Annotated in this window: 210 protein-coding genes, 2 tRNA genes and 2 pseudogenes (2 of these 214 running past the window's edge); 76 read left to right on the forward strand and 138 right to left on the reverse strand. The window is 54.8% G+C overall.

Features of this window, described 5'->3' with window-relative positions; translation table 11 throughout:
* The 4 genes in view from flgE to flgB are tightly spaced (at most 44 nt apart) and all read right to left on the reverse strand, a layout consistent with a single transcriptional unit that may run on beyond the window.
* Positions 1-300, reverse strand: the 5' portion of a protein-coding gene (flgE, locus tag ABLU78_RS21180; protein ID WP_048228621.1) for a flagellar hook protein FlgE. 915 nt of this gene lie to the left of the window's left edge; 300 of the gene's 1,215 nt are visible here — the first part of the coding sequence; its start codon is at positions 298-300; its stop codon lies off the left edge, out of view.
* Between the two features lie 44 nt (positions 301-344).
* Positions 345-1,022, reverse strand: a complete 678-nt coding sequence (gene flgD / locus ABLU78_RS21185; protein ID WP_015367328.1) for a flagellar hook assembly protein FlgD — start codon at positions 1,020-1,022, stop codon at positions 345-347.
* Positions 1,023-1,034: 12 nt separating this feature from the next.
* Positions 1,035-1,439 (reverse strand): flagellar basal body rod protein FlgC, encoded by a 405-nt coding sequence (flgC, locus tag ABLU78_RS21190; RefSeq protein WP_015367329.1) that lies wholly within the window; start codon positions 1,437-1,439, stop codon positions 1,035-1,037.
* A 5-nt stretch (positions 1,440-1,444) separates the two neighbouring features.
* Positions 1,445-1,858: a flagellar basal body rod protein FlgB gene (gene flgB / locus ABLU78_RS21195; RefSeq protein WP_015367330.1), complete on the reverse strand. Its 414-nt coding sequence runs from the start codon at positions 1,856-1,858 to the stop codon at positions 1,445-1,447.
* 159 nt (positions 1,859-2,017) lie between these two features.
* On the opposite strand from flgB, the gene flgA reads away from it, so the two are divergent.
* The 3 genes from flgA (at position 2,018) to flgN (ending at position 3,492) form a co-directional block, all read left to right on the forward strand.
* A complete protein-coding gene (flgA, locus tag ABLU78_RS21200) occupies positions 2,018-2,668 on the forward strand; it encodes a flagellar basal body P-ring formation chaperone FlgA (RefSeq protein ID WP_048228620.1) in 651 nt (216 codons plus the stop codon).
* 63 nt (positions 2,669-2,731) lie between these two features.
* The gene (gene flgM / locus ABLU78_RS21205; protein WP_015704933.1) at positions 2,732-3,055 is read left to right on the forward strand and encodes a flagellar biosynthesis anti-sigma factor FlgM; all 324 of its coding nucleotides are present in this window, start codon (positions 2,732-2,734) and stop codon (positions 3,053-3,055) included.
* Positions 3,056-3,057: 2 nt separating this feature from the next.
* A complete protein-coding gene (gene flgN / locus ABLU78_RS21210; protein ID WP_048228619.1) occupies positions 3,058-3,492 on the forward strand; it encodes a flagellar export chaperone FlgN in 435 nt (144 codons plus the stop codon).
* 223 nt (positions 3,493-3,715) lie between these two features.
* On the opposite strand, the gene ABLU78_RS21215 is transcribed toward flgN, so the two are convergent.
* From ABLU78_RS21215 to flhD, 15 genes are all read right to left on the reverse strand, one after another.
* Positions 3,716-4,120 carry a flagellar protein FlhE gene (locus tag ABLU78_RS21215; protein ID WP_032707703.1) on the reverse strand — a complete coding sequence of 135 codons (405 nt, stop codon included), beginning with the start codon at positions 4,118-4,120 and terminating at the stop codon, positions 3,716-3,718.
* Positions 4,120-6,198, reverse strand: coding sequence for a flagellar biosynthesis protein FlhA (flhA, locus tag ABLU78_RS21220; RefSeq protein WP_042892844.1), 2,079 nt, complete (start codon positions 6,196-6,198; stop codon positions 4,120-4,122). Before flhA ends, ABLU78_RS21215 begins: the two co-directional genes overlap by 1 nt.
* A complete protein-coding gene (flhB, locus tag ABLU78_RS21225) occupies positions 6,191-7,342 on the reverse strand; it encodes a flagellar biosynthesis protein FlhB (protein WP_015367336.1) in 1,152 nt (383 codons plus the stop codon). Before flhB ends, flhA begins: the two co-directional genes overlap by 8 nt.
* Positions 7,343-7,492: 150 nt before the next feature.
* On the reverse strand, positions 7,493-8,137 hold the full coding sequence (cheZ, locus tag ABLU78_RS21230; RefSeq protein WP_015367337.1) for a protein phosphatase CheZ: 645 nt from the start codon (positions 8,135-8,137) through the stop codon (positions 7,493-7,495).
* A gap of 10 nt (positions 8,138-8,147) precedes the next feature.
* On the reverse strand, positions 8,148-8,537 hold the full coding sequence (cheY, locus tag ABLU78_RS21235; RefSeq protein WP_015367338.1) for a chemotaxis response regulator CheY: 390 nt from the start codon (positions 8,535-8,537) through the stop codon (positions 8,148-8,150).
* Positions 8,538-8,608: 71 nt separating this feature from the next.
* Positions 8,609-9,658, reverse strand: a complete 1,050-nt coding sequence (locus ABLU78_RS21240; protein WP_015367339.1) for a chemotaxis response regulator protein-glutamate methylesterase — start codon at positions 9,656-9,658, stop codon at positions 8,609-8,611.
* Positions 9,658-10,530: a protein-glutamate O-methyltransferase CheR gene (cheR, locus tag ABLU78_RS21245; protein WP_015367340.1), complete on the reverse strand. Its 873-nt coding sequence runs from the start codon at positions 10,528-10,530 to the stop codon at positions 9,658-9,660. Before cheR ends, ABLU78_RS21240 begins: the two co-directional genes overlap by 1 nt.
* A gap of 28 nt (positions 10,531-10,558) precedes the next feature.
* The gene (locus ABLU78_RS21250; RefSeq protein ID WP_047054248.1) at positions 10,559-12,169 is read right to left on the reverse strand and encodes a methyl-accepting chemotaxis protein; all 1,611 of its coding nucleotides are present in this window, start codon (positions 12,167-12,169) and stop codon (positions 10,559-10,561) included.
* A gap of 83 nt (positions 12,170-12,252) precedes the next feature.
* Positions 12,253-13,923: a methyl-accepting chemotaxis protein gene (locus ABLU78_RS21255; RefSeq protein ID WP_015367342.1), complete on the reverse strand. Its 1,671-nt coding sequence runs from the start codon at positions 13,921-13,923 to the stop codon at positions 12,253-12,255.
* Between the two features lie 132 nt (positions 13,924-14,055).
* Entirely contained in the window at positions 14,056-14,556 is a 501-nt protein-coding gene (cheW, locus tag ABLU78_RS21260; RefSeq protein ID WP_015367343.1) for a chemotaxis protein CheW, read from the reverse strand.
* A 33-nt stretch (positions 14,557-14,589) separates the two neighbouring features.
* Positions 14,590-16,548: a chemotaxis protein CheA gene (cheA, locus tag ABLU78_RS21265; RefSeq protein WP_032714188.1), complete on the reverse strand. Its 1,959-nt coding sequence runs from the start codon at positions 16,546-16,548 to the stop codon at positions 14,590-14,592.
* Positions 16,545-17,468, reverse strand: a complete 924-nt coding sequence (gene motB / locus ABLU78_RS21270) for a flagellar motor protein MotB (protein WP_045360155.1) — start codon at positions 17,466-17,468, stop codon at positions 16,545-16,547. Before motB ends, cheA begins: the two co-directional genes overlap by 4 nt.
* The gene (gene motA, locus ABLU78_RS21275) at positions 17,465-18,355 is read right to left on the reverse strand and encodes a flagellar motor stator protein MotA (protein WP_015704927.1); all 891 of its coding nucleotides are present in this window, start codon (positions 18,353-18,355) and stop codon (positions 17,465-17,467) included. The genes motB and motA overlap by 4 nt, the downstream gene beginning before the upstream one ends.
* A gap of 141 nt (positions 18,356-18,496) precedes the next feature.
* The gene (gene flhC, locus ABLU78_RS21280; protein WP_048228618.1) at positions 18,497-19,078 is read right to left on the reverse strand and encodes a flagellar transcriptional regulator FlhC; all 582 of its coding nucleotides are present in this window, start codon (positions 19,076-19,078) and stop codon (positions 18,497-18,499) included.
* A 2-nt stretch (positions 19,079-19,080) separates the two neighbouring features.
* Entirely contained in the window at positions 19,081-19,431 is a 351-nt protein-coding gene (flhD, locus tag ABLU78_RS21285) for a flagellar transcriptional regulator FlhD (protein ID WP_015367348.1), read from the reverse strand.
* A gap of 1,251 nt (positions 19,432-20,682) precedes the next feature.
* Here flhD and ABLU78_RS21290 point away from each other — a divergent pair.
* From ABLU78_RS21290 to ABLU78_RS21305, 4 genes are all read left to right on the forward strand, one after another.
* A complete protein-coding gene (locus tag ABLU78_RS21290; protein WP_032711320.1) occupies positions 20,683-21,606 on the forward strand; it encodes an aminoimidazole riboside kinase in 924 nt (307 codons plus the stop codon).
* Positions 21,607-21,720: 114 nt separating this feature from the next.
* Positions 21,721-23,091, forward strand: a complete 1,371-nt coding sequence (locus ABLU78_RS21295; RefSeq protein ID WP_047041734.1) for a sucrose-specific PTS transporter subunit IIBC — start codon at positions 21,721-21,723, stop codon at positions 23,089-23,091.
* Positions 23,091-24,491 carry a sucrose-6-phosphate hydrolase gene (locus ABLU78_RS21300; RefSeq protein ID WP_047041733.1) on the forward strand — a complete coding sequence of 467 codons (1,401 nt, stop codon included), beginning with the start codon at positions 23,091-23,093 and terminating at the stop codon, positions 24,489-24,491. The genes ABLU78_RS21295 and ABLU78_RS21300 overlap by 1 nt, the downstream gene beginning before the upstream one ends.
* 29 nt (positions 24,492-24,520) lie before the next feature.
* Complete coding sequence (locus ABLU78_RS21305; RefSeq protein ID WP_015367353.1) at positions 24,521-25,534, forward strand: LacI family DNA-binding transcriptional regulator; 1,014 nt, start codon at positions 24,521-24,523, stop codon at positions 25,532-25,534.
* 51 nt (positions 25,535-25,585) lie between these two features.
* Here ABLU78_RS21305 and cynS read toward each other — a convergent pair whose 3' ends face one another.
* Entirely contained in the window at positions 25,586-26,056 is a 471-nt protein-coding gene (cynS, locus tag ABLU78_RS21310) for a cyanase (RefSeq protein WP_015367354.1), read from the reverse strand.
* A 33-nt stretch (positions 26,057-26,089) separates the two neighbouring features.
* On the reverse strand, positions 26,090-26,740 hold the full coding sequence (locus ABLU78_RS21315) for a carbonic anhydrase (protein ID WP_015704921.1): 651 nt from the start codon (positions 26,738-26,740) through the stop codon (positions 26,090-26,092).
* A gap of 109 nt (positions 26,741-26,849) precedes the next feature.
* Here ABLU78_RS21315 and cynR point away from each other — a divergent pair, with 109 nt between their 5' ends.
* The 4 genes from cynR to ABLU78_RS21335 all read left to right on the forward strand — a co-directional run bounded on the left by cynR (position 26,850) and on the right by ABLU78_RS21335 (position 30,819).
* A complete protein-coding gene (gene cynR, locus ABLU78_RS21320) occupies positions 26,850-27,737 on the forward strand; it encodes a transcriptional regulator CynR (RefSeq protein ID WP_020079229.1) in 888 nt (295 codons plus the stop codon).
* Between the two features lie 220 nt (positions 27,738-27,957).
* Entirely contained in the window at positions 27,958-28,395 is a 438-nt protein-coding gene (locus ABLU78_RS21325) for a DUF2231 domain-containing protein (protein WP_048228617.1), read from the forward strand.
* Positions 28,388-29,692 (forward strand): sorbosone dehydrogenase family protein, encoded by a 1,305-nt coding sequence (locus tag ABLU78_RS21330; RefSeq protein WP_045365482.1) that lies wholly within the window; start codon positions 28,388-28,390, stop codon positions 29,690-29,692. The genes ABLU78_RS21325 and ABLU78_RS21330 overlap by 8 nt, the downstream gene beginning before the upstream one ends.
* Before the next feature lie 194 nt (positions 29,693-29,886).
* On the forward strand, positions 29,887-30,819 hold the full coding sequence (locus ABLU78_RS21335; RefSeq protein ID WP_046884160.1) for a LysR family transcriptional regulator: 933 nt from the start codon (positions 29,887-29,889) through the stop codon (positions 30,817-30,819).
* 82 nt (positions 30,820-30,901) lie between these two features.
* On the opposite strand, the gene ABLU78_RS21340 is transcribed toward ABLU78_RS21335, so the two are convergent.
* Positions 30,902-31,056: transfer RNA gene (locus ABLU78_RS21340), tRNA-Ser, on the reverse strand.
* A gap of 434 nt (positions 31,057-31,490) precedes the next feature.
* On the opposite strand from ABLU78_RS21340, the gene ABLU78_RS21345 reads away from it, so the two are divergent.
* Positions 31,491-33,467 carry an alkyl sulfatase dimerization domain-containing protein gene (locus tag ABLU78_RS21345; protein ID WP_157194952.1) on the forward strand — a complete coding sequence of 659 codons (1,977 nt, stop codon included), beginning with the start codon at positions 31,491-31,493 and terminating at the stop codon, positions 33,465-33,467.
* Positions 33,468-33,797: 330 nt separating this feature from the next.
* On the opposite strand, the gene ABLU78_RS21350 is transcribed toward ABLU78_RS21345, so the two are convergent.
* The 43 genes from ABLU78_RS21350 to ABLU78_RS21560 all read right to left on the reverse strand — a co-directional run bounded on the left by ABLU78_RS21350 (position 33,798) and on the right by ABLU78_RS21560 (position 74,359).
* Positions 33,798-34,934, reverse strand: a complete 1,137-nt coding sequence (locus tag ABLU78_RS21350; RefSeq protein ID WP_157194953.1) for a tail fiber domain-containing protein — start codon at positions 34,932-34,934, stop codon at positions 33,798-33,800.
* Between the two features lie 30 nt (positions 34,935-34,964).
* Positions 34,965-44,318, reverse strand: coding sequence for a carbohydrate binding domain-containing protein (locus tag ABLU78_RS21355; protein ID WP_348820660.1), 9,354 nt, complete (start codon positions 44,316-44,318; stop codon positions 34,965-34,967).
* A 61-nt stretch (positions 44,319-44,379) separates the two neighbouring features.
* Positions 44,380-44,985: a tail assembly protein gene (locus ABLU78_RS21360; protein WP_047043725.1), complete on the reverse strand. Its 606-nt coding sequence runs from the start codon at positions 44,983-44,985 to the stop codon at positions 44,380-44,382.
* A 56-nt stretch (positions 44,986-45,041) separates the two neighbouring features.
* Entirely contained in the window at positions 45,042-45,440 is a 399-nt protein-coding gene (locus tag ABLU78_RS21365) for a hypothetical protein (protein ID WP_072269120.1), read from the reverse strand.
* Between the two features lie 33 nt (positions 45,441-45,473).
* Positions 45,474-46,184 carry a C40 family peptidase gene (locus ABLU78_RS21370; RefSeq protein ID WP_047043727.1) on the reverse strand — a complete coding sequence of 237 codons (711 nt, stop codon included), beginning with the start codon at positions 46,182-46,184 and terminating at the stop codon, positions 45,474-45,476.
* Position 46,185: 1 nt separating this feature from the next.
* Positions 46,186-46,938 (reverse strand): phage minor tail protein L, encoded by a 753-nt coding sequence (locus ABLU78_RS21375; protein ID WP_047043729.1) that lies wholly within the window; start codon positions 46,936-46,938, stop codon positions 46,186-46,188.
* Entirely contained in the window at positions 46,935-47,282 is a 348-nt protein-coding gene (locus ABLU78_RS21380) for a phage tail protein (RefSeq protein WP_131066628.1), read from the reverse strand. Before ABLU78_RS21380 ends, ABLU78_RS21375 begins: the two co-directional genes overlap by 4 nt.
* A 3-nt stretch (positions 47,283-47,285) precedes the next feature.
* Entirely contained in the window at positions 47,286-50,438 is a 3,153-nt protein-coding gene (locus ABLU78_RS21385) for a phage tail tape measure protein (protein WP_348820661.1), read from the reverse strand.
* Positions 50,422-50,694: a phage tail assembly protein T gene (locus tag ABLU78_RS21390; RefSeq protein WP_015367370.1), complete on the reverse strand. Its 273-nt coding sequence runs from the start codon at positions 50,692-50,694 to the stop codon at positions 50,422-50,424. The genes ABLU78_RS21385 and ABLU78_RS21390 overlap by 17 nt, the downstream gene beginning before the upstream one ends.
* A gap of 62 nt (positions 50,695-50,756) precedes the next feature.
* Positions 50,757-51,185, reverse strand: coding sequence for a phage minor tail protein G (locus ABLU78_RS21395; protein WP_080959414.1), 429 nt, complete (start codon positions 51,183-51,185; stop codon positions 50,757-50,759).
* 10 nt (positions 51,186-51,195) lie between these two features.
* Positions 51,196-51,939, reverse strand: coding sequence for a phage tail protein (locus ABLU78_RS21400; RefSeq protein WP_059304629.1), 744 nt, complete (start codon positions 51,937-51,939; stop codon positions 51,196-51,198).
* 6 nt (positions 51,940-51,945) lie between these two features.
* On the reverse strand, positions 51,946-52,344 hold the full coding sequence (locus tag ABLU78_RS21405) for a phage minor tail U family protein (RefSeq protein ID WP_157194955.1): 399 nt from the start codon (positions 52,342-52,344) through the stop codon (positions 51,946-51,948).
* The gene (locus ABLU78_RS21410) at positions 52,341-52,925 is read right to left on the reverse strand and encodes a phage tail protein (RefSeq protein ID WP_157194956.1); all 585 of its coding nucleotides are present in this window, start codon (positions 52,923-52,925) and stop codon (positions 52,341-52,343) included. The genes ABLU78_RS21405 and ABLU78_RS21410 overlap by 4 nt, the downstream gene beginning before the upstream one ends.
* An 8-nt stretch (positions 52,926-52,933) precedes the next feature.
* Complete coding sequence (locus ABLU78_RS21415; RefSeq protein WP_047052032.1) at positions 52,934-53,287, reverse strand: head-tail joining protein; 354 nt, start codon at positions 53,285-53,287, stop codon at positions 52,934-52,936.
* A 10-nt stretch (positions 53,288-53,297) separates the two neighbouring features.
* Entirely contained in the window at positions 53,298-53,705 is a 408-nt protein-coding gene (gene gpFI, locus ABLU78_RS21420; RefSeq protein WP_157194957.1) for a DNA-packaging protein FI, read from the reverse strand.
* 51 nt (positions 53,706-53,756) lie between these two features.
* Positions 53,757-54,782: a major capsid protein gene (locus tag ABLU78_RS21425; protein ID WP_348820662.1), complete on the reverse strand. Its 1,026-nt coding sequence runs from the start codon at positions 54,780-54,782 to the stop codon at positions 53,757-53,759.
* A gap of 67 nt (positions 54,783-54,849) precedes the next feature.
* Positions 54,850-55,182: a head decoration protein gene (locus ABLU78_RS21430; RefSeq protein ID WP_157194959.1), complete on the reverse strand. Its 333-nt coding sequence runs from the start codon at positions 55,180-55,182 to the stop codon at positions 54,850-54,852.
* Between the two features lie 9 nt (positions 55,183-55,191).
* Entirely contained in the window at positions 55,192-56,523 is a 1,332-nt protein-coding gene (locus ABLU78_RS21435) for a S49 family peptidase (RefSeq protein ID WP_047052037.1), read from the reverse strand.
* Entirely contained in the window at positions 56,504-58,096 is a 1,593-nt protein-coding gene (locus ABLU78_RS21440) for a phage portal protein (RefSeq protein WP_047052039.1), read from the reverse strand. The genes ABLU78_RS21435 and ABLU78_RS21440 overlap by 20 nt, the downstream gene beginning before the upstream one ends.
* The gene (locus ABLU78_RS21445) at positions 58,093-58,299 is read right to left on the reverse strand and encodes a gpW family protein (protein WP_015367380.1); all 207 of its coding nucleotides are present in this window, start codon (positions 58,297-58,299) and stop codon (positions 58,093-58,095) included. The genes ABLU78_RS21440 and ABLU78_RS21445 overlap by 4 nt, the downstream gene beginning before the upstream one ends.
* Positions 58,299-60,221 (reverse strand): phage terminase large subunit family protein, encoded by a 1,923-nt coding sequence (locus ABLU78_RS21450; protein WP_157194960.1) that lies wholly within the window; start codon positions 60,219-60,221, stop codon positions 58,299-58,301. Before ABLU78_RS21450 ends, ABLU78_RS21445 begins: the two co-directional genes overlap by 1 nt.
* Complete coding sequence (locus tag ABLU78_RS21455) at positions 60,196-60,741, reverse strand: terminase small subunit (RefSeq protein WP_015367382.1); 546 nt, start codon at positions 60,739-60,741, stop codon at positions 60,196-60,198. The genes ABLU78_RS21450 and ABLU78_RS21455 overlap by 26 nt, the downstream gene beginning before the upstream one ends.
* Positions 60,742-61,034: 293 nt before the next feature.
* On the reverse strand, positions 61,035-61,454 hold the full coding sequence (locus ABLU78_RS21460; protein WP_049056843.1) for a hypothetical protein: 420 nt from the start codon (positions 61,452-61,454) through the stop codon (positions 61,035-61,037).
* The gene (locus tag ABLU78_RS21465; RefSeq protein ID WP_225627668.1) at positions 61,454-61,789 is read right to left on the reverse strand and encodes a hypothetical protein; all 336 of its coding nucleotides are present in this window, start codon (positions 61,787-61,789) and stop codon (positions 61,454-61,456) included. The genes ABLU78_RS21460 and ABLU78_RS21465 overlap by 1 nt, the downstream gene beginning before the upstream one ends.
* Positions 61,790-62,458: 669 nt before the next feature.
* Entirely contained in the window at positions 62,459-62,971 is a 513-nt protein-coding gene (locus ABLU78_RS21470; RefSeq protein ID WP_157194961.1) for a DUF2514 domain-containing protein, read from the reverse strand.
* Positions 62,968-63,501, reverse strand: coding sequence for a lysozyme (locus ABLU78_RS21475; RefSeq protein WP_015367388.1), 534 nt, complete (start codon positions 63,499-63,501; stop codon positions 62,968-62,970). Before ABLU78_RS21475 ends, ABLU78_RS21470 begins: the two co-directional genes overlap by 4 nt.
* A gap of 1 nt (position 63,502) precedes the next feature.
* Positions 63,503-63,751, reverse strand: coding sequence for a phage holin (locus tag ABLU78_RS21480; RefSeq protein WP_047056234.1), 249 nt, complete (start codon positions 63,749-63,751; stop codon positions 63,503-63,505).
* 783 nt (positions 63,752-64,534) lie between these two features.
* Positions 64,535-65,137 carry a hypothetical protein gene (locus ABLU78_RS21485; protein ID WP_157195369.1) on the reverse strand — a complete coding sequence of 201 codons (603 nt, stop codon included), beginning with the start codon at positions 65,135-65,137 and terminating at the stop codon, positions 64,535-64,537.
* A 13-nt stretch (positions 65,138-65,150) separates the two neighbouring features.
* Entirely contained in the window at positions 65,151-66,182 is a 1,032-nt protein-coding gene (locus tag ABLU78_RS21490) for a DUF968 domain-containing protein (RefSeq protein ID WP_348820663.1), read from the reverse strand.
* Entirely contained in the window at positions 66,182-66,385 is a 204-nt protein-coding gene (locus ABLU78_RS21495; RefSeq protein ID WP_157194963.1) for a hypothetical protein, read from the reverse strand. The genes ABLU78_RS21490 and ABLU78_RS21495 overlap by 1 nt, the downstream gene beginning before the upstream one ends.
* Positions 66,382-66,774 carry a DNA-binding protein gene (locus ABLU78_RS21500; RefSeq protein ID WP_042897121.1) on the reverse strand — a complete coding sequence of 131 codons (393 nt, stop codon included), beginning with the start codon at positions 66,772-66,774 and terminating at the stop codon, positions 66,382-66,384. The genes ABLU78_RS21495 and ABLU78_RS21500 overlap by 4 nt, the downstream gene beginning before the upstream one ends.
* 40 nt (positions 66,775-66,814) lie before the next feature.
* Positions 66,815-67,105 (reverse strand): hypothetical protein, encoded by a 291-nt coding sequence (locus ABLU78_RS21505; RefSeq protein ID WP_080957847.1) that lies wholly within the window; start codon positions 67,103-67,105, stop codon positions 66,815-66,817.
* Positions 67,106-67,116: 11 nt separating this feature from the next.
* Positions 67,117-67,350 carry a DinI family protein gene (locus ABLU78_RS21510; RefSeq protein ID WP_015367395.1) on the reverse strand — a complete coding sequence of 78 codons (234 nt, stop codon included), beginning with the start codon at positions 67,348-67,350 and terminating at the stop codon, positions 67,117-67,119.
* Positions 67,351-67,502: 152 nt separating this feature from the next.
* Complete coding sequence (locus ABLU78_RS21515) at positions 67,503-67,832, reverse strand: hypothetical protein (protein WP_157194964.1); 330 nt, start codon at positions 67,830-67,832, stop codon at positions 67,503-67,505.
* Between the two features lie 1,058 nt (positions 67,833-68,890).
* On the reverse strand, positions 68,891-70,936 hold the full coding sequence (locus ABLU78_RS21520; RefSeq protein WP_348820664.1) for a DNA cytosine methyltransferase: 2,046 nt from the start codon (positions 70,934-70,936) through the stop codon (positions 68,891-68,893).
* Positions 70,933-71,190 (reverse strand): hypothetical protein, encoded by a 258-nt coding sequence (locus ABLU78_RS21525; RefSeq protein WP_157194966.1) that lies wholly within the window; start codon positions 71,188-71,190, stop codon positions 70,933-70,935. Before ABLU78_RS21525 ends, ABLU78_RS21520 begins: the two co-directional genes overlap by 4 nt.
* 2 nt (positions 71,191-71,192) lie before the next feature.
* Complete coding sequence (locus tag ABLU78_RS21530; RefSeq protein WP_157194967.1) at positions 71,193-71,462, reverse strand: hypothetical protein; 270 nt, start codon at positions 71,460-71,462, stop codon at positions 71,193-71,195.
* Positions 71,462-71,779: a hypothetical protein gene (locus ABLU78_RS21535; RefSeq protein WP_157194968.1), complete on the reverse strand. Its 318-nt coding sequence runs from the start codon at positions 71,777-71,779 to the stop codon at positions 71,462-71,464. Before ABLU78_RS21535 ends, ABLU78_RS21530 begins: the two co-directional genes overlap by 1 nt.
* Entirely contained in the window at positions 71,776-72,075 is a 300-nt protein-coding gene (locus ABLU78_RS21540) for a helix-turn-helix domain-containing protein (RefSeq protein ID WP_049052243.1), read from the reverse strand. The genes ABLU78_RS21535 and ABLU78_RS21540 overlap by 4 nt, the downstream gene beginning before the upstream one ends.
* Positions 72,076-72,088: 13 nt before the next feature.
* Entirely contained in the window at positions 72,089-72,634 is a 546-nt protein-coding gene (locus ABLU78_RS21545) for a replication protein P (RefSeq protein ID WP_224108060.1), read from the reverse strand.
* On the reverse strand, positions 72,546-73,529 hold the full coding sequence (locus tag ABLU78_RS21550) for a DnaT-like ssDNA-binding domain-containing protein (protein WP_157194970.1): 984 nt from the start codon (positions 73,527-73,529) through the stop codon (positions 72,546-72,548). Before ABLU78_RS21550 ends, ABLU78_RS21545 begins: the two co-directional genes overlap by 89 nt.
* A 51-nt stretch (positions 73,530-73,580) precedes the next feature.
* Positions 73,581-74,135: a toxin YdaT family protein gene (locus ABLU78_RS21555; protein WP_157194971.1), complete on the reverse strand. Its 555-nt coding sequence runs from the start codon at positions 74,133-74,135 to the stop codon at positions 73,581-73,583.
* Between the two features lie 2 nt (positions 74,136-74,137).
* A complete protein-coding gene (locus ABLU78_RS21560) occupies positions 74,138-74,359 on the reverse strand; it encodes a YdaS family helix-turn-helix protein (RefSeq protein WP_042897101.1) in 222 nt (73 codons plus the stop codon).
* 131 nt (positions 74,360-74,490) lie between these two features.
* Here ABLU78_RS21560 and ABLU78_RS21565 point away from each other — a divergent pair, with 131 nt between their 5' ends.
* The 6 genes from ABLU78_RS21565 to ABLU78_RS21590 all read left to right on the forward strand — a co-directional run bounded on the left by ABLU78_RS21565 (position 74,491) and on the right by ABLU78_RS21590 (position 79,735).
* A complete protein-coding gene (locus ABLU78_RS21565; RefSeq protein WP_157194972.1) occupies positions 74,491-74,901 on the forward strand; it encodes a helix-turn-helix domain-containing protein in 411 nt (136 codons plus the stop codon).
* A 251-nt stretch (positions 74,902-75,152) separates the two neighbouring features.
* Positions 75,153-75,275 carry a hypothetical protein gene (locus tag ABLU78_RS21570; protein ID WP_348820665.1) on the forward strand — a complete coding sequence of 41 codons (123 nt, stop codon included), beginning with the start codon at positions 75,153-75,155 and terminating at the stop codon, positions 75,273-75,275.
* A 308-nt stretch (positions 75,276-75,583) separates the two neighbouring features.
* Positions 75,584-75,778 (forward strand): DUF1482 family protein, encoded by a 195-nt coding sequence (locus ABLU78_RS21575; RefSeq protein WP_032705620.1) that lies wholly within the window; start codon positions 75,584-75,586, stop codon positions 75,776-75,778.
* A 194-nt stretch (positions 75,779-75,972) separates the two neighbouring features.
* Positions 75,973-78,420: a 3'-5' exoribonuclease gene (locus tag ABLU78_RS21580; protein ID WP_348820666.1), complete on the forward strand. Its 2,448-nt coding sequence runs from the start codon at positions 75,973-75,975 to the stop codon at positions 78,418-78,420.
* 69 nt (positions 78,421-78,489) lie between these two features.
* Complete coding sequence (locus ABLU78_RS21585) at positions 78,490-78,723, forward strand: DUF4224 domain-containing protein (RefSeq protein WP_071609812.1); 234 nt, start codon at positions 78,490-78,492, stop codon at positions 78,721-78,723.
* On the forward strand, positions 78,707-79,735 hold the full coding sequence (locus ABLU78_RS21590) for a tyrosine-type recombinase/integrase (protein WP_047043804.1): 1,029 nt from the start codon (positions 78,707-78,709) through the stop codon (positions 79,733-79,735). The genes ABLU78_RS21585 and ABLU78_RS21590 overlap by 17 nt, the downstream gene beginning before the upstream one ends.
* A 102-nt stretch (positions 79,736-79,837) precedes the next feature.
* Here ABLU78_RS21590 and ABLU78_RS21595 read toward each other — a convergent pair.
* Together ABLU78_RS21595 and ABLU78_RS21600 are read right to left on the reverse strand one after the other, a co-directional pair.
* Positions 79,838-79,925: transfer RNA gene (locus ABLU78_RS21595), tRNA-Ser, on the reverse strand.
* 143 nt (positions 79,926-80,068) lie between these two features.
* Positions 80,069-81,697, reverse strand: a complete 1,629-nt coding sequence (locus tag ABLU78_RS21600) for an ABC transporter substrate-binding protein (protein WP_046884159.1) — start codon at positions 81,695-81,697, stop codon at positions 80,069-80,071.
* A gap of 265 nt (positions 81,698-81,962) precedes the next feature.
* Here ABLU78_RS21600 and yccA point away from each other — a divergent pair, with 265 nt between their 5' ends.
* Positions 81,963-82,622, forward strand: a complete 660-nt coding sequence (gene yccA, locus ABLU78_RS21605; RefSeq protein ID WP_015704916.1) for an FtsH protease modulator YccA — start codon at positions 81,963-81,965, stop codon at positions 82,620-82,622.
* Between the two features lie 87 nt (positions 82,623-82,709).
* Positions 82,710-83,039: a sulfurtransferase TusE gene (gene tusE, locus ABLU78_RS21610; protein ID WP_015367412.1), complete on the forward strand. Its 330-nt coding sequence runs from the start codon at positions 82,710-82,712 to the stop codon at positions 83,037-83,039.
* On the opposite strand, the gene yccX is transcribed toward tusE, so the two are convergent.
* The gene (gene yccX, locus ABLU78_RS21615) at positions 83,036-83,317 is read right to left on the reverse strand and encodes an acylphosphatase (RefSeq protein WP_015704915.1); all 282 of its coding nucleotides are present in this window, start codon (positions 83,315-83,317) and stop codon (positions 83,036-83,038) included. The two genes, tusE and yccX, sit on opposite strands and share 4 nt — an antisense overlap.
* Positions 83,318-83,499: 182 nt before the next feature.
* Here yccX and rlmI point away from each other — a divergent pair, with 182 nt between their 5' ends.
* Both rlmI and hspQ read left to right on the forward strand, forming a co-directional pair.
* Positions 83,500-84,702, forward strand: a complete 1,203-nt coding sequence (gene rlmI / locus ABLU78_RS21620) for a 23S rRNA (cytosine(1962)-C(5))-methyltransferase RlmI (RefSeq protein WP_015367414.1) — start codon at positions 83,500-83,502, stop codon at positions 84,700-84,702.
* Between the two features lie 98 nt (positions 84,703-84,800).
* Positions 84,801-85,118, forward strand: a complete 318-nt coding sequence (gene hspQ / locus ABLU78_RS21625; protein WP_015367415.1) for a heat shock protein HspQ — start codon at positions 84,801-84,803, stop codon at positions 85,116-85,118.
* 54 nt (positions 85,119-85,172) lie between these two features.
* On the opposite strand, the gene ABLU78_RS21630 is transcribed toward hspQ, so the two are convergent.
* Positions 85,173-85,586: a CoA-binding protein gene (locus ABLU78_RS21630; protein WP_015704912.1), complete on the reverse strand. Its 414-nt coding sequence runs from the start codon at positions 85,584-85,586 to the stop codon at positions 85,173-85,175.
* 157 nt (positions 85,587-85,743) lie between these two features.
* Here ABLU78_RS21630 and mgsA point away from each other — a divergent pair, with 157 nt between their 5' ends.
* Positions 85,744-86,202 (forward strand): methylglyoxal synthase, encoded by a 459-nt coding sequence (gene mgsA, locus ABLU78_RS21635; protein WP_015367424.1) that lies wholly within the window; start codon positions 85,744-85,746, stop codon positions 86,200-86,202.
* A gap of 30 nt (positions 86,203-86,232) precedes the next feature.
* Here mgsA and helD read toward each other — a convergent pair whose 3' ends face one another.
* Positions 86,233-88,287: a DNA helicase IV gene (gene helD, locus ABLU78_RS21640; RefSeq protein ID WP_048228616.1), complete on the reverse strand. Its 2,055-nt coding sequence runs from the start codon at positions 88,285-88,287 to the stop codon at positions 86,233-86,235.
* A gap of 123 nt (positions 88,288-88,410) precedes the next feature.
* Here helD and ABLU78_RS21645 point away from each other — a divergent pair, with 123 nt between their 5' ends.
* Both ABLU78_RS21645 and yccS read left to right on the forward strand, forming a co-directional pair.
* Positions 88,411-88,857, forward strand: coding sequence for a YccF domain-containing protein (locus tag ABLU78_RS21645; RefSeq protein WP_047056215.1), 447 nt, complete (start codon positions 88,411-88,413; stop codon positions 88,855-88,857).
* A 17-nt stretch (positions 88,858-88,874) separates the two neighbouring features.
* Entirely contained in the window at positions 88,875-91,010 is a 2,136-nt protein-coding gene (gene yccS / locus ABLU78_RS21650) for a YccS family putative transporter (protein WP_015367427.1), read from the forward strand.
* Here yccS and ABLU78_RS21655 read toward each other — a convergent pair.
* Positions 90,998-91,621, reverse strand: a complete 624-nt coding sequence (locus tag ABLU78_RS21655) for a TfoX/Sxy family DNA transformation protein (RefSeq protein WP_026612357.1) — start codon at positions 91,619-91,621, stop codon at positions 90,998-91,000. The two genes, yccS and ABLU78_RS21655, sit on opposite strands and share 13 nt — an antisense overlap.
* Before the next feature lie 449 nt (positions 91,622-92,070).
* Between ABLU78_RS21655 and sulA the strand changes: the two genes are divergently transcribed.
* The gene (sulA, locus tag ABLU78_RS21660; protein ID WP_048228615.1) at positions 92,071-92,580 is read left to right on the forward strand and encodes an SOS-induced cell division inhibitor SulA; all 510 of its coding nucleotides are present in this window, start codon (positions 92,071-92,073) and stop codon (positions 92,578-92,580) included.
* A gap of 352 nt (positions 92,581-92,932) precedes the next feature.
* Positions 92,933-93,985, forward strand: a complete 1,053-nt coding sequence (ompA, locus tag ABLU78_RS21665) for a porin OmpA (protein ID WP_015704908.1) — start codon at positions 92,933-92,935, stop codon at positions 93,983-93,985.
* A 91-nt stretch (positions 93,986-94,076) separates the two neighbouring features.
* Here ompA and matP read toward each other — a convergent pair whose 3' ends face one another.
* Complete coding sequence (gene matP, locus ABLU78_RS21670; RefSeq protein WP_015367432.1) at positions 94,077-94,529, reverse strand: macrodomain Ter protein MatP; 453 nt, start codon at positions 94,527-94,529, stop codon at positions 94,077-94,079.
* 185 nt (positions 94,530-94,714) lie between these two features.
* On the opposite strand from matP, the gene ABLU78_RS21675 reads away from it, so the two are divergent.
* The gene (locus ABLU78_RS21675) at positions 94,715-96,472 is read left to right on the forward strand and encodes a Lon protease family protein (RefSeq protein WP_048228614.1); all 1,758 of its coding nucleotides are present in this window, start codon (positions 94,715-94,717) and stop codon (positions 96,470-96,472) included.
* A 69-nt stretch (positions 96,473-96,541) separates the two neighbouring features.
* Positions 96,542-97,060: a bifunctional 3-hydroxydecanoyl-ACP dehydratase/trans-2-decenoyl-ACP isomerase gene (gene fabA, locus ABLU78_RS21680; protein ID WP_015704907.1), complete on the forward strand. Its 519-nt coding sequence runs from the start codon at positions 96,542-96,544 to the stop codon at positions 97,058-97,060.
* A gap of 76 nt (positions 97,061-97,136) precedes the next feature.
* Here the strand turns inward: fabA and rmf are convergent, their stop codons facing one another.
* The 6 genes from rmf to rlmKL all read right to left on the reverse strand — a co-directional run bounded on the left by rmf (position 97,137) and on the right by rlmKL (position 105,057).
* Entirely contained in the window at positions 97,137-97,304 is a 168-nt protein-coding gene (gene rmf / locus ABLU78_RS21685; RefSeq protein ID WP_015704906.1) for a ribosome modulation factor, read from the reverse strand.
* Positions 97,305-97,558: 254 nt separating this feature from the next.
* A complete protein-coding gene (gene pqiC / locus ABLU78_RS21690) occupies positions 97,559-98,122 on the reverse strand; it encodes a membrane integrity-associated transporter subunit PqiC (RefSeq protein WP_048228613.1) in 564 nt (187 codons plus the stop codon).
* A complete protein-coding gene (pqiB, locus tag ABLU78_RS21695; RefSeq protein ID WP_015704905.1) occupies positions 98,122-99,759 on the reverse strand; it encodes an intermembrane transport protein PqiB in 1,638 nt (545 codons plus the stop codon). Before pqiB ends, pqiC begins: the two co-directional genes overlap by 1 nt.
* Positions 99,749-101,017 (reverse strand): membrane integrity-associated transporter subunit PqiA, encoded by a 1,269-nt coding sequence (gene pqiA, locus ABLU78_RS21700; protein ID WP_015367438.1) that lies wholly within the window; start codon positions 101,015-101,017, stop codon positions 99,749-99,751. The genes pqiB and pqiA overlap by 11 nt, the downstream gene beginning before the upstream one ends.
* Positions 101,018-101,031: 14 nt before the next feature.
* Complete coding sequence (locus ABLU78_RS21705; RefSeq protein WP_015367439.1) at positions 101,032-102,939, reverse strand: ABC transporter ATP-binding protein; 1,908 nt, start codon at positions 102,937-102,939, stop codon at positions 101,032-101,034.
* A 12-nt stretch (positions 102,940-102,951) separates the two neighbouring features.
* Positions 102,952-105,057 carry a bifunctional 23S rRNA (guanine(2069)-N(7))-methyltransferase RlmK/23S rRNA (guanine(2445)-N(2))-methyltransferase RlmL gene (gene rlmKL, locus ABLU78_RS21710; protein ID WP_020079245.1) on the reverse strand — a complete coding sequence of 702 codons (2,106 nt, stop codon included), beginning with the start codon at positions 105,055-105,057 and terminating at the stop codon, positions 102,952-102,954.
* A 98-nt stretch (positions 105,058-105,155) separates the two neighbouring features.
* Between rlmKL and ABLU78_RS21715 the strand changes: the two genes are divergently transcribed.
* The gene (locus ABLU78_RS21715) at positions 105,156-106,265 is read left to right on the forward strand and encodes a YcbX family protein (protein WP_032711299.1); all 1,110 of its coding nucleotides are present in this window, start codon (positions 105,156-105,158) and stop codon (positions 106,263-106,265) included.
* Here the strand turns inward: ABLU78_RS21715 and zapC are convergent.
* The gene (gene zapC, locus ABLU78_RS21720) at positions 106,262-106,804 is read right to left on the reverse strand and encodes a cell division protein ZapC (RefSeq protein WP_015367442.1); all 543 of its coding nucleotides are present in this window, start codon (positions 106,802-106,804) and stop codon (positions 106,262-106,264) included. The genes ABLU78_RS21715 and zapC overlap by 4 nt on opposite strands.
* Before the next feature lie 169 nt (positions 106,805-106,973).
* Complete coding sequence (pyrD, locus tag ABLU78_RS21725) at positions 106,974-107,984, reverse strand: quinone-dependent dihydroorotate dehydrogenase (protein ID WP_042892893.1); 1,011 nt, start codon at positions 107,982-107,984, stop codon at positions 106,974-106,976.
* Between the two features lie 248 nt (positions 107,985-108,232).
* Between pyrD and ssuE the strand changes: the two genes are divergently transcribed.
* The 5 genes and pseudogenes from ssuE to ssuB all read left to right on the forward strand — a co-directional run bounded on the left by ssuE (position 108,233) and on the right by ssuB (position 112,477).
* A complete protein-coding gene (ssuE, locus tag ABLU78_RS21730; RefSeq protein WP_015704899.1) occupies positions 108,233-108,808 on the forward strand; it encodes an NADPH-dependent FMN reductase in 576 nt (191 codons plus the stop codon).
* Positions 108,801-109,800: pseudogene (locus tag ABLU78_RS21735) on the forward strand (sulfonate ABC transporter substrate-binding protein). The gene ssuE and the pseudogene ABLU78_RS21735 overlap by 8 nt, the downstream one beginning before the upstream one ends.
* On the forward strand, positions 109,760-110,905 hold the full coding sequence (gene ssuD, locus ABLU78_RS21740) for an FMNH2-dependent alkanesulfonate monooxygenase (RefSeq protein WP_015367446.1): 1,146 nt from the start codon (positions 109,760-109,762) through the stop codon (positions 110,903-110,905). Before ABLU78_RS21735 ends, ssuD begins: the two are co-directional and overlap by 41 nt.
* Positions 110,906-110,915: 10 nt before the next feature.
* Positions 110,916-111,707, forward strand: a complete 792-nt coding sequence (ssuC, locus tag ABLU78_RS21745) for an aliphatic sulfonate ABC transporter permease SsuC (protein ID WP_015367447.1) — start codon at positions 110,916-110,918, stop codon at positions 111,705-111,707.
* Positions 111,704-112,477, forward strand: a complete 774-nt coding sequence (gene ssuB, locus ABLU78_RS21750; protein WP_048228612.1) for an aliphatic sulfonates ABC transporter ATP-binding protein — start codon at positions 111,704-111,706, stop codon at positions 112,475-112,477. The genes ssuC and ssuB overlap by 4 nt, the downstream gene beginning before the upstream one ends.
* A 97-nt stretch (positions 112,478-112,574) precedes the next feature.
* Here ssuB and pepN read toward each other — a convergent pair whose 3' ends face one another.
* Positions 112,575-115,190: an aminopeptidase N gene (gene pepN / locus ABLU78_RS21755; protein WP_048228611.1), complete on the reverse strand. Its 2,616-nt coding sequence runs from the start codon at positions 115,188-115,190 to the stop codon at positions 112,575-112,577.
* A 328-nt stretch (positions 115,191-115,518) separates the two neighbouring features.
* On the opposite strand from pepN, the gene pncB reads away from it, so the two are divergent.
* The 4 genes from pncB to ABLU78_RS21775 all read left to right on the forward strand — a co-directional run bounded on the left by pncB (position 115,519) and on the right by ABLU78_RS21775 (position 121,335).
* On the forward strand, positions 115,519-116,721 hold the full coding sequence (pncB, locus tag ABLU78_RS21760) for a nicotinate phosphoribosyltransferase (RefSeq protein WP_015704895.1): 1,203 nt from the start codon (positions 115,519-115,521) through the stop codon (positions 116,719-116,721).
* A gap of 164 nt (positions 116,722-116,885) precedes the next feature.
* The gene (gene asnS, locus ABLU78_RS21765; RefSeq protein WP_048228610.1) at positions 116,886-118,286 is read left to right on the forward strand and encodes an asparagine--tRNA ligase; all 1,401 of its coding nucleotides are present in this window, start codon (positions 116,886-116,888) and stop codon (positions 118,284-118,286) included.
* A 592-nt stretch (positions 118,287-118,878) separates the two neighbouring features.
* Complete coding sequence (gene ompK35, locus ABLU78_RS21770) at positions 118,879-119,958, forward strand: porin OmpK35 (protein WP_015367453.1); 1,080 nt, start codon at positions 118,879-118,881, stop codon at positions 119,956-119,958.
* A gap of 186 nt (positions 119,959-120,144) precedes the next feature.
* Positions 120,145-121,335 (forward strand): amino acid aminotransferase, encoded by a 1,191-nt coding sequence (locus ABLU78_RS21775; RefSeq protein ID WP_015367454.1) that lies wholly within the window; start codon positions 120,145-120,147, stop codon positions 121,333-121,335.
* 67 nt (positions 121,336-121,402) lie between these two features.
* On the opposite strand, the gene ABLU78_RS21780 is transcribed toward ABLU78_RS21775, so the two are convergent.
* From ABLU78_RS21780 to cmoM, 7 genes and pseudogenes are all read right to left on the reverse strand, one after another.
* The gene (locus tag ABLU78_RS21780; RefSeq protein WP_015367455.1) at positions 121,403-122,050 is read right to left on the reverse strand and encodes an MBL fold metallo-hydrolase; all 648 of its coding nucleotides are present in this window, start codon (positions 122,048-122,050) and stop codon (positions 121,403-121,405) included.
* A gap of 13 nt (positions 122,051-122,063) precedes the next feature.
* Positions 122,064-122,615: a YcbK family protein gene (locus ABLU78_RS21785; RefSeq protein ID WP_015367456.1), complete on the reverse strand. Its 552-nt coding sequence runs from the start codon at positions 122,613-122,615 to the stop codon at positions 122,064-122,066.
* A gap of 252 nt (positions 122,616-122,867) precedes the next feature.
* Positions 122,868-124,664, reverse strand: coding sequence for a L,D-transpeptidase (ldtD, locus tag ABLU78_RS21790; RefSeq protein ID WP_048228609.1), 1,797 nt, complete (start codon positions 124,662-124,664; stop codon positions 122,868-122,870).
* A gap of 184 nt (positions 124,665-124,848) precedes the next feature.
* A complete protein-coding gene (gene mukB, locus ABLU78_RS21795; protein WP_032711296.1) occupies positions 124,849-129,297 on the reverse strand; it encodes a chromosome partition protein MukB in 4,449 nt (1,482 codons plus the stop codon).
* Entirely contained in the window at positions 129,297-130,001 is a 705-nt protein-coding gene (gene mukE, locus ABLU78_RS21800; RefSeq protein ID WP_015367459.1) for a chromosome partition protein MukE, read from the reverse strand. Before mukE ends, mukB begins: the two co-directional genes overlap by 1 nt.
* On the reverse strand, positions 129,982-131,304 hold the full coding sequence (gene mukF / locus ABLU78_RS21805) for a chromosome partition protein MukF (RefSeq protein ID WP_015367460.1): 1,323 nt from the start codon (positions 131,302-131,304) through the stop codon (positions 129,982-129,984). Before mukF ends, mukE begins: the two co-directional genes overlap by 20 nt.
* A pseudogene (gene cmoM, locus ABLU78_RS21810) lies at positions 131,301-132,105 on the reverse strand (tRNA uridine 5-oxyacetic acid(34) methyltransferase CmoM). Before cmoM ends, mukF begins: the two are co-directional and overlap by 4 nt.
* A 121-nt stretch (positions 132,106-132,226) precedes the next feature.
* Here cmoM and elyC point away from each other — a divergent pair.
* Positions 132,227-133,006, forward strand: a complete 780-nt coding sequence (elyC, locus tag ABLU78_RS21815) for an envelope biogenesis factor ElyC (RefSeq protein WP_015704890.1) — start codon at positions 132,227-132,229, stop codon at positions 133,004-133,006.
* Here the strand turns inward: elyC and ABLU78_RS21820 are convergent.
* From ABLU78_RS21820 to serC, 12 genes are all read right to left on the reverse strand, one after another.
* Positions 132,983-133,876 carry a YcbJ family phosphotransferase gene (locus ABLU78_RS21820; protein ID WP_032706173.1) on the reverse strand — a complete coding sequence of 298 codons (894 nt, stop codon included), beginning with the start codon at positions 133,874-133,876 and terminating at the stop codon, positions 132,983-132,985. The genes elyC and ABLU78_RS21820 overlap by 24 nt on opposite strands.
* Positions 133,877-134,006: 130 nt before the next feature.
* The gene (gene kdsB, locus ABLU78_RS21825) at positions 134,007-134,753 is read right to left on the reverse strand and encodes a 3-deoxy-manno-octulosonate cytidylyltransferase (protein ID WP_015367464.1); all 747 of its coding nucleotides are present in this window, start codon (positions 134,751-134,753) and stop codon (positions 134,007-134,009) included.
* Complete coding sequence (gene ycaR, locus ABLU78_RS21830; protein WP_015367465.1) at positions 134,750-134,932, reverse strand: protein YcaR; 183 nt, start codon at positions 134,930-134,932, stop codon at positions 134,750-134,752. Before ycaR ends, kdsB begins: the two co-directional genes overlap by 4 nt.
* A 62-nt stretch (positions 134,933-134,994) precedes the next feature.
* On the reverse strand, positions 134,995-136,224 hold the full coding sequence (locus tag ABLU78_RS21835) for a winged helix-turn-helix domain-containing protein (RefSeq protein ID WP_323806247.1): 1,230 nt from the start codon (positions 136,222-136,224) through the stop codon (positions 134,995-134,997).
* A 54-nt stretch (positions 136,225-136,278) separates the two neighbouring features.
* Complete coding sequence (gene lpxK, locus ABLU78_RS21840) at positions 136,279-137,259, reverse strand: tetraacyldisaccharide 4'-kinase (RefSeq protein ID WP_048228607.1); 981 nt, start codon at positions 137,257-137,259, stop codon at positions 136,279-136,281.
* Positions 137,256-139,004, reverse strand: coding sequence for a lipid A ABC transporter ATP-binding protein/permease MsbA (gene msbA / locus ABLU78_RS21845; protein WP_015704886.1), 1,749 nt, complete (start codon positions 139,002-139,004; stop codon positions 137,256-137,258). Before msbA ends, lpxK begins: the two co-directional genes overlap by 4 nt.
* 45 nt (positions 139,005-139,049) lie before the next feature.
* Positions 139,050-141,305, reverse strand: a complete 2,256-nt coding sequence (locus ABLU78_RS21850) for a ComEC family protein (RefSeq protein WP_048228606.1) — start codon at positions 141,303-141,305, stop codon at positions 139,050-139,052.
* Positions 141,306-141,510: 205 nt separating this feature from the next.
* Positions 141,511-141,798 carry an integration host factor subunit beta gene (ihfB, locus tag ABLU78_RS21855; protein WP_004100704.1) on the reverse strand — a complete coding sequence of 96 codons (288 nt, stop codon included), beginning with the start codon at positions 141,796-141,798 and terminating at the stop codon, positions 141,511-141,513.
* Between the two features lie 150 nt (positions 141,799-141,948).
* Positions 141,949-143,622, reverse strand: a complete 1,674-nt coding sequence (gene rpsA, locus ABLU78_RS21860; RefSeq protein ID WP_015367470.1) for a 30S ribosomal protein S1 — start codon at positions 143,620-143,622, stop codon at positions 141,949-141,951.
* Between the two features lie 137 nt (positions 143,623-143,759).
* Positions 143,760-144,443: a (d)CMP kinase gene (gene cmk / locus ABLU78_RS21865; protein ID WP_015367471.1), complete on the reverse strand. Its 684-nt coding sequence runs from the start codon at positions 144,441-144,443 to the stop codon at positions 143,760-143,762.
* A 193-nt stretch (positions 144,444-144,636) separates the two neighbouring features.
* Entirely contained in the window at positions 144,637-145,920 is a 1,284-nt protein-coding gene (gene aroA, locus ABLU78_RS21870; protein ID WP_020079258.1) for a 3-phosphoshikimate 1-carboxyvinyltransferase, read from the reverse strand.
* 74 nt (positions 145,921-145,994) lie between these two features.
* Positions 145,995-147,083, reverse strand: coding sequence for a 3-phosphoserine/phosphohydroxythreonine transaminase (gene serC, locus ABLU78_RS21875; RefSeq protein ID WP_020079259.1), 1,089 nt, complete (start codon positions 147,081-147,083; stop codon positions 145,995-145,997).
* Between the two features lie 445 nt (positions 147,084-147,528).
* On the opposite strand from serC, the gene ABLU78_RS21880 reads away from it, so the two are divergent.
* From ABLU78_RS21880 to pflA, 5 genes are all read left to right on the forward strand, one after another.
* Entirely contained in the window at positions 147,529-147,756 is a 228-nt protein-coding gene (locus ABLU78_RS21880) for a hypothetical protein (protein WP_045375643.1), read from the forward strand.
* A gap of 137 nt (positions 147,757-147,893) precedes the next feature.
* Complete coding sequence (ycaO, locus tag ABLU78_RS21885) at positions 147,894-149,654, forward strand: 30S ribosomal protein S12 methylthiotransferase accessory factor YcaO (RefSeq protein ID WP_015367476.1); 1,761 nt, start codon at positions 147,894-147,896, stop codon at positions 149,652-149,654.
* Between the two features lie 380 nt (positions 149,655-150,034).
* Positions 150,035-150,892, forward strand: a complete 858-nt coding sequence (focA, locus tag ABLU78_RS21890; protein WP_015367477.1) for a formate transporter FocA — start codon at positions 150,035-150,037, stop codon at positions 150,890-150,892.
* A gap of 51 nt (positions 150,893-150,943) precedes the next feature.
* The gene (gene pflB / locus ABLU78_RS21895) at positions 150,944-153,226 is read left to right on the forward strand and encodes a formate C-acetyltransferase (RefSeq protein WP_015367478.1); all 2,283 of its coding nucleotides are present in this window, start codon (positions 150,944-150,946) and stop codon (positions 153,224-153,226) included.
* 191 nt (positions 153,227-153,417) lie between these two features.
* Positions 153,418-154,158, forward strand: coding sequence for a pyruvate formate lyase 1-activating protein (gene pflA, locus ABLU78_RS21900; protein ID WP_048228605.1), 741 nt, complete (start codon positions 153,418-153,420; stop codon positions 154,156-154,158).
* 157 nt (positions 154,159-154,315) lie between these two features.
* Here the strand turns inward: pflA and ABLU78_RS21905 are convergent, their stop codons facing one another.
* The 9 genes from ABLU78_RS21905 to lrp form a co-directional block, all read right to left on the reverse strand.
* Positions 154,316-155,464, reverse strand: coding sequence for an MFS transporter (locus ABLU78_RS21905; protein ID WP_015367480.1), 1,149 nt, complete (start codon positions 155,462-155,464; stop codon positions 154,316-154,318).
* A gap of 273 nt (positions 155,465-155,737) precedes the next feature.
* Complete coding sequence (locus ABLU78_RS21910) at positions 155,738-156,601, reverse strand: dimethyl sulfoxide reductase anchor subunit family protein (protein WP_047041710.1); 864 nt, start codon at positions 156,599-156,601, stop codon at positions 155,738-155,740.
* A 1-nt stretch (position 156,602) separates the two neighbouring features.
* Positions 156,603-157,220: a DMSO/selenate family reductase complex B subunit gene (locus tag ABLU78_RS21915; RefSeq protein ID WP_015367482.1), complete on the reverse strand. Its 618-nt coding sequence runs from the start codon at positions 157,218-157,220 to the stop codon at positions 156,603-156,605.
* Positions 157,221-157,230: 10 nt separating this feature from the next.
* Entirely contained in the window at positions 157,231-159,669 is a 2,439-nt protein-coding gene (gene dmsA / locus ABLU78_RS21920; RefSeq protein ID WP_015367483.1) for a dimethylsulfoxide reductase subunit A, read from the reverse strand.
* Positions 159,670-159,863: 194 nt separating this feature from the next.
* The gene (gene serS, locus ABLU78_RS21925) at positions 159,864-161,156 is read right to left on the reverse strand and encodes a serine--tRNA ligase (RefSeq protein WP_015704878.1); all 1,293 of its coding nucleotides are present in this window, start codon (positions 161,154-161,156) and stop codon (positions 159,864-159,866) included.
* Between the two features lie 92 nt (positions 161,157-161,248).
* Positions 161,249-162,592, reverse strand: a complete 1,344-nt coding sequence (gene rarA, locus ABLU78_RS21930; protein WP_048228603.1) for a replication-associated recombination protein RarA — start codon at positions 162,590-162,592, stop codon at positions 161,249-161,251.
* A gap of 8 nt (positions 162,593-162,600) precedes the next feature.
* Entirely contained in the window at positions 162,601-163,212 is a 612-nt protein-coding gene (lolA, locus tag ABLU78_RS21935) for an outer membrane lipoprotein chaperone LolA (RefSeq protein WP_015367486.1), read from the reverse strand.
* A gap of 122 nt (positions 163,213-163,334) precedes the next feature.
* Positions 163,335-167,402 carry a DNA translocase FtsK gene (gene ftsK, locus ABLU78_RS21940; RefSeq protein WP_048228602.1) on the reverse strand — a complete coding sequence of 1,356 codons (4,068 nt, stop codon included), beginning with the start codon at positions 167,400-167,402 and terminating at the stop codon, positions 163,335-163,337.
* A 135-nt stretch (positions 167,403-167,537) separates the two neighbouring features.
* Positions 167,538-168,032: a leucine-responsive transcriptional regulator Lrp gene (gene lrp / locus ABLU78_RS21945; protein ID WP_000228469.1), complete on the reverse strand. Its 495-nt coding sequence runs from the start codon at positions 168,030-168,032 to the stop codon at positions 167,538-167,540.
* 532 nt (positions 168,033-168,564) lie between these two features.
* Here lrp and trxB point away from each other — a divergent pair.
* The 5 genes from trxB to infA all read left to right on the forward strand — a co-directional run bounded on the left by trxB (position 168,565) and on the right by infA (position 174,461).
* Positions 168,565-169,533, forward strand: a complete 969-nt coding sequence (gene trxB, locus ABLU78_RS21950) for a thioredoxin-disulfide reductase (protein ID WP_015367489.1) — start codon at positions 168,565-168,567, stop codon at positions 169,531-169,533.
* A 114-nt stretch (positions 169,534-169,647) separates the two neighbouring features.
* Positions 169,648-171,414, forward strand: coding sequence for a cysteine/glutathione ABC transporter permease/ATP-binding protein CydD (gene cydD / locus ABLU78_RS21955; RefSeq protein ID WP_046883511.1), 1,767 nt, complete (start codon positions 169,648-169,650; stop codon positions 171,412-171,414).
* Positions 171,415-173,136, forward strand: coding sequence for a cysteine/glutathione ABC transporter ATP-binding protein/permease CydC (cydC, locus tag ABLU78_RS21960; RefSeq protein ID WP_032707682.1), 1,722 nt, complete (start codon positions 171,415-171,417; stop codon positions 173,134-173,136).
* 42 nt (positions 173,137-173,178) lie between these two features.
* Positions 173,179-173,883 (forward strand): leucyl/phenylalanyl-tRNA--protein transferase, encoded by a 705-nt coding sequence (gene aat, locus ABLU78_RS21965; protein ID WP_015704873.1) that lies wholly within the window; start codon positions 173,179-173,181, stop codon positions 173,881-173,883.
* A gap of 359 nt (positions 173,884-174,242) precedes the next feature.
* Positions 174,243-174,461 carry a translation initiation factor IF-1 gene (infA, locus tag ABLU78_RS21970; protein ID WP_001040187.1) on the forward strand — a complete coding sequence of 73 codons (219 nt, stop codon included), beginning with the start codon at positions 174,243-174,245 and terminating at the stop codon, positions 174,459-174,461.
* 251 nt (positions 174,462-174,712) lie between these two features.
* Here infA and clpA read toward each other — a convergent pair whose 3' ends face one another.
* Both clpA and clpS read right to left on the reverse strand, forming a co-directional pair.
* A complete protein-coding gene (gene clpA / locus ABLU78_RS21975; RefSeq protein ID WP_015367493.1) occupies positions 174,713-176,992 on the reverse strand; it encodes an ATP-dependent Clp protease ATP-binding subunit ClpA in 2,280 nt (759 codons plus the stop codon).
* 30 nt (positions 176,993-177,022) lie between these two features.
* Complete coding sequence (gene clpS, locus ABLU78_RS21980; protein WP_015367494.1) at positions 177,023-177,340, reverse strand: ATP-dependent Clp protease adapter ClpS; 318 nt, start codon at positions 177,338-177,340, stop codon at positions 177,023-177,025.
* Between the two features lie 324 nt (positions 177,341-177,664).
* Here clpS and cspD point away from each other — a divergent pair, with 324 nt between their 5' ends.
* Positions 177,665-177,886 (forward strand): cold shock-like protein CspD, encoded by a 222-nt coding sequence (cspD, locus tag ABLU78_RS21985; protein WP_015367495.1) that lies wholly within the window; start codon positions 177,665-177,667, stop codon positions 177,884-177,886.
* Positions 177,887-177,954: 68 nt separating this feature from the next.
* Here cspD and macB read toward each other — a convergent pair whose 3' ends face one another.
* The 3 genes from macB to ABLU78_RS22000 form a co-directional block, all read right to left on the reverse strand.
* Entirely contained in the window at positions 177,955-179,901 is a 1,947-nt protein-coding gene (gene macB, locus ABLU78_RS21990; RefSeq protein WP_047064288.1) for a macrolide ABC transporter ATP-binding protein/permease MacB, read from the reverse strand.
* The gene (gene macA / locus ABLU78_RS21995; protein ID WP_048228599.1) at positions 179,898-181,013 is read right to left on the reverse strand and encodes a macrolide transporter subunit MacA; all 1,116 of its coding nucleotides are present in this window, start codon (positions 181,011-181,013) and stop codon (positions 179,898-179,900) included. Before macA ends, macB begins: the two co-directional genes overlap by 4 nt.
* 151 nt (positions 181,014-181,164) lie before the next feature.
* On the reverse strand, positions 181,165-182,823 hold the full coding sequence (locus ABLU78_RS22000; RefSeq protein WP_045386697.1) for an ATP-dependent endonuclease: 1,659 nt from the start codon (positions 182,821-182,823) through the stop codon (positions 181,165-181,167).
* A gap of 396 nt (positions 182,824-183,219) precedes the next feature.
* On the opposite strand from ABLU78_RS22000, the gene aqpZ reads away from it, so the two are divergent.
* The 4 genes from aqpZ to hcr all read left to right on the forward strand — a co-directional run bounded on the left by aqpZ (position 183,220) and on the right by hcr (position 187,708).
* Positions 183,220-183,915, forward strand: a complete 696-nt coding sequence (gene aqpZ / locus ABLU78_RS22005) for an aquaporin Z (RefSeq protein ID WP_015704870.1) — start codon at positions 183,220-183,222, stop codon at positions 183,913-183,915.
* A 117-nt stretch (positions 183,916-184,032) separates the two neighbouring features.
* The gene (locus tag ABLU78_RS22010) at positions 184,033-184,932 is read left to right on the forward strand and encodes a lysine exporter LysO family protein (protein ID WP_015367501.1); all 900 of its coding nucleotides are present in this window, start codon (positions 184,033-184,035) and stop codon (positions 184,930-184,932) included.
* Positions 184,933-185,075: 143 nt separating this feature from the next.
* Positions 185,076-186,728: a hydroxylamine reductase gene (hcp, locus tag ABLU78_RS22015; protein WP_015704869.1), complete on the forward strand. Its 1,653-nt coding sequence runs from the start codon at positions 185,076-185,078 to the stop codon at positions 186,726-186,728.
* An 11-nt stretch (positions 186,729-186,739) separates the two neighbouring features.
* Positions 186,740-187,708, forward strand: coding sequence for an NADH oxidoreductase (gene hcr, locus ABLU78_RS22020; protein ID WP_015704868.1), 969 nt, complete (start codon positions 186,740-186,742; stop codon positions 187,706-187,708).
* Between the two features lie 643 nt (positions 187,709-188,351).
* On the opposite strand, the gene ABLU78_RS22025 is transcribed toward hcr, so the two are convergent.
* Positions 188,352-188,786, reverse strand: coding sequence for a DoxX family protein (locus ABLU78_RS22025; protein ID WP_015704866.1), 435 nt, complete (start codon positions 188,784-188,786; stop codon positions 188,352-188,354).
* 152 nt (positions 188,787-188,938) lie between these two features.
* Here ABLU78_RS22025 and poxB point away from each other — a divergent pair, with 152 nt between their 5' ends.
* The 4 genes from poxB (at position 188,939) to ABLU78_RS22045 (ending at position 194,251) form a co-directional block, all read left to right on the forward strand.
* Complete coding sequence (gene poxB, locus ABLU78_RS22030) at positions 188,939-190,657, forward strand: ubiquinone-dependent pyruvate dehydrogenase (RefSeq protein ID WP_015704865.1); 1,719 nt, start codon at positions 188,939-188,941, stop codon at positions 190,655-190,657.
* Positions 190,658-190,695: 38 nt separating this feature from the next.
* Positions 190,696-191,697 carry a low-specificity L-threonine aldolase gene (ltaE, locus tag ABLU78_RS22035; RefSeq protein ID WP_015704864.1) on the forward strand — a complete coding sequence of 334 codons (1,002 nt, stop codon included), beginning with the start codon at positions 190,696-190,698 and terminating at the stop codon, positions 191,695-191,697.
* 10 nt (positions 191,698-191,707) lie between these two features.
* On the forward strand, positions 191,708-193,150 hold the full coding sequence (locus tag ABLU78_RS22040) for an SDR family oxidoreductase (protein WP_015704863.1): 1,443 nt from the start codon (positions 191,708-191,710) through the stop codon (positions 193,148-193,150).
* 87 nt (positions 193,151-193,237) lie between these two features.
* Positions 193,238-194,251: an NAD(P)-dependent oxidoreductase gene (locus tag ABLU78_RS22045; RefSeq protein ID WP_015367508.1), complete on the forward strand. Its 1,014-nt coding sequence runs from the start codon at positions 193,238-193,240 to the stop codon at positions 194,249-194,251.
* Between the two features lie 45 nt (positions 194,252-194,296).
* On the opposite strand, the gene ABLU78_RS22050 is transcribed toward ABLU78_RS22045, so the two are convergent.
* Both ABLU78_RS22050 and ABLU78_RS22055 read right to left on the reverse strand, forming a co-directional pair.
* Positions 194,297-195,139, reverse strand: a complete 843-nt coding sequence (locus tag ABLU78_RS22050) for an N-acetylmuramoyl-L-alanine amidase (protein ID WP_032714154.1) — start codon at positions 195,137-195,139, stop codon at positions 194,297-194,299.
* Positions 195,127-196,266: a GGDEF domain-containing protein gene (locus ABLU78_RS22055; RefSeq protein WP_048228589.1), complete on the reverse strand. Its 1,140-nt coding sequence runs from the start codon at positions 196,264-196,266 to the stop codon at positions 195,127-195,129. The genes ABLU78_RS22050 and ABLU78_RS22055 overlap by 13 nt, the downstream gene beginning before the upstream one ends.
* 365 nt (positions 196,267-196,631) lie before the next feature.
* Here ABLU78_RS22055 and yahO point away from each other — a divergent pair, with 365 nt between their 5' ends.
* From yahO to artJ, 8 genes are all read left to right on the forward strand, one after another.
* On the forward strand, positions 196,632-196,904 hold the full coding sequence (gene yahO, locus ABLU78_RS22060; protein ID WP_020079275.1) for a DUF1471 family periplasmic protein YahO: 273 nt from the start codon (positions 196,632-196,634) through the stop codon (positions 196,902-196,904).
* Between the two features lie 299 nt (positions 196,905-197,203).
* Entirely contained in the window at positions 197,204-198,391 is a 1,188-nt protein-coding gene (locus ABLU78_RS22065; protein ID WP_171824291.1) for an outer membrane protein transport protein, read from the forward strand.
* Positions 198,392-198,537: 146 nt separating this feature from the next.
* Complete coding sequence (locus ABLU78_RS22070; protein WP_015367514.1) at positions 198,538-199,053, forward strand: lipoprotein; 516 nt, start codon at positions 198,538-198,540, stop codon at positions 199,051-199,053.
* Between the two features lie 226 nt (positions 199,054-199,279).
* Positions 199,280-200,008 carry an arginine ABC transporter ATP-binding protein ArtP gene (gene artP, locus ABLU78_RS22075; protein ID WP_015367515.1) on the forward strand — a complete coding sequence of 243 codons (729 nt, stop codon included), beginning with the start codon at positions 199,280-199,282 and terminating at the stop codon, positions 200,006-200,008.
* Between the two features lie 19 nt (positions 200,009-200,027).
* Positions 200,028-200,759, forward strand: a complete 732-nt coding sequence (gene artI, locus ABLU78_RS22080) for an arginine ABC transporter substrate-binding protein ArtI (RefSeq protein WP_015367516.1) — start codon at positions 200,028-200,030, stop codon at positions 200,757-200,759.
* Between the two features lie 6 nt (positions 200,760-200,765).
* Positions 200,766-201,482 carry an arginine ABC transporter permease ArtQ gene (artQ, locus tag ABLU78_RS22085; protein WP_015367517.1) on the forward strand — a complete coding sequence of 239 codons (717 nt, stop codon included), beginning with the start codon at positions 200,766-200,768 and terminating at the stop codon, positions 201,480-201,482.
* Positions 201,482-202,150, forward strand: coding sequence for an arginine ABC transporter permease ArtM (artM, locus tag ABLU78_RS22090; RefSeq protein WP_015704859.1), 669 nt, complete (start codon positions 201,482-201,484; stop codon positions 202,148-202,150). Before artQ ends, artM begins: the two co-directional genes overlap by 1 nt.
* Before the next feature lie 179 nt (positions 202,151-202,329).
* Positions 202,330-203,061 (forward strand): arginine ABC transporter substrate-binding protein ArtJ, encoded by a 732-nt coding sequence (artJ, locus tag ABLU78_RS22095; protein ID WP_015367519.1) that lies wholly within the window; start codon positions 202,330-202,332, stop codon positions 203,059-203,061.
* Between the two features lie 62 nt (positions 203,062-203,123).
* Here the strand turns inward: artJ and ABLU78_RS22100 are convergent, their stop codons facing one another.
* From ABLU78_RS22100 to ABLU78_RS22155, 12 genes are all read right to left on the reverse strand, one after another.
* Positions 203,124-204,596: a sensor histidine kinase gene (locus tag ABLU78_RS22100; RefSeq protein WP_045359969.1), complete on the reverse strand. Its 1,473-nt coding sequence runs from the start codon at positions 204,594-204,596 to the stop codon at positions 203,124-203,126.
* Entirely contained in the window at positions 204,593-205,309 is a 717-nt protein-coding gene (locus ABLU78_RS22105) for a response regulator transcription factor (protein WP_045359971.1), read from the reverse strand. The genes ABLU78_RS22100 and ABLU78_RS22105 overlap by 4 nt, the downstream gene beginning before the upstream one ends.
* Before the next feature lie 77 nt (positions 205,310-205,386).
* A complete protein-coding gene (rlmC, locus tag ABLU78_RS22110) occupies positions 205,387-206,514 on the reverse strand; it encodes a 23S rRNA (uracil(747)-C(5))-methyltransferase RlmC (protein WP_015704856.1) in 1,128 nt (375 codons plus the stop codon).
* A 42-nt stretch (positions 206,515-206,556) separates the two neighbouring features.
* A complete protein-coding gene (locus ABLU78_RS22115; RefSeq protein ID WP_015704855.1) occupies positions 206,557-207,045 on the reverse strand; it encodes a YbjO family protein in 489 nt (162 codons plus the stop codon).
* A 182-nt stretch (positions 207,046-207,227) separates the two neighbouring features.
* Positions 207,228-208,073 carry a putrescine ABC transporter permease PotI gene (gene potI / locus ABLU78_RS22120; protein WP_015367524.1) on the reverse strand — a complete coding sequence of 282 codons (846 nt, stop codon included), beginning with the start codon at positions 208,071-208,073 and terminating at the stop codon, positions 207,228-207,230.
* Positions 208,070-209,023 carry a putrescine ABC transporter permease PotH gene (gene potH / locus ABLU78_RS22125; protein WP_015367525.1) on the reverse strand — a complete coding sequence of 318 codons (954 nt, stop codon included), beginning with the start codon at positions 209,021-209,023 and terminating at the stop codon, positions 208,070-208,072. Before potH ends, potI begins: the two co-directional genes overlap by 4 nt.
* A gap of 10 nt (positions 209,024-209,033) precedes the next feature.
* On the reverse strand, positions 209,034-210,167 hold the full coding sequence (gene potG / locus ABLU78_RS22130) for a putrescine ABC transporter ATP-binding subunit PotG (protein ID WP_015367526.1): 1,134 nt from the start codon (positions 210,165-210,167) through the stop codon (positions 209,034-209,036).
* A 123-nt stretch (positions 210,168-210,290) separates the two neighbouring features.
* Positions 210,291-211,403, reverse strand: coding sequence for a spermidine/putrescine ABC transporter substrate-binding protein PotF (potF, locus tag ABLU78_RS22135; protein ID WP_015367527.1), 1,113 nt, complete (start codon positions 211,401-211,403; stop codon positions 210,291-210,293).
* Positions 211,404-211,733: 330 nt separating this feature from the next.
* Positions 211,734-212,219, reverse strand: a complete 486-nt coding sequence (locus ABLU78_RS22140) for a YbjN domain-containing protein (RefSeq protein ID WP_015367528.1) — start codon at positions 212,217-212,219, stop codon at positions 211,734-211,736.
* Positions 212,220-212,307: 88 nt separating this feature from the next.
* The gene (gene rimK / locus ABLU78_RS22145) at positions 212,308-213,210 is read right to left on the reverse strand and encodes a 30S ribosomal protein S6--L-glutamate ligase (protein WP_045374099.1); all 903 of its coding nucleotides are present in this window, start codon (positions 213,208-213,210) and stop codon (positions 212,308-212,310) included.
* A gap of 66 nt (positions 213,211-213,276) precedes the next feature.
* Positions 213,277-213,999 (reverse strand): nitroreductase NfsA, encoded by a 723-nt coding sequence (gene nfsA, locus ABLU78_RS22150; RefSeq protein ID WP_015704853.1) that lies wholly within the window; start codon positions 213,997-213,999, stop codon positions 213,277-213,279.
* Entirely contained in the window at positions 213,983-214,273 is a 291-nt protein-coding gene (locus ABLU78_RS22155) for a YbjC family protein (protein ID WP_015367531.1), read from the reverse strand. Before ABLU78_RS22155 ends, nfsA begins: the two co-directional genes overlap by 17 nt.
* Positions 214,274-214,464: 191 nt before the next feature.
* Between ABLU78_RS22155 and ABLU78_RS22160 the strand changes: the two genes are divergently transcribed.
* The gene (locus tag ABLU78_RS22160; protein WP_015367533.1) at positions 214,465-214,728 is read left to right on the forward strand and encodes a GrxA family glutaredoxin; all 264 of its coding nucleotides are present in this window, start codon (positions 214,465-214,467) and stop codon (positions 214,726-214,728) included.
* Positions 214,729-214,734: 6 nt separating this feature from the next.
* Here the strand turns inward: ABLU78_RS22160 and ABLU78_RS22165 are convergent, their stop codons facing one another.
* Complete coding sequence (locus tag ABLU78_RS22165; RefSeq protein WP_015367534.1) at positions 214,735-215,118, reverse strand: inner membrane protein YbjM; 384 nt, start codon at positions 215,116-215,118, stop codon at positions 214,735-214,737.
* Positions 215,119-215,384: 266 nt separating this feature from the next.
* Here ABLU78_RS22165 and ABLU78_RS22170 point away from each other — a divergent pair, with 266 nt between their 5' ends.
* On the forward strand, positions 215,385-217,070 hold the full coding sequence (locus ABLU78_RS22170; RefSeq protein WP_015704851.1) for an aspartate:alanine antiporter: 1,686 nt from the start codon (positions 215,385-215,387) through the stop codon (positions 217,068-217,070).
* A gap of 243 nt (positions 217,071-217,313) precedes the next feature.
* Here the strand turns inward: ABLU78_RS22170 and ABLU78_RS22175 are convergent, their stop codons facing one another.
* A complete protein-coding gene (locus ABLU78_RS22175) occupies positions 217,314-217,538 on the reverse strand; it encodes a hypothetical protein (protein WP_162866927.1) in 225 nt (74 codons plus the stop codon).
* Entirely contained in the window at positions 217,501-218,145 is a 645-nt protein-coding gene (locus ABLU78_RS22180) for a hypothetical protein (RefSeq protein WP_162866926.1), read from the reverse strand. The genes ABLU78_RS22175 and ABLU78_RS22180 overlap by 38 nt, the downstream gene beginning before the upstream one ends.
* Positions 218,146-218,381: 236 nt before the next feature.
* Between ABLU78_RS22180 and ABLU78_RS22185 the strand changes: the two genes are divergently transcribed.
* Entirely contained in the window at positions 218,382-219,179 is a 798-nt protein-coding gene (locus tag ABLU78_RS22185) for an SDR family oxidoreductase (protein ID WP_048228579.1), read from the forward strand.
* On the opposite strand, the gene ABLU78_RS22190 is transcribed toward ABLU78_RS22185, so the two are convergent.
* Complete coding sequence (locus ABLU78_RS22190) at positions 219,172-219,726, reverse strand: TetR family transcriptional regulator (protein ID WP_048228577.1); 555 nt, start codon at positions 219,724-219,726, stop codon at positions 219,172-219,174. The genes ABLU78_RS22185 and ABLU78_RS22190 overlap by 8 nt on opposite strands.
* 113 nt (positions 219,727-219,839) lie before the next feature.
* On the opposite strand from ABLU78_RS22190, the gene ABLU78_RS22195 reads away from it, so the two are divergent.
* Both ABLU78_RS22195 and ABLU78_RS22200 read left to right on the forward strand, forming a co-directional pair.
* A complete protein-coding gene (locus ABLU78_RS22195) occupies positions 219,840-221,042 on the forward strand; it encodes an MFS transporter (RefSeq protein ID WP_015704846.1) in 1,203 nt (400 codons plus the stop codon).
* Positions 221,042-221,854 carry a Cof-type HAD-IIB family hydrolase gene (locus tag ABLU78_RS22200; protein WP_015367542.1) on the forward strand — a complete coding sequence of 271 codons (813 nt, stop codon included), beginning with the start codon at positions 221,042-221,044 and terminating at the stop codon, positions 221,852-221,854. The genes ABLU78_RS22195 and ABLU78_RS22200 overlap by 1 nt, the downstream gene beginning before the upstream one ends.
* Before the next feature lie 41 nt (positions 221,855-221,895).
* Here the strand turns inward: ABLU78_RS22200 and kdeA are convergent, their stop codons facing one another.
* Positions 221,896-223,128, reverse strand: coding sequence for a multidrug efflux MFS transporter KdeA (gene kdeA, locus ABLU78_RS22205; RefSeq protein ID WP_015367543.1), 1,233 nt, complete (start codon positions 223,126-223,128; stop codon positions 221,896-221,898).
* A gap of 303 nt (positions 223,129-223,431) precedes the next feature.
* Between kdeA and ybjG the strand changes: the two genes are divergently transcribed.
* Positions 223,432-224,025, forward strand: a complete 594-nt coding sequence (gene ybjG / locus ABLU78_RS22210; protein ID WP_015704843.1) for an undecaprenyl-diphosphate phosphatase — start codon at positions 223,432-223,434, stop codon at positions 224,023-224,025.
* Positions 224,026-224,111: 86 nt separating this feature from the next.
* Positions 224,112-224,870, forward strand: coding sequence for a DNA-binding transcriptional repressor DeoR (gene deoR, locus ABLU78_RS22215; protein ID WP_015367546.1), 759 nt, complete (start codon positions 224,112-224,114; stop codon positions 224,868-224,870).
* 28 nt (positions 224,871-224,898) lie between these two features.
* Here the strand turns inward: deoR and dacC are convergent, their stop codons facing one another.
* Complete coding sequence (gene dacC / locus ABLU78_RS22220; RefSeq protein ID WP_032705602.1) at positions 224,899-226,101, reverse strand: serine-type D-Ala-D-Ala carboxypeptidase; 1,203 nt, start codon at positions 226,099-226,101, stop codon at positions 224,899-224,901.
* Between the two features lie 256 nt (positions 226,102-226,357).
* On the opposite strand from dacC, the gene ABLU78_RS22225 reads away from it, so the two are divergent.
* Entirely contained in the window at positions 226,358-226,984 is a 627-nt protein-coding gene (locus ABLU78_RS22225) for a glutathione S-transferase family protein (protein WP_048228575.1), read from the forward strand.
* A 5-nt stretch (positions 226,985-226,989) separates the two neighbouring features.
* Here the strand turns inward: ABLU78_RS22225 and ABLU78_RS22230 are convergent, their stop codons facing one another.
* Together ABLU78_RS22230 and bssR are read right to left on the reverse strand one after the other, a co-directional pair.
* Complete coding sequence (locus ABLU78_RS22230) at positions 226,990-228,093, reverse strand: PQQ-dependent sugar dehydrogenase (protein ID WP_047045233.1); 1,104 nt, start codon at positions 228,091-228,093, stop codon at positions 226,990-226,992.
* Positions 228,094-228,197: 104 nt separating this feature from the next.
* On the reverse strand, positions 228,198-228,581 hold the full coding sequence (gene bssR / locus ABLU78_RS22235) for a biofilm formation regulator BssR (protein WP_015367550.1): 384 nt from the start codon (positions 228,579-228,581) through the stop codon (positions 228,198-228,200).
* 257 nt (positions 228,582-228,838) lie between these two features.
* On the opposite strand from bssR, the gene rimO reads away from it, so the two are divergent.
* A complete protein-coding gene (rimO, locus tag ABLU78_RS22240; protein ID WP_015704839.1) occupies positions 228,839-230,164 on the forward strand; it encodes a 30S ribosomal protein S12 methylthiotransferase RimO in 1,326 nt (441 codons plus the stop codon).
* Positions 230,165-230,589: 425 nt separating this feature from the next.
* Here rimO and gsiD read toward each other — a convergent pair whose 3' ends face one another.
* Positions 230,590-230,686, reverse strand: partial view of a glutathione ABC transporter permease GsiD gene (gene gsiD, locus ABLU78_RS22245; protein WP_047041807.1) — the end only. Its footprint extends 815 nt past the window's final position; the window shows 97 of its 912 coding nt (coding positions 816-912); its start codon lies beyond the right edge, outside the window — the gene reads right to left on this strand; the stop codon is at positions 230,590-230,592.

Raw genomic sequence — 230,686 nt, forward strand, 5'->3', positions numbered from 1 at the left:
AAACTGGCCGTTGCGGGTATAGAAAATACCGCCGTCTTTATCCTGCATGCGGAAGAAGCCGTTGCCGTTAATCGCCACATCCAGCGCGCGGCTGGTGCCGGTAGTGGTGCCGCCTTTAAAGTTCTGGGTGATCCCGGAGACTTTAACCCCCAGTCCGACCTGCGAACCGGCGAACATATCGGCGAACGACACGCTGCCGGATTTGAAACCCGCAGTCGCGGAGTTAGCGATATTGTTGCCAATCACGTCGAGATTGGTGGCCGCCGCATTTAAGCCGCTGACTGCCTGAGAAAAGGCCATGTTACTCTCCAAATATTGAGGATATCGATAAAATCAGGTGCGAATTACAGGATCTGCCGCACTTCTTCGAGACTGGCGTTACCGGCCAGGCCGAGATCCAGCTTCGCGCCGTTGCTGTCGTTAATCACACCGTTAACCATGCCGAAGTGCAGGCTACGCGCCACCAGCTGCTCGCCGTTGCCCTTGGCGTTAATCGCCACTTTATAGGCACCGTCCGGCGCGGCGGTACCATCATCCAGCGAGCCGTCCCAGGTGAAGGCGTGCACCCCGGCGGTGAGGCCGCCAATCTCAATGGTCCGCACCACCTGGCCGTTGGCGTTGGTGATGGTTGCCGTCACCTGGTCGGCGGCGCGCTCCAGTTCGACGCCAAACGGCGTGGTGCTGACCTGGCCTTCTTTGCTGCCGACCAGAATGTTATTACCCGGTACCATCACGCCGTGGCCGATCAGCGCGCTGGCCTGCAGCGACTGGTTGCTGTTGATCTGCCCGGAGATCGCGCCAAGGGTGGTGTTGAGTTTTTCGATGCCTTGTACGGTATTAATCTGCGCCAGCTGCGAGGTAAGCTCGTTGTTCTGCATCGGGTTGGTCGGGTCCTGATTTTTCAACTGCGCCACCAGCAATGTCAGGAAGCTGTTATGCAGATCCTGGCTGGTGCTGCTTTTGCTGGCGGAATCAAGAACCGCGTTGTTGGTCGATTCATTGGTGGTTGCGGCAATAGCCATCGGGAGCTCCGGTTACTGACCCAACGTCAGGGTTTTCATCATCATCGACTTAGTGGTGTTGAGCACTTCGACGTTGGCCTGATAGCTGCGGGAGGCGGAGATGGTGTTAACCATTTCGCTTACCACATCGACGTTCGGCATCCGTACATAACCCTTAGCATCGGCCAGCGGATTACCCGGTTGATAAACCATCCGCGCGGGCGCCGGGTCATCGACCACCTGCGAGACGCGCACGCCGCCTGTCTGCTGCCCTGGTGCCGCGGCCACTTCGAACACCACCTGCTTCGCGCGATAGGGTTCGCCATCCGGGCCGGTGACGCTATCGGCGTTGGCCATATTGCTGGCGCTGACATTCATCCGCTGTGACTGGGCCGAGAGCGCCGAGCCGGAGATATCAAAAATATTGAGTAAAGACATTGGCCTTATCCTTGTTGCAGCACCGACATCATTCCCTTGATCTGACCGTTGAGCAGCGTCAGGTCGGTCTGATATTTCAGGCTGTTGTCAGCGAAGTTGGTGCGTTCGCGATCCATGTCCACCGTGTTGCCGTCCATCGACGGCTGGTCCGGCACCCGGAACAGCAGATCCAGCTCCGGCGGCTGCATGGTCTGCGCCGGAATATGACGCGCCGCCGTCAGGTTCAGCGCCATGCCGTTGCCGTTTACCCGCCCCTGTTGCAGGACTTTATTCAGTTGGCTGGCGAAATCGATATCCCGCGCCTGATAGCCCGGCGTGTCTGCGTTGGCGATATTGGCGGCCAGTATTTCCTGGCGCTGGGCGCGCAGGTTCAGCGCCTCCTGGCCAAAACGCAGAGCAGCGTCCAGTTTGTCGAGCATGCTCCCTCCGCAAGGTTAGAATTTGGAGCCGACAGCATAAACGCCCCCTGCGCCAACCTATCGCGGGAATAGGGGCAAAATGGGCCGCTATTTATCTGTTTAGTCCCTCGGGGCAGCCGTTACACTTAACCCCTTTCCGGGTGGCGTGAGGGGAACGCGATGAAAAGTAAAATCCTGCTGGTCGGCCTGCTGTGCAGCCTGAGCGCCCGCGCCGACACGCTGGCGACACAAATCGAAAGCTTCATTAAAAGTAAATTCAACGATAATGCCGTGCAGGTGAAAGTGCTGGTGCGCACGCCGCCCGCCCAGTGGCCGCCGTGTGAATTACCGCAGCTGTCGCTGGCGCCCAATGCGCGAATCGGCGGCAATATCAGCGTCTCCGCCCGCTGCGGGCAGGAGCGGCGGTTTATTCAGACCCAGGTGCAGGTATTTGGCCGTTATCTGACGGCGGCGCACGGTATTAGCGGCGGAACGCCGCTGACCCCGGCGGATGTGGTGCTAAAATCAGGCAGGCTCGATACCCTGCCGCCGCGTACGCTGACCGACAGCAAAAAAGCGCTGGGCGCGGTGACGCTGCGGAATATCAGCCCAGGCCAACCGCTGACGCTCTCTATGTTGCGTCGCGCGTGGGTGATCAAAGCCGGTCAGCCAGTGCAGGTCATGGCCGAGGGGGACGGCTTTAGCATCAGCGGTGCCGGTAAGGCGATGAATAACGCGGCAGCCGAAGATAGCGTGCGCGTGCGCATGGTTTCCGGCAAAATCGTCAGCGGTATCGCCGGGGAGGATGGATCCATCCGTATTACGTTATAAAAAAGTAAAGGTTTGCCAGCCCCTGCCGATAACCCCATTAGAAACCCATTTTGGAGATGGACCATGAGTATCGATCGCACCCAGCGGTTACAGCCGGTTTCCACGGTGCAGCCGCGTGAAACCCCGGCCGACAACCCGCTTCAGCCGCGCAAGGCCACCGCGGCGGAAACCGCCGTTAGCGCCACCAAAGTGAAACTGAGCGATGCGCAGGCGCGGCTGATGCAGCCGGGCACCCAGGATATTGATATGAACCGGGTCGAGGCTATCAAACAGGCGATTCGTAGCGGCGAACTGAAAATGGACGCGGGCAAAATCGCCGACGCCCTGCTGCAGGATGCGCACAACGATATCCAGCGCCTTGCCGGTAGCAAAACAGATAAGGCCTGATGATGGACAGATTACGCACTCTGCTGGATAAACTGGCGGAAACCCTGCGGGCGCTGGATGACGTGCTGGCGCAAGAGCAACAATTGCTGTGTGCGGATGAACTGCCCGGCGTGGCGCTGCAGCGCGTCACCGATAGCAAGAGTCAACTGCTGGCGACGGTGACCTGGCTTGAACAACAGCGCCCGGCGCTGGAAGCCAACCTTGCGCTACGCGCGCCTTACCCGGGCCATGAAAGCTTCGGCGAACGCTGGCGGCAGATCCAGCAGTTAAGCCAGAACCTGCGTGAAAAGAATCAGCATAACGGCCTGTTGCTCAATCAACAGATCGCCCATAACCAGCAGGCGCTGGCAATTCTTAGCAAGAATAATAAATCGCTGTACGGGCCGGACGGTCAGTCGCGCGCCGCCAGTCTGCTGGGCCGTAAAATCGGCGTCTGACACCCTTTCTCTGTATTTCCCCCATGGCGACGGTTATCCGTAGCGCCGTTTTTTGTCAGGTGGCGCTACGCTTACCTGACCTACGCCGGCATGTGATCTGTAGGCCCGCGCAAGCGCAGCGCCGCCGGGCAATAACCGCGGGTAACGAGCCATTTTCGCGCCGGATGGCGGCTGCGCCTTATCCGGCCTACGGTCTGTATTAATACAAAACTTTCCCCTGCGACTACTGATAATTAACGATAACCTGATTGGCAATCGCCCGCAGCGGCGGGTTTAACGGCCCGCGGGTCTGTACGGAATAGACAAAACGCAGCGGCCCATCTGCCGCCTCGCCTGCCAACGCGTGGCTGGTGCCGCTGGCGCTGGTCAGCGGAATACAGCGATTCAGGCTACATAAATGCACCTGCAGCCCCGCCGGCTCCGCTGACAGCAGACGATAGCGCCAGCTAACGGTCTCGATGCGCGCATTGCCGCCAGGCAGCGTATTGGGCGGCAGCAGCGCGGCGGAAGAATCACTCATCCCGCCCTGTTCAAGGGTGACGCCGGGCCCTTCGGCAATCCATGAGCCCGATGCCGCGCCGGCGGTAACCGGCAATAAAAGGCAAAATAAAGGAAGATAGCGCGTCATCAGGCCGCTCCAATGGTTGAGGTCATACGAATCTGGCGATCGTCGTTGATCTCCAGGTTGGAAAGCACCGCCATCTGCGGCAGGCTACGGCGCAGGAAGCGCGCCAGCAGCGGGCGCAGCGCGTGGTTAACCAACAGCACCGGCGGCGCGCTGAGCATCTCCTGGCGCTGCAGCGCCTGCCGCGCCTGCTCCAGCAGGCGGTCGGCAAGCCCCGGTTCGAGACCGCCGCCGCCCTGCAGCGCCTGCAGCAGCAGTCGTTCCAGTTGGGTATCCAGGCCGATAACCTGAATTTCGCCATTGCCAGGGAACCACTGCTGGGCAATCGCCCGCCCCAGCGCCACACGCACGACGGTGGTCAGCTCGTAAGGATCGCTTTGCGTCGGCGCATGTTCCGCCAGCGTCTCGATAATGGTACGCATATCGCGGATCGACACTCGCTCGGCCAGCAGATTCTGCAACACCTTATGCAGCGTGGTCAGCGATACCACGCCCGGTACGAAATCTTCGGTCAGCTTCGGCATCTCCTGCGACACACGGTCGAGTAGCTGCTGCGTCTCCTGGCGGCCAAACAGTTCGCTGGCGAACTGGCCGATGAGGTGGTTGAGATGGGTCGCCACCACCGTACTGGCCTCCACCACCGTATAGCCCTGTATTTGCGCCTGCTCGCGCAACGCGCTATCAATCCACACCGCCTCCAGACCGAAGGCCGGATCGATAGTTTTATCCCCCGCCAGCTCGCCAATAGCGTTGCCGGGGTTAATCGCCAGCCAGCGCCCAGGCTGCGCTTCGCCGCTGCCAATTTCCACGCCTTTCATCAGAATGCGGTAGCGGGCGGGCGCCAGTTCGAGGTTATCGCGGATATGCACCACCGGCGGCAGATAGCCCATCTCCTGGGCGAATTTTTTGCGGATACCGCGGATACGCCCCAACAGCTCGCCATTTTGCTGAAAATCGACCATCGGGATCAGCCGGTAACCCACTTCCATGCCCAGCGGATCTTCCAACTGAACGTCCGCCCAACTGGCTTCCGCGGCCTGAGTATTCTCCTGCACGATGGGTTCGTCGGCGGCTTTCGGCGCCTGTTTGTCGCGCCCGCGCAGCCACCAGGCCAGCCCGAGCAACGCGGCGGTAAACAGCAGGAAAACCAGGTTCGGCATCCCCGGCACCAGCCCCAGCAGCCCAAGTACCGCGGCACACAGCAGCATGACCTTCGGGTTATTGAATAGCTGGCCGACCATCTGTTCGCCGACATCCTGATCGGTCGCCACCCGGGTAACGATGACCCCGGCGGCGGTAGAGATCACCAGCGCCGGGATTTGCGCCACCAGCCCGTCGCCGATGGTCAGCAAGGTGTAGCTTTCCGCCGCCGCCCCCAGCTCCATACCGTGCTGCACCACGCCGACCAGCAGTCCGCCGACCACGTTAATCACCATAATCATTAGCCCGGCGATGGCATCGCCGCGAACAAACTTGCTGGCGCCGTCCATCGAGCCGTAGAAATCGGCTTCCTGCGTGACTTCCGCGCGGCGTTTTTTCGCCTCTTCTTCACCGATAAGCCCGGCGTTCATGTCGGCATCGATCGCCATTTGCTTACCCGGCATGCCGTCGAGTACGAAACGCGCCCCCACTTCGGCGATACGCCCGGCGCCTTTGGTGATAACCATGAAGTTGATCAGCACGAGGATGATAAACACCACGATACCAATGGCGAAATTACCGCCGACCAGGAAGTGACCAAAGGCCTCCACGACCCGCCCCGCGGCGGCGGCCCCGGTGTGCCCTTCCATCAAAATGATGCGCGTCGAGGCGACGTTGAGCGACAGGCGCAGCAGCGTCGAGAACAGCAGAATGGTCGGAAACGCGGCGAAGTCCAGCGTGCGCTGGGTAAACATCGCCACCAGCAGCACCATGATCGACAACGCGATATTGAAAGTAAAAAGCAGGTCGAGGATAAACGCCGGCAGCGGCAGCACCATCATCGACAAAATCAGCAGGATCAGGATCGGGCCGGCCAGAACCTGCCATTGCGTATCTTTAACATTCCCCGGCAAACGCAGCAGGGAGGCCAAATTAGCCATCAGAGTCACTCTCTTTTGCAAAATCCAGTGCTTCCGGCACCGGTAAACGTTGAGGTTTTTTCGGGATCAGGCCGCCCTCGCGCCGCCAGCGGCGCAGCTGATAAACCCAGGCCAGCACTTCGGCGACCGCGGCATAGAGGGTGGCGGGAATATGCTGGCCAATCTCGCTATGGCGATAGAGCGCGCGGGCCAGCGGCGGCGCTTCAAGCATCGGAATACGGTGTTGCGCTCCCAGTTCGCGAATGCGCAGCGCAATCTCCCCCGCCCCTTTAGCCAACACCTTCGGCGCGCTCATTTTTTTATCGTTGTACTGCAACGCCACGGCATAGTGGGTCGGGTTAGTGACTATCACGTCCGCTTTCGGCACATCGGCCATCATCCGCCGCTGGGCAATCGCCCGCTGCTGTTGACGGATCCGCCCTTTAACATGCGGGTCGCCTTCCTGATCTTTGAATTCGTCGCGGATATCCTGTTTGGTCATCTTCAGCTTTTTGAAGTGGCTCCACAGCTGATAAAAAACGTCAAACGCCACCATCGGCGTCAATCCGAGCACCACCAGAAATCCGCAATAGAGGATCATCTGCAGCGCATTGGCCAACGCGTCGAGCGGCTGTTGGGTCATCAGATGCAGCATCGCCGCCCAGTTGTGCCATAGGTACAGCCCGGTTACCCAACCGACCAGCGTGGCTTTGAGGATCCCTTTTAACAGCTCCGCCAGCACCTGGGTGGAGAACATGCGTTTCAGACCGGAAAGCGGATTCAGCCGTTTAAGATCGAATTTGAGCGACTTGGTGCTGAATAAAATGCCGCCAAGCAGCATCGGCGCGGCCAGCGCCACCAGCACCAGCCCGGCCATTACCGGCAGCAATGCCAGCACCGCCTGACGCAGCAGCATTCCCAGCTGGCGCAGCATTTGTTTGTCATTGCTGACCATCCCGTGGTCAAAGTGCAGGCCCTGCGTCAGCATCTCCGCCAGTTGGCGAGTGATATTGCTGCCGGACATCAGGATAATGGCGAGCCCGGCCACCAGCATGAGTACCGAGGTCAGCTCGCGCGAGCGCGGGATCTGGCCCTCTTCACGCGCCTTCTCCAACCGGTGGGCGGTGGGGGCCTCGCTTTTTTCCAGATCGCTGTCTTCCGCCAAGCCTGCAGTTCCTGTGTCGGGAGGGTAAAGAATGGCGGTCAGCATGCCAAAAAAATGGCGAAGTCATTGGCGGAACAACGGCGAAAAAGAGGGGTTATTTCACGGATGAGGGAAAGGCGGCAGGGGCGCAGCGTTCTGCGCCCCGCCTGGTCAGAAACCGAGACTATCGAGCAGATCGTCAACCTGCGCCTGGTTGGCGATGACGCCGACGCCGTTCTGGTCAAGCTGCGGGCCGTTGAGCAGGCTATCGTTGGCCCGTTTCTCTTTCACCGGCGGTTCCGGCATGTTTTCCATCAGCACCATCAGCAGCTGCTTTTCAATTTCCTGCACCACGTCCATCATGCGCTTGATAACCTGACCGGTCAGGTCCTGGAAATCCTGCGCCATCATGATTTCCATCAGTTGGGCGTTGGTAAAGGAGGTATGGCCCGGCACCTGATCCAGATACTCACGGGTGTCGGTCACCAGCGCGCGCGCGTCGTCCAGTTCGATCGGATTAGCGAACCACTCATCCCAGCGCGATTTTAGCGCGCTGGCGCCGGACTCCAGTTCGGCCTGGCGCGGCTGCGCCGCCTCCACGCAGCTCAACGCCCGTTCCGCCGCCTGCGCCGTCATGGTGACAACGTAATCAAGACGGTCGCGGGCATCCGGGATCGCCTCGGCCGCCTGGGCAATCGCCTGATCGAGCCCCAGCTCGCGCATGCTGTCGCGCAGCATACGGGTGAGCTGGCCGATACGGGAGATTATCTCTCCCGCGGTCGCTGCATCGCTGGCAGGCATTGGAATCTCTCTCATCGCCCTCTCCTTACATGCCCAATTTTTCAAAAATCTTGTTGAGCTTTTCTTCCAGCGTCGCCGCCGTAAAAGGTTTCACCACATAACCGCTGGCGCCTGCCTGCGCGGCGGCAATAATATTTTCTTTTTTCGCTTCCGCCGTCACCATCAATACCGGCATCGCCGCCAGCGCGGCATCGGCACGAATGGTCTGCAGCAGCTCCAGGCCGTCAACGTTAGGCATGTTCCAGTCGGAGACCACGAAATCAAAGCTGCTGGCCCGCAGCTTATTTAGCGCGTCCGCGCCATCTTCCGCCTCTTCGACGTTGTTGAAGCCGAGCTCTTTAAGCAAATTTCTGATGATACGACGCATGGTGGAAAAGTCGTCGACGACCAGAAAACGGAGATTCTTATCTGCCATTACTACCCCTGAACAGTGTCATTTTTAACTCACTTCACACCACGCCGCCGGGACTTCCTGGCGGCGTGAATTTAAATTCGCAGCGCCTGGCCGCCGGCGATCTGCGCCAGCATGCGTTGGCTCATGCGCTCCAGTTCAACCACTTCGTTGACCCCACCGCTGGCGATGGCCTCGCGCGGCATGCCGAACACCACGCAGCTCGCCTCACTCTGCGCCAGGGTATAGGCCCCGGCGCGATGCATCTCCAGCATCCCCTGCGCGCCGTCGTTGCCCATGCCGGTGAGGATCACCCCCACCGCATTGCGCCCGGCGTGGCGGGCCACCGAGCGAAACAGCACATCCACCGAGGGACGATGGCGATTTACCGCCGGGCCATCGTGCAACTTGACCTGATAGTTAGCGCCGCTACGCGCCAGTTCCAGATGGCGATCCCCAGGCGCAATATAGGCATGTCCCGGGAGCACGCGTTCGCCCTCTTCCGCCTCTTTCACCGTGATCTGGCACAGCTTATTCAACCGTTCGGCAAACGAGCGGGTAAATCCCGGCGGCATATGCTGGGTGATCAGCAGCGCCGGACTGGTGGCCGGCAACGGTTGTAGCACCTGACGAATCGCTTCGGTGCCGCCGGTGGAAGCACCAATGGCGATCAGCTTCTCGCTGCTCAGCAGCGGTCCGTGGCTTAAAATGGCCGGCGGCTGGTCATTGGCCCGCTGCGGCAGCCGCGCCCGTGCGGCGGTGCGGATCTTTTCGCCTATCAGTTCGCTGTAGGCCAGCATGCCTTCGCGGATCCCGAGCTGCGGTTTGGTGACGAAATCCACCGCCCCCAGCTCCAGCGCGCGCAGGGTAATTTCCGAACCTTTACCGGTCAGCGATGAAACCATCACCACCGGCATCGGCCGCAGGCGCATCAGCTTTTCGAGGAAATCGAGGCCGTCCATGCGCGGCATTTCGACGTCCAGCGTCAGCACCTGTGGGTTAAATTTTTTGATCAGATCCCGTGCGACCAGCGGGTCCGGGGCCACCGCCACCATCTCCATATCGGCGTGGCCATTGACGATCTCGGTCATCAACTGGCGCATCAGGGCCGAATCATCAACACATAACACTCTGATTTTACTCATCACTTCTCCTTGGTCAGCCCATATACGGTCTGTCCACGCAGGTAGAAATCCCGGCTGATCTGGCTGAAATTCTCGGAGTGACCGGCAAACAGCAGCCCCCCCGGTTTAAGCAAGGGGACAAAGCGGCGCAGGATGCGCTCCTGCGTCGGTTTATCGAAATAGATCATCACGTTGCGGCAAAAAATCGCGTCGAACGGCCCCGGCAGCGCCCACTCCGCCGCCAGCAGATTCAGCGGCTGGAAGTTGACCCGCGCCGCCAGCTCCTGACGCACGCGCACCAGCCCCTGATGCGGCCCGGTGCCGCGCAGAAAATAACGCTGCATCTGGATTGGCGTCAGAGTGCGCAGATCTTCATGGCGATAAATCCCCGCTTCCGCTTTCTCCAGCACCTGGGTGTCAATATCGCTGGCCCATACCTGGCAACTGCCCGCACGTTCCCCGAGCGCATCACCGAGCGTAATGGCGATGGAGTAAGGTTCTTCGCCGGTCGAGGCGGCGGTGCTCCACACGCTATAGTTCCCGGGACGCGAGCGCGCATGCTCCGCCAGAATCGGAAAGTGGTGCGCCTCGCGAAAAAAGGCGGTCAGGTTGGTGGTCAGCGCATTGATAAACGCCTGCCACTCGGCGCTGTGCGGGTCGCTTTCCAGCAGCGCCAGGTAGTCGCCGAAATCATGAATGCCCAGCAGACGCAAACGGCGCACCAGCCGGTTGTACACCATCTCGCGCTTATGCGCCGCCAGCACGATCCCGGCACGCTGATAGATAAGCTGGCTGATGCGGCGAAAATGTGCGTCGGAGAGCGGCAGACGCTGAGCCATCTGCGCCAGCGCCGATCCGCTTTCACGCGCCGCGGTTGATGTCGTCTGCTTCATGCCGACTCACCGGCAAAATACGAGCGGTTTATGCGGTTTGACAATCCAGGGTCTCCTTTACCGTGGATGAGGTTTCCGGCGCGACGAAGTTGTCGTCCGCCAGACGGAATACCGCCACTGCATCGGCGAGAGTAATCGCCTGCTCTTCCAGCGCAGCGGCGGCGGAAGCCGATTCCACCACCAGGGCGGCGTTCTGTTGCGTGACCTGATCCATCTGGGTAACCGCCTGCGTCACCTGCTCAATGCCGCGGCTCTGCTCATCGGAGGCGGAGGCGATTTCGCCCATGATGTCGGTCACCCGGGTGACCGAGCGCACGATGTCCTGCATGGTGGCGCCGGAATTTTCCACCAGCACCGAGCCGTGTTTGACGCGGCTGACGGATTCATCGATCAGTAGCTTAATTTCTTTTGCCGCCTGGGCGCTGCGGCTGGCCAGGTTGCGCACTTCACCGGCAACCACCGCAAAGCCGCGCCCCTGCTCACCGGCGCGCGCCGCCTCCACCGCCGCGTTAAGCGCCAGAATATTGGTCTGGAAGGCGATGCCGTCGATGACGCTGGTAATGGCGCCGATTTTTTGCGAACTGTTGGCGATGTCGTGCATCGTGGTAACCACGTCATCCGCCAGCTCGCCGCCTTTGGCGGCGGTGGAGGAGGCATCACGCGCCAGCTGCGATGCCTGGCGGGCGTTATCGGCATTCTGTTTTACCGTCGCCGTTAGCTGTTCCATACTGGCGGCGGTCTCTTCCAGCGAAGCCGCCTGTTGTTCGGTGCGCGAGGAGAGATCGTTGTTGCCTTCTGAAATCTCCTGCAGGCCGATAAGAATCGACTCCGCGCCGTCGCGCACCGCGCCGACGGTACCAATCAGCGACTGTTGCATGCGCTGCAGGCTGGCAAATAGCTGGCTGATTTCGTTACGCCCATAGACCTCAATCGGCGCCGAAAGATCGCCGCTGGCGATACGTTCGAAATGGCCGCGAATAGTATTCAGCGGCTGCACCAGCATGGTTCGCAGCCACCACATCGCGCTGAGGGTGACTACCAAGAGCATCAGCACCGCCCCGGCAACCAACCAGATTGACCAGCCGTAGGCCTGCTGGCTGGAGGCGCTGGCTTCATCGGTCGTCGCCTTCGCCAGCTGCAGATATTGCACAAAGTCGGCCTCGAAGCGGTCCTGTATTTTCTGCGTCGGCTGGTCCATAAAGGCCTGCAGGTTGCGATTTTCGAGGAACACGATCAGTTCGCGCAGCGCGCCGCGTAGCTTCTCGTAGCTATCGCGCGTGGCATCGGCCAACTGCTGTTCCTGCTCATCCGCGCGAGGCGTGTCGAGGAACTGGTTAAAATAGAGATCGGCTTTTTGCAGCGAGCTGCGGGCGCCGCCCATCAGCGCATCCACCTGCTCCTGCGGCACCTTCAGCGCCGCACGGGTACCGGCGCGGTTAAGGGTATTTCGCGCCTGTAGCAGCGATACCCAGCTCAGGCTAAGCGCATCGCGCTGCTGGCTACTGACGGTAATACGTTCAAGATTGTGGTTGTCGGCGCGTAGCGCGACGTAAGAGAGCCCGGTGCTGATCAGTTGCATGATGCAAAAGGAGATCAGCAGCAGGAAAAGACTGGTAGAGATACGGATTCGGTTAAACATAGCAATCTCCTTGGTAGCCGGTCTTGGCCGGCTTACAACGCAAGAGAGGCCGCCGCGTGTAGGGATGCGGCGGCCGGTACCCGTTAGAACGTCTCCCAGTTATCCTGGTAGTCGCTGGCGCTGGTTTTTTTATGCGTAGCGATGGCGGCAGGCGCGGTTTTATTGCTGACCGGCGCTTTATACTCCTCCTGCCCTTCCGACTTCAGACGGAAGACGGCAACCGACTGCGTCAGCAGGCTGGCCTGCTCTTCCAGCGCGGCGGCGGCCGAGGCCGACTCCTCCACCAGCGAGGCGTTCTGCTGGGTGACGCGATCCATTTCCGCTACCGCCTGGCCGACCTGGTCGATACCGCGGCTCTGTTCATCGGAAGCAGAGGCGATTTCGCCCATGATGTCGGTCACGCGGGTGACCGCATTGACGATATCGCCCATGGTGTCGCCGGCGCTTTCCACCAGTACCGAGCCCATATCCACACGGTTGACCGAGTCTTCGATCAGCGCTTTGATCTCTTTGGCCGCCTGGGCGCTGCGCTGCGCCAGGTTGCGGACTTCGCCCGCCACGACCGCGAAGCCGCGACCTTGTTCACCCGCACGCGCCGCTTCTACCGCGGCGTTAAGCGCCAGGATGTTGGTCTGGAAGGCGATACCGTCGATAACGCCGGTGATATCGGCAATTTTCTGCGAGCTGCTGGCGATGTCGTGCATGGTTTCCACCACGTTAGCCACCACTTTGCCACCCTTCTGCGCAGTTTCGGAGGCGCTCAGCGCCAGCTGGCTGGCCTGACGCGCGTTTTCGGCGTTCTGTTTCACCGTCGCTGTCAGCTGTTCCATACTGGCGGCGGTCTCTTCCAGCGATGCCGCCTGCTGTTCGGTGCGCGATGAGAGATCGTTATTCCCGGCGGCGATTTCCGACGCGCCGCTATAGATAGCATCCGCCCCCTGACGCACGCCGCTCACCGTTTCGATAAGCTCGTTCTGCATGTGCTTGAGGCTGGCGGCCAGCACGCCGATTTCATTACGGCTGGTCACCGGGATAGGCTGGGTCAGGTCGCCGGACGCGATCCGTTTGATGTGTTCAATCATGCGGTTCAGCGGGCGCACCAGGATATGGTGGATACCCATCCACACGCCGACGATCGCCGCCAGCACCACGATGATGACCACAATTAAGGTCCAGATCGCCGAGCTATACGAGCTGTTGCTAGCGTCAACGGCGATTTGATACAGCTTGCCGTTTTGCTGCAGATAGGCGTTATAGGTCTGCTCGAAATCGTCCTGGTATTTTTGCGTCGGCTGGTCGAAGAAGGCGTTGATTTTACCCTCGCCCAGCAGCTGGATCAGCTCCGACAGCGCGCCGTACAGGATGCCATACTGCTGTTTAAGCTTTTCCGTCGCCTGAGGATCCTGACGCGGGTCCTGCGGGATTTTTTCATAGGCGGTGTAGTTGCGTTCGGCGCGCGCCAGCTCTTCTTTCGCTTTCGCCAGCAGCTCGTCGATAGTCGCGCCGCTGCCGATTTTGTTGGTATCCATCATGTAGCGGATCCCTGCGCGGTTCAGGGAGTTACGCGCCTGCAGCAGATCGACCCGACTTTCACTCAGCAGCAACTGCTGCTGACGGATGGTTTGCAGGACGGTAAAGTTCTCTTTATCGCTTTTCAGCGACGAAAAAAACAGACCGCCTGAAATCAGCTGCAATGCGCCAAATAGCACCAGCACTAATAAGAGACTGGTGACGACCTTAATACGATTAAACATGTTTCCCCTTCCTGGAAGCCTGAACGGCCAGGCTTTACGTATGTGACTGAAAGGGTTATCGGCGTACGAGAGGGGAACTTTATGCCAGGCGGGGACTATTTTTACCGGGCGCGACCGGGCGCGCCCCTTTGCTTAGTGGCTTTTGGCGACGTTATCGACCAGCGCCATCTCTTCGCTGCTGAGCAGCTTTTCGATATCGACGAGAATCAACATACGCTCGCCGAGCGCGCCAAGACCGGTGAGATACTCGGTCGCCAGCGTTACCGCGAATTCCGGCGCCGGGCGGATCTGTTCGGCGGTGAGAGACAACACGTCAGAGACGCCGTCGACCACAATCCCCACCACCCGCTGGCCGAAGTTAAGCACGATAACCACCGTGTTTTCATCATAAGAGACGCCCTGCTGGGCGAATTTTACCCGCAGGTCGATAATCGGCACGATCACCCCGCGCAGATTGGTGACGCCTTTGATGAAATCCGGGGTGTTGGCGATACGCGTCACCTGGTCATAGCCGCGGATCTCCTGCACTTTCAGAATATCGATGCCGTATTCTTCATTGCCGAGGGTAAAGATTAAAAACTCCTGACCTACCGTTTCGCCAGCCAATTTGCTGACGGTTGCTAATCCTGCCATGGTCTGCACCTGTTAATTTGATGAGATGAGTCGTTATGCGGCCGCTGCGCTCAGCAGCTTTTCCCGATTGAGCATTTGCAGCGCCGACACGTCGACGATCAGCGCCACGCTGCCGTCACCGAGGATCGTCGCCGCGGAAATTCCCGGCACTTTGCGGTAATTGCTTTCCAGATTTTTTACCACTACCTGATGCTGGCCGATCAGCTGATCCACCAGCAGCGCATAGCGGCGGCCGGCGCTTTGCAGAATCACCACGATGCCCTGAGTGGCCTCGGTTTTCGCCCCGGCGACGTCAAACACCCGGTAAAGCTCCACCAGCGGCAGATACTCGCCGCGGACCTGCAGCATCCGTTCGCCGCCGGCCATCGGATGCAGGTCTTCGGCCTGCGGCTGCAGCGATTCCATCACCGCGTTGAGCGGCAGAATAAAGACCTCTTCATTGACCTTGACCGACATGCCGTCGAGGATGGCGAGCGTCAGAGGCAGCAAAATACGAATCGAGGTCCCTTTGCCCGCCCGGGAATGGATTTCAACGTGACCGCCCATCTCCTGGATGTTCCGTTTCACGACGTCCATGCCGACGCCGCGGCCAGAGACGTCGGTCACCTGTTCCGCGGTCGAAAAGCCCGGCGCGAAAATGAGCATTCCGACCTCTTCATCACTCATGCTGTCGCTGACCGCCAGCCCCTGCGCCGCCGCTTTGGCGAGAATTTTTTCGCGATTGAGCCCGGCGCCGTCATCGATCACTTCGATGCAGATATTGCCGCCCTGATGTTCAGCGGACAGAATGAGATTGCCCACCTCAGACTTACCTGCCGCCAGACGGGTTTGCGGATCTTCAATACCGTGGTCGAGGCTATTACGCACCAGGTGGGTTAACGGGTCGATAATGCGCTCGATCAGGCTCTTATCAAGTTCGGTGGAACTGCCCTGTAGCGTCAGTTCCACCTGCTTATTGAGCTTGCCGGCCAGGTCGCGCACCAGCCGCGGGTAGCGGCTGAATACATATTCCATCGGCATCATGCGAATCGACATCACCGATTCCTGCAGGTCGCGAGCGTTACGTTCCAGCTGGCTCATGCTGTTGAGCAGATCGCCATGCGTCACCGGATCCAGGTTACCTGAGCGCTGCGCCAGCATGGACTGGGTGATCACCAGTTCGCCGACGAGGTTAATCAACTGGTCAACTTTCTCTACCGCCACGCGAATACTGGTCGATTCGCTGGCCTTCGCTCTCGGCGCTTTGGGCGGCTCGACGACAGCAGGCTGCGGTTGGGCGACCGGCGGCGGCACAACTTCGGCCGATGGCAATGGTTTAGCGGCAGTCGTTGGCGGCGTGGTAAAGCTGATCTGTTCCGGCTCAAGAACGAAACAGAGCACCGCGCAAATATCTTCTTCGCTGGCGGTGGTCAGCAGGGTCACCTCAAGGCTATTGTCAGTTTGCTGCGGATCCTGAACCTCGCCGAGGTTGCCAAGCTCTTCCAGCATCAGCGGAATTTCATTGGCTTTAAGCCCGGTTAAGCTCACGCGCATACCGCCGGCGATGGCCGTCGGCGCAGGCTGGGCCACGACGGGCGCAGCGGCAGGCGCGTCCTGCTGCTGCGCTTCCAGCGCCAGCTGCCGCAGCGCCTGGCAGATATAGTCAAAGCTCTCAGCGTCAGGCTGCTGCGAGGTTTTATAGGCGTCCAGTTGCTCCTGCATAATATCTTTGGTTTCCAGAAACAGATTGATAATTTCGGTGCTCAAGCGCATCTCCTCGCGCCGGGCGCCGTCGAGCAGGTTCTCCAGCAGATGGGTGGTTTCCTGCAATACGGAAAAGCCAAACGTCGCCGCACCGCCTTTGATCGAGTGCGCCGCGCGAAAAATCGCGTTTAGCGGTTCGATATCGGGGGCCTGCGGATCCAGCTCCAGCAGGTGTTGCTCCATGTCTGCCAGCAGCTCATCTGCTTCATCAAAAAAAGTCTGATAAAAAGCGCTAATATCCATGCTCATGGGGTCACCTCTGGGTGTGAATCGCGGTTAACCGACGCGGGCGCGACCAGCTTTGGCAGCGCATCCGGCTGGCTAATCTCCAGCGCATTGCTTTCGCCATTTTCATGCTCAATGCTCTGCTGGGTCTCTTTGTTAAGCACCAGTACGGTAATGCGGCGGTTGATGGCATCATCAGCGCCGTGCTGTTTCAGGCTCATGGTCGCCGCCATACCAACCACCCGCAGCACCTTCCCTTCCGCCAGGCCGCCGGCGATCAGCTCACGGCGCGAGGCGTTGGCGCGATCCGCCGACAGTTCCCAGTTGCTGTAACCACGTTCGCCGGTGGCGTAGGGGATGTCATCGGTATGCCCGGCGAGGCTGATCTTGTTCGGCAAATCATTGAGGATTGGCGCAATCGCTCGCAGGATATCGCGCATATAGCTTTCAACCTGAGCGCTACCGGTTTTAAACATCGGCCGATTCTGGCTATCGATAATCTGAATGCGCAGTCCTTCGTCCATCATGTTGATCAGCAGATGCGGGCGTAGCGCCTTCAGGCGCGGGTCTGACTCAATCAACTGATCGAGCTTGTCACGCAGTTTGTTAAGCCGTAGCTCTTCGGCACGTTTATCCGCGGTATTGATCTGCTTGCTGACTAACCCGACTTCACGGGTCGGGTCTTCGCCGCCGCCGGGGATCGGGCTGCTTTCCGAGCTGCTTTTATCGCCGCTGGTGAGGGCGACTTTCAGCGGCGTACGGAAATATTCGGCTATTTGCGTCAGCTCCTGCGGGCTGGCGATCGCCAGCAGCCACATCACAAGGAAGAAGGCCATCATCGCCGTCATAAAATCGGCATAGGCAATCTTCCACGAACCGCCGTGATGGGCGGGCTGGTGCGATTTGCGCTTTCTGACCAGAACCACCGGGTGATTATGCTTCATGCTTCTTCACTTTCCGTCGCCTGCGCGGCAGGCGCTTTCACCTGGCGTACGTGTTCTTCAAGCTCGACAAACGACGGGCGCTCGGTGGTGTATAACGTTTTGCGGCCAAATTCGACGGCGATTTGCGGTGCGTAGCCGTTGAGGCTGGAGAGCAGCGTCACCTTGATGCACTGCATCATCTTGACGGTCTCAGCGCTTTTTTGCCGCAGCAGCGTGGATAGTGGCGAGATAAATCCATAGGCCAGCAGAATGCCGAGGAAAGTCCCCACCATCGCGTTGGCGATGAGCGCCCCGAGTTCCGCCGCCGGGCGGTCCGCCGAGGCCAGCGCGTGCACCACGCCCATTACCGCCGCGACAATACCAAATGCCGGCAGAGAGTCGCCGACCATCGCCAGGCTGCCGGCGGGCACTTCGCTCTCCTGTTCGAAGGTTTCGATCTCTTCGTCCATCAGCGCTTCAATTTCAAAAGCATTCATGTTGCCGCTCACCATCAGGCGTAAATAATCGGTTATAAACTCCACCAGATGGTTATCGGCAAGGATGCGCGGATAATTAGCGAAAATTTCACTTTCCTGAGGATTGTCGATATCGAACTCAAGCGACAGCATCCCCTGTTGACGGGATTTTGCGAGCAGCAGGAACAGCAACGCCATCAGATCCATATACAGCGCCTTGCTGTATTTGGAGCGACGTACCATTTTGGGCAAGGCCCGCAGCGTGGATTTGATGGCCTTTCCGTTGTTGCCGACGATAAACGCGCCGATGCCGGCGCCGCCGATAATCAGGAATTCCGCCGGCTGGTACAGCGCGCCAAGGTGGCCGCCCACCAGTAAATAGCCGCCAAATACCGCTCCCAGGACCACGAGATAACCCAATATCACTAGCACACGCATACCTCAAATTAACAATGTGGATGGCGGGCGAGGCAAACGCGCCCTGGCGTAAACCAGGCGGGGAATGGGGGGCGGCATACCGCCCCTGCGTATTACACGTCGAAATGGATTGCCGTAAGTCGTCGGAACGGCGACTTACATGACGCGTTTAGCCTGCTCGTCCAGCAGTTGAGAGGTTATATCGGCCAGTTGCGGAGAAAGTTTACGTCTTTTTACGGCGCGTGAAGGCGGTTGGCATAACGTGCAGACGAAATCGTGCTGCGGATGGTGCGCGTGGGTGATAAATGAGCCGCCGCAGTTGTTGCAGGCAGAGAGCTGCAGCATACCGCTATCAACAAAGCGCACCAGCGTCCAGGCTCGGGTCAACGCCAGTAGCGGCGCTTCGCCCGCTTCTTGCGGACACTGTTCGAGGTACAGGCGATAGGCTTTGATCACCGCTTCTACTCCATTGCATTTGCCGCTCTTCAGCAGGAACAAATAGGCGTTGTAGAACATCGACGAATGAATATTCTGCTCCCAGGTCATAAACCAATCGGTCGAGAACGGCAGCATCCCTTTCGGCGGCGGGCTGCCGCGCAGCTCTTTGTAAAGTTTAATTAAGCGCCCGCGGCTGAGCTGAGTTTCACTCTCCAGCATCTGCAGACGCGCGCCGAGGGAAATCAGCTCCATGGCGAGCTGAATATCCTTCGCTTCCTGAACAATACTTTTCTCAGCCATTATCAAACACTTTTCTTCGCTGCAGCGCCTTCTTTGGCGCGGAGCTCTTGCAGCAGGTGACTGGAAAGCAGGATACCGGTATGGATCTGCTGGAGGTCATCAACGCGCGACTCTTTGGTCAATTGCTCGATAGTCTGATGGTCGCTGAAGCGCAGATTGCACACCAGCTGATTAGTTTCAGCCAGTTTCACCATCTGCGGTAACGTCAGTTGCGCCAGGGTATCAACCATGGTTTCGTCAATTCCCAGACGAAACATTGCGGATACTTTTTCATCGTTGATCAGCCGCTGTGCTAAAAATAAATACGACAGGTTGAAGTCATAAATATGCTTAAGTAATTCGGAGGTACCCATAATCCCTATCCCGATAAGCCATGTTAGAAAACATACACGGGGCGTGATACTTAATCGCCCGTGACCTCAGTTATTTCCCCAAGACGGCAATTAAAACGCTCACTCGCGATAGCTAAAAATTCAGCTAATCGTCAAACTCACCCCACTGTTAATAGTTTGTTACAGGTGCAAACTGGAGTGGAGGATGTAAAGAATTTGCTTCGAGAGAGTTGAATTGCCATGAAACTATTTTTAGAAATTCTATAAGAATATTCTTAAGGCGGCGCAACTCTACTCCCGAATCATTAGCACACACAATTAAGTATGGGGAAATTTTGAATATAATGAGACATTGATCACAAAAACAAAAAATAATACCGGTAACAACACCTCATTTCGATCACTTTATAACCAACATTCGATCATTTAACGATCACAAGTAAATGAATTACCTTAAAAAAAGTGTTATCAACCATTGCAATTAGTTTTATTTGGCACATTTAGAACAAAAAAATAACATTATAAAAATTGAAGAATAAAAATCTGAACGAGCGTTAAATTCAACGTAAATCATTAGTTTTTACGATAAAAAATAACCATGGTGTAATACAAGGATATTAGATCTAATACCCTGATAGCACCTACGTAAAACGTATAAAAATCGAACAGCAACAGTCTGAGGCTGCCTGTTTTTTCAGCTCAACCAATTGTACAAGATGCGCGCAACGTACCCCCAGTTGTGACGCCTGGCGCTATTTTCCCGCACCTGTTTGTGGCTGAACTTCACCAGATACGGATAAATTTTTTATAACATTTACGGACTGGTGCATTACCCAAAAGGGGTATTTTTTCCCGCGTTGATTTTCTAACATTCCTTTAACGAAACGAGCTTATTACCACGTTAAAATAATAAAAAACGAGAAGTCATTAATGGTCTCACCCTCTCCCGTAAAACCATCATGAATATATTTTTAAACCACCCAACAACGGCGAATGAATATTAACGAATAGGCATATGAGGATTTTTTCTTCGACAATAAGCCCCTATCGTCCTGGCCCCCCCCCCTTATTATTGGTAGGGAAAAATGACACGTTCATTTGCAAAGCTGTAGTAAAGAAAAAATAGCTAGCGCGAAAGGTGCAATATCTCGACTGGATCACATTTTATCGTTGCCGTTCGCATTTTCATCACTTCCTCGTTCCGTTGGATTTTCGGTTATGTTTAAATTAGCTAAACCGGTTTAACAAAGTTTAGCTAAAAGGAATATCAGTATGACCAGTAAAGTATGGGTACTCGGCGATGCGGTCGTCGATCTGCTGCCTGAGGGGGATGGCCGTTTATTACAGTGCCCGGGCGGCGCACCGGCTAACGTCGCGGTCGGCGTCGCGCGGCTTGGCGGCAATAGTGGGTTTATTGGTCGGGTCGGCGACGACCCTTTTGGCCATTTTATGCGCCAGACGCTGTGCCAGGAGAACGTGGATATCAGCCATCTTTCTTTAGATCCCGCACAACGTACCTCAACCGTCGTGGTAGCGCTGGATGAACACGGCGAACGCACCTTTACCTTTATGGTCCGTCCAAGCGCCGATCTTTTTTTACAACCAGACGATCTCCCGCCATTTGAGGCCGGCCAGTGGTTGCACGTCTGCTCTATCGCTCTCAGCGCCGAGCCCAGCCGGAGCAGCGCTTTCGCGGCGATGGAAAAGATTAAACATACCGGCGGCAGCGTCAGCTTCGACCCAAATATCCGCAGCGATCTGTGGCAGGATCCCCAGTTGTTACGGCGTTGTCTCGACCGGGCGCTGGCATTGGCTGACGTGGTGAAACTGTCGGAAGAGGAGTTGGCCTTTATCAGCGGTAGCGACGATATTGCCCTCGGTATTGCGCGGTTCCGCGAGCGCTTTCAGCCAAAACTGCTGTTAATCACGCAAGGAAAAGCCGGGGTGCAGGCGCTGTTCCAGCAACAGCATATTCACTTCCCGGCCCGTCCGGTGGTCAGCGTTGATACCACCGGAGCCGGCGATGCCTTTGTTGCCGGGCTACTCGCCAGTCTCGCCGCTCACGGCTTCCCTGAAGATGTCGCCGCGCTGGAGCCGATCGTCGCGCTGGCGCAAACCTGCGGCGCGCTGGCGACCACCGCCAAAGGCGCGATGACCGCCTTACCGTACCAGGCCGATGTGAACCGCCAGTATTAACGATGAAAGCAGGCAAAATAATTAAAACGTTTTAGCAAAATTAGCAAAGCGGCCATTAGGGGCATTCCAGGCCCCCAATAGCCCATGATGATGACAGACTTTGTAGAGGGTACTATGGATTTTCAACAGATTTCTCACGCTCTGCTGCCGCTGCTCGGCGGCAAAGAAAATATCGCCAGCGCCGCGCACTGCGCCACCCGCTTGCGTCTGGTACTGGTCGATGACGCGCTCGCCGACCAGCAGGCCATCGGTAAAGTTGAGGGGGTAAAAGGCTGCTTTCGCAACGCCGGCCAGATGCAAATCATCTTCGGTACCGGCGTGGTCAATAAAGTGTATGCCGCTTTTATTCAGGCGGCCGGTATTAGCGAGTCGAGCAAATCCGAAGCCGCAGACCTGGCGGCGAAAAAACTGAATCCGTTCCAGCGGATCGCCCGCCTGCTGTCGAACATCTTTGTGCCCATTATTCCGGCGATCGTCGCCTCCGGCCTGCTGATGGGACTGCTGGGGATGGTGAAAACCTACGGCTGGGTCGATCCGGGCAACGCCATCTACCTGATCCTCGATATGTGTAGTTCGGCCGCTTTTATTATCCTGCCAATCCTGATCGGGTTTACCGCCGCGCGTGAATTCGGCGGTAACCCTTATCTTGGCGCAACCCTCGGCGGTATTCTTACCCACCCGGCGCTGACCAACGCCTGGGGAGTGGCTTCGGGATTCCATACCATGAATTTCTTCGGCCTCGAGGTGGCGATGATCGGTTATCAGGGGACGGTGTTCCCGGTGCTGCTGGCGGTGTGGTTTATGAGCCTGCTTGAGAAGCAACTGCGACGCCTGATTCCCGACGCGCTGGATCTGATCCTCACGCCGTTCCTGACGGTTATTATCTCCGGATTTATCGCCCTGCTGATAATCGGCCCGGCCGGTCGTGCCCTCGGCGACGGCATCTCATTTATTCTCAGCACGCTTATTGCTCATGCTGGTTGGCTGGCAGGGCTGCTATTCGGTGGACTGTATTCGGTGATCGTCATCACCGGTATCCACCACAGCTTCCATGCCATCGAAGCCGGGCTGCTCGGTAACCCGTCGATCGGCGTCAATTTCCTGCTGCCTATCTGGGCGATGGCTAATATTGCCCAGGGCGGCGCCTGTCTGGCGGTGTGGTTTAAAACCAAAGATGCGAAAGTGAAAGCCATTGCCCTCCCGTCCGCCTTTTCGGCGATGCTGGGCATCACCGAAGCGGCGATATTCGGCATCAACCTGCGCTACGTTAAGCCCTTTATCGCCGCGTTGATTGGCGGCGCGGCGGGCGGCGCCTGGGTCGTCTCCATGCACGTCTATATGACCGCCGTCGGCCTGACCGCCATCCCCGGAATGGCTATCGTGCAGGCCAGCTCCCTGCTTAACTACCTCATCGGGCTGGCTATCGCGTTTATGGTCGCCTTTATCGTTTCGCTGACACTCAAATACAAAACGGATGCAGAATAATGTCGCAGCCTTTTTTGTTACCGTTGGTCCTGCAGGCCGTCATGAACCACCAGCCGCGCGCGCTGCGGGATAAGCACTATCCGCAGTGGCATCTGGCGCCGGTATGCGGGCTACTGAACGATCCGAACGGTTTTATCCACTTCAATGGTCGTTATCATCTGTTTTATCAGTGGAATCCCCTCGCCTGCGATCACCGCTATAAGGGCTGGGGACACTGGAGTTCGCCGGATCTGCTGCACTGGCGGCACGAACCGATTGCTCTGCTGCCAGAGGAGGAGTACGACCGTAACGGTTGTTACTCCGGCAGCGCGGTAGATAACAACGGCATCCTGACGCTGTGCTACACCGGTAATGTGAAATTTAACGATGGCAGCCGTACCGCCTGGCAGTGTCTGGCGACGCAAAATCCCGACGGCACTTTTCGCAAACAGGGCCCGGTGCTGGCGCTGCCAGCAGGCTATAGCGGCCACGTGCGCGATCCCAAAGTCTGGCGCGATGGCGATCGCTGGTTGATGGTGCTGGGCGCGCGCGATCTGGCCGACCTCGGCAAGGTACTGCTATTCAGCTCTACTGATTTGATGCAGTGGAGCAGTCATGGCGAAATTGCCGGTAGCGGACTTAACGGCCTGAAAGACGCCGGCTATATGTGGGAATGCCCGGATCTGTTCCCGCTCGGCGATCGGTATATTTTACTGAGCTGCCCGCAGGGATTGCCGCGTGAGGCACAGCGCTTCCTGAACACCTATCCGGCAGTCTGGATGCAGGGCCATTTCGATCAAACCGCCGCCACCTGGCGCCATGGCGCGGTCGAAGAGCTGGATAGCGGCTTCGAATTCTATGCGCCGCAAACCACCCTGGCGGAGGATGGTCGCCGTCTGCTGGTTGGCTGGATGGGGGTTCCCGACGGAGAAGAGATGCAGCAACCTACGCGGGCCCACGGCTGGATCCATCAGATGACCTGCCTGCGGGAACTCAGCTGGCGCCACGGCACGCTGTATCAAAATCCCGTGCGCGAACTGGCGGCGCTGCGCGGCGAGGCGCAAGGCTGGCAGACCGAACCGCTGGCGCTGCAGCCGATGGAACTCGCCTTCGAGGTTGCGCCAGACGATGCGCTGACGCTGGATTTCGCGGGCGTGCTGCAGCTTTCGCTGGACAGGCACGGCGTACGCCTGGCCCGTCGAAGCCTGGTGGCCGATACAGTCGATTACCGTTACTGGCGCGGCACGGCGCATAAACTGCAGATCCTCATCGACCGTTCCAGCGTCGAAATCTTTATTAACGATGGCGTAGGGGTGATGAGCAGCCGCTTCTTTGCGGATTATCCTGGAAAACTGGTATTCAGCGGTGCGACGCCGAGGGCATTCTGCTGCTGGCCGCTGCGGCCATGCATGGTAGAATAAGCGTTTTGCTTTCAGGCTCCTGGCTCGTGATGAAACCCAAACGCATTACCATAAAAGATATCGCCGAACTGGCTGGCGTCTCTAAAGCCACCGCCAGCCTGGTCTTGAACGGTCGCGGTAAAGAGCTGCGCGTGGCGCAGGAGACGCGCGAACGGGTGCTGGCTATCGCCCGCGAGCAGCACTACCAGCCGAGTATTCACGCCCGTTCACTGCGCGATAGCCGCAGCCATACCATTGGTCTGGTTGTGCCAGAGATCACCAACTATGGTTTTGCCGTGTTTTCTCACGAGCTGGAAACCCTGTGCCGCGAAGCCGGCGTACAGCTGCTTATCTCTTGCACCGATGAGAATCCCGGTCAGGAGAGCATGGTGGTCAATAATATGATTGCCCGTCAGGTCGATGGTTTAATTGTCGCCTCTTGCATGCATAGCGACGCCGACTATCTGAAGCTCAGCGAGCAGCTGCCGGTGGTGCTGTTCGACCGTAATCCAAACGACAGCGCGCTGCCGCTGGTGATGACCGATTCACTGGCGCCGACGGCGGAACTTATCGCCCGTATCGCCGGGCAACACGCGGATGAGTTCTGGTTTCTCGGCGGGCAGCCGCGGCTCTCGCCCTCGCGCGATCGGCTGGCCGGATTTAGTCAGGGATTAGCCCAGGCAGGGGTTGAGTTACGCCCGGAATGGATCATCAACGGCAACTATCACCCAAGCTCAGGCTATGAGATGTTTGCCGCGCTGTGCGCCCGTCTCGGGCGGCCGCCGAAGGCGCTGTTTACTGCCGCCTGCGGCTTGCTGGAAGGGGTACTACGTTATATGAGCCAGCATAACCTGCTGGATTCCGGGATCCATTTAGCCAGCTTCGATGACCACTATCTGTATGATTCGCTATCGCTGCGCATCGACACCATCCAGCAGGATAACCGCCAGTTGGCCTGGCACTGCTACGATCTCATCAGTCAGCTGATCGACGGTAAAATGCCACAGCCGCTACAGCGCTATCTGCCCGCCACGCTGCAAATGCGTTATCAGCCAGCCAGATAATAACGGGCCTGGATCGTGGTTCAGGCCCGTACTGTTAACGGTTAATTGTCATCAGAAAGGTTTCGTTGGCAGATACTTTCCATCGAAAGTAATCACTGCACGATGTCCGCCTTCCGGATCGCTGACTTTTTTCACATCCAGCTTAAAATTAATCGCGCTGATGATCCCGTCGCCGAATTTTTCATGAATGAGCGCTTTCAGCGTAGTGTCGTAGACCTGCAGCATTTCATAGAAGCGATACATGGTCGGGTCCGTTGGTACGCGGTCTTCAATAGAACCTCTGACCGGGATGGTCTGCAGCAGCAAAACATCATCGTCGCTGAGCTCCAGTTTTGCGCCTACCATTTTCGCGACTTCGACAGGCAGCGGATGCTGGCCCAATAGCGCGGCCGTCACGAAGGCTTCGGATAAACCGGTGCCTTCAACCAGTTGTGCAAAGGAGAGATCCTTTTTGGCTTTAATCAGCAAAATTTTATTCGCTAACTCCAGACGAACTTCGCGGCTAACTTGTGACTGAATCATGGTGTGACCTCGTTATATCGTAGTGAAATGAAATTACTGACCGTAAACCGGCACCGCTCGGGTATCCGGATGACCGGCCAGCGAAATAAAAGCTCTGGCATTGCCGTCATAGGCGGCAATATCCCCTGTTTCAATGTCATATACCCAGCCATGTAGCGACAGACGTCCTTCATCAAGCGCCAGTCGTACCGCAGGATGGGTTTGAATATTCGCCAGTTGGGCAATGACATTTTCATGCACCATCGCCGCGGTTTTGGCCTGCGGATCGCGATGCTCGCGGGCATCGTTCACCACTTTTGCCGAATCCGCATATTGCAACCAGTGCTTGACGGCGGGGACATGATCCAGACAGCTACACTGCGCAATCGCCGTCATCGCCCCGCAATCGGAGTGACCGCAAATCACAATATCCGTGACCTTCAGAACGGCAACGGCATATTCCACCGATGCCGATACGCCACCGGGCTCCGGGCCGTAAGAAGGGACAATATTGCCGGCATTACGGATGACAAATAGATCGCCGGGTTCTCGCTGGGTGACCAACTCCGGAACCATCCGGCTATCGGAACAGGAAATAAACAGCGTACTGGGGCTCTGCCGGGAGGCTAAACTTTTAAACAGTTCAGCGCGCTCAGGAAATGCATCACGTTGAAATTTAAGAAAACCGTCAATGATTTCTTTCATGATAATGTCTACCTCGCTGTGGAATGTCAGGGAGGTTACGCGCCGCGTGGCATAAAATAAAAGTCTTGTTTATAATCAAACTCATCCAAAAAACTTATGGATTGTAAGTGTGAATATTCGCTACGTTAGATATTTCCTCGCCGTCGCCGAACATCAGGGTTTTACCCGTGCGGCGGAAGCCCTGCATATTTCACAACCGGCGCTCTCACAGCAAATCAGGATGTTAGAAGAGAGCCTGGATGCGCAGCTTTTTGACCGTAGCGGCCGGCATATTCATCTAACGGACGCGGGAGAAGTGTTTTTGCAGTATGCCCGTCAGGCATTTCAACTGCTGGATGAGGGTCAACGCGCCATTCATGATGTCGCAGACCTCAGCCGCGGTTCTCTACGTATTGCCGTGACACCCACTTTTACTTCCTATTTCGTCGTCCCATTAGTGGCGGAATTTCATGCGCGTTATCCGCATATCACGCTGGATATTCAGGAGATGCCGCAGGAGAAGATGGAGGGCCTGCTGCTGGAAAATGAGCTGGATATTGGTATTGCCTTTGCCGGGGGGACCGCGCCAGACATTGTTTCCACCCCGCTGTTACAGGAAGTGCTGGCGTTGGTTGTCGCGGACCATCACCCGTTGGCCCGCGAAGAGTCCCTTTCTTTGAGCCAGCTCGCCGCGGAGGAGTTTATTCTGCTCAATCATCATTTCGCCACCCGGTTGCAAATTGACCACTGCTTACAGCAAGCCGGTTTTCACCCGCAGGTGACCATTGAAATGCACTCGATCAATGCCATCCTCGATATCATCCAGCGAACCCAATTAGTGACCATTCTGCCGCTAAATGTCGCCGCCCAGCGCACTGGCCTGGTGACCCGATTGCTTAAAGAAGCCGCGCTTGAGAGAACCGCGGTGTTAATGCAGCGCAAAGGCGCCCGACCAAAAGCTGCGGCGCGAATTTTCGCCGAAATAGCCCGGGAGCTGGCAGCCCAAATAGAAAGTTAAGCGTACGATGGCGCGGCCAGCATCTGGCCCGCCGCCTTCCTTCTGCAACAATCTTACCGTAGCCAGTATGACCATTTGCGCAAAACAGATTTCCCGCGATTGGCATACTGAAATTGTTAACAATATGTATAATTTTATCTGCTAAGCGGTATTCATTATTCCGGCTTGAACGTCAGCATTATTTTCATCCTACCTTATTCCCCCTGACAAGGAATTGACAATGAGTGAACGCTCTCATGACCGAGGTAATAGCCTTGCGATGGTCATATATAATCTACTCAACCCGGTGCCTTACGGCTTTTTTATCGCCGGTCTCATCTTCGATATTATTTATCTCTACAGCACTAACGTGATGTGGGGAAAATGCGCCAGTTGGCTTATTGCCCTTGGCCTTATTTTTGCCATCATTCCGCGGTTGATTAATCTGGCGCAGGTCTGGTTTTTTGCTCCTCGACGCCCGGCGGCAAAAATTGATTTCTGGCTAAACCTTATCGCTATTATTGCCGCGTTGGTAAACTGTTTTGTTCATAGCCGCGACGCCTGGGCGATTGCGCCGCAGAACGTAATCTATTCATCGATTACCGTTATCTGTCTGCTTGTCGCCAATATTATCAGCTCCACTTGCCTGGCTAATAATAAGGGGATTCGCCATGAATAAAGTATTACTGCCCCTGCCCGTTATGCTCGCCACCGCGCTTGCCCTGTCCGGATGCGATGAGAAAGCGAAACTCAGCCCGGATCAGCAGGTAGGGCCCGATCCCGTAATGCCGAAGGCCCAGGATTTCCTGATGCCGCCGATGCAGGTTCCCCGCGGCGTGGGCTGGAAAAGAGATGGACAACCGGCGGTTGCCCAGGGGCTGAAAATAGAAAAAATAGCCGATGGATTCCTGCATCCCAGAATGGTCTATGTCCTGCCAAACGACGATATTCTGGTCGTTGAAAGCAACGGTCCTGGCGAGGAACCGCTGACTACGCCGAAACAGCTGATTGCCGGGATAGTGAAAAATCAGTCAGGCAAAGGTGGAAAAGGCGGGAATCGCATTACGCTATTGCGTAAAAACGCCAGCGGCTGGGAGAAACATATTTTCCTTGAACACCTGCACTCGCCTTTCGGCGTACAACTGATTGGCGATGATCTTTACGTCGCCAATACCGGCAACATCATGCGTTATCACTACCAGCCGGGGGCGACACATATCAGCGATGCGGGGAGCGAACTGGCTGACCTGCCCAGCACCGTCAATCACCACTGGACCAAAGCGTTACTGGCAAGCCCGGATGGTAAGAAGCTGTATGTGGGCGTCGGCTCGAACAGTAATATTACTGAGAATGGACTGGATATTGAATATCGTCGCGCCACCGTTCTGGAGGTTGATACGGCAACCGGCGCAAGCCGTATCTTCGCCAGCGGTATCAGGAATCCTACCGGACTCGGTTGGGAACCACAGACGGGCAAGCTTTGGGCCATTGCCAATGAGCGCGATGAGATCGGCGCCGACCTGGTGCCCGATTATTTAACTTCGGTGCAGGATGGCGGGTTTTATGGCTGGCCGTGGAGCTATTTCGGACAGCACGTTGACCGCCGCGTACAGCCGCCGCGCCCGGACATGGTCGCCAAAGCGATCAAACCGGATTATGCCCTGAGCTCCCACGTCGCGCCGCTGGGAATGCTGTTTTATACCGGAAACATGTTGCCGCAAACCTATCAGGGCGGCGTGTTTATCAGCGAGCATGGCAGTTGGGACCGTTCGCCGCTGAATGGTTATAAAGTCAGCTTCGTCGCTTTTAAAGACGGCAAACCGGTTGGTAAACCACAGAGCGTGATCACCGGCTTTGTCTCTCGCGATGAGAAAGAGCTGTACGGCGCGCCGGTCGGACTCGCGCAGGATAATGAAGGGGCGTTAATCATTGCCGACGATGTCGGTAATACCGTCTGGCGCGTCAGCGCAAAATAAAATATCACTATCAATTTTCCGGCTTCCCGCGGTCAGGGGAGCCTTTTTTATGCCCTGAAATTATTATCCATAGATATTGCCGGGAATAATGGAGAAAACAAAGTGATAAGCTGAGTTATCAGGACCGCTATCGTAGTTGACTACACAAGAACAGGTTGCTGAGAAACATTCATCATCAAAGAGACGTAGAGCAGATGAACCATTTATCCGCAATCAGAACATTCGTTAGCGCCGCTGACTATAAAAGTTTCAGCGCCGCCGCCAAAGCCTTAAATATTGAAGTATCCACCGTCTCTCGCCATATTTCCGAGCTGGAAGAGTATTTACAGGTGACGTTGTTTAACCGCTCAACCCGTGGATTAGCATTAACCGAAACCGGGGCATTTTTTTACTCGCACGCCCAACAACTGTTATTACAATGGGAGGAAACCCGTCAGTTAACTTCCGCACTGGATAAACAACCTTCCGGCCTGCTGCGGTTAAGCGTACCCAGTACCTTCGGCCGTCTGCACGTGATGCCTTTTGTTGATGAATTTCTTCGCCTGCACCCCAACATTTCGCTGGATATTAGTTTTAACGATGAAGTGCAGGATCTGATTGAAGCGCGCATCGACCTGAGTATTCGCATCGGCATTTTGCCTGACTCCTCGATTCATGCCCGTAAACTGGCTTCGCAGACGCGTTCAGCCTGGGCCAGCCCGCAGTGGATTGCGGAAAACCGCCCTTCTGCCACGCCGGGCGCCGACCAGCAGCAGATCAATATCGTGATGTTTTCTCGTCTGCATGGCGCCGGTTGGTATACCCGTAAGATGGGTTCAGAAGATGAATGGCAGCGCATCCCGATTAACTACCGACTGAGCGTTAGCGATAGCGCCGCCATGCTTTATGCCTGCGTCAATCACACCGGGATTGCGATTTTACCGAACTGGCTATCGCAGCAGGCAGAAGAACAAGGGCTCATTCAACGGGTATTCCCGGAGTGGGAATTTAGTATGTTCCCTAGCGAAACCGCCATCTGGATGCTGTACCCGCAAAACAGGAGAGTGCCGCATAAAGTCCGAGCCTTTATCGACTTTATGGTTGAAAAGATTGGGATGCCGCCCTACTGGGAGGAGGAGACTCATTAATGACGAGAGAAGTTGAAGCAGGGATGTGCCGGAGGAGCCCAAAGCAAAAAGGGGTTACCTTTCGGTAACCCCTTTTCATATTTGGCGGAAGCGTAGAGATTCGAACTCTAGAACCCTTTCGGGTCGCCGGTTTTCAAGACCGGTAAAATATCATTTAAAATCAATGAAATAATGCAAACTACTGGTATAGTGAGACATTATCACGCCCATATTTATCAGTAAGTTATCCACTTCTCCGCAGATAGTATACCAACACTTTTTGTTTACCATCTGAATCGATTGACGTCTAAGGTTGTCAGGGCTGCAACAGCACCCATGGGCTAAAACCGAACCTTGTCGGACTCAAATCCGCATCCTTATTTTTGGAATAGCATTATTTGTTCATCTAAAAATGCAACTGTTCAATTTTCACCCAACCTCGAATTAAACGAGTTTATGACTACATTTAATCAGTGAAATGTTGTGTCTTACTGCCTCAAGCACTCTGAAATGGAATTAAATCAGTATTCACATAACTAACAAATGTATATCTGTATTTTCCTAAAAGTGATAATTATCAAGAAGTTCAAGTCTTTTTCTTGCTGGATGTAAATTTTTTGTTATATTCATTTGTAGATGTAAATGCACTTAACCCATCACATGATTTTGATATCGCAACCGATGAGGAAGTTATGAAACTTACCCCCGTAATGAAAGGTTTAGCCATAGCCGGCTTGCTGTCATCGATCAGCCTGTCAGCATGGGCGGAAGTCGCGGCAAAAGAAGCGACCGCCGCCACCAAACAAGCCAACGACGCCCTCTACAACCAACTCCCCTTCTCCGACAACACCGATTTTACCAATGCTCATAAAGGTTTTATTGCCGCACTACCGGCCGAAGTGATTAAAGGCGAACAGGGTAATGTCGTGTGGGACCCGCAGCAGTACTCTTTCATTAAAGAAGGTGAAAAAGCCCCGGATACCGTCAACCCGAGCCTGTGGCGCCAGTCGCAGCTGATTAACATCAGCGGTCTGTTTGAGGTGACCGACGGCGTCTACCAGATCCGCAATCTGGACCTTTCCAACATGACCATCATCGAAGGTAAAGAAGGCATTACCGTCGTTGACCCGCTGGTATCAGCGGAAACCGCAAAAGTGGGCATGGATCTGTATTACAAAAACCGCGGTAAGAAACCCGTTGTCGCCGTTATCTACACCCACAGCCACGTTGACCACTACGGCGGCGTGCGCGGCGTGGTTGATGAAGCGGATGTGAAATCCGGCAAAGTAAAAATTTACGCGCCGGCTGGCTTTATGGAAGCGGCCGTGGCAGAAAACATCATGGCCGGTAACGTCATGAGCCGCCGCGCCAGCTATATGTACGGCAACCTGCTGAAACCGTCGGCGACCGGACAGGTCGGCGCCGGCCTGGGCACCACCACTTCTGCGGGTACCGTTACCCTGATTGCCCCAACTAATATCATTGAAAAAGACGGTCAGAAAGAAGTTATTGACGGTCTGACCTATGACTTTATGCTGGCGCCGGGTTCAGAAGCGCCATCGGAAATGCTGTGGTTCATCGAAGAGAAAAAACTGATTGAATCTGCAGAAGACGTGACGCATACCCTGCACAATACCTATTCGCTGCGCGGCGCGAAAATCCGCGAACCGCTGCCGTGGTCCAAATACATCAACGAAGCGATCGTTCGCTGGGGCGACAAAGCTGAGATTATTATGGCTCAGCACCACTGGCCGACCTGGGGCAACGAAAACGTGGTCAACCTGCTGAAAAGCCAGCGTGACCTGTATCGTTATATTAACGACCAGACCCTGCGCATGGCCAACGAAGGCCTGACCCGTGACGAAATCGCCGCCAAATTCAAACTGCCGGATAGCCTTGCCAATACCTGGGCCAACCGCGGTTACTACGGTTCCGTTAGCCACGACGTAAAAGCCACCTACGTGCTGTATCTCGGCTGGTTCGACGGCAACCCGGCCACCCTCGACGAACTGCCGCCGGAAGAAGCGGCGAAGAAATTCGTTGATTACATGGGTGGCGCGGATGCCATCATGAAGAAAGCGAAAGAGGATTACGATCAGGGTAACTACCGTTGGGTTGCGCAGGTGGTCAGCAAAATCGTCTTTGCCGATCCGAAAAACCAGGATGCGCGTAATCTGGAAGCCGATGCTCTCGAGCAGTTGGGCTATCAGGCTGAATCCGGCCCGTGGCGTAACTTTTATCTGACCGGCGCGCAGGAACTACGTAACGGCGTGGTGAAAGGCCCGACCCCGAACACCGCCAGCCCGGATACCGTGCGCGCGATGACCCCGGAAATGTTCTTCGACTATCTGGCGGTCCACATCAACGGCGAAAAAGCGGGTAAAGCAAAATCGGTATTCAATATCGATCTCGGCAACGACGGCGGTAAGTATAAGCTGGAGCTGGAAAACGGCGTGCTGAACCATACCGCTAACGCGGAAGCGAAAGATGCCGATACCACTATCGCCCTCAACCGCGCCACCCTGAATAAGATCATCCTCAAAGAGGAGACTCTCAAGCAGGCGGTGGATAAAGGTGATGCGAAAATCACCGGTAACGCCGATAAGCTCAATGAAATGCTGGGCTATATGGATAAGTTTGATTTCTGGTTTAACATCGTTACGCCATAACTGATTTGACGCCTAAATTGATATCTAAGTCCAGATATAAAGTCTGGACTTTTTTTGCCCTAAGATTTGCATACGCCATTATTTTTCCATCCCTTCATGTTTAAATTTGAGCGTAATCTGAACAAATTTACCCTGAGGAAATGTTCGCAACACGGTCATTCTCACAGTGTATTGATTTAAATGGTGAACCTGGTATGCGGTGACTGTTGGATTGTGTTTTGCTTCCTTTGCATGACGTTAATTTCCGCTTATCGCTCAATGCGGACTGTCAGATTTGATTGCATTCTGCATACACAAATTGTCAGTTGGTGTCTGAACAAGTAAACATGATTACTGGATTGCTAATGCAGATAATTGCTCCTCCAGTTCGTCTACTCGCTTAATCAATACTTGTACCGCAGCCAGTGTGTCCATCATTATCACGTTATTATCTAACTGAAGGCGGTCGTCATCCACCCGTTCACCGTTGCGCATATATGCCGTGTTAGTCTGCTTCACATACTGCGGATCAACGTCCCGCGCCTGCTGCGCGATAATTCCCCGGCGCGTCCTTCCCTGCTCGTCGTCGTTATAGACGAACGTCACCAGCTCAAGCGCCCGGATACGGTCGACAGATAGCTGTCCGTCCGTCGGTTTAATGTCATGCTTCATGCGCGCGTCGGACGTTCCCTGGAACTGGACGTTACCGTTCTGGCTGCTGTAGATCCTGCCGTCGCTCAGGAACTGCCACCACTGCTGGTTAGCGTTGAACCCCTGAACGGTGATCGCTAATCGGTGGTTTGTTCCCACCTGTTCCTCAAAATACGCCGCCGCCATTCCGGCCTCTGCGCCTTTACTGTCTGCGCCTCGCTGTTTGAACCTCCATGTCATGTTAGGGGAGTTAATAAGAGTGCCGTTAGCCGGCGCGCCAGGTTCGTCAAATCGCGTAGCTACGAACCCCCACCAAATATTGCCCTCGACAGTGTTAGCCCCAAACGTCCGCTGATTACCGTATACACGCCAGCCAGGTGACACGGCAAGCGCGCCGTCTTCGGCGATGATGCGATGCGTGTAGTCAGCCGTACTATTGCCATAGTGAAAATCAATGTAAGGCGTTGGTGCGGTTAGCTCGATATGAGACCCGGCAATCTGTACGCCGTTTAAATTTCCGTTAACCGTTAGGTTCTTGTCGACCGTCAGGTTGTTTTTAAAGGTGCTGCTTACATTCCACGTCTGCGCCTGCGTCCACGTGTTGGTCGCCGTCGTCTTCGCTACGTCCTTCAGCGCTGTGTCGATGTTCTGCTGTCGCGTGGCGTATTCGCTCAGGAACTGCGCCCACGATTTTACCGTCCCCGTTGTACCGTCCGGCTTCGTGACCGTCACGTTCCCGGCTCCAAATAAAAACTGCTGTTGATTTGCTAAATCCACATAAGTGCGGTCGAAACATTTCTGGATGCTGGCCGCTAATTCGTCACTAATTATCGCCATATTGTTAAGGGTCCCGAAGGACCCCTCCTGTTAAAGTAGGCTTATCGCGTTACTGTTGCGCGCGACAAAAGCGTCGAAGCGCATCAAAGTACGAAGTTCCATTGAACCGTTACGGTCGAGATAACATCCGAAGCGGACAATCGCATCACCAGTTCCAGCCGGTACAATAAAGCGGAGACTTTCTATCGTCGCGTACCCTTCCTTTGACGACCAAAATATTTGTCCGTCAATAGATATCGCCGTTGTCATCGGCCCACCGCCGGAAGTATCGCCACCTGGGCGCATAAGTATTGCGTACCCTACGTAGCCCGGATTGAGTCCGCCATCCGCGCCGGACTGATAAGACATACCAGCACGAAGGTCGCCGTACTTATCCGCCTGACGTAATGCGCCTTTGATATCGACTACTTGATCAAATCCCTGCTTACGAATACGCAGAAGATCCCACCACTGCCATGTTGCTTTTGGCACACGGTTGTACGTGGCCTTGTAACAGTTGATTGCGAACGAGCCAACGTCACCCTCAATCCGCGACGCGTACACGGTGCCGTTAAAGTAACCATCATTGGCACGTACGGTGCCGGTAAATACGCCGTCCGTCGCGAATACCCTACCGCGGACCGTTACGTCGTTGAACTCTGCGCCGCCGCCTTTCGAGATGCTCCACCCTTTACCCGCCTGGCCTGGCTGGTAGTTCGTCGAGCGGATGTTGTCGGAGATTTGCGCGAAATCGATAACCAGGTTACGAGCCATCGCCTGCTGAAAATAAGCGCCGTTCCCGTCGATACCGAAGACCATATTTTTTTGATCGCCGTTAGGCACATAAACGCCAAACGTATCAGCCTGGACTAGGAACTGTGACTGGCCGCTGCCATTAATCCCCAGCTGAAGACCAGCCACGTAGTTATTACCACCTGAAGACGTGCTGACCTTCACGCCCCACTGCGCTCCCAACTGGCCGTTTAAATCCGCCACGGTGGATGCCGTCTGCTGAACGGTTGCAGACATATCCCCGACCTGCGAGGTCAGCGTGGTGATTTGCTCCGTGGTTGATTTTTCCAGGTCGGCAACGGTTTTGTTCGTCGTGGTGATTGCCGCGCTGTTGTCGCCAATCATGCTGCGCATCTGGTTAAAGCCGTTCGCCATCGCCAGGCCGTTAGATGCAATGGTTTCGTCCTGCTTCGTGATACGCGACTCTGCATCACCCACACGCGAGCCGAGGCTGGTGATTTTCCCTGCCTGCGCGGTGATATCCTTCCCTTGCTGGGTCACGGTCGCTGTCAGCTGGGTAACGGCGTTCGCGGCGCCGGTGGCAGTATCCTGCGCCTCCTGTGCGTCGGTCACATCGACAATGCTGATATCGTCCAGATACAGCGAATAACCGGCTCCACCATTCGGCCCCCTGGTGGAGATCCACATCTGCGCAATGCTCCGGTCGGCACCGACGGTCGCTACTCCCGTCAGGAGAACCCATTTGCCGCGCGAGATGTTTGTCTCGGAGATACGGACGGCTTCCGGCCACTGGTTTGCGCCGCCATTCTCTCCGCGAGCAAAGAGGCCGACAGACACGTTCCAGCCGTTCGGTGTCGACATATCGCTGGCCATGTAAGCCCAGAGAGAAAACCGATACTTACCGCCACCGCGAACAGCAAGCCAGTTCCCGATCATCTTGTCGCTGTTGCCGTTCTCGCCGTTGTTACGCGTGATTTTGAGCGACTTCTGGCCATTGCGGTAAACATCGGTCGAGACGCGCGCCAGCGAGCTGCTGCCCAGCTGCTGGTTTGCGGTGTATGACTCAAAGGAACCATCACACCAGGGGTTTAATCCCTGGCTCTGCAGCGCACCGATTGAAGCGTTGACCGACGTGATCGCGCTGGCATTAGAGGCTATATCTTTTCCCTGCTGTGTCACGGTCGACAGCAGGTTAGATACAGCGCCAGCCGTGGCATCGAGATCGACCCGGTCAGTAATATCGATAACGTACACATCGTCGATATAAATTTCGCCTGCATTCAAAAACGCGTTGATGCTGACCGACATGGTGCCGTCTTTAGTGGCGGTGTACGTGTTGCTGTACTCCTGCCATACGCTGCCAGTAGGCATTGTGGCCGGGTCGAAGCGCGCCTCAGCGATTACAGAGCTATCGAGGTAAGCAAATCGAACCTTGTTATTCGGCTGCGTATTCGGTTGCATAGTCGACCCGGCCTTAGCCCGCAACCACGCACCAAACTTGTACGTCCTGCCCTTAACGGCAGTAATAACAGTGTCGCTCGACAAAAGAGTCGCGTTGGTAGCAGCGACATATTTCACGATTTTTTTGCCGCTGTGTGGATTCTGCGCCGACATCACTGTCGCCTGTGCTGGCGCGGTCCAGTTGGTGAAGTCACGCTCAAATCCCCCGTTTAAAATCAGGTTGCCCGTGATTTTGTTATCCACGTCAGCCATCGCTGCATTCAGGCTTGCAGAAACGGCGGTCGTGGCGCTGGCATTCGCAGCAATATCCTTGCCCTGCTGCGTGACCGTCTGCTGCAGCTGCGTGACCGCAGACGTATTCGCATCGATGGCCACCGCATCGGTGATGTCATAGATGGCGATATAGTCAATCTGAATGACCGACGCGTTCGGGTAGCAGTAGAGCGCAAAAACAGAACCATCCACTGTCGCCGACGATGGCGCGCTAAACTCAGCGGTGTACGTCGCCCAGGTATCCGTGGCGGAGAACTGGCGGTTTTCATAAGTCCCGGCCACATTCCCCAGGTAGTTAAACCGGCGAACCATGAAATTCATCGCGCCGGATACGCCCTTCGCCTTAACGATGACCTGGTAGCGGCGTGGGGTATTGTGTGGCAGCGGCGCTTTCTGGTTAGCAAAGAGGCCGGTATACAACGTGCTGTCGAGCTGCGTCATCTGGACGCCGGGTTTACCGTCGCCAAAGTCGCCAAACTCCACCTTGTTACGCGTATTCCCCTGGACACCCCACAGCGCCGATCCGCTCATAAAATTAAAATCGTTTGCCAGGTTCTCGCCGCGATTGAGCATCGCATTCACCGCGCCGGTGACGGAGGTGATCGCCTGGCTGTTCGTTTCAATTTTCCCTTCCGCTGCCGTGGTTCGTTGCGTCAGGGACTGAATTGCGCTGCTGTTCGCGCTCTGCCCGGATTCAAGGTTCGACACTCGACCTGTAATGGCTGTAATAGCCTGGCCCTGGCTGGTGATAGTGTTGCCCTGCTGCGTCACTTGCGCATCCAGTTGGGTGACGGCACCGGCGGCAGCGTCGGCAGCAGTCTGCGCACCCTGCGCGGCGGTGATCTCCCGGCAGTGGAAATCAGTTGCATACCATACGGAGCCATACGGCGCGTTCTGGTTCACCTGCAGGAACGGGCGCATATATCCGCGCGGGAAGTTAGCCGGGACCGTCCAGCGGTATTTTTTCTCCGTCCAGGTCTGAGTGGGCGCAACGCTACCCGGTAACGCAGCGTACGCAACGGCACCCGTATTCGGTCCCGTAGCCGAGCCGATGTACATGTTAAATGCGGCGTTGGAACCTGCCTTTGCCGCTACCCAGACCGAAATCTCGAATACCTGTCCCGCTTTTACCGGCCACGGTGGCGTATTGAGCTGGTGATCGCGCGAGGCCAGTCGTGCTACATAGCGACGCGGAGCGCCTGCCGGGATGTCAGCATCATACGGGATTCCATCATCGTCGTTGCTGTCTACCGTATCCCGGCGGGTAAAGCCCATCGATGGATATGCGGGGTCAAATGTCGGGTTCAGGATGTAGTCGCCACCCGCTGCCGTCTGCGAATTCAGAGCAACATTAATCCCGGTGATCGCCGTTCCCTGCGATTCAATTTTCCCCTCAGCACTGGTGACGCGCGTATCAAGCTTGCTCACGGCATCGGCGGTGGCCGCTTTGGCCAGCCCTTCCTCAACCGTCGCTACGCGTCCTTTCAGGCTGGTTATGGCCTGGTTCGCCGCCGTAATATCCTTGCCCTGTTGGGTCACGGTGGCGCTGAGGTCCTGTACTGTCTTGTTATCCGCCTTCTGATCAATCCGCTTGCCGAGGTCAGTATTCACCGTATCGACTTTATTGCTGACCTGCGTAATCTGCTGGCCCTGGCTGGTGATGCGGTCGCCCTGCTGTGAAACAGTTTGCGATAAACCAGAGATCGCCTGGCCGTTCGCGGCAATCGCAGAATCAGCATTCTGCTTATTCTGGTTAACGGTATTGGTTAACGCCGTCGTCCGCTCCGCCTGCGCGGTAATATCCTTACCCTGCTGCGTGACGGTGGCCTTCAGGCTATCCAGCGCGGCGGTGGTGGCTTTCTTTGCCACCTCGGCATTAGTGGCATCAATACGCCCACCCAGGCTGGTGATCGCGCTGGCGTTGGTGGCGATGTCGTCACCGTTCTTCGTGACCTGCGACTGCAGGTCCTGCACTGCTGATGCATCGGCTTTACCAGCGATACCGTTTGAGGCGGTCAGCATGAAGCCCTGCAGGTAAACGCGAGCGGTCGACGGCGTCCATCCTCCGCAGGCCATGCGCAGGTAACACCACCTCCCTTTGAAGTCATTCGGGATCGTGAACGTCAGCGTGCGGGTCTGGTAGCCGGTGGTGATACCCGCAAACCAGTTATTGTCCTGGACAAGCCAGTTAGTCGGATTCCCCCAATTCTCAATCAGGCCCATCGTAAAATTCTGGGTCCCGATACTGATCGTCGCGTCGTCCGTCTTGAATCCGAAGGTGAGCGTCAGTACCTGACCGGCTTCGACCGGGATTTTTGTTCCGTTGGCGATCCGCATCGCCGGCTCGGTCGTGGTGAGACCTTTCATCACCGCGTCATAGACCGGAGCACCCGCGCCGGTGCCGGACAGCTGCCAGTTATCCGCTTTATTAATCAGGTCGCCATTCAGCAGGAGGTTGCCGGTCGTAATCTGTGACTTGAGCGCCGTCGTCTGCTGCGCCGTGGTGGCCAGCGTATTCTCGGCAGTCGTGACGCGGGTCGTCAGTTGCTGGACGGCATCCGAGCTGGCGCTGTCTGCCGGAGCCTGGCTCCAGTCGCTCACAATATTGCCGGATTCAAACATCGGAGAGCTGATCCACGCTTCGCGCGCTGCAGCTGCGCCGTCGAGTCTGGCCACAACGAGATACGCCGTCCCGGACAAGCCAGGTTTGCGTTTGTATTTAACCCAATAGCGGCTCCAGGACGTGGAGAGCGTCACGGTCACATCGCCGTTATACCCGGCTGGACGCTCCACAATAACGCCCTGGCTGGTTTCAGCGCGGATAGTGGCATCCGGCGTATTCAGGAAACAACGAACCGACGTCTTGTCCGTCTTCGCTTTCGCATAGAACGACAGAACATACTCGGTACCGTCAACCGGCGCGGCCAGCGTGTAGTCGAGGACGGCGAAATCAGTCGCTCCGGCGGCACGCGTCAGGATGCGAACCGCGTTACCCCGGTAACGTTCGGTTGCAGATGGCGATTTGCCGGTCAGTTCCCCGGAGTTGGGTATCAGGTTTACGCCACCGATTCGGATGTTATCAACCTTCGATTCCACCCCGGCAATCTGGCTGGCGTTGGCCTGAACTTTGCCGTCGATAGTCTGGACGTCACCCTCGATTTTCTGGATGACCAGCGTATGGCCAGCAATGACGCCGTTCGCTGAAACAAGGTCCGCTGCAACCTGATCCGTTTTCGAGGCAGTCGACTGCAGGTCGCTCGCTAGCGTATCCATACGCTGGGTCGCCGCTGCAGTGGATTTATCATAATCGACGCGCAACGTATCCACGCGGGAGCCGATGGCCTTCTCCGCCGTCACGCGGATTTTCCGCTCTTCGAAAAGCAGGCCAGAAACCAGTTTATTCGGGTCTGTCCCTTCCTCGTTGCCGCGCAGCTGCACCGCCAGCTGGTTACGCTCCATCGCCTCAGCTGAGTCGGCAGCAGTCATCGCCGTTTTCAGGCCCTGAATCTGCGCCTGCGATGCACCAGGGGTCGGACGCCCAACGGCCAGCCAGTTAACGGCATAGTAGTTATCTGCGTCAGCCGCTCCCCCCTGTGAGAAGTCGAGACGCAGGCGACGGATGCTGCCGGAGGCCTGCCACGGGATATCCGGGATCGCGATAATGCTGATGCCGGTGGACGGGTCAAAATCCGGTGCTGGTAGCACCAGGCGGCGTCCCTCGGTCCAGCCGGTTTCATCAGCACCAATCCAGTACAGCCGACCGCCCCAGGCCGGGTTGCCGACTTTCTTGATGCGCAGGCGAAGGTACTTATAGGCGCTGCCGTCAATCAGCGTGCCAGCGCCGGATGGGCTGCGCATGGTCGAAATGGAATCGGCAGGAAGGAGCCACCCGTCATCAGTTACCGGTAGCGGTTTCGTGCCGCCGTCGTCAGAGCTCCACCCCTCGTTGTCCTTGTCGAAATACCAGATTTTGAGACTGTCGAACTGCTCGCCGGTACCGGCTGAAATCGACGCCATCTGCTGCGCCAGGCTGTCAAAGCCGTCCTGCATGGTGACGTTCGTCGTCTCAATCGCCGCTTCAACTTCGCGTTTGGCACTCAGCAGGTTATCGGCAGCCTGCTTCGCCACGGCGGCATCGTCCGTTTCAGCTTTCGCCACCGCTGCAGCAGTGTCGCTGGCTGCTTTCTGCGCATTGGCGGCGTCGGCAGCAGCGCGGTCTTTCACTTCCTGCGCCAGCTTGTTGGTCGTGTCGTTAGTTTTGGCGATGTTGGCAGCCAGGTCCTTGCCCTGCTGCGTGACGATGGCCCCCTGCGCGGCGACATCCTTCGCCGCCTGGTCAGCGGTTCCCTGGGCGGCGTCTGCAGCCTGTTGCGCGGCGTCGGCGGCAGCACTGTTGTCCTGGATACCTTTGTTCAGTTCCTCGTATGTATCCGAGCCTTTAAGCGCGTCGTCGAGCTGCTGGTAATAATCAGAAACGTTATCGCTGGACATACCATGCACCCAGTCAGTCCACGGCGAGGCATTGCCCAGGCGGTCAACCAGGCGTGCGCGGTACCAGAACTGCGTGGCAATCTGCAGGCCCATCTGCTGATACTGTTTGCCCGGATACGCTAAATCGGTCAATGGCATCGCGCCGTTCCCGCTCTGGTCCGGGCTGTACTGCAGTTCGGTTCGCTGGCTATCCTCTGCGCCTGCAGGGAATTCCCAGCGAATTTCGATACCTGCGGTCAGTGAAACGGTCGTCAGCGCCAGCGGCGGCAGCGGCTCGCCGACTTTCCCGGTCAGGGTCTTCTCTTCCGAGTACGCCCAGCCACTGGAAATTTCCGCCGCGTTGATCGCACGGACTCGCACCAGATAGCGACCGGCATAAATGCCGCTGACCTCAAATGACGTGGTCGAGCTGCGCGGCACATTAATCCAGTTGCCGTCATTGCGGCGCCACTGCGCCTCATAGGCGATAGCGTTTTGTACCGAGTCCCAATTGGCCTGCAGGGTTTCGACGCTGATCCCCTGATTCACCACAGAGAAGGACGTCAGGAGGATGCCATCAGGCGGCGCCTGGTTACCAGGGGGAACAACACTGACCGGACGCTGATCAATTATGGCGCCCGTATCGATGCGCGCGTATTTGTCCGGATCATGCGACGTACCTGTAATCGTGTAAGTCCCGTTGTTGTTATCCTTAACGCCAACTACACGATACTGCTGCAGGAAAAGATCATCAGACTCAATAGCCCATACTGATTCGGCCTCGGGAGTCTCGCTGAATGCCGTGGTAACAGTCACCTGCCGGCGGCCATTTATTGACTGAATAGTCCGGCTCTGGGAAGTACCGGAAGGCAGGTTAACCTGCAGGCGATCTCCGGCATTAGCATCAATATCCCTGTCCAGGATGATAACCCGCCCGTCTACTTTACTGATGCGGCCGCCGTTGACTTTCCCGGCCAGCATTTCATCGGCTACGCCGATAACGTAACCAGGCTGAGGAATTTTACCATCCAGGCCGACATCAAACGTCACCATGCGATCTTTGTTATTGGTTAGGATCCCCCACAACCCTTTCCTGTGAGCCTCTGATTGTCGAGTGCAACCGATCGCCGTTAGCTCGAGCTGATTAAATCCGTAGCGCGCGACAAGCTCTTTTACAAATGACGGCTCCATTGCATCAGAAAAGGCGTTGGCCGGATCTGACCACGATACAAGAGCATTGGTATAGCGGGTTTTACTGGTACTGCTGGAATAACGGAATTTGCCATCAATGACGTTGGCGCGGGTATAGGTGAAATCGATATCGCGCGGCATATCCGCCAGCGCGATAATCTGTTGACCGTTCCAGCATGTCATTCCACGGAATATGGCGGCAAAGTCGCGCAGCACCGTATAGGCTGCATTGCGATCCTGAATGTATACGTTACAGATATAACGCGGCTCCAGGCCATCACCGCCCTTACCATCAGGAACAAGCTGGTCGCAGTATTGCGCAACCTGGTACAGCATCCATTTATCGATATTGGCAGCAGTCAGCCGATTGCCAAGACCGAAGCGGTCGCTAACCACCAGATCGTAAAAAATCCATGCGGGGTTGTCAGTCCATGCCCATTTAAACGAGCCCGTCCAGGTTCCGGTATAAGAGCGGGTTTCAGGATCATAGGTATCAGGGACACGAATAACCCGACCGCGGGGCTCACATGAAATCTGTGGAATGGAGCCGTTAAACTGACTCGAATCAAACTCGATATATAGCAAAGCCGTGTTTGGATAACGCAGCTTCGCGTCGATAACTTCCGTATAACTCAGCAGCGCCATATTGTCGCCAATCTTTGCGCTGTTAGCATCAGGAGTTAATTTGCGCAGACGAACGGTCCATGTTGCGCCGGCCCGCGGCAAATCGATACGGTGGCTTCGCTCATACCCTGAAGTGGTTTTCCCGGTCACCGCCGTATCAACCACTGTCTGCCAGCTACCGCCATCGGTCTGTAAATCGATGGCGTATTTCACGGTGTTGCCGACGAGATCGCCATCATCTTCCTGAGTAAAAAGAGCCGACCATTTCAAACGCAGCCGGATAGCGGACAGCTGGGTATTCGTAAACGTGTGGGTCCAGGCCGTCTGGCTTGAAATGTCCGTGCCCACGCTAATTTCATTCTCGGTACCTGGAATACCCTGAATATAGTTTTGCGCCTGAGTGCCCGGACGAAACTCCCAGGCCACGCCGCTAAAGTTTTGTGAGCCGTCGGCATTCTCGATCGGGGTACCATCGAGATAAATATCTTTACCCGTCAGGCTACCAGCAAACTCTCCCTCACCTAAAGCAACAAGAATTTTCGCTTTCGCAATGGACTGTAAATCATCCGGCTGTTCTGTGGGTGTGCGCTGTTTAGAGCTGCCGCCTTTGCGCCCTTTAATGATGTTCGCCATATTTTACCCATAAAAAAAGCCGCCTGTTGGCAGCCTGAAAGGTTAACTACAATGCGTTGAATTACTGCTGATCTTCCACGTAGATCCCAGCAGAGATAATGGCTCCGCCAATTCGTCGTTTTCCGTAGAGAAGGGGAACTGGATAACCCTGTGAGGCTGTATTGGTCACGCTGCCGAATGCGTAAGAGGCTTTGTTATCGTCGGATTGTTTACTGGCTAATCCTGCAGGTTGTGGAGAAAGCATCTGAATAACACCACCAGCCATCATTCCCACACCCGCGCTTACCATAGCAGTACCTATTGCCCCGCCCACACCTGTCCAGGAAGTCATCACCCCTACTACAACCCCAACAGCAGCTAACACAGCTCCAAATATTGTTTGAAGCATTCCTGCTTTTTTACTACCGATTAATACAGGGATAATACGAATTTCTTCTCCGGATATTGGAAATGCTAAATCATCCTCTCCGATATTTTTATCATTTTTAAATACAGCATATGTGAGACCTTTTTGCTCACTTTCATTTAAATATCTTTCGAAACCATCTATTGTACAGCAAAGTGCTCTAATGGCCTCTTTTGTATTTCTTACAAGTCGATAGTGGACTTTCCCAAAGTGCTTCCCCAGCACTCCACTAATCACAATTTTTGTCATTACTTCTGGCATAAAAAACCCCAACAAAAAGGCCGAGCTAACGGCCTTATAGGTTAAATATCAGGATATTATTTAACTCGCCACATTCGATATTGACCGACTGCTCCAATTTCAGTTTTATACTCCTGATAGTCACCAACTGCATTAAGCTCTAAAGATTTTCTCCATGAAGTCAATGCACATTTAAATTTAACAGATAAGTTATGATGACCATTAGGAACGTATAAATCAACATATTGATTTTTTTGTAATCCTGCAATCTCTTTATCATCGACCTTAAGCACTAAGGGGCAATCTTCACCTAATGCGGCACCGGATAGCTGAGAAACACGATGAACACGAATTTGCGTAGAGTTTGAGGAAGGTTTTTTATATTCAGTAGAATATAGTGTTTTCGTCTCCTCAAAAGGATTACTTGAACAGGCAAATAAACTAGTTACGCATAATAATAAAATTATCTTTTTCAATTTAGTACCACTCCCTTTGATTTTGGAGAAAGGTTAGCACAATGAATGATAACGCAGAACCTTCATAGTCCTCTCTAACCAGTAACCGCCATATGGCACCCGTTTACTGAGGTGACCATAAAGATGGTGCAGCAGCATATTCCCCTCCAGCAGGATCCCGGCATGATTCCACTTATCCGACTGAACCTGCATGATGACCATATCCCCGGATTGTGGGGGCCCATCAAATTCACGGAACCCACATTCATACCAACAATCGTGGTAAAAATTATCGGGATACTGTTTTTCCCACCAGGGATAATCGACGCGGTAGTCATGCAATTCTATACCATGAGTCTGCCGGAAGTAGCTCATTACCAACCCCCAGCAATCATAATGGCCAAGCACAAACGGTCGCTCAAGTAACGGTAGTTCCCCTCGAGGATGGATAGTACGAAAATCCCCTTCCGGCCAACTGATGATATGCCAGGGCATCAGGGTCGCATCACATTGTGCCTTGTCCAGTTCGCTCGGCTGGGTCGTGGCGTCCGGGTGACTGTGTACGATCCCAGTCACTACCCCCCAGTCCTCAGCGGCAGCATAATCCTCAGGCGCCAGAATAAAATGCTCAGTTGGTTCACCGGCAATGTTACGGCACGGGAAATAGCGCACTACCCGGCCTTTCTGGGCGACTAGCCCACAGGCCTCTCTCGGGTATTCCGCCGCCGCATGTGCCTGTATCGCCTGAATGACTTTTTGACGCATATCAGCTCCTGATTAATGAAGTCCCCGGGAACCCACCGAACGGCAATTCACTGGTGTCACCGTGCCTCAACTTACATGCTGTGAGGGTACCGTTGCAGACGTCCTTCGAGGGGTCATCGACCGGCTTATTGTTTTGGTCAAAATACCGCGAGCCTGCGTAATCACAGCCATCACCAGAACGATACTTATTCCGTATGCACCAGGTACACAACGAATGCAACTGGCGGGTGGGGATCATCATGCCCTGTAGGTCCATCGGGCTGGCAAGGGTGAACTCCACCACCTCATCCGTTTCATCGGTTTTCGCATCGATATACCAGGTTTGCAATTTTTCCTGAGTGGGATCGGCGGTAGCATTGCCGGAGGGAAAATTACGGGGATCGAGGTACTTTGCCAGCGTATCGTGGATAGTGACTTTTGCCTGCATCAGATCATCATAATGCAGGCACAAAGCAGTTACAGACGCATCAAGGTTAGCAACCCGTAACGTAGGCTGGGCATCCGTCCCACTAGTGGAAGCCTCAATCCCCTCTATCTCACACGGCCAGGCTTTATATTCAGTACCCTGCCACCAGATACTTTTTGCAGGTAACTTATCCTCATCCCCTCCTGCAGCAATTATTTCATCTTCTGTATGGGCAATATTATGCGAGTGGAAATACAGAACATTATCTAGTCCAAAACTACTGCCATCAATTTCAAATAGCCTGATTTCATTACCAGGCTCCAGCTTTTGATAATCAGAATTTATCATGGTGCAAATGCCTGCTCAAATGTTGCGGTGATGGTGATGATTTTCTTTCCCTGAATAACTTTTTGCAGACTGTCCGCTTCAACCCGCCAAAGTGCTAATTCACCTGATGGTGGTTTAAAGGAAAACGATTTAGTTTTATGGCGACGCAAAAATTTATAAATATCCAGCGCAGTATCAGGGTCGCCGGAAAATGAAAATTCATAACTTAATGCTTCATCATTTATGCCATTCCCGGATACCTGGGCATAACCGTCACCAAACTGAACCTTACGAATATTATCTTTGCTTTTTAGCGTCGGTTGGCTGGCAGCCTGAATGCGCCATGAGAATGTTTCAATTGCCATAAATTACCTGCGGTTATTAGCGTTCCAGATAAGCCCACCGGGACGCAGCGCTTTGGCAATCCCATCCTGCACGGAGCGGTTAACAACCTGCTGATAGGCCTTTCCAACAGCATCAGTATTACCCTGCCGCTGATCATTACCTGTCTGCTGAGTTGTCACACTGACTGGTGCATAGACATTCACGCCACCAGCGAATGCGCCTGCAGGCGCACCACCAGCGCCGACATATCCGCCGGAAGCATAGCCTTTCATCATCCGATAAAGGTTACTCACGCCGATGCGGCTGGTTGCCTCTTTGGTGAAAACGAACTCGCCGCGGTGGACAACCCCGGCGGGCTCGTATTTCCCCCCATGCCCGGTAAAACCGCCCCCATCAAAACCGGAAGGACGATAGGAAGGAACGGCATACGACGGCCCTGACTTCGGGGAACTGGAGCCGCCGCTGATCCACCCCATAGCCGCCTGAATGGTATAGGCCACGATCAGCTGATTGATGACCTGAACAATCATCTTCAGAATGGATGTGGTGAATTCTTTAAAACTCGCCTTTCCGGTTGTGGTCAGCGCTGTCAGCTGGTTGGCAAGACCACTGAATGTGGCCTGAGAAATATCTTTCACAGATGAGAAAACATCTGTGGCCGAATCCTGATACTCCGCCCAGCCCTGCTTCGCACCGGCGAGCCAGTTACCGCGCAGTGCATCCTCGGCTTCATAGGTGGCTTGCTGTTCCGCCAGCACCTTCCGCTGCGCATCAGGGTTGAAGGCATACGTTTCACTCAGTTTTTCAAGCGTGGTCCTTCTGTTCGACTCCCTACCAGAAAGCCCGTCGGCCTGAGCATTGATCCCCGCCCTCAGCGCGCTTTGCTGTTGGGCGAATTTAGTAGCCTGATCCGCCAGATTATTCAGCTTTTGCTGCCGGGCGACCTTATCACCGAGATCGGCCAGCTGGCGTTTGTATTCCAGCGTTTCGTTTTTGTGGGCGAGCAGGGATTTTTCCTGCGTGGATAACTGGCGGCGGCCGGCGGCCTCCTGTAAAACGGCATACTGGTTTTCCGTCTGCCAGAGGTCACGGCGCTGCTTACTGATCACATCGTTAACGTCAGTATGCTGCTGCAGGGTTTTAAGCTGCGCCTGCAACGTCAGCAGCTCCGCCTGCGCCCCTTCCTCAGCCTTGTTGCCAGCGGGTGTGGTGTACTGCCTGCCTTTCGGCGTTTTCGGCGTTTTACGATCTTTGTATTTCTCATCGATACCCGCCCGGATTTTTGCGATATCGCTATCCGTCCAGCGGGTGGCGATCCCATCGGTGGCATCCTGTTTGTTTTTCGCAACCAGCTTATTAAATTCTTCCTGAGCACGGGCTCGCTTCTCGGCAGGCTTAAGACCGGCATCCAGAAGCTGATTAAACTGCTGCTGGTTCCTTATTGCCTGTTGCTGCTGGTCGTTGCGTAGCTTCTCGCGGGCGGCGGCTAAACCTTCCTGCGCGTATGCTTTATCGGCCTCATCATAAGCCTGTTTTTTGAGAGACAGCTGCTCGCGCGCATTCCGCAGACGCTCTGCATCCGCTTTCACCAGCGGATTGTTTCCCGCATAGTCAGGATCGACTTTCAGGTTGGACGACAGCGCGCGGTATTCCTTTTCGGCTGACTGCCAGTCCGCAAAAGCCCCCTGCCGCTTCATAGCCGTATCAGGATTGCGACCAATACCCATCATGGCATCCCAGGCGCCGCTGGCGGCATTTTTCACCCAGTTCCACGCGGTTTCAAGTGTCCCCAGATTTTCCTTCACCGCATTCGCACGCTGGATAACGCTGTCGGAATAGGCCCGCATTGCGAGCTCTGCAGCACGCTGTGAATCCCCCATCGCCTGAGCAGCTGAAATCTGTTCAAACTGGCTTGCGGTCAGAAAATGCAGCGACTCATTCAGCGTTGCAACCGCATTAACCGGATCATCTTTCAGCCGTTTGAACTGGTTAATAGTTTCATCCACCGCCTGGCCGGTCGCCTGCTGAAGCCTTGCAGCCACGTTGGCAACGCGCTCGACGTCGGCGCCACCGAATGCCCCACTTCCGACAACCTGCGCTAATACGGCTGCCGCGGCGTGCTGAGTGACTCCATTTCCTGAGATGTTCCGCGCCAGCGCCTGCAGTTGTCCCGAGGTTTTCCCGGCATAATTCCCGGTGAGAATGAGCTGTTTGTTAAACTCCTCTGCTTCCTTCCCGCCCTCGTACCACGCCTTCCCCAACAGAACGACGGATGCCGCTATACCACCGACCACGCCGGCGATCCCCAGTCCGCGTAGCGTCATCATTTTTTCGAGCCACCCGGCCTGGTTCGCCAGGGTTATCCCGGAGCCACGCAGCGCGCCGAAGTTACCACGTAATAATTCCCCCGCCAGCACGCCAAGTTCCCGACGTGCGCCAGCGCTCTCGAGACCAAGGCTGTGCGTGGCGACCTTTGCCGCTTCCAGTTTGCGGATATAAACTTCAGCGGCATCGCCGGCGCCCACCTGCGCCGCTTTCATTCTCAGGAGCTCTGTACCAGACAGTTTTTGCTCGACAACCTGCGCCTTCAGCTGGCGAAGAAATTTCTCGCGCGCCTGGTTCGCTTTTTCCTCAACCTGCTGTAGTTCTTTCTGCCGCGCCGTGGTGCGGGAAATCAGGGAGAGATAATCGCCCTGAGTGATGTTCCCCTGCGCGCGGGCCTTACGAAATTGTTCCTGGACACTGGCCAGCGACCGCGTTTCACCACTGAGGGATCGAACACCATCTATTTGCCGAAAGAACGACTCCGCCAGCGCATCCTGCCGACGCGCCAGCGCCTCAGCCTGCGCATCGTTCTCCCGATAGCGCTGGTTTAACCCTGTAACGCGCTGGTAAGTCTCATCGACCGATTTGGAGACCCGCTGCAGTTCGCTCTGAAGCCCGGCGGCGGCATCCGCCTGCCGCTTCTGCATATCAGACACAGCCCCTGCGCTGGCGGCGCTGGTGGTTTTCAGCGCGCTGATTTGCGCCTCTGCCGCACTACGCATGCGCGTTTGAACTTTGTCCGATTCATCCGCCATACCGGACAGTTGCCCCTTAATCCTGGCGATCTGTTCGGTAAATGTGGCGCTGTCGACATCCAGGTTAATGACAAGGTCGCTAATCTGCTGGGCCATATCTGGTGCCTCCTGTTATTCCCTCTGCGGCCAGCATCATGGCGTCATCGTCCTGCACATTATCCGCTGCTACCTCAGCAGAAGGGGACAGCAAGCTGAAGTGTGCAGGGGTGAGATCCGGATCCCGGTATAAGAAGGTTGAAATGGTGTATAGCAGCCCGGAGAAATGGGCATCGAGTTGCGCGTCCTGGAAATAACGCTCCCGGTAAAAGTGATGCCAGTCGCCCAGCTCGGAGGACGTCATGCCAGCAAGCATGGCGCGCCAGTCGGGCCGCCCGAACTCACGCGCCAGTTTCAGGACAAAATCAAGCTCGCTGGCTAGGGCTTTTCCGCAGTAACAGGTTCATCACCCAGCGCGGTGGCATCAATATCTTCATCCGTGGATTGCTCTTCTTCGGCAACAGGCGCCAGCATGCCGGAGAGCAGCTTGATCTGCATTTCCGCTTTGCCAATCGCTTCCGCCGGCCAGGTACTCATCACCTGCTGGTGGAGTTCCTCTTCAGATGGCCCCTTCGGATCGTTATGCCAGAGCGAGAGCGCAATCAGGCGCGCGCCTGCGCGAATACTCATGCTGACCAGCCCGGCGGACATTGTCTGGTCATCCACGTCATCAGAAATTGCGGATAAGGCTTTTTCTTCTGCGGCCAGATATTCGAGATAAGTAATGCGCTGCAATGCCGACAATTCGGTGATTGGCACCGAAGCGCCGTTATGGGTAAATTCGTCTTTCTTCAAAAACATGCTCATGCCTTTATCCTCAGGACGCAGTCACGGTGGTCTTGCAGGTCGCCACAAAATTACCGTCATTGCTCATGACAATAATGTCTGCCGCGCCAGCCGCCACGCCGGTGACAATCAGAGATTTACCACTCACTGCCACAGTCGCCTTCGCGCTATCAGAGGTCGCCGCACGGAAAGACTGTTCCGATGCACTGGCAGGCAGGAAGGTGACGTTTAGCGTTGTGGTAGCGCCGACGGCTACGCTGGCCGTTGCCTTGTCGAGTTTGATGCCGGTCACTGCGATCGGCGGGTTGCCGCTTTCTTCAGCCAGTTCCGGTTTCCCGGTATTGGTGATTTTTGCGGTACGCGTGATCACTTCCTTCGCGGGGATGGCTTTACCCAGGCTACTGCACCAACCTTTGAACACATCCACGGTGCCATTCGGATACTTAATTTTGTACGCCCGTACAGAGCCATCGACAAACCAGGCCACCAGCGATTTTTGACCCTCCTCTCCCGGTTTCCAGGCCAGCGTTAATGATGTATCACCTGCCGATTTTGCCCCCTGGGCGGTAGCGGTCCAGTCCGCATCTTCATCATCAAGATAGGTATCATCGTAGGACTCAGCCGTCATCTCACCCGGCGTCAGCTCCTTAATTTTTGCCAGGCGTTGCCAGTCAGCATCGGACAAAGGGTTTGCATAAGCGTCCCCGGTCCCCGTGTACAACCAGAGTGTAGTTCCCGCCCCTTTTACCGGAGCAAGTGGATTAGGTGTTGGCATAAATCCTCACATGTCATAAGTAATTGAATATTTCATATCTGCGGAACTCCAGAGCCCGAGGCTGTCATCCCTCTGATACTCATAGCCCTGTTGCACCATCACGGTAATCAGTCCATTCAGCGTGGGGATACCTGATATTGCCGGGTAAACCCGAGTTTCCATCCATTCATCAAGTTCGGAATCAGGCACCTGGGCAGGAAGGAAAACTTCAATATGTAAAGTGGCCTGCCAGGTATCAGCATCCAGCTCCTCCCCGGTGTATTCGGCATCAGTCAGATAAACCGCCACAGCAGGAAAATCTTCTTCCTCAATGACAGCCGGACGACCATCAAAAAAAATGGCGCTATTCCCTATCATGCTTTCCAGGCCATCGATCACGGCCTGGCGTATTTCGGTATGTTTCATCGTTTAAGGTGTAACCTCAGTTGTTGCTTGAGCGCAGCGGCCAGTTGCTTTGGCATCTCGACATCAAGCATGCGTTTCTTTTCCGCTTCGAAAGCAGTTGTAAGCGGCGCAGCCAGTGGGATTTTCACAACATCGATGGGGTAGCGATTTTTACCTTCAATACGCTTCATGACATGCCAGCGACCGTTGGCTAATTGCTGAATGAAAGAGTCCCTGAAAAGATATTTCCCGATTTTCAGGACACTCCCTCTCCGTAGAAGCGCCCCTTTCTTTCTTGTTAAGCGGACTTGCGCGGCACCAAGCTTGATTGCCGGTAAGTTTCCCCGGTTGACCTTTATCCTGGCGTTCATCCGGCCATTAGAGGATGCTTTACTGACTCTGACCCGCTGTTTAACCAGCTTGACCGGGATACCTTTCACGCGGTTATCGCCCGCTATCGTTTCGTTAGCCACTTTTCGGGTCGCTGCGGTAACGGCAGTTCTGGCGACGCGGTTGATTGCCCAGGCGCTGGCCTTAGGCACCATATTGCGATCAAGGCTGTTCAGGTTCGCAATGACTTGCTCCAGCCCCTTAATACCCATAAAACCTCCTATCGGCGGCGGTTTCCAACGGGGGGATGTCCGGTGCCTAGCCAGAGATGGCAGGATCCACAATCGTCCGGGCCAATACGGTCAATCCAGTAGGAGATGCCGTTAATGGTGAGGGTATCCAGCCGCTGTAACGCGCTGGCATACACTGACTTAATGAAAAATGAAGGGCTTGTGCCCTCCACCCTCACGCCGGGAGCCGCATAGCCAATATTTTCAGGATCATCAAATACCCCGGAGATACTCCGCCCGGTAAGCTCGCCCGAAGAGATAAGCGCCACCGTGCCCATGGTCGAGCGTATCGTTTCATCCGCCCGCGATATTGCAGCATCGAAAATATTATCGAAATCGGTCATACCCGCCCCGCTATGATTCGACAGCCAGCCCCCGTGCAATCAACTCTTCCGCATCCCCAGCGCTGACACGAACGGTAGTACCCGGCAAAACAAGGCTCACTTGTTCATTCTTTACAGCGTGCAGTGCTTCGAGGTGTAACGTCGCACGAGTTTTCACTGCTACCAGGTCCCCAGATCCGGATTTTTTTTCCTGGGGCGACGGAGTTAATACGTTATTCTGTGCTTTGCTATCGTTGCCCTCCCCGCCGGGGGCCGAATTCTCAGTGCCTGGTTCATTGCTGTCTCCGCCATCGTCAAGCTCCTCTTCCAGCTCAGCAATACGCAGCGCCAGCTCTTCTTTTGATCCGGTCAGGCTGACCTCACGGTTCAGCATGATGCCCAGCTCTTTCAGGCGGGCAATCAACTCTTCTTTGGTCATCACTCTTTCCTCTTTAATAAGAAAGGCCCCGAAGGGCCGTGGTCCCACTTGTTAGGCCAGTTTTACGGAGACGAACTCATCCGGATCTGCCAGTAGCATCAGCGGTGCTGACTGAATCATGGTGAATTCGCGTGCAGGGTCTCCCAACTGAACCCAGTTTTTTGGGTAGCGAGTTGAAGCGTTAATACCTTCGCGCTGGGCGTCTGCATCAAGGATGCAACCATAGGTGCGCAGACCGCGGGCCTGGGTGTTACCCAGTACCATAGACAGGTCCGGCAGAGCATTTTTTTTGACGTCATTTTCAACGAGCTGACCGGCATAAACCACAATAGCGACATCGCCGTACATGCCCTTATAAGAAACGGCTTTACCCAGGTCTTTCAGGGCCGTTTCCAGTTCCGAGTTCGAGCCACGGCGAGTATCCAGCTTCTCCTTAACGGCATCGAAAGAGCGGAACAGTGCCCAGCCCTTCGGATCGAATACGATAATGTTGATCGTACCGCTGGCGTTGAGAGCATAGGCTTCAATGTCATCGGTCGGATCATAGGTTTTTTTATCGCGGCCAGACCATGCTGCCGCCCCTGCCTGAATGATGTTATTGCCAGCACTGCGCCCCATATCCACTTCAACTGGCTCAAATGCTTCCCCGCTCATGGTGTATTTCCCATAGAGCACAGCTTCGATTGCTTGCTTCTCTTCAACCTGTGCAATCGCCAGTTCCTCATCTTTCATATTCTGAAGAATGATGCGGCGACGGCGATAAGCAGGATCTGCCAGTTTCTGTGGATCTTCATCAGGCAGGCGGCGGAGAGTCATTTGTGGGTTAACTTCGTGTTTAGGCTTCACATAGCCCGGGGTAAATTCTGACGTGCTGCCGCCACGAGAGCGAATCACTTTCCCGGAGACAATCGGCGACACATACAGCGCCATGTTGACCAGGCCTGGAATTTGCGACAGGTAGACCTTCTCAGTCGTGAAGGGATAACTTTCACGGAAGAAGATGCGCAGGAAAAGCGGATCGAATTTGAATTTCTTCTCATTGACCGCCAGCAGTTGGGCTGTTGTATAAACTGACATAGATTTTTCCCGTAAAAAAAGCCGCAAAGGCGGCTTTTATGAATGATGAAATTGGTAAAGGAGTCGGTTAAACGATGCTGATAGCAGTGCCAGCAAAGGCATTACGTTTAATGCTGTCGTCGGTGACTGCATCCGGCCAGTGAATATCTTCAACACGGAAAGAGCCGGATTTATAAAAGGTAAGTTCTGTGCTGTTCTGGTCGGCGGCTACCGCCAGGATGCCGCATGCCGCGCCAGCATGCTCGCCGTCCCAGGCAACGAGTTTTCCCGCCGTCGCCTCCAGCATTAACGGAGTCATAACGGGCGTTGCCGCTGCCAGTGCGCCAACTCCATAAGCGGTGTGGGCTGGATCGCTATTACCCAGCGGCTGGTAGTGTGTAAATTCTTCAGTGTTAGCCATGTGAGCCTCTTAAACAGGGGTATTCATCAAATCATCGGTTTCACTGGCAGCCGGTGCTCCGGACGCCAGCGTTTCTGGTGCGGTTTCCATCAGGCGATCCAACGCTGTTTCGCTTCGGGCCTGTGAACTTTGCGGCGCCGCCGCCAGAATGCGTTGTGCATGCTCAACCGTCATTCCCGGCGTTTCTGCCAGCGCACGGGCCTGTTCCTCCCGACCGCTTGCGGCCTCACAGTTCAGGATCCCCATAATTCGGGCATTCTCAGCAGAGACCGCCGCGGCAACCTGAGCATTTACATCCGGTGTGGGTGCAGCAGCCGCTGGCACTGCCGGAGCAGTTACAATTGCTCCATTGGCTTCCGCTGCGGCATTGGCGTCTGGTTGGGTTGCAGCTGCATTCGTCGTCGTTGTCTTCATCGTTCCTCCGATATGGATGGTCTTTTTGGTATCCAGCGCGCTGCGCATTACGCCGATCGCATCTGTACTGTTAACAAGTTCGTCCGCCAGCCCATGATCAATGGACTCCTGCCCGGAGAAGACCGCAGCCTCAGTATCGAGAACCGCCCTCACCGACATTCCCGTATAACCTGCCACTTTTTCAGCAAACATCTGCCGGGTGGCATCGATACGGGACTGAAAAGCTTCACGAACATCTTTCGGCAATTTTTCGTAAGGGTTGCCATCAACCTTGTGGTCGCCGCTGTAAATCAACGTGACCTCGACCCCCTGCGATTTCAGCACCTGACCATAATTGCTGTGGGCCATCATCACACCGATGGACCCTGTCCTTGCTGTCTGTGTCACAAGCCGACGTGATGCCGCACTGGCGATAAGCTGTCCGGCGCTGCAGTTCATATCGTTCGCCAGCGCCCAAACGGGTTTAATATCGCGGGCCCGGGCAATAATGTCGGCGCAGTCAAAAGCTCCGGCGACCATCCCGCCCGGCGTATCCATATCCAGCAAAACTCCGTCAACATCAGGATCGCTGATAGCCTGCTGCAGGCGGGCAATAACACCGTTGTACCCGGTCATGCCGGAATACGGCTGGAGTGAACGGGTTTTATTGACCAGGGTCCCGGCAACCGGTAATACCGCGATGCCATTCATTACCTGATAGCTACGAGCCGGACGCGGCCCGGCCTCCTCGTTACCGAATAGCATCAGTGGTTCCGCCATTTGCTCGGTGCCCAGGGTTGTCCCCGATACGGTATCAGTCAGGCGGGTAATGCCCAGTTGGCCTGCCAGCGCGCAAAAGAAAACCCGCGCATAGGCGGGTTCAAGGAGCAGCGGTTCGTTAAATGCCAGGCTGGCAATATGTGGAAGGTTACGCAGCTCGGGCGTCATCTTGTTCCTCCTTACCGGAATTCTCCAGACCAGACTGGAACGCCGCAGCTGCCCACGAAGGCGGTCTTAACCCTGCCTGTCGCCGTTCCATCGTTTCACGCACCTGCTGGGCAAAGATTTCCTGATAATCATCGCCGCGCTTCGCGCATTCTTTTTCATAGGTACTGAGGCCTGCTTCAATCAGCATAACCGCCTCCTGCACCTCCTTAAGGCCGTCAATCGCCATCCTGCCGGAGCCGATCCAGTCGCAGTTCGCCCAGCTTGTCCTGGCCTCCTGGAAACTGTAACGGGCGCGGGATGGCAGGCTGACGACACGACGGACGATCGCCTCTTCCAGCCAGCACAAAAACATCATGCTCGCCTGCCGGGCAGCGATAAATTTGCGCCGGCCCATGAAATAGGCCCAGGACTCATTGGCGCTCGCGCGTGCGGTGGAATAACTCATTTGTGAGTAGTTACGGGATAACTGCTCGTAAGAAACGCCAAGCCCTGCGGCGATGTAACGTAAGAGCGATTGCTCGAATACGGAATACCCATTATCGGTATTCTGAGCAGATTGCAGATTCAGTGAATCCCCGGGCATCAGGTGTGGCACCTTCGCCCCTCCAAGTCTGACCGGGGCGGCCGCATAATACGTTGCGATTTCCCCAAGCCATCCGGTCAGCTTTTTCGTCTGCTCCGGATTGTCCGCACCGAGGATAAAATCCATTGCTGTCTGGGTATCCATCTCACTTTCAATCGTGGCGGCATACATCGCCTTGACGATGGCGCTTTGCAGTTGGGTGTTTTGCAGCGTATCGAGCATTTTCATCTGCTCCATAACGCTATAAAACTGATTCGCTCCCCTTGTCTGTCCATCTTCCATTGGCTCAAACACATGGATAAAGGCCGTTCGCCCGCCAGGTAGCTCACGCGGAATATAATTCCACTTCTGAGCCATCCACCCGGGATAGTTATCCTCGCTGACGTAGTAACCCTGGGCGGCACCAGCATCATTAATTCTTACCCCTGCCCGGCAATTTCGGGTATCGCCCTGATTGCCTGGATTACCGATCCGCTTAGGACTGACCATCTTAAACTGTGTTCTAAATAGCCTGTTCGCGCTGGTATCCCAGGTCGCCTGAGTAAATAACTCTCCGTTAAAAGTGTGCATGGCCACCCCTTCACGGATCATCATGGTGAACGTGCGTTTACGTTCGGCATCAATAAAACAGTGGTCGTCCTCCGCGTATTCTTTCCAGGCATCCTCGCACTCACGGGCAAACGCACGCGCATCCTCTTCGCTGATCCCAAGATAGCGCCAGGCAGGCCGGTGGCTAAGACGGAAAAATGAACCAACGATATGATCCTGGTGAAGCTGTACCGCATTCGCCGCGAGGCCGTTATTACGAACAAGATCGTCGGCGCGGGCGTTTCCACGCTGGAAGTTCGGCAGTAGTGCGGCATCACCACTTTCACTGGGTGGATTCCACGCGCGAAGCTGGCCACCAAAGCCACCAGCCCCACCATGGTATCCGGCATATTCCCGGAGCGACGTTTTACCGTCGGGTCCAACAAGTGCTGGTAATTTCATGCGTAAAATCCTGCTGGCCCGCGCCGGCGACTGGTGATGCCAATCTGAACTTCAAGTTCGGCAATATATTTTTTCAAATCAGCAACTGACGTGGCAGTAAACTCAACGCGGCGGCCATCTTTCTGTACCGTCGCAACGCGTTTCCCTGTCATCAGGTCATGAAGTGCGGCGCGGGCACTGTCCAGTTCAGACTGTGTTGCCATTATTCATCTCCGGCTAATGCCCGGGCATAATCCGCCAGGGTCTTTTTCGGTTTAGAGGTAAGTTCGTCCTCCTGCATGCTGATCAGAAGAGACTCAAGATTCAGCTGCCAGCGGGAAACACTTATCCGCAGAGCTGCCAGCGCGTAGACAAAACAGTCCAGCGCCTCATTACGACGTTTTTTACTGTCCCAGAGTATTTTCCGCTCGCCGTTTACCCATTTTTCAACCTGCTCCTCTGCTGTCAGCTGCTGAGCCTCGGTCAGGTCGAAGATTTCCGGGTTGTTAGGAAAATGAACGGCGCCGGCCGTTGGCTCATCACCAACCGGAATAAGCGTTAATCGGTTATAAATCTGCTCCTTCGCCGTATCGGTACCAACCTCCGTCAGATACACCCCGTTTTTATTTCGTTTACGGGGCATATTCGCTACAGGTTTACCGTATACAGAAGCACCTTTGATGGGAATTACGCGAAAAAGACCATGCTTTTTCGAACGGCTATAAACGATTGTTGGGTCAATCCCCCCGATATCCCAGCAGATGCGGGAAATACTCATCTCCGCGCCATTTCGGCGTTTATAGGTCTTGTTGATCGCCTCATCTACGCGTTGAAGGGTCTGCTCGTCATCATGACGCCCCATGATTATCTGTCGGTCCACCAGCCAGCTTTCTTCACCAGGTCCCCAACCCCAGACTCGCATTTCATAACGATCAAGCTGTGAATCAATTCCGGCAGTAAGGTAGACAACGCGATCCGGCACTGCGGCAGCAAAGAGTTCCTTTCGCTCTGCGATAAGATCGGCATCAGGCCGTTCACCAATTTTCGCCTCCCAGGTTTCCCCGAGAGTGGTATTGGTGAAAGTTTTGCGTTTGCCTGTATCACCCTTGGTTTTAATCCACTCTTTAACAATCTGCACCCATGTGGTGAACGGGCTGTAAGCCGTCCAGATATGGAAGGTCACACTGTCAGGCGGGTCTATTTCTCCACCCGAGGAAGAGAACCAGTTAAGACCGTCCCCCGTCCAGATACCGGTTCGCTCGCAGATATAGCGTGCATGAGTGAAATCCAGCTCCTGTTGCTTAATGACGCACCCGTTATGCTCGCACAGGTAAAAAACGCTGGCAGGCTCACCGGGAGACCATTTAAAACCAAAAGGCGTTTCCTTATCGCCGAACTTGAGGTATTGCTCTTCCCCGCAATGCGGGCACGCAACATGGAAACGCATAAAATGCTGCGATTCGCTGGCGGCTCGCTCAATCTGGCAGGTACCGCGAATTTTTGGGGTAGAGCCGCGGATCGATTTGGGCCAGACAGAGCCCTCAATTCGCTTATCACCCAGAAACGTTGGCGAACCTTCTTTCTCGATGTCCTCATCGAATGCCGCCAGCTCATCATAACCGGCAACATCGACCGATTTCTCACGGTAGTTCTTGGCAGCCTTACCGCCGAGACACCAGAAGCCGCGGCCGTTAGAGAATCGTTTCATGCTGAGCGTGTTATTGCGGTGTTTTTTCCCATACCACGGCGCCAGCGCCAGCAATGCTGGAATATCACGGATCGTCGGCTCAACGTGCGACTTCATAAAGTTTTCGGCATCGCCGTCGGTCGGCAGCCAGATGAGGGAATTTCGCTGCTTATGCTCAATAAAATAGGAATAGACGCCCAGCAGCATCTTTGAGTAACCGACACGGGCAGACTTAACAACGTTCACTTCCCGTATGTAGTCATTTCCCATCGCATTCATTATCGCGCGCTGAAAAGGCAGCGTGACCCAGCGCCCTTCCTGGTATGCCGACTCTTTCGGCAGGTAATAATTTTTGTCTGCCCATTCCACTGCCGTTTGCGGCTCCGGGCGATAGAGTGAGCGCAGCCCGGCGCGTGCGGATGACTGCAGCCCCTTAATCTGACTGTTCGATATATTCACTCAGCAACCCCGGTATAATTTCATCCAGCGCAGCTGCCTTGTTCATGGCTTTGATTACGTCCTTTTTAAGGAAATCAATGTGTCGATTCTCCAGCTCAGGAAACCGCCGCTGCACCGACAGGGGGATCCCGTCCAGGATACTGGCTATTTCGCCGGCCACGCGTGAAAGCACGAACGTGCAGAATGCGGTCTCCACCACCTCAGCAGAACTTTTGGCGTTTTTTAGCTCCTGGGCATCAGCCTGCGACCGGGTCAGACGGTAGCGCTCATAATCAATCGTTCCAGGCTGTAGCTCTGATTCACCAGCCTTACGGAGCTCTTCTACTTCCTTTCTCAACTTTTCGTTTTCGATATCAGCATCGCGCTCGGCAAACCACTTAATCGCAGCGGCGGAATCGTAAAGCACCTCATTACCTTTGCCGCCGCCGCGTACAACCGGCATACCCTGATCCTGCCAGTTCTGGATCGTACGAACGCTGACACCAAAAATATCGGAGAGCTGTTTTTTGTTCACCTCCATACGCACTCCTTGAGTGAAAACGGGGTACGGAAACGATCTTGAGTGATCCGGGCAGGAAACTAACTCCTGGCTTCCTTTCTTCTCATGTAACAACCTATTAATAAACAATGAGTTACACAGAAGAAGAACGGAAACGCCTTAAACTCAGAAATTTTCATATGTAGCGAGAATCCGCGAGGTCGCCGCCCCGTAACTGCTCGAACTCCCGGAAAGGACCCGCAACGATAACGGTTATCATTACCGTTTGAATGGTTATTCATCGAGGCCACTCACAGAATGACCTCTGTGAATGCTCAGCCTGCGGATGCGCCGCCGTCGGCCTGCAGCACATCCTCGGGGATGCGTGCCGGCAGGGGTTCATTCTCGAAGACCTTCAACCCATTGAAGCCGAGGAACGTTGAGGACTGGCTGATGTGGCCTGCAATGAAGTCACCAACATCGACCAGTAACCCGGTTACGACCGCCTCAGTGTTCTGGCGCCAGTAGCTCTCCAGAGCAACCAGCAACGGATCAGAGCCATTGGAGACCATCTGCTCGCCGATGGAATAAGCCTTCTTACCAGCCTTATCAGTGATGCACTGCAGCTTGTTGCTCTGCATGGCCACCATGTCGGAATTGTTCACCTGAACGGTCAATGTCGCGACTTTTTCGCCTTCTACATTCGTGCTGGAAGCATAGAAAAGCGAAAGGGTCAGATCATTACGATTAAGCATTACTGGCTCCGGTTGCGGTTACGGTTGCGATGACGGGGACGACGCGCCGGTCGTGGCGCAGTATCCCCCGGCAGCAAGAGTTCACCTTCTTTTGCTGGCTGCACTTCTTCTACAGCAGCTGGTGGCTGTTCTGGCTCTGCCGGTTGTGGTTGCGCTGGTACTGCCGGTACGAATGGTGCACCACCAGCTTCAATCTCAATCTTGAGGTGAGGGAAAATCTTAGCGGTATGGTCAAAATGGATAGCTGAGACAGGCAGATGCGCGTAAGACACACCGTCACGCTCCAGCGCCACCAGCGCGCCATTAATGTATTCAATCTTGATATTTTGCATCATGTACCTTTATGAATAAAAAAGCCCCGCACAGGCGAGGCTACTGGTTAAACATCATGGCGTTACTGGGCGGCATTAAGAAAACTCTATTCAAAGGCTATTTGGCAAAAGAAACATCCGGATTTAAAACTTGATGTATCCAGTGCATTGAAATGTCCGAAAAATGTGATAACGTCAGTTCTGACCTAAATGATAACTGCTTTATTCATATTACATCTCGCCCTGCTCCCCCATAAAGCAGGGCTATTTTTTTATTTACTCCCTACAAAACCAACATAAATCATGCGGACTTGATGCATCAATGCCCATAAAAAAGGTCGCATCAGCGACCGTAATAGATAAGGAAAAATATATTTCCACATTCAGGCATACATCCAACCTAACACACTAATTATTATTGCTAGTACGATTAAAATTATGGCCGTCTTGCGCATGAATACGCCATAAAACGCCAATGCCATCCCAATACAAACGACTATCAATACAGGCCACATGTTAAGTAATAATAATAAGTAAGCTTCCAAATCGCTGTGAATCGTCACAATTACTCCGAATTCATTAATTCAGCCATTCCATAGTTTATAACTTCGTCACACGATATCATGTGATTGCCCCTTATAAAGCCTGACCTTATCACATGTTTTTAACAAATGTATGTAGTAATGGGAAGATCTACTCTTTCGCTGGGATAGAAGTCCTCACCGATTCGTAAATCCGCTCGCAGGTCATCCCTGCTGTGTAGCGTTCGTCAGCGATTGCAGCATATCGTCGAGCCTCTTCTGCAAGGTCTCCAAGCATGTCGGCGAGCATTCCGGCGGTGGCGCCGGTTGTTTTGCTTCTGACGGTAGCGGCGAGACTCGCGGTGTGCTTTGCGGCGTCCAGGCGGGTGGCAAGGTGTTTTGCCTGCTGGCGCAGCTGGTTAACAGTGCCAGAGAGATTAGCGGCAGCAGCGCGCGCTGCAGCGGTTTGGGCTTGAGCATCTTGTACGGCCTCATCGCGGGCGATCAAGCGCCCCTGTTCAATCATCCGGGCGGCGGTTTGCGCGTTAACTTCCTGAGCCGATTCGGCGCTATCACGTTCAGCCCACCGCTTTTCCCATGCCCGATCGCTCCAGGCTAAACCAGCAACAAAGGCACCAGTAATAATCACCGCGGCGATAGCTGGCTTTAAGTAAGTTGCATTCACTGGTCAATCCCCCAGCACGTCAGCGCACTTTCCTGATCCCGGCGCGTTACCTGCCCGTAGCAGTTATTAGAGCGTATGCGGCAATCCTTCCCACCGTCCTTAATCCACCAGCGAATCGCTTCACATGCGCCTTTACGGTCGCCGGCGTTGATGCGCTGGTAGAACGTAGACGGGAAGCATTTACCGGGGCCGATGTTGTACGGACAGAATGAAGCAATGCCGACTTTCTGCGGAGGCGTCAACGGTACGCGGATATTACGATCAACCCACGCCAGCGCCTTATCACGTTCGATAGCATTCACCTCGTCGCATTTTGCCTGGGTTAACTTCATTCCCTGCGTGACGGGTTTACCATCAATTCGCGTGGCGCCTCGGCAAATAGTCCAGATCCCCTGGCTACCATCGCGATAAGCGGTAAGGCTGTTACCTTCTTTCTCATCAAGGAACTGATCCATCAGAGTTGGCGCAGATGCACCAGCAGCTATTAATCCCAGCATGGCTGCGCTGAGTTTCGTTTTCAGGTTAGCCATTTCAATGATCCTGTGGTGGCGGGCCACCGTAGCCTCGGTCAAGTGACTGCTGATACATCTTCGTCCAGCGGCGTTTGAAATAGAGGTTGGTTAGATATGTAGCCACACCGATTATCACGCCACTTGCCAGGGCAATGAAATTCCAGTCAAGCCCATGAAACCAGTCATACGCTCTTGCCAGCCCAGTACAAATTAAGCCACCCGACGTGCAGTACGAGGCCGCCGAAAAGATTTTGTCAGGCATTTTCATAGTCTCCACCTCGCATAGTTAGCGGGTGCTGTGCATTTAAAATGGTCAGGCTCATCGGGCTGATTTATCAACAAAGCGTATCGATGATGATTCCCGTGAGCCTGAAATAGAAAAGCCCACGCGTTAACGTGGGCTAAAATGAGGGGATTGTGGTGCCGGGTGCCTCCCGGAGAGCTCGCCCCAGCCGGCATAGCTCGCGCTGCATTTACAGGATTTCTGTAATTGACTGGTCGCCCCTCCGCATAGGGGGATTCACCACACCGATAAATTAACCAGAAACTATTTTTCAGGTCAATATTTTGCAATATCAAAGCGTTGCACTTATGAACAAAACGCTGTGCGCTATTGCACTTTGCAAATTAAAAATTCCAAGCGTTAACGTAGGCTAAGGTAAGGGGGTGTGGTGCCGGGTGCTTCCCGGAGAATCGGCCAGCGAACCGATCCGTGTGCTTACGATAAAAGATAGGAACCGCTGTACACTCCACCGCGTTGGGGATTCACCACGCAGGAAAAGTAACAAAAATCTTCACCCACCACACTCAAGATTTTGTCTAAATCTGGAAAATACAACTCGACGATATGACAGGGGTACTGATGCTCAGCATCTCGCGAATACCCCTGTCGTATCGCCGGAAAGCAAAAACCCCGCACTGGCGGGGCTCTCGTTATAATCAAATTGTCGCTTTTTGTCGCTGCCGAGTGGCGCAGCTCTGCCAAGCATGAATGGATTATCTGATTTTTTGGCCCATTTTCAACATCAAAAGGGATTTATAGCACTTTTTGTTAATCATCCTGAATTCCCTTTCGTACCGACAGAAATGTTTTTGCTCTGAATATTTCCAGGCACCATCGCACGCGCTTGCGGGCTTCACCATCTGTTAGCCACGGGGCCACCAGCTGTAATTCCCGGGTTATGTCAGAAATTTTTTTGCGTGTGGTGTAATAACTAACTCCTACCAGATAAACCGGATCCGCAGCTTCAAATGCTCCGAGAACACAGCGCTCTACAAATTCGGCATCATCATCATGAATAGCGGAATCTATCAGGCTGATGACTGGCTGAGGCCATAAAATCGCATGTGCTCGGTTTAAGGCTTGCTGGCCTCGATATCCCTCCTCCCTCGCCTGTTCTATCGCTGCAGTAAATCGTTCCAGCGCTTTATCTGACCAGCGGTCTCCTTTCAAACCTCGCCAGCAGGAGTGGCCTGTGGGCTTTCGGGGAGCTGTTCCCCCACGCATGCTCTCTCCCCATATTGTTAGCAGTGATTTAATCCAGGCAGACTGAATGCCATTCAGGGTCGTAAACCGGCCTAACCAGCTTTTGCGAGGCGCGGCGGCCACTGTTTCTAATCCTGCGCGCTGCAGCCGGCGTTGACGTGGTGTCATCATGCTCTTCTCCTTACGCCAGAACGCCGAGCGCATAGGCCCGGTCCAGCAATTTAATAATTAATTCCGGCTGACTGCCGTACTCACGCTCGAAAGCAACTGGATCGTGATGAAGCGTCCGGTGATGCTTACGGCAAAGCGGGATAGTAAAAATATCGTGTGCTTTGGTACCGACGCCGCCCTGCCCCCATCCGATAAGGTGATGCGCATCGTCGGCAGACTGACCACAGCACATACATGGCTGAGTCTTTACCCAGGAAATAAAACCATCTGACACCCAGCGGATCCGCTTAGGTCTGGTGAATAAAGTGGCTGGTGCCACGGGATCAACTACCACTGGCACCTCTGGTTTTACAGGGGCTGGTGGTTCAGGATGCCTGGCAACCTTAGCAACAAGCGGGGAAAGAATGCTGGTGGCAGGCACCGATGGGACGATTTCGCTTTCTTTGTAGACTGACTGGAAAACCTCTTCTTTAAGCCGGAGGGAACGGCGCGCCATCTCTTCTGTGATTTCTTCCCCTATCCCAACGCTGACAGCCCACCAGCACAATTCAGCAAGTGACAGGGAGCGTTCAGGGTCAAATCCCAGTGCGAGACGGGCAGCATCGATTATCAGATCTGCGTTATTGATACCTACCAGCCTATCAAGGGTTTGATCGGTCTGGTACTTCAGCTCGTTATCACAATGCCAGCATGCGACGATTGCCCCGGTTGAATGCCGGAACGTTACCAGCTCTGAATGGTGATAATCAGAATGTGGCCACTGGCAATGCTTAACCCTCTTAAGCAACCAGGATTCGAGACTATTCACACCACCAGCAGCCCTCACTACCCGCTCTTTCATAAAGAATGGGCGAATATCGGGATCATCTCGTAAAGGTTGCCCGGCGTCAGGAATTCGCCCGCTTGGTAGAGTCTTCATTTTTTCTGGCAGAGTCTCCACCAGCACGCGCCCACCGCTGAATAAAGACATCAACTCTTTACCGGGTTTAAGCAACACAATTCCCAGGTGCCGGGCAACATCAACATTTAGTAAGGCGCGCATCACTCCCTCCACATTTTTTGTGTGTAGGTTCTGTTAACGCGCGGTGGCTTGCTGGATTCCTGCAACAGCACACGGACTTCCCATGAGATAAAGTCGCTCGACAGACTTTTCTCAACCGGACAATTCTTTTTCCGGTAGCGTTCCGCCAGTTCCAGAGCCTGAGACTCTGAAAGTTGTTCATGGAGAAACCAGCTTTTCTTCATGGCCGGGCCTCGTACACTCGGAGGAACTCCAGCGCCCGATCACGCGCTCCCGGTTCGTCAGCGATCATTTCCTGCAGCAGCTGCACGGCAAGTACCGGTTCCTTTCTTCCGACGACAGAAATTCCACGGGAAACACCGCGAGATAATTTTATGAAGTTCTTTTTTTGTAACGCACGAAGGTGCAATGCAACAGCGTTTGGTGAGCTAACGCCGATTAGCCCTGCCAGTTCCTGAAAGGTCGGCGGGTAGCCATGCTGATTGATAAACGCCACCAGCAGATCAAAAACTTCCTGCTGTCGTGGTGTCAAGTTGTGGAATGAAGAAAGACCAGCGCCATCAACATGATCGCCAGCCTGTTCCGCATCAGATATTAATTTTGTTTGCGCCATGGTTTCTCTCCGTGACGCAGCAGGCATAGGTTGTTCAGGCCTATGAAGGGAGTGTAACAGAGCCCGGAGGAATCTGGTAACCCCCTCCGGTTTTTGCTCTTTCAATCATCTGCGAAAACAGCGAGAGAGTCCCCACGATCTCATCGGGCTGCAGAGGCATAAACGAAACAGTATCACCGCGACGGTACATTAAAGCGCGCTCACATACGGGAAAAGAGGTGAGACGGGCAACAATTACCCCGTCATCGCATCTGATTACTACATAGCCGGTGTTCGGCATTTGTTGTTTTTTAGCCACAGCAAAATCCTCAAAATAAACCAGGTCAGCCACTGGACCTCTACTCAATAGAACCAGTCGTCAGCACTTTCCCAAGTATCCTGAAGGATTTGCTCCACCCGCTTTTTGTCCCCATCCATCCCACCAAACACACTCAGACCATCAGTACCGGTTCGGCGAATGATCAAACTGCAGTTGTTAAAGTTTTGGTCAAGCCTCCGCAGCAGCTCTTTCTCTAATGCCGGGACAGCGCCCTCTGGTAGCTTTTTGCGACGATCAATTGTGATTTCCACTTTCATAATTAGCTCCTCACGCAAACACTGTATAAATAAACAGTATACTTGTTAGATGAAATGTTCAAGCCCTTGATGTCACTTTTTGCTAATCACATGCTCATGTTTAACTTGAAGTTTTCCCCAAAAAAAACAAAACCCGCCGTAGCGGGTCGGGGTTAAATCGCAGGGTTCGGGTCTTCCTCGACGTAATTTGCCCGGTTGATCAAGAACGTTAAAACGCCCTTCACGTCCACATCGTCCAGGGCATCGCCTTCTATCGCTTCACCATCTGAAGTAATGAGTGCGCGACCGCGAACAATGCCAAACTGAATTATCCCGCAGAATGAAATCAGTACGTGATCTCCCTGCTTAGGACGGCGGGAAACATCCACAACGGCGAAACCCGCGCTCGTCTCTAACACCCGGCAATTAGCGTCAATCTGGCACAGCCTGTTTATAGTAAGTGTTTGTTCTGCATAGTCTTTAGCTGGTGATGGGAAGCCCATAAAAGTACCTCACACAATATTACTGTATATATATACAGTAATACTATTAAAGAAAATTCTCAAGCAACCAGTAGCCTTTGGCAATCATACATCTATGTTTTCAATAGATTTTTTTATAAAAAGGAACATGAACTTAGATTTTATTGAGAAAGAGTCTTGATGTGCTACCCCACCCATATCAAAGAATTTATCGGGCTGGGGTAATTTCATGGGCGTTTTTAAAAATTATCTTCAATCATTTTTGGCGAAACACAAGATATAGGGTTTATTCCATTGAATTGTGATTGAGGAGGGAGGGAAAGAAGTCACTTTACAGGACCGAACCAAGGTGGCTAAGCTTTTTTGTTCTATAAATGAAGCACTCGATCAAATTTTCATTTTTTTTCTGTTTTATTGACTTCTTCTCCAGGCCTTATACGGCGTGCACTTAGCGATTATTACGCCTGCGAAACCTCAAATTAACGTCAAAATCAACCCTTGTACTCAAAAGTTCCCATTACTAAAATACTCACCATATAGAGCACCTTATCGTAATGAATCACTATATATAGTGTTTATAGATAAGCTGACTTATAGATTCGTTGTAAAAATGAAAAAGCCCGGCTGATTAGACCGGGCTTTTCAAGCGGAAGAAGAGTTTGCGGCTCTTTTTCCGTGCCAAATGTATCTGGCGACTGGACTTAGCTTAAACAATTGGACGGTATTCATCAAGCTGCTAAAGACCCGCCCGTGTGCGCTAAGTATGTTAAGTACTGATTTTTAATATGATATTTAGCCTGGGTTTTTGGTGATTCGAAGACCCCACCCAAACCAATAACGTGCTGAATGTATCTGGCGACTACTGATACTGAAACTGCAAAGGCGAGCCCAAGGGTGTTTGCAGCTAGGCACGAAAAAATAAGTGAAACCACCATGGTCAACTTAATTTTTAAAATCGTACCGCCGCTGGTCGTGATAGTTCAAGCGATCGTCGAGTACGTAAATCAGCGCCCATAAGCATGATTTTAATCAAAGGCCCGACATCGCGGGCCTTTTTCCCATATTTCCTGTATCAAATCTTACGCAGCAACTTTTCTCGAGCACATTTCAGGTAAGTTTGCCCTCACCAGAGCCTCTGCGAACGGAGGCGGCACAGCGTTGCCGCAGCGCGCAACTTGTTTATCCTTCGCATACTTAACGCCGCGGTAATCCTGGTCGATGATGTACCAGTCCGGGAAGCCCTGCGCGCGGTACAGTTCATGTGGCTGAAGCATACGCATGCCGATATCAACGATGCGGTAAGTTACCCCGGCGATTTCCACCAGCCCGGTGCTATCGGCTCCACAATACTCTTTCAGAAACGCTAGCACCTGTTGCGCGCGCTGCTCGTCGTAATGCTCAAAAGCGAGAGTGGTCTCAACTTCCCCGACATGCTGGCCGCCGGCGGTAAGGGTCGGCATCGGTGCATCAGTCCGCTGTCCATCACGGCAGGTACCGCGCAACTTGACCAAGTGAGAGGCAACAACGGCATGGTGATCGACAGTCGTCACGGAATGGGCAGGTTCGTCAAGGCTGACGCCGGCGCCGGTATAGTTCCCGCCGTAGTGCTTCGCCAGGAATGCGCTCACCGTTGCGAATTTATTGCCGCCGGCGGTAACAGTGCCCAGCGGGTTGCCTAGTTGCAGCACGCGCGGCTCCTGCCCGGGGCGTTCGCCATATCCCATCTGAATCAGCGTCGGCGTCACCAACTGCGATTTGCCTCCACCGCCCGCCGTGATAGTCGCGTTCGGCACATCCGCCCGGTGGCCGATGCTGGCACCAAACTGCCGGGCAATAACCGGAGCGACGACGCAGGCACGGGACTCTTTCAGGATGGTGTGAGCGGGTTTATCGAGCGGACGTGGTTTGGCCTGGTACTCGCTTCCACCGCTTCCAGCCATGAACGGCGTGATCGCAGCTTCGACTATCCCTAACGTATGACCATTCCCGCCCGGGCGCCTGGACGTGCCAGCCGTCACCGTTGGTACCGGTTCGGTGACTGGTCGCCCGGTTGCGCCGGAGCGGAACTTCGTCAGATGAGGTACCGCGATTGCGTAACCGTGGGTTTTCGTAATCGTCTGCAGCGGTTCAGAGAGTGCCTGTCCCCGGAAGCAATCATATTTGCCTTTAGTGGTAGTGTGATTGCACTTCACGATAAACGGCGACGCGCTCTCGATAACAAAGCGTTGGATGCCGCGCGCGATCCGCTTCAGCGTATTCTCTGCCAGAGACTTTTTGCGGTCGAAAATGCTTGGCGCTGGAATTGACCAGTCGATGCATTCTGCAGCTGTGCGCCATGGTGCCAGTTTGCCAGAAATCACCGCCGGCGATTTCGGATCCCCGTGAGTAGCTGCCGGCCAGACTATCGGCTGCCCGTCCCGGCGCATAACCATGAAGAAACGTTTTCGGATAGTTGGCGCTCCGTAGTCGCAGGCGCGCAGTTCGCGATAATCGACGTCATAGCCCAACCCGGCAATCAAACGCTTTGCCTGTTCGCTATCCGGCGATAACTCCAGAAACTCGCAGCATTCTGCCAGCGCCGGATGGTTCACCGGGATACCATTTGTCAGCATGCCGACAAATGCCCGGAATGTTTCGCCAACGCGCGCCGGATCTGGACGGCTGTGGCCTGGGTAAACAGGACCGATAAAACTACCAATCATTTCATGAGGTAAATTTGGCTTCGGAGGGATTTCAATAAGTGGCCCCCAAGTTTTAAACTCTTCCACGTTTTCCAGCATCATTACCCGCGGGCCAACATCCAGCGCCCAGCGGATAACGATCCACGCCAGCCCACGAATTGCTTTTTCAACTGGTTTAGCCCCTTTCGCTTTGGAAAAGTGGCGGCAGTCCGGCGAGAACCAGGCCAAACCAACGCGGCGGCCGGCAGTCGCAACTTTCGGGCGAACTGAATAAACAGACTCGCAATAGTGCAGCGTGTCCGGGTGATTGGTGGTATGCATCGCTACCGCGTTCGGGTCGTGGTTTATCGCGATGTCCACACTACGCCCAATCGCTAGCTCGATGCCCGTCGATGCGCCGCCGCCACCAGCAAAGTTATCAACAATGATTTCTCTATTAATCACGCGTATTTCTCCATAGCGCTGGCCAGCGAACCTGCCGCGGCGATAATTGATGGTACCGGCATTTTTTCCAGCCACATGCGGTTGATATGGTGCTGCAGTCGGCGCTGGTGGTGTGCCGGGAGTGTCCCGGCGTTTTCAATCTGAGCGAAGACCATGCCGACTTCCGCTGGCCATACTGTTTCCGGTATATCCACCAGCAGCAGGCTTTCCAGTTCCTGCACTCGCTTGCAGGCGTATTCCAGTGAAGGGTCCATTACTACACCTCTTTTTTGCGGTTAGAGCGGCACACCAGCGCCCAAAAATTCATATCGCAAATCAGCGCTACGCGCATTTCCGCAGTAAAGCGACAGCCAAGCTTATTTGACTTGCCGACCGACCGCCGACGCTTACGCATTAGCTTGCGAGTGTGAGCAGCCTGTACCTCAATCTGGCGCTGTCTTGAGGAATAAACACCCTTTGCAGGAATTTTCCGCGCCTGTTTCTGGTAAGCGGTTAATAGGTCATGTACGTCTGTTGATTTAGCCATTACTCAGCCTCCCGCTTATGGCAGTAGTGCCACCCCTCAGGATGGGTTGTTGTCCTTCCGCATCGCGGGCAAGTGAACGGCTCGGCAGCAACGGGGCGGGACTCCAGTTCGGCGACGTGCCTTTCCGTAACATCCAATTCATCCCCCAGTTTCTGAGCCATCTGGAACCAGTTTGCGCGTTGCTCTTCTTTTGTCTCTAACGCTTCTACCAGCGCATCAATATCTTTTAACTTTACGAACAGGACGTCATGGCCGAACTCTTTTGCATGGGCTGAGCGGCGCTTGAGGCTGGCTAACAACCGGGTAATATCAGTCATGCTGCGAACTCCCTACCTTTCGAACGTTGTGCCTGCAGCAGTTGTTCGAACCTCATTCTGATCGGGTTACCGCAACCAAACGGCATATCGTTTACTCTCCACATTGGAGAACCGTTTTTAGTGCCCGTCTGGACAATCCGTCCGGTACCCGCCAGTTGTCTAACCTGCCCACTGACAGAGCTGCCACTACGCCCCATTGCTCTAGCTATTTCACCGGACGTCATATCCGGATTAGCCCTGAGGAATTCAAAGGCGGTTATTTCATTGCGATATTTGGATTTGATTTTTTTGGTCATGGTCAAAACTCGTTTACCTGGTTAAACCTGCCGCTTTGCGGCGTTTGTACTCTTCCATCAGAAGCTGTGCTGGTGTCGGCCCTGCCGGATGTCGCGGCGCTTCAAGCTGTCGGCGAATCGGCGGGATCGAGAATCCATTAGCCAGATGCTTCGTCCACTTCGTGAGTAATTTTTCTGCCAGTTTTTTTAGTTCCCCCTCTGTGAGGTTTCGCTCAACTCCAGTTCTGCGCATCTCAACGCAGATGTGATACAGCACGTCCTGTTTCCAGGGGTATCTGTCGCTACCCGAATAGCGATAAGACTCATTGCGCCAGCGCTTGTATTCAGCTATCACAGCTTCGGATGTCAGGTTGAATGGGTTGGCTCCACTCGCCGAAACCAGCGCTACGAATTCAGCCAGATCCGGTGGCCATGTGTTACCCGCGGCGCAGCGCTCCATGCACTGACGGCAGACCAGGGTAATCTGGGCATCACTCATCGATCCAATCTGGGCAATCCACATATCCGATGGCGCCGCCCCGTTCTTCTGGGTCCACCGGTTCGAGAATATTTCTCCCATGACCGTCCATAGCCGCCATGCCGTATCCGCCGCCAGCAAGTCCGCGTTGCTTCTCCCAGAGCTCTCTGGCTTCCTGAATTTGCTGGACTGCCCGGGATGCGGTGTTAACTGATTGAATTCTTGCATTGCCGTTACCTCCGGTTGCTGGTTGTGGTTTGGATTTGGCTCTGGCATTTATCACGCTGCGGGCAAATTTCTGCTCCCACTGAACCTGAGTGAACACTTTCCCCTCGGATTTCCAGTACGCGGTGAACTCTGCCAGCTCTGTCGGCAGGTATGCCGGTTCGGGAAGCGCTATTCCCCAGGTAGCAGCCAGTCTCGGCCAGTCCTGTGACGGCAGCCAAAGGTCGTGCATAGTGAATTTCCCGATCGGAATATCCAGACCTTGCAAATATTGAGGTTCCTGAAAAACATTTCCCTTGTGCGCGTAGAGAGTGGGGTTTGATCCTTTTCCCTTCCCTTCCCTTCCTTTTCCGTCAGTGAGTCCTCCATGAGGATTCACTGAGTCCTCATGGAGCCCTCCTTGATTAGGCGCTCTCTTTTCTTCCTTTCCTGCCTTAGCCTCAGTGAATTCTGGCGGAAGAGGTATTTTTGAGGCCGAAGGTCTGTTTATTTTTTGATGCTTAAGGAAACCTTTAATCTGCAAATAGCAGACATCATTCACTGAATACTCAGTGAGTAATCCATGAGTAATCAGCTCCTGTATTAGTGGTTCGCAATCGAGCGCGTCCGCAGGGAAGATTTGCATCTTCAACCGTTTTGGCGAACGCTCAAGGCATCCCATGTCGTTGGCGAAGTTGAACAACCCGATAAACAGGAGACGCGCTGGAATTGAACATTCCACCACCTTCTCATCTGTCCAGAATTCAGGTTTAACTGTTCTGATGCGGGCCATCTGAAACCTCTTATTAACCAGCTGGTGCTGGTGGTCATTGTCAAAACTCGATTAGAAAAACTGCGGCGCTACGGCGCTGATACTCGCCAGTAGTGGTCCCGCCGCATCTGCAGGGAGCATGTTAAAAAGTGAAATTGCAGCTTCCCGTATTTCACGCTCTAGCTTCTGCAGAGGTGCGCCAAGTAACTTGGCCTGGTGCGCTTCGCTGCATTCTTTGATTGCATTGGCCACCAGCTCGGTTTCAGTTAAGCCACGTTTTAGGCCATGTTTGCGCGCGATCTCTATCGGCATTGCATCAGCGATCGCCGCCGAAAGCTGGATGACATAACTGGTGTACTTCTCTGAACCGCCCTCGTTTTTCAGGTAGCGATACAGATTTTGTTTATTGACGCTGATACCGCGCCCGTTTTGTTTCTCCCACTGTTCGGCCACCAGCTGCGCGACGTGGTCTTGCGCACGTCCAGGTAATGAGGACTCCCATTCCTGAACGGCGGTATAAATGGCCCTGCACTTAATGCGATCGCGGCGCATCGGTAAATACTGATTTTCTGTTTTCAGCTGCACACCCTTCACCAGGGTATGATTTTCAAAAGAGATGGTTTGCATGGTTACTCCTTTGGAAGTCCATCAGCAGGGTTCGGATAAAGATCTGGGCGCAATTCGTGCGGTGTTACCTTCCAGTCGACAGCTTTGCTCACCTTGATCACTAGCTCTCCTGGTATTTTATTTTTGAACCACCCATTAACTGTTTGGGCTCTCCTTTTCATACGACGGCCGAGCTCGGCTTGACTGCAGATGTTCAAGAGCTTTTTTTGGGTTGATGTCTTCATCGGTTGATCTCATTGGTTGTCGATGGAAGACAATAAAACAAATTAAATCGATATCGTCAAATTATTTCGATAGTTAGACCTACAGAAAAAATCTGTATAATCAGTTGTAACTTTATGAATTGGATGAAGAGATGAACTTCGGAAAGAGATTGCAAAGGGCTATAAAAGATCTCGACATATCTCAATCTGAGCTAGCCCGCAGGTTGGGAGTTAAGGCTCAGTCGGTAAGCGGCTGGTGTAACTCTGATATTCTGCCTAGATCTGAAATCTTAAATCTTCTGCCGGCAGCTACTGGTTATCCGCTTTCATGGTTTTTTATGGAAGATGGCGAAGTATCTCAAGATAGGGACCCGTGGGAGACAAACGTTCAAATCAAGCCGTCTTCTGAACTCCAGACAAGGCTTCTTAATGCGTTTGAACAGTTACCAACTGATGATGAAAAAGAGAGAATTATCAGCCTTATAGAGATGCGTCTTGAAGAACTTGATAATTTCGCAAAGGCCTATCTACAAAAAAGAAACCTGATTCCCCCTACTAAATAAACCCTTCTATCTCCTTCCACATTTCGTGGGTCATGATTTGACCTGCTGGTTTTTTTTACCCCTACCTATCGATTTAATTTGACGTATATCGATTACTTCGATAATAATACGTCCATCGCAACACGTCATCGAGGCAGGAAGCCCACGTAGTAGCTGCCGGCGGCATACGAAACACCGGATGAGATGACAGCAATAACACTCGCAGCAGGTTTCAACGTTCGGCGACCCGGCCTTAAGGGAAGGAAACAGTGATGGAAAAGGAATACGAAGCATATTTTGAAAGCCTGTCAGAAGGCGACGAAGTATTGAGTTTTGCAGAGTTCAAAGAGGCGCTTTTAGATAAGCGGATTGATACGACTGCACCAGAGTTCTAATCGCAAATTTTGCTTTGCACCACGGTGAATGCGGCTAAGCGCACGCGACACAGTTAAAAGGTAAACATGGGCGGTTTCCATGTTGCGGGAAAAAGCAGGTCGGCAGCAGTTGTTAACTGGCTGCTGCCACCGGGAGGCACCCGGCGCCGTGCTGCAAAGCCCCTACCCATCAATAAACGGGAGATGAATATGACGGATTTTGCCCGAGTACCGACTGGCCACCAGGCAACACGACTGAACTGGTTTGAAGCAAGGCTACGTCAGCTTTGCTACCTGTTAGCCCAGAAAGGGAACCCTGAGGCTAAAGCATGAATACGCTGTTTGCCCTTGTCATCAGCGTGTGCGCTCTGACCGGCGAGTGCTCTGATGTCCTGATAGGCGTGTATCCATCTGAGACCAGTTGTAACAGCGATGCTGAGGCCCAGAAGGTAAAAGGCACATGCCAGCCATACAAAAAGGCATTGAAGACGGCTGACGACCAACAGCCTGCAGTAAGTTTCTGATTCGGGTTTTGAGAATGACTACTGAACACCACCAGCCTGAAAAAGGCCCATAAAGCACAAAACCCGCGCAAGGCGGGTTAAGTACCCCGGTTAGCCGACCAAAGCTTTCCGGATTCGAGTTTTGACAATGACCACTACCCAGAGGGAGCTTTCACAGTCCCGGGTATCTTACAGCCTTAAGGAACCCAAACGCAATGAACAACTACGCGTATCTCATTAAAGCAAAGGCAAAAGCCACCGAAGCGAAAAACCTCTTCTGCTGGTTTTCTGCTAAATCAGATTCTCGCGCCGAACGCCGTATCCTGGACATTCTGGAAGACGCTGAGATTAATGTTGGCCGCGGCGCCAACCACCAGCTCCCTATCCGCACTAACTGGCTCATCGTGGATGATCTACCAGAAGAAGGTGTGCTGGATGACACCTGGTGTGATCGCTACGAACTTGGCGAGGATGGATTGAGCTGGCAAAAAATTGCTGCTCCAGCCCCTGCAGAGCCAGAAGTAAGCAATGAACCGGCAGCTAATCCCCCTGCCAGCAAGAATGATGAAGAGGACTATTCAAACAATGAAGATGCCCTGTTCAAGCTGGCCGAAATGCCATTCCGCACGCAGCTGCTGGCTCAGTACATGGCCGACGAACGCCATGTGTATCACATTAGCATTCCACACCGGGACCGCCTTTCCTTAATGGAAATGGATACAGAGAATCACGCTATACAGAATCTGATCCTGGCTGCTGAAAATGTACCGGAAATTAAGAAATACGATATTCCCGGTCTGTGGAAATTCACCAGTGCATTCAAAACCGTTTTCCCTGAAGGGAAACGCTATGAGCTTGGTAAGCAGGTTCAGTTTGCCAAATTATGGTTTCAAACGGCGCACATTGACCGCGGGATTCTGACTAAAGAATGGGCTGCTGGTAATAGTATTTCTGCCGTAAATCGCACGCCCTCCGGCGCGAATGCCGGCGGCGGTAACGCAACAGATCGCCTGACTCCGTTAACGCCCCTCGGCCTTGAATTCGAGATCTGCCTGGGATTGATAGCCCGTACCCAGGAGTTCGACATCTACAGCCCACCGCTGGACGTCGATATTAAGGCAAACAGCATGATGAATAAGATGGAAAACGCTGAGTTCCTGGCAACTCGCGAGCTTTTCATGTCCATGCCTGGTGGTCGCGATTACTCACGGGCCTGTAATGTCGCGACGGTTAAAACAACGCCAGAGGGTTTGTGGAAAGATCCGGTGAAACATCGCGAATATCTGAACCGTGTCATGACTGAAGCCGACCACGCTCACCCGGACGAGCTTATTGTTGATATCGCCTGCGGCCGTTCCTCGATGCCTATGCCAATGCGTAAAGTTGAAGAACCTGACAATAGTGATGCAGATAAGATGACCGGCGCGAATGATCAGGCCGATGATACGCCGGCGCGCGAACTTGAAATCAGGCCTCAGGTAGAACTGGTTATTTCCGGTAAAACTCCAGTAATGGATCTGTCAGAAGCAAGTGAACTGCTTAACCTTTTAGAAATCGAACGGGATAATTTTATCAAATCCCTTTCATTCGACCTTTATTTTATGGAGGTAGGTGGTCTCTCCATTTCAGATGACGAAATTCATCACCTCACATTACAGGCACTGCATAAGTGGATTAAGGTTCCGGCCAGACGTGTGCGAATGCTTGAAGAAGCACTGGCGAACATCCGCACATCAAACGCAATGCCTGAAAACCCGGAGCAAGGTGATCTGCAGGACAAAACAAATCAGATATTAGCCGCTAACCGTGGTGAATATATCGAAGGCATCAGCGATCCTAACGACGGCAAATGGGTTACAGAAGATCTAACCAGAACTAATTCTACCGCAGAGTCCACCAGTGATGTGCAGATGGAAGAGAATTTCGGTAATGAAACCGAAGTTGTTAATGAAATTTCTGAAAGCGAAACAGCACCTGAGACAGGTACAAGTAATGCTGACATTGGTAGCGAAACAACTACCGTAAATATTGAATCCGGTCATCATAATGATGTTGAAGAATTACCAGCAGATGACGTTCACGTCATGGTTGATCTTGAGGTTATGGGTAAAAAACAAAATGCCCCCATCGTTGCTATCGGAGCGGTCGTGTTTAATCCGGCTACAGGCTCAATCGGGGAAAGTTTCTATAAAGTCATAAGCCTCGAGTCGTCTGTAAATTGGGGTGCGGAAATGGATGCACCAACCGTTATATGGTGGCTTAAGCAGTCCTCCGAAGCGCGCTCAGCGATCGTGAATGATGACGCCATCCCGCTACTTGATGCCCTACTCCAGTTCCGTGAATTTATTTTCGAAAATATCCCTGGAGGTCGCAAAACTGCTCAGGTCTGGGGTAATGGCGCATCTTTCGATAATTGTATTCTGCGTTCTTCATTTGATTACATCGCTGAAGAATACCCGTGGGAATACTGGAATGATCGCGATGTTCGAACAATTGTAGAGCTCGGTAAAGCAATTGGAATCGACCCGAAGAAAACCATCCCATTTGAGGGAGAACGGCACAACGCCCTTGCCGATGCTATACACCAGGCCCGGTATGTTTCTGCAATCTGGCAGCGTCTCATTGAGGGTAATAGAGTGCTGCAAAAACTGACTCAAAACTGATTTTTTATTTTCAGAATTACGCCCACCAGCCAGTTATCTTTTACTGGCTGGCTATCTGAGGTGATAGCTATGTACGAACTCACACTGTCACCAGTGGAAATTGCTGAAATTACTGGATACAGACGGTACACAGAACAGCAGCGTCAACTTCGATGTCACGGCATTCCGTTTACTACGGATCGAAGAAATCGCCCAATTGTCCTGCGTAGAAGTCTGGCACCTAATATTACTGAATTGCCAAAGGTTGACGAGTATGTTGCAACAGAACCCAACTTTGACGCCATCTATGGGAAGACCACGTAAAGATCCGAAGGATATACAACTTCCGCCTCGGGTCACAAAAAATAAATATAGCTATGTCTGGAAACCAAAAGGTACAAAGAAAAGTATTAGTTTGGGGAAGATACGCGAAACAAGTATGTCAAAACTCTGGGCCAATTACGAAAAAGCAAAAGCTGAGCGCCATGACGTAATGACATTTGCCAAGCTATGGGGAATGTTCCTCGACAGCCCGACATTCACTGAGCTGGCGACTCGTACCCAGAGTGATTATCGCCAACACCAGAAGAAGCTACTGGCGGTATTCGGAAAGATGAAAGCAGACGACATTAAAATTGAGCAGGTTCGTATTTATATGGATAAGCGCGGCGTTTCCAGTAAGAACCAGGCAAATCAGGAAGTATCCAGCATGTCGCGGGTTTTTGGTTGGGGCTTTGAACGTGGCTATGTGAAGGGAAATCCATGTCGCGGGATCCGTAAGTTCACTCTCGCAGATCGTGACGTTTATATTCCAGATGAAGATTATCTGGCTGTTTACGAATGCGCACGAATAGAAGTAAAGGTTGCGATGGAAATATCTTATCTCTGTGCAGCCCGCGAAGGCGACGTTTTTGATTTGATAGTTTCCGAGCTAATGGAAGATGGGATTTTTATTGAGCAAAATAAGACGGGTAAAAAACAGATCAAGAAATGGACACCCCGTCTACGTGCGGCGATTGATTTGGCTAAAAAACATCTTATCGGAAAATCAGCAGCCGGTTATGTAATCCCTTCACCATCAGGTGGACGGATGAATAAAAAAACATTCAATACATGGTGGAATAACGCGAAAAAGCAAGCCGCGCTGAAACTGGGTCGACCTGTTCCGGGTACGTTCCACGATATTAAAGCCAAGGCGATTTCAGACTATGAAGGTAGTAGCAAAGAGAAGCAGATGTTTAGTGGACACAAAACAGAAAGCCAGGTTGTGACGTATGATCGTAAGGTCAAAATATCGCCGACGCTGGACGTTCCGATGATGAGCAAGGAGAAGTGAAAGCGGCAGTTGGGCAGCAAAATATACCAAGTGAATATACCAACACTATACCAACAGCCCAAAGCAACAAGGGGCTACCTTTCGGTAACCCCTTGTTTAATTTGGCGGAAGCGTAGAGATTCGAACTCTAGAACCCTTTCGGGTCGCCGGTTTTCAAGACCGGTGCCTTCAACCGCTCGGCCACGCTTCCGGTATGGGGCGCACTATAAACACCTCTGCCGATGCTGTAAAGCATCATTTTGTTCAACTGCCTTAAAAACAAACAAATCTGTGTTATTCGTCTGAATTTCAGGCAGTTTGCACAGAAATTCGGCGTTAAGAGCGCCCTTTGACTCAATGTTTTATGATGTACATATCTTTGGTGTAGTAGTAACCCAGCTTATCCGGCTCGAAGCCGCCGACCCACGGCTTCACTAAATGGGTACGTACATAGTGATAAACCGGAATCGCGGGCACATCCTCAGCCAACAGATCCTCCGCCTGCTGATAGAATTTGCCTCGCGCGGCAGTATCCGCCGCCTTCGCCGCATCATGCAGCGCTTTATCATAGGCCGGGTTACTGTATTGGCTGGTGTTTTCGCTGTCGCCGGTGCGGAAGTTATTCAGGAATGACGCCGCATCGTCATAATCGGCGATCCAGGCATAACGCACGGCATCAAAATTATGCGTATGCATGGTATCCAGCATGGTCTTCCACTCCTGGTTCTGCAGCTTCGCCTCTACGCCGAGATTTTTCTTCCACATCGAACTGGCGGCGATAGCAATGCGCTGGTGCGTCTCCGAGGTGTTATACAGCAGATTAAAGACCAGCGGATGGCTTTCATTAAAGCCCGCCTCGTTAAGCAGTTTTTTTGCCTCGGCAATGCGTTTGTCGCGCGGCCAGCTGGCGTAATCCGGTTGTTTCAGCGTGACGCCGCCGATATCGGGCTGGCTAATCAGCCATGCCGGACGTTGTCCCTGCCCCATCACTTTATCGGCGATGATATCTTTATCCAGTCCCATGTTGAGCGCCCGGCGCACTCGGGGGTCATTAAAGGGCGGTTTAGTGGTATTGAGTTCGTAATAGTAGGTCGCCAGCTGTGGCGCAACGTTCAACTGCGAACCCATCGTTTTCTTGAGTAACGCAAACTGGTTCACCGGCACCGTATAAACAATATCTATCTCACCGGCTTTATAACGATTCACATCCGCCGCTTCGGAAGTAATCGGCAGATAGGTCACTTTATTGATTACCGTATGTTCATTATCCCAGTACTTAGGATTGCGTTGCGCCACGATGCGCTCGTTGACGACCCACTTCGACAGCGTGTAAGGGCCGCTGGTGACAATATGTTCCGGTTTAGTCCATTTATCCCCAAAACGCTCCACCAGCACCTTATCAATAGGCACCAGCGACGGGTGAGCAAGCATTGCGAGGAAGGCGGCGTTAGGCTGGTTTAACGTGACCTGCAGCGTGGTATCGTCCAGCGCTTTTACGCCGAGAGTTTCCGGCGGCTGTTTCCCCTCCGAGATGTCGCGGGCGTTAACAATATGCATATTGCCCGGATAGCTGGCGTACGGCGAAGCGGTGGTCGGTGTGACCAGGCGCTGCCAGCTCCAGACGATATCCTGCGCGGTAATCGCTGAACCATCGGACCAGGTGATCCCCGGACGCAGATGGAAAGTCCAGATGAGGTTATCTTTATTCTCCCACTTCAGCGCCAGCCGCGGCTGAATCTCGCCCTGCGGCGAAACGCTTACCAGCCCTTCGAACAGATCGCTAATGATATTAAACTCGACGTCGCTTTCGACCTTATGCGGGTCGAGCGAAGCGGGTTCATTACCGTTGTTCCTGACAAGCTCCTGTTTTGCTGCAAGTTCGGTACCCTGCGGGACCTGGGCGGCTATTGCCGTGGCCGCGCTGCCGAGTAAACCCAAAACCAGTAATGCGTGTGTGATGTGGTTATATTGTTGTCGTTTCATTTCCCTTGCCTTTATGCTTCGTTGATACCCCTTCCACACTTAGTCGCTGACTGGCAATAAGGCAATATTTTTCAGTGACCTATAAGATTCAGATCTGCTTTCCGCCGCTGAACGCATAAACATACTGCATTAATCTGTTTTACCAGAATAAAACGCTGTCCCACCGACACCGGGATCTGAGTAAAGATGGGTAAAAGCATTATGGCTTTCGGCTCGCTTTTCTTATGCTTCATAACTAATTACATCTGTCATAAGAGAGTGACTCATGGATCGTATAATTACCTCATCGCGTGACCGTTCATCGCTGCTCAGCACGCACAAAGTTCTGCGTAACACCTATTTTCTGCTCAGCCTGACGCTGGCGTTTTCGGCGATCACCGCCACCGCCAGTACCGTGCTGATGCTGCCTTCTCCGGGCCTTATCCTCACCCTGGTGGGTATGTATGGTCTGATGTTCCTGACCTACAAACTGGCTAATAAGCCAAGCGGTATTCTGGCGGCCTTCGCCTTTACCGGCTTCCTCGGCTACATTCTGGGGCCAATGCTGAACGCTTACCTGTCCGCAGGCATGGGCGATTTGATCGGCCTGGCGTTGGGCGGCACCGCCCTGGTCTTCTTCTGCTGCTCGGCTTACGTGTTGACGACGCGCAAAGACATGTCTTTCCTCGGCGGCATGCTGATGGCGGGCGTGGTGGTCGTTCTGATTGGTATGGTGGCGAACATCTTCCTTCAGCTGCCGGCTCTACATCTGGCCATCAGCGCGGTGTTCATCCTTATCTCTTCCGGCGCGATTTTGTTTGAAACCAGCAACATCATCCGCGGCGGCGAGACCAACTACATTCGCGCCACCGTTAGCCTGTATGTTTCGCTGTACAACATCTTCGTCAGCCTGCTGAGCATCCTCGGCTTCGCTAGCAGAGACTAACCTTCTCTCCTGCAACACCAGGCCTCGCTTATGCGGGGCCTTATTTTTTGCTACACTGCGCGCAGTTTCCGCATTATGTGACAAATCATGTTTATCTTTGAAGGCAGTGAAATAGAGACCGATAGCGAAGGCTATCTGAAAGAGACGACTCAGTGGAGTGAAGCGATGGCGGAAGTTATCGCCGCGCAGGAAGGGATCAGCCTGTCCGTCGAACACTGGGAAGTGGTGCGCTTCGTGCGCGATTTTTATCTGGAGTTCAACACTTCGCCAGCCATCCGTATGCTGGTCAAAGCAATGGCGAATAAATTCGGTGAAGAGAAAGGCAACAGCCGCTATCTGTACCGGTTATTCCCCAAAGGGCCGGCCAAGCAGGCGACGAAAATCGCCGGCCTGCCGAAGCCTGTAAAGTGCATTTAATAGAGAATAGCGAATTTTTGCCACTCTCTGGTGGGTTGATGGGGCTCAGTTAACACCCTGTCGACCCTTGCGCTACGCGGCCCGCCGGCCTTAAGCCAGGCAATCAGTTTTTCCACCTGCTCCGCTTCCCCGCAGGCCAGCACTTCTACGCTACCATCATCCAAATTTCGCGCATAACCGGTCAGCCCCAGCTGCAGCGCTTCACGCTGCGTTGAATAGCGGAATCCCACGCCCTGGACGACTCCGTGAACCCACGCCATCGTGCATACCTTCGCCATTATTACCCCCTCAACTGCGCTATCCTGATGCAGAGAATAGCAAATTCCCACCAGCATACTCACTTTTGCCTGACGCTAAAACATCCGCCCGGCGGCGGCAGGAATGGTGCTTGCCCCAGCCAGTTATGCTAATCTACGCGCCATTTTTCGGTGCCGACACTCCGTCGCTTAAAGGTAGCTCCATGACAGATTCCATTATCCCCCGCTTAGTATTAGCCAAAGGACGCGAGAAATCCCTGCTGCGTCGCCATCCATGGATTTTCTCCGGCGCCGTCGCCCGGATGGAAGGTAAAGCTCGCTCCGGCGAGACGATCGATATCGTTGATTCGCAGGGGAAATGGCTTGCTCGCGGCGCCTATTCGCCCTCCTCGCAGATCCGCGCCCGCGTCTGGAGTTTCGATCGTCATGAAGCTATCGATAATGCTTTTTTTGAGCGTCGCCTGCAGCAGGCGCAAACCTGGCGTCAATGGCTGGCCGAACGCGATGGTCTTGACAGCTATCGTTTAATCGCCGGGGAATCCGACGGCCTGCCAGGCGTGACAATCGATCGCTTTGGCGATTTCTTCGTCCTGCAGCTGTTGAGCGCCGGCGCGGAATATCAGCGTGCGGCCATCGTCAGCGCTCTGCAGACCCTGTTCCCGCAATGCTCGATCTACGATCGCAGCGATGTGGCGGTGCGTAAAAAAGAAGGATTGGACCTGGCGCAAGGCCCGGTGGTAGGCGAACTGCCGCCAGCGCTACTGCCCATTACCGAACACGGCATGCAGCTGCTGGTAGATATTCAGGGCGGCCATAAAACCGGCTACTATCTCGATCAGCGCGATAGCCGTCTGGCGACCCGCCGCTACGTCGCCGATAAGCGCGTCCTCAACTGCTTCTCTTATACCGGCGGATTCGCGGTTTCTGCGCTGATGGGCGGCTGCCGCCAGGTCACCAGCGTTGATACCTCTCAAGAGGCGCTGGATGTCGCCAGACAGAACGTTGAGCTCAATAAGCTGGATCTGTCGAAAGCCGAATTCGTACGCGACGACGTGTTCAAACTGCTACGTAAATATCGCGATCAGGGGGAAAAATTCGATGTCATCGTCATGGATCCGCCGAAATTCGTCGAAAACAAAAGCCAACTGATGGGCGCCTGCCGCGGTTATAAAGACATTAATATGCTGGCGATCCAGCTGTTAAACCCAGGCGGCGTGCTGCTGACTTTCTCCTGTTCCGGCCTGATGACCACCGATTTATTTCAGAAAATCATCGCCGACGCCGCAATAGATGCCGGGCGTGATGTACAATTTATAGAGCAGTTCCGTCAGGCTGCCGATCACCCGGTGATCGCAACCTACCCGGAAGGACTGTATCTGAAAGGGTTTGCCTGTCGCGTCATGTAACTTGAAAAGCGGAACATCGCCCACACGTTATTCTCATGACTCAAGAACATTTGAAGATGATGGATACAGTGGGCGCCAGCGTTTCCCGGGAGGTGACTATGATTGCCAGCAAATTCGGTATCGGCCAACAGGTTCGCCATACGCTACTCGGCTACCTTGGCGTAATCGTTGATATCGATCCAGAGTATTCGCTTGACGAGCCCGCCGCGGATGAAATCGGCGCCAACGATGAACTGCGCGCGGCCCCCTGGTATCATGTTGTGATGGAAGATGAGGACGGCCAGCCGGTCCACACCTACCTCGCGGAAGCGCAGCTCAGCAGTGAAGCCAGCGATGAACATCCCGAACAGCCGTCGATGGACGAACTGGCGCAGACTATCCGTAAGCAGTTGCAGGCGCCGCGTCTGCGTAACTGACTGGCCTTCACCGCGATGTTTCTGTTAAAAACCCCGCAAATGCGGGGTTTTATTTTACTTCGCTAACCCTAGTCGGGGAATTTCAATAGCCGGACAACGGTCCATAACCACATTTAATCCCGCTTCACGCGCCATCACCGCCGCCTGTTCATTAATCACGCCGAGCTGCATCCACAACGTCTTTGCCCCGATGGCAACCGCCTCTTGCGCCACACCCCACGCCGCTTCAGAGTTGCGGAACACATCAACCATATCGACTTTTTCCGGAACTTCCGCCAGGGTGGCGTAGCCTTGTTGACCAAGTAGGGTTTTACCTGCGACCTTCGGTGAAACCGGAATGACGTGGTAGCCCTGTTCCAGCAGATATTTCATTACCCGATAGCTCGGGCGATCGGGTTTGTCGCTGGCGCCTACCAGCGCAATCGTCCGGGTGGTGGTCAGAATGCTAGCAATATCGTTCTCTTTCATCATAATCCTCCTGCGCTTTAGCCCTAGTGTAAGCTAATCCATGTAAACCAGCCATCAAGCCTAACTCACAGATACGGCAAAATTTTTCTTTCCGACGCTTGCAGCATCAGTCACTTCCAGTACTCTGTCTGCAGGTTAATATAAGTGGAACCCAATTATGGAACTGACAACACGTACCTTACCCGCACGCAAACATATCGCGCTGGTAGCACACGATCACTGCAAAGATCTGCTGATGAAATGGGTCGAACGTCACCAGGCGCTACTGGCTCAGCACCAGCTCTATGCAACCGGGACCACCGGCAACCTGGTCTCACGCGCCACCGGGCTGGAAGTGAAAGCAATGTTGAGCGGACCGATGGGCGGCGACCAGCAGGTGGGCGCGCTGATTTCGGAAGGGAAAATTGATGTACTGATCTTCTTCTGGGATCCGCTCAATGCGGTACCTCACGATCCTGACGTCAAAGCGCTCCTGCGTCTGGCGACGGTGTGGAATATCCCGGTAGCCACGAATGCCGCCACCGCTGACTTTATTATCCAGTCGCCGGACTTTAATCAACCGATTGAAATTTTAATCCCTGATTACCAACGCTACCTTGCCGAGCGCCTGAAGTAATCCCCACGGCGGCCTGATGGCCGCCGACGATCAGGGCTTTCGCGCCACCGGCACGCCCAGTTCCTGCAGTATCTCAACAAATGACGAAGGCCGTTCTTTATTGAACAGCAGCCAGACCCGCAGGCGAGCGCGGGTTATCGCCACATACAGTAGCCGACGCTCTTCAGCATCCGGGAAATCTTCCGGCTGTGGCAACAACGCTTGTTCCATTACCGACTCTCTTGCCGGCGCCGGGAAGGCGTCATCCCCCTCCTGCAGGCCCAACACAATAACAAAGTCAGCCTGCTGGCCTTTGCTGGCATGAATTGTCATAAAATCTAGCTGCAGATGCGGCCAGCGGGTCGCGGCTTTTTCCAGCGCGGCGGGTTTCAGATGGTGATAGCGTGCCAGCAGCAAAATTCGCTGTTCGGGTTTAACGTAGCCGCTCAACTTGTCGAGCAGATCGTCGAGTTTATCGTCGGGCAGCAGGGTCACCGCTTTCTTATCGCCAGCCGTGAGGCTATTCAGCGGTTTAGCCAGCTGATGCGGGTTTTGCTGAATAAAATCATTAGCAATCTCGCCGATACGACCGTTAAATCGATAGGTGGTATCCAGCGCGCAGCAATCTCCTTCGCCAAAGTAGTGGTTAAACGCCGTGGTTAAAGAGAGCTGCGCGCCGCTGAAGCGATAAATCGCCTGCCAGTCGTCACCCACCGCAAATAACGAGGTCTGTTTATTTTGCCGGCGCAACGCCGCCAGCAATTCAGCACGCTGTGGAGAGATATCCTGAAACTCATCAACCAGAATATGTTTCCAGGGGCTCACAAAACGGCCTTTATCCAGTATGTTGACCGCCTGGTGTATAAGCCCGGAGAAATCAACGGCATTTTCCTCTTTCAACGCTGCTTTCCAGGCTTTCAGCAGCGGGGCCATCAGTTTCACACGCTTATTAAAAAGATCGCGAACTTCTTCAGGGGCGCAGGCGATCATCTCCGCCTGCGAGCCGCCGTGCATGCGCATTAAACTAACCCAGCGGTCAAGGCGGCCGGCCAGGCGGCGCAGCAGCACGCGATCCTGCCAGAAATCACCTTCGTCAATCTGCCACTCCATCTCATCCACCAGCCACTGACGCCAGCCTTTGGCCTGCGCTTTTTTCTCCTGACACTGCTGCTGCCAGGCCTTCAACAATAGCTTTTGCCGGGCGGCTGTATCGTTTTCCAGCTTACTGATCGCCGGCACTTTCTTGCTGCCCTGCTGAATAATATGCAACGCCAGTGAATGGAAAGTTCGCGCGGCAATCTCGTCAGTTCCCAACCGCTCCTGAATACGTTCATCCATTTCCTGAGCAGCCTGACGGCCAAAGGCCAGTAGGAGGATCTGATCCGCCGCTGCTTCGCCGCGATTTAATAACCACCCGGCACGAGCGACCAGTACCGACGTTTTGCCGCTACCGGCGCCAGCAAGAACCAGCAGCGAACGCTCGCCGTTAACCACCGCCCGCGCCTGCGCCGGGTTGAGCGGCGAAGACTCAATCTTATCGAAGAAACCGCGATACTGTTCCAGCATAGCTTCGGTATAGGCTTGATTATGCGCCAGGCGAGCCTCGTCGATATCGCTAAGCCAACATTGACACTGGCGCCACAGTTCGCGGCAATTATCGAATTCATCCAGACGGCTCTCAGGGAAAGGCAACCCGGTTAAAGCCCGGCGGATTTTATCCTGCACGTCCGCGACCTGCTGGCGCGTCAACCACTTACCTTCGGCGCTGGCTCGTTCAATTTCACTTAACTGCTGGCGCAGCAAGTCCGCGGCGATTTCGCTCATCTCCGCGCTCCACTGCTGCCAGAGATTATTGAGATGATGAAAGAAATGCTGCGTCTCAGTCCATTCGGTACCATGCAAACGCACAACTTTGCTTTCCGGCAGCACGAACTCCAGCTCGCCCCACACCAGGCCACGCTTACATTGAACTGACAATAACTGATTGAAAGGTATAAGATACTCATGACGATCGCCTGAGACTTTGACCCCGGCATTAAGCAACTGCACCCGATCATAAGGATGCTGTGCCATGCGTTTGCCCAATGTTGTCGCTTTAAGTTCCATATATCGCCAAATTTCAATCAGTTTGAATGTTTTTAAGTTTAACCGCCCGCGAGCAGGTGCTCCAGCGCAAAAAAACGTTACAATTGCCGGGTCTTATTATCCACAGGGTAAACCAGAGGGTTTATGCGTACCATTCTGAATATTTTGAACTTTGTTCTTGGCGGTTTCGCCACCACGCTCGGTTGGCTACTGGCGACGCTGGTCAGTATTATTTTGATCTTCACGTTACCGCTGACGCGTTCATGTTGGGAAATCACCAGACTATCGCTGTTACCCTACGGTAATGAAGCAATTCATGTTGATGAACTGGAACCTGAAGCAAAAAACAGTTTACTGAACGCGGGCGGCACTATTTTGAATATTTTGTGGTTCATGTTCTTCGGTTGGTGGCTGTGCCTGATGCATATTTTCAGCGGTATTGCGCAGTGCCTGACCATCATTGGTATCCCCGTGGGGATCGCCAATTTTAAAATTGCCGCCATTGCTCTTTGGCCGGTAGGACGCCGCGTGGTCTCCGTTGAAACGGCTCGCGCCGCGCGCGAAGCCAACGCCCGCCGTCGCTTTCAGTAATTGTACGGAACACTGTTATGTTAAGCCCCCTGCTCCGCCGTTATACATGGAATAGCGCCTGGCTATATAACGCCAGGATATTTATTGCGCTTTGTGGCACCACGGTTGCGCCGTGGTGGATTGGCGAAGTCAAACTCACCATCCCGTTAACGCTTGGGGTGGTTGCCGCGGCGTTGACCGACCTCGACGATCGCCTTACCGGGCGGTTACGTAATCTCGCTATTACGCTGGTCTGCTTCTTTATTGCCTCCGCGTCGGTGGAGTTACTGTTTCCATGGCCATGGCTGTTTGCTATTGGGTTAACCCTGTCCACGACGGGTTTTATCCTGCTCGGCGGGCTGGGTCAACGCTATGCCACCATTGCTTTCGGCGCCTTACTGATCGCTATCTACACCATGTTAGGGGTCACTCTGTATAACAGTTGGTACCTGCAGCCGCTCTTTTTGCTGGCTGGTGCCATCTGGTACAACGTATTGACACTCGCAGGGCATCTTATTTTTCCCATCCGCCCACTGCAGGATAACCTTGCGCGCAGCTATGAACAGCTGGCCCAATACCTTGAACTTAAATCCCGACTGTTCGATCCGGATATCGAAGATGAAAGTCAGGCCCCGTTGTACGATCTGGCGCTCGCTAACGGCAAGCTGGTTGCGATGCTTAACCAGACGAAAGCGTCTTTACTGACACGCCTGCGCGGCGACCGCGGGCAACGCGGCACTCGTCGCACCCTTCAGTATTATTTCGTCGCCCAGGACATTCATGAGCGTGCCAGCTCATCACATATTCAGTATCAGACGCTTCGCGACCATTTCCGCTACAGCGATGTGATGTTCCGTTTCCAACGGATGTTGTCAATGCAGGCGCAGGCCTGTCAAAAACTTTCCCGCGCCATTCTCTTACGCATCCCGTATCAGCATGATGCGCACTTTGAACGCGCCTTTATGCATCTGGACGCGGCGCTGGATCGCGTCCGCGCCAGCGGCGCGCCGCAAGATCAGGTCAAAGCGCTGGGTTTTCTGCTCAATAACCTACGCGCTATTGATGCGCAATTGGCAACTATCGAATCGGTGCAGACCAGCGTGCTGGCCAGCAACCATCCCGAAAATCTGCTTGCCGACGATCGCCCTAGCGGGTTTAGCGATATCTGGTTACGACTGCGCAGCAATATGACGCCGGAATCGGCGCTTTTCCGCCACGCGGTGCGAATGTCACTGGTGCTGTGCGCGGGCTATGCGTTCATTCAGTTTACCGGCCTCAACCACGGTTACTGGATTCTGCTTACCAGCCTGTTTGTTTGTCAGCCGAACTATAACGCGACCCGGCATCGTCTGGCGTTAAGGATCATCGGTACATTGATTGGCGTCGCGATCGGCCTACCGGTGCTGCTGCTGGTTCCCTCGGTTGAAGGCCAGCTTCTGCTCATTGTACTAACCGGCGTGCTGTTTTTCGCTTTTCGCAACGTGCAGTATGCGCACGCCACTATGTTTATCACGCTGCTGGTACTGCTGTGCTTTAACCTGTTAGGTGAAGGATTCGAAGTCGCTTTACCGCGTATCCTTGATACGCTGATCGGCTGCGCCATCGCCTGGGCGGCAGTGACCTTTATCTGGCCTGACTGGAACTTCCGTAACTTACCTCGCGTACTGGATCAGGCCATCAACGCTAACTGCCGTTATCTTGACGCTATTCTCGAGCAGTATCATCAGGGGCGCGATAACCGTCTTGAGTATCGCGTTGCCCGGCGTAACGCACATAATCGGGATAGCGAACTGGCATCAGTGGTATCAAATTTATCCACAGAGCCTAAAGCCGACAACACGATGCGTGAAACGGCATTCCGCCTGTTGTGTCTTAACCATACCTTTACCAGCTATATTTCCGCGTTGGGGGCGCACAGGGAAAAACTGACGACTCCGGAAATACTGGCGTTACTCGATGATGCCGTCTGCTACGTCGATGATGCGCTGCATCATTCTCCCGCAGACGAACAGCGTGTTCAGCAGGCGCTCAGCAACCTGCAATCGCGAATTCAACATCTGGAGCCGCGAGCCGACAGTAAAGAACCATTGGTCCTGCAGCAGATTGGGCTACTGCTCGCACTGCTGCCGGAAATATGTCGTCTGCAGCGCCGGATTGCTGGTCAACCGGAATAATCCTCCACGCTGTATCCTTGTGTATTAGCCCACTCCCGTAGCTCCTGGCGCCGCTGCGCCGGGAGCGCGGCGGAATGAATGCCGGCAATCGCGCCCGCCAGGGACTCAAGGACATTGATTGATATTCCTTTATTATGCTCTCTCAATTTTAACCAGCTCTTTTCCGCCCCGAGTGTACGCAGCATTTTCACATCGGTTATTCCGGCATGGATCAACATCAACTCCATATGGAAGCTGATATTAGGCAAATTCTTTAGTCTGCCGGAATCACGCTGATGCTGCTTTTCGCTTCGCGCCGAATGCAATGACAGCTGCGATAGGTGAAACAGCATTTTACTGTCCTGCCATAGTGCTTCATCTATCCGGTAATACTTTAAGGCCACTGGCCGGCCATTCTTGCGCATCATCAGCATCGGGCTGTGATGTTCAACCCGATAAGAGGCGCTTTGTTCGCAAACCCTAAGATAGATTTCGCCCTCAGCCACCATGGCGAATACGGTATTTTCAATCGCCAGACTATACCCGCCGAATAAAGGCCGGCTACTGATTTTACCTAAGGGGGAAAGGCACTCCTGAAACTGGAGGAACCGTAATTTTGAAATTTTCTTCATGATCATTCCTTTGGTAATCATGCACATAAAAGTAATTTTATTAACGGATCCGTTATTGAAGAAAATAAGTGAGTTCGTTTTGTGCAGCAAGATGAATTTTGGCTTCATCTCAATCAGCTCGCTGTTTTGCGAGGCGCTTTCAGGAAAAAGTTATTCTGCAAATTGTGTTACAGAGACTCGCTGAATACTTAAGCAATGTTAATTGATGAACAGCATATCGGCCCCATTGACGACACGCCCGGTAGCCGTGAAGTAAAGATTAACGGAGGAAAATGTCGCCTGCGGGTTCAGCATAGAGACAGTGAATTCATATAAATAAGTCGCCGCAGCGATAATTCATAGCCGGGTAGAGTGCATAAAATATATGCAAAAATGGGAAAATGAGGTTGACGACGCCCCCTGGCAGATATACTGTATATGCATACAGTAACCCACAGGCGAGATAGACTATGTTTACTTCAGCTCACGCAAATCGTTCACCACTGACTTCGGCTTCAGTACGTCGCCCTTCGCACAGCGTCGTCGAACATTCAGCCACTGGGCTGATTAGTGAAATCGTCTATCGCGAAGATCAACCCATGATGACGCAGCTTTTGCTGCTACCTTTATTACAGCAGCTTGGCCAGCAGTCGCGCTGGCAACTGTGGCTCACCCCGCAGCAAAAGCTGAGTAAAGAATGGGTACAGTCGTCCGGCCTTCCGCTTTCAAAAGTGATGCAGATTAACCAGATGTCGCCCTGCAATACTCTGGAATCGATGATTCGCGCTTTACGTACCGGGAATTATAGCGTGGTTATTGGCTGGCTGACGGATGAACTTACTGAACAAGAACATAAACGTCTGGCGCTCGCCGCAGAAGAAGGTCATGCGATGGGCTTTATCATGCGCCCGGTGAGAAATACAAGCCAGCCTGGGAGACAATTAAGTGGGCTAAAAATTCACTCAAATTTATATCATTGAGTGAAATTAGGATTAATCCTGGAATTTTTTTTGCCTCGTCAAAAACCATTCTCGTAAAGTGGTTAATTTCACAGAGATCCCGGTGTGGTGCGGTTTTGCGACTTTTCACCGCGTTCACAAATTAACCATATTTGTTAAATATTGTGTATACAACCCTTTTTTTTCATATGCCTGACCGAGTTCACACTTGTAAGTTTCTAACTAAGTTGTAGACTTTACATCGCCAGGGGTGATCGGCTTACGCTGCATGTATCAGCATAGTTAACAACGAGTCACGCCCCCGGTGAAGGATTTAACCGTGAGGTCTTATGTACCTTCATGGCGAATTTTGGATGATAATGAGGCGCAAAAAATGAAAAAGACAGCTATCGCGATTGCAGTGGCACTGGCTGGCTTCGCTACCGTAGCGCAGGCCGCTCCGAAAGATAACACTTGGTATGCAGGTGGTAAACTGGGTTGGTCCCAGTTCCATGACACCGGCTGGTACAACAGCAACCTGAATAACAATGGTCCGACCCACGAAAGCCAGCTGGGCGCTGGTGCGTTCGGTGGTTATCAGGTTAACCCGTACCTCGGTTTCGAAATGGGTTACGACTGGCTGGGCCGTATGCCTTACAAAGGCGACAACGTTAACGGCGCATTCAAAGCTCAGGGCGTTCAGCTGACCGCTAAACTGGGTTACCCGATCACTGACGATCTGGACATCTACACCCGTCTGGGCGGCATGGTATGGCGCGCTGACTCCAGCAACAACCGTATCGGTGACAACCATGACACCGGCGTTTCCCCAGTATTCGCTGGCGGCGTTGAGTGGGCAATGACCCGTGACATCGCTACCCGTCTGGAATACCAGTGGGTTAACAACATCGGCGACGCTGGCACTGTAGGCGTTCGTCCGGACAACGGCATGCTGAGCGTTGGTGTTTCCTACCGTTTCGGTCAGGAAGACAATGCACCGGTTGTAGCTCCGGCTCCAGCTCCGGCTCCGGAAGTCACCACCAAGACCTTCACCCTGAAGTCTGACGTTCTGTTCAACTTCAACAAAGCAACTCTGAAACCAGAAGGTCAGCAGGCTCTGGATCAGCTGTACACCCAGCTGAGCAACATGGACCCGAAAGACGGTTCTGCAGTTGTTCTGGGTTACACCGACCGCATCGGTTCCGAGCAGTACAACCAGAAACTGTCTGAGAAACGTGCTCAGTCCGTTGTTGACTACCTCGTAGCTAAAGGCATCCCGGCTAACAAGATCTCTGCTCGCGGTATGGGCGAATCTGATCCGGTTACCGGCAACACCTGTGACAACGTGAAAGCTCGCGCTGCACTGATCGACTGCCTGGCTCCGGATCGTCGTGTTGCGATCGAAGTTAAAGGTTACAAAGACGTAGTAACTCAGCCGCAGGCTTAAGTTTCCTACGATAAAAAACCCCGCTGATGCGGGGTTTTTTTTGGCCTGATTTTGAGTTCAGAGGAAAATCTCAAGCAACGTTGGCCGCTACTTACTCTTTTCCTAAGAGCACCTGCAGATCGTGCTTCAGGCTCGACATCTTGCTGGCATATTTTTCTTTATGCTCGGCGTCTTCAATTAGCTGTACGATGGTTTCTGATAATGTCTTGCCTCGCCGTTGCGCAAGCCCGGCCAGGCGTTGCCAGACAACGAACTCCAGATCGATGGACTTTTTCCGCGTATGCTGATGCTCGGCGTTAAAATGACGCTTGCGTCGTGCGCGAATAGTCTGCTTCATCCGGTTAGCGAGCTCCGGATTCATATGCTGATCGATCCAGGTATTCACCAGAACAGGTTCATTTTCGAGCGTCAGCAAGACATCGACCGCGGCTTGCGCAGCGCTGGCTTCAATGTAGCGGGTAATCAACTCACCTTCCCGGTGCTTCTTTACCAGATATTTCCATTTCCAGCCGCTTTCAAGGTTTTCCAGTTGTTGATATTTCATTGCGATCTCAATGTGACCGTGTAACTCATTTCAGGATATCAGTTTTTTCTGGATGTGCTGAGAATAAATCATCTTTCGTGAAGTGGACGATTCCATTATCAGCGTGATAAACGCAATCCTCCGTGTGCGCAGACGCGGTATCGGGTATAATCGCTCGTTTTACATCTGACTAAAAAACAGCGACTTTGACCATTACGAAACTTACCCGAAACGACCTCGCTCCTGATACGGAAAGTTATCAGGCGCTGTTTACCCAGGTCAATCTCGCCGAGACAGAGGCATCCCTCGCCGGCGATCTACAACCCCGTTTATTTTATGCGCTGGAACAGCTTCTGATCACGCCAGCCATTTCATCATTTATGCTGGTAAAGGCGCCGGAAGAGCCGGAGTATCTGCATTGGGTAGCCGAAGCCGCGCGCAGCCTGCAGCAGTCCACGACAGCGCTATGCGGTGTACGCTATCAGGTCAACGGCGGCAACGTAACCATGTCGCCGGCACAAAGCGCGGAAGACAATTTTGCCAGCAACGGTCCGGTTGAATCCGCCGACTGGATTGAAGCGGAACAGCTCTTTGGTTGCGTACGCCAGTTTAACGGCGAAATTTCGCTGCAGCCGGGTCTGGTGCACCGCGCGAACGGCGGCGTCCTGTTGCTCTCCCTGCGTGCGCTACTGGCCCAGCCGCTGCTGTGGATGCGCCTGAAGAACATGGTGACCCGTCAGCGCTTTGACTGGTTGCCCATTGATGAATCCCGCCCTCTTCCCGTTAGCATTCCTTCCATGCCGCTGAACCTGAGGATCATTCTGATCGGCGAGCGTGATGCTCTGGCCGATTTTCAGGAGATGGAACCGGAACTCGCGTCGCAGGCCATTTACAGCGAGTATGAAGATAACCTGCAGATAGCCGATGCCGACACCCTGAAACTCTGGTGCCAGTGGGTCTGGCAACATGCTCGTCAGCTTTCGCTGCCGGGGCCGGCGGCTGACGCATGGCCGCTGCTGATTGCAGAAGGCGTGCGCGATACCGGCGATCAGGAGACGCTTCCGCTTTCCCCTCTCTGGATTGGCCGCCAGCTGCGTGAAGCGGCAGCCTTCTGCGAAGGCGATTTGATTAGCGGCGCGGAGATGCAAACCATGCTCGAGCGCCGTGAATGGCGTGAAGGCTATCTTGCCGAGCGGATGCGCGATGAAATTCTTCTCGATCAAATCATGATTGATACCGAAGGCGAATGCATCGGCCAAATCAATGCCCTGTCGGTAATCGAGTTTCCGGGCCACCCGCGCGCCTTTGGCGAACCTTCGCGCATCAGCTGCGTGGTACATATCGGCGACGGCGAATTTATTGACGTTGAGCGTAAAGCTGAACTGGGCGGTAATATTCACGCCAAAGGCATGATGATCATGCAGGCGTTTATTATGTCCGAGCTCGAACTTGAACAGCAGCTGCCGTTTAGCGCATCGCTGACCTTCGAGCAGTCCTACAGTGAAGTAGATGGCGATAGCGCCTCAATGGCTGAGCTGTGCGCGCTTATCAGCGCGCTGGCCAATGTGCCGATTAACCAGAGTATTGCGATTACCGGCTCGGTCGATCAGTTCGGTCGCGTCCAGCCGGTCGGCGGACTGAATGAAAAGATTGAAGGTTTCTTCACCATCTGCCAGCAGCGCGGATTAACAGGCAAGCAAGGCGTTATTATTCCGTCTGCCAACGTCCGCCATCTGAGCCTGGCACAGGAGCTTCGCCAGGCGGTGGCTGACGAACAGTTCTTTATCTGGGCCATTGACGACGTTACCGAAGCCCTGCCGCTTCTCACCCAGCTGCAATGGGATGGTGAAGGACAAACGCTACGACAAACTATTCAGGAACGGATTGCGCAGGCGATGCAACAAGAGACTCGCCATCGTTTTCCATGGCCGCTACGCTGGTTAGGCGGATCAAATTCGAACTGATCGGACTTGTTCAGCTTACACGTGTTAGCTATCCTGCGTCCCGAACTCAAAATAAGGCTTACTGAAAACATGGTAGATAAACGCGAATCCTATACAAAAGAAGATCTTCTTGCCTCTGGTCGTGGTGAACTGTTTGGCGCGAAAGGCCCGCAACTGCCGGCGCCGAGCATGCTGATGATGGACCGCGTCGTCAAGATGACCGAAACCGGCGGCAACTACGACAAAGGTTACGTTGAAGCTGAGCTCGACATCAACCCGGACCTGTGGTTCTTCGGTTGTCACTTCATTGGCGACCCGGTAATGCCTGGCTGCCTGGGTCTGGACGCAATGTGGCAACTGGTTGGCTTCTATCTGGGCTGGCTGGGCGGCGAAGGGAAAGGCCGTGCGCTGGGCGTAGGCGAAGTGAAATTTACCGGTCAGATTCTGCCGACGGCGAAAAAAGTCACCTATCGTATCCACTTCAAACGCATCGTAAACCGTCGCCTGATCATGGGCCTGGCGGATGGCGAAGTGCTGGTAGATGGTCGTCTGATCTACTCTGCAACTGACCTGAAAGTAGGTCTGTTCCAGGATACTTCCGCGTTCTGATTTACCTTCCGTACTTATCCTCAAGTACAAAAGGCGAAGCCTTCGCAATGCGAAGGCTTCTTTTTTAAAGAGACAGTCAGGCAGTTTGCACCCTGTCCTCCATGGCTTCTCGCCAACCTCCTAGCCAATGGGACCTCTGATTAAGGGTCTGGTAGGGACACATTTCTTTCGATCTACCGGTAATGCCGGCCTGATATCCACGCTGATGTGCCCGTTCCAGGCGATCTCGTTTTTGTCTCTTCATGCCTCGTTTCCCTCATTATTTGATCTGGTGGAAAAGAAAACAGTGGTCACTAAATATGCAACCACGTATAACCTTTACCGCGAAACGCAGGCAGCGTCAATGCGCAAAATTCACGCCAGTGTCATATTTGTGAGCTATATGAAAGTTCATTTGTACAAAAATCGTGAGCCAGCACAACTATCAACCTGATGCGGCAAATAAAAAAGCCGCGGCGATTTTTCAGGTCGCGGCGGCTTTAATTTTATTAATTTTACTTATGGCAGGCGGTTCAACTCACTCGCAATTGCGGTGGCTTCCTGGCTCCAGGCCTGCGCCAGAGTCTTAACCATCGCGTCATAGCCATCCTGCTGTTGCTTAAGTTCAATATTGAACGGACGCTTGATTAACTGCCCCTGATGCTTAAGCAGCCATTCACCGCTAACAATGACCCGGCCGTCGTAGCGGCCGTGGAAGCCGCTAACGGAGACATTAAGCGTATCCTGCTCGCTGCCTAACGGCTGCGATGCCACCACCCAACCCGGCAGTTGATTGCTCAGATTCACCACCAGCGTGGTACGTAACTGCTGGTCCAGCGGGCTCGCCCACAGATTGTTATTAGCAATCACATACTGCACATCGGTAGTCTGATAAACCACGCCATTCCCGGCCAGATAATCAGGGATACTGACCTGCTCAACCCACAGCAAATTCTTGCTCTGGTGAGCGGCGCTTTGCGCGCCGCTCTTTGCTACCGGTAATTGATAGTAAGTTTTACTCTCACCACCGCTGCTGCAGGCCGTCAGTACGCATACCGCTGCCGCTACTAACCACTTTTTCATTATTTCGCTCCCTTCGGCTGCGGATCTTTTTTATCCTTGGCCTCAAATACCAGCGCATTGCTCTTGTCGTTGAGGGTTTTCAGTACCGGCTGCAGTTCACGAAGCACCTGATCCAGTCGCTGCATATCCGCAACCATCTTATTGTAGGCCGCCGAGCCTGGCTGGAAGCCCTGCATACTGCGGTTCAACTCGCGCAACGTACTCTGCATATCAGCTGGAAGCTGCTGCATCGACTGGCTTGAAGTGATCTTATTCAAGTTGTCGAGCGTAGTCTGGACACGCTGCATGGTTTTCTGGCTCTGCGCCAGGGTACTGGTCGCCTGCTCCAGCAGCGGGTTAATCGGCAGATTGTTAATCTTATCGAGCGCATCCATCAGACGCTGCTGGATCTGTGCCAGACCGCCGCTGACGGTTGGAATGATCGGATAGCCGCCGAACTCCTGAATCTTGCCGCGCGGAGGCGCTTTCGGATAGAAGTCGAGATCGATATACAGCGCGCCGGTTACCAGGTTGCCGGTTTTCAGCGAAGCACGAAGCCCGCGGTTGATCAGATCGTCAATATGCGCGCGAATGTTCGGATCGCCGCCCAGTTGATTGATCAGACGTTCCGGCTCGATACGTATTTCAACCGGGATACGATAATCATCGTTCAGGCTCTGTTTCAAACCGGGGATAAAGAACGGCACTTTGCCGACGGTACCAAGACGAATACCGCGGAATTCAACCGGCGCCCCTGGCTGCAGACCACGCACTGAATCTTTAAAGAACAGGACGTAATCAATATGCTGGGTGAACACCGAATCCTGAATACTCTTCTGATCGTCAAACAGGTGGTATTCCGTTTTATTCGCCACCGGCTCGCCGAGATCAAGTCCTTCCGGAATGTCAAAGCTCACACCGCCGCCAAACAGCGTCGACAGCGATCCCATCTCGACGCGCATTCCCGCGGACGTGAGGTCAACCGCGATACCGCTATCTTTCCAGAAGCGAACGTTGGTCGTCACCAGACGGTCGTTCGGCGCATTGATAAACAGCTGATAGGTGATGCGGCGCTTCTGCGTATCAAAGGTACTGGTTTCAACCGAACCGACGCGATAGCCGCGGAACAGCACCGGATCACCAGGCGAGAGTTGCCCGGCTTTGCTACTTTCCAGCAGAACACGGATACCTTTGGCATCCGGTGAAGCCAATGGCGGCGAATCCAACAGCGGATACTGCGGCGCCACAGAACCTTCTTTACCTGGCTGCAATTCGATATAGGCACCGGAAAGCAAGGTGCCGAGGCCGCTAATCCCCTCGCGCCCCACCTGCGGTTTCACCACCCAGAACACCGAGTCTTTATGCAGCAGCTTCTGCATCCCCGAGTTCAGACGCGCTTTAATTTCTACATGTTTCAGGTCATCAGTCAGGATAGCGCTTTCCACTACCCCGACATCAACGCTGCGGCTCTTGATACGCGTTTTACCCCCTTCAATGCCTTCGGCGTTGGTGGTGATAAGCGTCACCTCCGGCCCCTGGTGGCTGTAGTGGTAAAACAGTATCCATGCGCCGATGAGCACAGTCACAATCGGAAAGATCCAGACCGGTGACCAGTTCTTCACCTTCTGCACTTTCGCTTCTCCGCTCTTATTTTCCATGCTGTTGCATTTCCTCATGGCTTGGATCTGGTTCACGGTCCCACAATAGACGTGGGTCAAACATCATGGCCGAGAACATGGTCATAACAACGACCAGCGCGAACATCACCGCGCCTATCGCCGGATAGATATTCATCAAGCCTCCCATACGCACCAGCGCCGAGAGTACCGCGATGACAAAAACGTCGATCATTGACCAACGGCCAACAAATTCAACCACTTCATAAATCAGGTGCATACGCTCTGAATCGCGCGCGCCGTTTCCGTTCGCACTCCAGCATAGCCAGCCGATAGCGATCATTTTTAACGTCGGCACCATGATACTGGCGATAAAGATAACCAGCGCGACCGGGTAAGAGCCCTCACTCCACAGCAGAACGACTCCCGCCATGATTGTCGACGGCATTTTATCGCCCAGCAGATCGGTAATCATAATCGGCAGAATATTGGCGGGTAAATAGAGCACAAATGACGTCATCAGCAGCGCCAGCGTCCACTGCAGGCTGTTTTTACGCCGCGGGGTACCTTTGGTGTGACAGCGCGGACACTCTTTCTCATCCGCTGGCAGCACCGCCGTGCAGCACGAGCAGGAACGCAATCCCTGACGAAGCCCCGGCACGCCAGGGCGCAGCGGCTGCTTAATGACCGGCATTGGCGCAATGTCGTCCCACAGCCAGCGGCGATCGACGCACTGAAACGCCCGCAATTGCAGCAGGCAGAACAGACACCAGGGAACAAAGCTCAGCCCAACGCCGATATCACCATAGGCCATGAGTTTAACGAAGCTGACCAGCACCCCGGCGAGGAAAATCTCCGCCATCCCCCAGCTTTTGAGGTGAAACAAAATCCGCGCCAGAAACGCCTTCAAGCGTGAAGGCATATGAACGCGATTGACCAACAATAAGATGGTCACCAGACAAAACGCCGGGACCAGTTGGACAAAGAGTAAAAAGAACGTACCGAGGCTGGCGTAATCCTCGCTGAACAGCACATTAGGGATTTCCAGCAGCTCAATTTCGCTGCTGATCCCGCCGACTTTCATATAAACAAAAGGAAACAGGTTCGCCAGCAGCAACATGAACAGCGCCACCAGCGCATAGGCCGTGGGGCGCTGCCGCGGCGCGTCCCACGATGTGGTGAGCGTGGTGCCGCAGCGTGGGCATGCGGCTTTCTGGCGATGCTCCAGCGGCGGCAAAGCCACCAGCAGATCACATTGTGGGCACAATATGTGCCGCGCAGCATGATGATGATCGCACATGAACACTCCTCAGCTTAAGCGCCGTTTTTGAGTCCTTCGAGATATTCCCAGCGTTCAAAGGCCGCTTCCAGGGCCTGTTCCGCTTCCGCTAACTGCGCCAGCACCTGCTGGGTCTGGTCATGCGGCTGGCCGAAGAAAGAAGGATCGGCAACTTTTTCCTGCAGCGTCTGCAGTTGAGTTTCCAGATCTTCCAGCTTCTGCGGCAGCTGTTCCAGTTCGCGCTGCAGGTTATAGCTTAGTTTGCTGGCAGAGCGTTTGACACTTTCTGCTTTCGGTTGAGCGACTTCCGCCGGTTTTTTTACAATCGGCTGTTTATTCGCCAGCGACTGCGCTTGCTGTCCGCGCGCGTCGTGATAACCGCCGATATATTGGCCGATACGCCCGCCGCCCTCGAAGATCCAGCACTCGGTCACGGTGTTGTCAACAAATTGACGGTCGTGGCTCACCAGCATCACGGTGCCCTGGTAGCCATCGATCAGCTCTTCCAGCAGTTCCAGCGTTTCGACATCAAGGTCGTTAGTCGGTTCATCAAGAATCAATAAGTTACTGGGTTTCAGGAACAAGCGCGCGAGCAGCAGACGGTTACGCTCCCCGCCGGACAACGCGCGTACCGGGGTCATCGCCCGTTTTGGATGGAACAGGAAGTCCTGCAGATAGCCCAGCACGTGACGCGGCTTACCGTTAACCATCACCTCTTGTTTACCTTCCGCAAGGTTATCCATCACCGTGCGGTCCGGATCCAACTCCGCGCGGTGCTGATCGAAGTAGGCGACTTCCAGCTTGGTACCGACGTGGATACGCCCGCTATCGGCCTGCAACTGGCCGAGCATCAGCTTCAGCAGCGTGGTTTTACCGCAGCCGTTCGGGCCAATCAGCGCAATCTTGTCGCCACGCTGGATTTGCGCGGAGAAATCTTTGACCAGCACTTTGCCGTCAACCTGATAGTTGACGTTTTCCATCTCAAAGACGATTTTGCCGGAGCGAGAAGCCTCCTCGACCTGCATCTTCGCGCTGCCCATCACTTCACGGCGTTCGCCGCGCTCGCGACGCATCGCCTTCAGCGCGCGGACGCGCCCTTCGTTGCGGGTACGACGCGCTTTAATCCCCTGGCGGATCCACACCTCTTCCTGCGCCAGCTTGCGGTCGAATTCAGCATTCTGCAGCTCTTCGACGCGCAGCGCTTCTTCTTTATCCAGCAGATATTGATCGTAATTGCCCGGATAGGTCACCAGCTTGCCGCGATCGAGGTCGACAATGCGCGTTGCCATATTGCGGATAAAAGAACGGTCGTGCGAAATGAAGATAATGGTGCCTTTGAAGGATTTGAGGAACCCTTCCAGCCAGTCGATAGTTTCGATATCGAGGTGGTTAGTCGGTTCATCCAGCAACAGCACGCGCGGCCCGCTAACCAGCGCGCGGCCCAGCGCCGCTTTACGCAGCCAGCCGCCGGACAGCGACGCCAGCTGCGCGTCGGCGTTAAGGCCAAGCTGCTCGATCACTTCGTTGATACGGCTATCTAACTGCCACAGCCCCAGGTTATCCAGCTGTTCCTGCAGGCGAGCCAATTCATTTAAATTTTTATCGCTCGGATCGGTCATCACCTGATGCGAAACATCATGATAGGCCTTCAGATACGCCGCCTGTTCGGCGATCCCTTCCGCGACAAAATCGTACACCGTACCTGCGACATTACGCGGAGGATCCTGCTGCAGACGCGCAACGATCAGATCCTGTTCATAAATAATACGCCCATCGTCCAGACCCTGCTCGCGGTTGAGGATTTTCATCAGGGTCGATTTACCGGCGCCGTTACGCCCTACCAGGCAGACGCGTTCGTTATCTTCGATATGTAGTTCAGCATTATCCAGCAGCGGCGCATCGCTGAACGAAAGCCAGGCGCCGTGCATACTAATCAGTGACATTCTTTATTCCTTTCAGGCCGCGGTAATCAGCCAGCAGTTGTGGATCTGACGGTTGCGGGCAAAATCCTGCGACAGCGTTTTTTGCGAAATTTCTTGCGCCTTCAGGCCAAGCGCCGCCAGCCCGTCATGATCCATACGGAAACCGCGTTTGTTATTCGAGAACATAATCGTGCCGCCTTTACGCAGCAGACGTTTTAGATCGGTCATCAGACGGATATGATCGCGCTGCACATCAAAGGCATCTTCCATTCGTTTGGAGTTGGAGAAGGTCGGCGGATCGATAAAGATCAGATCGAACTGCTCGGTGCTTTCCCGCAGCCAACCCAGCACGTCCGCCTGCATCAGGCGATGCGCACGGCCGGTTAAACCATTGAGACGCAGGTTGCGTTCCGCCCATTCCAGATAGGTGCGTGACATATCGACAGTCGTAGTTGAGCGCGCGCCGCCCAGACCGGCGTGAACGCTGGCGCTGCCGGTATAGGAGAACAGGTTAAGGAAATCCTTACCCTTGCTCATCTGGCCGAGCATACGACGGGCGATACGGTGGTCAAGGAACAGACCGGTGTCGAGATAGTCGGTAAGGTTAACCCACAGACGCGCGTTATACTCCTGTACCTCGATAAAGTCGCCCTTCTCCGCCATCTTCTGGTACTGATTTTTACCCTTCTGCCGCTCGCGGGTCTTCAGCACCAGTTTATTCGGCGCAATCCCTAACACCGCGATAGTCGCGGCGATAATATCGAACAGACGCTGGCGCGCTTTGTGCGCATCGACGGTTTTCGGCGGCGCGTACTCCTGCACCACTACCCACTCGCCGTAGCGGTCGATAGCTACGTTATATTCCGGCAAATCGGCATCGTACAGGCGATAGCATTCAATGCCTTCCTGACGCGCCCACTTTTCAAACTTCTTCAGGTTTTTACGTAAGCGGTTGGCAAAATCTTCCGCCAGCATCGCCGGCTTGCCGCCTTCGCTTTCCGCCAGATGATAGTTCTTCTGTACGCAGTCCAGCGGGCCGTTTTTGGCTTTAAACTGTTTATCGGCGCGCAGCTGCAGGCAGCTCAGCAATTCCGGCGAGGCGCTGAAGACCGACAGGTTCCAACCGCCAAACTGGTTTTTCATAATCCGCCCCAGCAGGCTGTGCAGGGCAATCAGCGCCGGTTCGCTTTCCAGACGCTCGCCGTACGGCGGGTTACTGATAACGGTGCCATACGGGCCTTTCGGCAGCGGATTATTGAGCTGCGCGACGTCTTTTACTTCGAAATTGATAAGCTCGCCAATACCGGCGCGGCGGGCGTTGCGGCGCGCGCGTTCAATCACGCGCTCGTCGACATCAGAGCCGTAGAAGCGTGATTCATAAGCCGCCAGCCCCTGGCGAGCGCGCGTTTGCGCCTCGGCTTTCACCTCTTTCCAGATAGCGTCATCGTGTTGCGCCCATCCGCCGAAGCCCCAGTGGCCGCGGTGCAGGCCCGGCGCGCGATCGGTCGCCAGCATCGCCGCTTCAATCAGCAACGTGCCGGAACCACACATCGGATCGAGCAGCGGCGTTCCCGCCACCCAGCCGGAGCGCATGACGATTGCCGCCGCGAGGTTTTCTTTGATCGGCGCCATGCCGGTGCCATCACGGTAGCCGCGCAGATGCAGACCTTCGCCGCTTAGATCCAGTGAAATATGCGCCGTTTCTTTGTTCAGCCAGACGTTGATACGCAGATCGGGATTCTCACGATCGACATTCGGACGCGGCAGATTTTTACGCGTGAAGCTATCGACGATAGCGTCTTTGACTTTTAATGCGCCATACTGACTGTTGCGGATTTCCTCATTGAGGCCGCTAAAATGCACCGCAAAGGTGGCGTCAGTGGTAAAGATCTCCGTCCACGGAATCGATTGAACCCCCAGGTAGAGATCCAGATCGCTATACACGCTGCACTCGCCCAGCGGCAGCATGATGCGCGAGGCCAGCCGGCTCCACATCAGGCTTTGATACAGCAGGCGCGTATCTCCCTGAAAATGAACCCCGCCCTGGACGACCTGGCACGCCGTGGCGCCAAGTCCTTCCAGTTCAGTTTTTAACAGCTCTTCAAGACCACGAGCCGTGCTGGCAAACAGAGATTTCATATCGTCACTTTTACTTAAAGAAAATTGGTGCGCATTATAGCCAATATGTGCCCTATGTCATAAAGTTAAAGGCTTATTTTTGAACCCAGGGGCAGCGTATGGTAACGCTATCGAAACTTTTTATTCATCCCGTCAAATCCATGCGCGGAATTGGCGTCACCCATGCCTTTGCCGATATTAGCGGCATGGCCTTCGACCGCATCTTTATGCTGACCGAAACCGACGGTACGTTTATTACCGCACGCCAGTTTCCGCAGATGGTGAAATTCCTGCCTTCGCCGCTTCATGACGGCCTGCACTTGACCGCGCCGGATGGCAGCAGCGCGCTGGTGCGCTTTGATGATTTCGCTCCCCAGGGCGAGCCGACGGAGGTGTGGGGCAACCATTTCACCGCCTTAATCGCGCCAGCCGCCATCAACCAGTGGCTCAGCGGCTTCTTCAACCGCGACGTCCAACTGCGCTGGCTCGGGCCGCAGCTAACCCGGCGAGTAAAACGCCACGACGCGGTGCCGCTCTCCTTCGCCGATGGTTATCCCTACCTGCTCGCCAATGAAGCCTCGCTTCGCGATCTGCAGCAACGTTGCCCTGCCAGCGTAAGCATAGAACAGTTTCGCCCTAATCTGGTGGTCACCGGCGCCGCGGCGTGGGATGAAGATAGCTGGAAAGTCATTCGCATCGGCGAGGTGGTATTTGACGTCGCCAAACCCTGCAGCCGCTGCATTTTCACCACCGTCAGCCCGGAGCGTGGGCAAAAACATCCGTCCGGCGAGCCGCTGGAGACGTTAAAGCGTTTTCGTACCGCGCAGGATAATGGCGATGTCGATTTTGGCCAGAATCTGATCGCCCGCAACAGCGGCGTTATCCGCGTGGGTGATGAGGTGGAAGTGCTGACGCGCGGCCCGGCGAAAGTCTATGGCGCTGGCGATAGCGACGATACTCTGACGGCCGATGCGCAGCCAAACGCGACGGTTGAGATTGAGTGGCAAGGGCAACAGTTCACCGGCAATAACCAGCAGGTGCTGCTGGAGCAACTGGAACAACAGGGCATTCGTATCCCTTATTCCTGCCGCGCCGGGATCTGCGGCAGTTGTCGTATCCGCCTGGAAGAGGGTGAAGTGAGTCCGTTAAAGAAAAATGCGGTCGCCGCCGATGGCACCATTTTATGCTGCAGCTGCGTACCGAAAACCGCGCTGCGCCTGGCGCCTTAAACCGCCTGCCCCAGGCTGTAGCTGGCCGCGCTCTGTGCCGGCTGCAGTCTGTCGTTCATAATTTTAATCACATCGCCTAACTGCATCACCCGCCCTGCCAGAGTCAATCCCGGCTGCGCCAGCAGGCAAAGCGTGGCGTTTTCACCCGGTTCGACCACCAGCAAATTGACCTGCTCGCCGGTATCGCTGATCCACACGCTGGCGGCGTCGCCGCTGGTCGGCTGCCAGTTCTGCTGGTGAGTAGTGAAATGCCAGCTCTTCGGCATCTGCGGTTTCAGAAAACGGATCGCGGTTAAGGCATTTAATACTAATTCGGCACGCTGCTCTTTGTTTAATTCAATATCGCGGCATTTTTCTTCAAAAGAAAAATAGAGCGCCGCGTCATCGACGCAAAATCCCGACGGTGCGAAAGCGTCAGGCGTTAACATGCGCCGGGCGAAACGTGAGCGAAATAACATACCATTGGCCAGATCGAGCATCATGCGGTCATGCTCTTCGTCGTAATACCAACGCCAGTTATCGTCAGGTTTAATCCGCATTTCTACCCCCGTCCTCTTCCACTTCCTTCTGCAAAGCAATGGCATCCTGCTACAGAATAATTTCTAAAATTAAGAAAAGACTAAAATGTCTAAATAAGCAACAATGAAGGAATATAAAACAACCAGGGCCGGAAATAAAGCCCTGGGGAAGATTCAGAAGGGGAAAAGATTAGATGTGTGTAACAATTTCTTTAATCAGCGGTGGCCCTTTAAAAATAAACCCGGAATAAATCTGCACCAGTGTGGCGCCAGCAGCCAGCTTTTCACGAGCGGCAATCACCGAGTCAATACCGCCAACTCCGATAATGGGCAAACGACCATTTAATTCCGTGGCCAGCATACGAATAATCTCGGTGCTTTTTAATTGTAATGGACGACCACTCAACCCACCGGTTTCATCACAATGCTTCATCCCCTGGACCAGTGAACGATCGAGGGTGGTATTGGTAGCAATGACGCCATCAATATTATGGCGGACTAAGCTGTCGGCTACCTGGATCAATTCTTCGACAGAAAGATCCGGGGCGATCTTCACCGCCACAGGAACATATTTTTGATGTTTCTGTTGAAGTTCGAGCTGCTTATTTTTAATACCGCTGAGTAAATCATCCAGCGCTTCACCATATTGCAGAGTACGTAACCCTGGGGTATTCGGCGAGGAGATATTAATGGCGATATATCCAGCGTATGGATAGACTTTTTCCATACAAATCAGATAATCATCTTTACCCTGTTCAACCGGGGTATCTTTATTTTTACCGATATTAATCCCCAGCACGCCGTCAAAATGCGCTTTTTTCACATTCTCGACCAGGTTATCAACGCCGTGGTTATTAAAGCCCATGCGGTTGATCAAACCTTCGGCATCGACGAGACGGAAGATCCTCGGCTTGTCATTGCCCGGCTGCGGACGCGGAGTCACGGTACCAATTTCGATTGAGCCGAAGCCCATCGCACCGAGCGCATCAATGCACTCGCCGTTTTTATCAAGCCCGGCCGCCAGCCCCAGCGGATTCTTGAAAGTCAGCCCCATGCAGGTAACGGGTTTCGACGGTACTTTTTGTCGAACCAGCATTTCCAGCGGCGTGCCGGTGACGCGGCGTAATTGTTGGAAGGTTACTTCATGAGCGCGCTCAGGATCGAGCTGAAAAAGAGCTTTACGAACGAAGGGATAGTACATGAACTCTCCTGGATTCCCGGTGTGCAAACCGGGGGCGTATTATGTTCGATCCGCGCCCGAAAGGGAATTGACCTGCGACAAAAAATCACGCGTCCAACGCAAACGTTTACTTCTCTGCGGCCTGTTATGCGCATTTTGGCAATTTAACCCCGGAAAAATCATTTAGGGAAATAAACGCCCTCTGTCACACTGCCACAAAATGTTATCAATTATAGATAAATGCAAACATTTGGTTATAAGGAGAGAGTATGCGCGTTATTACACTCGCGGGCAGCCCCCGCTACCCTTCTCGCTCAAGCGCATTGCTGGAGTACACCAGAGAGAAACTTACCGCGGCCGACATCGAAGTCTATCACTGGCATTTACAGAATTTTGATCCCGAAGATCTGCTTTACGCCCGCTTCGATAACCCCGCGCTACATACCTTAAATGAACAACTGGCCGGCGCTGATGGCCTGATTATCGCCACTCCCGTCTATAAAGCCTCTTTTTCCGGCGCGCTGAAGACGCTACTGGATTTGCTCCCCGAACGCGCTCTGGAAGGCAAAATTGTCCTGCCGCTGGCGACAGGCGGCACCATCGCCCATATGCTGGCGGTCGATTACGCCCTGAAGCCGGTGCTTAATGCTCTCAAAGCGCAGGAGATCCTCCATGGCGTATTCGCCGATGACAGCCAGGTCACCGATTATCAACATAAACCGCAGTTCACACCGAATCTGCAAAACCGTCTCGACCAGGCGCTGGAGACCTTCTGGCAGGCGCTGAATCGCCGCAACAGCCGCATCCCGGGGCTAAAGACGTTACAGGGGGTTGAGCATGCTTAATCCTCTGCGTGCCCTGACCCTCGGCGGGCTACTCGCGCTTTCCTTTATTACGCATGCGGCCCCGCAGGCGCCGGAAGCCCTACGCATCGGCTACCAGAAAGGCAGCGTCAGTATGGTGCTGGCGAAAAGCCATCAGCTGCTGGAGCAGCGCTATCCGCAAACTAAGATTTCGTGGGTTGAGTTTCCCGCCGGGCCGCAAATGCTGGAAGCGCTGAACGTCGGCAGTATTGATATCGGCAGCACCGGCGATATTCCACCGATTTTCGCTCAGGCTGCCGGCGCCGATCTGGTCTATATCGGCGCTGAACCCGCGAAACCGAAAGCGGAAGTGATTCTGGTCGCCGATAACAGCCCAATCAACAGCGTGGCTGAACTGAAAGGCCGTAAGGTGGCGTTCCAGAAAGGCTCCAGTTCGCACAATCTGCTGCTGCGCGCTCTACAGCAGGCAGGGCTGAAATTCAGCGATATCCAGCCGGTGTATCTTGCCCCCGCCGATGCCCGCGCCGCTTTTCAGCAGGGTAATGTCGATGCCTGGGCTATCTGGGATCCCTATTACTCTGCGGCGCTGCTGCAAGGCGGGGTACGGGTACTGAAAGATGGTAGCGACCTGAAGCAAACCGGTTCGTTCTATCTTGCCGCCCGTCCTTATGCCGAAAAGAACGGCGCCTTTATCGAAGGGGTGCTGGCGACCTTTAGCCAGGCGGATGCCCTGACCATCAGCCATCGCCAGCAAAGTATTGCCCTGTTGGCTAAAACGATGGGGCTACCCGAAGCGGTGATTGCCAGCTATCTCGACCATCGTCCGCCAACTGCGATATCGCCGGTAAGCGCTGAAACGGCCGCTCGCCAACAGCAAACCGCCGATCTGTTCTATGAGAACAAGCTGGTACCGAAAAAAATCACTATTCAAAACCGTATCTGGCAGCCTGCCCCCGCACAAGGAGCGAAATCATGAGTCTGAATATGTTCTGGTTCTTACCCACCCACGGTGACGGCCGCTATCTGGGCACCGACGAAGGCGCGCGCCCGGTAGACTACAGCTATCTGCAGCAAATCGCCCAGGCCGCCGACCGCCTCGGCTTCACCGGCGTACTGATTCCCACCGGGCGCTCGTGCGAAGATGCCTGGCTGGTTGCCGCTTCAATGATCCCCGTCACCCAGCGGCTGAAGTTTCTTGTCGCGCTGCGCCCAAGCGTGGTATCCCCCACCGTCGCCGCGCGCCAGGCGGCTACCCTTGACCGGCTCTCTAATGGCCGGGCATTGTTCAATCTGGTCACCGGCAGCGATCCGAATGAATTAGCTGGCGATGGGGTATTCCTCGACCACACCGAACGCTACGAAGCCTCCGCCGAGTTCACCCATATCTGGCGCAAACTGATGGAAGGTGAAACCGTGACTTTCCACGGCAAGCACCAGCACGTGCGCGGCGCGAAACTGCTCTTCCCACCGCAGCAGCAACCGCGACCGCCGCTCTACTTTGGCGGCTCCTCGGACGTTGCGCAGGATCTGGCCGCCGAACAGGTCGACCTCTACCTGACCTGGGGCGAACCGCCGGCGCAGGTGGCGGAAAAAATCGCCCAGGTGCGTGAGAAAGCCGCGCGCCTCGGCCGCAGCGTCCGCTTTGGTATTCGTTTACACGTCATCGTCCGCGAAACCAATGAAGAGGCATGGCAAGCGGCGGAGAGCTTAATCTCCCATCTGGATGACGAGACCATCGCCCGCGCGCAGGCCGCCTTCGCGCAAACCGATTCTGTTGGCCAACATCGCATGGCGGCGCTGCACAACGGCCGTCGCGACAAGCTGGAAATCAGCCCGAACCTGTGGGCCGGGGTCGGGCTGGCGCGCGGCGGCGCGGGTACCGCGCTGGTTGGCGATGCGGCAACCGTCGCTGAACGTATTAATGAATACGCTGAACTTGGCATCGACAGTTTTATCTTCTCCGGCTACCCGCACCTTGAGGAAGCCTGGCGAGTCGGCGAACTGCTGTTCCCACTGCTTGATGTCAACGTCCCGACGATCCCTCAGCCGCAAAACCTGCGTCTGCAGGGCGAAGCGGTAGCGAATGAATTTATCCCGCGTAAAGCGGCGCAAAGTTAGGGAGCGAACTATGGCAGCTTCTTCGCAGAAACTTCTGTTACGCCTCGCCCCCTGGTTTTTACCGGTGGGCACCGTGCTGATCTGGCAATTGGCGTCATCGGTAGGCTGGCTCTCAACCCGTATTCTCCCCTCTCCGGAGGGGGTATTGAAAGCCTTCTGGACGCTCTCGGCCAGCGGCGAACTGTGGCAACACCTGGCGATCAGTTCCTGGCGCGCCTTACTTGGCTTCGCCATTGGCGGCTCCATCGGCCTGACGCTCGGGCTCATTAGCGGGCTCTCGCGTTGGGGCGAACGCCTGCTGGATACGTCCATCCAGATGCTGCGCAATGTACCGCATCTGGCGCTAATCCCATTGGTGATTTTGTGGTTTGGTATTGACGAAAGCGCCAAAATATTTCTTGTCGCGCTGGGGACGATGTTTCCGATTTACATCAATACCTGGCACGGCATCCGCAATATCGATCGCGGTCTGGTGGAAATGGCGCGTAGCTATGGCTTATCAGGATTTGCCCTCTTTCGCCACGTGATCCTTCCCGGCGCCTTGCCCTCGATTATGGTCGGCATTCGCTTCGCCCTCGGATTGATGTGGCTGACGCTTATCGTCGCTGAGACCATCTCCGCGAATGCCGGAATCGGCTATCTGGCTATGAACGCCCGCGAGTTTCTGCAAACTGACGTGGTGGTGGTCGCCATAATTCTTTACGCCATTCTCGGCAAGCTCGCCGATTTTAGCGCGCAACTGCTGGAACGCGTCTGGCTACGCTGGAACCCGGCGTACCGTCTTCAGGAGGCTAACGCATGAATACTGCTCGTCTTAATCCCGGGATCCCGCTGTTACTCAATGGGGTCAGCAAACGCTACGGCGACAATGTCATTCTCAATGAGCTGGATTTACGTATTCCTACCGGGCAATTTGTCGCGGTGGTCGGTCGCAGCGGCGGCGGTAAAAGCACCCTGTTGCGCCTGCTGGCCGGGCTGGAAAAACCCAACGGCGGCGAACTACTGGCAGGCGCGACGCCGCTTGCGCAGATTCAGGATGATACGCGTATGATGTTCCAGGACGCGCGGTTGCTGCCGTGGAAGACGGTTATCGACAACGTTGGACTTGGGCTGAAGGGCCAGTGGCGCGATGCCGCCCGCCAGGCGCTGGCCAGCGTCGGGCTGGAAGAGAGAGCCGATGAGTGGCCGGCGGCCCTCTCCGGCGGGCAAAAACAGCGTGTTGCGCTGGCCCGCGCGCTGATCCATCGCCCGCGTCTGCTGCTGCTGGATGAACCGCTGGGAGCGCTTGACGCCCTCACCCGTCTGGAAATGCAGGAATTGATTGTCTCGCTCTGGCAAGAACACGGCTTTACCGTGTTGCTGGTAACTCATGATGTGAGTGAAGCGGTGGCGATGGCCGACCGGGTGCTGTTAATAGAAGAAAAGAAAATTGGCCTCGATTTGAACGTGGATATTCCACGTCCGCGGCGGTTCGGCTCGGCGAAGCTGGCGGAACTGGAAGCGCAGGTACTCGATCGGGTGATGAAGCGCGGCGACAACGAGCGTGCGCCGCGTTTGTTTAGTCATGGCTAACTGACGTTCCCGGCCCGCGCTTCGCTCGGCCGGGCTACCAAATCGCACAGCGCTGTAGCCCCGGTAAGCGAGAGCGCCACCGGGGATTTTGCGGCCGTTACGCCAGCGCTTTGCTGATCTTCTCGAACAGATCGCCGGAGAGATTCTCCAGCCCTTTCAGCTGTTCCAGCGCCGCACGCATCTTGGCCTGACGTTTCTCATCGTAGCGTTTTAGACGAATCAGCGGCTCAATCAGACGCGACGCCACCTGCGGGTTGCGGCTATTGAGCTCGGTCAGCATTTCCACCAGGAACTGGTAACCGCTGCCGTCTTCGGCGTGGAACGCCGCCGGGTTGCTACTCGCGAAGGCGCCGATCAGCGAACGTACGCGGTTCGGGTTGCTCATCGTGAATGAACGGTGCTTGAGCAAGCCGCGTACCGTCTCAACCACATTGGCCGCCGGGCTGGTGGACTGCAGGATGAACCACTTGTCCATCACCAGGCCGTCCTGGTGCCACTTATCGTCATACTCCTGCATCAATGCATCACGGCACGGCAACTCCGCCGCCACCGCCGACGACAGCGCAGCCAACGCGTCGGTCATGTTGTCAGCATGGTGATACTGGGCTTGCACCAGCTTATCTGCCAGTTCAACATCGCCAAAAGCCAGATAGCGCAGGCAGGTATTGCGCAGGGAACGTTTACCGATATCGGCATGGTCTACGCGATAGCTGTCGAGCTTGTTGGCGTTGTAAACCACCAGCAGCTCATCGGCCAGCTCTTTCGCCAGCGTACGGGTCAGCGCTTCGCGCACCGCCGCGATGGCAATCGGATCGATGATGGTGAACAGTTCGGCGATTTCGTTGGCCGACGGCAGCGTTAAAATTTCCGCGGCCAGCGCCGGATCGATCTTCTCGTCGAGCAGGATCGCGCGGAAAGCGTCAGCGACGTGGATCGGCAGCGACAGCGGCTGCCCCTGCTGATGACGGTTAACGTTGAGCTTGATGTAGGTCGCCAGCAGGCTCTGCGCGGCATCCCAACGCGAGAAATCGTTACGCGCGTGGCGCATCAGGAACGTCAGCTGCTGGTCGCTCCACTTATATTCAAGTTTGACCGGCGCGGAGAATTCACACAGCAGCGCCGGTACCGGCTGGAAGTAAACGTTATCAAAGACGAACGTCTGTTCCGCCTGGGTGACATTCAACACGTGGTGCACCGGATGGCCGCCCTTCTGCAGCGGGATCGCTTTGCCTTCGTTATCGTACAGCTCGATACTGAACGGGATGTGCAGTGGCTGCTTGTCGGCCTGTTCCGCGGTCGGCGGCGTACGCTGGCTGATAGTCAGGGTGTACTGCTCGGTTTCCGGGTTATAGTCGTCATGCACGGTAACGACCGGCGTACCGGACTGGCTGTACCAGCGACGGAAATGCGACAGATCGACGTTCGAAGCATCTTCCATCGCCTGCACGAAATCATCGCAGGTGGCGGCGCTGCCGTCGTGGCGCTCAAAGTACAATTGCATCCCTTTCTGGAAATTGGCTTCGCCGAGCAGGGTGTGCAGCATACGGATCACTTCCGCGCCCTTTTCGTAAACCGTCAGGGTGTAGAAGTTGTTCATCTCAATAACCATATCCGGACGGATCGGGTGCGCCATCGGGCTGGCGTCTTCAGCAAACTGCAGCCCACGCATGGTACGAACGTTGTTGATGCGGTTCACCGCGCGCGAGCCGAGGTCGGAACTGAACTCCTGATCGCGGAATACGGTCAGCCCTTCTTTCAGGCTGAGCTGGAACCAGTCGCGACAGGTCACGCGGTTGCCGGTCCAGTTATGGAAATATTCGTGACCAATGACGCGCTCAATATCGAGGTAATCTTTATCGGTCGCGGTATCGGTACGGGCCAGCACGTATTTAGAGTTAAAGACGTTGAGGCCTTTGTTCTCCATCGCCCCCATATTGAAGAAGTCGACGGCGACGATCATATAGATGTCGAGGTCATATTCGAGACCGAAACGGGTTTCGTCCCACTTCATTGAATTCTTCAGCGAGGTCATCGCCCACGGCGCGCGGTCGAGGTTGCCGCGGTCAACGTACAGTTCAAGGGCGACTTCACGCCCGGAGCGGGTGGTGAAGGTGTCACGCAGCACGTCGAAATCGCCGGCCACCAGCGCGAACAGGTAACAGGGTTTTGGGAATGGATCCTGCCACTGGATCCAGTGACGGCCATTGTCCAGCTCGCCCTGCGCGACGCGGTTGCCGTTGGAGAGCAGGAACGGATATTTCGCTTTATCGGCAATGATTTTGGTGGTGAAGCGCGCCAGCACATCCGGGCGGTCGAGGTACCAGGTAATGTGACGGAAACCTTCTGCTTCGCACTGGGTACATAGCGCTTCGCCTGACTGATACAGGCCTTCCAGCGCGGTGTTCGCCGCCGGGCTAATTTCGTTGACGATAGTCAGGCTGAAGCTGTCCGGCAAACCGCCAATCACCAGCTGATTATTTTCTTCTTTATAGTCGTTCCACGGCTGGCCGTTCACCTGCAGTGAAATCAGGGTCAGGTCTTCGCCATCCAGACGCAATGGCACATCAGACGCAGCCGCGTGACGGGAAACCTTACTCTCGGCCGTGACAACGGTTTTCGCGGCATCCAGGTCAAAGGTCAAATCAATATCGCTAATCAGATAATCCGGCGCACGGTAGTCGTGGCGGTATTTGGCTTGGGGCTGTTGTGTCATAAAAAACCTTTAGCGTGTCTGTAAAGTATCGGCTCCAGTCTATTCCTGTTGCGCAGATCGCGCTATGCAGAATCTTCATCTTTTCAACGTTCAACACGAAAATCGCTACATATTGATAACACATGAGGCACGAAATGCGCTCGACCCGGCGCAAAGCTTGTGGTGTGATCCGTGTTCAATATATTAAACTAGGCCTCGCAAATGACCGTCAGCGTTACCGTCGAGCCATCGCAGCAGGACAGCACCGGGTATTAAAGGTATACTCCGCCTCCTTTTTTCTGCTTTGGTTTGAATGGAACGCCCCAGTGAGAGGATGCTACTGCGCACCATGACACAATTCACTTCTCCTGTACTGCACTCGCTGCTTGATACGGATGCCTATAAGCTGCATATGCAGCAGGCCGTCTTCCACCGCTACTATGATGTGGAGGTGGCGGCAGAGTTCCGCTGCCGCGGAGACGACCTGCTCGGCATCTATGCCGACGCGATTCGCGAGCAGGTTGAAACCATGCGCGACCTGAAGCTGCAGGACGATGAGTATCGCTGGCTGTCCACCCTGCCGTTCTTCTCGCAGGACTATCTCGCCTGGCTGCGCGACTTCCGTTACGACCCAAGCCAGGTCACCGTCATCAACGATCATGGTAAGCTGAATATTCGCCTCGCCGGGCCGTGGCGCGAAGTGATCATGTGGGAAGTGCCGCTGCTGGCGGTCATCAGCGAACTGGTGCACCACTACCGTTCGCCGGAAATCAGCGTCGGCCTGGCGCTGGAGACGCTCGAACATAAGCTTGCCGACTTCGCCGACATGACCGCCGACATCGATATGTCGGCATTCCGCCTGATGGATTTCGGCACCCGCCGCCGCTTCTCCCGCGAAGTACAGCAGGCTATCGTGCAGCGCTTGCAGCAGGAGCCGTGGTTTGTCGGCACCAGCAACTACGATCTGGCCCGCCGATTGAATTTAACCCCGATGGGTACCCAGGCGCACGAATGGTTCCAGGCCCACCAGCAGATCAGTCCAAACCTGGCCAGCAGCCAACGCGCGGCGCTTGCCGCCTGGCTGGCGGAATATCCGGATCAGCTGGGTATTGCCCTGACCGACTGCATCACCATGGACGCTTTCCTGCGTGATTTCGGTCCTGAATTCGCCACCCGCTATCAGGGGCTGCGCCATGACTCCGGGGATCCGCTGGAGTGGGGCGAGAAAGCAATCGCTCATTATCAGAAATTGGGTATCGACCCGATGAGTAAAGTGCTGGTGTTCTCCGATAACCTCGACCTCGGCAAAGCGGTCGATCTGTATCGCCACTTCTCCTCGCGGGTGAAGCTCAGCTTCGGTATCGGCACCCGTTTGACCTGCGATATCCCACAGGTTAAACCGCTAAATATCGTGATAAAACTAGTAGAATGTAACGGCAAGCCGGTGGCGAAACTCTCCGACAGCCCGGGTAAAACCATCTGCCACGATAAGGCGTTCGTCCGCGCCCTGCGCGAGGCGTTTGACCTGCCGCCGATTAAAAAGGCGAGTTAATTTCAACAAGGAGCCTGGCAGGCTCCTTTTTCTTTATTAATTATTATCAAATTATCCCTTTATGATGCGAATTCTGCTTGTCTGATGGAAGATGACAGGTAACATAGATATCCCCCCGTTGCAGGGGAAGAGACTTTTTTATTGGACTATATAGAGAGAATATTATGAGCGTTGTGCCTGTAGCCGACGTACTCCAGGGCCGCGTTGCCGTTGACAGCGAAGTCACCGTGCGCGGATGGGTGCGTACCCGCCGAGATTCTAAAGCTGGCTTTTCTTTCCTCGCCGTCTATGACGGTTCCTGCTTTGATCCTGTACAGGCCGTTATTAATAATTCTCTGCCCAATTACAATCAGGAAGTGTTGCGCCTGACCACCGGCTGCTCGGTTATCGTCACCGGTAAAGTCGTGGCCTCCCAGGGTCAGGGACAGAGCTTTGAAATCCAGGCCTCCAATGTGGAAGTCACCGGCTGGGTTGAGGATCCGGACACCTACCCGATGGCGGCGAAGCGCCACAGCATCGAATATCTGCGTGAAGTGGCGCACCTGCGTCCGCGCACCAACCTGATTGGCGCGGTAGCGCGCGTACGTCACACCCTGGCGCAGGCGCTGCACCGTTTCTTCGACGAACATGGTTTCTTCTGGGTATCCACCCCGCTGATCACCGCTTCCGATACCGAAGGCGCCGGTGAAATGTTCCGCGTATCAACGCTGGATCTGGAAAACCTGCCGCGTAACGACCAGGGTAAAGTCGACTTCGATAAAGACTTCTTCGGTAAAGAGTCGTTCCTGACCGTTTCCGGTCAGTTGAACGGTGAGACCTATGCCTGCGCATTGTCCAAAATCTATACCTTCGGCCCAACCTTCCGCGCCGAAAACTCCAACACCAGCCGCCACCTGGCGGAGTTCTGGATGCTGGAGCCAGAGGTAGCCTTCGCCAGCCTCAACGATGTTGCCGGTCTGGCGGAAGCCATGCTGAAGTACGTCTTCAAGGCGGTGCTAGAAGAGCGTGCGGATGACATGAAGTTCTTCGCCGAGCGCGTAGATAAAGACGCCATCGACCGTCTGCAGCGTTTTGTCTCTGCTGATTTCGCCCAGGTTGATTACACCGACGCCGTCACTATCCTGGAAAACTGCGGCAAGCAGTTTGAGAACCCGGTGTATTGGGGCGTGGATCTCTCCTCCGAGCATGAGCGTTATCTGGCCGAAGAGCACTTCAAAGCGCCGGTGGTCGTGAAAAACTATCCGAAAGACATTAAGGCGTTCTACATGCGCCTTAACGAAGACGGTAAGACCGTCGCCGCAATGGACGTTCTGGCGCCGGGCATCGGCGAAATCATCGGCGGGTCCCAGCGTGAAGAGCGTCTCGACGTGCTGGACGCGCGTATGGCCGAAATGGGTCTGAATAAAGAAGATTACTGGTGGTATCGCGACCTGCGTCGTTACGGCACCGTACCGCATTCTGGCTTCGGACTGGGCTTCGAGCGTCTTATCGCCTACGTAACCGGCGTACAGAACGTTCGCGACGTGATTCCTTTCCCACGTACGCCACGTAACGCCACATTCTAATCGCGTTTCGCTAAAACACGGACAAGGCCGGCGCAAGCCGGCCTTTTTTTATGTCAATTTTCGTGAACGAATTTCAACAAACTTAAACATCAACCTTCACAATTCGTAATTATGTTACTCACTATTTCCTTACCCTTCGTACGTAGATTTCGCACCTTATGTTAAGACACAAGTGAATACACTGATTGATTTGATTATTTTTTAATCATTCTGCGCACGTTATGCAAAAATAGCGTCTGAGCAAAAAAGGGACCGAATTGAGCTAAAAAATAATCAAATCTGTCTTTAGCGAAAATATTCATAACTAATTCATATAGATATATATGAGAAGGTGACAATCTTCGCAAAGTGGAACGGAATTTTGATTGAGTTCACAAAGTTCCAAAAAATACACATTTGGTTACATGTTTTTTCTTCTAGTAACCAATTTACGATATTGGTAGCATTTTCCGGCTAGCGAAACGGCACTACCGATGGAAAGATGCCTTCAGACACCAAACTATCTTCAATAGTTCTGTAAATTTTCATTGACGGAAATTATTGCTGGCGGTGGCAAGTGTCATATAAAAAATATTAATGAGGGTAATAAATAATGATGAAGCGCAATATTCTGGCAGTGGTGATCCCTGCCCTGCTGGTAGCCGGTGCGGCCAACGCTGCGGAAATCTATAACAAAAATGGTAACAAACTGGATTTCTACGGAAAAATGGTTGGCGAACATGTCTGGACCACCAATGGTGACACCAGCAGCGACGACACCACCTATGCCCGTATCGGCCTGAAAGGCGAAACCCAGATCAACGACCAGTTGATCGGTTACGGCCAGTGGGAATACAACATGGATGCGTCCAACGTTGAAGGTTCCCAGACCACCAAAACCCGTCTGGCTTTCGCCGGTCTGAAAGCGGGTGAATATGGTTCATTCGATTACGGCCGTAACTACGGCGCCATCTACGATGTTGAATCCGCAACCGATATGCTGGTTGAGTGGGGCGGCGACGGCTGGAACTACACCGATAACTTCATGACCGGACGTACCAACGGCGTGGCCACCTACCGTAACTCAGACTTCTTCGGTCTGGTGGACGGCCTGAGCTTCGCGCTGCAGTATCAGGGTAAAAACGATCACGACCGCTCCATTCGCAAACAGAATGGCGACGGTTTCAGCACCGCGGCAACCTACGCGTTTGATAACGGTATCGCGCTGTCTGCAGGTTACGCTAACTCCAACCGTAGCGTTGACCAGAAACGTGACGGCAACGGTGACAAAGCTGAAGCATGGGCAACCTCTGCCAAGTACGATGCTAACAACATCTATGCCGCAGTTATGTACTCCCAGACTTACAACATGACGCCGGAAGAAGATGACCACTTCGCGGGCAAAACTCAGAACTTCGAAGCCGTAGTTCAGTACCAGTTCGATTTCGGTCTGCGTCCGTCCCTGGGCTACGTGCAGACTAAAGGTAAAAACCTGCAGGCTCGCGGTGGCTTCGGCGGCGGCGATGCGGACCTGGTTAAATACGTAGAACTGGGTACCTGGTACTACTTCAACAAAAACATGAACGTGTACGCGGCGTACAAGTTCAACCAACTGGATGATAATGCCTACACTCGCGCAGCTGGCGTAGCCACCGACGACCAGGCTGCGGTTGGTATCGTTTACCAGTTCTAATCTGTAGTACACCCCTTCGTGATATGCCTAAAAAGCAGGACTTCGGTCCTGCTTTTCTGCGTTACTAAGACGAAGATCGTAACTTGCAAAAACCTTCTCGCTTTTTGTCGCAAACGGTTGGCAATTTGTAAATCTACCGTTACCCTGATAGCGGATTTCCCTCAGTAATCACAATGGAACCTCGTCATGTTTGAGAACATTACAGCCGCCCCTGCCGACCCTATTCTGGGCCTGGCCGATCTGTTTCGTGCCGATGACCGCCCAGGCAAAATTAACCTCGGAATTGGTGTTTACAAAGATGAGACAGGTAAAACGCCTGTTCTGACCAGCGTAAAAAAAGCCGAGCAATATCTGCTGGAAAATGAAACCACCAAAAACTACCTCGGTATTGATGGTATTCCGGAGTTTGGTCGCTGCACTCAGGAGCTGCTGTTCGGTAAAGGAAGCGCAATTATCAACGATAAGCGCGCCCGCACCGCCCAGACCCCAGGCGGTACCGGCGGCCTGCGCGTTGCGGCTGATTTCCTTGCCAAAAACACCGACGTTAAACGGGTATGGGTAAGCAATCCAAGCTGGCCAAACCATAAAAGCGTTTTCGGCGCCGCCGGGCTGGAAGTGCGCGAATATGCTTATTATGATGCCGCCAACCACCAGCTTGATTTCGACGGCTTGCTGGCCAGCCTGAACGAGGCGCAAGCAGGTGATGTCGTACTGTTCCACGGCTGCTGCCACAACCCAACCGGCATCGATCCGACGCTGGAACAGTGGCAACAGCTGGCGCAAATGTCTGCTGAAAAAGGCTGGCTGCCGCTGTTTGACTTCGCCTACCAGGGCTTCGCCCGCGGTCTGGAAGAAGACGCTGAAGGCCTGCGCGCCTTTGCCGCGCTGCATAAAGAGTTGCTGGTCGCCAGTTCTTACTCGAAAAACTTCGGCCTGTATAACGAGCGCGTTGGCGCCTGTACGCTGGTTGCCGCCGATCAAGACACCGTCGATCGCGCATTCAGCCAGATGAAAGCGGTGATCCGCGCCAACTACTCTAACCCGCCGGCGCACGGCGCCTCCGTGGTGGCGACGATTCTCAGCAACGACGCGCTGCGCGCCATCTGGGAACAAGAGCTCACCGATATGCGCCAGCGTATTCAGCGCATGCGCTTACTGTTTGTGAATACCCTGCAGGAAAAAGGCGCCAGCCGCGACTTTACCTTCATCACCAAACAGAATGGGATGTTCTCATTTAGCGGCCTGACCAAAGAGCAAGTACTTCGTCTGCGTGAAGAGTTCGCTATTTATGCGGTCGCATCCGGGCGTATCAACGTTGCCGGCATGACGCCTGATAACATGTCGCCGCTGTGCGAAGCCATTGTCGCGGTGCTGTAATTTTCAGCCGTGACGCATAAGAAAAAGGCCGCAGACGCGGCCTTTTTTATTTCTTTGAGGTCAGGCATTACCAGACCGGCATTTCATCCTGCAGGAACGGATTGTGAAGTCGCTCATATCCCAGCGTCGACAAGGGGCCATGGCCGGGGATAAACGTCACGTCGTCGCCCAATGGCAACAGCTTACGTTTAATCGCATCAATCAGCTGGCCATGGTCGCCGCGCGGGAAGTCGCTGCGCCCTACTCCGCCTTTGAAAATCACATCGCCGGAAATCAGCAGACGAGAGGCATCGTCAAAGAAAACCACGTGCCCCGGCGTATGACCTGGACAGTGCAATACCTGCAAAGCGATATTGCCGACGGTCACCACATCGCCTTCATTTAGCCAGCGGTCCGGCTGCAACGGCTGACACTCATCCAGCCCGAACATACGGCTTTGCGCCGGCAATCCTTCCAGCCAGAACTCATCTTCTTTTTCCGGTCCAATAATTGGCACACCGTAATGTTGCGCCAGCTCGGCTGCGGCGCCGACGTGATCCAGGTGACCATGCGTCAACAGGATCTGCATCAGGCTGACGCCTGCCGCCGCCACTTCTTCCTTGATGCGCTCGGCATCGCCGCCAGGATCGACCAGCGCGGCAAGCCGGGTTTGTTCACACCAGATTAAAGAACAGTTCTGGGCGAACGCCGTGACCGGAATAATACGATAGTTCATGATGCTCCTTTCGTTACCAGTGCCGTACCGGACCGGTATCAATATGCACAAAGTTGCTACGTGGGTAGTATCCTACACCACCTGAGCGCATAGATAACGCCGCTTTGCGAATATTGCTTAAGGCAACGCCTTCAATGTGGAAATCCATCGCCTGGCCTTTGGTGTGATAGCTGTGTTTCGCTACACCACGGCTTCGTGCGCGAAGTTCATCGTTGGTATCGACGGAGCGATAACCGGAGATGAGCTGGACAGGCTTGTTGGTGCCGAGTAGTCCCTGCAGGCGGTAAAGCTGATCGAACAATCCTGGGTCAATAGACTTAATTTTGTTCGCGCGGAAATCACGGAAAAAGTGGTTAAGTCTTGCTAATTCATCCTGAATATAGCCTCTACCATCGAAAAACTCCGCCTTGAGTGATTCACCGGTGTGCAGGTTATTCAGCGTCAAAATACGCGGTCGGGGGGTCGAGAGGGTGGCAAATGCCGGCGCAGGGAGAATGGCGGCAGCACCGAGGGCAGCGCCACCCAACGCCAGCAATCTGCGGCGATTAGCGTCAAATTTGTCCATGATAATCAGGTCTACAGGTAAATGAATCGTAATATACTTTTCCGCTAAAATGTCCTTGGCTGGGTCGTATTGACCGCCGCAACACATTTTTGCGGATTATATGTATATGCACTTCTGGCGCACGAAAGGCACCTTACCGGGCATTATTGCCAACGTCAAGGCAGCCTCACCCCAGGAAATACGGGCCTTGTAGACGACCAGGGCCCGATTTCGTTCAGTGCTAGGACAACATTTTTCGCAGAACTACTTCATTTACCTGATTAATTGTTCCGCTTTTGGCAGAATTTGTGCGCTGGATCGCGCGGTGAGATCGTAATTGTAAATATCTGTTCGATATTGTGTACGTCCATCAGCACCAACAAAGGCGGTTAAATAATATAAATTAACCGGAATATTTTGCCGAATATTGACGTAGCGCGTATCCCCCTGCTTCAGCGCGTCGGAAATACGTGAATCATTCCAGCCCGCATCCTGCAATAGCATATTCGCCAGCTCAGAGGCTTTATTGACGCGAACGCAGCCCGAGCTCAACGCGCGAACATCTTTCTGGAACAGATTGTGGTTCGGCGTATCGTGGAGATAAATAGCATCCGAGCTTGGCATATTGAACTTATACCGCCCCAGCGAGTTGCGTGCGCCCGGCGCCTGCTGAAAACGGAACGGTAGATTCTTCTCGGTGATGGTAGACCAATCGACACCATACGGATCGATAGCTTCTTTGCTGTTCCAGCCGCGCATCAACGTATAGCCATGCTGCTCCAGATAGCCCGGATTGTTACGCACCTTCGGCAGAATATCTTTGCGCGCCAGCGTCGGCGGGACGTTCCACGGCGGGTTGACCACCACGTTGTTCAACGCGCTGCTCATCATCGGCGTTTTACGATCCGGACGACCGACAATGACCCTCGATGCCAGCACCTGACTGCCGTCCTGATAGTAGACCAGCGAGAACGCTGGAATATTGACCATGATGCCGGTGGACAATTTGCTCGGTAGCAAACGCAGACGCTGGATATTCAGCGCCAGCACCCCGGCACGCTGCGCCGAAGAGACGTTCAGCCAGTCGCGGGTGGACTGGCCGATGACGCCATCAGCGCCCAGCCCTTGCCAGGCCTGAAAGCGCTTAACGCCTTCTACCAGTTGACGATCGTAAACGCCACGCGCGGCAGGTTTTGCTTTCGACTTCGGTTTCGCCGATGGGCTAACCACATCGCCCGGTAGAGCGATTTTCGCCGAATCATCCAGCATGCCGGTACGCTGCAGGATTTCACGCAGCGCGCCGATATCGTTACTCCACTCTCCCGGACGAAGCGAGGCGTTGCTGGTCAGTTGTGGCCACGGACGGTTATCCGCCACCAGCGTCAGCAGCGCCTGATGCATTGCTTCATATTGTGAATGTTGTGGCGCCAGTCCGGCAATAAACTGCGGTAGCGAACCGTTATCCAGCGCCAGCTGCCACTGGTTAATCACCGACAGCGGCGGCGTCGCCATTTTGTACGGCGTTGAGCCATACAGCCAACGGTTCCCCTGCATCGGAATACCGCTAATAAAATGCAGATATCCCATCATGGCGTCGGAAAGCACGACATCGCGAGCCATGCCGCTGACGGACGGATCCGTCAGCAGGCTCACCCAGGTGGTGAACTGCGGCTGGAAACCGGCGATAGCGACCTCTGCCAGCTGCTGCTGGAAGGCCTGTACCGCTTCGCGGTTCTCCCACATGGGTTTCATGTCGCGGGCAGCGTATAGCGCAACCAGCGGGTTGATATAAACCGGATGATAACCCGACGGCAGTAAGGGCTCGATTTCAGTGCGGCTTTTCGCCACCGCATCCGCCGCCAGCGGCTGCTCGCCGGCCATTTGCGCGACCGCAGCGGATTGACCGTCGTTTTGTACTAATGCCGAAGAAAGATCGCCCACCGTCGCAGAGCTATCTGTGGGTATGACTTCAGGCTCTGCGGCCTGGACATTGAACAGCGGAGCAAATGCAAAAGCCAGGCTCAAGCTGAGCACTGACAATTGACGACCATACCGTTTTTTTAGCAACATCCCTTGCCCCCTGTTGACACATTGCCGCCCGCCAAATGGGGCTTTCTCTCAGTATATAAAGGCGAAAACGCTTTTGCCTTGCCAAATGTAAAGAAGTTTAAAGATCACATGTTGTAAGAATACTGTACAGAAAAACAAAAAGGGCGACAAATTGTCACCCTTTTTCCTATTAATCGACGCCCTTTCAGGAGGCGTCAGCGGTTCCAGGCAGCGCTTCCGGTACCGGCGCGGCAAAACCGCGCAGCCCGACAACGTGTACATGTTCGTGATTATTGAACACTTTACGCACCAGTTTATAGGTGGTGCCTTTTTCCGGGCTGATATTTTCCGGAGCCGCGATAATCAGCTGCATCTCCAGACGTTCGCACAGTTCGAACAGCGTGGCGATAGAGCGAGCATCCAGACGCGCAGCTTCATCGAGGAACAGCAGACGGCAAGGCGAGATATCCTTGCCGCGCAGGCGACGGGATTCATCTTCCCAGCTCTGCACCACCATCACCAGAATCGACATCCCGGTACCGATCGCTTCACCGGTCGACAGCGCGCCGGACTCCGCACGCAGCCAGCCGTCTGAACCACGGTTAACTTCCACTTCCATCTCCAGATAGTTGCGGTAGTCGAGCAGTTCCTCACCGATGGTTTGCGGCGTACGTTGCCCCATGTCAATCTGCGGATTCAGGCGCTGATACAGTTTGGCCAGCGCTTCCGAGAAGGTCAGGCGATTGCTGTTAAACAGATCCTGATGTTGCTCATGCTGTTCAGACAGGACATCCAGCAGCGTCGAGTGGGTCTCGCGCACGTTGACGTTCAGACGCACGCTGTTGACCTGGCCGAACGATACGCTCTGCAGCCCCTGGTTGAGCATGCGAATACGGTTCTGTTCACGCTGGATGGTCTTGCGAATGATATTCGCCACGCTGCGGGAGCTAATTGCCAGCTTCTGTTCGCGGTTGGTCAGCTCTTCGGTCAGACGGCTGAGCTCGATTTCCATCTGCTCGATCGCTTCTACCGGATCGTCAGTGCGAATAATATCCTGGCGGATTCGCTCGCGCAGATGCTGATAAACCGCAACGAAGAACTGAATTTTGCGCTCCGGACGTTTCGGATCTTCCGAAATACGCAGGACGTCGCGCAGGTGTTCGTTATCGGCGACCGCCAGACGCAGCGCGCCCAGCGCCTTATCCGACATCGAACGCAGTTCGTCGGCGGAGAGATAGGCCAGCTCGCGGCGGTGCAGACGACGTTCCACGCCGTTGTCTTTCACCAGACGCATCACCGCGCACCATCCCGCTTTAGCGCTCACCACCTGCTCGCGCATTTCGCAGTAATCGCGCTCCAGCTTGCGCAGTTTGCGGGTCAGGTTGTCCATCTCCGCTTCGCAGAAGGTCAACGCTTTCTCCAGTTGATTACGACGGGAGCGGTTGTTGCTCAGCTGCATATGCAGCTCATCACGACGCGCACGCGCACGCTCTTCCGCGCCGACATCGGCACGTACGCCGATATCCTGCAATTCTTTATACAGATCGTTGAGCAGCTCTTTCTTGGTGTCATACGAGCTTTTCAGCGACGCCAGCACCTGGTTGTACTGGTTCAACTGCGCAACGTGGCTACGCATCGCTTCGCGAGCGCGGCTACGTTCGGATTCTGCTTGTTGCAGGCGCTGGCGCAGCTTTTCGTTGAGATCGCTGTTGCCGCTGAGCATCTCCGCCGAGTCAGAGTAGCTGAAGTGGGCGCGGCGCTGCACGACTTCCGCCAACGCGAAAGCCTGCTGGCGCGCATCGCGCTGCATTTGCTGTGAGTAGGCATAGTCTTCTTTCAGCTGTTCGAACTGTTCCGGGTCGCTCTGCAGTACCGAGACGATCGGTTCCAGTTTCGCCAGCTGATTGCCATGCTGCTGGATAAAGCGCGCCGCTTCCTGCGCTTCGTCCAGACGCTCCTGGATTTCATCTACGCGATCGGCCAGCGTCTCATCGGCCAGCAGATTCAGACGCGGCAGCAGGCGGTTAAGCGCCGACACGCCCTCTTTCGCCTGCTCGTACTGGACGCGGTTCTGCTGGTTATCACTTTCATGCGCATTCAGCGCACGCTCGAGTTCGCCGCGGCGGCTATTGAGTTTACGGATCTCTTCTTCCGGATCGTCATCGAAGGCAACCGCCAGATGGCTACCGATGAAGCGGCTGAAGGCCTGATGCAGGCGCTGCGTTTTCTGCACGTCAAACGACAGCGTAGCAAAACGCTCGGAGAGACTTTCACGCTCGGCGTGCAGCGTTTCGATGCGGTTTTCACGGGCGGCGCGGCCAAACAGCGGCAGCGTCGGGAAACGCGAATAGCGCCACTGGCGGTCGGCAATCTTCACCACCACCGCTTTTTCCAGCTCATCGACGCTGAATACGCTGTCATCGAAGGACTGCGGATCGCCTTCGATCAGATACAGGTCTTCCGGGCAATCTTCCAGCCCTTCGAGCTGCTCCGCCACCTGTGACAGATCCGGAACCACGATCGCATGGCGCGATGGGCCATACAGCGCGGAGAAGTACGGCGCATCGTCGAGGCTAACGTCGTCATAGATTTCCGACAACAGCACGCCGCCAAAGCGCTCCGCTAGCGCGTTCAGACGCGGGTCTTCAGAGCCGCCCGGTTGGCTGAGACGCTCAATTTCTTCGTCAATGGCGCGCTTGCGGGCGCCGACTTCATCGCGCTCAACAATGGCTTCGCGCTCGCGCTCCAGCAGTTGCTGCAGGTATTCGGTGACGTCCTGGCTTGATTCAAACTGCTCGCCGCACTGCTCGCACAGTTGGTTGAGGCTGTTTTGCGCCGCCAGCCAAATCGGCGCTCGGCGCATCAGCGTCTGGGTACGCGACTGCAGCTGCTCAAGCTCCTGACGCAGAGCCATGCGCTGTTCCTGAGCGTTAGAGACGCTGTCGGCCAATGAGGCAATGCGCGCTTCCAGCTCCTGATGCAGCGTTTCCAAATCGTCAATATCGTAGCGTTTGCCCTGGCGCTTACAGAATTCGGCCAGCTGGCGCTCGGCGTCTTGTTGTTCACGCAGACGCTGTTCCAGCTCGTTGAGACGGCTACGCAGCCCATGCGCCTGCTCCGCCAGATGACGCTGGTTGACGCCGTCGCGTAGTAATTCACGCGCCACATCCCAGGCTTCATTACGCGCCAGCGGCCCGTTGATCGCCGCAACCAGCTGATACGCTTGTTCAAACTGGCTGTGCGCGGTTTGTGCCACGCTCATTTTCTGTTCCAGCGACAGCATTTTTTCCGTCGCTTCCAGCTCTTTCGCCTGGAACGTTTCCAGCCATTCGTCGGCGCTGTCGGCGGTTAGATCCGGCAGGTGACACAGCGCGCGCGCGCGTTCCAGCGCCTGTAGCGCCTGATTGTACTGAATGGCGCGAGTCTGCTGCACGTCGAGCGCCTGCTGGTAATCGGCGAGCTGGCTCTTCAGCTCATCCACTTCCAGTTCGGCGGCCTCGGCGCGGGCTTCGTTCTCTTCCTGCTGGTCGGCGGCTTCCGCCACCACTTCATTTTGCTCTTCCAGACGGATCTGCAGTTCGTCGAGATCCGCCTCGTAGCGCTCGATTTTTTCCTGCTGACGCAGCGCGGTTTGTACCAGGTTCAGGTGATCGCTGGCGGCCTGGTAGTCGGCTTCCAGATCGCCTTCTGCGCCGTTGTGCTCCTGCAGCTCGCGTGCCATATCGACATGTTTGTACTGCTCTGCCGCCAGCTGCGAACGCGAGGTAAAGAGCTCGCGACGGTACTCCAGCGCTTTATCCAGATGGATGCGCCGCTCGTTGGCGTGACGCATGTAGTCCGCCGCCACGTAGTTGGTGGCTTCACTGATAAGGTGCTTAAACAGATCGCGATCGGACTGGGTAACGCGAATCGCTTCCAGCGTCATACGGTTTTCACGCAGCGCCGCTTCCATATCCTGGAATGCCTTACGTACGCCGCTGTTTTCCGGCAGCAGGTAATCGCGCAGGGAGCGGGTAATGGTGCTGGAGATCCCGCCGTACAGCGAGGCCTCAATCAGGCGGTAGTATTTGCTACGATCGGATGCTGAACGCAGACGACGCGCTACCACGCCCAAATCAAACATCAGCGAGTGATATTCGGTAATCGAGTTAAACTGTTTGAACTGCACCCCTTCCATCGCGTCGAGCTTCTCTTTCAGCTCGTTGAGGCTCACGACGCGCGCCTGGCGCTCGTTAAGGGTTTCGGTCAACAGTTGGGTCGGCTGGATCGAGGTTGGCAATCCCTGGATGGCAAATGGCTTAATATCGACTTTACGGTCGCGCCCGGCAACCTGCTGCAGACGCACGCCAACCACCACGCGCTGGTGGCGCGAGTTGATCACGTCAAGCACCGAGTAACAGACGCCGGCGCGCAGTTTACCGTGCAGGCCTTTATCGCGCGAACCGCTGGTAGCGCCCGCTTCGGTGGTGTTACGGAAGTGCAGCAGGGTTAAATCCGGGATCAGCGCCGTGACGAAAGCCGCCATGGTCGTGGATTTACCGGCACCGTTACCCCCGGAAAGGGTGGTTACCAGCTCATCAAGATCGAAGGTCCGGGCAAAAAAACCGTTCCAGTTAACCAGCGTCAGCGAGCGAAACTTACCGCGTTCAATCATTATTCTTCCTCCCCGCTATCCGGCTGATTCTCTTCATTCTCATCATTGAGCTGCAGGTGATTCTCCAGCGCCATCGCTTCGCCGTCGCGGATCATGCGCAGCTGCGCTTCGCGCGGATCGTCGCCAACGCGCACGTCAGCGCCAAAGCGGAACACCGATTCGGTGATGCGGAATTTACTGCTGTCGTGGCCCATAAACCACACCATGCCGAGGCGGCGCAGGCGGTTGAGGGACGCGCGCATTTTTTCCTGCAGCTTCTGGCGGTCGAGGTCGGAACCGGTGGAACGGTTGTTGACCAGCTTCAGCAATTTGCTTTCATCCGCCAGCGTCAGCAGCTCATCGTAGAGCTCTTGCTGAGTGAAGATGCCTTCATTAGCCAGACGTTCGGGGCTGAGGTAGAGGTAGCACAGAATTTTGCCGACCATCATATCCAGCTCTGATAATACCGAGCGCGGGATCAACGTCGTGGAGCGCGGACGCAGGTAGAAGAACCCCTCCGGCGCGCGAATCAGCTCAACGTTGTAGCGCGCGTAAAACTCTTCCAGGTAATCCTGAAAATCCATCAAAAATGCGTGATTATCCAGCTCATCCAGGCCAATGTGGCGGCCCGCACGCAGGGCGCTGTCCAGCGCCGGAAATAACGGATTGGCCAACGCCTGCGCCAGCTTAGCTGGCATCACTTGTTCAATATTTGTCAATGACATGCGCCTGTACCTTGGCTCCGTAATCATTAATCGGCTGCCATTTTGCCGGCAGTCCGGTGAAATCTGCCTGGGCGACGCCCAGCTGTACCGCCTGGTCAACGACGATTCGCGCGACGTCAAAGTGACGCGCGCGCGGATACTGCGCCAGAAACTCTCGCGCCACCAGGCCGAGATCCAGCGGCATACCCTTCTCTTTGTAGACCGCCAGCTGCGCTTCAATCAGCGCGGCCAGCTGCTCGCGAATTTCGTTGAACTCCTCGAATTCAAGGTCTGCCGGCAGCTCGCCGGTGACTTCTTCATCGCGCAGCGCCATCTCTTCATCGCGCATATCCAGCAAACGGTCGGCGCTGGCATAGGTCAGCGCCCACGGTGCGTCGAAGTAGGTCTGTACCGACTGACGCAAACGCTGGGCGAAAACGCGGTTTTTATCCATATCGATGGCGGTACGGATAAATTTATGTACGTGACGATCGTAACCGATCCACAGGTCGATAGCCTGTTGACCCCAGCTGACAATACGGTCGAGCTTGCTTTGCAGGTCGAACACCAGACGGTCGACAAAATGCAGATCGTCGCGCGCGATGGTGGCGTCCTGGATACGCAGCAGGTTGGCCTGCAGCTTATCGCCCGCCGCATCCAGAGTATCTTGCAATTCGCGCAGAGTACCGGAGGTTTCGGACAGCAACAGTTCGCAGCTGGAAATCGCCGCGCGCCAGTCTTTGTTCAGCAACTGAGCGATATCGTCTTTCACCTGCTGTTGCTGCTCATCCATGATGCGTTGAGTCAGATCGATACTATCGAAGATTTCCGCCACCGAATATTTCAGCGGCGCAAAGACGTTGCGATGCCAGTGGAATTCATCGCCGCCCTCATCCGCGGAATCCGCAGCCCGCTTCAGTTCGCCGGCCACAATCGACAGCTGCATCGACAAACGCAGGGTGGAGAATTCACGCTGGCGAATATAGTAGTCGGTAATGCCAATACCTAACGGCGTCAGGCGGTAGATCGCATTCCCTTCCGTTATTTCGCTGGTAAAGCGGTTCAGCAGACGCTGGCGCACCATATCGTTGATGGCGTTATTGGCGCGCTGGCTGATGGTTTCGCTGGTCTGCTCAAACGCATCACTGACGTGGCGGAACGCGTCCACCAGTTCTCCCTCGGTCATTTCCCCTTCCAGCCGCTCGCCGTTCAGCGTGGCGACAGCCAGCAGAAAAGAGAGTCTGTCGACCGGCAGCGAGATGGAAAAATCATTTTTCCTGGCCCAGGCAACCAGTTCGGGGACTGTCTGGGAAAATTCACTCATAGTTTATCCTTGCATCTGCGGCTGTGCGCCTGGATCTTTCTTAAGCGCAGTGACATGAATATAGCGGCCCAGGCTGATATACGGCTCCTGGCGACAGTAGCGCGTTTCCAGCTCCAGCAGCGCAGTAAAGCTGTCATGCTGTTTACGTTTCTCACGCAGATAATCATGAAACACCCGCACGCCGGTTTTACCGGTTATCTGCCAACCGAGAGCTTCCAGCCAGCCGTATACCTGCTGCGGATCGCGCGGATAATCCGGCGACAGCGTGCGTTTTTTCTTTTTCGGCATGCCGATTTGCACGTAGTCGAAGTTTCCCGCAACCATATTGTGCATCAGCAGGCCGTTAGCATTGTAGAACATTAACGACAGCGCGCCGCCCGCGCGCAATACCGACCACAGCGTGCGCAACATTTCCTGCGGTTCCGCGACCCACTCAAGCACCGCATGAAACAGTATCAGATCGACGGGGCTTTCCAAATGCTGAGCAATATCCTGCGCCGCGCATTGTACAAAATGCATGTTGTCGATCACACCTTTATCGCAGGCGGCCTGCTGAGCACGAGCCACCATTTCGGCGGAAAGATCGCATAGCGTCACGTGATGGCCTAATTCCGCGACGCGGATCGCCGTTTGCCCTTCGCCGCCGCCGGCATCAAGTACCCGCAACGGCCCTGGCCCCATCTGCGCGAGCAGCGGTTCCAGATCCTGCCAAAGGATCGCCTGGCGCAGTTGGCCTTTGGTGGTGCCATAAATATTGCGCGAAAACTTTTCAGCGATGTCATCAAAATTGCGATCCTGCACGGACGACTCCACAAGCCAACACAAAACCGCTATTTTGTCATACCCACGGCGATAATGAAGCGATCTGTTATAAGATCCGTATATAACTTTGGTTATATGGTTAAAAAAGGAACCATTCGGGATGCTTTTCACACTGAAAAAGGTATTGGGCGGCATGATGCTGCCGCTTCCTCTGCTGTTATTGCTGATGGCGATCGGCATCATTCTGCTATGGCGCAGCCGTTTTCAAAAAACCGGCAAAGCGCTGGTCACCCTGAGCTGGCTGTTGCTGACGCTGTTAAGCCTGCAGCCGGTGGCCGACGGGTTGTTAAAACCTATCGAAAAAAGCTACCCGACCTGGCGTGGCGGCCAATCCGTTGAGTATGTCGTGGTGCTGGGCGGCGGCTATACCTGGAATCCGCAGTGGGCGCCGAGCTCCAATCTGATCAACAACAGCCTGCCGCGGCTGGCTGAGGGGATCCGCCTGTGGCGGGAAAACCCAGGCGCGAAAATGATCTTTACCGGCGCGGCGGCCAAAACCAACCCGGTTAGTACCGCCGAGGCGGGGGCGCGCGTCGCCGAAAGCCTCGGCGTACCGCGCAGCGCGATTATCGTCCTTGACCGACCAAAAGATACCGAACAGGAGGCGGCTGAAGTAAAAAAAGCCATCGGCGGCGCGCCATTCCTGCTGGTGACATCCGCCTCGCATCTGCCGCGAGCGATGATATTTTTCCGCCATGCCGGACTGAATCCATTACCGGCGCCAGCCAACCAGTTGGCGGTGGAATCGGCGCTTAACCCCTGGGAACGCGCGCTGCCGTCACCGTATTGGCTGATGCACAGCGAACGCGCGATTTACGAGACCCTGGGACGAAGCTGGCAGTGGCTGAAGGGAGCGTCAGGCGATCCAGGGCAGGATTGATTTCGCGGCAAGCGAGAAACGGGCGCGATCGAAGCGCCCGGTATTCACCAGATTTTCGACTTCATCCCATAACTGATATAGCCAACGCCGCCAGACGAAAGACTCCGCTACCGGCGCCCGCTGCAGGTAGCGCCATAGTAACTGCTCCCCTAATCCGCCGTCGGCGAGGCGGAACAGTTCGTACTCCCGCGGCGCCCACAGCATCATCCCCGGACCGACCATCGCCAACAGCTGATCGCTGCGCGCGTCTTTGAGCATACTTCGTAGCGTAAAGCAGCCATGGACCAGTACGCAGTTATCGTTGAAATCGCTAAACAACTGCGGCAGGCTCTCACGACTGCGGAATAAAATGCGCTTATCCTGCATCGTTAGCCCGGTGTCATGATAGAGGTTGAGCGTGCTCCACAGCATTTCTACCCGCTGGCGATACCAGTGCGGCCAGAGGTTTTCCTGAGTGCTATCGACCATCCCCACACAGCCGCCGCTATCATGCCGATGCCACGCCAGTAACCCCTCGACAATCTGATCCTGCAGCTGCTCCCAACGCTCGGGCGTGCGCGCTGGCGCTTCCACTGAAACGCCGCGTAACCGTTCAATGAGCAATACGTCAGGTCCCGGATGTTCTTCATGCGTCATGACGCCGTATACCACCGGCATACGAACGGTGCCGCTACGGGCAAGCAGCGAAATTTTCCACGCCAGCTGGCGCGCCACGCCGGGCGTGGTAAAGCTTTTCGCCAACAGCGGCATTGGGTTTCCCTGCGCATCATACAGCGACCATAGCGCTGACGAGGGTTTCTCGCTAACGCACTCCACGCGGCTTAGCTTCTCGCCAAGCAGGTGGCTCAGTTCGGCTCGCAACTGTTCCATCATAGATACCCTCATGAAGACTACTGTTTTCATAATGAGCGTCTGGGGGCGACTTGTCAGCGGATAAGATCAAAAATGGGCTAATTAGAGGCAGAAATATGTCCCCTTCAGCCGAAGGGGACGGCAAGGATTAACGCAGCTCGGCGCGGACGCGCTCCAGATCTTCCGGCGTATCAACGCCGGTGCCAGGAACCACTTCCGCCACCGCGACGTGGATTTTTTCGCCGTACCATAGTACGCGCAGCTGTTCGAGCATCTCAATTTGCTCCAGTGGGCTTGGCGCCCAGCTGACGTAGCGGCGAATAAAACCGGCGCGATAAGCGTAAATACCAATATGGCGCAGCAGGGAATCACCAATTTCTTCGCGCGATTTTGCAAAACGATCGCGATCCCAGGGAATAGTCGCTCGAGAAAAATAGAGCGCATAGCCGTCGGCATCCATGACCACTTTGACCGCATTCGGGTTAAATGCTTCTTCGGCATCGTGGATAGGCACCGCCAGCGTTGCCATCCCGCTGGTGCTGGCCGCAAGGTTTTCCGCCACCTGGCGCACGATCGCCGACGGGATCATCGGTTCATCACCCTGAATATTGACGATGATAGTGTCATCGCTGAAAGCACATTTTTCAACGACTTCCGCCAGACGTTCGGTGCCGGACTGATGATCGGCGCGGGTCATGCAAACCTCGCCGCCCGCGGCTTCAACCGCACGCGCGACATCTTCATGATCGGTGGCGACGATAATGCGATCCGCGCCGGATTCGCGGGCGCGTTCCAGTACATGGACGATCATCGGCTTACCGTTGATATCCTGCAGAGGTTTCCCCGGCAGGCGCGTGGAGGCAAATCGCGCGGGAATAATGACGACAAAACTCATGGCTGGCTCTCTTCTACCGCGAGCGAGCGCGCTTCGTTTTCAAGTAGTACCGGGATCCCGTCGCGCAGCGGGAAGGCCAGGCTGTCGGCTTTGCAGATAAGCTCTTGCTTATCCTGGCTGTAGTACAGCTTACCGTTACAAACCGGGCAGGCGATAATTTCGAGTAAACGGTGATCCATGATTCCTCCTGATGGACCGAATAGATTTGGCAGCAGCATATCACAGGATGGTAGCCCGCGTATCACGCGGCATCAACACCCCAACCTTGCCGCTGGTTAGCAAATAGCGCCGCGGGTAACTGGCGCAGCACAACCTCTTCTGCCCCTTGCCAGCGCGCAAAATCATTAATTGCTCGCTGGAGTCCGCTCTCCAGCCCGGCAGTCACTTTAACCCCCTCTTCCAGCCACAGCGAAAAGATCTCCAGCACGCCGCCCTTACGGTGCAACTTGCTGTCCATCCTGCCAACCAGTTTTCCCTGATGCAGCAACGGTAGTACAAAGTAGCCGTATTGCCGTTTCGGCGCTGGGGTATAACATTCCAGCCGATAGCTGAAGTTGAATAACTGCTCGGCGCGTTTACGGTCCCAGACTACCGGATCAAACGGCGAGAGCACGGCGCTGTGGCTGGCGGTTAACTTACCGCCGGATGCCGATTCCAGCACAGCTTGCAGATCGCGATGCAGCCACATCTCACCCAGTTCCTCAACCATGACCGGCACCACCAGCCCCTCATCCTGCCAGCCCTTCAGCAGCGCCGGTAATGCAGGCTGGCGTAGACGATAATAATCGGCCAGCCACTGCGGGCGAAAAATGCCCAGGCTGCGCGCGCTGTTGCGCAGCATAATGGACTCGGCCTCCTGACGGGAGAGCGCATCGCGCCCATCATCCCAGTGCGGCATCGCACGATGGGTTAAATCATAGACGCGATGAAAATTACGCCGCTCAACGACCATCAGTTTGCCGGCGGTGAACAACCCTTCCAGATGACGTTTATGTGGTTTCCACTCCCACCAGCCGCTGGCGCCTTTACGTGGATGGGAAAAATCCGCCGAGCGAACCGGGCCATTTTGCGCAATATGCTCCAGCAACTCTTCTATGCTCGCGGCATGCTCGAGCATCCACTCTTTATGGTATTTCCAGCCCATCTTGTCGGGATTCAACATCCGGTGGCGCACGAGGGCGAAATCGCTGCGTGGCAAAAAACAGGCTTCATGCGCCCAGTATTCCATCAGTTCGCCGCTACGCAAGGAATCATCCAGCCAGTGCTGCGGATAGCTACCAAGGCGGCTAAACAGCACCAGATAAGGGCTACGGGCGACCACGTTGATCGTATCGATTTGCAGCAGCGATATCTGCTGGATGGTGGAAAGGATGTCAGTCTGGCGAGCGCGACGTCGGGGCTTTTTCAGTAACCCCTGCGCCGCAAGATGAAGATGGCGAGCCTCTTTTAGCGACAGTTGCAATACCGACATGCAGGTTCTCCGTAGGGGATTCAAGCACAGCGGCGAGCAAAGCCAGCACGCAGGTTAACGTTGCGCCAGCGTCACTAAGTCCGCGAGCAACCGCTGTGCGCGATCATCGGTCATTATGGCGTCAACCGGCAGATACCACCAGTTAGCGGCGGCGAATTCACGGCATTTTACCGCGTCTTTCTCGGTCATCAACAACGTCTGCGACGGGGTTACCAATGCGGCGACAGCGCTTTGACTCAGCGCCTGATGATCCGCCAGCGCCACGGTTTTCACCGGCCGCACGCCGCAGTTTTCTAGCGTCGCGAAAAAGCGCGGCGGATGGCCAATGCCGGCCATCGCTACTACGTTATCGAGGGTCGCAACATCGCGACGCTCGCCGGTAAGCAGGTTCACCGCCATGCCGGGACGCAACTGCATCGGAATTTCACCCGGGCGGGCGACCCCGCCGTTGACGATAACGGCATCGACGCTTTGCAAACGGGATGCGCGCTCGCGCATCGGCCCGGCCGGCAGCCACCAGCCGTTGCCAAAGCGGCGTACACCGTCAATCACGACAATTTCTACATCCCGCGCCAGCTTATAGTGCTGCAGACCGTCATCGGTAACAATAATTTGCAAATCGTGTGCGGCCAATAACGCTTTTACCGCGTCGCTGCGTAGCGGAGAAACCGCTACCGGCGCGCCGGTACGCTGATGAATCAACATCGGTTCATCGCCTGCCTGCGCCGTACTGGTCGCGTCATCCAGAACCAACGGATAGCTGTCGGCTTTGCCGCCGTAACCGCGAGACACCACGCCGACGCGAATACCGCGCTGCTGTAGTTGCTCCACCAACCACACCACCACCGGCGTTTTACCGTTGCCGCCGGCGGTCAGGTTACCGACCACGACTACAGGCACCGGCGCGCGCCAGGCTTTTTTCCACCCCAGCTTATAGCTAAGGCGAATGAAAGCGCTCACCAGGCCATACAGCCAGGAGAGCGGCAGCAATAGCCGCCAGAGCGGCGATTCGCCGGACCAGATGCGCGCTATCATTGACCGAATTGCATCTTGTGTAGCTGCGCGTAAACGCCTTTATGTTCCAGCAGATCCAGATGGCTACCGCGTTCAACAATGCGGCCATCTTCTACCACCACGATTTCGTCAGCCTGTTCGATAGTTGACAGGCGGTGGGCGATAACCAGTGAAGTGCGGTTTTTCTGCAGTTCATCCAGTGCCGCCTGAATCGCACGTTCCGACTCGGTATCCAGCGCCGAGGTGGCTTCATCGAGGATCAGGATAGGGCTGTTGCGCAGCAGCGCACGCGCAATAGCGATACGCTGACGTTGACCGCCGGAGAGCATGACGCCATTCTCGCCGATAATCGTGTCCAGACCGTTATCCATCTTGTTGATAAAGTCCATCGCATAGGCCATACGCGCCGCTTCTTCAATTTGCTCACGGGTGTACTCTTCGGTACGCGCATAGGCGATGTTATTAGCGACGGTGTCATTAAACAGATGCACATTTTGCGAAACCAACGCCACCTGATCGCGCAGGGAGCTCAGTTTGTACTCGCGCAGATCGTGACCATCCAGCAGGATCTGTCCCTCGTCAACGTCGTAGAAACGAGTAATCAGGCTGGCAATAGTGGATTTACCTGAGCCGGATCGCCCGACCAATGCAACGGTTTTCCCCTCCGGAATGCTCAGATTAATGTTACGCAGCGCGGCAACTTCGCGACCAGGATAGCTAAAGGTGACGTTGTGGAACTCCAGGTTACCTTTGGCGCGCTCAATCACGCGCGTGCCTTCGTCTTTCTCCTGCTCGGAATCCAGAATGGAGAACAGCGTCTGACATGCCGCCATCCCACGCTGGAACTGCGCGTTGACGTTAGTCAGGGATTTCAGCGGACGCATTAGCGCGATCATCGAAGAAAAGACCACGGTGATGGTACCGGCGGTCAGGGTTTCCATGACGCTTGGGAAGCTCGCCGCATAAAGCACAAAGGCCAGAGCCAGAGAGGCAATCAGCTGAATGACCGGGTCGGAGATAGAGGACGCGGAGACCATTTTCATCCCCTGCAGGCGCATCTTATTACTGACCTTGTCAAAACGCTTGGTTTCGACTTCCTGACCGCCGAACATCAGCACTTCTTTATGCCCTTTGAGCATCTGTTCCGCGCTGGTGGTCACCTGCCCCATGGTGTTCTGCATATTCTTACTGATATTACGAAAACGCTTCGAAACCACCCGAATCGCGACTGACACAATCGGCGCCAGCACGATAAGAATCAGCGACAATTGCCAGCTGTAATAGAACATCATGGCGAACAGGCCAATAATTGAGGCCCCTTCACGCACTACGGTTATCAACGCGCTGGAGGAAGATGAAGCAACCTGTTCGGAGTCGTAAGTGATACGCGACAGCAACGTCCCGGTGGACTGTTTGTCGAAGAAGGCGACGGGCATGCCCATCATATGACCGAACAGGCGGCGACGCATCGTCATTACCACTTTGCCGGAAACCCAGGAGATACAGTAGCTCGAGATATAGCTACTGATGCCGCGAAGCACCATCAAACCGATCACCACCAGCGGCATCCATAACAGCACTGAGCGATCCGTTTTACCAAAACCATCATCCAATAACGGTTTAAGAAGCGATAACATGAAGGTATCACTTGCCGCGTTAAGCACCAACGCCACGGCCGCTACGATTAGCCCGGCTTTAAACGGCGCTATCATCGGCCAAAGTCGGCGGAAGGTCTGCCACGTGGAGAGATCTTTATCGTTCTGCATTCAATAAACCAGCTTATGTTGAAATAGCCGCATATTCTACCCGTTCTACGCCTCTGCGCCAAACCACTGATGATACCAACGAGGTAAAAGTTGATCCCGTAAGCTCTGGATTTGCCAACCATCTGGAGAAAAAATAAGCGTAATTTGCCCTGAGTGCGGAGTATCAAACCACAGATACCCCTGTTGGCGATAACGCTGCACGACCTTACTGGAAGGCATCTTCCAGGCATTGTACCGCGCTGCCGATGCGATGGCCGCCTCTCCTCCTACCCGCTGCAGTAATGTCAGACTGGATGATGTATTACTACCGTGGTGCGGAACCTGAATAAGTGTAGACGTAAGATGCTGCCAGTAATGACTCATCATTTTCTGTTCGGCCGGAATTTCGATATCACCGGTAAGTAAAACGCTGCGCTTGCCGTCATCGACCCTAACCACACAGGAACCATTGTTTCCTTTATGCTCACCCGCAGGCAACGGCCAAAGCGCCTGAAATCGAAGCCCTCGCCAGCGCCAGGTTTCTCCTCTGTGGCAGGGTAGATGTCCACGCAGCTTAAGCGGACTGCGAATCACGAGATGCGGCCACGCCTTAATGAGCGCATTCAGACCACCGCGATGATCAAGATGTTCGTGGCTCAGGATGACCCCTTCCGGATGGAGACCGCGCCAGCGCAACCAGGGCACGATGAGTCGCTGGCCGCTATCGCCTCCCGGCCAGGCGGGGCCGGTATCGTACAGCATTGCCGCCCCTTGACGCTCAATGACTATCGCTAACCCTTGTCCGACATCCAACATCGTCACTCTCCACTCGCCTGGCGTCGCGGTGCGCCAGAAGGGCCAACTGAGTAGCGCCACGCCGCTCATACAGAGTAACGGCATCTGACGCCAGGCCTGAAAACGCCATGCCAGGAGCGCCAGCCACGGTAGTACACTGATCGCCAACCACCGTTCGTCAAGCGATAACCATCCGGCAGGCAAATGGCGTAAGAACCAGAATAATATTGCCAGCAGACGATCGGCGAGTTGCCATAACGCCATTTCAAGCAACACCGGGCCGCTTAGATGCAGTAGCATCGCCGCTAAAATCAGCGGGACTATCAGAAATGTCACCAGCGGAACGGCAACCAGGTTTGCTATCAATGAAGTCAGGCTAATCCCATGAAAAAGCCCTATCTGCAGTGGCGCCAGCAGTAGCATCAGGCCGCATTGCAGGTGGCCCAGCGCCAACAGTTGCCGCCACGGTGAACGACAGCGGAGCCGGCGAAGCGGCGCAAGCTGATACCAGAAAATCAACGCAGCAACCGCAAACACCGATAACCACAGGCTTTCTGAAATCATCGCCAGCGGATCAGCCAACAGTATTGCCGCAATACAACAGCAAAAGATTTGCCACGGCGACCAACGCCAGGCCTGTAGCCTTAACAGACATCCTGCGCTTAAGGCCGCACAGGTACGCAGCGCCGGGGGTTGCATGCCGGTAAGCCAGGCGTAAAACAGCGCGCAGCCTAACCCGACAAGCAGCGGTATCCGCCAGCCTATCCAGCGGCACGGAAGAAAGAACTGTATTCCACGAACCAGCAACCAGCCAAGCGACGCCCCCAGCGCAATATGCAGGCCGGAGATAGCCATTAAATGGGAGGTTCCCGTCTCCTGCATTAATCTTTTTATCTCATCCGCAACTGCCAGGCGCTCCCCCATTCCCAGCCCCAGCATCACCGTTTTCCATGGATACTCAGCGAGTGTGCGGTTTAACGAGGCCAGATAGCGAGCCCGGAAGCTACAACGTGAATCAAGCGATGAGGCATTTAGAAAACGTCCGCTAAGCGGGCGATGCTGTGCAAGAGCGTAGCGCTGGCTATCGAAGCCGCCCTCATTTAACTGTCCATGTACCGGACGAGCGCGGATGGTCATCAGCCATCGCTGCCCGGCGCAACCGGGTTCAGGTAGTTCGCTGCCGTAGAGGGTAATCCCAACCGCAGGATATAAACGCCGACCCTCAAGACGAATTATCTTGCCTTGCCAGCTCGTCAGGCCATCACCTGCGACCAGTTCAATAACGGCCTGTCGGTTGCGACCGGGAATATGTTCAGTGGGCCACAGCGCTTGCCGGGCATGTAATATTCCCCATACGAAAAATAGCAACGTCAATGCGGCATACGTTGTGCAAGGTTTGCGCAGCGTTGCAATGATTAGCGCAGCGCCAATCAAGCACCAGACGCTTAGCATATTCGGTAGCGCCGGTAGCCAAAGCAGCGGCGAAATTCCGATTATGGCGCAGCCTGCCAGATGTGGTAATCGCATAACACCTCCCTGTTATCGGGGAGTGTCAGACAATTCGCCACCATGATCATGCATAAAAGAATGGCGTTGCGTCGCGCTATCCGGGAAATGTTGGCGCTTGCTATCAGGTAACAAAAGTTTTGCGAGCGGACGCGAAAAACAGACATAAAAAAAGCACCCTCAGGTGCTTTTTTATTAAGTAAGTCTTTGCCTGATGCGGAAAAACTTACTCTTCGTAAATATTGGCGCGGTCGCGTAGTTCTTTCCCGGGCTTAAAGTGAGGAACGTATTTACCTTCCAGTTCCACTTTATCGCCAGTCTTCGGGTTACGCCCGGTGCGAGGTGCTCGATAGTGCAGAGAGAAGCTGCCGAAACCGCGGATTTCAATGCGCTCACCTTGAGCAAGCGTTGAGGCCATATGCTCCAGCATTTCTTTAACAGCATCTTCCACCGCTTTCGCCGGGATATGAGATTGCTGGCTGGCAAGTCTTTCTATCAATTCTGACTTGGTCATTTTTCCTCCGGTTTCCTTCAAGGCAAAGTTAGCTTACAGCTTAAACAAGGGCGGCCGTAGCCGCCCTTTGTGCTTGATTACAGGACGAATCCTACAATCTGTCAAGTAAACTCGTCATTATTCAGGCCGTTGTGGCCTGAATAACTAAGATTACTCGCCTTTAGCTGCTTTGAAAGCTTCAGCCATTGCGTTGTTAGAGAAGTTTGCATCTTCCTGTTTGTTAACAGTTGCGATTGCATCTTTCTCGTCAGCTTCGTCTTTCGCACGAACAGAAAGGCTGATTGCGCGGTTTTTACGATCAACGCCGGTGAATTTAGCTTCAACTTCGTCGCCAACGCTCAGAACCAGAGTTGCATCTTCAACGCGGTCACGGGATGCTTCAGAAGCACGCAGGTAACCTTCAACGCCGTCAGCCAGTTCTACGGTTGCGCCTTTAGCATCAACTGCAGTTACTTTACCGGTTACGATAGCGCCTTTCTTGTTCAGAGCAACGTAGTTGTTGAACGGATCTTCCGCCAGCTGTTTAACGCCCAGGGAGATACGCTCACGTTCTGCGTCAACCTGCAGTACAACTGCAGCGATTTCGTCGCCTTTTTTGTATTCACGAACTGCTTCTTCGCCTGCAACGTTCCAGGAGATGTCAGACAGGTGAACCAGGCCGTCGATGCCGCCGTCCAGGCCGATGAAGATACCGAAGTCAGTGATAGACTTGATTTTACCTTCAACACGGTCGCCCTTGTTGTGGGTTTCCGCGAACTGCTGCCATGGGTTAGATTTGCACTGCTTCAGACCCAGGGAGATACGACGACGTTCTTCGTCGATATCCAGAACCATAACTTCCACTACATCGCCAACGTTAACAACTTTGGACGGGTGGATGTTTTTGTTGGTCCAATCCATTTCGGAAACGTGAACCAGGCCTTCAACGCCTTCTTCGATTTCAACGAAGCAGCCGTAGTCGGTCAGGTTGGTCACGCGACCGGTCAGTTTGGTACCTTCCGGATAACGCTTAGCGATAGCTACCCACGGATCTTCGCCCAGCTGTTTCAGGCCCAGGGATACACGGGTACGCTCGCGGTCGAACTTCAGCACTTTAACAGTGATTTCGTCGCCAACGTTTACGATTTCGCTCGGATGCTTAACGCGTTTCCAGGCCATATCGGTGATGTGCAGCAGGCCGTCAACGCCGCCCAGATCAACGAATGCACCGTAGTCAGTGAGGTTCTTAACGATACCTTTGACTTCCATGCCTTCCTGCAGGTTTTCCAGCAGCTGATCGCGCTCTGCGCTGTTTTCGGATTCGATAACGGCACGACGAGAAACAACGACGTTGTTACGTTTCTGGTCCAGCTTGATGACTTTGAATTCAAGCTCTTTGCCTTCCAGGTGCAGCGTGTCGCGCACCGGACGAACGTCTACCAGGGAACCCGGCAGGAACGCACGAATACCATTCAGCTCAACAGTGAAGCCACCTTTAACTTTGCCGTTGATAACACCGACTACAGTTTCAGCGTCTTCGTAAGCTTTTTCCAGCGTGATCCAAGCTTCGTGACGTTTAGCTTTCTCACGGGACAGCAGGGTTTCACCGAAGCCGTCTTCTACTGCATCCAGAGCAACGTCAACTTCGTCACCAACCTGGATTTCCAGCTCGCCCTGGGCGTTTTTGAACTGCTCAGCCGGGATGGCGGACTCAGATTTCAGACCAGCGTCAACCAGTACGATATCTTTGTCGATAGCAACAACAACACCACGAACGATGGAACCCGGGCGGGTTTCGATTTCTTTTAAGGATTCTTCAAATAGTTGAGCAAAAGATTCAGTCATGTTTAATCTTCAGGTTTCATATTTAACGTCCACCTGGCTCCGTGCCGGATGGGGTTGTTTAACATACCCGCTAACACTCCGTTGCTGCGGGGGTACTGCTATAATTCGGAGGCTTGCGACGCTTTGCCGGTTAACGGTTAAGCGATAGCCAGTTTTTCGCGCGCATATTGTAGCGCTTTTTCAATTACTTGCTCAATGCTTAGTTCAGTGGAATCGAGAACTAATGCATCAGCGGCCGGGACAAGCGGCGCCACAGCACGATTACGATCGCGATCGTCACGCTCTTTTATCTCGGACAAAAGACGTTCAAAGTTAACACTAAAACCCTTCTCCTGCAACTGTAGCAGGCGGCGCTGGGCACGTTCTTCCGCCGATGCATCGAGGAAAATTTTAACCGGCGCATCCGGGAACACGACGGTGCCCATATCGCGGCCGTCGGCAATCAGGCCAGGCAGTTCGCGGAAGGCGCGTTGACGGCGCAGCAGCGCTTCACGTACACGTGGGAAAGCCGCGACCTTAGAGGCGGTATTGGCCACTTCCTGGGTACGGATCTCTGCGCTGACATCCTCGCCTTCCAGCACCACTTCCAGGTTGCCGTCAGTAGAAATAAACCGCACATCGAGATGAGCTGCCAGCGGAACCAGCGCCTCTTCTGACTCGACGTCTACGTGATGATGTAAGGCTGCCAGCGCAAGAACGCGGTAAATGGCCCCGGAATCCAGCAGATGCCAGCCAAGCGCTTCCGCCATTGCCTTGCACAACGTGCCCTTACCCGCACCGCCAGGTCCATCAATGGTGATTACCGGAACATTTGCCGTCATCTTTTTCTCCTTCAGCAAGGCGCATGAATATAAACGCCGCGCATTATACGCATCAATGCGCCAGAAAGTGAGCATTGCGTGCAAATTACGGAATAGAAGAAATTAAATGTAGAAGAATTGCGCAATTATAGCGGGCTGGCAGAATACCAGCCCGCAAGATGACAAAGCTTTACCTTAAAGGACAGAACAGACTTTACGCGAGGGTACTAATTCGCGCCAACTGCTCGAAATAATCCGGGAACGTTTTCGCCGTGCATTTCGGATCAAGGATAGTGACCGGCGTCGCCGATAAGGCCACCAGCGAGAAGCACATCGCCATGCGGTGATCGTTGTAGGTACCGATTTCAGCAAATTTCAGCGTCTCAGGCGGCGTAATACGAATATAATCTTCGCCCTCTTCTACTTCGGCGCCCACTTTACGCAGTTCAGTGGCCATCGCGAACAGGCGGTCGGTCTCTTTCACCCGCCAGTTGTAAATATTGCGTAGCACCGTGGTGCCTTTCGCGAATAGCGCCGCAGTGGCGATAGTCATTGCCGCATCCGGGATATGGTTCATATCCATATCGACAGCATTCAGCTCACCGCGGGTACAGGCGATGAAATCGTCGCCCCAGGTAATTGTCGCGCCCATTTTTTCCAGCACATCGGCAAAGCGAATGTCGCCCTGAACGCTATTGCGGCCAATCCCGGTCACTTTTACCGTACCGCCTTTAATCGCGCCGGCAGCAAGGAAATAAGAGGCTGAAGAAGCATCACCTTCCACCAGATAGTCGCCCGGCGACTGATACTGTTGCTTGCCGCGTACGACAAAGCGCTGGTAGTTGTGGTTTTCAACGTCAACGCCAAAGGTTTTCATCAGGTGCAGCGTGATGTCGATGTAAGGTTTGGACACCAGGTCGCCTTTAATCGCGATTGTCGTGTCCTGCGGCGCCAGCGGCGCAGTCATCAGTAAAGCGGTAAGGAACTGGCTGGAGACGCTGCCATCGACTTCCACCTGGCCGCCATTGAAACCGCCGCGCAGGCGCAGAGGCGGATAGTTTTCCTGCTCCAGATACTCAATTTGCGCGCCCCCCTGGCGTAACGCATCGACCAGGTGGCCTATCGGTCGCTCTTTCATTCGCGGTTCGCCGGTCAGCACAATATCGTTGTCGCCGAGGCACAACGCCGCCGCCAGTGGGCGCATCGCCGTACCAGCATTACCGAGAAACAACTCCAGCGCGCCGCTGGCCTGAAGCGGACCGCCGTTGCCGGTGACTTCACAGCGAGTACGATCGGCGGACAGGGTATAGTGAACTCCCAGGGCGTTAAGCGCATTAAGCATGTGGCGAACATCATCGCTGTCCAGCAAATTGGTCAGCACGGTGGTGCCGTGGGCTAATGCCGCCAGCAGCAAAGCGCGGTTAGAAACACTTTTTGACCCGGGTAGGTTTACGGTGCCATCAACGCGCGCAATGGGTTGTAACGTCAGGGATTCCATGAAACTCGACTCTCAAAAAAACAGAATAAAAACCCCGCAGACCGGCCGCGGGGATGAAAATAAGCGCTCAGCAATTAGCCGCGACGACGTTCAAAGTCCTGCATGAAGTCGGTAAGCGCCTTGACGCCGGCCAGCGGCATCGCATTGTATATAGAAGCGCGCATACCGCCCACCACGCGGTGGCCCTTCAGCGCATGCAGACCAGCCGCAAAAGATTCTTCAAGGAACAGTTTGTCCAGCGCGCTATCCGCCAGTTGGAACGGCACGTTCATCCGCGAGCGGTTGGCCGCGGCAACATCGTTACGATAGAAATCGCTATTATCAATCACGCCATACAGCAATTCAGCCTTCTGCTGGTTGATTTTATCCATCGCAGCGACGCCGCCCTGCTCTTTCAGCCATTTAAATACCAGCCCCGCCAGATACCAGGCGAAGGTCGGCGGCGTGTTGAACATTGAATCATTGGCGTTCAGCACGGTGTAATCAAGGATCGATGGGCAGGCGACGCTGGCTTTACCCAGCAGATCTTCACGCACGATAACCAGCGTTAACCCTGCCGGGCCGATATTCTTCTGCGCGCCAGCGTAAATCACGCCATAGCGGCTGACGTCAATTTCATGCGACAAAATACTGGAGGAGTAATCCGCGGTAACGACCACATCATCGCCAAAGTTTGGCGTTTCGTGGATAGCGATACCATCAATGGTTTCATTTGGACAGAAGTGCAGGTAAGCCGCGCCCGGCGTCAACTGCCATTCACTCATCGGTTTAACGGCTCGCAGGCCGTCAACGGTGGTTTTCGCATCAATAACGTTTGGCGTGCAGTATTTTTGCGCTTCTTTCACCGCACTTGCCGCCCAGTAGCCAGCATCCACATAATCTGCTGTCGTTTTGTCACCCAGCAGATTTAACGGGATCCCGGCAAACTGGCCGCGACCGCCGCCATGACAGAACAACACTTTATAGTTGGAAGGGATGTTGAGCAGATCGCGGAAATCCTGTTCTGCCGTTTCAGCCACCTGGATAAACTCCTTACCACGATGGCTGATTTCCATTACCGACGTCCCCAGACCGTGCCAGTCGCACAGTTCCTGTTGCGCCAGTTTGAGAACTTCTGCCGGCAGCATTGCCGGGCCCGAACTAAAGTTATAGACCTGAGCCATTTCCCCTCACCACGTTGCTATATTGTCTGCACGCGAACCGTCGCGGGCATAAGTTATTCCTGTGGCTATCGGTTTTATCATTCAGTGACACACACCGCAACGAGTAAAACTCGCCACCCCGAAAACGAGCCCGCCATCACACAAAAGAATTGACCATCTTGACGTCATTAAACCGACATAATCGCTGCGAGCAGATCGCTTTTGCCTCTCTTTCCGCCATCCATTCCGGATTTGGACTAAGGCATAAATAATTATCATCTACATTCACAGGAATCGATCTCGCCATCGTGCAATCCGTCAACTCATTTAATACTTGAATATTATCTTAATTCTTCATGAATTATGTTTCTGCGCGAGCTCTGCCATTTACCGCCGCATTTCCAGATCATTAAAATTTTTATACCAGCCGATGGAGACTGGTATTAATCACTTTAAAGGAATAGTTATGCGTGAATTAACCTGTAACGAAATGTCTGATGTGAGCGGCGGCTTTGGCCTGTTATCCATTCCGGCAGCAATTGGTTTGCTGGTCAGTATCCCGACAATTGTCATCGGCGCGATTACCGGGCCCTTTACGCTGGGGGCAGGCTTCGCAGTGATGGCGGCAGGCATCGTTGGCACCAGCCTTGCCGGCGCGGCCATGATCGTTAGTATTTGTACACCAGTACTGTAACTCGTGATGGCATGTGGAGTTTCTCCGCATGCCATTTACCGCTCTTCTCTTTTTATCCGTTAGCGCGGCGAACGACATAGCCACTTACCTACAAAACCCGTATCATTGCCCATCCTGCCAACAATAAACGAATTGCTATGACCCAGACATTTATCCCCGGCAAAGATGCCGCCCTGGAAGATTCCATCGCTCGCTTCCAGCAGAAACTGCTCGACCTCGGATTTGATATTGAAGAGGCCTCGTGGCTGAACCCGGTTCCACATGTGTGGTCCGTTCACATTCGCGATAAAGAGTGTGCGCTGTGCTTTACCAATGGTAAAGGCGCGACTAAAAAGGCGGCGCTGGCATCCGCGCTGGGCGAATATTTTGAACGTCTGTCCACCAACTACTTCTTTGCGGACTTCTGGTTAGGCGAAACCATCGCTAACGGTCCATTTGTTCATTATCCGAACGAAAAGTGGTTCCCGCTGACTGAAGACGATGAAGTACCGGAAGGCCTGCTGGATGCCCGCCTGCGCGCCTTTTACGATCCGGACGATCAGTTGACTGCCAGTATGCTCGTAGACCTGCAATCCGGTAATGACGAGCGCGGCGTTTGCGGCCTGCCGTTTACCCGTCAATCCGACGGCGAAACTGTTTATATTCCGATGAATATCGTCGGCAACCTGTATGTCTCCAACGGCATGTCAGCGGGCAATACCCCGAATGAAGCGCGCGTACAGGGCTTGTCTGAAGTCTTTGAGCGTCACATTAAAAACCGCATCATAGCAGAGAGCATCAGCCTGCCGGAGATCCCGGCTGAGGTAATGGCGCGCTATCCGGGCGTCGTTGAATCTATCGCTAAACTTGAAGCTGAAGGTTTCCCGATCTTCGCTTACGATGGCTCATTGGGCGGCAAATACCCGGTTATTTGCGTGGTTCTGTTTAACCCGGCTAACGGCACCTGCTTCGCCTCTTTCGGCGCCCATCCGGATTTCGGCGTGGCGCTGGAGCGTACCGTCACCGAACTGCTACAGGGCCGCAGCCTGAAAGACCTCGACGTCTTTACCCCGCCGACTTTTGATGACGAAGAAGTCGCCGAGCACGCCAACCTGGAAACTCACTTCATTGATTCCAGCGGCCTGATCTCCTGGGATATGTTCAAACAGGATGCCGACTATCCGTTTGTAGACTGGAATTTCTCCGGCACGACTGAAGAAGAGTTCGCCACCCTGATGGCTATCTTCAAAGCAGAAGATAAAGAAGTCTATATCGCCGACTACGAACATCTGAGCGTCTATGCCTGCCGAATCATCGTTCCAGGGATGTCCGATATTTATCCAGCGGAAGACCTGTGGCTTGCAAACAACAGCATGGGCGCGCATCTGCGCGACACTATTCTCTCCCTGCCGGGTAGCGAGTGGGAAAAAGAAGATTATCTGGCGCTTATTGAGCAAATGGACGACGAAGGTCTTGATGACTTCACGCGCGTACGCGAGCTGTTAGGACTGGCAACCGGCAAAGACAACGGCTGGTATACCCTGCGCATCGGTGAGCTCAAAGCGATGCTGGCGTTGGCCGGCGGCGACCTGGATCAGGCGTTGATTTGGACGGAGTGGACCATGGAATTCAATGCCTCCATCTTCAGCCCTGAGCGCGCCAACTATTATCGTTGCCTGCAAACGTTGCTGCTGCTTAGCCAGGAAGAAGAACGCCAGCCGCTACAGTATCTGAATGCCTTCATCCGTATGTATGGCGCGGATGCAGTAGAAGCCGCGAGCGCCGCTCTGAGCGGCGAAGCGCCGTTCTATGGCCTGCAGGCGGTCGATAGCGATCTGCACGCTTTCCCGGCGCATCAATCTTTACTGAAGGCCTACGAAAAGCTACAACGTGCAAAAGCGGCCTTCTGGGCCAAATAACCCTTTATAGGTAAAAAATAACGTACGGAGCCGACAGCGGCTCCGTTTTCTTATGATTTGTGCCAAAACCATGCCATTTTGTAGCCCATGAGTTAACTTTAAGTAAAAAACAATATTTGGTGATATTTAGATTGTTAATTTTAATAAAAATACTCCATTCTAATTAACCGTAATCAATGGTCACCCATGGAAATTTTCAACATTATTTATAAATATTAAAATTTAGTTTTTTATTAAAAATCAAAAAGATAAATCAATAACAGGCTAATTCCACACGCAAAATGGGCCTATGACTCCGGTAGGATATGATCTACATCAAATTCCCTTCTATAATGCTTTGTTAGTATCACACCGCCAACTTATATAAAGAGAGAGTTAGTGTGAAAGCTGACAACCCTTTTGATCTTTTACTCCCTGCCGCGATGGCGAAAGTCGCCGAAGAAGCAGGTGTCTATAAAGCGACGAAACATCCGCTGAAGACGTTTTATCTGGCGATTACCGCCGGTGTCTTCATCTCCATCGCTTTTGTGTTTTATATCACGGCGACCACCGGTACCGCCGCAATGCCATTCGGGATTGCCAAACTTATCGGCGGGGTATGCTTCTCACTAGGTCTGATTCTTTGCGTTATCTGCGGTGCTGACCTTTTCACCTCTACCGTACTGATCGTCGTGGCGAAAGCCAGCGGGCGTATTACCTGGGGTCAGCTGGCAAAAAACTGGCTTAACGTCTATGTTGGAAACCTCATCGGCGCACTGCTATTCGTATTATTAATGTGGTTATCCGGCGAGTATATGACGGCCAACGGCGGCTGGGGCTTAAATGTTCTGCAAACTGCAGACCACAAAATGCACCATACGTTTATTGAAGCCGTCTGCCTGGGTATCCTGGCGAACCTGATGGTTTGTCTGGCTGTCTGGATGAGTTACTCCGGCCGCAGCCTGATGGACAAAGCGATGATCATGGTGTTGCCGGTTGCGATGTTTGTCGCCAGCGGCTTTGAACACAGCATCGCTAATATGTTTATGATCCCGATGGGTATCGTAATTCGCAACTTTGCAAGCCCGGAATTCTGGACCGCTATCGGTTCAACTCCGGAGAGTTTTTCTCACTTAACCGTTATGAACTTCATCACTGATAACCTGATTCCAGTCACTATCGGAAACATCATCGGCGGTGGTTTGTTGGTTGGGTTGACATACTGGGTCATTTACCTGCGTGGCGACGATCATCATTAATGGTTGTCTCAGGCAGTAAATAAAAAATCCACTTAAGAAGGTAGGTGTTACATGTCCGAGCTTAATGAAAAGTTAGCCACAGCCTGGGAAGGTTTTGCGAAAGGTGACTGGCAGAACGAAGTCAACGTACGTGACTTTATCCAGAAAAACTACACCCCATATGAAGGTGACGAATCCTTCCTGGCTGGCGCAACTGATGCGACCACCAAGCTGTGGGACAGCGTAATGGAAGGCGTTAAACAGGAAAACCGCACTCACGCGCCTGTTGATTTCGACACTTCCCTCGCATCCACCATCACTTCTCACGACGCGGGCTACATCGAGAAAGCGCTCGAGAAAATCGTTGGTCTGCAAACTGAAGCCCCGCTGAAACGTGCGATTATCCCGTTCGGCGGTATCAAAATGGTTGAAGGTTCCTGCAAAGCGTACAATCGCGAACTGGACCCGATGCTGAAAAAAATCTTCACCGAGTACCGTAAAACTCACAACCAGGGCGTTTTCGACGTATATACCCCGGACATCCTGCGCTGCCGTAAATCCGGCGTACTGACCGGTCTGCCGGATGCTTACGGCCGTGGTCGTATCATCGGTGACTATCGTCGCGTTGCGCTGTACGGTATCGACTTCCTGATGAAAGACAAATTCGCCCAGTTCAACTCGCTGCAGGCGAAACTGGAAAGCGGCGAAGATCTGGAAGCAACCATCCGTCTGCGTGAAGAAATTGCTGAACAGCATCGCGCGCTGGGTCAGATCAAAGAGATGGCGGCTAAATATGGCTACGACATCTCCGGTCCGGCGACTACCGCTCAGGAAGCTATTCAGTGGACCTACTTCGGTTACCTGGCCGCCGTTAAATCTCAGAACGGCGCGGCAATGTCCTTCGGTCGTACTTCCAGCTTCCTGGATATCTACATCGAACGTGACCTGCAGGCGGGTAAAATCACCGAGCAAGACGCGCAGGAAATGGTTGACCACCTGGTCATGAAACTGCGTATGGTTCGCTTCCTGCGTACCCCGGAATATGATGAACTGTTCTCCGGCGACCCGATTTGGGCAACGGAATCTATCGGTGGTATGGGCGTTGACGGCCGTACTCTGGTAACCAAAAACAGCTTCCGCTTCCTGAACACCCTGTACACCATGGGGCCGTCTCCGGAGCCGAACATCACTATCCTGTGGTCTGAAAAACTGCCGCTGAGCTTTAAGAAATTCGCCGCTAAAGTATCCATCGATACCTCTTCTCTGCAGTACGAGAACGATGACCTGATGCGCCCGGACTTCAACAACGACGATTACGCTATCGCATGCTGCGTAAGCCCGATGATTGTTGGTAAACAAATGCAGTTCTTCGGCGCTCGCGCTAACCTCGCGAAAACCATGCTGTATGCTATCAACGGCGGCGTTGATGAAAAACTGAAAATGCAGGTTGGTCCGAAATCTGAACCGATCAAAGGCGACGTCCTGAACTTCGACGAAGTTATGGAGCGCATGGATCACTTCATGGACTGGCTGGCTAAACAGTACGTCACCGCGCTGAACATCATTCATTACATGCATGACAAGTACAGCTACGAAGCCTCTCTGATGGCGCTGCACGACCGTGACGTTATCCGCACCATGGCGTGTGGTATCGCAGGTCTGTCCGTTGCTGCTGACTCCCTGTCTGCTATCAAATATGCGAAAGTTAAACCGATTCGTGACGAAGACGGTCTGGCTGTTGACTTCGAAATCGAAGGCGAATACCCGCAGTTTGGTAACAACGATGCTCGCGTCGATGACATGGCCGTTGACCTGGTTGAACGTTTCATGAAGAAAATTCAGAAACTGCACACCTACCGCAACGCTATCCCGACTCAGTCCGTTCTGACCATCACTTCTAACGTCGTGTATGGTAAGAAAACCGGTAACACCCCAGATGGTCGTCGCGCTGGCGCGCCGTTCGGACCAGGTGCTAACCCGATGCACGGCCGTGACCAGAAAGGTGCTGTAGCCTCTCTGACTTCCGTTGCTAAACTGCCGTTTGCTTACGCTAAAGATGGTATCTCTTACACCTTCTCTATCGTGCCGAACGCGCTGGGTAAAGATGACGAAGTTCGTAAGACCAACCTGGCGGGCCTGATGGATGGTTACTTCCACCACGAAGCGTCCATCGAAGGTGGTCAGCACCTGAACGTGAACGTCATGAACCGCGAAATGCTGCTCGACGCGATGGAAAACCCGGAAAAATATCCGCAGCTGACCATTCGTGTATCTGGCTACGCGGTACGTTTTAACTCCCTGACTAAAGAACAGCAGCAGGATGTTATTACCCGTACCTTCACTCAGACCATGTAATTCCCTGTCTGACTGAAAAAGCGTACAATAAAGGCCCCACATCAGTGGGGCCTTTTTAACACGTGATTCCCTGCCCCAGCCTGCTTTGCCAGTTATCTATACTTTGGGTACCTGTCAAAACAGACTTAACACAGCCGGTTTGAGCTGTGCATCACAGGCCCTGGAGGGCCGAACCCGGAGATATCACCGCAATGTCAACTATTGGTCGTATTCACTCCTTTGAATCCTGTGGCACCGTCGATGGCCCAGGCATCCGCTTTATTACCTTCTTCCAGGGCTGCCTGATGCGCTGCCTTTACTGCCATAACCGCGACACCTGGGATACCCATGGCGGTAAAGAAATCACCGTTGAAGAATTGATGAAAGAAGTGGTGACCTATCGCCACTTTATGAATGCCTCGGGCGGCGGCGTCACCGCCTCCGGCGGCGAGGCGATCCTGCAGGCTGAATTTGTCCGCGACTGGTTCCGCGCCTGTAAAAAAGAAGGTATCCACACCTGTCTGGATACCAACGGCTTCGTACGCCGTTACGATCCGGTGATTGACGAGCTGCTGGAAGTCACCGATCTGGTGATGCTTGACCTCAAGCAGATGAACGATGAAATTCACCAGAACCTGGTCGGCGTTTCTAACCACCGTACGCTGGAATTCGCCCAGTATTTGTCGAAGAAAGGGATTAACGTGTGGATCCGCTACGTGGTGGTTCCCGGCTGGTCTGATGATGACGATTCCGCACATCGTCTGGGTGAGTTTACCCGCGATATGGGTAACGTCGAGAAAATCGAACTCCTGCCCTACCATGAGCTGGGTAAACACAAATGGGTGGCAATGGGCGAAGAGTACAAACTTGACGGCGTACACCCACCGAAGAAAAAGACCATGGAGCGGGTAAAAGGCATCCTGGAGCAATATGGCCATAAGGTGATGTACTAAACCGGCAGCGGGCCGGAGGTACTCTCACCACGGCCCGCAACTATAATAGTATCAATCCCGCCGATAACGCCTCATCATGAGCGCGATACCGTCTGCCCGCAGAAATATTCATTAATCAAAACGGACTACGCGTGGCCTTCGCCGCGCGCCAGATTGGTTACGCGTGTGCCACCGGCGTCGGATGATGCCCGGCTTTGCGCAGCAGGGTCAGCAGATAGATAAACGATACGCTGGCGATCATGATAAACAGCAGATTATCCGAGAAGTTCTGCATCAACATCGCCGTCAGGGTCGGCCCCAGCAGGCTGCCGATGGTATAGCTCATCAGCAGCGCCTGGTTCATCGCCACCAGTTGATGGTGTTCAACCTTCTCGCAGGCCCAGGCCATCGCCACCGGATACAGAGTAAAACCGGATGCGCCGAGTACAAAAAGCGCTGGCGCCATTGCCGCCTGGCTCAGCATCGCCAGACAGCCCAGAATCACCACAAAGACCTGTACGCGCAGCACCAGCAGGCGGCCATAGCGGTCAGCCAGACGCCCGACCGGCCACTGCCCGAGAATGCCTGCGCTAACCATCACCGCCATCCAGAAACCAATACCCGAATCGCTGACGCCCTGATGATTTAGCCACAGCGGCATCAGGCCGTACAGTGAACCAAGCACGATGCCGGAGATGATGCAGCCATTCACACCGTGGCGCGCCTGACGCAGTTTCAGCATCGGCCAGATACGTACCGTTTCATGCGGCTCGTCGGCCTGGCTCATAATACGTGTAAACATTAGCGGCAGGATCGCCGCCAGCGCCAGGCCGGTAACCCACGGCAGCACGCTCATTAAATCGGTCGGTAATTTGCTGACCATCAGTTGGCCCAACACGGTACCGATGTAATAGACCATCATGTACGCCGCCAGCAGTCGACCGCGGCTGCGGGAAGTACCGCTGCACACCAGCGCGCTTTCAACCACCACCCAAATCATTGCACAGCCCACGCCGGCGATAAAACGCCAGCTCAGCCATGTCCAGAAGCCGAGTGTGATACCCAGACCAACGCAGCCGACAGCAAAAATTAATGACGCCAGATAATAGCTACGGTTAAACCCCAGACGTTTAATGACCCAGCCGGCAAATAGTGTTCCCACCAGGTTACCGGTGAAATAAGAAGAGCCGACCATCCCAACCTGCCAGGTTGGCATATTTTCATGGGCGAGCCAGAGCGGGACAAGCGTATTTAAAACCGCGATTGCCAGCGTCAACAGAAGCAGGCCACAGAGCAACATTTGCACTGGGCGAGTGTAGATGGTCATGGGTATTAACCGTGAGGAAGTTCAGATTTCGTGCGCATCATGCCACTGCTGTAAACATTGTCAATCCGCCAGAATTCAGGCCTGACGCGGTTTTCAGGGCAACGATAGAAGTTTTTTATCCAGCGGAACGGCAACGGAATTATTCTTTATATTATTCCATTGTTTTTATTAATTTATTGGAAAACTATAGAGGGAATATCAGTAGAAAAATTTCATGAATCAACCGCATTTTTTAATCACGCCGGAATAGGCTTCCGGCGTGATTTCACGTTATTAACTGGCGATAGCCATACCGACGGTCATATGCAGACCATAGAATACGCCGCGGCCAATCATCTCGCCGACCAGCACCAGCACAAACGCCAGCCCCAGCAGCGGCAATGCGGGTTGATAACCTTTAAGCTGCGGTACAATCCAGCAGACCAACGCCAGCACTAACGCGACCGTCCGCCATGCCATTAAGGAACCATAATTCGGCACCAGCGCCGAGGCCTGTTGGATTGAACTATGGATCGTCGCCAACTCGCTGCCCTGAATCAGCGCGACGGTCACGCTAATCACCAACGCCACCAGCATGATCACCGGCAATAAACGCATCGCCCAACCGTCCACACCCGCGACGCGTAGCAGCAGGTAACCCAACAGCGGCCCGCCGATAAACAGGGTCAGGAAGAAGTTGAGCGGTGTCCAGATGGTGTACCAGGTGGGTACGGTATCAATAGTGTTATATACGCGGATCATCATCCAGACAAAGATGACGCCGAGGATCATGGTGACGACCAGCCACAGATTACGCAGCCCAGGCGGAAGTTTATTTACCACCGCCAGCAGCCAGCCAATCCCGCCGACAGCGAAGAAAAGCGCGCCGCTGGCTATTTCATTGCTTAACGATGATGCGCCAACGCGGTTCAGCGAATTAAACGCACGCATTGGCGAACCAAGGTGCATGGTGGAGGCGATAAAACCGATCCCCATTAACACCCATAGCCCAAACATGCTCATTATCACCCGCCGCTGCTGCTCGCGCGAAAGTTCGCCCTTCATCAACGCCAGCGCGAGAACGATAAAGCCCCCGGCGACGCATTGACCGAAGACCGTGAAAATCATCAGCGGCCATTCATGCCATCCATTTCCCATTTTAGACCTCCTTCGGATTGGCCAGATAGCCGGTGGTATCGCCGCACGGACGGCTGTTGGCGTTTGGTTTTATCACAATGCTCGGCCTGGTGAAGTGCGCCGACGGCAGCGGCGCCACGGCGGCCAGTTGGCCGTGCTTTTCACGCAGTTCGGCAATCGGCCCGAAGTCCAGCGCCCGCAGCGGGCAGGACTCGACGCAAATCGGTTTCTTGCCTTGTGCCACACGCTCGTGACAGCCGTCGCATTTGGTCATATGCCCTTTAGCGGCGTTGTACTGCGGCGCGCCATACGGGCAGGCCATATGGCAGTAGCGACAGCCAATGCACACCTCTTCATTGACCACCACAAAACCATCTTCGCGCTTGTGCATCGCCCCACTTGGGCAGACCTTGGTGCACGCCGGGTCTTCGCAGTGGTTACAGGCGATGGAAAGGTAGTAGGCAAAAACGTTCTGATTCCAGACGCCGTTGTCCTCCTGCCAGTCGCCGCCGGCATATTCATAGATACGACGGAAGCTGACGTCCGGCGTCAGGTTCTTGTAGTCTTTACAGGCCAGCTCGCAGGTTTTGCAACCGGTGCAACGGGCGGAATCGATAAAAAATCCATACTGAGTTGTCATCGGTTACTCCTTACAGCTTTTCAACCTGGACGAGGTTGGTATGCGATGGGTTGCCTTTCGCCAACGGCGACGGACGTTGGGTGGTCAACACGTTAATGCTGCCGGCCTGATCCACGCGTGAGGCGTCCGGGTTATACCAGGCGCCCTCGCCCAGCGCGACGACGCCCGGCATCATACGTGGCGTCACTTTCGCTTCGATATGGACTTCGCCGCGGTCGTTGAAAATACGAATGCGATCGCCATTGACGATGCCGCGCGTCTTCGCATCGATCGGATTGATCCACATTTCCTGACGGCAGGCTGCCTGCAGGACATCAACGTTGCCATAAGTTGAGTGGACGCGAGACTTGTAGTGGAATCCCGTCAGCTGTAACGGATATTTAGCAGTCAACGGATCATTGTAATTTTCAAACCCAGGAGTGTAGATCGGCAGCGGATCGATGACATCGCCTTCCGGCAGCTCCCAGGTCGCGGCGATTTTAGCGAGCTCCTGGGAATAGATCTCGATTTTGCCCGATGGCGTGGTCAGCGGGTTGGCCTGCGGATCGTCACGGAAGGCTTTATACGCCACATGATGACCTTGCGGGTCACGCTGCTTGAAGATGCCCTGCTGGCGGAAAGTATCGAAATCCGGCAGTTCGGGAATCGCTTTCCGCGACTGCTCATACAAATAGCGCATCCAGCCTTCCTGAGTGCGGCCTTCGGTAAATTTCTCCGCCACCCCCATGCGTTTCGCCAACTCGGTGGTCATCTCATAGATGGTTTTGCATTCGAAACGCGGTTTGATTGCCTGGTCGGCAAAGATCACATAGGACATATTGCCGCAGGAGGCGTCCAGCGCGAAGTCCATCTGCTCAGAGGCGGTACAGTCCGGCAGCAGAATATCGGCGTATTTCGCAGACGACGTCATGTGGCAGTCGATGACCACGATCATTTCGCACTTCTTATCGTCCTGCAGGATTTCGTGGGTGCGGTTGATCTCGGAGTGTTGGTTGATCAGGCAGTTACCCGCGTAGTTCCAGATCATCTTGATCGGCACGTCGAGCTTATCTTTGCCGCGTACGCCATCACGCAGCGCGGTCATTTCCGGACCACGTTCAATCGCGTCGGTCCACATAAACATAGAGATGCTGGTCTCAACCGGGTTTTCCAGCGTCGGCATACGTTCGAACGGCAGGCTATATGAACCTTCACGCGCGCCGCTATTGCCGCCGTTAATCCCTACGTTGCCGGTCAGAATGGCGAGCATGGAGATGGCGCGGGTGGCGATTTCGCCGTTGGCGTGACGCTGAGGTCCCCACCCCTGGCTGATATACGCCGGTTTCGCCGTCGCTATCTCGCGAGCCAGCTTCACAATGCGCTCACGCGGGATCCCGGTAATGGTGGATGCCCACTCCGGCGTTTTAGCGATACCGTCGGAACCCTGGCCAAGGATGTAAGCTTTATAATGTCCATTCGCCGGCGCATCGGCAGGCAGGGTTTTCTCGTCGTAGCCGACGCAGTATTTATCGAGGAAGGGCTGATCGACCAGATTTTCAGTAATCATCACCCAAGCCAGCGCTGAAATGAGCGCCGCGTCGGTTCCCGGTCGAATCGGGATCCATTCGTCTTCACGCCCGGCGCCGGTGTCGGTATAACGCGGATCGATAATGATCATGCGGGCATTGGATTTCTGCCGCGCCTGCTCAAGGTAGTAAGTCACCCCGCCGCCGCTCATGCGCGTTTCGCCAGGGTTATTGCCAAACAGCACCACCAACTGACTGTTTTCGATATCCGACGGGCTATTGCCATCGGCCCAACCGCCATAGGTGTAATTCAAACCAGCCGCAATCTGCGCCGATGAATAGTCGCCATAATGATTGAGATAGCCGCCGCAGCAGTTCATCAGACGAGCAATCAGCGTTTTTCCTGGCGGCCAGGAGCGAGTCAGAGTCCCGCCGAGCGTACCGGTTCCGTAGTTCAGATAGATAGATTCGTTGCCATAATCTTTAATCAGGCGCTGCATATTGCTGGCGATAGTGTCGAACGCCTCTTCCCAGCTAATTTGTTCGAATTTTCCTTCACCGCGTTTGCCGACGCGCTTCATCGGATATTTCAGCCGGTCAGGGTTATAGACCCGACGGCGCATAGAGCGGCCTCGCAGACAGGCGCGAACCTGATGCAGACCGTCGTAGTTATCATCGCCGGTATTATCGGTTTCTACGTACTTAATAGCGCCATCAACCACGTGCATGCGCAGCGGACAGCGGCTGCCGCAGTTTACGGTGCAGGCGCTCCAGACCACTTTCTCACTCACTGGCGCCAGCGTATCAGCGGCGTGCGCAATACGCGTGAAGGGCAAGGTCAATGCGTTGCTGGCCATCGCCAGGCCGCCTATCGCCGTGGTTTTCATTAAACCACGTCGGCTAACTTCGGCAGCCAGTAAAGCATCGGGGGCTTTGATTTTCATAGATACTCGCTTTGGTTGCTCACAATAAGCTGACAATCGTTATATAATTTTATATATATCGGATTTTATTGGCTTTTTATGCTGTATTAATCCAAAGGGAGTATCACCGGATTTACTGAGGGGATTATTGCCCGGTATCAATAAGGATATAAAAAAAGCGCCCGCAGGCGCTTTTAAGGAAAGAGCAGAAAAGATTAACCGATATATTCGAGGCCACGCATATACGGGCGCAGAACTTCCGGGATCTCGATACGGCCATCGGCCTGCTGATAGTTTTCCATCACCGCAACCAGCGTACGGCCAACCGCCAGACCAGAACCATTCAGGGTATGAACGAGACGAGTCTTTTTGTCGGACTTGCTGCGGCAACGCGCCTGCATACGACGTGCCTGGAAATCCCAGACGTTGGAGCAGGAAGAAATTTCGCGATAGGTATCCTGCGCCGGAACCCACACTTCGAGGTCATAGGTTTTACAGGCGCTAAAGCCCATATCGCCGGTGCACAGCGCCACCTTACGGTACGGCAGACCCAGCAGTTGCAGAACCTTCTCAGCGTGGCCGGTCATCTCTTCCAGCGCCGCCATGGAGTCTTCCGGACGTACAATCTGCACCATTTCAACTTTGTCGAACTGGTGCATACGGATCAGACCGCGAGTATCACGACCATAGGAACCCGCTTCAGAACGGAAGCACGGCGTATGGGCGGTCATTTTGATCGGCAGATCGTCTTCGTCGATAATTTCGTCGCGAACCAGGTTGGTCAGCGGCACTTCGGCGGTCGGAATCAACGCGTAGTTGCTGCTATCGGCTTCTTCTTCCAGCGGACGAGTATGGAACAGGTCGCCGGCGAATTTCGGCAACTGGCCAGTACCATACAGCGTGTCCTGGTTCACCAGATAAGGAACATAGTTCTCGCTATAGCCGTGCTGTTCGGTGTGCAGATCCAGCATAAACTGCGCCAGCGCGCGGTGCAGGCGAGCCAGCTGGCCTTTCATCACCACGAAACGGGAACCGGTTAGCTTAACGGCGGCGGCGAAGTCCAGCCCCCCGTGCATTTCACCCAGCGTCACGTGGTCGCGCACTTCGAAATCGAACTGGCGCGGCGTACCCCAGCGGCTGACTTCAACGTTGTCGTTTTCGTCGCGGCCAACCGGCACGTCATCGTGAGGAATGTTCGGGATCGCCAGCGCGATATCGCGAATTTCCGCCAGCAGCGTTTCCAGCTCGGACTTTGCGGCATCCAGCTGTTCGCCAAGCTTGTTCACTTCCAGGCGTAATGGCTCGATATCTTCCCCGCGCGCTTTCGCCTGGCCAATGGATTTCGATCGGGAGTTACGCTCCGCCTGCAGGTTTTCGGTTTGAACCTGCAGAACTTTACGACGCTCTTCAAGAGCGCGCAGTTTATCTACATCCAGCTTAAAGCCCCGGCGTGCCAGTTTTTCTGCGACTGCGTCTGGCTCGGTACGCAGCAGATTGGGATCGAGCATGCTTATCCTGTGCTTATCGAATTTAAATAGGAAAAATGGCCGCAAACTACGGCCACGGAAATATAGGTAATAACCTTACCGCAACGCCACAATTAGCGGTAGCGTTTTATCTGGCTATTTTGATCCAGTTCGGCAAGCCAGGCGAGCTTTTCAGCGATTTTGCCCTCGAGCCCCCTGTTTGTTGGCTGATAATAGCGCGTTTGCGCCATTTCCTGCGGGAAATACTGCTCGCCAGCGGCGTAGGCGTTAGGTTCATCGTGCGCGTAGCGGTACTCCTGACCATAGCCCATTTCTTTCATGAGTTTGGTCGGCGCATTGCGTAAATGTACCGGCACGTCGTAATCAGGGCGATCGCGGGCATCGGCCAGCGCGGCCTTAAAGGCGGTGTAGACCGCGTTGCTCTTCGGCGCACAGGCCAGATAAACAATCGCCTGAGCGATAGCCCGCTCACCTTCCGCCGGCCCAACGCGAGTAAAACAATCCCACGCGGAAATGGCTACCTGCATGGCGCGAGGATCGGCGTTGCCGACATCCTCAGACGCGATAGCCAGACAACGGCGAGCAACATACAACGGATCGCCGCCTGCGGTAATAATCCGTGCGTACCAGTACAGCGCCGCATCCGGCGCGCTACCGCGTACGGACTTATGTAACGCGGATATAAGATCGTAAAAACGGTCGCCTTTATTATCAAAACGCGCGCTACGCTCGCCGGCAATTTCGGTAAGCAGTTCCGCTTTCAGCACTCGCTTGCCTGAATCGTCGTTTTCAGCCATATCGGCCAACATTTCCAGCGTGTTCAACGCCCGGCGCGCATCGCCGTTGACCAGCTCGGCAATCGCTTTGCGGGTTTCATCCGGCAGGATAATATCTTGCCCACCGTAGCCTCGCGCTTTATCGCTCATTGCCTGGTTGAGCACCTGCTCGATATCGTCCGTGGTCAGTGATTTGAGCAAATAGACTCGGGCGCGGGAGAGCAAAGCGGAATTAAGTTCGAATGACGGGTTTTCGGTCGTCGCGCCAATAAAAGTAATAGTGCCGTCTTCGATGTGCGGCAGAAAGGCATCCTGCTGGCTTTTATTGAAACGATGCACTTCATCAACAAACAGGATAGTGCGTCGACCAGCGTTGCGATTTTGCCGCGCACGTTCGATAGCTTCGCGGATCTCTTTGACGCCAGATGTAACAGCCGAGATACGCTCGACATCAGCATTGGCGTAGCGAGCGATCACTTCCGCAAGGGTAGTTTTACCGGTGCCCGGCGGCCCCCACAGGATCATCGAGTGCAGATGCCCTGCCTCAATCGCCCGCGGCAGCGGTTTACCCGGCGCCAGCAGGTGCTGCTGGCCAATGTACTGCGCTAAATTTTCTGGCCGCATACGGGCGGCCAGAGGTTGAAATGCATTATCGGAAAAATCGAGCGAAAAGTTGCTCACATTCGCCTCTACTTACGTTGATCGTCCACCGTCACCCCTTGCGGCGGCGTAAAAGTGAACTTAGATGCGTCGACGGCGCCATTCTGCTGCGACTTCAGCTGGTAGCTGCTGCGCTGGTCGTCTTGCTCGACGGCGCTGAACTGATGGATAGTACCGTCACGGCCCACATTGATTGTGAACTGCTTGAGGTTGCCGTTACCGCTTTTCGGCGTCAGCACAAAATCATCGCCGTTTTGTTTGATGTTGTATTGCTGCCAGTCCGCTGACTGGTTGCGGGCGATCAGCATGAACGGCGTGTTGCTGGTCGCGTTTTTCAGCCAGGTCGCGGTTGCCTGCTCCACAAACGGATTATAGAACCACAGCGTTTTCCCATCCGATACCAGAATACTTTCATCCGGCTGGGTCATATGCCAGTTGAACAGATTCGGGCGTTTCACCCACAAATCGCCCTGCCCGTCCTGCACGGCATTACCGCTTGCGTCGGTCACTTTCTGAGTGAAGCTGGCATGGAAGCTGCTGACTTTATCCAGACGGCTTTTTAAGTCGCCGGCAGCGTCTGCCCAAACCTGGCTTACCACGAAGCCAGACAATAATGCACAGGTGATGGCAAGTTTCTTCATTGTTGATCCTTATTGTGCGTCACTCCCGACGCGGGAGCCTGTTCTGTCCCTACTGTAGAGCCGTTGAGAGCAACGGAATAGCAGAACAGGCTGATTTTGCGCTTATTTACCGAACTTTGCACTTACTCGAAGGGCGGCGGTGCCAGGACTTCACGGTTACCGTTATGGCCTTGCTCGCTGACGATCCCCTGAGCTTCCATCTGCTCAATGATACGCGCCGCGCGGTTATAACCGATACGGAACTGACGCTGCACCCCCGAGATCGAGGCTTTGCGCTTCTCGGTTACGAAGTTGACCGCCTGATCGAACAGCGGATCCAGCTCTTCCCCGCCATCAAAGCCGCCACCACCGCCTTCGCTTTCGCTATCAGAGGTAATACCGTCAACATACTGCGGACGACCGCGCGCTTTCCAGTCCTGCACCACGGCGTGTACTTCCTGGTCACGGACAAATGCGCCATGGACACGAACCGGCATGGTGGAATTCGGCCCGGAATAGAGCATATCCCCCATGCCCAGCAGCGATTCTGCGCCCCCCTGGTCAAGGATGGTACGCGAGTCAATCTTGCTCGATACGGTGAAGGCGATACGCGTCGGAATGTTGGCCTTGATAAGACCGGTAATCACGTCAACCGACGGACGCTGGGTCGCCAGCACCAGGTGAATACCCGCCGCGCGCGCTTTCTGCGCCAGACGCGCAATCAGTTCTTCCACCTTCTTACCGACGGTCATCATCAGATCGGCGAATTCATCCACCAGCACCACGATGTACGGCAGTTTTTCCAGCACCGGATGCACGGCGTCCATACTGTCGCCCGGTTTCCAGTAAGGATCCGGGATCGGGCGTCCCATGCGTGCGGCCTCAGCGATCTTCTCGTTGTAGCCCGCCAAATTACGCACGCCCAGCGCCGACATCAGCTTATAACGGCGCTCCATTTCATTGACGCTCCAGCGCAACGCATTGGCGGCGTCTTTCATGTCGGTGACAACTTCCGTCAGCAGATGCGGGATACCTTCGTACACCGACAGCTCAAGCATTTTCGGGTCGATCATGATGAAACGAACGTCTTCCGGCTGCGCCTTATAGAGCATGCTGAGGATCATGGCGTTCACGCCGACCGATTTACCCGAACCAGTGGTACCGGCAACCAGCAGATGCGGCATTTTCGCCAGATCGGCCACCACCGGATCGCCGGCGATATCTTTGCCCAGCACCACGGTAAGCGGCGATGGGTTCTCGCGGAATTTCGGACAATCGAGCACTTCGCGCAGGTATACGGTCTGGCGTTTTTTGTTCGGTAATTCCAGGCCAACGTAAGGTTTACCCGGAATAACTTCCACCACACGCACCGCCACGGTCGACAGCGAACGCGCAAGGTCGCGCGACAGGTTAGAGATACGCGCGGCCTTCACCCCCGGCGCGAGGTTCAGCTCGAAACGAGTGATCACCGGACCCGGCGAGTAGTTCACCACATCCGCTTTAATGCGGAAATCGGCGAGACGCGCTTCGACCAGACGCGCCATCTGCTCAAGCGCAAAGGTATCAACAGGTTCAACTTCGCTCGGCGGTGGCGTCAAGAGATCCAGCGACGGCAGCGGCGTTGTTGGTCTTTGCAGCGGACGGCTGTCGCCATTACGCATCAGTAGCGGATGAATAAGGCTATCCTGCGGCGACGGCGCGGGCTGCTGAGCAACCGGCTGTTGTTGCTGCATTGGCTGCTGCGCAGGTTGATAAGCCTGCGGTTGCGGCGCTACCGGCTGATGGTGTACGGGCGGCTGCGCAGGTTGATAACCCTGCTGTGGCGCGGCTGCCGGTTGTTGATAATGCTGAGCCGGTTGCTGGGGCTGCACTTCCGGCGTCGGCGTAAACAACGGCTCGCTTGGACCATCATTGACCAGCGTTTTCATCGGCGAGAACTCATAGTCCGCCGGTGAGAAGGGATTGGCTCCCGGCGGCTGCTCGCTGGCATAGCGCTGCTGCTGGGTCGCGGCAAACTGGCGCGCCAGTTCGGCTTCAGCGGCAGCGTCTTCGTCCTGCTCATCGCTTTCGGATTCCCAGGACTCGCCATAGCGCTGTTGCTGGGTAGCGGCAAACTGACGCGCCAGCTCGTCCTGTTCCAACGCATCGGCTTCTTCGTCGCTCAGCGGCTCATTATCGTAATGATGTTCAAGCTCGGCCCGACGCGCGCGCTCTTCAGCAATACGCTGAGACGGCAGCTTAATGCCATAGGAAGCAAGCTCCCGACGCGTCGGCACACGGACGCGATTCGGACGCGGCAATTTCGGACCAATGCCTTCTTTTACCTGTACCCGCGGGCCGCTGGATGCCGGGCTGAAAACTGGCGCTGCGTCAGCGGCGGTTGACGCCACTGAGGCGGCTGCGGCTGCGCTGCCAGAAGTGGTGGCCTGATGAACGCCTGCGGCGACGGCCGTCACGGCGGCGGCATCAACTGACGGTTTGGATGGGGCAGCCGGGGTGGTGATCGGTTTGGTCGCCACCGGGCTCGCCGGTTCAGGGATTGGCTGATACCAGGATTCAAGCAACTCACGCTCGCGCGCGCGCTTCTCTTCGACTTCCTCGAAGTAGTACATCGGCGGGCGTTTAGTTTCTTCCTGAGGAGTCTCAGGCTCAGCGGCTGGCGCCGGTTCCTGATGATAAACAGGTTGTTGAACAGCCGGTTCAGGCTGGTATATCGGCTGCTGCGGGTGCGCGGCTTCCGGCTGGTAAACCGGTGGCTGCTGCGGCGCATACTCAGGCTGATACACAGGCTGCTGTGGATGCGCGGATTCCGGCTGGTAAACCGGCGGCTGCTGCGGCGCATACTGAGGCTGATACGCCGGCTGCTGTGGATGCGCGGCTTCCGGCTGATAAACCGGCGGCTGCTGTGGCGCATACTCAGGCTGATACGCTGGCTGCTGTGGATGCGCGGCTTCCGGCTGGAAAACCGGCTGCTGCTGCGGCGCGTATTCCGGCTGATACGCCGGCTGCTGCGGATGCGCGGCTTCCGGTTGATAAACCGGCGGCTGCTGCGGCGCATACTCAGGCTGATACGCCGGCTGCTGAGGATGCGCGGCTTCCGGTTGATAAACCGGCGGCTGCTGCGGCGCATATTCAGGCTGATACACCGGTGGTTGCAGGTGAGCGGCCTCCGGTTGGTATGCCTGACCTGTCCCCTGCTCCGCCCATGCCTGCGGCGCAACGACAGCGGCGGAGGCGGCGCCGATCGGGTCGGCCACCGTATGGCCGTTCAGTAGCGGATCGTAAGGGTCTAAATCGCCAGGACGCGCGGCGCTGGCGCCTGAGAACAGGACATCATCCGCAGCGACAGGCGCGCCGCTGGCGCTGTATTGTACTGCTTCCGCATCATCCATTCGTTTACCGGAGAACAGCGCGGCATCGGTTTTACGCCCCATCGGGTTGGCGAACTTTTCCGCCAGACGCTTACGACGCGCTAGCGCGCTGCGTAAGATGCGGGCGCGACGCGATTCCCGCGGCTGTGCGGTATCGTCGTCTTCTTCATCTTCATATTCATCATCTTCATATTCCCCTTCATCAACCCAGGTATCGTCCCGACGGGTACGATTACTGGCAAAGGTCAGAATAGAAAGGATTGCGCCGCCGAGTTTCTCGGCAATGCTGACCCATGACCAGCCGGTAAACAGTGTTAAACCCGCGGCCCAGATACAGAGCAAGGCGATAGTGCCGCCGCTGCTGTGCAGCAAGGGTTGTAAGGTGGTGCTAAGCAGGCTGCCAATGACGCCGCCGGAGGCAAAATACCAGATATCGTCGGCGTTAATTGCCGCCAGGCCGCAGGAGGTGAGGATCAGCGCCAGCGCGCCGATCAGGCGCAACGAAACAGCGAAGTAATCGACATACTCGTCATTTTCCTGATGACGCCATGCAAACCAGCAGCCGCCGATGATGATCACGGGGATGGTGTAGGCCATTACGCCAAAGATGAAAAATAACGTGTCCGCCAGCCACGCGCCGGGCATGCCGCCCAGATTATGGATAGGCTCATGCCAGGCGGTCTGTGACCAACTGGGATCGGATGGATTAAAGCTCAGTAATGCCGCCATCAGCCAGATGGCAAAAAGAGAGCAAAGGATGAGTAACGCCTCAAGAACGCGGCGCCCGCTGCTTAGCTTCGTTAGTTTGACTTCTTTGTCTTCGGTGTATTCCTGGCTCAAGAAAGGCTCTCCAGGTATCAGGCAATTTCCTGCCTGCTGCTAAAACGGACAACAGCGCCGGGTCTCCCCGGCACTGTTGCTGTATGGATTAACAGGAGTGTAATCAAACTACGTCGATTTTGCACCTGTTCCGTGTTAGCGCGTCTTGATTACCAGACGATTACTCTGCTTGACTTCTTCCATAACCACGTAGGTACGGGTGTCGTTTACGCCCGGCAGGCGCAGCAGGGTTTCGCCCAGCAATTTACGATACGCTGACATGTCCGGTACGCGGGTTTTCAACAGATAGTCAAAATCACCGGATACCAAGTGACACTCTTGAATTTCTTCAAGTTTTTGTACTGCGGCGTTAAATTGCTCAAACACATCCGGCGCACCACGATTCAGAGTAATCTCAACAAATACCAGAAGTGATGCATCCAGATAATGCGGGTTGAGCAGCGCCGTATAGCCCTGAATAAAACCCTGTCTTTCCAGTCGACGCACGCGCTCAAGGCAAGGCGTCGGAGAAAGTCCCACCCGTTTGGAAAGCTCGACGTTGGAAATACGCCCGTCTTTTTGCAGTTCATTCAGAATGTTACGATCGATGCGGTCGAGATCTTTGCCAGGGCGTTTCTTGCTATCTACCATTATTATTGTCTCTCTGTATTCCTTCCCTACTCCTGTTCTGACTCTGCGCCTTCACTGCCAGAGCCCATCCCGTTATTACCCGTACGACGTTGAGTAACCCAGGGGTACGTGAGAAGCCCGTTGCCTGATGGCAGTCACCGACATCACGCATGGCGTCTGTCCACACCATGCGTAGATTTCGCTGACCCGGATAAAAATGGCATTTGCGTGCATGAACATTCGCCGCACGCGAAACACTGCTTTTCTTCTTCCATGAATGTTTTCGCAAAAGCACAGGGGATTGTCAAAGCAAAACATCGATTTTTAGTACAAGATGCCAGATATTCATCATCAACCCCCTCTGAATCTCATGTTTTCATCTTATAATCAGAGCGCTAACAGTAGAATTAATTATATTTTCCGCTCGTTAAATCGCCAATCCATCGGCGGGTTCTATTGCACATATCGTTAACAAAATCGCTACGCTCTTTTTTTACGCCCGCAAATTCCCTACAATCCAGCCCAATGTATGCCAATAAAATATGGGGATCTCATGGGCACAGCCAAACACAGTAAACTGCTTATTCTAGGTTCTGGACCTGCAGGATATACCGCGGCGGTCTATGCTGCGCGCGCAAACCTGCAGCCGGTGCTGATCACCGGCATGGAAAAAGGCGGTCAGCTGACCACCACCACTGAAGTGGAAAACTGGCCAGGCGACCCAAACGATCTGACCGGTCCGCTGCTCATGGAACGTATGCACGAGCATGCCACCAAGTTCGAAACTGAAATTATTTTCGACCATATCAGCAGCGTCGATCTGCAGAACCGTCCGTTCCGCCTGGTCGGCGACAGCGGCGAGTACACCTGTGACGCGCTGATTATCGCTACCGGCGCTTCCGCCCGTTATCTGGGTCTGCCTTCTGAAGAAGCTTTCAAAGGACGCGGCGTCTCTGCCTGCGCCACCTGCGACGGTTTCTTCTATCGTAACCAGAAAGTCGCGGTCATCGGCGGCGGCAACACGGCGGTTGAAGAAGCGCTGTATCTGTCCAACATCGCTGCTGAAGTGCATCTGATCCACCGTCGCGACACCTTCCGTGCGGAAAAAATCCTGATCAAGCGCCTGATGGATAAAGTGGAAAGCGGCAATATCGTGCTGCACACCGATCGCACCCTGGAAGAAGTCACCGGCGACCAGATGGGCGTCAGCGGACTACGTCTGCGCGATACTAAAAATAGCGATAACGTTGAAACGCTGGACGTCGCCGGTCTGTTTGTCGCCATTGGACACAGCCCGAACACCGCTATCTTTGAAGGTCAGTTAGCGCTGGAAAACGGTTATATCAAAGTACAATCCGGCATCCACGGCAACGCCACGCAAACCAGTATCCCTGGCGTGTTCGCCGCGGGCGACGTGATGGACCATATCTACCGTCAGGCGATTACCTCCGCCGGCACCGGCTGTATGGCGGCGCTGGACGCGGAACGCTATCTGGATGGGTTAGCTGACGCTTGCAAATAATCTTTACAAGTCAGTAACAAAGGTAAAGAAGGCGACGAAAAGTCGCCTTTATTTTTGCCCCGTTGTAACATTGCCGTGCCCAAAAATCTCATAACGACACCTGCTAAGCGCGCAATGAATAAAACCCGTCAACAAGAGTTAACCCGCTGGTTAAAAGAAAAAAGCATTATCTCCCGTCGCTGGTTGATGATTTCTCGCCTGCTGGGCGTCGTGAGCGGTCTATTGATCGTCGCTCAGGCGTGGTTCCTGGCGCGAATACTTCACCGAATGATAATGGAAAATATCCCGGCGACGGCGCTGCTGCTGCCGTTTACCTTGCTGGCGCTGGTGCTGATCCTGCGCGCCTGGGTGGTGTGGCTACGCGAACGCGTCGGCTTCCACGCCGGCCAGCATATCCGTTATGAAATTCGCCGCCAGGTGCTTGACCGTCTTCAGCAGGCGGGCCCGGCCTGGATTCAAGGAAAACCCGCCGGCAGTTGGGCGACGCTCATCCTTGAGCAAATCGACGATATGCATGATTACTACGCGCGCTATCTGCCGCAGATGACGCTGGCCGCCTGCGTGCCGCTGCTGATTGTTATCACTATCTTCCCCAGCAACTGGGCAGCCGCGCTAATTTTACTCGGCACCGCCCCGCTGATCCCGCTCTTTATGGCGCTGGTCGGGATGGGCGCCGCCGATGCTAACCGGCGCAATTTCCTTGCGCTCGGTCGCCTTAGCGGCCACTTCCTCGACCGTCTGCGCGGCATGGAAACGCTACGCCTGTTCAACCGCGGCGAGGCGGAAATTAACAATATCCGCGATGCGTCGCAGGATTTCCGCCAGCGGACGATGGAAGTCCTGCGTCTGGCCTTTCTCTCCTCCGGCGTGCTGGAATTCTTTACCTCGCTCTCTATCGCGCTGGTGGCGGTCTATTTCGGTTTTTCCTACCTCGGCGAGCTCGACTTCGGCCACTACGGCGTCGGCGTCACGCTGATGTCCGGTTTTTTAACCCTGATTCTGGCCCCGGAGTTTTTCCAGCCGCTACGTGATTTAGGCACATTTTACCATGCCAAGGCGCAGGCCATTGGCGCGGCGGATAGCCTGAAGACTTTTATGGAAACGCCGCTGGCGCAGGCTGAACGGGGCGAGAAAACGCTAAGCGATCATGAACTGATTCGCCTCGAAGCCCGCGATCTGATGGTGAAATCGCCGGATGGCAAAACGCTGGCAGGCCCGCTGAGTTTCACCCTGAACGCTGGCGAGCGCGTGGTCCTGGTCGGCCAGAGCGGTTCCGGTAAAAGCTCGCTGCTGAATACGCTGACAGGCTTTCTTCCCTATGAAGGTTCGCTACAGGTTAACGGCGTGGAGCTGCGCGATCTCGATGCTGAACGCTGGCGCCGGCTAATTAGCTGGGTCGGTCAAAACCCGCAACTGCCCGCCGCCACGCTGCGTGAAAACGTGCTGCTAGCGTGGCCAGAAGCCACGGAAGCGCAACTGCAGCTAGCCCTGGATAAGGCCTGGGTCAGCGAATTTATTTCCCAATTGCCACAAGGTATTAATACCCCGTTAGGCGATCAGGCTGGCGGCCTCTCGGTCGGCCAGGCTCAGCGTATTGCCGTTGCGCGCGCGCTGCTGGTGCCGTGCCGCCTGTTGCTGCTTGATGAACCAGCGGCCAGCCTTGACGCTCACAGCGAACAGCGTGTGATGCAGGCGCTATCTAACGCTTCTACCCAGCAGACCACGCTGATGGTTACTCACCAACTGGCAGGACTGGCCGAGTGGGATGCTATCTGGGTAATGCAGGATGGTCAGATTGTCGAGCAAGGCGGCTATGCGCAGCTTTCTGCCGCTGGAGGCGCGTTTGCCTCACTGTTAGCCCATCGCCAGGAGGAAATTTAAATGCGCGCACTGTTACCCTATCTGGCGCTATACAAACGCCACAAATGGCTGCTGACCCTCGGCGTGGTGCTGGCTATCGTCACTCTGCTGGCAAGTATCGGGCTATTAACGCTTTCCGGCTGGTTCCTGTCGGCCTCTGCGGTGGTCGGGGTCGCCGGGATTTACAGTTTTAACTACATGCTGCCTGCCGCAGGCGTTCGCGGCGCGGCAATTATTCGTACCGCCGGCCGCTACTTTGAGCGTCTGGTGAGCCACGATGCCACTTTCCGGGTATTGCAGCACCTGCGCGTCGCCACGTTTAGCAAACTACTGCCGCTCTCCCCTGCCGGGCTGGCGCGTTTTCGTCAGGGTGAGCTGCTCAACCGCATCGTGGCAGATGTCGATACGCTGGATCACCTCTATTTGCGCGTGATCTCGCCGCTGGTTGGTGCACTGGTGGTCATCCTGGTGGTGACCATCGGCTTAAGCGTACTCGATGTCACCCTGGCGCTAACGCTTGGCGGAATTATGCTGGCGACGCTACTCCTGCTGCCGCCGCTGTTTTACCGTGCTGGTAAGCCGACCGGGGAGCAGATCACCCAGCTCCGCGGGCAGTATCGCCAGCAACTCACCTCCTGGCTACAGGGGCAAGCCGAGTTAATGCTGTTTAATGCCAGCGATCGCTACCGTAAACAGATGGAAAAAACGGAACAGCGCTGGCAGGAGGCGCAGCGCCGCCAGGCTGAGCTCACCGCCCTGTCGCAGGCGCTGATGCTGCTGATTGGCGGCATCGCAGTGATCGCCATGCTGTGGATGGCCTCCGAAGGCGTTGGCGGTAATAGCCAGCCGGGGGCGCTGATCGCCCTCTTCGTGTTCTGCGCCTTAGCGGCATTTGAAGCGCTGGCGCCGGTCACCGGCGCCTTCCAACATCTCGGCCAGGTCATCGCGTCCGCTCGCCGCATTACACAGATTACCGAGCAGCAGCCCGAGGTGACGTTCAGCCAGCAGGCGCCGCAAAGCTTCTCCCAGGTAGCGCTTACCCTGAATGAGGTAACCTTCAGCTACCCGCAGCAGTCGGCCCCGGCGCTAAAAGATATTTCTCTGCAGGTCGCGGCAGGCGAGCATATCGCCATTCTTGGCCGTACCGGCTGCGGTAAATCGACTCTGCTGCAGCTATTGACCCGCGCCTGGGATCCGGCCAACGGTCAGATTCAGCTAAATGGCCAGCCACTTAGCGAGCTGTCTGAAACGACACTGCGCCAGGCGATGAGCGTCGTGCCGCAGCGGGTGCATCTCTTCAGCGCGACGCTGCGCGATAATCTGCTGCTCGCCGCGCCGCAGGTCAGCGACGCCAGGCTTGCCGATATCCTGGCGCGAGTCGGCCTGGAGAAATTGCTTGAAGATAGCGGCCTGAATAGCTGGCTTGGCGAAGGCGGACGTCAGCTTTCCGGCGGCGAATTACGTCGACTGGCTATCGCCCGCGCGCTATTGCACGATGCGCCGCTGATGCTGCTTGATGAACCCACCGAAGGCCTGGATGCAACAACGGAAAGCCAGATCCTTGATTTACTTAGTGAAGTGATGCGCGATAAAACCGTGTTGATGGTCACTCACCGTCTGCGCGGGCTGGCGCGTTTTAATCAGATAATAGTCATGGACAACGGCCAAATTATTGAGCAAGGTAGTCACGCAGAGCTGCTGGCGAAACAGGGCCGTTATTACCAGTTTAAGCAACGTCTGTAAGCTATTATTGTCAACAATTGCTGGTGCGTATTGAGGTCAAAAATGCGTCTGGTTCAGCTCTCTCGTGACTCTATCGCCTTCCCTTCCCCGGAAGGCGCTCTGCGTGAACCAAATGGCCTGCTGGCGCTGGGTGGCGATCTCAGCCCAGCCCGTTTGTTGATGGCCTATCAGCGCGGTATTTTTCCATGGTTTTCTCCCGGCGACCCTATTTTATGGTGGTCGCCCGATCCACGCGCCGTACTGTGGCCGGAGCAATTCCACTATAGCCGGAGCATGAAACGTTTCCATCAACGTTCGCCCTATCGGGTGACGCTCAATCACGCCTTCGGCCAGGTTATCGAGGGCTGCGCCAGCCATCGCGATGAAGGCACCTGGATCACCCATGGTATCGTTCAGGCCTATCACCAGTTACATGAACTCGGTCATGCTCACTCCATCGAAGTATGGGATGAGGATAGGCTGGTCGGCGGCATGTATGGCGTGGCGCAGGGAGCGCTGTTTTGCGGCGAGTCGATGTTCAGCCGGGCGGAAAATGCCTCCAAAACCGCGCTAATGATCTTCTGTCAGGCTTTTGCCCAGGACGGTGGCAGATTAATTGACTGTCAGGTTCTTAACGCGCATACCGCCTCTTTAGGAGCGATTGAAATCCCGCGCCGCGATTATCTCGATTACCTTTCCGTATTACGCACCTATCGATTACCGGAGCGATTTTGGGTACCAAGGGTGCTATTTACCGGTAATGGATAAATGTTTTCAGCACATTTCTTAGCGCGGTGGTATAATTGCGCGGTAGAGTAGCTTCTGCCTGTTGCCCCGCCGCCGTTTGGGAATATTAAGAGTCAGATAACGCCCATCGTTCTGTCACTGCCCTTTACGTTTGCGCCTGTCATGTGGTTTTACCGCGTGTATTCCGGGCAATGCGCCAAAACTACTTCGGCGATTTATACCCGTCATGTTTTAAGCTGCAGGCGCTGGCTGCGCGCAATTATTTACCGCCAGCCTGCGACGCGAACTGTTTTGGGTATACGTAAAACTTTACATACTTGCTGAACTTCGGCATTATCTTGCCGGTTCAAAACTACGGTAGTGATACCCCAGAGGACTAGATGGCCAAAGAAGACAATATTGAAATGCAGGGCACCGTACTTGAAACGTTGCCTAACACTATGTTCCGCGTAGAACTGGAAAACGGTCACGTGGTAACTGCGCATATTTCCGGTAAAATGCGTAAAAACTACATCCGCATTCTGACGGGCGACAAAGTGACTGTTGAGCTGACCCCGTACGACCTGAGCAAAGGCCGCATTGTCTTCCGTAGTCGCTAATTGTTTCCGCCGCTAAGGCGTCAGATGCTGAAGGCCGGGCTCCTGCCCGGTCTTTTCATTTCCGCTTCCCGCACGCAGGCTGAGTTTTCCGGCGCTTTTACCAACGCCAGGGTGTCGTTTTGCCCTTTTTCGCGATCTACGCGCCGAGTTTAACGATAAACTCCCGTCATATCCGGACATTTGACCTGAGCGATAAAAAAAGACCGGGCTGTCACCAACCCGGTCTTTATCACTGAACTATTCAGAATTTATTAATGCGCCGCTTCCGGTTTGTGCTTCTGCGCGCTGTGGAAGCCGTAGGTCAGCACATTGTTGGCTTTATCCAACTCAACGGTGACCTGGCCGCCATCCACCAGCGAACCAAACAGCAGCTCGTTTGCCAGCGGTTTCTTCAGGTTGTCCTGAATCACCCGCGCCATTGGACGCGCGCCCATTGCCCGGTCATAGCCCTTCTCAGCCAGCCAGTCACGCGCTTCCTGACTCACTTCAAGCGATACGCCTTTCTGATCCAACTGTACCTGCAGTTCGACGATAAACTTATCGACTACCTGATGGATCACGGTGGTAGAGAGGTGATCGAACCAGATGATGTTGTCGAGACGGTTACGGAACTCCGGCGTAAAGATCTTTTTGATCTCTTCCATCGCATCGGTGCTGTTATCCTGCTGAATAAGACCAATCGATTTACGCTCGGTTTCACGCACCCCGGCGTTGGTGGTCATCACCAGCACCACGTTGCGGAAGTCCGCTTTACGGCCGTTGTTATCTGTCAGCGTACCGTTATCCATCACCTGCAGCAGGATATTGAAGACATCCGGATGCGCTTTTTCGATCTCATCAAGCAGCAGTACCGCGTGCGGATGTTTGATAACCGCATCGGTCAACAGCCCGCCCTGATCGAAACCGACGTATCCCGGAGGGGCGCCAATCAAACGGCTGACGGTATGACGTTCCATATACTCGGACATATCAAACCGCAGCAGTTCAATACCCAGCGCTTTCGCCAGCTGCACGGTGACTTCAGTTTTCCCAACCCCGGTCGGCCCGGCGAACAGGAAGGACCCAACCGGTTTATGCTCATGTCCAAGCCCGGCACGCGCCATTTTGATGGCTTCGGTAAGCGCTTCAATCGCTTTATCCTGACCAAAGACCAGCATTTTCAGGCGGTCGCCAAGGTTTTTCAGCGTATCGCGATCGCTGCGGGAGACGCTCTTCTCCGGAATACGCGCGATGCGCGCAACCACGGATTCGATATCCGCCACATTGACCGTTTTCTTACGCTTGCTGACCGGCATCAGCCGCGCCCGCGCGCCCGCTTCGTCGATCACGTCAATCGCCTTATCCGGCAGATGGCGATCGTTGATGTATTTCACCGCCAGCTCGACCGCCGCACGCACCGCTTTGGCGGTATAACGCACATCGTGGTGCGCTTCATACTTCGGTTTCAGGCCGTTGATGATCTGCACCGTCTCTTCGACAGAAGGCTCGGTCACGTCGATTTTCTGGAAACGACGCGCTAAGGCACGATCTTTTTCGAAGATGTTGCTGAACTCCTGGTAGGTCGTGGAGCCAATCACCCTGATCTTGCCGCCGGACAGCAGCGGTTTAATCAGGTTAGCCGCATCAACCTGGCCGCCGGAGGCCGCCCCTGCGCCGATGATGGTATGGATCTCATCGATAAACAGGATGCTATTGGTATCCTGCTCAAGCTGTTTCAGCAACGCTTTAAAGCGTTTTTCAAAATCGCCGCGATATTTGGTTCCTGCCAGCAGCGAACCGATATCCAGCGAGTAAATAGTGCAATCCGCCATCACTTCCGGCACGTCGCCCTGGACGATACGCCAGGCGAGCCCTTCCGCAATCGCGGTCTTGCCGACGCCGGATTCTCCCACCAGCAGCGGGTTGTTCTTACGGCGGCGGCACAATACCTGAATAGCACGCTCCAGCTCTTTATCACGGCCGATCAGCGGATCGATACCGCCTACGCGCGCAAGCTGGTTGAGATTGGTGGTGAAGTTTTCCATACGATCCTCCCCGCCTGCTTGCTCTTCGTTACCCGGCTGGCTCGCATTGTTTTCCGAAGGCTGGCTGGGCTCGTCTTTGCGCGTGCCGTGAGAGATGAAATTCACCACATCAAGGCGGCTGACTTCATGTTTACGCAGCAGATAGGCGGCCTGCGACTCCTGCTCGCTGAAAATCGCGACCAGTACGTTAGCGCCGGTCACTTCGCTGCGACCGGAGGATTGGACGTGGAAAACCGCACGCTGCAGCACGCGCTGGAAGCTTAGCGTCGGCTGGGTGTCTCGCTCTTCTTCCGTAGCCGGAAGGACGGGAGTGGTCTGTTCGATGAAGGCTTCAAGTTCCTGACGCAAAGCGACCAGGTCCACGGAACAGGCTTCCAGCGCTTCGCGTGCCGAGGGGTTGCTGAGCAAAGCCAGCAACAAGTGCTCGACGGTCATAAATTCATGACGGTGCTCGCGCGCTCTGGCGAAAGCCATGTTTAAACTGAGTTCCAGTTCTTGATTGAGCATAGGCACCTCCCCCAATTTTCATGCCTGTAATCAGGCTTTCTCTAGCGTACACAGCAATGGATGCTCGTTCTCCTTGGCGTACTGGTTCACCATAGCGACTTTGGTTTCCGCGACTTCGGCGGTAAAAACGCCGCAAATCGCCTTACCTTCATAGTGAACCGTGAGCATCAGTTGCGTTGCACGTTCTACATCATAAGAAAAGAATTTTTGTAACACGTCAATAACAAACTCCATTGGAGTGTAGTCATCATTGACTAATATCACTTTATACATAGATGGTGGTTTAAGCGCATCACGAACTTCATCTTCTACCAGTTGATCGAAGTCCAGCCAATCTCTCTTACTCATCGTCAATGTTCGTCATCGGTTGCTGTTGCCAACAGGCCGCGGCCTGTCGATGATCTGAGGTTATGCACATTACAAATCTACAATAGATCATAGATAACTATCATCTATGGCTTCCATCCGCGACGCCTGTCACATTCCCCAGCAATAGCGTTAACTGCTTCAAATTTTGACGCATTTTTCACCGTCCACCCTCGTCAATTGCTTGACGCAGTTCCGTATTTCTCTAAATTGTACTGGCGAGAGTTGGCGAGCAATTGTACAACTCGTGACTCCCTACCGGTTCATTCCATCTTACTTATAAAGATTTACGAAGGATGTCGAAGTATGGAAATGGGTACTGTTAAGTGGTTCAACAATGCCAAAGGGTTCGGTTTCATTTGCCCTGAGGGCGGCGGCGAAGACATTTTCGCCCATTACTCCACCATCCAGATGGATGGTTACAGAACGCTAAAAGCCGGGCAATCCGTTCGGTTTGATGTTCACCAGGGGCCGAAAGGCAATCACGCCAGCGTGATTGTTCCTGTGGAAGCAGAAACGGCTGCATAACTCTTTTGCTTCATTGTGTACATCCTGCTAATAAAATGCCAGTCCTTCTGACTGGCATTTTTATCACCTTACTCTCGTGCCAACGCATCCACAGGGTCTAATCGCGCGGCATTACGCGCCGGCAACCAGCCAAACAGCACCCCGGTCAACGTCGAACATAAAAATGCGGTCAATAGCGCCAGCGGCGAAAAACCGATTTCCCAACCGGGTAAGAACAGTTGCAAAATGAACGCAATCATCAACGATAAACTCACGCCGATGGCGCCGCCCACCAGACAAACCAGCACCGCTTCAATAAGAAACTGCTGCAGAACATCCCTGGCCCGGGCGCCAACCGCCATTCTGATGCCGATTTCACGGGTACGTTCCGTCACTGAAACCAGCATGATATTCATCACCCCAATTCCGCCGACGACCAGCGCGATCACCGCCACCAGGGTCAGGAACAGCTGTAAAGTATGTGTGGTCCTTTCCGCCGTTTTCAAGACACTGTCCATATTCCAGGTGAAAACATCTTTTTTGCCATGGCGGAGCTCAAGCAATCGCACCAGCTGCTGTTCAGCGGTGGCGCTATCGTAGCCCTCCTGCACGCGGACGGTTATCGAGTTTAGCCACGATTGCCCCATCACCCGTCCGGCCATCGTGGAGTAAGGTAGCCAGACGCGAAGAATTTTGCTGCTGCCGAACATCGATTGCTTCTCATCGGCCACGCCGACAATCGTCGCCGGCATATTACCGACCAAAATCACCTCGCCAACCACTTTCGCCTTGTGAGGAAATAGCTGGCGGCGGGCATTGCTATCCAGCACCACCACCTGCGCCCGGCTATTCAGCTGCAGCTCATTGAACGTATTTCCCTCGCTGAACGTCATACCGTAAACATTGAAATATTGCGCGCCAACGCCTTCGGCGCTGGCGGCCACATCGATATTATTGGCGCGCAGGCGCAGGCTTTTCGATACCGCCGGCGTCGCAGAGCTCACCCACGGCTGTTTTTGAATTGCCAGCAGATCATCATATTTTAACGCCTGCTGATAACGCGGATCGTCATCGCCAAAATCTTTGCCGGGGTAAACGTCGATGGTATTGGTGCCGATAGCGCGAATATCGGCTAAGACCAGTTGTTTCGCCGCATCGCCAACCACCACAATAGAGACCACCGAAGCGATACCAATAATGATGCCGAGCATAGTAAGCAGCGTACGCATTTTATTCGCCGCCATCGCCCGCCAGGCCATCACCAGCGCCTCGCGAAAACCGCTACTGAACTGACGCCAGACGGAAGGCTCCGCACGGGATTCGGCGCGAAGCACGCCGCCTTTCTCCGGCGATGACGGCGGCGGGTTACGCACAATTTCACCGTCGCGCAGCTCGATGATTCTCTCCGCCTGAGCCGCGACCTGCGGGTCGTGGGTGACGATAATCACCGTATGCCCCTGCGCCTTTAGCTGATGCAGGATGGCCATAACCTCTTCGCCTGAGCGGCTATCCAGCGCCCCGGTCGGTTCATCGGCGAGGATCACCTCACCGCCGTTCATCAGGGCGCGCGCGATACTCACGCGCTGCTGCTGGCCGCCGGAGAGCTGCGAGGGGAAGTATTCCGCTCGCTCGCCCAGACCTAATCGGGTGAGTAAATCTCGCGCCCGTTCAAGACGAATCCGGCGCTCTTTACCGGCATAGATAGCAGGGACCTCGACGTTTTGCGCCGCCGTGAGGTGCGATAACAGATGGTAACGCTGGAAAATAAAGCCGAAGTGCTCGCGGCGCAGCCTGGCCAGTTCATCACCGCTCAGATGCGCCACATCGACCCCGGCAACCTGATAGGTACCGCTGGTGGGCTTATCAAGGCAGCCAAGGATGTTCATCAGCGTCGATTTCCCGGACCCTGAAGCCCCGACGATCGCCACCATTTCCCCAGCGGCAATACTGAGGGTTATCCCCTTCAGCACGTCAACTTCACCGTCGCCAGAGGGGTAACTGCGGCGAATATCACGCAGTTCAAGCAGCGCCGTCATTTTGTCGCTCCGGGCGTGCTTTCGCTGATAATCACCTCATCGCCCTCTTCCAGCCCTTTCGCTACCGCCACATCGGTATCGTTACGCGCGCCAATAACGATTTCACGCTCTTTCACTTCCCCGTTGCGCAGCAGGCGCACGTTGTAGCGGTTATCGCCGATGGCGTCGCCCAGCGCGCTGAGGGGAATAGTAATCACGTTTTTCACTTCCGCTAGCTGGATATGCACCTGCGCAGTCATTTCAAGACGCAGGATCCCCTGCGGGTTAGGGACTTCAAAACGCGCATAATAAAATATGGCATCATTGACCTTTTCCGGCGTCGGCAGAATATCCTTCAGCGTACCTTCGTAACGAGTCAGAGGATCGCCGAGTACCGTAAACCAGGCTTTTTGCCCCGGCTTAAGATGGATCACGTCAGCTTCCGAAACCTGCGCTTTGACCAGCATGGTACTGAGGTCCGCCAGGGTCAGGATGTTTGGCGCCTGCTGGGCGGCAATCACCGTCTGTCCCTGCAGAGTAGTGATTTGCGTCACTTCACCGGACATCGGCGCCAGGATACGCGTATAGTCGAGGTTGGTTTTCGCGGTGTCGAGGGTCGCCTGGTTGCGTTTGATCTGCGCTTCGATGGTGCCGATTTGCGCCTCTTTCACCGCCACATCGGTGGCGGCGGTATCCAGATCCTGACGAGAAACCAGCTGGCGCTGCGCTAACTGCTGCTGGCGCGCTAATGTTACCTGCGCGAGCTTGCGTTCGGCCTGCGCCTGTTTCAACTGCGCGCACAGCTCCATGAGCGTCGCGTCGACTTCTTTAATCTGGTTTTCCGCCTGCTCCGGGTCGATAACCCCCAGTAGCTGGTCTTTCTGCACTTTATCGCCAATATTGACGCGCAGCGTTTTCAACTGGCCGCTGACCTGGGCGCCAACGTCGACTTTACGCAGCGCATCTAATTTGCCCGTCGCCAGAACGCTCTGCTGCAGGTCGCTTTTGCGCGCCACCAGCGTTTGATACTGCGGCAACGGCGCGTTAAGAATGCGCCATCCCCAAATGGCCGCTATCACTACCACTAACGCCAACAGCCACCAGACTTTCCTGCGTTTTCCATTCAATGTCATAAAAAAATTCCTGATCTTTTCCCCGCAGCTCGGACGATGATTCTAACGGAAGCAGCGGCGAACAGAAGCCAGAATTTTAGCAATGCTTAATGTTTATTGATGTTCGGCTGCGGCGAGTCTTGCGTAACATGGCACGGTTTTCGCCGCTGGCCTAATCAGCGCGACCACGCGCCAGCCACAGCACGCGGGAAAACATCTTTTTCAGTAATGTCGGGACGGCGTCTACTCCCCGCCGCCCGGCCTCCATCGCGACCTCTATCGCCAGATCGGGTTTCGATGAACGATGTATGGCTTTTGTTATCACCCGGCGCATGTTCATCGGCATATTCTCCGGGATCTGCGCCACACGGTGGTATACATCGTCGAACCCCTGACGATACATAAAGTGTTCCATGTCCATTGCCGGAAGCATGGTTAAGTGCACTCGTTCCAGTTCGTTATCATTGTTGAGCAGCCCACGTACCGTAGCGGCATACTTCTTTCCTGCCTCATCGCCATCAACCAACACATGCCATTCAATCCCCATCCGGCGGGCGAATTTTATCAGCGGCTTGAGCCCGGATTGGGCGAATTCAATCACCTTCACCCCTTCAGCATCGAAATGATGCCCGCACTGGCGCGCCAGTTCGTTGATAACCCAGGTTTCCGTTTCGCCTTCCACCAGTAACCAGCAACGGGCAAACAGCGATGACGCGCGGTTGAAGCGAATATGAAACGCAATGCGGCGACTATCTTCCGCATTCATCCCGCCGGGACCGAGCCGCCACGCCGAGACGCGGGACGATTCACGCACCAGCCGACACACCTGCTCAACCGGCGTCAACGACAACAGCTCGCCGGAATTGGTCGTGGTCACTCGCTGCAGTGGCAGCAGATTCAGCAAATGCCAGGCGACCGAGAGCATGATCGGATGCAGACGCGTTTCCGGGTCCTCAATCAGCAGCAGCGGCCGCGCATCGCGATCGAGTCGGACGGTTCCCTTCGCCTGCAATAAAGTGGAGAACAACCCAAGCAAGATCACCCGATGACTGCGACCGCCGGGTTTATCAATCATTCGGTTAATAATATCGAGATAGCGCCAGCTGCGTTGTTCGTCATGAGAACGTCGGCGCATCAGGCGATTGCGGCTTTGCGCGCTGCTCTGCTCGGCGAAGTAATGTTCCAGCAGTTGCACCATCGCCGACAGCCCTTCGCGGATTTGTCCATCGGTAAGATTTTGCGGATGATTGACCAGTTCGCGGGAGAGAAAATCCAGTTGCCTGGCGGTAATCTCAATTTGCGGCGAATGCGGCACGGTTCCGTTATGAATTCGGCGCATAAAGCGGGCGTCGCGCAGGCGCAATACCGGCATTAAGCGCACCAGGTGGCGCGCCAGATCGTCGATATCATGCATCTCCAGCGCCTCTCCCTGGCAGTTAATAAAACTACGCAGAGTCATCACGCTGCCGTCATCAGCCAGCTCACCCTCAAGGCGATAGAAAATGCGCTGATAGCCGTCATCACAGGGCACCCAGCAATCGCTAAGGGGGCGAAAACGGCGTACGCGATGGCGCCCGGGTTCATTTTCGCGGAAGGTTAAAATGATATGCAGATGATGCTCCCGCCCCTGAATATCGCCGGGGGGAAACCAGAAGTCATCGCGCACGAAATGGTACAGGTCAAACTCAGGCGATAAAAGCAGCGTCAGAGCGTCCAGCAGACTGGATTTCCCCCAGGCGTTCTCGCCGATTAGCACATTGTTTTGCTCAAGCATCAACGATAAACGGTTGATACCGCGAAATCCGACGATCTCTACACGCTCAAGATGCATATCCCCTCCACCTGGCGCCACATTCTCCTTCAGTAATCAGCAGTATAGCGAGACCGGGGCGACATGGCATCCTTTGCGCAAAGAGTGAACCATAGCCCGTTGGGGCATAAGAGTTTGTAAGGTTACAACACTTAATTTCATTTAATTAATTAAATAATTCATCATTGTGAGTAGTTTATTTTTCAAATTTATGTTCTACACTTGCATAATTCATGCATGGTGAAAGGAAGACCATCTCATTGCTCTAAATCAAATTACATCAATTTATTTAACTAGTCCGAGGGTGGCGTTCGTTCCTAAAATAGCGGCGCTTTATTTTTATCGTCATTCTTTGCGTCGATAAATAAAGACCGGCACGTCATAACGTGTTCGTTTACATTATTATTTGAGGTGGTTATGTTCAGAAAATTAGCAGCAGAGTGCTTTGGCACATTCTGGCTCGTATTCGGCGGCTGCGGTAGCGCAGTGCTGGCAGCGGCTTTCCCGGAACTGGGAATTGGTTTTGCCGGCGTGGCCTTAGCCTTTGGTTTAACCGTATTAACTATGGCGTTCGCCGTGGGCCATATTTCCGGCGGTCACTTTAACCCGGCGGTGACTTTAGGTCTGTGGGCTGGCGGTCGTTTCCCGGCTAAAGACGTAATTGGTTATATTGTCGCACAGGTTGTCGGCGGTATTATTGCCGCCGCCGTGCTGTACGTTATCGCCAGCGGTAAAGCCGGTTTCGACGCTGCCGCGAGCGGCTTCGCTTCAAACGGTTTCGGCGAACACTCCCCAGGCGGCTACTCCATGCTGTCCGCTATCGTTATCGAAATCGTGCTGACCTGTGGTTTCCTGCTGGTTATTCACGGTGCGACCGATAAAAACGCCCCCGCGGGCTTTGCGCCGATCGCTATCGGCCTGGCGCTGACCCTTATCCACCTGATTAGCATTCCGGTGACCAACACGTCCGTTAACCCGGCGCGTAGCACCGCGGTCGCTATCTTCCAGGGCGGCTGGGCGCTGCAACAGCTGTGGTTGTTCTGGGTTATGCCAATCATCGGCGGTATCCTCGGCGGCGTGCTGTATCGCACCCTGCTCGAAAAACGCGATTAATCCTCGCGAGAAGCCCGGCGATGCCGGGCTTTTTCTTTTTGTCGACAGCTTTACTCGGCCTGGCGAATTGGGTAGTGTCATTGGCGCTATTCTTAATTTGCAAGGACCTTGCCGTTCATGTTTTCGGGACTATTAATCATTCTGCTGCCGTTGATTGTCGGCTATCTGATTCCTCTGCGTCACCCTTCCGCACTTAAACTGATTACCCGGCTGCTGAGCTGGATTGTTTACGTGATCCTCTTTTTCATGGGGATTAGCCTTGCCTTCCTCGATAATCTCAGCAGCAATCTGTTGTCGATACTGCATTACTCTGCGGTAAGCATTGTGGTTATTATTCTGTGCAATATTGCAGCACTATTATGGCTGGATAAAAAAATGCCGTGGCGGGTCAAGCATCGTCCGGAAAAATTACCCTCGCGCCTGGCGATGGCTCTCGAGTCGCTGCAGCTGCTTGGCGTCGTACTAATTGGTTTCCTGCTGGGGTTAAGCGGCCTCTCATTTTTACAACACGCGACCGAAGCCAGCGAATATACGTTAATTTTCTTGTTATTCCTTATCGGTATTCAGCTGCGTAATAATGGAATGACATTACGGCAAATTGTGCTTAATCGCCGCGGAATGATTGTCGCGGTCGTGGTCGCGGCGAGCTCATTATTTGGCGGAGTGATTAATGCCCTTATTCTTGGTCTGCCCATTAAAACCGGTCTGGCGATGGCGTCCGGCTTCGGCTGGTACTCCCTTTCCGGGATCCTGATGACCGAATCCTATGGCCCGGTCATTGGCAGCGCGACATTCTTTAACGATCTGGCCCGCGAACTGCTGGCGATAATGTTAATCCCCGGCATGGTATTGCGTAGCCGCTCTACCGCGCTTGGGCTGTGCGGCGCAACCTCAATGGACTTTACTCTACCGGTGCTACAGCGCTCAGGCGGCGTAGAAATCGTTCCTGCAGCTATCGTACACGGTTTTATCCTTAGTCTGCTGGTGCCGGTACTGATGGCGTTCTTCTCAGCCTGATCCCCCGTGGCGGTAGATTCCCTACCGCCAAAATTGCGCTAAATCAATCTCCCTTTAAGTTGTGTCAGAAATACCTTTTCTCCGTACAGCCACAGGCATAATCTTAAACATGTATCTAAAATATAACTTTAAAAGGTGTGATCATGTTTTGTGTGCAATGTGAACAAACTATCCGTACGCCGGCAGGAAATGGCTGTTCTTACGCGCAGGGTATGTGCGGTAAAACCGCTGAGACCTCTGATTTGCAGGATCTGTTGATTGCTTCTCTGCAGGGTCTGTCCGCATGGGCCGTTAAAGCGCGTGAATATGGCATCATCGATCATGAGGTGGATAATTTCGCCCCGCGCGCGTTCTTCTCTACTCTGACCAACGTGAACTTCGACTCGCCGCGTATCGTTGGTTACGCCCGTCAGGCGATCGCCATGCGCGAGGCGCTGAAAGCGCAATGCCTGAATATTGATGCCAACGCTTCGGTCGACAGCCCGGTAGCCGATCTGCAACTGGTCAGCGATGATCTGGGCGATCTGCAGCGTCAGGCGGCGGACTATACGCCAAATAAAGACAAGGCCGCGATCGGCGAGAATATCCTCGGCCTGCGCCTGCTGTGCCTGTACGGCCTGAAAGGCGCCGCGGCCTATATGGAACACGCGCACGTGCTCGGTCAGTACGACAACGACATTTACGCCCAGTATCATAAAATCATGGCGTGGCTGGGTACCTGGCCTGCCGATATGAACGCTCTGCTGGAGTGTTCGATGGAAATCGGCCAGATGAACTTCAAAGTGATGAGTATCCTCGACGCCGGTGAAACCACGAAATATGGTCACCCAACGCCGACTCAGGTCAACGTTAAAGCCACCGAAGGTAAGTGCATCCTGATCTCCGGACACGACCTGAAAGATCTCTATAACCTGCTGGAGCAGACTGAAGGCACCGGCGTTAACGTCTATACCCACGGTGAAATGTTGCCGGCGCACGGTTATCCGGAGCTGCGTAAGTTCAAACACCTGATTGGCAACTACGGCAGCGGTTGGCAAAACCAGCAGGTTGAATTCGCCCGCTTCCCGGGCCCCATCGTGATGACCTCGAACTGCATCATCGACCCAACCGTCGGCGCCTACGACGACCGCATCTGGACCCGCAGCATCGTCGGCTGGCCGGGCGTCAATCATCTGGAAGGCGAAGATTTCTCCCCGGTTATCACCCAGGCGCAGCAAATGGCCGGCTTCCCGTACAGCGAAATCCCGCATCTGATCACCGTCGGCTTCGGTCGCCAGACGCTGCTCGGCGCGGCGGATACGCTGATTGATCTGGTTAGCCGTGAAAAACTGCGTCACATCTTCCTCGTCGGCGGCTGCGACGGCGCGCGCGGCGAACGTAACTACTTCACCGATTTCGCTACCAGCGTACCGGACGACTGCCTGATTTTGACCCTCGCGTGCGGTAAATACCGCTTCAACAAACTGGATTTCGGCGATATCGAAGGCCTGCCGCGTCTGGTCGATGCCGGTCAGTGTAACGATGCCTACTCGGCGATTATTCTCGCGGTAACGCTGGCGGAAAAACTGGGCTGCGGCGTAAACGATCTGCCGCTGTCGTTGGTGCTCTCCTGGTTCGAACAAAAAGCCATCGTCATCCTGCTGACGCTGCTGTCGCTGGGGGTGAAAAACATCGTCACCGGTCCGACCGCGCCAGGCTTCTTCACCCCGGACCTGCTGGCTATCCTCAACGAGAAATTTGGTCTGCGTTCCGTCACCACCGTAGAACAAGATATGCAGCAGTTGCTGAGCGCATAAGGAGTCACCGCATGACAATGCCAACCGATCAGTGCCCGTGGCGGATGCAGGTTCATCATATTCAGCAGGAAACGCCTGATGTGTGGACCATTTCGTTGCTGTGCCACGACTACTATCCCTATCGCGCCGGGCAGTACGCGCTGGTCAGCGTGCGCCATTCGGCGGATACGCTGCGTGCCTACACCCTCTCCTCAACGCCGGGGGTCAGTGAATACATTACGCTGACCGTTCGTCGTATTGATGATGGCGCAGGCTCACAGTGGTTAACCCGCGATGTGAAACGCGGCGACTATATCTGGCTGTCGGATGCGATGGGCGAGTTTACCTGTGAAGATAAAACAAGCGATCGTTTTCTGATGCTGGCCGCCGGCTGCGGCGTGACGCCGATTATGTCGATGCGCCGCTGGTTAGCGAAGTATCGTCCGCAGGCAGATGTGCAGGTTATCTTTAACGTGCGTTCGCCGCAGGATGTCATTTTCGCCGAAGAGTGGCGTCAATACCCGGTCACGCTGGTGGCGGAACACGACGCGACGCCGGGCTTCGTCGCCGGTCGCCTCACCCGCGAACTATTGCAAAGCGTGCCGGATTTAGCCAACCGTACCGTAATGACCTGCGGCCCGGCGCCTTATATGGAGATGGTCGAACAGGAAGTGACGGCGCTTGGCGTGACGCGTTTCTTTAAAGAGAAGTTCTTTACCCCGGTGGCGGAAGCCGCTACCGACGGATTGAAATTCACCAAGCTGCAGCCGGCGAAAACGTTCTACGCGCCGGTCGGCACCACGTTGCTGGAAGCGCTGGAGAGCAATAAGGTACCGGTGACCGTCGCCTGCCGCGCTGGCGTCTGTGGCTGCTGCAAAACCAAAGTGGTTGCCGGCGAATATAGCGTTACCAGCACCATGACGCTGACCGATGCCGAAATCGCCGACGGCTACGTGCTGGCCTGCTCCTGCCACCCGCAGAGCGATCTGGTTCTCGCCTGAGGTTAAAATCCCAGGGGGCGCTACCGCTTACCGGGGCTACAGGGCCGTAGATACTGTTATCGGTTTGCAACGGTTTTGGTCGGGGAAAACATGTGCTTTGTGTTAATTCTGAGCACATTGCGCTCCGATATTTCTTCTGCGTTATGCCCCTCATGGCGCAGGGAGCGCACAGGGGGCGGCCAGTCGCCGCCGCCCCCTGCCCCCCCGGGCTCTGGCCGCCAAAATCGCCACTTCATGGTACCTTCGACTTATCCCGGCAGGCTTCGGGTCGGGCCGAGGCAGCGTCCGTGCAAAACACGGCCCTCAGCCCGCATCCATGCGGGCTGCCCCGGCCTTCCGGGAACGTCTCAGCGATTTTGAGGCCGCCAACACCGATAGTTTCAGCCAGCATGGTGAATAAATTAAAGGCAGGCCGCACTGTTATCGGTTTGCAACTTTTTTAAGGGTTTTCCCGGACGCGGCGCGTTGCGCCTTCTCCGGGCTACCAAATCGCATCGTGCTGTAGCCCCGGTAAGCTGCAGCGCCACCGGGGGATTTTGAGATCACCAGCACCAGTAGTGTCAGCCAGCGTGGTGAATAAATTAAAGGCAGGCCGCACGGACCGTAGGCCGGATAAGGCATTAATGCCTTATCCGGCACTTTTTTACCGCCAGGCCGACTGACCGGCCAACGAATAACGCCCTGCCCCTAATAGCGCAATCGCCAGTGCGCCGATAAAGAAATAGACCAGGCTTTCAATCGCCCATGCGCCGACCGCATCCAGCGCGAACGTTTTACCTGTCCCAACCATCAGCCAGGCCACCGCCATGGTAAACGCCAGCACCAACGCCGCCGGGCGCGTCAAAACGCCAAGAATAAGTAAACAAGGCGCGACGACTTCCCCCACCAGCACGCCATAGGCAATAAAGCCCGGTAGCCCTTTCGCGACCAGCATGCCGCTGATGCCATCCACGCCGTCGATTAGCTTATGTAGACCGTGAAACAACATTAAGCCGCCAACGGCAAGTCGTAACAAGAGTTTACCGGCATCTTCATGCGACAGCGTTTTATTTACTGCGTTTAACAATCCCTTAACCATTTGATGTGCTTCCTGTTTTACACCCTGTGTGATCCCAGAGTATGCACAATATTCCACCAACAAAACCAGTGAAAAATAAGGGGCAATTGGCAACGTAACCTGTAGTTTCATCTAAGCTTGATAGCGTTATCACAAAAAGGAGATGGAAAACCATGAAACAGACCGTAGCGTCATATATTGCCAAAACGCTTGAACAGGCCGGCGTGAAACGTATTTGGGGAGTGACCGGGGATTCCCTCAACGGCTTGAGCGACAGTTTAAACCGCATGGGGACCATCGAATGGATGCCGACCCGCCATGAAGAGGTTGCCGCCTTTGCCGCCGGTGCCGAAGCCCAACTCACCGGCGAGCTGGCGGTGTGCGCCGGTTCCTGCGGACCGGGCAACCTTCATCTGATTAACGGTTTGTTTGATTGCCATCGTAACCACGTACCGGTTCTGGCTATCGCCGCCCATATTCCGTCGAGCGAAATCGGCAGCGGTTATTTCCAGGAAACGCATCCGCAGGAGCTGTTCCGCGAATGTAGCCACTACTGCGAGCTGGTCTCCACACCGGAGCAAATTCCGCAAGTTCTGGCTATCGCCATGCGTAAGGCGGTGATTAACCGCGGCGTGTCTGTGGTGGTCCTGCCCGGCGACGTGGCGCTGAAACCGGCCCCGGAAAGCGCCAGCAGCCACTGGTATCACGCTCCGCAGCCCACGGTCACTCCGGCGGATGAAGAGCTGCACAAGCTGGCGCAGCTGATCCGCTACTCGAGTAATATTGCCCTGATGTGCGGCAGCGGCTGCGCCGGCGCGCACCAGGAGCTGGTGGAGTTTGCGGCAAAAATTAAGGCCCCTGTCGTCCATGCCCTGCGCGGGAAAGAGCACGTCGAATACGACAATCCTTACGATGTTGGCATGACCGGGCTTATCGGCTTCTCTTCCGGTTTCCATACCATGATGAACGCCGACACGCTGATCCTGCTCGGCACCCAGTTCCCCTATCGCGCGTTCTACCCTACCGACGCCAAAATTATTCAGATCGACATCAACCCCGGTAGCATCGGCGCGCATAGTAAGGTCGACATGGCGCTGGTGGGCGATATCAAATCGACACTGAAAGCCCTGCTGCCGCTGCTGGAAGAGAAAACCGATCGTCGCTTCCTCGATAAAGCGCTGGAGGATTATCGCGAAGCGCGTAAAGGGCTTGACGATCTCGCCAAACCCAGCGAAAAAGCGCTCCATCCCCAGTATCTGGCGCAGCAGATTAGCCGCTTTGCCGACGACGACGCGATCTTTACCTGCGACGTCGGTACCCCCACCGTCTGGGCGGCACGCTATCTGCAGATGAACGGCAAACGCCGCCTGTTGGGTTCGTTTAACCACGGCTCGATGGCCAACGCCATGCCGCAGGCTATTGGCGCCAAAGCGACCGCGCCGAATCGCCAGGTCATCGCCATGTGCGGCGATGGCGGTTTCAGCATGCTGATGGGGGATTTTCTATCGCTGGCGCAGATGAAGCTGCCGGTGAAAATCGTTATTTTTAATAACAGCATTCTCGGCTTTGTAGCGATGGAGATGAAAGCCGGCGGCTATCTGACCGACGGTACCGAGTTGCACGACACCAATTTCGCCCGCATTGCCGAAGCCTGCGGGATCAAAGGAATACGCGTCGAGAAAGCTTCTGAAGTTGATGAGGCGCTGCAGACCGCCTTTAGCACCGACGGTCCGGTATTAGTCGATGTAGTGGTAGCGAAGGAAGAGCTGGCGATCCCGCCGCAAATTAAGCTGGAGCAGGCCAAAGGATTTAGCCTGTATATGCTGCGGGCGATTATCAGCGGACGCGGCGATGAAGTGATCGAACTGGCGAAAACCAACTGGCTCAGGTAAAACAATGCTATCACCCTGAATCAGAACAAGGATATGCCGTGATAGATCTTCGCAGTGATACCGTAACTCGCCCCGGGCGCGCCATGATGGAGGCCATGATGGCCGCCCCGGTCGGGGACGATGTGTATGGCGACGACCCAACCGTCAATGAACTCCAGCGCTATGCCGCTGAGCTCGCAGGCAAAGAGGCGGCGCTGTTTCTGCCTACCGGCACCCAGGCCAATCTCGTTGGCCTGCTTAGCCACTGCCAGCGCGGCGAAGAGTACATCGTCGGCCAGGGCGCGCATAACTATCTGTATGAAGCCGGCGGCGCAGCGGTGCTGGGCAGTATTCAGCCGCAGCCGATCGATGCCGCGGCGGACGGTTCGCTGCCGCTGGATAAAGTCGCGGCCAAAATTAAGCCCGACGATATCCATTTCGCCCCCACCCGCCTGTTAAGCCTGGAGAATACGCACAACGGTAAGGTGTTGCCGCGCGGCTATCTGCAAGAGGCCTGGACGTTCACCCGCCAGCGCAATCTGGCGTTACATGTCGATGGCGCGCGTATTTTCAACGCCGTTGTAGCGTACGGCTGCGAGCTGCGCGATATTGCGCAGTACTGTGATTCGTTCACCATTTGCCTGTCAAAAGGGCTCGGTACGCCGGTCGGTTCTCTGCTGCTGGGCAGCGAAGCGTACATCCGCCGCGCCATTCGCTGGCGTAAAATGGTCGGCGGCGGGATGCGTCAGGCAGGCATTCTGGCCGCTGCCGGTCTGTACGCGCTGCAGAATAACGTAGCCCGTCTGCAGGAGGATCACGACAACGCCGCGTGGATGGCGGAACAGCTACGCGCCGTCGGCGCTGATGTGATGCGTCACGATACCAACATGCTGTTCGTACGCGTCGGTGAGGAGCAGGCTCGGGCGCTCGGCGAATTCATGCAGGCTCGCGGCGTGTTGATCAACGCCTCGCCAGTCGTGCGTCTGGTCATGCATCTCGATGTTAATCGCCAGCAGTTGACGGAAGTGGTCGGTCACTGGCAAGCCTTTTTACAACGCTAAGGAGTCAGGCGTGTCGCAATCTATTCTGGTGCTTGGCGCCAGCGGCTATATTGGCCAGCATCTGGTGCGCGAATTAAGCGCACGAGGTTATCCGGTGTTGGCGGCGGCACGCCATATCGACAGGCTGCAGAAGCTCGATCTTCCCGGCGTCACCTGCCACGCTATCGACCTCAATCAGCCGCAGGATCTCCCGGCACTGCTTCGCGGGGTCGATACCCTTTACTATCTGGTGCATGGCATGGGCGAAGGCGGCGATTTCATCGCCCATGAACGTCGGGTCGCCATTAACGTGCGCGATGCCTTGCGTCAGACGCCGGTGCGCCAGGTGATATTTCTCAGCTCGCTGCAGGCTCCGGCGCAGGAGCAGTCCGACCATCTGCGCGCCCGCCAGGTGACGGCCGATGTCCTACGCGAGTCAGGGATCCCCGTTACCGAGTTACGGGCCGGTATCATCGTCGGCGCCGGATCCGCCGCTTTTGAAGTGATGCGCGACATGGTTTACAACCTGCCGGTGCTGACGCCGCCGCGCTGGGTACGCTCACGCACAACCCCCATCGCGCTGGAAAATCTGCTCTACTATCTGGTGGAGTTACTTAACCATCCGGCTCGCGAGCACCGCGTCTTCGAGGCCGCCGGCCCGGATATTCTCAGCTATCAGCAGCAGTTCACCCATTTTATGGCGGTCAGCGGCAAGCATCGCCTGTTGATCCCTATCCCCTTTCCGACCCGCTGGATTTCGGTGTGGTTCCTGAACGTTATCACCTCGGTGCCCCCCACCATCGCTAAAGCGCTGATTCAGGGTCTCAAGCACGATCTGATCGCCGACGATCGTTCGCTTCGCGCGCTGATCCCGCAAACCTTGATTCCCTTCGATCAGGCGGTGCGTCGTACTTTGAAAGAAGAAGAACAGCTGGTGAACTCCAGCGATTGGGGCTACGACGCTCAGGCTTTCGCCCGCTGGCGGCCGGAGTATGGCTACTACCCAAAGCAGGCTGGCTGCACCGTTAGCACCCAGGCAAGCCGTAAGGCGCTATGGCGAGTGGTGAACCAAATCGGCGGTGAAGAGGGTTATTTCTTCGGCAACATTCTGTGGAAAATCCGCGGCGCCATGGATCTGCTGGTCGGCCATCGTTTAGCAAAAGGGCGGCCGCAACATGATTATCTGCAAACTGGCGATACTGTCGACAGTTGGAAAGTGATTATTGTGGAAGAAGAACAACAGCTAACCCTATTGTTTGGCATGAAAGCCCCCGGTCTTGGTCGTTTAAGCTTTACCATTAGCGATAAAGGCGACCATCGTGAACTGGACGTTCGCGCCTGGTGGCATCCGCACGGCATGCCCGGCCTGTTCTACTGGCTACTGATGATCCCGGCGCATCTGTTTATTTTTCGCGGCATGGCGCGACGCATCGCCCGCCAGGCCGAGCAAATCACAGGCAAAAACGAAGATTAAGCGTTATTCTTTCATGATTCTCATTGCATACTCGGGAGAATCACGGAAAAATGCGCACGAAATTCTTTTCTGGGACAGTAGATTGATATGAAGGTACTGGTTACCGGTGCGACCAGCGGATTAGGCCGTAATGCGGTGGAATATCTGCGCAACAAGGGCATCAGCGTGCGAGCGACCGGGCGCAACGAAGCGATGGGTAAGCTTCTGAGCAAAATGGGCGCGGAGTTTATTCCTGCCGATCTCACCGAACTGGTCTCTTCGCAGGCTAAAGTGATGCTCGCCGGTATTGATACGCTATGGCACTGTTCCAGCTTTACCTCGCCGTGGGGTACCCAGCAAGCCTTCGATTTAGCTAACGTTCGCGCAACGCGCCGCCTTGGCGAATGGTCCGTTGCCTGGGGCGTACGCAATTTCGTCCATATTTCATCGCCTTCGCTCTATTTCGATTATCACCACCATCGCGATATTCAGGAAGATTTCCGCCCACACCGCTTCGCCAATGAATTCGCCCGCAGCAAGGCGGCCAGCGAAGAGGTTATCAACCTGCTGGCGCAGGCGAACCCGCATACCCGCTTTACGATATTGCGCCCGCAAAGCCTGTTTGGGCCGCATGATAAGGTCTTTATTCCGCGAATGGTGCAAATGATGCGCCACTACGGCAGCGTGCTCTTGCCGCGCGGCGGTAACGCGCTGGTGGACATGACTTACTACGAAAACGCGGTGCATGCGATGTGGTTGGCCAGTCAGCCGCAGTGCGACCACTTACCTTCCGCGCGGGCGTGGAATATCAGCAACGGCGAGCCGCGGACGCTGCGCAGTATCGTGCAGAAGCTCATCGACGAGCTGGGCATCAAGTGCCGAATCCGCTCGGTGCCCTATCCGATGTTGGATATTATTGCCCGCAGCATGGAGCATTTCGGCAATAAATCGGCAAAAGAACCTGCTTTCACGCATTACGGCGTTTCGAAGCTCAATTTCGACTTTACCCTCGATATCAGCCGCGCTCAGCAGGAACTTGGCTATCAGCCGATCGTTACCCTCGATGAGGGGGTTACCCGCACCGCCGCGTGGTTAAAAGACCACGGTAAACTACACGATTAAAACCGACGCTTACGGCAGCAAGTCACCCGGTTTGCTGCCAAATACTCATCCTTGTCCATATTTTTCCAGCAACGCTTCGGCGATCGCCTGCGTTTGCGCATCGGCCACGCCGTCCCAGCGTGCCGGCCTGAAGTGCATCTGGAAGGCCATAATCACCCGTTTTTGCTGCGCCGGGGTCATCTCCGGGGTGACCTGATAGCCGTAGCGCGACAGCAGGTCTAACAATTCTCCGCTATCAACTGGCTGCCAGCTTGGACGCCCTTGCAAATAAAAGGCGACGCGTGAATCATCAGGCCAGGCGCCAATTCCCTGCTGCGCCAGCGCCCGCCACGGGAACAGCGGGCCAGGGTCGTCCTTGCGCTGCGGCGCGATATCGGCATGAGCCACGACATTTTGCGGCTGAATGTGATAGCGGGCGATGATATCTTTCGCCAGCGGGATAAGCGCGTCAATTTGCGTCGGATTAAATGGGGTAAAACTTTTTATATCGCCGTTTTTTTGCCAGCCGCGATTTTCCAGCTCAATACCAATAGAGGTATCGTTGATACGCGTGCTGCCGCGCCAGAAGCTGATACCGGCGTGCCAGGCTAAATCTTCCTCCGGCACCAGTTGCCAGATACGCGGTTTACCGTGGTGCAGAGGCGGCTGCTCGGGAATTAAATAGTGCGAACTAACCTCTTTATCGGTCAGGGTCGCCAGCGAGACATCAAAGTTATCGGCGGTATAGTGAATGACCAGGACTTTAATACGCGGATAGGCCGCCTGCGCCGGATGACGGGTATCCAACTGATAACCCTGTTTGTCGACAATACCCTGCTCCTGCGCACAGCCTGCCAGCAGCAAAGCGGCAAGCGCAAGCTGGATAATGCGCTTTGCTAATAAGACCATCGATTACGTCCTTCTTGCTTGGCTTTATACAGCGCAGCATCCGCCTGCGCGATTAACTCTGACGCCGGGACGCGCCCGTCCGAGGCGACAATACCCATACTGACCGTCACTAGCGGCCCGGCATCGGATTTGGCATGCGGCAGCGCCGCTTCGCGAATCTTCTGTTGGATCCGCTGCGCCACCGCCGTGGCGCTATCTAATGATTGCAGCGGCAGGACAATCACAAACTCCTCGCCGCCATAGCGCGCCACCATATCCTCCTGCGCGCGTACCGACATTTTCAGCACGGAGGCGATGCAGGAGAGGCAGTAATCTCCCGCCTGGTGACCGTAGTGATCGTTATAACGTTTAAAAAAGTCGACATCGAGGATGATCAGCGCCAGCGACTCTTTACGTTCCCAGGCCTGCGCTAAAAAATTGTCCAGCGCCCGGCGGTTGGCGGTCGCCGTCAAGGCATCCTGATTCGCCATGTTTTCCAACCGATTAATCAGTTGCATGTTCTCCTGATGGGTTTTCCAGGCCTCATCATACCAGCGCTGTAATATCTGCCGGCCATAAATCATAATGGCGGTGCATATTCCCCACAGAATCAGAAAACGTAAATCGACACCATGATGTATTTGCACGCCAGCGAGTAATGAAATACCCCATAAAGGAACAAGGTAAGCCACGAGGCCCACCGGAAAATAATAGAGCGCGGCAAGACCGGTGGTCATTAAAATAACCAGCAGCGGCCACGCGAACGGCAGCGACCATAAAATGATGAAGCAGTAACTACTCACCGACCAGCATAAACTGAGAATCAACAAAATAGCGGAAATCACTTTTGTGGCATAAATACCGCTTAATATCCGCCCGGAGATAACCATCATGCAAAGCGCCAGCGAGAAAACGATAATGGCCCCAAGCGCCATCTCCAGATAAGGAATAATATCCTGGTGAGTCAAGCTCTGATGATCGAACTCGGTGAACAGAACGTTGCGGAAGATGACCATCAAGGCAAAGGCGATATTGACGAACGCTAACCACGGCATGCTGCGCGACAGTGCATGTTTTTGCACATTTTCGCGATTGGCCCACAGCATTGCTCGATCCTGGCGCGGATCCAGCCGTTGTTCGGTCGGCATAGCTACTCCTTTTTTAGCGACTGGACAAGCAGTTGAGCTGCCCGCTGTGTCTTTCTCTTTATGATAAACCATCAACCCCGGAATGTCTGTTGCTGGCCGCTTCAGCCCCTCGCCGCTTAACGTCATTTTCAGCTAACGACAGATGAAAATGGTCTTAGGCTCCGACAACGTCTATTACGCAAAAAAAAGCAAGCATTATCAATGAGAACCCTGTCATCTTTTCTTTAAAAAATCGTTAATTTTAGGTCATAAAAATGCAGCATTTCGCTTGAAAAAAAGACGGGCTTGATTCAATCTGATGGCGCTCATTGGTTAGTTAAAACAAGAGCATGATGATAGCAAGATAAACAATGGAGATTAATAATATGAAATATGCAGCTTTAGTGGCAGGTGCAGCATTGTTTTTAACCGCGAACGCGTTTTCTGCAGAAATTCTGAGCAAAGAAGATTTCGCTAAGGTAGAGGGTCAATACCAAAAAATTGGCACCATCTCCTCTACCGGACAAACTGCGCCAAGCGATGCGCGCGAAGAATTGATCAAAAAAGCCGATGAAAAAGGCGCTGACGTTGTGGTGCTCTCTTCCGGTAACACCGATAAGAAACTGCACGTATCCGCGAATATCTATAAGAAGAAATAATTAGTTATTGCCGATATAGAAACATTATCATCGTATGGTGATAGTGTTTCTTACTTATTACTCTGTGAATATTTATTTTTATACTCTTTTTCCATTTACCCCTCGTTAATAGTCATATCAAATATGCGCCTTCATCAGGATGCTAATCCGTATAACGCCTAAAATTGGTAATCCACTCCGTTAACGGACTCGCAATATATCCCCCGGACTATCAGTATAAATCCGACGCTAAAAAAGATATGTCCTCTATACTTTGGGCATAAGAATATGCTCGCGTTTTACATTACCGCAGGTGGCAAATGAAAAAAATCGCATTCCTTATTTCTGGGTTGCTCTGCTCTGGCTTCAGCCATGCCAGCGCACTCTATTTTTATGAAATCGGCACCGAAGACGTCGGCCTGGCAGGCGCAGGTCAGGCCGCCCGCGCGCAGGACGCCTCCACCATCGTCACCAACCCAGCCGGCATGACCCGGCTTCCTGACCATATGTTTACCGGCGGCGCGCAGGTCATGGGCGGCGATATCCCGTATCAGATGAATAACGAACACGGCGGTAATAGCCCTGGTAACGTGATGAATCTGTTTCCTAACGCCAGCGGCTTTTACGCACAGAAAATTAACGATGATTTATATGCCGGGATTGGCTTGTATGGCAACTACGGTTTAGGCATCGATTTTGGCAACTGGGCCGGCGATCGTCTTATCAAGAAAAGCACCATGGTGGCGATGACGCTGAGCCCGTCGCTGGCGTGGAAACTTAACGATCGTCTCTCTGTCGGCGCATCCGCCAACCTGAACTATGGTTTTTTATCGCTGACGCGTAACGTCGACGGTAATGACGAGAAAGATAAAGACCATGACTGGGCGATGAGCTATCGTCTGGGTCTGCTGATGCAGTTAACCGACCAGACCCGCGCCGGCATCACCTGGAACAGTAAAACCGATTATGACTTTAACGTTAAGGGCAAAGCGCGTTTTCCCAATTTACCGAACGTTGCGTATGATTTGCCTATCTCCGCCCAGGTCCGCGCGCCGCAACAGATCATGCTCAGCATGGTCCACGATATTAATAAACAGTGGTCGGTGATGGGCGATCTCGGCTGGCAGGACTGGAGCCAGTTCGGCAGCCCGCAAATCACCGTTTCCGGTCACGAAAGTAGTAAAAATAACCGCCTGAAGGACTCCTGGCATACCGCCGTCGGCGTACAGTACCGGCCGACCGAGCAGTGGCGTCTGAACGCCGGCGTCGGTTTCGACAGCACGGTTTATGATTCACAAAGCGACACGGCGCTCTCGCTGCCAACCGGCGATGAGTGGCGCTTCGCCACCGGCGCGCAATACCAGATAACCCCGGCCAGCAATATCGGCGTCGCGGTCTCTTATCTGCACATGCAATCTTCCCACGTAAAATCACCGGAAATCGTCTCCGGCAGCTACGATCACCCTTACCTGTGGTTCGCCAGCGTCAACTATAGTTATCAATTCTGATACGCCGGCTGCCCGCGCAAGAGGCGCGGACAGCCGATGGTCGTTGTCACATCAAGGTCTTAGCTCTTTGCGTCAAGTACAATTGTCGCGCTTACGCTATGCTTTAGCAGAATCTAACAACGTAGTGAGTTCATAAGGAAATCATCATGCGCTACAACATTCTTGCACTTGTTTTGCCTTGCGCACTGGCGCTGAGCGCCTGTACCACCGTGACCCCGGCTTATAAAGACAACGGCACCCGCAGCGGTTCCTGCATCGAGGGCGGCCCGGACGAGGTAGCGCAGCAGTTCTATGATTATCAAATCCAGCACCGTAATAACGATCTTACCGCGCTGCGCCCGTATCTGAGCGACGATTTGGCTAAACTGCTGAACGACGCTCGTCAGGACCCATCGCGTAACGCGCTGCTGCAATCAAATCCATTCTCCAGCAGTTCCACCCCGGCGGATAGCGCCGACGTCGCCAGCGCCTCAACCATCCCGAACCGCGATGCGCGCAATATTCCGCTGCGCGTTGAATTAAAACAGGGAACCCAGAGCTGGAAAGATGAAGTGCTGATGATTCAGGAAGGCCAGTGCTGGGCGGTTGACGATGTCCGCTACCTCGGCATAAACAGCCACGCTCCGGCCGGCTCGCTGCGTCAGAGTCTTGAGAAACGCTAATTTCGGCGTTAAAGCCACCCCGCTGAAACGATAACCCCGGTAAAATGTCGGTATTCCGTGTGGTAATGCCGACATTTGTTCCCCCCTACCACATGAACCCATATTTTGTGCTAACTTTAGTGATAAATGTGGTTTACATTTAACTTTTAACGCATAAATATTGCATAACTATTCTGTCAAAGGTACTATTTGCGGCCTCAATAGCTATTTGTATCAGACTGCCCAGATGAGTATTAAACTAAACGGCATTAATTGCTTCTACGGCGCGCACCAGGCGCTGTTCGACATCACGCTGGATTGCCCGCAGGGGGAAACGCTGGTGCTCCTCGGCCCAAGCGGCGCCGGTAAAAGCTCGCTGCTTCGCGTACTCAACCTGCTGGAGATGCCGCGTTCCGGTACCTTAAACATCGCCGGTAATCAATTCGACTTCACCAAAGCGCCGTCTGACAAAGCTATTCGCGAGCTGCGCCAGAATGTCGGGATGGTCTTCCAGCAGTACAACCTGTGGCCACACCTGACCGTGGTGCAAAACCTGATCGAAGCCCCGTGCCGCGTGCTGGGCTTAACCAAAGATCAGGCGCTGGCGCGCGCCGAAAAACTACTTGAGCGTTTACGCCTTAAACCTTACAGCGACCGCTATCCGCTGCATCTGTCAGGTGGTCAACAGCAGCGCGTAGCGATAGCCCGCGCGCTGATGATGGAGCCGCAGGTGCTGCTGTTTGATGAACCCACCGCCGCGTTGGATCCGGAAATTACCGCCCAGATCGTCAGCATCATTCGCGAACTGGCGGAAACCGGAATTACCCAGGTTATCGTTACCCACGAAGTGGAAGTGGCGCGTAAAACCGCCAGCCGCGTGGTGTATATGGAAAACGGGCATATCGTTGAGCAAGGGGATGCTAACTGCTTCGCGCATCCGCAAACCGACGCCTTTAAAAACTATCTTTCACATTGATGTTTTCGGGGAAATAACGATGAAAAAAGTACTGATTGCCGCTCTGCTCGCGGGCATGAGCCTTTCCGCTACCGCAGCCCAGACTATCCGTTTCGCCACCGAGGCCTCCTACCCTCCGTTTGAGCTGGTAGACGCCAACAACAAAATCGTCGGCTTTGACGTCGATCTGGCTAACGCGCTGTGTAAAGAGATGGACGCGACCTGCACCTTTACTAACCAGGCTTTCGATAGCCTGATCCCAGGACTGAAATTCCGCCGCTTCGACGCCGTCATGGCCGGTATGGATATCACCCCTGAGCGTGAAAAACAGGTGCTGTTCAGCACCCCGTATTATGAAAACTCGGCGCTGTTTGTCGGCCAGCAGGGCAAGTTCACCGGCATTGACCAACTGAAAGGCAAGAAAGTTGGCGTGCAGAACGGTACTACCCATCAGAAATTCATCACTGATAAGCATCCGGAAATCACCACCGTTCCTTATGACAGCTACCAGAATGCTAAACTGGATCTGCAAAACGGCCGCATTGACGCCGTCTTCGGCGACACGGCGGTAGTGACCGAATGGCTGAAGAGCAATCCGAAGCTGGCGCCGGTGGGTGATAAAGTGACGGATAAAGACTACTTCGGTACCGGTCTCGGCATTGCGGTTCGTCAGGGCAATACCGAGCTGCAGCAGAAATTTAACGCTGCGCTGGAAAAAGTGAAGAAAGATGGGACGTACCAGACCATCTATAGCAAATGGTTCCAGAAGTAACGCTGAATGAACGAATTTTTTCCATTAGCAAGCGCCGCCGGGATGACCGTCGGCCTTGCCGTTTGCGCGCTGGTCATCGGCCTGGTGCTGGCGATGCTTTTCGCCGTGCTGGAGTCGGTGAAATGGCGCCCTGTGGCATGGTTGGCGACCGGCATCGTGACGATTTTACGCGGCCTACCGGAAATCCTGGTGGTGCTGTTTATCTACTTTGGTTCCTCACAGCTGCTGCTGACGCTGTCTGACGGTTTTACTCTTAATCTTGGGTTTGTGCAGATTCCGGTACAGATGCAAATTGAGAATTTCGACGTCAGCCCGTTCCTCTGCGGCGCCATTGCGCTTTCCCTACTGTATGCCGCCTATGCCTCGCAGACCCTGCGCGGCGCCTTGAAAGCGGTGCCGCAGGGGCAGTGGGAGTCCGGACAAGCGCTGGGTTTGTCGAAGGCGGCGATATTCTTCCGCCTGGTGATGCCGCAGATGTGGCGCCATGCCCTGCCGGGTCTTGGCAACCAGTGGCTGGTGCTGCTGAAAGATACCGCGCTGGTCAGCCTTATCAGCGTCAACGATCTGATGCTGCAAACCAAAAGTATTGCTACCCGTACTCAGGAGCCGTTTAACTGGTACATCATTGCGGCAGCTATTTATCTCGTCATCACCCTGTTGAGTCAATACATTCTCAAACGTATTGATCAGCGTGCGACGCGCTTCGAACGGAGACCAGGTTGATGCTCGATTACTTACCCGAACTGCTGAAAGGGCTGCATACCAGCCTGACGCTGACGGCGGCATCGATCGTCGTGGCGCTGATCCTGGCGCTGATCTTTACCATCGTGCTGACGTTAAAAACGCCGGTGGTGGTGTGGATCGTCCGCGGCTATATCACCCTGTTTACCGGGACACCGCTGCTGGTGCAGATCTTCCTGATCTACTATGGACCAGGACAGTTCCCGTCATTACAGAATTACCCGGTGCTGTGGCATCTGATCTCTGAGCCCTGGCTGTGCGCGCTGATCGCTTTGTCGTTAAACAGCGCGGCTTATACCACCCAGCTGTTCTATGGCGCCATCCGCGCCATTCCGGACGGCCAGTGGCAGTCCTGCAGCGCGCTGGGGATGAGCAAGAAGGATACGCTGGCGATTCTGCTACCGTATGCTTTTAAACGCGCCCTCTCCTCGTACTCTAACGAAGTGGTGTTGGTCTTTAAAAGCACCTCGCTGGCTTACACCATCACGCTGATGGAAGTGATGGGTCATGGCCAGCTGCTGTACGGGCGCACCTATGACGTGATGGTCTTCGGCGCAGCCGGTATCATTTATCTGGTGGTGAACGGCCTGCTGACGCTGCTGATGCGTCTGGTGGAAAGAAAAGCGCTGGCCTTCGAACGTCGTAACTAACATCACGAAATGCATAAACAGTAATATATGAAACGGGTAAGTGCTAATGCTTACCCGTTTTTTTTCTAACCAATAAAATAAACATACAACTTTATTGCATATAAATTCATTTAGTGGCATTGTGAACTTCAGCCGTAAACCGGCACAACATCATAAGATTGACCGACGGGAGTCCCACTATGAAAAAGTTAGTTCTGGCCGCACTGCTTAGCTCTTTCGCCTTTGGCGCCGCTGCCGCGGAAAAAATCAGCTTTGGCGTTTCCGCGACCTATCCGCCATTTGAATCCATGGATGCGAATAACCAGATTGTCGGTTTCGATCTTGATCTGGCCAAAGCGCTGTGTAAGCAAATGCAGGCCGACTGTACTTTTACCAACCACGCTTTCGACAGCCTGATCCCGGCGCTAAAATTTAAAAAGTATGATGCGGTGATCTCCGGCATGGACATCACGCCTGAGCGTAGCAAACAGGTCGCGTTTACTGACCCGTACTACGCCAACTCGGCGCTGGTAATCGCCAAAAAAGACGCGTACCACTCTTTTGATGACCTGAAAGGTAAGCGTATCGGCATGGAAAACGGCACCACGCACCAGAAATACCTGCAGGATAAGCACCCGGAAGTCAAAACCGTCGCTTACGATAGCTACCAGAATGCCATTATCGACCTGAAAAACGGCCGTATCGACGGCGTCTTCGGCGATACCGCGGTGGTCAACGAATGGCTGAAGACCAACCCGCAGTTAGGCGCGGCGACGCCGAAAGTGACCGATCCGCAGTATTTCGGTACCGGCCTCGGCATTGCGGTGCGCCCGGATAATAAAGCGCTGCTGGAAAAACTGAACGCAGCGCTGAAAGCGATTAAAGCTGACGGAACCTACCAGAAAATTAGCAACCAGTGGTTCCCGGAGTAAGATCTACGCTTCCCGGCTTACGGCGCAGCCGCCTGAGCCGGGTCTATCGGTAACGCCCCCCCTCACAGCGGCAGGGTAAACTGGAAACAGGCCCCTGCCGGTACTTCCAGCAGGCGAATTTCCCCCCCGTGCAGTTGCAGCATCCGGCGAACAATCATCAACCCCAGCCCGCCCCGTGAGGCGCTCTGCTGCCCCGGTTCCAGTACCGATGGCCGCTCAAACAGATTGGCCCGTAACTCACCGGCGACGCCCGGGCCGCTATCGGCCACCTCGACCACCACCTGTGCCCCCTGCTGGCGCGAGGAGAGACGAATTTCGCCCCCGTGCGGAGTATGGCGAATGGCGTTATCCAGCAGATTGGTTAATACCCGCTCCATCATCGAGAGGTCTGCCTCAACCAAAGGCAAGCCTGACGCCAATTCCAGGCGCAGACGGATTTCGCGGGTGGCAATCGCCAGATCGAATTTTTGCGCCACGTCCTGAATCAGCTCGGCAAGGATAAACTTTTCCGGCTGCGGCTTAATACCGCCATGTTCAAGGCGTGCCAGCTCAAATAGCTGCTGCGACAGATGACGAACTTTATTTCCCTGGCGTAGCGCGATATTCAGATACTGCTTACGCTCCTGCGCCGTCAGGCGATCATCCTTTAGCGATAACGTCTCCAGATATCCCAGCAGCGAAGTGAGCGGCGTGCGCAGGTCATGCGAAATATTGGCAATAAATTCCCGGCGCTGACGATCGCTATCAGCCAGCCGATCCCATTGCCCGGCGATCTGCTGCGCCAGTTCGATAAAGCGGTTATGCAGCAGCGCCACTTCATTTCCGGGATGCGGGTCCGGCGCCTGCGCCGCCAGCGCTTTGATTGCTCGAATGCTGTCGCTGTCTCCGGCTGCCACCTGCGCCGTCAGCTGGCGTACCGGGCGTGTTACCCAATACCACGCCAGGCCGCCGGCCAACAGGCCAAACAGCGCCACCAGCAGCAGGGTCCATAGCAGCAGGCTCCACAGCGTCTTCTGCCAGGCGTTTTGTGCCAGTTCATTAAAAGTTTCGCCCTGCAGGATAATGTAGAGATAGCCACGTAGCTGGCCGTCAAGGCGCAGCGGCGCGGCGCTAAACACTTTTTGCTGGTCCATGCTGCGCGGATCGTCACCATAAATTGGCCACGCGCCGCCGGAGAGAAACGCCTGCACCGGCGCCATGGCAATGCGCTGGCGTTTAATGTGCCCCGGCGGCGCGGCATCCGCCAGCAGCTCGCCATCCGGCGAAACGAGGTACAGCTCGACGCTTGGGTTAAACACCATCAGACGGTCGAATAGTGGTTTCAACACCGCGCGATCGACCTCGCCGCGCGCGTTGAGCAGCGGCTCGCGGGCGGCGATCTGCTGCGCCAGACCGGCTGAAAGCCGTTGCACCATGACGTTACCGTACTGCGCGCTGCTATAGAGCTGGAGTAGACAAACGGACAGCGCACACAGCAGCAGCAAGGCGATAAACACCAACGATAACCGCTGGCTGAGGCTGAGTCGGCGGATCATGACTGCGCCCCGGCGCTATAGGGCGCAAATTTATACCCCTTCCCCCAGACGGTAAGAATAATGTCCGGCTCTGCCGGGTCGCGCTCTATTTTCGTACGCAGACGATTAATATGCGTGTTGACCGTATGTTCATAGCCTTCATGCTGATAGCCCCAGACGCTATCCAGCAGCGCCAGACGCGAAAAAACTTCACCGGGATGGCGGGCAAAGTAATAGAGCAGATCGAATTCGCGCGGCGTGAGGTCTACCAGTTCACCGTGCAGCCTGACCTCCCGGGACAGCGGGTCGATATTCAGGCCGTGGCAGGCGATACGTCCGGCATCCATCAAGAGATTTTGTCCCATCGCTTCCTGACGGCGGAAAACCGCCTTCACCCGGGCAATCAGCTCCAGCAGAGAAAAAGGTTTCGCCAGATAATCATCGGCCCCCATTTCCAGCCCCTGCACGCGCTGGGTTTCGCTGGAACGGGCGCTAATAATAATCACCGGTAGATAGCGCGTTTGCTGACGGATGCGACGGCAAATCTCCAGCCCGTCGACGTTGGGCAACATCAGGTCAAGAATCACCGCATCCCAGACGCCGTTATCCAGCTGGCGCAGCGCCTGCGCGCCGTCCGCCTCGTGCACGATTTGATACCCTTCATCCTGCAGATTCAGGCGCAACAAAGCCGCAATATCATCATCATCTTCCACCAGCAGGATTTTTTTACTCATCAGATTCGCTCCACGAATTTCACGCTCGTTTCATAAAGCTTACCCGATTTCAGCCGCTTAAAGAGTTCACATTTTGTTTAAACTTCACGAACCAGCAGCGTCAGCACTTCATAATGCGCGGTATGTGGAAACATATCGAACAACTGCACCCGCTCAAGGCGATAGCCCTGCAGACGATCAATATCTGCGGCCATCGTCCGGGCGTTACAGCTCGAATAAATGATATACGGCGGCGCCATGCGGCTTAGATAATCGCACAGTTCGGCGCCGATGCCGCGCCGCGGCGGGTTGACCAGCACCAGCTGTGGAATATCGTCTTCATGCGTCGCGAATTGCGTGGAATCCAGCGCCTGAAAATGAAGATTGGTTAATCCCAACTGGGCCGCGGATTGCTTCGCGCAGGCGATGGCTTCCGGGGCGATTTCGATACCGGTAAGGCGCATCTGCGGGGTTGCGCAGTGCAGGCCGAAACCGCCGACGCCGCAAAACAGATCCCACATGTGGTTGACCGGCAGCGCGCGTACCCAGTCGCGGGCGGTAGCATAGAGCTGGCTCGCCACCGTCGGGTTGGTCTGGAAAAAGCTTTGCGGGCGGATCCACAGCGGTACGCCGTTAAAGTTCTCCGCCAGCGCCTGTTGATCGCTGAGGAAAATCTCCTGCTCCCCTTCCATGATAGCCATATGCACGGGCTGAATATTGGCGGTAATCACCTTTAGCTGCGGCAACTGCTGCTGTAACCACGGCAGCGCGGCGCGCAACTGTTCAAGCTTTGCCGCAGAGCGCAGAACGAAACGCAACATCATGCCGCCGTGCTGGCTTTCTGTCAGCAGCAAATACTTCAGTTCGCCGCGCTTGCGGGCAACGTTATAGGGGGTGAGTCCGGCGCGGGCGATAAACGGCTTCAGCGCGGCGAAAACCGGTTCAAAACTCGGCGGATACAGCGGACAATCGGTGAGATCTTCCGGCGTGCCATCACGATGCAGCATGCCTAGCAGCGGGCGCTCTACGCTACCGCTTACGACCATTTTCGCTTTGTTGCGAAACGCCGTCTCCGGACCTGAAACCGGAGCAAGCCATGTCGCCGCTGGATGACCCGCCAGCAGTTCGCGCAGGTTAGCCATTTTATCGGCGAGCTGTTGCGTCAATGGCAATTCCAGCCACTGACAAGAACGGCAGCGGCCCGCGTCGTAAAGTGCGCAATGCATAAGAAGACCTTCAAGAAAACCGGGGCGGGGATTGTATCACCATTATTGCAAGCGGAAAAACCGTCGGCACGACGCAGGGATAAACAATAGCGCCAGCACCAGCAGATCCGGCAGCTTCTGCAGAAACAGCGCATGGAGAATTTCCCGCTTTGACTCCCCGGCCACGCTGAACAGTTCTGGATAGCCGTAGCCAATCGAGGCCGCCCACAGATAAGAGATGACGATAATTTGCGTCAACAGGTAGAGCCAGCGCGCCCAGTTGCGGCCTTTCACCAGCGAAAAGGCGCACCAGATCTCGATAAACACCAGCGCCAGGCTCGCCAGAAACACCAGCGTCAGGGCCCAGGTTTGCACGCTACGATGGACAAAATCGGCAATCCCCTGCACGCCAAGCTGATTGAGGATCATTAACAGGTCAAGACCGCGAATTAAGATAATAGCAAAGGCCGCCACCTGTACCAGCGCAGGGACGTTAAGACGAGCATGAGACGATCGAGTTTTTGTAAACAATCCCAACGTAAAGTCATCCATGAAAACGGCGCCACGAGTGCGGCGCCAATGTTAACTCTATTGCAGAGATTATACCCTAAATAATTCGAGTTGCAGGAAGGCGGCAAGTGAGTGAATCCCCAGGAGCTTACTCTAGTAAGTGACTGGGGTGAACAAACGCGGCCAACGCACATGCAGCTTGAAGTATGACGGGTATAGGGGGTTCAGCCCCTTCTTGCACGCTGGATATCACGCACTCGCTGCTTTTCTGCGCGAGCCATTAAATACCAGGCGATAAAACCGACAATTCCCACCACGCCGAGGATTAAGGTCGCCAGGGCGTTAATTTCCGGGTTAACGCCCATCCGCACGCTGGAGAAAACCAACATCGGCAGCGTCGTCGCCCCCGGCCCGGAGACAAAGCTGGCAATCACCAGGTCATCAAGAGACAAGGTAAACGCCAGCAGCCAGCCGGAAATGACCGCGGGCATAATCATCGGCAAGGTTATCACGAAAAACACCTTCAGCGGCGCGGCGCCAAGATCCATCGCCGCCTCTTCGATTGACCTGTCCAGCTCGCGCAGACGTGAAGAGATCACCACCGCCACGTAGGCAGTACAGAAGGTGACATGCGCCAGCCATATCGTCAACATGCCGCGATCCGATGGCCAGCCGATGGAATGCCCCAGCGCGACGAACAGCAGCAGCAGCGACAGCCCGGTAATCACATCGGGCATCACCAGCGGCGCGGTGATCATAAAAGCAAAACCGTTGGAACCGCGAAAACGGCCAAAACGCACCAGCACCACCGCGGCAATCGTGCCAAGGATCGCCGCCGCCGTCGCCGCGCAGGCGGCAATGGTCAGGCTTAACCCCACCGCGCTCATCATCGCGTCATCATGAAATAGCTCGCTATACCAGCGCGTCGACCACCCCGCCCATACCGTCACCAGCTTCGAACTGTTAAATGAATAGATAACCAGCATCAGCATCGGCGCATACAGGAAGGTAAAACCGAGCACGAGGATCAGAATCCGCCATGGCGAACGTACTACCGGTAAGTCATTCATCCATGATCCCCCATCTGTTTTTGCTGATGCTTGTGGAACCACATGATCGGCACGATCAGCAACAGCAACATCACAATCGCCACCGCCGATGCTACCGGCCAGTCGCGGTTATTAAAGAACTCCTGCCACAGCACGCGGCCAATCATAATGCTGTCGGGGCCGCCGAGCAGTTCCGGGATCACGAACTCGCCCACCGCCGGAATAAACACCAGCATCGAACCGGCGATAATGCCGCCTTTTGTTAACGGAACAATCACCTGGAAGAAGGTCTTTAACGGCCTGGCGCCGAGATCCAGCGACGCTTCCACCAGCGAATAGTCGATACGCGTCAGCGCGGTATAAATCGGCAGCACCATGAACGGCAGGTAGGCGTAAACGATACCGATGTACACCGCCAGGTTGGTATGCAAAATCTCCAGCGGTTGATCGATAACTCCGAGCCACAACAGGAAGTTATTGAGCACCCCGTTGCTTTTCAGCAGCCCCATCCAGGCGTAAACGCGAATGAGGAACGAGGTCCACGAAGGTAATATCACCAACAGCAGCAGGATATTTCGCGTCGACGGCTTGCTATGCGCCACCGCCCACGCCAGCGGATAGCCCAATAGCAGACAGCAAAAGGTGGAAATTGCCGCCACCTGCAGCGACTGCAGATAAGCCTCAAAGTACAGCGGATCGTCGGTCAGTTGCAGGAAATTGCCGAGGTTGAGCGTCAACGTCAGTTGACCGTCGGCCCACGACAGTAACTCGGTATAGGGCGGGATCGCCCGCGCCATTTCGGCCAGACTGATTTTAAAAACGATCAGGAATGGCAGTAAAAACAGCAGGATTAACCACAGATACGGCAGCGCAATCACCAGCTTACGCCCGTGAGCCATCTGCTGGCGCGCCAGCCACAGGGCAAAACCGCCGGGCTTTTTGCCGCCGGCTGGAGGTTCTAATGTGCTCATCGCCCTCTCCTTACACCGTCAGAACAACGCAGCTATCGGCATCCCAGCACAAGCGAACCTCATCACCCCAGGTCGGCATTCCTTTCCGATGGCGATGCTCATTTTGCAGCTGCGCGCTGATCATCTGCCCGCTTTTCAGACGGACATGATAGATAGACAGATCGCCGAGATAAGCGATATGGATAACCTCGCCTACCGCAAAGTTAAAGCCGTCTGCCGGTGGTTCGTCACAGAGCATGATTTTCTCCGGACGCAGCGCCACCCAGACCGGCACGTTATCCACCACCGAGGCATCCGGATCGACTTTCAGCGGATGCACCAGCCCCGGCGCATTCAGTACCAGGCCATCTTCCAGCCGCTCTTTGACCAGCCCTTCGAAGACGTTTACCGAGCCGATAAACTCGGCGCTATAGCGGGTCGTCGGATGTTCATAGATCTCCTCCGGCTCGCCGATCTGCACGAACTTACCGCGGTTCATGATGGCGATACGGCCCGCCATGGTCATCGCCTCTTCCTGGTCATGGGTGACCATCACGCAGGTGACGCCGACGCGCTCAAGAATATCCACTACCTCAAGCTGCATCCGGTCGCGCAGTTTTTTATCCAATGCGCCCATCGGTTCATCAAGCAGCAGTAATTTCGGCCGCTTCGCCAGGCTTCGCGCCAGCGCCACGCGCTGACGTTGGCCGCCGGAAAGCTGGTGCGGCTTGCGTTTGGCGAACTCCTGCATATGCACCAACGCCAGCATCTCCTGGACGCGGGCGTTAATCTCCGCCTTTGGCAGCTTGTCCTGCTTAAGACCAAAGGCGATATTTTGCTCCACCGTCATGTGGGGAAATAGCGCGTAAGACTGGAACATCATATTGATCGGCCGCTGATACGGCGGCACGCGCGCCAGGTCGACGCCATCCAGCACAATCTGCCCGGCGGTGGGCAACTCAAAACCTGCCAGCATACGTAGCAGCGTCGATTTCCCGCAGCCGGACGCGCCCAGTAAGGCAAAGATTTCGCCTTTATAAATAGTGAGGTTGACATCATCGACGGCGTGTTGCCCATCGAAGGATTTGGTTAAATTACGGATTTCCAGCAGCGGGGTCAGCGCTTTGGGGGCTTTCGCCTGTGGGCGGGGCATTGCGTCATTCACTCGGGTGCTCTCCGGCAAATACAATCACCGTATGGCCCGGTTGCCATACATTCTTCAGTTCTATGTCCGCCAGCGAACAGCAGGTCAGACCTTTACAGGCCCGGCGTACCGGGCCTGACGGCGTTATTTTCCGCTTTTCACTTTGGTCCACGCGCGGGTGCGCACGCGGTCAATCTTCGGATCCTGCACCTTGAGGGTGAACAGCTTGGCGAAGACATCCTCTGGCGGGTAAATCGCCGGATTGTTGCGGATGTCGGCGCTGACCAGCGGCGTCGCCTCTTTGTTAGCGTTAGCGTAGTAGACGTGATCGCTGATATGGGCGATGACCTCCGGGCGCAGCAGATAGTTCAGGAACTGATAGGCTTCGTCTTTATTTTTGGCATCCGCCGGCATGGCGAAGACATCAAAGAAGGCCAGCGCCCCCTCTTTCGGAATAAAGTAGGAGATATTGACGCCATTCTTCGCCTCTTTCGCGCGATTCGCCGCCTGCCAGACATCGCCCGCCCAGCCGATAGCGACGCAAATATCACCGTTTGCCAGGTCATTGATATATTGCGAAGAGTGGAAGTAACGGATATTGGGCCGCAGCTTCAGCAGCAGATCGGTTGCCGGTCCGGTGTAATCATCGGCTTTGGTGCTGTTTGGATCTTTGCCGAGATAGTTCAGCACCGTCGAGAAAATCTCTTCGGGGGCATCAAGGAAGGAGACGCCGCAGCTTTTCAGCTTCTCAAGGTTTTCCGGCTTAAGCACCAGATCCCAGCTGTTCAACGGTACGTCTTTACCCAGCGCCGCTTTCACTTTATCGACGTTATAGCCGATGCCGGTGGTCGCCCACATGTATGGCATCGCATATTTATTATCGGGATCGTGACGCGCCACCAGTTGTAAAACTTTCGGGTCGAGGTTTTTCCAGTTCGGCAGTTTGCTTTTATCCAGCGGTTGGAATACCCCGGCCGCCAGCTGGCGTTCAAGGAAGCTTGCCGACGGCACCACCAGATCGAACCCGGTGCTGCCGGCCATTAATTTACCTTCCAGCACCTCGTTGGAATCAAATACGTCATACACCACTTTAATACCGGTCTCTTTTTCAAAATTGGCAACCGTGTCCGGCGCAATATAATCAGACCAGTTATAAACGTGCAGCGTTTTTTGTTCCGCTGCGAGCGAGCCGGCAGAAACGGCCATCAGCGCACCCGTAATCACACCTGTTAACCATTTTTTACCCAAGGCGGTCATATCTCTGTTTCCTTCTCAAGGCCCGTTAATTCACGGACGCAATAGACGAACCTGAACGCATGCAAGAATCATGCATATTTTTCATTGCCTGAGATAAGGAGAGGAAACCTCTCCCTGATTGGCTGCCCGCAAAAGGACGCCTCGCCAGAATAACTGTAGCCAGAATAAGAGGATATAGCCCAGGCAAAAAAACGCCCTGGATCATATTTCCAGCCAATAAAGGTCTACGAGATAAAAGCGAAGCGCTAAAACAGCAGTGAATAATTCTTTAAAGACGGGTTTGAGACAGAATAAATAAGCAACCGCCATCGCAGCGGCTGCTTTTATTAATTAGTGCAGAAAATGGTATTGCACTTCTTCGGCTGCGGCCTCTTCTTCCTGCTCTTCCGCTTTATACAGCAGTTGATTGGCGCCGGCTTCCAGAATGACCATCGAGACCTGCTCTTCGCTCTGGCGGAAGAACCAGGCAAACTGTTCGAGAGTGACGCCCGCGCCAACGGGCAGCGCCTGGCAGACCACCAGCTTCGGCAGGTTATCATCCTGAATATCAAGGAACGCTTTTACGGTCAGCGAACTGGCGTTAATCGCCGACAGATCCGCCGACAGCGGCAGCAGCGCAGAGGGCTTCACTTCCGCCAGCGCCGAAAACAGCACCACGTTGTCCAGCAGGTCGATTTTGGCATCGAAAATACCGTCGAAATTCTGCATATGCGGCAGGTGCAACGCCTGGCAGGAGTCGCACTCAAAAAAACTGATGCCTAACTCGTCGAGCCAATGACGTAATGTATCAAGACCCGGAACGACCAGTGAATCCATAGTGCCTGTGACCTCTTGCTGGATAAAAAACGACGCATAGCTTACGCAAAAAATGCGTCGCATTCCATGAAAGGATAACGAAGTGACGCTACCCTCCCATTTTTAGACAATATCCAGGCGTGGCCTGGCGCTCGATCCACGCGATCATTCGCCCGGCAATATCGACGTGAGTGGTGGTTTCAATCCCTTCCAGCCCCGGCGAGGCGTTAACTTCCATCACCAGCGGACCGCGGTGGGCGCGCAGAAGATCCACGCCAGCCACGTCCAGACCCAGCGTTTGCGCCGCTTTAATCGCCATCTCCCGCTCCTGATCGCTGATCGTGGCCGTAGTGGCGACGCCGCCGCGGTGCAGGTTAGAGCGAAAATCGCCCTCCTTCGCCCGCCGTTCAATCGCCGCCACCACCTCATCGCCAACCACCAGGCAGCGGATATCGCACCCTTTTGCCTCAGCGATATATTCTTGCACCAGAATGTGCGCATTGAGGCCCCGGAAGGCGTCAATCACGCTTTCCGCCGCCTGTCGCGTTTCCGCCAGCACCACGCCAATCCCCTGCGTCCCCTCCACTAACTTCACCACCAGCGGCGCGCCGCCGACCATGGCGATCAGATCGCTGGTGTCGTCCGGCGAGTGAGCAATACCGGTGACCGGTAGATCGATTCCCTGACGCGCCAGCAACTGCAGCGAGCGCAGCTTATCGCGGGCGCGGGTAATCGCCACCGACTCGTTTAGCGGATAGCTGCCCAGCAGTTCGAACTGCCGCAGCGCGGCGGTGCCGTAATAGGTGATCGCCGTGCCAATACGCGGAATGACTGCATCAAAATGGGGCAACTGTCGCCCTTTGTAGTGAATCGAGGAGGCAACCGGGCTGACGCTCATATAGCAGGAGAGCGGATCGAGGATCTCGACCTGATGCCCGCGTTTTTGCGCGGCTTCACGCAAGCGGCGGCAAGAATAAAGCGTTCCATCCCGGGATAATATAGCGATTTTCACCCAACACCTCTTAGAAAATAACTGGCGGCCAGCACTCTGCGTTTGCAGGTTGAAGTGTATAGGGAATCAGCGCGTTGCCCAGCCCTGTTTATGCAAATAATCGAGAATAAACGGCCGGCTCTCTTTGATGATGGTGCGGCGGATATGATCGCTCCAGGTATCGCGGCGGGTATTGCTGCCGCGCGTCAGATAATAGTCCGCCAGCTGTTCGTCATACTGCGCCAGCACCTGTTGATCAAGCGGCTGGTAGTGATTCTCATGCACCAGCATCGCAGGCGGGATACGCGGCTTAACCTGCGGGTCGTCAGCAGGCCAGCCAAGGCACAGGCCAAACAGCGGCAACACGTGTTTCGGCAGCTGCAGCAGCTCGGTTACCGCGTCAATGTTATTACGCAGGCCGCCAATATAGACGCCGCCTAATCCCAGGGATTCCGCGGCGATTAAGGCATTCTGCGCCATTAGCGCGGTGTCGACGACGCCCAGCAGCAGCTGTTCAGCCAGTCCCAACTGCGCTTGCGGGCAAATTTGCAGGTGGCGGTTGAAATCGGCGCAGAATACCCAAAACTCCGCTGCCTGCGCCACGTGCTGCTGGCCGCCGGTCAACTCAACCAGCTGCTCACGCATCTGCGGGTCGGTAATGCGAATAATCGAGGTACATTGTAAAAAGCTGGAGCTGGAAGCCCCTTGCGCCCCGGCAATGATCGCCTCACGCTGTTGGTCGCTAATCGGCGCGTCGGTAAAATGGCGGATGGAACGGTGGTTACGCAGCAGATCAATGGTCGGCGTCATGGTGTTTTTCTCGTTCGGACGGGGTAGAAGATGAGGTCTTATTATCGGTCAACTGCGGCGCGACAATTTTCGCTATTCGCCACATTAAGGCTATCGCCGCCGGGATCATCAGCAGGATCCCGGCAAAGATCATGATGAGCGCCGCCGTCGGGCTGGCAAATGGCGCAGGCAGTTGAACATACTGGTTTAATGACAGCCAGGCCAACGTCAGCAGCGCCATGCCGACGAGCTCAACAATCAGAATACTTTTGGGTAATGCGGCAGGCGATCGCATAACGCTCCTCAATATACTCATGCCGCGCACAGCGCATCGCTGGCGCATCTGTATAGGGTCTTGCAGCAGATGATATTGATCAAGCATAACCCGCAACCATCGCTATAAAAGGTAAAACCTTCTTCCCCTTGCTAACGGAACGCGGCATCATAGCCGCATTCGCCATCCGGCTGAGATTTAAGGAGAGAAGCATGTTTACCGTTATTTTTGGTCGCCCAGGTTGCCCGTACTGCGTTCGCGCTAAAGAACTGGCTGAGAAACTGAGCACCGAGCGCGATGACTTCAGCTATCGCTACATTGATATCCACGCGGAAGGCATCAGCAAAGCCGATCTGGAAAAAACCGTCGGTAAGCCGGTAGAAACCGTACCGCAGATTTTCGTCGATCAGAAACACATCGGCGGCTGCACGGATTTCGAAGCCTGGGCGAAGGAAAATCTCGGCCTGTTTGCCTGAGAGACTTCACTCTTCCGTTGAGTGCCTGCGTCTGGCGTCCAGCCAGACGCAAATAAATAAAAAGCATAGCGCCCCGAGCGCGCACCAGAAGACCGCGCTAAAAAGCCACGCCAGTTCCTGCCAAAACGATCGATGAGTAATAAAGAACATCCGCATCACCACCAGACAAACCGGTGCCGCCAGCATGGCGCCAATCAGCGGACGTATGACGCGCCTTCCGGGGGATAAACAGCTCGCCACGGCGCCAGGTAGCACAAAGAACAGCAGTCCAAGCTCGGGGTTGCCCGTTTGCCGAAAAGCCCCTTTCATATGCAGCAACAGCGATAAACAGACCACAATAAACAGAAAGAACCCACAAATTATACCGGCCCACGCGCGCTCAGATTTCACGACATCCTCCTGATTTCGCCTCTAACTATCTTTCACTTCATCCAGTCAGAAATAGCATTCTGGCAGTCCATGCTTATAACGCTCCCGTCAGAGTAAAACGATTGTGACTAGCCGCAGCAACCAGGAAAGATTAAACTAGCGGCACTGTTTTATCGGTATTAACGGGATGCCAGAATAACGTTCGGCATAGTGCGAACGCTTGAGCAACCTTAGACCAAAAAACCATTTCCTTCAACAACTTACTAGTAAACGAGAAGTTGGCTTTCGTGAATATAAACGTCGCAGATTTGTTAAACGGGAATTACATCCTGTTATTGTTTGTTGTACTCGCACTGGGTCTTTGCCTGGGGAAACTTCGCCTCGGGTCAGTACAACTTGGTAATTCCATTGGCGTTTTAGTCGTTTCTTTATTATTAGGTCAGCAGCACTTCGCCATTAACACAGATGCGCTAAATCTTGGCTTTATGCTGTTTATTTTCTGCGTCGGCGTCGAAGCGGGCCCCAACTTTTTTTCGATTTTTTTCCGCGACGGCAAAAACTATCTAATGCTGGCGCTGGTGATGGTGGCCAGCGCGATGTTAATCGCTATGGGGCTGGGCAAATTGTTTGGCTGGGACATCGGCCTGACCGCCGGGATGCTGGCGGGCGCTATGACCTCCACCCCGGTGCTGGTGGGCGCTGGCGATACCCTACGCCACTTTGGCCTGCCCAGCGATCAGCTGGCGCAGTCGCTTGACCACCTGAGCCTGGGTTACGCCCTGACTTACCTGGTTGGCCTGGTGAGCCTGATCGTCGGCGCGCGCTATATGCCGAAGCTGCAGCATCAGGATCTGCAGACCAGCGCCCAGCAGATCGCCCGCGAGCGCGGTCTGGATACCGACTCCAAGCGTAAAGTCTATCTGCCGGTTATCCGCGCCTACCGCGTCGGCCCGGAATTGGTCGCGTGGGCGGACGGCAAAAATCTTCGTGAGCTGGGAATTTACCGCCAGACCGGCTGCTATATCGAGCGTATTCGTCGTAACGGTATCCTGGCGAACCCGGATGGCGACGCGGTACTGCAGATGGGCGACGATATCGCGCTGGTTGGCTACCCGGACGCCCATGCCCGCCTCGACCCAAGCTTCCGTAACGGTAAAGAGGTGTTTGACCGCGACCTGCTCGATATGCGTATCGTCACCGAAGAGATTGTGGTTAAGAATCATAACGCCGTCGGCCGCCGCCTGGCGCAGCTGAAGCTGACCGATCACGGCTGTTTCTTAAACCGGGTGATCCGCAGCCAGATTGAGATGCCAATCGACGATAACGTGGTGCTCAATAAAGGCGACGTGCTGCAGGTGAGCGGCGACGCCCGCCGCGTAAAAACCGTCGCTGACCGCATCGGCTTTATTTCGATTCACAGCCAGGTGACCGATCTGCTGGCTTTCTGCGCCTTCTTTATCGTCGGCCTGATGATCGGCATGATCACTTTCCAGTTCAGCTCGTTCAGCTTCGGCATCGGTAACGCCGCCGGCCTGCTGTTCGCCGGCATTATGCTTGGCTTCCTGCGCGCCAACCATCCGACCTTCGGCTATATCCCGCAGGGCGCATTGAACATGGTTAAGGAGTTCGGTCTGATGGTGTTTATGGCCGGGGTCGGCCTGAGCGCCGGCGCGGGTATTAATAACGGTCTGGGCGCCATTGGCGGGCAAATGCTGGCTGCCGGTCTTATCGTCAGCCTGGTGCCGGTGGTGATCTGCTTCCTGTTCGGCGCCTATGTGCTACGCATGAACCGCGCGATGCTGTTCGGCGCGATGATGGGCGCGCGCACCTGCGCCCCGGCGATGGAAATTATCAGCGATACCGCGCGCAGCAACATTCCCGCACTCGGCTATGCTGGCACTTACGCTATCGCCAACGTGCTGCTCACCCTTGCCGGTACGCTAATCGTCATCATCTGGCCGGGCCTTGGCTAGCCCCGGCCGAAAATTTTTAACTTTTTCGCAAAAAAATCGGTGATGAACAGAACTTTTTCCCAGGATGTCAGTCATAACTAGTGCCACTGCTTTTCTTTGATGTCCCCATTTTGTGGAGCCCATCAACCCCGCCGTTTAGGTTCAAGGTTGATGGGTTTTTTGTTGCCTGAAGTTGGTACTTTTCGAGCTAGCCTGAAACCAAAACCGCTCTGAAGATATCAGTTGCGTACTGACCGTAATCACTTACTGAATTTTTGCCTTTAACCAGTCGGCCAGAAAAATAATTAGGCAAATCAGTACAAAACAAACCGCAAAGCCACCCAGCCTGAATAGCCAGCCATCCAGCGCAATAAGACTAACAAAAGCCATTATTGAGCAAATCCCCCTCCCCATTGCATCAATCATATTGATGCAATGCACGCCAATTCTTTTATAAGAATGGCTGGCCGAGAATTTTACAGATTTCATTTTCTATTCCTTTACATTGCATTGGATGGCTCTCTATGTACTTGAGATACGGTTCTAGTGGTTCTTCAACCAGAAAGTAGACCATATCAAGATTCATTGGTGAAACTTTCATATAGGTTGATGAATACCTGTCCTTCATCCTACGAGAAGCTCTCGCTGCCTCTTCGATTATCCCCTGCATAATAACGGCACTTAAAGCAAACGATGCCGAGCCCCGCAGAACGTAGTTTCCAATTCTGGTTGTTTTCAATTGCGCAATTATTTTTTCGGATAAAGTCAGGGACAGGCAAAACTGAGCCCCCGTACGTGTTCCCAGTTTTGCGTCAGAATAACCAATCCTGTCATTAATCGCTTTCTTCCCTTTGTCATCGAGTTTTGCATAAAAATCCGTGCTCACAATGGTGATTAGCTGCCTGATTGGTTGATCGTTCGATATCAATGCTCTGAACGCCCTAATAAAACGCTCCGTTTCATATTCATTACGCCTTTTAAGATCACGCCCCAAGACTCCTGAACCTTCTACCGGTCTTATTGCTGATAAATAAAATCCTTCGGAAAGGGAAGTTAAACCATCAACAATTCCCCTGGCAATTAGCTTTGCATCCATGAAACCCATCTCAATAACCATAAGATGATAAAAGGCTAATCACTTTTACGCTCAAGAACCAGAAAAAAAATATTTATTTTTTTCAATTAAAACAACATGTTAAATGATTAAGTAACAGGTTTATTTTACGGCCAGAACTCAAAAATTACTGCACTGATTTTAATACTACCCCCTCCTTGCACAGTCTATTTTTTCACCCATACTTTGCTGATCCACTCCCACATAAGGCGCTCTTCATGTTGCTTAAAGATAAGACCGTGGTGATTTTCGGCGGCAGCGGCGCGATTGGCCGCGCGGCGGCGCTCGCCATGGCGAAAGAAGGCGCGCGGATCTTTCTGGCCGCCCGGCAGACGGATAAGCTGGAAAAGGCGGCGGCTGAGATTCACGCCGCAGGCGGGATCGTCGAGACCCTGCAACTGGATGTGCTGGATGGCGGGCAAACCACCGCGCAGGTGGCCAACCTGGCCGGGCGAACCGGCGGGATTGACATCGTAGTCAATGCCACCGGCTTTCTCCACAATCAGGGGAAAACGCTGGCACAATTATCCCTTGCCGAGTATCACCAGGGTTTTGTCCCCTTTCTTGATGCCCAATTTACTATTGCCCAGGCAGTGGCACCGTGGATGGGTGGCGAACGCGAGGGCGTCATTATTACCACTATCCCTCCTTCCGCGACGATGGCCATCCCTGGACACCTCGGCCATATCGTCGGCTGCGCCGCAATGGAAGCCTTTATCAACGCATTGGCCAGCGAACTCGGCGCGAAAAATATCCGCGTGCTCGGCGTACGGTCACACGCGATAGCGGATGCGGCGCTGGCGGGTTCTTATACTGCCGAGGTGTTTGCGCCTAAAGCACAGGCGCTGGGCTTGAGCGTCGAACAGTGGCTGGGTGGTGCGGCGCACAGCACGATGCTGCAGCGGTTGCCGACACTTGAGCAGATAGCCGGAGTCATCACCTTTCTTGCCTCACCGTCGGCGGCGGCGATGACCGCCACGGTGGTTAACGTCACCGCCGGAGCGACGCTTAGCTAGCGCTATTCTCCCCCGCCAGCCGCCCGACCATCAGGCGAATCGCCGCTTTCGACAGCGGCGCGCTATCGGTGACGAAGTGCAGCGTCATCCCCTCGATAAACGCATCCAGCCCGCGCGCCGTCGCCGGTTCGAACCACTGCTCCAGCGTCTGCTGACTGCGCAGCATCCAGCTCTGCATGACCGTTTTCAGCACTGGTCGGCTGCTGCAAAACGCGTACAGCTGGTACATTAACTCCATATTGCGCGCGGTGGTCACCTGGGCGCTGAAGATCAGCTCGGCGATAGCGTCACAGGCCTGTTGACGGCTGCCGACGCCGTCGAAAAATTGCTGATACTGCGCCGACATTTCGACGGTGAAGTTACGAAACGCCTCCTCAATCAGCGCCTCAATACCGCTAAAATAATAGGTCAGCGAGCCCAGCGGTACCCCGGCGCAGCTGGCGATTTTACGGTGCGTTACCGCATGAATTCCGTGCGCGGCGATGGTATCCAGCGTCGCCTGCAGGATGCGCTCGCGCCGCTGCGGATCGTTCGGTCTGCGGGTCATCGGTGTGTTTTTCCCCTCTGTGCGCTACGCAGGTCAAGCGATAGCGGAATGTGTACAAATGTACACAACCTTGCTACTGTTGTCTGCAACTCTTCTTTCTCGGGCGTTTATGGATGACGGCGCAAACTTCTCGCAAAGCCCTCCAGCTTCGGCTGTGGGCGCTATTTATGTTCTTTTTTATCCCCGGCTTATTGATGGCCTCCTGGGCCACCCGTACGCCCGCGATTCGCGATTTACTAACCCTTTCCACTGCTGAAATGGGAATGGTGCTATTTGGCCTGTCGATTGGTTCGATGAGCGGTATTCTCTGTTCAGCATGGCTGGTGAAGCGCTTCGGTACCCGTAAAGTCATCCGCACAACTATGTTGTGCGCCGTGGCGGGCATGCTGGTGTTAAGCCTGGCGCTGTGGCTCGCCTCTGCGCCGCTGTTCGCCTTTGGGCTGGCTATCTTTGGCGCCAGCTTCGGCTCGGCGGAAGTAGCGATTAACGTCGAAGGCGCTGCCGTTGAACGGGAAATGAATAAAACCGTGCTGCCGATGATGCACGGTTTTTACAGCTTCGGCACCCTCGTGGGCGCCGGCATCGGTATGGCGGTGACCGGGTTTGGCCTGCCCGCCGCGCCGCATATTCTGATCGCCGCGCTGGTGGCGATTGCCCCCATCGTTATCGCCATTCGCGCCATCCCCGACGGCACGGGCAAAAACGCCGCCGAATCCGCCCATAGCGAGGCCAAAGGCCTACCGGTCTGGCGCGACGTGCAGCTGTTGCTGATCGGCGTGATCGTGCTGGCAATGGCCTTTGCCGAAGGTTCCGCCAACGACTGGCTGCCGCTGCTGATGGTCGACGGCCACGGCTTTAGCCCCACTTCCGGTTCGCTGATTTACGCCGGTTTCACCCTCGGCATGACCCTCGGCCGCTTCACCGGCGGCTGGTTTATCGACCGCTACAGTCGCGTCACCGTCGTACGCGCCAGCGCGGTAATGGGCGCGCTGGGTATCGGGCTGATTATTTTTGTCGACAGCACCTGGGTTGCCGGGGTATCTGTACTGCTGTGGGGACTCGGCGCGTCGCTCGGTTTCCCGCTTACCATTTCCGCCGCCAGCGATACCGGCCCGGATGCGCCGAAACGCGTGAGCGTCGTGGCGATTACCGGCTATCTGGCTTTCCTCGTCGGGCCGCCGCTGCTGGGCTTCCTTGGCGAACATTTTGGCCTGCGTAGCGCCATGATGGTAGTACTGGGTCTGGTGATGGTGGCGGCGCTGGTAGCCCGCGCGGTAGCCAAACCGCAGCCTGAACCTGTGATGGAGAATAGCTAATGAGCATCAAACTGATTGCGGTAGACATGGACGGCACCTTTTTAAGCGATGCCAAGACCTATAATCGCCCACGTTTTCTGGCGCAGTATCAGCGCATGCGCGAACAGGGCATTCGCTTCGTGGTCGCCAGCGGCAACCAGTATTACCAGCTGATATCGTTCTTCCCCGAGCTGGTCGATGAAATCGCCTTCGTCGCCGAAAACGGCGGTTGGGTGGTGAGCGGTAAAGAGGATATCTTTAACTGCCAGCTGCCGACGACGCATTTCAACGCCGTCGTCGACCACCTGCAAACGCTGCCGCATATCGAAATTATCGCCTGCGGCAAACGCAGCGCCTATACGCTCAATAGCTATAACGACGAGCTAAAAGCGGTGGCGGCGAAGTACTATCACCGTCTCGAACTGGTGGATGATTTTAACCATCTCGATGACGCGATCCTCAAATTCGGTCTGAACGTGCCGGATCATCTGATCCCGGAAATTCAGCCGAAGCTACACGCGGCGCTGGGCGATATGGTTACCGCCGTCGCCACCGGCTACGGCAGTATCGATTTAATCATCCCTGGCGTGCATAAAGCCAACGGCCTGCGCATTTTGCAGGAGCGCTGGGGCATTGATAACCATGAGGTGGTGGCCTTCGGCGATAGCGGCAATGATATTGAAATGTTGCAGCATGCCGGTTTTGGTTTCGCCATGGCGAATGCCAAAGCGGAGGTCAAAGCCGTCGCCAGTCATCATGCCCCGCATAATAACGAAGAAGGCGTATTGCATATTATTGATAAGGTATTGAATCGCGAAGCGCCGTTCGCCTGATGAGAACCCGGGTGCCTTTAGGCATCCGGGTTTACTACGTATCACGCCTGCTGCGAACTGCCGACGCTTTTATCTTTCAGGAAGTAAATAATCAGCCCCAGCCATAACACCCCACCCAACAGGTTAAACAGGCTGAACAGGCCGTTACCGCCAAGCTCATACGCATGCTTGCTAAGCTCTATGCCCACGGTAAAGATCAGCATCTGCAGCATACCCATCGCCGCCGAAACCGTCCCTTTACTCATTTCGCTGGCGAACAACGTTAAGCGCACCAGCCCGGCGTTAGCCAGGCCAATCCCGAAAGCGTAGAAGCTTAAACCAGCGGTCATCCACAGATAAGCATGGGACGAGACCACCGTGGCCGCCGCCGACAGGAGCAGGCCAAACATAATCGGCCAGCCGCCCATAATAATCAGCGAACGAACCGAGCGGCGCGAGGTCAGACGCGCCAGCACCAGGTTGCCGGCGATCAGCGCGCCGAAAATCGGCACCTGCAGCATGCCGTACTCATAGCTGGTGGCCTGCTCGCCGCTGATGATAATCACCGGCGATTGCGCAATCCACGCCAGCAGCGGCAGACTAACAAAACCGGTCGCCAGCGCGCCGGCGACAAAGCGCAGGTTTTTCAACACCAGACGATAGTCGCGGCCCAGCTCTTTTACCGACAGTTTTTCCCCCATCCGCGTCGCCGTTTCCGGCATCGCCCGCTGCAGCCCCACAAAGGAGATGGCCGCCAGCACGGCAAACAGCACGAACATCATCTCCCACGGCAGCATATGCACCCAGGCAGCGCCGACCAGCGGCCCGAGCAGCGGCGCAATCAGCGCGACGTTAGCCATCAGGGCGGTAATTTTGATACACACCGCCTCCTCAAACGACTCCTGGATAGCCGCATAGCCCACCGCGCCGATAAAGCACAGGCTGATGCCCTGCAGGAAACGCAGCAGGGTAAATTGCTCAATGGTTTGCGCCAGCAGCGTCGCCAGACAGGTGACGATAAACCACACCACCCCGGTCAGCATCACCGGACGGCGGCCAATACGATCCGACAGCGGCCCCAGCAGCCACTGCAAAAACATCCCCCCCGCCAGATAGGCGGTCATAGAGGTGGGGACCCACTCATTGCCGACCTGAAACTCCTGCACCACCGCGAGCATACCCGGTTGGATCATATCGTTGCCGATATAGGTGGAGAATTCATATAACACAAGGCACAGCGGGAACAGTAACGCCTGACGACCGAGGCGCTTACCTGATAACGAATAATTCTGCATGCAATCTCTTAATTAAAAAAAAATCGCGCAAAGTTTAATGAAAGTCGACCCGGGGAGATAGTGAATTGTGAGTGACAATGAAAAATATCGCCAGCCCGCGGTCCGGCATGAAACGAATATTTATATTTCGTTTATGTTTCAATGAGATTACAGGCGATATACTCGCTTTGGCGAAATACCGGCAAGGGCATCTCACGGATATATTTCGTAACAAACTGATAATTAAGACAATGCTGCTTTACCCTATCGTTGCCTTTCAATAAGGTGAGCAGCTTATTGCCATCGTAACCAGAGACTGGAAGCATGCTGGAAAATATCAACTACGCGCTGTTTGCCCTGATTAACGCCACCCCGTCCTCCTCGTGGTGGGCGATTGAGGTCGCCACGTTTATTGCCAAAGACTTAATTATCATTGTGCCGCTGCTGGTGGTGGCGCTATGGCTGTGGGGGCCAAACCAACGTCAGCTGGTATTTAAGGTCATGCTGGCCCTGGCCCTGAGCCTGTCTATTTCGTGGGTTATCGGTCATCTGTTTCCACACGACCGGCCGTTTGTTGACGGCGTCGGCTATAACTTCCTGCATCATGCGGCGGATGACTCGTTCCCAAGCGATCACGGCACCGTCATCTTTACCTTCGCGCTGGCGTTTTTATTCTGGCACCGGGTGTGGTCCGGCGCGCTGCTGCTGGTCATCGCCTCGGCGATTGCATGGTCGCGCGTCTATCTGGGAGTACACTGGCCGCTGGATATGTTGGGCGGGCTGCTGGCTGGCATGTGCGGCTGCCTTGGGGCGCAACTGCTGTGGCAGAGCGGCGGTCATGGTCTCTACCAACGGCTGCAGCGCCTGTATCGTCTCTGCTTCTCGCTGCCGATTCGTAAAGGCTGGGTACGCGGCTAACGTCTGACAGGTGACGAACCCCTCGCCGCCGGGTAAAATCAAGCTGACGCCCTGCCCTTGCAGGGCGATTTTAGCTCAGAGGGTATATGGAAACTCGTCGTGACGAACGCATTAACCAGCTCATTCAGGCACTCAAGCGCAGCGATAAACTTCACCTGAAAGAAGCAGCTTCGCTGCTTGGCGTATCAGAAATGACCATTCGTCGCGATTTAAACGGCCACAGCGGCCCGGTGGTACTGTTGGGCGGTTACATCGTGCTGGAACCGCGTAGCGCCACGCACTATCTGCTGAGCGATCAGAAAACCCGTCTGGTGGATGAAAAACGCCGTGCCGCGCGCCATGCCGCCGGGCTGCTTGAAGCGCATCAGATGGCCTTTTTTGACTGCGGCACCACGACGCCATGGATCATCGACGCCATCGATAACGAGCTGCCGTTTACCGGCGTGTGCTACTCGTTAAATACCTTTCTCGCCCTGCAGGAAAAACCGCTGTGTCGCGCTATTCTGTGCGGCGGCGAATTCCACGCCAGCAACGCCATCTTTCTACCGCTCAGCCTGCAGGATACCTTGAGTCATCTCAGCCCGGATATCGCCTACTACTCCGCCGCCGGTATCGACTGCGAGCAAGGCGCGACCTGTTATAACCTGGAAGAGCTGCCGGTGAAACACTGGGCCATGAACAACGCTCGCTACCATGTGCTGGTGGTCGATCACAGTAAGTTTGGCAAAGTGCGGCCGGCGCGGATGGGGGAATTATCGCGTTTTGACGTCATCGCCAGCGACGTTCGCCCGGATGACGATCTGTTGGCGCTGGCGAAAGAAAAGCAAATATCACTGCTGTACTAACCGCGCCCCGTAGGGCGCGGCCTGTCGCTTAAGAGAACCAGCTGCCGAACCAGCCGTGCAGTTTCATCAGCACGAAGTCGACCATGCGGCTGAAGAAGCCGCCCTCTTTCACGTCTTCCATGACGATCAGCGGTCGCTGTTCGATAGTTTTGTCATTGAGTTTAAAGTCGATGGTGCCCACCACCTGCCCTTTCGCCAACGGCGCGGTGAGCTGCGGCTCAGTCAGGTTGTAGCTGGCTTTCAGGTTTTTCAATTGCCCGCGTGGAATGGTCACCGATCCGGCTTCGCCGGCGCCCAGTTTGACTTCATTACTGTCGCCGAACCACACGCGCTGGGAAATAAAGGTGGCATCCGGTTTGATTGGCGTGACGGTTTCATAGAAACGGAAGCCCCAGGTCAGCAGTTTTTCGGACTCGTTAAAACGAATACGGTCGGTTTTAGTGCCCAGCACTACCGCGATAAGGCGCATATCGCCCTGGGTCGCGGAAGAGACCAGGTTGTAGCCCGCGCCGGCGGTGGTGCCGGTTTTCACGCCATCGGCATTGAGGTTGGTGCTCCACAGCAGACGGTTACGGTTTGGCTGACGGATTTTATTGAAGGTGAACTCTTTCTCTTTGTGTACCGCGTACTCTTCCGGCACATCATGGATCATCGCTTTAGTCAGCAGCGCCATATCGCGCGCGGTACTGAACTGCCCCGGCGCGTCCAGGCCGTGGACGGTTTTAAAGGTGGTGTTGGTCAGGCCGATTTTCTGCGCGTAGCCGTTCATCAGATTGACAAACGAATCCTGGCTGCCGGCGACATAGTCGGCGATAGCGATGCTGGCATCGTTGCCGGACTGAATTATCACGCCCTTATTGAGGTCTTCAACCGATACCTGCATGCCTGGCTTCAGGAACATCACCGAGGAGCCGCGCAGCGCCGGGTTACCGGTGGCCCACGCATCGCGGCCGACGGTGACCGTATCGGTCAGTTTGATTTTGCCTGCTTTCAGCGCCTGGCCTACCACGTAGCTGGTCATGATTTTGGTCAGGCTGGCCGGGTCGAGTTTCTCGTCGGCATTGCCTTCACTCAGCACTTTGCCGCTGGCATAGTCCATCAGGATCCAGGCTCGCGCATCAATCGATGGCGCATCAGGAAGTTGATCCGCCGCCTGCACTGCAGGGGCCACGAGAAGTAAAAGCGCGCAGCCTGCCGCGAGGCCGCGAAGGGAAAAAGCATCATGCGTCATAAGAGCCACCCAAGTATCCTTTCCAAACAAAATATGCCGCAACACTCTTGCCGCACAGCACAAGGCGGTGAGTAAAGCGTACAAATGACCTTAAAGAAACAGCGAGTTGGTAAAGTTTTTAAAGTTTACGCAATAACGACGCTGCCTGCTGAAAACAAGGCAATTTTTTTGATCGTGATTGCCTTAATATTAACTTTATTCCAACATGATTGCTCACCATGTTGCAACGGCGATTAAATAATATGCAGGAGCGGATATGATTACGTTATGGGGCAGAAATAACTCGACCAACGTGAAGAAAGTACGCTGGGTGCTGGCTGAGCTGGATCTTCCTTATCAGCAGATTCTGGCGGGGCTGGAGTATGGTCTCAATCGCGACCCGGAGTATCTGGCGATGAACCCGAACGGCCTGGTGCCGCTACTCAAAGACGATGCCAATGGGCTGGTGCTGTGGGAATCCAACGCCATTATTCGTTATCTTGCCGCGCAGTACGGGCAAAACCGTCTGTGGGTGGAGTCGCCAGTGCAGCGCGCGCAGGGTGAAAAATGGATGGACTGGGCCAACGCTACGCTGTCCCCGGCGCACCGTCCGGTATTAATGGGGCTGGTCAGAACGCCGCCGGACCAGCGCGATCCGGCGGCCATTGAGGCAGGTATTAACGCCTGTGAAGGGCTGTTCGCCATGCTCGACGATGAACTGGCGAAGCATGCCTGGCTTTCTGGCGATGAGTTCGGCCTTGGCGATGTGGCGGTGGCGCCGTTCGTTTATAACCTGCTTTCCATCCTCGACAGCTGGCAGCCGCGGCCCCATCTGCAGCGCTGGTATCAGCAAATCCAGCAGCGCCAGGCCTTCCGCGACGTCGTCATGATCCCGGTCACCTGAGGTCATTACTCCGGGCTGACCTTGAGCAGTTCACCGTCGGGCTCGTCGGTTAACAGATAAAGATAACCGTCGGGCCCAACGCGCACATCACGAATGCGTTTGCCGCGATCTTTTAATAGCCGCGTCTCCTCGCTGAGGGTATTGCCGTCCACCGAGAGCACAATCAAGGACTCATCCTTCAGCGCGCCGATAAACAACTTATGTCGCCACTGCGGGAAAGTTGACGCGTTGTAAAATGCCATCCCGCTCAACGCTGGGGAGACCGGCCAGACATGCAGCGGCGCCTCGGTATTCGGCGCGCTCTTTCCTTGAGCTTCCGGGATAGGTTGACCGCTATAGTTAATGCCGTGCGTCGCCAGCGGCCAGCCGTAGTTTTTCCCGGCGAGGGGAATATTGATCTCATCGCCGCCGCGCGGGCCATGTTCGTTCAGCCACAACGTATCGCTCCACGGATTCATCGCCATCCCCTGCGGGTTGCGAATACCATAAGCCCAAATTTCCGGTCTGATGCCAGTACGGCCGACGAAAGGATTATCTTTGGGGATTTCCCCCTGTTCGGTCAGGCGTACCACTTTTCCCTGCAGCTTATCGAGATCCTGGGCCGTCGGGCGCTGATTATTTTCGCCTAAACCGATAAACAGATGACCTTTGCCATCGAAGACCATCCGCCCGCCGAAATGATTGCCAGTGGAGAGCTTCGGCTGCTGGCGGAAAACGGTTTTAAAATCTTCCAGGTTTTGCAGGTCGGCGCTGAGGCGGCCATACCCCACCGCCGTCCCCGCTTTGCCGTCATCGCCCGCTTCGGCATAGCTCAGCCATACCCGGCGCGACTGAGCAAAATCCGGCGCCAGAACCACATCCAGCAGGCCGCCCTGGCCGTTGGCCCACACCTTCGGCACGCCGCGAATGGGCGCCGATAATCCTTGATCGAGCTGCCAGCGTTTAAGTTCGCCGCCGCGCAGGGTAATCAGCACGCCTTCATTGTCCGGCAGGAATGCCAGTGACCAGGGGTGGTCGAGGTTATCCTGCAGCACTTCAACGCGCGGCGCGGCCATCGCCGCCATGGGCAGCAGCACAGTCATAAGTGTTATTTTGAGATATCGGCGCATGGCGCACTCCTTTCGTCAGCATTGCTGATAAGGGTAGCCAGCGTGGGCGGTCAGGCAGGGATTTTTACATAAACTTTAACAGGGGGAGTCACCTCCCCCTGGATTCAGGCGTGGGTCATTGGCGCTGAGTTATTCAGAATGTGAATATTCATCGTCAACCCCGACAGACAGCGTTCTAGCTTCTCTACGTTAACGGCAATATAAGCCGGGCAATCATGATGCCCGCTCATCAGGCAAACCGCCGCCGAAGCGACGGACTCACCGGCAAGGCGGAAGGCTTCCATCTCTTCCGGCGCGATGGCGTGCTGCAAACGCGGCGCGTGTACGCGCAGTTCATGGCATAGCTCAAACAAGTTATCACGCAGATGGTCATTTTCGCTGACTGACATATAGCCTTTCGCTTTACGAAGCTGGAGATAAGCCGCCAAATCGATATTGGCATTAATCAGCTTATTCAAAAGGTTAGTGTAACGTCTGTCAACGCTCATCACGGTCCTCCTCTGTCGTCCATTACCATAATCATAGTATGGTCATTTTTTGCGCGAAATCATGAGCGAGGTCAATAATCACACAGCAATTAACATTATTTACAATGTTACAACCTGGGCGGCCAACAACGCGGCTTAAACACCTCCGCTGCGCTAACGCTTTTTCATCATTCATCGCCGCCTGGCTATACTCTTTTTCGCAAAGATCTGTAGAATTCCTGCCCTGACCATTCCAATAAATGAACATTTTTTAAGCTATGAGCAATGTCACGCACCAGCCGAAAATCGGCTTCGTCTCCCTGGGCTGCCCGAAAAACCTGGTAGACTCAGAACGTATCCTCACCGAACTGCGTACCGAAGGGTATGATGTGGTTCCCAGCTACGACAACGCCGATATGGTTATCGTCAACACCTGCGGCTTTATCGATAGCGCCGTGCAGGAGTCGCTTGAAGCGATCGGCGAAGCCTTAAAAGAAAACGGCAAAGTGATCGTTACCGGCTGCCTCGGCGCGAAAGAAGATCAAATCCGCGAAGTGCATCCAAAGGTGCTGGAAATTACCGGGCCGCATAGCTACGAGCAGGTGCTGGAACACGTCCACCACTATGCGCCAAAGCCGAAGCACAACCCGTTCCTCAGCCTGGTGCCGGAACAGGGCGTCAAGCTGACGCCGCGTCACTACGCGTACTTAAAAATTTCTGAAGGCTGCAACCATCGCTGCACCTTCTGCATCATCCCGTCAATGCGCGGCGATCTGGTGAGCCGCCCGATTGGCGAAGTGCTGGCGGAAGCCAAACGCCTGGCCGACGCCGGGGTGAAAGAGCTACTGGTGATTTCGCAGGACACCTCCGCCTATGGCGTTGACGTCAAGCACCGCACCGGTTTCCACAACGGTATGCCGGTGAAAACCAGTATGGTCAGCCTGTGTGAAGAGCTGGCGAAGCTCGGCATTTGGGTGCGTCTGCACTACGTCTACCCGTATCCGCACGTTGACGATGTGATCCCGCTGATGGCGGAAGGCAAGATCCTGCCGTATCTCGATATTCCGCTGCAGCACGCCAGCCCGCGCATTCTGAAACTGATGAAGCGCCCGGGTTCAGCAGACCGTCAGCTGGCGCGTATTAAACAGTGGCGCGAGATCTGCCCGGATCTGACCCTGCGTTCCACCTTTATCGTCGGTTTCCCGGGCGAAACGGAAGAAGATTTCCAGATGCTGCTCGATTTCCTGAAAGAAGCGCGTCTGGACCGCGTTGGCTGCTTCAAGTACAGCCCGGTTGAGGGCGCCACCGCCAACGAACTGGCGGATCAGGTCCCGGAAGAGGTCAAAGAAGAGCGCTGGAACCGCTTTATGCAGCTGCAACAGCAGATTTCCGCCGAGCGTCTGCAGGAGAAAGTGGGCCGCGAAATTATGGTACTGGTCGATGAAGTCGATGAAGAAGGAGCGATTGGCCGCAGCATGGCCGATGCCCCGGAAATCGACGGCGCGGTCTATCTGAACGGTGAAACCAACGTTAAACCGGGCGACGTGCTGCGGGTGAAAGTCGAACACGCCGACGAATATGACCTGTGGGGTTCCCGGGTCTAATCCCGCTTCCCGGATAGCGGCTTACGCCTTATCCGGGCTACCTCTTTCCCCATGGCTGCTGAAACTGCCGCCGTTGGTGGCCTCAAAATCGCTGAGACGTTCCCGGAAGGCCGGGGCAGCCCGCATGGATGCGGGCTGAGGGCCGTGTTTTGCAAGGACGCTGCCTCGGCCCGACCCGAAGCCTGCCGGGATAAGTCGAAGGTACCACGAAGTGGCGATTTTGGCGGCCAGAGCCCGGGAGTACAGAGGGCGGCGGCGACTGGCCGCCCTCTGTGCGCTCCCTGCGCCATGAGAGCCATAACGCAGAAGAAATATCGGGAGCGCAATGTTCTCGGAAACAGCACAGGACAACCCTTTGTCCTGGAGCGAAACAGCTGCAAGCCGATAACAGTATCTACCAACTTTGCTCCCGCCGCGTTTGTCTCCTACCCCTTTATCTTCGGATCCAGCGCATCGCGCAGGCCGTCGCCCAACAGATTAAACGCCAGCACCGTCAGGAAAATGGCGATCGCCGGGAATAAC

The sequence above is a fragment of the Klebsiella sp. JN_Kp122 genome (genome assembly GCF_040062085.1).
In the GTDB taxonomy this organism is placed as follows: Bacteria; Pseudomonadota; Gammaproteobacteria; order Enterobacterales; family Enterobacteriaceae; genus Klebsiella; species Klebsiella aerogenes.

Bases quoted from the DNA above. Each gene is read 5' to 3' on its own strand.
- flgD (WP_015367328.1), bottom strand. From the start codon at position 1,022: ATGGCTATTGCCGCAACCACCAATGAATCGACCAACAACGCGGTTCTT.
- flgC (WP_015367329.1), bottom strand. From the start codon at position 1,439: ATGTCTTTACTCAATATTTTTGATATCTCCGGCTCGGCGCTCTCGGCC.
- flgB (WP_015367330.1), bottom strand. From the start codon at position 1,858: ATGCTCGACAAACTGGACGCTGCTCTGCGTTTTGGCCAGGAGGCGCTG.
- flgA (WP_048228620.1), top strand. From the start codon at position 2,018: ATGAAAAGTAAAATCCTGCTGGTCGGCCTGCTGTGCAGCCTGAGCGCC.
- flgM (WP_015704933.1), top strand. From the start codon at position 2,732: ATGAGTATCGATCGCACCCAGCGGTTACAGCCGGTTTCCACGGTGCAG.
- flgN (WP_048228619.1), top strand. From the start codon at position 3,058: ATGGACAGATTACGCACTCTGCTGGATAAACTGGCGGAAACCCTGCGG.
- ABLU78_RS21215 (WP_032707703.1), bottom strand. From the start codon at position 4,120: ATGACGCGCTATCTTCCTTTATTTTGCCTTTTATTGCCGGTTACCGCC.
- flhA (WP_042892844.1), bottom strand. From the start codon at position 6,198: ATGGCTAATTTGGCCTCCCTGCTGCGTTTGCCGGGGAATGTTAAAGAT.
- cheZ (WP_015367337.1), bottom strand. From the start codon at position 8,137: ATGAGAGAGATTCCAATGCCTGCCAGCGATGCAGCGACCGCGGGAGAG.
- cheY (WP_015367338.1), bottom strand. From the start codon at position 8,537: ATGGCAGATAAGAATCTCCGTTTTCTGGTCGTCGACGACTTTTCCACC.
- ABLU78_RS21240 (WP_015367339.1), bottom strand. From the start codon at position 9,658: ATGAGTAAAATCAGAGTGTTATGTGTTGATGATTCGGCCCTGATGCGC.
- cheR (WP_015367340.1), bottom strand. From the start codon at position 10,530: ATGAAGCAGACGACATCAACCGCGGCGCGTGAAAGCGGATCGGCGCTG.
- ABLU78_RS21250 (WP_047054248.1), bottom strand. From the start codon at position 12,169: ATGTTTAACCGAATCCGTATCTCTACCAGTCTTTTCCTGCTGCTGATC.
- ABLU78_RS21255 (WP_015367342.1), bottom strand. From the start codon at position 13,923: ATGTTTAATCGTATTAAGGTCGTCACCAGTCTCTTATTAGTGCTGGTG.
- cheW (WP_015367343.1), bottom strand. From the start codon at position 14,556: ATGGCAGGATTAGCAACCGTCAGCAAATTGGCTGGCGAAACGGTAGGT.
- cheA (WP_032714188.1), bottom strand. From the start codon at position 16,548: ATGAGCATGGATATTAGCGCTTTTTATCAGACTTTTTTTGATGAAGCA.
- motB (WP_045360155.1), bottom strand. From the start codon at position 17,468: ATGAAGCATAATCACCCGGTGGTTCTGGTCAGAAAGCGCAAATCGCAC.
- flhC (WP_048228618.1), bottom strand. From the start codon at position 19,078: ATGGCTGAGAAAAGTATTGTTCAGGAAGCGAAGGATATTCAGCTCGCC.
- flhD (WP_015367348.1), bottom strand. From the start codon at position 19,431: ATGGGTACCTCCGAATTACTTAAGCATATTTATGACTTCAACCTGTCG.
- ABLU78_RS21290 (WP_032711320.1), top strand. From the start codon at position 20,683: ATGACCAGTAAAGTATGGGTACTCGGCGATGCGGTCGTCGATCTGCTG.
- ABLU78_RS21295 (WP_047041734.1), top strand. From the start codon at position 21,721: ATGGATTTTCAACAGATTTCTCACGCTCTGCTGCCGCTGCTCGGCGGC.
- ABLU78_RS21300 (WP_047041733.1), top strand. From the start codon at position 23,091: ATGTCGCAGCCTTTTTTGTTACCGTTGGTCCTGCAGGCCGTCATGAAC.
- ABLU78_RS21305 (WP_015367353.1), top strand. From the start codon at position 24,521: ATGAAACCCAAACGCATTACCATAAAAGATATCGCCGAACTGGCTGGC.
- cynS (WP_015367354.1), bottom strand. From the start codon at position 26,056: ATGATTCAGTCACAAGTTAGCCGCGAAGTTCGTCTGGAGTTAGCGAAT.
- ABLU78_RS21315 (WP_015704921.1), bottom strand. From the start codon at position 26,740: ATGAAAGAAATCATTGACGGTTTTCTTAAATTTCAACGTGATGCATTT.
- ABLU78_RS21325 (WP_048228617.1), top strand. From the start codon at position 27,958: ATGAGTGAACGCTCTCATGACCGAGGTAATAGCCTTGCGATGGTCATA.
- ABLU78_RS21330 (WP_045365482.1), top strand. From the start codon at position 28,388: ATGAATAAAGTATTACTGCCCCTGCCCGTTATGCTCGCCACCGCGCTT.
- ABLU78_RS21335 (WP_046884160.1), top strand. From the start codon at position 29,887: ATGAACCATTTATCCGCAATCAGAACATTCGTTAGCGCCGCTGACTAT.
- ABLU78_RS21345 (WP_157194952.1), top strand. From the start codon at position 31,491: ATGAAACTTACCCCCGTAATGAAAGGTTTAGCCATAGCCGGCTTGCTG.
- ABLU78_RS21350 (WP_157194953.1), bottom strand. From the start codon at position 34,934: ATGGCGATAATTAGTGACGAATTAGCGGCCAGCATCCAGAAATGTTTC.
- ABLU78_RS21355 (WP_348820660.1), bottom strand. From the start codon at position 44,318: ATGGCGAACATCATTAAAGGGCGCAAAGGCGGCAGCTCTAAACAGCGC.
- ABLU78_RS21360 (WP_047043725.1), bottom strand. From the start codon at position 44,985: ATGCCAGAAGTAATGACAAAAATTGTGATTAGTGGAGTGCTGGGGAAG.
- ABLU78_RS21370 (WP_047043727.1), bottom strand. From the start codon at position 46,184: ATGCGTCAAAAAGTCATTCAGGCGATACAGGCACATGCGGCGGCGGAA.
- ABLU78_RS21375 (WP_047043729.1), bottom strand. From the start codon at position 46,938: ATGATAAATTCTGATTATCAAAAGCTGGAGCCTGGTAATGAAATCAGG.
- ABLU78_RS21380 (WP_131066628.1), bottom strand. From the start codon at position 47,282: ATGGCAATTGAAACATTCTCATGGCGCATTCAGGCTGCCAGCCAACCG.
- ABLU78_RS21385 (WP_348820661.1), bottom strand. From the start codon at position 50,438: ATGGCCCAGCAGATTAGCGACCTTGTCATTAACCTGGATGTCGACAGC.
- ABLU78_RS21390 (WP_015367370.1), bottom strand. From the start codon at position 50,694: ATGCTTGCTGGCATGACGTCCTCCGAGCTGGGCGACTGGCATCACTTT.
- ABLU78_RS21395 (WP_080959414.1), bottom strand. From the start codon at position 51,185: ATGAGCATGTTTTTGAAGAAAGACGAATTTACCCATAACGGCGCTTCG.
- ABLU78_RS21400 (WP_059304629.1), bottom strand. From the start codon at position 51,939: ATGCCAACACCTAATCCACTTGCTCCGGTAAAAGGGGCGGGAACTACA.
- ABLU78_RS21405 (WP_157194955.1), bottom strand. From the start codon at position 52,344: ATGAAACATACCGAAATACGCCAGGCCGTGATCGATGGCCTGGAAAGC.
- ABLU78_RS21410 (WP_157194956.1), bottom strand. From the start codon at position 52,925: ATGGGTATTAAGGGGCTGGAGCAAGTCATTGCGAACCTGAACAGCCTT.
- ABLU78_RS21415 (WP_047052032.1), bottom strand. From the start codon at position 53,287: ATGACCGATTTCGATAATATTTTCGATGCTGCAATATCGCGGGCGGAT.
- gpFI (WP_157194957.1), bottom strand. From the start codon at position 53,705: ATGACCAAAGAAGAGTTGATTGCCCGCCTGAAAGAGCTGGGCATCATG.
- ABLU78_RS21425 (WP_348820662.1), bottom strand. From the start codon at position 54,782: ATGTCAGTTTATACAACAGCCCAACTGCTGGCGGTCAATGAGAAGAAA.
- ABLU78_RS21430 (WP_157194959.1), bottom strand. From the start codon at position 55,182: ATGGCTAACACTGAAGAATTTACACACTACCAGCCGCTGGGTAATAGC.
- ABLU78_RS21435 (WP_047052037.1), bottom strand. From the start codon at position 56,523: ATGACGCCCGAGCTGCGTAACCTTCCACATATTGCCAGCCTGGCATTT.
- ABLU78_RS21440 (WP_047052039.1), bottom strand. From the start codon at position 58,096: ATGAAATTACCAGCACTTGTTGGACCCGACGGTAAAACGTCGCTCCGG.
- ABLU78_RS21445 (WP_015367380.1), bottom strand. From the start codon at position 58,299: ATGGCAACACAGTCTGAACTGGACAGTGCCCGCGCCGCACTTCATGAC.
- ABLU78_RS21455 (WP_015367382.1), bottom strand. From the start codon at position 60,741: ATGGAGGTGAACAAAAAACAGCTCTCCGATATTTTTGGTGTCAGCGTT.
- ABLU78_RS21460 (WP_049056843.1), bottom strand. From the start codon at position 61,454: ATGCTTAATCGTAATGATCTGACCCTTTCGCTTTTCTATGCTTCCAGC.
- ABLU78_RS21465 (WP_225627668.1), bottom strand. From the start codon at position 61,789: ATGATGCAAAATATCAAGATTGAATACATTAATGGCGCGCTGGTGGCG.
- ABLU78_RS21475 (WP_015367388.1), bottom strand. From the start codon at position 63,501: ATGGCTAACCTGAAAACGAAACTCAGCGCAGCCATGCTGGGATTAATA.
- ABLU78_RS21480 (WP_047056234.1), bottom strand. From the start codon at position 63,751: ATGAAAATGCCTGACAAAATCTTTTCGGCGGCCTCGTACTGCACGTCG.
- ABLU78_RS21485 (WP_157195369.1), bottom strand. From the start codon at position 65,137: ATGACACCACGTCAACGCCGGCTGCAGCGCGCAGGATTAGAAACAGTG.
- ABLU78_RS21490 (WP_348820663.1), bottom strand. From the start codon at position 66,182: ATGCGCGCCTTACTAAATGTTGATGTTGCCCGGCACCTGGGAATTGTG.
- ABLU78_RS21495 (WP_157194963.1), bottom strand. From the start codon at position 66,385: ATGAAGAAAAGCTGGTTTCTCCATGAACAACTTTCAGAGTCTCAGGCT.
- ABLU78_RS21500 (WP_042897121.1), bottom strand. From the start codon at position 66,774: ATGGCGCAAACAAAATTAATATCTGATGCGGAACAGGCTGGCGATCAT.
- ABLU78_RS21510 (WP_015367395.1), bottom strand. From the start codon at position 67,350: ATGAAAGTGGAAATCACAATTGATCGTCGCAAAAAGCTACCAGAGGGC.
- ABLU78_RS21515 (WP_157194964.1), bottom strand. From the start codon at position 67,832: ATGGGCTTCCCATCACCAGCTAAAGACTATGCAGAACAAACACTTACT.
- ABLU78_RS21525 (WP_157194966.1), bottom strand. From the start codon at position 71,190: ATGGACCCTTCACTGGAATACGCCTGCAAGCGAGTGCAGGAACTGGAA.
- ABLU78_RS21530 (WP_157194967.1), bottom strand. From the start codon at position 71,462: ATGGCTAAATCAACAGACGTACATGACCTATTAACCGCTTACCAGAAA.
- ABLU78_RS21535 (WP_157194968.1), bottom strand. From the start codon at position 71,779: ATGACTGATATTACCCGGTTGTTAGCCAGCCTCAAGCGCCGCTCAGCC.
- ABLU78_RS21540 (WP_049052243.1), bottom strand. From the start codon at position 72,075: ATGACCAAAAAAATCAAATCCAAATATCGCAATGAAATAACCGCCTTT.
- ABLU78_RS21545 (WP_224108060.1), bottom strand. From the start codon at position 72,634: ATGGGAGAAATATTCTCGAACCGGTGGACCCAGAAGAACGGGGCGGCG.
- ABLU78_RS21550 (WP_157194970.1), bottom strand. From the start codon at position 73,529: ATGGCCCGCATCAGAACAGTTAAACCTGAATTCTGGACAGATGAGAAG.
- ABLU78_RS21555 (WP_157194971.1), bottom strand. From the start codon at position 74,135: ATGCAAACCATCTCTTTTGAAAATCATACCCTGGTGAAGGGTGTGCAG.
- ABLU78_RS21560 (WP_042897101.1), bottom strand. From the start codon at position 74,359: ATGAAGACATCAACCCAAAAAAAGCTCTTGAACATCTGCAGTCAAGCC.
- ABLU78_RS21565 (WP_157194972.1), top strand. From the start codon at position 74,491: ATGAACTTCGGAAAGAGATTGCAAAGGGCTATAAAAGATCTCGACATA.
- ABLU78_RS21570 (WP_348820665.1), top strand. From the start codon at position 75,153: ATGGAAAAGGAATACGAAGCATATTTTGAAAGCCTGTCAGAAGGCGAC.
- ABLU78_RS21575 (WP_032705620.1), top strand. From the start codon at position 75,584: ATGAATACGCTGTTTGCCCTTGTCATCAGCGTGTGCGCTCTGACCGGC.
- ABLU78_RS21580 (WP_348820666.1), top strand. From the start codon at position 75,973: ATGAACAACTACGCGTATCTCATTAAAGCAAAGGCAAAAGCCACCGAA.
- ABLU78_RS21585 (WP_071609812.1), top strand. From the start codon at position 78,490: ATGTACGAACTCACACTGTCACCAGTGGAAATTGCTGAAATTACTGGA.
- ABLU78_RS21590 (WP_047043804.1), top strand. From the start codon at position 78,707: ATGGGAAGACCACGTAAAGATCCGAAGGATATACAACTTCCGCCTCGG.
- ABLU78_RS21600 (WP_046884159.1), bottom strand. From the start codon at position 81,697: ATGAAACGACAACAATATAACCACATCACACACGCATTACTGGTTTTG.
- yccA (WP_015704916.1), top strand. From the start codon at position 81,963: ATGGATCGTATAATTACCTCATCGCGTGACCGTTCATCGCTGCTCAGC.
- tusE (WP_015367412.1), top strand. From the start codon at position 82,710: ATGTTTATCTTTGAAGGCAGTGAAATAGAGACCGATAGCGAAGGCTAT.
- yccX (WP_015704915.1), bottom strand. From the start codon at position 83,317: ATGGCGAAGGTATGCACGATGGCGTGGGTTCACGGAGTCGTCCAGGGC.
- rlmI (WP_015367414.1), top strand. From the start codon at position 83,500: ATGACAGATTCCATTATCCCCCGCTTAGTATTAGCCAAAGGACGCGAG.
- hspQ (WP_015367415.1), top strand. From the start codon at position 84,801: ATGATTGCCAGCAAATTCGGTATCGGCCAACAGGTTCGCCATACGCTA.
- ABLU78_RS21630 (WP_015704912.1), bottom strand. From the start codon at position 85,586: ATGAAAGAGAACGATATTGCTAGCATTCTGACCACCACCCGGACGATT.
- mgsA (WP_015367424.1), top strand. From the start codon at position 85,744: ATGGAACTGACAACACGTACCTTACCCGCACGCAAACATATCGCGCTG.
- helD (WP_048228616.1), bottom strand. From the start codon at position 88,287: ATGGAACTTAAAGCGACAACATTGGGCAAACGCATGGCACAGCATCCT.
- ABLU78_RS21645 (WP_047056215.1), top strand. From the start codon at position 88,411: ATGCGTACCATTCTGAATATTTTGAACTTTGTTCTTGGCGGTTTCGCC.
- yccS (WP_015367427.1), top strand. From the start codon at position 88,875: ATGTTAAGCCCCCTGCTCCGCCGTTATACATGGAATAGCGCCTGGCTA.
- ABLU78_RS21655 (WP_026612357.1), bottom strand. From the start codon at position 91,621: ATGAAGAAAATTTCAAAATTACGGTTCCTCCAGTTTCAGGAGTGCCTT.
- sulA (WP_048228615.1), top strand. From the start codon at position 92,071: ATGTTTACTTCAGCTCACGCAAATCGTTCACCACTGACTTCGGCTTCA.
- ompA (WP_015704908.1), top strand. From the start codon at position 92,933: ATGAAAAAGACAGCTATCGCGATTGCAGTGGCACTGGCTGGCTTCGCT.
- matP (WP_015367432.1), bottom strand. From the start codon at position 94,529: ATGAAATATCAACAACTGGAAAACCTTGAAAGCGGCTGGAAATGGAAA.
- fabA (WP_015704907.1), top strand. From the start codon at position 96,542: ATGGTAGATAAACGCGAATCCTATACAAAAGAAGATCTTCTTGCCTCT.
- rmf (WP_015704906.1), bottom strand. From the start codon at position 97,304: ATGAAGAGACAAAAACGAGATCGCCTGGAACGGGCACATCAGCGTGGA.
- pqiC (WP_048228613.1), bottom strand. From the start codon at position 98,122: ATGAAAAAGTGGTTAGTAGCGGCAGCGGTATGCGTACTGACGGCCTGC.
- pqiB (WP_015704905.1), bottom strand. From the start codon at position 99,759: ATGGAAAATAAGAGCGGAGAAGCGAAAGTGCAGAAGGTGAAGAACTGG.
- pqiA (WP_015367438.1), bottom strand. From the start codon at position 101,017: ATGTGCGATCATCATCATGCTGCGCGGCACATATTGTGCCCACAATGT.
- ABLU78_RS21705 (WP_015367439.1), bottom strand. From the start codon at position 102,939: ATGTCACTGATTAGTATGCACGGCGCCTGGCTTTCGTTCAGCGATGCG.
- rlmKL (WP_020079245.1), bottom strand. From the start codon at position 105,057: ATGAAATCTCTGTTTGCCAGCACGGCTCGTGGTCTTGAAGAGCTGTTA.
- ABLU78_RS21715 (WP_032711299.1), top strand. From the start codon at position 105,156: ATGGTAACGCTATCGAAACTTTTTATTCATCCCGTCAAATCCATGCGC.
- zapC (WP_015367442.1), bottom strand. From the start codon at position 106,804: ATGCGGATTAAACCTGACGATAACTGGCGTTGGTATTACGACGAAGAG.
- pyrD (WP_042892893.1), bottom strand. From the start codon at position 107,984: ATGTACTATCCCTTCGTTCGTAAAGCTCTTTTTCAGCTCGATCCTGAG.
- ssuE (WP_015704899.1), top strand. From the start codon at position 108,233: ATGCGCGTTATTACACTCGCGGGCAGCCCCCGCTACCCTTCTCGCTCA.
- ssuD (WP_015367446.1), top strand. From the start codon at position 109,760: ATGAGTCTGAATATGTTCTGGTTCTTACCCACCCACGGTGACGGCCGC.
- ssuC (WP_015367447.1), top strand. From the start codon at position 110,916: ATGGCAGCTTCTTCGCAGAAACTTCTGTTACGCCTCGCCCCCTGGTTT.
- ssuB (WP_048228612.1), top strand. From the start codon at position 111,704: ATGAATACTGCTCGTCTTAATCCCGGGATCCCGCTGTTACTCAATGGG.
- pepN (WP_048228611.1), bottom strand. From the start codon at position 115,190: ATGACACAACAGCCCCAAGCCAAATACCGCCACGACTACCGTGCGCCG.
- pncB (WP_015704895.1), top strand. From the start codon at position 115,519: ATGACACAATTCACTTCTCCTGTACTGCACTCGCTGCTTGATACGGAT.
- asnS (WP_048228610.1), top strand. From the start codon at position 116,886: ATGAGCGTTGTGCCTGTAGCCGACGTACTCCAGGGCCGCGTTGCCGTT.
- ompK35 (WP_015367453.1), top strand. From the start codon at position 118,879: ATGATGAAGCGCAATATTCTGGCAGTGGTGATCCCTGCCCTGCTGGTA.
- ABLU78_RS21775 (WP_015367454.1), top strand. From the start codon at position 120,145: ATGTTTGAGAACATTACAGCCGCCCCTGCCGACCCTATTCTGGGCCTG.
- ABLU78_RS21780 (WP_015367455.1), bottom strand. From the start codon at position 122,050: ATGAACTATCGTATTATTCCGGTCACGGCGTTCGCCCAGAACTGTTCT.
- ABLU78_RS21785 (WP_015367456.1), bottom strand. From the start codon at position 122,615: ATGGACAAATTTGACGCTAATCGCCGCAGATTGCTGGCGTTGGGTGGC.
- ldtD (WP_048228609.1), bottom strand. From the start codon at position 124,664: ATGTTGCTAAAAAAACGGTATGGTCGTCAATTGTCAGTGCTCAGCTTG.
- mukB (WP_032711296.1), bottom strand. From the start codon at position 129,297: ATGATTGAACGCGGTAAGTTTCGCTCGCTGACGCTGGTTAACTGGAAC.
- mukE (WP_015367459.1), bottom strand. From the start codon at position 130,001: ATGTCATTGACAAATATTGAACAAGTGATGCCAGCTAAGCTGGCGCAG.
- mukF (WP_015367460.1), bottom strand. From the start codon at position 131,304: ATGAGTGAATTTTCCCAGACAGTCCCCGAACTGGTTGCCTGGGCCAGG.
- elyC (WP_015704890.1), top strand. From the start codon at position 132,227: ATGCTTTTCACACTGAAAAAGGTATTGGGCGGCATGATGCTGCCGCTT.
- ABLU78_RS21820 (WP_032706173.1), bottom strand. From the start codon at position 133,876: ATGGAACAGTTGCGAGCCGAACTGAGCCACCTGCTTGGCGAGAAGCTA.
- kdsB (WP_015367464.1), bottom strand. From the start codon at position 134,753: ATGAGTTTTGTCGTCATTATTCCCGCGCGATTTGCCTCCACGCGCCTG.
- ycaR (WP_015367465.1), bottom strand. From the start codon at position 134,932: ATGGATCACCGTTTACTCGAAATTATCGCCTGCCCGGTTTGTAACGGT.
- ABLU78_RS21835 (WP_323806247.1), bottom strand. From the start codon at position 136,224: ATGTCGGTATTGCAACTGTCGCTAAAAGAGGCTCGCCATCTTCATCTT.
- lpxK (WP_048228607.1), bottom strand. From the start codon at position 137,259: ATGATAGCGCGCATCTGGTCCGGCGAATCGCCGCTCTGGCGGCTATTG.
- msbA (WP_015704886.1), bottom strand. From the start codon at position 139,004: ATGCAGAACGATAAAGATCTCTCCACGTGGCAGACCTTCCGCCGACTT.
- ABLU78_RS21850 (WP_048228606.1), bottom strand. From the start codon at position 141,305: ATGCGATTACCACATCTGGCAGGCTGCGCCATAATCGGAATTTCGCCG.
- ihfB (WP_004100704.1), bottom strand. From the start codon at position 141,798: ATGACCAAGTCAGAATTGATAGAAAGACTTGCCAGCCAGCAATCTCAT.
- rpsA (WP_015367470.1), bottom strand. From the start codon at position 143,622: ATGACTGAATCTTTTGCTCAACTATTTGAAGAATCCTTAAAAGAAATC.
- cmk (WP_015367471.1), bottom strand. From the start codon at position 144,443: ATGACGGCAAATGTTCCGGTAATCACCATTGATGGACCTGGCGGTGCG.
- aroA (WP_020079258.1), bottom strand. From the start codon at position 145,920: ATGGAATCCCTGACGTTACAACCCATTGCGCGCGTTGATGGCACCGTA.
- serC (WP_020079259.1), bottom strand. From the start codon at position 147,083: ATGGCTCAGGTCTATAACTTTAGTTCGGGCCCGGCAATGCTGCCGGCA.
- ABLU78_RS21880 (WP_045375643.1), top strand. From the start codon at position 147,529: ATGCGTGAATTAACCTGTAACGAAATGTCTGATGTGAGCGGCGGCTTT.
- ycaO (WP_015367476.1), top strand. From the start codon at position 147,894: ATGACCCAGACATTTATCCCCGGCAAAGATGCCGCCCTGGAAGATTCC.
- pflB (WP_015367478.1), top strand. From the start codon at position 150,944: ATGTCCGAGCTTAATGAAAAGTTAGCCACAGCCTGGGAAGGTTTTGCG.
- pflA (WP_048228605.1), top strand. From the start codon at position 153,418: ATGTCAACTATTGGTCGTATTCACTCCTTTGAATCCTGTGGCACCGTC.
- ABLU78_RS21905 (WP_015367480.1), bottom strand. From the start codon at position 155,464: ATGACCATCTACACTCGCCCAGTGCAAATGTTGCTCTGTGGCCTGCTT.
- ABLU78_RS21910 (WP_047041710.1), bottom strand. From the start codon at position 156,601: ATGGGAAATGGATGGCATGAATGGCCGCTGATGATTTTCACGGTCTTC.
- ABLU78_RS21915 (WP_015367482.1), bottom strand. From the start codon at position 157,220: ATGACAACTCAGTATGGATTTTTTATCGATTCCGCCCGTTGCACCGGT.
- dmsA (WP_015367483.1), bottom strand. From the start codon at position 159,669: ATGAAAATCAAAGCCCCCGATGCTTTACTGGCTGCCGAAGTTAGCCGA.
- serS (WP_015704878.1), bottom strand. From the start codon at position 161,156: ATGCTCGATCCCAATCTGCTGCGTACCGAGCCAGACGCAGTCGCAGAA.
- lolA (WP_015367486.1), bottom strand. From the start codon at position 163,212: ATGAAGAAACTTGCCATCACCTGTGCATTATTGTCTGGCTTCGTGGTA.
- lrp (WP_000228469.1), bottom strand. From the start codon at position 168,032: ATGGTAGATAGCAAGAAACGCCCTGGCAAAGATCTCGACCGCATCGAT.
- trxB (WP_015367489.1), top strand. From the start codon at position 168,565: ATGGGCACAGCCAAACACAGTAAACTGCTTATTCTAGGTTCTGGACCT.
- cydD (WP_046883511.1), top strand. From the start codon at position 169,648: ATGAATAAAACCCGTCAACAAGAGTTAACCCGCTGGTTAAAAGAAAAA.
- cydC (WP_032707682.1), top strand. From the start codon at position 171,415: ATGCGCGCACTGTTACCCTATCTGGCGCTATACAAACGCCACAAATGG.
- aat (WP_015704873.1), top strand. From the start codon at position 173,179: ATGCGTCTGGTTCAGCTCTCTCGTGACTCTATCGCCTTCCCTTCCCCG.
- infA (WP_001040187.1), top strand. From the start codon at position 174,243: ATGGCCAAAGAAGACAATATTGAAATGCAGGGCACCGTACTTGAAACG.
- clpA (WP_015367493.1), bottom strand. From the start codon at position 176,992: ATGCTCAATCAAGAACTGGAACTCAGTTTAAACATGGCTTTCGCCAGA.
- clpS (WP_015367494.1), bottom strand. From the start codon at position 177,340: ATGAGTAAGAGAGATTGGCTGGACTTCGATCAACTGGTAGAAGATGAA.
- cspD (WP_015367495.1), top strand. From the start codon at position 177,665: ATGGAAATGGGTACTGTTAAGTGGTTCAACAATGCCAAAGGGTTCGGT.
- macB (WP_047064288.1), bottom strand. From the start codon at position 179,901: ATGACGGCGCTGCTTGAACTGCGTGATATTCGCCGCAGTTACCCCTCT.
- macA (WP_048228599.1), bottom strand. From the start codon at position 181,013: ATGACATTGAATGGAAAACGCAGGAAAGTCTGGTGGCTGTTGGCGTTA.
- ABLU78_RS22000 (WP_045386697.1), bottom strand. From the start codon at position 182,823: ATGCATCTTGAGCGTGTAGAGATCGTCGGATTTCGCGGTATCAACCGT.
- aqpZ (WP_015704870.1), top strand. From the start codon at position 183,220: ATGTTCAGAAAATTAGCAGCAGAGTGCTTTGGCACATTCTGGCTCGTA.
- ABLU78_RS22010 (WP_015367501.1), top strand. From the start codon at position 184,033: ATGTTTTCGGGACTATTAATCATTCTGCTGCCGTTGATTGTCGGCTAT.
- hcp (WP_015704869.1), top strand. From the start codon at position 185,076: ATGTTTTGTGTGCAATGTGAACAAACTATCCGTACGCCGGCAGGAAAT.
- hcr (WP_015704868.1), top strand. From the start codon at position 186,740: ATGACAATGCCAACCGATCAGTGCCCGTGGCGGATGCAGGTTCATCAT.
- ABLU78_RS22025 (WP_015704866.1), bottom strand. From the start codon at position 188,786: ATGGTTAAGGGATTGTTAAACGCAGTAAATAAAACGCTGTCGCATGAA.
- poxB (WP_015704865.1), top strand. From the start codon at position 188,939: ATGAAACAGACCGTAGCGTCATATATTGCCAAAACGCTTGAACAGGCC.
- ABLU78_RS22045 (WP_015367508.1), top strand. From the start codon at position 193,238: ATGAAGGTACTGGTTACCGGTGCGACCAGCGGATTAGGCCGTAATGCG.
- ABLU78_RS22050 (WP_032714154.1), bottom strand. From the start codon at position 195,139: ATGGTCTTATTAGCAAAGCGCATTATCCAGCTTGCGCTTGCCGCTTTG.
- ABLU78_RS22055 (WP_048228589.1), bottom strand. From the start codon at position 196,266: ATGCCGACCGAACAACGGCTGGATCCGCGCCAGGATCGAGCAATGCTG.
- yahO (WP_020079275.1), top strand. From the start codon at position 196,632: ATGAAATATGCAGCTTTAGTGGCAGGTGCAGCATTGTTTTTAACCGCG.
- ABLU78_RS22065 (WP_171824291.1), top strand. From the start codon at position 197,204: ATGAAAAAAATCGCATTCCTTATTTCTGGGTTGCTCTGCTCTGGCTTC.
- ABLU78_RS22070 (WP_015367514.1), top strand. From the start codon at position 198,538: ATGCGCTACAACATTCTTGCACTTGTTTTGCCTTGCGCACTGGCGCTG.
- artP (WP_015367515.1), top strand. From the start codon at position 199,280: ATGAGTATTAAACTAAACGGCATTAATTGCTTCTACGGCGCGCACCAG.
- artI (WP_015367516.1), top strand. From the start codon at position 200,028: ATGAAAAAAGTACTGATTGCCGCTCTGCTCGCGGGCATGAGCCTTTCC.
- artQ (WP_015367517.1), top strand. From the start codon at position 200,766: ATGAACGAATTTTTTCCATTAGCAAGCGCCGCCGGGATGACCGTCGGC.
- artM (WP_015704859.1), top strand. From the start codon at position 201,482: ATGCTCGATTACTTACCCGAACTGCTGAAAGGGCTGCATACCAGCCTG.
- artJ (WP_015367519.1), top strand. From the start codon at position 202,330: ATGAAAAAGTTAGTTCTGGCCGCACTGCTTAGCTCTTTCGCCTTTGGC.
- ABLU78_RS22100 (WP_045359969.1), bottom strand. From the start codon at position 204,596: ATGATCCGCCGACTCAGCCTCAGCCAGCGGTTATCGTTGGTGTTTATC.
- ABLU78_RS22105 (WP_045359971.1), bottom strand. From the start codon at position 205,309: ATGAGTAAAAAAATCCTGCTGGTGGAAGATGATGATGATATTGCGGCT.
- rlmC (WP_015704856.1), bottom strand. From the start codon at position 206,514: ATGCATTGCGCACTTTACGACGCGGGCCGCTGCCGTTCTTGTCAGTGG.
- ABLU78_RS22115 (WP_015704855.1), bottom strand. From the start codon at position 207,045: ATGGATGACTTTACGTTGGGATTGTTTACAAAAACTCGATCGTCTCAT.
- potI (WP_015367524.1), bottom strand. From the start codon at position 208,073: ATGAATGACTTACCGGTAGTACGTTCGCCATGGCGGATTCTGATCCTC.
- potH (WP_015367525.1), bottom strand. From the start codon at position 209,023: ATGAGCACATTAGAACCTCCAGCCGGCGGCAAAAAGCCCGGCGGTTTT.
- potF (WP_015367527.1), bottom strand. From the start codon at position 211,403: ATGACCGCCTTGGGTAAAAAATGGTTAACAGGTGTGATTACGGGTGCG.
- ABLU78_RS22140 (WP_015367528.1), bottom strand. From the start codon at position 212,219: ATGGATTCACTGGTCGTTCCGGGTCTTGATACATTACGTCATTGGCTC.
- nfsA (WP_015704853.1), bottom strand. From the start codon at position 213,999: ATGACGCCGACCATTGATCTGCTGCGTAACCACCGTTCCATCCGCCAT.
- ABLU78_RS22155 (WP_015367531.1), bottom strand. From the start codon at position 214,273: ATGCGATCGCCTGCCGCATTACCCAAAAGTATTCTGATTGTTGAGCTC.
- ABLU78_RS22160 (WP_015367533.1), top strand. From the start codon at position 214,465: ATGTTTACCGTTATTTTTGGTCGCCCAGGTTGCCCGTACTGCGTTCGC.
- ABLU78_RS22175 (WP_162866927.1), bottom strand. From the start codon at position 217,538: ATGAAATCTGTAAAATTCTCGGCCAGCCATTCTTATAAAAGAATTGGC.
- ABLU78_RS22180 (WP_162866926.1), bottom strand. From the start codon at position 218,145: ATGGATGCAAAGCTAATTGCCAGGGGAATTGTTGATGGTTTAACTTCC.
- ABLU78_RS22185 (WP_048228579.1), top strand. From the start codon at position 218,382: ATGTTGCTTAAAGATAAGACCGTGGTGATTTTCGGCGGCAGCGGCGCG.
- ABLU78_RS22190 (WP_048228577.1), bottom strand. From the start codon at position 219,726: ATGACCCGCAGACCGAACGATCCGCAGCGGCGCGAGCGCATCCTGCAG.
- ABLU78_RS22195 (WP_015704846.1), top strand. From the start codon at position 219,840: ATGACGGCGCAAACTTCTCGCAAAGCCCTCCAGCTTCGGCTGTGGGCG.
- ABLU78_RS22200 (WP_015367542.1), top strand. From the start codon at position 221,042: ATGAGCATCAAACTGATTGCGGTAGACATGGACGGCACCTTTTTAAGC.
- kdeA (WP_015367543.1), bottom strand. From the start codon at position 223,128: ATGCAGAATTATTCGTTATCAGGTAAGCGCCTCGGTCGTCAGGCGTTA.
- ybjG (WP_015704843.1), top strand. From the start codon at position 223,432: ATGCTGGAAAATATCAACTACGCGCTGTTTGCCCTGATTAACGCCACC.
- deoR (WP_015367546.1), top strand. From the start codon at position 224,112: ATGGAAACTCGTCGTGACGAACGCATTAACCAGCTCATTCAGGCACTC.
- dacC (WP_032705602.1), bottom strand. From the start codon at position 226,101: ATGACGCATGATGCTTTTTCCCTTCGCGGCCTCGCGGCAGGCTGCGCG.
- ABLU78_RS22225 (WP_048228575.1), top strand. From the start codon at position 226,358: ATGATTACGTTATGGGGCAGAAATAACTCGACCAACGTGAAGAAAGTA.
- ABLU78_RS22230 (WP_047045233.1), bottom strand. From the start codon at position 228,093: ATGCGCCGATATCTCAAAATAACACTTATGACTGTGCTGCTGCCCATG.
- bssR (WP_015367550.1), bottom strand. From the start codon at position 228,581: ATGAGCGTTGACAGACGTTACACTAACCTTTTGAATAAGCTGATTAAT.
- rimO (WP_015704839.1), top strand. From the start codon at position 228,839: ATGAGCAATGTCACGCACCAGCCGAAAATCGGCTTCGTCTCCCTGGGC.